Source organism: Pseudarthrobacter sp. CC12 (genome assembly GCF_039907755.1).
Lineage (GTDB): Bacteria > Actinomycetota > Actinomycetes > Actinomycetales > Micrococcaceae > Arthrobacter > Arthrobacter niigatensis.
On record NZ_JARDJH010000001.1, the window covers coordinates 56,525 to 282,584 of the forward strand.

Sequence of the window (226,060 nt, forward strand, 5' to 3'; positions counted from 1 at the left end):
CTTGTACAGGATGGCGGAGACCCAACGAAGGTCCACGGTGTCCGGCTTCACCGGGTTGCCGCCGATCACCATGGCACCCATCGCGGCGTTGTCCGAGATGGTGTCCACGATGGTCCGGCCCTCCATCTCGATCCGGGAATCCAGGATCTCGAGGGCCGGAACCACGTAGTCGGTGGCCTTCAGGACATCGAAAATGGTCACGCCCGGGCCTTTGAGTCCATCCTTTAATACGAACGCCAGCTCCACCTCCACCCGCGGATGGGTGTACTTGTCCCACTCCACGGAGCAGCCGGTCTCCAGCACCATGTCATCGAAGATGGCGCCGTAGTCAGGTTCGGTGATGCCGGTGGCGGCCTGCATCGCCTTGGACGTGAGGCCGATCTTGCGCCCCACCAGCGTCCGGCCGGCGTCCTCGTTGCGGCGGCGCCACAGCTGCTGCACGGCGTAGGAGTCCTCCACCGTCATCTCCGGATAGCGGGCCGTCAGGCGGGGAACAGGGGTGCGGGTCCGGCCGGCTTCCACCAGCTCGTCCGCGATGGCCTCAATCGTCTTTGGCTCCAGCATGGTCAGACCTGGACTCCCAGCTTGAAGCCCTCAGCGGCTTCGCCTTCGGGCTTGCGGGTGTAGGAGAAGCCGTCGGCGCCCACGGTCACGGCCATCTCGGACTTTTCCTCGCGGACGATGACCGGCTGGGGGTTGCCGTCCAGGTCCAGGACCAGGGAGGCTTCGGTGTACCAGGACGGGACCACGGGGTTGCCCCACCAGTCGCGGCGCTGGTTGTCGTGGACGTCCCAGGTGATGGTGGGGTTGTCCGGGTCGCCGGTGTAGTAGTCCTGGGTGTAGATCTCGATGCGGTGGCCGTCCGGGTCCAGGATGTAGAGGTAGAAGGCGTTGGAGACGCCGTGCCGGCCGGGGCCGCGTTCGATCCGGTCGCTGATGCGCAGGGCGCCCATCTTGTCGCAGATCTGGATGATGTTGTGCTTCTCGTGCGTGGCGAACGCGACGTGGTGCATGCGGGGGCCGTTGCCGCCGGTCAGGGCGGTGTCATGGACGGTCTGCTTGCGGTGCATCCACGCGGCGTAGGTGACGCCGTCGGCATCCTTGATGTCCTCGGAGACGCGGAAGCCCAGGTCCTCCAGGTACTTGCGGCCCTTGGGGACATCCGGGGTGACCTGGTTGAAGTGGTCCAGCCGGACCAGTTCACCGGCGGAGTAGAGGTCGTAGCGCTGGGTGAGCCGCTCCACGTGCTCCACGTCGTAGAAGAACTCGTACGGGAAGCCCAGCGGGTCCTCCACACGGACGGAGTCGCCCACGCCCTTCGTGAAGCCGTCCTTGCGGCGCTCCACCCGGCAGCCGAGCTCCTTGTAGTAGGCCTCCGCGGCGTCCACCTCGGCGGGGGACTTCACGCGGTAGGCGAAGGCCGCGACGGCGGCGACCGGGCCCTTGCGCAGCACCAGGTTGTGGTGGATGAACTCCTCCAGGGAGCGCAGGTAGATGTTGTTCTCGTCCTCCTCGGTGACGTGCAGGCCCAGGACGTCGACGTAGAACTCGCGGGACCTGGCGAGGTCGGTGACCACGATCTCCATGTAGGCGCAGCGGACGATGTCCGGAGCCGGGACGGTGGGGGTGGGGACGAAGTTGGTCATTGGAGTCTCTCTTCTTTGAAAGGGGGCGTGGAAAGTACGACGGCGGCCGGCTGGCTTAGGCGCCGAATTTGGGGGTGTGGACGGTGCCGAGGGTGATGTGCACGGCTTGCTGGTCGGTGTAGAAGTCGATGGAGCGGTAGCCGCCTTCGTGGCCCAGGCCCGAGGCCTTGACGCCGCCGAACGGCGTGCGCAGGTCGCGGACGTTGTGGCTGTTCAGCCACACCATGCCGGCCTCGACGTTCTGCGAGAAGTTGTGGGCGCGGGTCAGGTTCTGGGTCCAGATGTAGGCAGCCAGGCCGTACTTGGTGTTGTTCGCCAGGGCGAGGGCTTCGTCGTCGTTCTCGAACGGGGTGATGGCCACGACCGGTCCGAAGATCTCCTCCTGGAAGATCCGGGCGTCGGGGGCGACGTCGGCAAACACGGTGGGTGCGATGTAGTTGCCTTCCGGCAGGTGGTCGGGGCGGCCGCCGCCGGCGAGGAGCCGGCCTTCGGACTTGCCGATCTCCACGTAGGAGGCCACCTTTTCGTAGTGCTCCGGGTGTACCAGGGCGCCCACCTGGGTCTTGGGGTCGTGCGGATCGCCCACCACGATGTTCTTGGCCCGGGCGGCGTACTTTTCACAGAATTCGTCGTAGATGGCGCGTTCCACGAGGATGCGCGAGCCGGCGGTGCAGCGCTCGCCGTTGAGGGAGAAGACGCCGAAGAGGGCGGAGTCAATGGCGGCGTCCAGGTCGGCGTCGGCGAAGACGACGCAGGGGGACTTGCCGCCGAGCTCCATGGAGAGGCCCTTGAGGTTGGTGGCGGCGTTCCGGAAGATCGTCTGGCCGGTGGTGGTCTCCCCGGTGAAGGAGATCAGCGGGACGTCCGGGTGCTTGACCAGGGCGTCGCCTGCTTCCTCGCCCAGGCCGTTGACCAGGTTGAAGACGCCATCGGGCAGGCCGGCGTCCTTGAAGATGGTGGCCCACAGGGAGGCGGAGAGCGGGGTGAACTCGGCCGGCTTCAGGACCACGGTGTTGCCGGTGGCCAGGGCCGGGGCCAGCTTCCAGGATTCGAGCATGAACGGGGTGTTCCACGGGGTGATCAGGCCGGCCACGCCGATCGGCTTCCGGTTCACGTAGTTGATCTGGGAGCCGGGGACCTTCATGGCGTCGTCGAACTGGGCCACGATGAGGTCAGCGAAAAAGCGGAAGTTCTCGGCGGCGCGGAGGGCCTGGCCCTTGGCCTGGGTAATCGGCAGGCCGGTATCGAAGGTTTCGAGTTCCGCGAGGCGGGCTTCCTGGGCTTCGACGGCGTCGGCGATCCTGTTCAGGACTCGGGCACGCTCGCGCGGCTTCATCTTCGGCCAGGGACCGTTCACGAACGCTTCGCGGGCTGCGGCGACGGCGAGGTCGATGTCTTCTTTCTGGCCGGCGGCGGCGGTGGCGTAGTTCCGGTTGGAGACCGGGTCCAGGACGTCGAAGGTCTTGCCGCCCACGGAGTCAACGAACTGGCCGTTGATGTAGTGCTGGATGTGAGTGGGCAGGTCCTCAGGGACGTGGTGCTTGGCGGTTTCTACTGAGGTCGTCATCGTTGAAGTCCTTACTGGTGCTTGGCTTGGGCGAGATATGCGTCAAGGGTGGCGGCCCGGTGCTGGCGGGCGGCTTTTTCGATCTGCTCCGCGTCGGCTCCGGTTTCAATGAGCTTCAGCAGGTTTTCGTGCTCGTCCACGGAGTCGCGGGCGCGGCCCGGGACGAAACGGAACGTGGAGGACCGGAGTGCGGCGAGCCTGTTCCAGCCGCGGTGCACCAGGTCCAGGATGTGCGGGTTGGGGCAGTGCTCGAACAGGACGCTGTGGAAGTCCTGGTTGAGCTGCGTGAACCGGACCGGGTCGAAGTGGTCCAGGCATGCGCGCATCTCCTCGTTCACGGCGCGGGCCCGGGCCACGGCCGCGGGATCGATCAGCGGGGCGGACAGCGCGGTGGCTGCGCCCTCCACGATGCTGAGGGTCTGCATCGTGTAGAGGTACTCGGTGGGGTCGATTCCCGCGACGGTGGCGCCCACGTTGCGTTCGAACGTCACCAGGCCCTCGGCTTCCAGCCGGCGGATGGCTTCGCGGACCGGGACCACGCTGAACCCCAGGTCCTTGGCGATGGAGCCCAGGACCAGCCGGTAGCCGGGGGTGTAGGCGCCTTCCACGATCCGGGCCTTGACGGCCTGGTAGGCCTGCTCGGACTTGCTGCCGGCAACCATGGTGGCCTCACTCATTGTTGCCTGCCCATTCCTTGTACCGTGCCTGCCATTCGGAGTTCATGGGGTAGAGGCCGTCAACGCTGTTGCCCTGCTTGACCATCTCGAAGATGAAGGTCTCTTCCTTTTCCTGCTGGATGCAGTCCGCCACCAGTTCTTCGGCGATGGCCGGGGGGATGACCAGGATGCCGTCGGAATCGGCCACGATGATGTCGCCGGGCTGCACGGTGGCACCGCCGCAGGCGATGGTGATGTCCGTGTCCCACGGGATGTGGCGGCGCCCCAGCACCGCGGGATGCGGGTTGGCGAAGTAGGTGGGCATCTCCAGCCCGGCCACGGCGGAGTAGTCGCGGACGCCCCCGTCGGTGATGATGGCCGCGGCGCCGCGGACCTGGGCCCGGAGGGCCAGGATGTCGCCCACGGTGCCGGTTCCTTTTTCACCGCGGGCTTCCATCACCAGGATTTCGCCCTCATTGACGGAGTCGATGGCCTTCTTCTGGGCGTTGAAGCCGCCGCCGTGCGTTTTGAACAGGTCCTCGCGGTTGGGAACGTAACGGAGGGTGCGGGCGACGCCCACCACCCGGCGGTCAGGGCGGGTGGCCTGCAGCCCGTCGATGCTGACGTTGTTCAGGCCGCGCTTGCGCATCTGGGAGGACAGGGTGGCGGTGGCGACAGACTCGAGCTTGGCCTTCAGTTCCGGGGTGAGGACGGGTTCGACGGCGGCGAGGCCCGCTGCTTCACGGGACCCGTAAGCTTCCTCCCGCTGCAGGTCATCGACCTTGGGTTGGGCGCCAAAGTCCGCGAACGCAGTCGTTCCCTGCTCCACGGTGGTGGCCAGGCGTCCGGTGGTGAGGCTGCCATCAAGCGTGCCCACCTCAACTTCCAGGACGTCGCCGGGTGCGGCAACGGAGGCGCCGGCCGGGGTGCCGGTGAGGATGATGTCGCCCTCCTCGAGGGTGAGGAGCTGGGAGAGGTCCGCGACGAGCCGGGCGAACGGGAAGAGCAGGTCTTCGGTGGTGTCGTCCTGGACCAGGTCCCCGTTGTGCCAGGTGCGGATGCGAAGTTTGGAAGGGTCGACGGCGTCTGCCGGGATCAGTGCCGGGCCCACCGGGGTGAACCCGTCGCCGCCCTTGGACCGGAGGTTGGAGCCCTTGTCCGCGTAGCGGAGGTCGTAGACGCCGAGATCGTTGCTGGCGGTCACGGCTGAGACGTGGCTCCAGGCGTCCTCGATCGAAACGCGGCGGGCGGCCTTGCCGATCACCAGGGCGATCTCACCCTCATAGCCCAGCAGTTCGCAGCCGGCGGGCCGCTCCACGGGGCTTCCGCCCAGAGCCAGCGAGCTGGAAGGCTTGAGGAAATAGGACGGCTGGGCCGGGGTGCGGCCCCGCTGTGCCGCCCGGCTGGGGTAGTTGATGTGCACTGCGACCACCTTGCGTGCTGCCGCCAGGGTGTCGCCGTTGACCTGCTCCAAAGCCATCTCCTCATCAGGTACGAAATCGTATACGATCACTATTACCCATCCCGAGCTAGTCGTCAACCCCCGGTTTCCCAGGCTTTTGGCGGCTGGGCCGACGGTACTTGTCGCCCGGATCACATCGAGCGTACAGTTGAAACCAAGTTTCTAGTTTTCGATTATCGAACCTTGTGTTCTCATATGGAACACAGTCCCGGCGATAGCCATCCACAACGAAGTGAGGAAAGCCCGTGCAGTTCCACCACCACGGATACGTATCCGGTGACCCGCGAGTCCAGCCGGCGGCCGGCGTCGGCCTTAACCGCCCCGAGGAACTTCCCGACGAAGTGGACGTCCTCATTGTGGGTACCGGACCTGCCGGCATGCTCGCCGCGGCCCAGCTGTCCATGTTCCCCAGCGTGACCACCCGCATCATCGAACGCCGTCCCGGCAGGCTCGCCATCGGGCAGGCTGACGGCATCCAGGCGCGCAGCGTGGAGACGTTCCAGGCCTTCGGCTTCGCGGAGCGGATCATCGCCGAGGCGTACCGCATCACTGAAATGGCCTTCTGGAAGCCGGATCCCGCCAACCATGCGAACATCATCCGGACCGCCCGGGCCGTGGATGACGAGATGGGCATCAGTGAGTTCCCGCACCTGATCGTCAACCAGGCCCGCGTGCTCGACTACTTCGCCGAGTACATGGCCAACGCTCCCACCCGGATGAAGCCTGACTACGGCTATGACTTCCAGGGACTGACGGTGACCGGTGAAGGCGATTACCCGGTGACGGTGACGCTCCGGCACACATCAGGCCCGAATGAAGGCCAGGACCGTGTTGTCCGCGCGAAGTACGTCGTGGGAGCGGACGGTGCGCGCAGCAAGGTGCGCCAGGCCATCGGCTGCACGCTCGCCGGTGACCAGGCGAACCATGCCTGGGGCGTCATGGACGTGCTTGCCGTCACCGACTTCCCGGACATCAGGACCAAGTGCGCCATCCAGGGTGCCGAAGGCAGCATCCTGCTGATCCCGCGCGAAGGCGGCCACCTGTTCCGCATGTACGTGGACCTGGGCGAAGTGGACCCCGCCAGCCAGCACTCGGTCCGTGAGACCACCATCGAGCAGATCATCGCCAAGGCCAATGCGATCCTCCACCCCTACACGCTGGACGTCCGGAACGTGGCATGGCACAGCGTGTACGAGGTGGGCCACCGGCTTACGGACAGGTTCGACGACGTCCTGCCAGCCGAGCGCGGCACGCGCACCCCGCGGGTGTTCATCACCGGCGATGCCTGCCACACCCACAGCGCCAAAGCCGGCCAGGGCATGAACGTGTCCATGCAGGACGGCTTCAACATCGCCTGGAAGCTGGGCCACGTGCTCGAAGGCCGCAGCCCCGAGAGCCTGCTCACCACGTATTCCGAGGAACGGCAGGTGGTGGCCAAGAACCTCATCGACTTCGACAAGGAATGGTCCACCATGATGGCCAAGAAGCCGGAGGAGTTCGAGCACCCCTCCGACCTTGAGGACTTCTATGTGCAGACCGCCGAATTCCCGGCCGGCTTCATGACGCAGTACACACCGTCCCTGATCGTTGGCACCCCTGACCATCAGGACCTGGCCACCGGGTTCCCGGTGGGCAAGCGCTTCAAGTCGGCCCCCGTGGTCCGGGTGGGGGACACCAACCCCCTCCACTTGGGCCACCACGCCACCGCTGACGGCCGCTGGCGGATCTACGTCTTCGCCGATCCCGCCCTGCCGGGCACCAACTCGGCAACGGACAGGCTGGCGGACTGGTTCGCGAAATCGCCGGAGTCCCCGCTGGCCGCGACGCCCACCGGTGCCGACCCTGACGCGTGGTTCGACCTGAAGGTCATCTACCAGCAGCCGCACACCGCCGTCGACATCAATGCCGTGCCCGCAGTGTTCAAGCCGCTGGTGGGGCCCTTCAAGCTGACCGACTACGAGAAGGTGTATGCCACCGATCCCAAGGCCGACATCTTCGACCTTCGCGGCGTGGACCGTTCCGGAGCTGTGGTGGTGGTCCGTCCGGACCAGTACGTGGCCAACGTGCTGCCGTTGACGGCAACCACGGAACTCGGCGCGTTCTTCGCGCCCGTGTTGAAGGCCGCCCCCGCGGCGCCGCGTCAGGCGGTGGCGGCTGCGGCCCGGTAGTCGGCCGCGGCGTACACGCCGAGGATCCGTACCTCGGTGGTGAAGAAGTCCAGTTCCTCGAGGGCCAGCTTCAGCGGCAGGTCCTCGGGGTGGCCTTCGACGTCGGCCATGAACATGGTGGCGGCGAACTCGTTGCCCACCATGTAGCTTTCCAGGCGGGTCATGTTTACGCCGTTGGTGGCGAAGCCGCCGAGTGCCTTGTACAGGGCGGACGGGACGTTGCGGACGCGGAACACGAAGCTGGTGACGGCCGGACCGGGAAGTTCGTCCTTGGCCGGAAGCGCCTTTTCGCGGGCCAGGACCACGAAGCGGGTGGTGTTGGAGGGGTCGTCCTCCACCCGGGAGGCCAGGACCTCAAGTCCGTAGATCTGGGCCGCCAGGGGCGGCGCGAGCGAGAGTTTGCGGGGATCGTTCCACTCCGCCACTTCCCGGGCGGACCCGGCGGTGTCGCCGGCGATGACCGGCTTCAGGCCGTGCTCCCGGATCAGCTTCCGGCACTGGCCCAGGGCGTGGATGTGGCTGTGCACCTCGGTGGCGCCTTCGATTGTGCTGCCCGGGATGCCCAGCAGGTCGAAGTGGATGGGCAGGAAGTACTCGCCCACGATCTGCAGGCTGGACTGCGGCAGCAGGATGTGGATATCAGCCACCCGGCCGGCGATCGAGTTCTCGATGGGGATCATGGCGAGCTCCGCCTCGCCGCTTGCCACCAGCTCAAAGGCATCCTCGAAGCTGGCGCACGGCACGCTCTCCATGTCCGGGAACATTTGCTGACACGCGATGTTGGAGTTGGCGCCGGGCTCACCCTGGTACGCAATCTTGGAGGCCATGATCCGTATGGTTTCACGCCCCGGCGCCAGCTCCCAATTACTGCGGCGTAACGCGCAGCCAGAGGTATTGCCGGGGCAGGAGGGTGACGCCGTCTTCCAACTGCAGGGCTGCTTCGGAGAGAAGGTCGACGGCGGCAGGGGAGAACCCGCTGAACGTTTCCGCCGGGAGGGTCTGGGCTGAGTCGCTGAAGTTGGCCAGGACCAGGATGATGGGGCCGCCCTCCGTCGCGCCCGGCCGCTGGTAGCCGAGCACTGCGCGGTTGTTGGTGCCGAAATCGATCAGCGTGGTCCCCGCCAGTCCGGGGGTGCTGGTGCGGACCTCGATCATCCGCTTCAGCCCGGCGTATACCGCGCCTTCCGGTGTGGCCGGGTCCAGGCGGCGGGCGTACTGCTCCGCGGGGAAATGCGGCCGGTGCACCCACCGGCTGTCCTCCTCGTGGCCAGGTTCCGAGGCGTAGGCGTAGTCGTTGACCTGCCCCACCTCGTCGCCCAGGTACAGCAGCGGGACGCCGCCGGTGCTGAAGGGCACCGAATGGGCCAGGAGGATCCGCTCCACCGCCTCGGCCGGGTCAACCTCCATCCCGCACAGGGACGCCGTCGTGCCTGAAATCCTGCAGTCGCCGGTCTTGGGGTTGTCCTGGAAGGGGACGCCGCGGGCAAAGCTCCCGGGAAACCGGTTGACGTAGAAGGAGTTCAGGAAGCGCCGGTGGTCGAAGCCGTTGATGCCCAGTTCGGCCGCGTCTTCGTCTGCGAAGGTCCAGCCGATGTCGTCATGGCTGCGGACGTAGTTCACCCACGCGGTGCCGGCCGGGATGTTGTGCCGCCGGTGCAGTGCCTGGGCCAGGAGCGAGACATCCCGCGTCGCCAGGGATTCCCAGATGAGCGCCATCTGCAGCGGGTTGTAGGAAAGCTGGCATTCCTTGCGGTCGATGTAGAGGGCCACCTCGTCCGGGTGCACGATCGCCTCGGACTTGAACAGCAGCGACGGCGCCGCCAGCCGGCACACCGCGTTGAACGCGCGGAGCAGCGTGTGCGCCTGCGGGAGGTTCTCGCAGGGGGTGCCCAGCTGCTTCCAGATGAATGCCACCGCATCCATCCGCAGGATGTCCACGCCCTGGTTGGCGAGGAACAGCATCTCGGCAGCCATGGCCCGGAAGACCTCCGGGTTGGAGTAGTTCAGGTCCCATTGGTAGGTGTGGAACGTGGCCCAGACCCAGCGGCCATCATCCATCCGGATAAAGGATCCTGGGTGGTTTTCCGGGAAGATCTCGCGCACGTTCGCTTCGAAGGCGTCCGGCATGGTCCGGTCCGGGAAGATCCAGTAGTAGCCGCTGTATTCCGGATCGCCCGCGGCTGCCTTGCGGGCCCACTCGTGCTCGTCCGACGTGTGGTTGAAGATGAAGTCCACCACCAGGCTGATGCCGTTGTCCCTCAGTTCCGCTGCCAGGGAGCGCAGCTGCTCCATGGTGCCCAGCTTCGGGTTCACCTCACGGTAGCTGGAGACCGCATACCCGCCATCCGAGTGTGGTTCCGGCGCCAGGAAGAGCGGCATGAGGTGCAGGTAGGTGAGGCCCAGCTCCTTGAAATACGGAATACGGGCGCGGACCCCTTCCAGGCTTTCCGCATAGCGGTCCACGTAGCACACTCCGCCCAGCATGCGGTTGGACTGGAACCAGTCCGGCTCTTGTTCGCGGCCGGCGTCCAGGGCCTTCAGCTCCGGGGAGCGCTCCTGCCAGGACCGGGCACTCTGCACCACCAGCGCAGCGAGCTGGTCCAGCCAGTCCGTCCGGCCACCGTAAAGGGAATGGAAAAGGCTGCGGAGGGTGGGGAAGTGCCCATAGAAGCGGCGGTCGAAATCAGGGTCGGGGCGCAGCCCCCTGCTGCTCTCCGCCGCCAGCACCGCCAGGACATGCCGCCGGGCTTCTTCGTCCTCGTTGACCAATCCCTGCATGTCCGCCTGTCCCTCCCGAACTTCCCGCCGGAACATTCGGCGGCGCTTGTACGGAAGTATTCCACGTCACATGCGGGCGGCGCCTGTTGGCGCGGGCTGCCTAAAGCACGTTGCGGATGGCCTGCTCGAAACTGGTGACATGCTCCAGGGCGAGCTTGCCGGCCCGGTCCGCGTCGCCGTCGGCCACTGCCTCCAGCAGTTCAACGTGCTCGGCAATGTGGGACGCGACGGACGGTACTTTTTCCAGCACCATGCACCAGATGCGCGTGGCCAGGTTGTCGTAGCGGATCAGGACGTCCTCGAGGTGCGCATTGGCGGCGGCCCGGTAGATCAGCCGGTGGACCTTGATGTCGTACCGCATGAGGTCGTAGGCATCGTCGTCATCGCCCATGGTGGAAATTGCTGCCGCGGTTTCCCGGATTTCCGTCCGCAGTGCCGGCGTTGCCAGCTTGGCGGCGCGGCGGGCGGCCAGAGGTTCCAAGGACTCGCGCAGCTCTGAGACGTCTGCCAGTTCGGTGATGTCGACGATGGTGGCAAACGTTCCGCGGCGGGGATAGGACACCACCAGGTGGTCACTTTCCAGCCGCTTGAGGGCTTCCCGGACCGGCGTGCGGCCGATCCCCAGTTCGGCGGCCAGCTTGCCGTCGTTGATCGCCTCGCCCGGCCTGATGTCCAGCATGATGAGCCGGTCCCGGAGGTGCCGGTAGGCCTGTTCGGAGAGTGAGAGGTCCCCGTCGCCGGCCAGGTGGTTCTCTAATGTGACGCTCATTTCGAGCCTTCCCAGGAGTGCTATTGACGTCCAAGTGATCTGGAACATACTATTACGACAGTTCTAATATATCAGTTACAGATCAGTTACAGGTCAGTAACTCCGAAGGGCTCAGAAGGAGAACAATGCAGGACGTACTGAACGCCTCGCTCGCCACGGTCGACGCCGACGTCGCCGCCGCTGTGGCACAGGAACTGCACCGCCAGCAGTCCACCCTGGAAATGATTGCGTCGGAGAACTTTGCTCCGACCGCCGTGATGGAAGCCCAGGGCTCGGTGCTCACCAACAAGTACGCCGAGGGATACCCGGGCAAGCGCTATTACGGCGGCTGCGAGCACGTGGACGTCATCGAACAGCTCGCCATCGACCGCGTGAAGGCACTGTTCGGTGCCGAGTTCGCCAACGTGCAGCCGCACTCCGGCGCCCAGGCCAACGCCGCCGCCATGTTCGCCCTGCTGAACCCGGGCGACACCATCCTGGGCCTCTCCCTGGCCCACGGCGGACACCTCACCCACGGCATGAAGATCAACTTCTCCGGCAAGCTCTACAACGTGGTTCCCTACCACGTCCGCGAGGAAGACCTCCGGATCGATATGGCCGAGGTGGAAGCGCTGGCCCTGGAACACAAGCCCAAGCTGATCGTTGCCGGCTGGTCCGCGTACTCCCGCCAGCTGGACTTCGCCGAGTTCCGCCGCATCGCGGACCTCGTGGGCGCCTACCTGATGGTGGACATGGCCCACTTCGCCGGCCTGGTAGCCGCCGGGCTGCACCCCAACCCCGTCCCGTACGCGGATGTGGTCACCACCACCACCCACAAGACCCTGGGCGGCCCCCGCGGCGGCGTCATCCTGGCCAAGGAAGAGTACGCCAAGAAGATCAACTCCGCCGTCTTCCCGGGCCAGCAGGGTGGCCCGCTGGAGCACGTTGTCGCCGCCAAGGCCGTGGCCTTCAAGCTCGCAGCAGCCCCTGAATTCAAGGAGCGGCAGGAGCGCGTACTGGAAGGCGCCAGGCTGCTGGCCGACCGCCTCCTCCAGGAAGACGTCGCAGCCGCGGGCATTTCGGTTGTCAACGGCGGCACCGACGTCCACCTGGTCCTGGTGGACCTCCGCAACTCCGAACTGGATGGCCAGCAGGGTGAGGACGCGCTCCACCAGATCGGCATCACGGTCAACCGCAACGCCGTCCCCTTCGACCCCCGCCCGCCGATGGTTTCCTCCGGCCTCCGGATCGGCACCCCCGCCCTGGCCGCCCGCGGCTTCGGGGCCGCCGAGTTCACCGAGGTTGCGGACATCATCGCCACGGCTCTGATCGCCTCCGCCGGCACGGGCACCCTCCCGGGGGACACCGCCGTCGGACTCCGCGCACGCGTGACCGCCCTGGCCGAAAAGTTCCCCCTCTACCCGCACCTCTCCGCCGACGCCAACCTGGCCGGCATCGAGGCAGACCTGATTGGAGCCGCACAGTGAGCGCCCCGCACCTTCCTGAGCACCCGGACTTCCTCTGGCGGAACCCGGAACCCAAGTCCTCCTACGACGCCGTGATCGTCGGCGGCGGCGGCCACGGCCTGGCCACCGCCTACTTCCTGGCCAAGAACCACGGCATGACCAACATCGCCGTCCTGGAAAAGGGCTGGCTGGCCGGTGGCAACATGGCGCGGAACACCACCATCATCCGCTCCAACTACCTCTGGGACGAGAGCGCCGCCATCTACGAGCACGCCCTCAAGCTCTGGGAAATCCTGCCCGAGGAACTCGAGTACGACTTCCTGTTCAGCCAGCGCGGCGTGATGAACCTGGCCCACACCCTGGGCGACGTGCGGGAAAGCATCCGCCGCGTCGGCGCCAACAAGCTCAACGGCGTGGACGCGGAATGGCTGGACCCGCAGCAGGTCAAGGAACTCTGCCCCATCCTGAACATCCGCGACAACATCCGGTACCCCGTCATGGGCGCCACCTACCAGCCCCGCGCCGGCATCGCCAAGCACGACCACGTGGCCTGGGCCTTCGCCCGCAAGTGCGACGAAATGGGCGTGGACATCATCCAGAACTGCGAGGTGACCGGCTTCCTGAAGGACGGCAACCGCGTCGTGGGCGTCAAGACCAACCGCGGCACCATCAACACCGAAAAGGTGGGCCTGGCCGCCGCCGGCCACAGCTCCGTCCTGGCCGAAATGGCCGGATTCCAGCTCCCCATTCAGTCCCACCCCCTGCAGGCACTGGTCTCGGAACTGCACGAGCCCGTCCACCCCACGGTGGTCATGTCCAACCACGTGCACGTCTATGTCTCCCAGGCGCACAAGGGCGAACTGGTCATGGGCGCCGGCGTGGACTCCTACAACGGCTACGGCCAGCGCGGCTCGTTCCACGTGATCGAGCAGCAAATGGCGGCCGCCGTCGAGCTCTTCCCCATCTTCGCCCGGGCCCACGTGCTCCGGACCTGGGGCGGGATCGTCGATACCACCCTGGACGCCTCACCGATCGTGGGCCTGACCCCCGTGGAGAACATGTTCGTGAACTGCGGCTGGGGTACCGGCGGGTTCAAGGGAACCCCTGCCGCGGGCATGACCTTCGCCCACACCATTGCCACCGGCGCCCCGCACCAGCTGAACAAGCCGTTCTCGCTGGAACGCTTCGAAACCGGCGCCCTCATCGACGAACACGGCGCTGCCGCCGTGGCCCACTAGCCGCCGCCACCAGAAAAGGACTAACGCACATGCTGCTGATCCCATGCCCCAACTGCGGCCCGCGGGACGAAACCGAATTCCACTACGGGGGACAGGCTCACGTTCCGTACCCCGAGAACCCCAACGAGCTGAGCGACACGGAGTGGTCCCGCTACCTCTTCTACCGGGAGAACCCCAAAGGCATCTTCGCCGAGCGCTGGGTCCACAGCACCGGCTGCCGCCAGTGGTTCAACATGCTCCGCGACACCGTGAGCTATGACATCAAGGCTGTCTACCCGATGGGGGCGAAGCGGCCCGACCGCTCCCCGGACGGCGCACCCGAAACCGGGACCGCCAGCACCGGCCCTGACAGCACCACCACGGGAAGTGCGGCACCCAGCACCTCCGCCACGAGCATCCTCAGCACCACCGCCCCGGAAGGAGCGACCAAGTGACCTCCCAGAACGCCCGCCTGGCTACCGGCGGCCGCATCGACCGCACCATCTCCTGGCGCTTCACCGTGGACGGCGAAGAGTTCACCGGCCACCCCGGTGACACCCTTGCCTCCGCGCTGCTGGCCAACGGCCGCATCGCCGCCGGCAACTCCCTCTACGAGGACCGCCCCCGAGGCATCATGTCCGCCGGGGTGGAAGAGGCCAACGCCCTGGTCCGCGTGGAAGCCCGCTTCCCCGGCCACGTTGCCGAATCCATGCTTCCCGCCACCACCGTCTCCCTGGTGGACGGACTCCAGGCCACCCTGCTCAACGGGTTGGGCAAGCTGGACCCGGAGGACGACCGCGCCGAATACGACAAGAAGTACGTCCACACCGACGTCCTGGTGATCGGCGGCGGCCCCGCCGGACTCGCCGCAGCCCGCGAGGCTGTCCGCACCGGCGCCAGGGTGATGCTCCTCGACGACCAGCCCGAACTCGGCGGTTCCCTGCTCTCCGGCTCCACCGCCGAGGGCCTGGCCGAGACCATCGAAGGCAAGCCGGCCCTTGAATGGGTGGCCGACGTCGAAGCCGAACTGGTTTCCGGCGCCGAATCCACGGTCCTGAACCGCACTACCGCGTTCGGCGCCTACGACGCCAACTACGTCATCGCCGTCCAGAACCGCACCGACCACCTCAGCAGCCCCGCAGCTGCAGGTGTGTCCCGCCAGCGTATTTGGCACATCCGTGCCAGCCAGGTGGTGGTCGCCCCGGGCGCCCACGAACGTCCGCTGGTGTTCGAGAACAACGACCGCCCCGGCATCATGCTCGCCTCCGCCGTGCGCAGCTACCTGAACCGTTACGGCGTGGCCGCCGGCCAGCGCGTGGTCATCAGCACCACCAATGACAGCGCCTACGCCACCGCCGCCGACCTCGCCGCCGCAGGCGTCAAGGTCGCCGCCGTGGTGGACGCCCGCCCGGCCCTCACTGCGGTGGCCAGCGCCGCCGTCGAATCCGGAATCCGGGTGCTCATCGGCAGCGCGGTGGCCAACACCTCCGCCGGCGCCGACGGCCGCCTGGACGGCGTGACCGTCCGCAGCATCAACGACGACGGCGAGCTCACCTCCGGCGTCGAGCAGATCGCAGCAGACCTGCTGGCTGTGTCCGGCGGCTGGAGCCCGCTGGTCCACCTGCACTCCCAGCGCCAGGGCAAGCTGCGCTGGGACGAAGAGCTGGCAGCCTTCGTGCCCAGCACCGAGGTCCCCGCCCAGCAGACCATTGGTGCCGGCCGCGGCTCCTTCGCCACCGAAGACTGCGTTGCGGAGGGCATCTCCGCCGGCGCCAAGGCGGCCATCGCCGCCGGCTTCGAATCCGCCGTCGAGCCGTCCGTGTCCGGCGACCCGAAGGCCTCCGCCCCCACCCGCCAGCTGTGGTTGGTGCCGGGCGAGAGCGGCACTCCGGATGACTGGCACCACCACTTCGTGGACTTCCAGCGCGACCAGTCCGTGGCGGACGTCCTTCGCTCCACGGGCGCGGGCATGCGTTCGGTGGAACACATCAAGCGGTACACCTCCATCAGCACCGCCAACGACCAGGGCAAGACCTCCGGCGTCAACGCCATTGGCGTCATCGCCGCGGCGCTCCGCACTGCCGGCGAGGCCTCCCGCGGCATCGGCGACATCGGCACCACCACCTACCGCGCCCCCTTCACCCCGGTGGCCTTCGCCGCACTGGCCGGACGCCAGCGCGGGGAACTGTTCGACCCCGCCCGCGTCACGTCGATCCACCCCTGGCACGTGGCCAAGGGCGCGCTGTTCGAAGACGTCGGACAGTGGAAGCGGCCCTGGTACTACCCGCAGGACGGGGAAGATATGGATGCCGCCGTGCTGCGCGAATGCGCCGCCGTCCGCGAATCCGTGGGCTTCATGGACGCCACCACCCTGGGCAAGATCGAAATCCGCGGCAAGGACGCGGGGGAGTTCCTGAACCGGATGTACACCAACGCGTTCAAGAAGCTCGCCCCGGGTTCGGCACGGTACGGCGTCATGTGCACCCCGGACGGCATGATTTTCGACGACGGCGTGACCCTCCGCGTCGACGACGAGACCTACTTCATGACCACCACCACCGGCGGTGCCGCCAAGGTACTGGACTGGCTGGAGGAATGGCTGCAGACCGAGTGGCCGGAGCTGGACGTGCAGTGCACCTCCGTGACGGAACAGTGGAGCACCATCGCCGTCGTCGGGCCCAAGTCCCGCGAGGTCATCGCCCGTGTGGCCCCTGAACTGGCTGCCAACGGCGGCCTGGACGCGGAAGCCTTCCCGTTCATGACCTTCCGCGAAACCACCCTCGCCTCCGGCGTGCGGGCCCGGATCTGCCGGATCTCGTTCTCCGGTGAACTCGCCTACGAGATCAACGTCCCCGCCTGGTACGGGCTGAACACGTGGGAAGCCGTTGCTGCTGCCGGGGCGGAGTTCAACATCACCCCCTACGGCACCGAAACCATGCACGTGCTGCGCGCCGAGAAGGGCTACCCGATCGTCGGGCAGGACACCGACGGCACCGTCACTCCGCAGGATGCCGGCATGGAATGGATCGTCTCCAAGGCGAAGGACTTCATCGGCAAGCGTTCGTACACCCGGTCGGACGCCCAGCGTGAGGACCGCAAGCACCTGGTCAGCGTCCTCCCCGTGGATGGCACGCTGCGGCTGCCCGAAGGCACCCAGCTCGTGGAAAAGGGACGTTCGACCAACCCAGCCTACGGCCCCGTGCCGATGGAAGGGTTCATCACCTCCAGCTACCACAGCGCAGCGCTGGGCCGGTCGTTCGGCCTGGCCCTGATCAAGAACGGACGCAACCGCATCGGCGAAACGCTGGTGGCAGCCGCCGGCGACCAGCTGGTGGACGTGGTTGTCGCAGAAACAGTGCTTTTTGACTCTGAAGGGACCCGTAAAGATGGCTGAAACAGCAGCATCCCCGACCTCCGCCAAGACCAACGCCGAGAAGAACCTCGCCGCCCGCGTCAGCCCGGCGCGTCAGCTGGCGGAAGAATTCGCGGCTGGCTCCCTGGCAGGAACCGTTGAAATCTCCGAGGTGCCCTTCCTGACAATGGTGGGCCTCCGGGCACTCGCAGGATCCGCCGCGGCGGAGCGCCTGGCCGGTGTGACCGGCGGCCTCCCCGCCGGCTCCGGTGCCGTAGCCGGCAGCGGCGACGTGTCCGTCCTGTGGCTCGGCCCCGCCGAGTTCCTGGTGGTTGCACCCACCGAGGCGCACGAATCCCTGGGCGGGGACCTCATCCCCGCGCTCCGGGACGCGCTGGGGGGCGACGCGGGCCAGGTGGTGGACCTGTCCGCCAACCGGACCACGTTCGAACTGACGGGCCCCCGGGCCCGTGCCGTCCTGGAAAAGGGCTGCTCGCTGGACCTCCACCCGCGGGTCTTCAAGGCCGGGACCGCCTTCTCCACGGAAATCGCGAACATCCCCGCCATCCTGTGGAAGACCGGTGACGAGTCCTTCCGGATCTTCCCCCGCGCTTCGTTCGCCGAGTTCCTGGGCCGGTGGCTGCTGGACGCCATGCGGGAGTACGCCTCGCCAGAGGTCCCCTGATGGCGCTCAGCGTCCTTGACCTCTTTTCCGTTGGCATCGGGCCCTCGTCGTCACACACGGTGGGCCCGATGCGGGCGGCCAAGCTGTTCGCGGATGGACTGAAGGGTGACGGCCAGCTGGCTGCCACCGCCCGCGTCCAGACCGAACTGTTCGGGTCGCTCGGCGCCACCGGCCGCGGCCACGGCTCGGACAAGGCAGTGGTCCTGGGGCTGAAAGGCCTGGACCCGGAAACCGTGGACACTTCCACCGCCGACGACCAGGTGGCAGCCGCCGCGTTGGACGCCGAACTGCACATTGCCGGGGTGCACCGGGTGGACTTCAACTGGGAAGAGGACGTGGTGCTCCACCGGCGCAAGTCCCTTCCCGCGCACCCCAACGGCATGACCTTCCGGGCCCTGGACCACACGGGCGCCGTGCTGAGCGAGCGGAGCTTCTACTCGATCGGCGGCGGCTTCGTGGTGGACGGCGACGCCGAGGGTGCGGACAAGGTGGTGCCGGATGACACCGTGCTGCCGTACCCGTTTTCCACGGCGGACGAACTGCTGCAGATCTGCAGCCGTGAAGGCATGTCCATCTCCGAGGTCATGCTGGCCAACGAACTGACCTGGCGCAGCGAAGCGGAGCTCCGCGAACAGCTGCTGGGGCTGTGGGCCGTCATGCGTGAATGCGTGGAGAACGGCTGCAGCGCCGAAGGCATCCTGCCCGGAGGCCTGAACGTCACCCGGCGGGCGCCCGCCCTGTTCCGCACCCTGACGGCCTCGGCCGCCTCCGCCGAAGCCGCGGCAGCGTCGCCGTCGCCCGTCCAGGCACCCGCGGATCCGCTGCTGGCGATGGAATGGGTGAACCTCTTCGCGCTGGCCGTGAACGAGGAGAACGCGGCAGGCGGCCGGATCGTCACCGCCCCCACCAACGGGGCCGCGGGCATTGTGCCGGCAGTCCTGCACTACTACGTGAAGTTTGTTCCGGGAGCCGACGACGACGGTGTGGTTCGCTTCCTGCTGGCGGCGGCCGCCGTCGGAATCCTGTTCAAACTGAACGCTTCCATCTCCGGCGCCGAAGTGGGCTGCCAGGGGGAGGTGGGCTCCGCCTGCTCGATGGCCGCGGCCGGGCTCTGCGAGGTGCTCGGTGGAACGCCGGCACAGGTGGAAAACGCCGCCGAGGTGGGCATCGAGCACAACCTGGGCCTGACCTGCGACCCCGTGGGCGGCCTGGTGCAGATCCCGTGCATTGAGCGGAATGCGATCGCCAGCGTGAAGGCGATCAACGCGGCCCGGCTGGCCCTGCACGGGGACGGCAGCCACAAGGTCTCGCTGGACAAGGCGATCAAGACCATGCGCGATACCGGAGCCGACATGAAAACCAAGTACAAGGAAACCTCCCGAGGAGGCCTCGCCGTGAATGTGATCGAGTGCTGAGCCATGACTGTTACTGAAACCCATATCCCCGCATCGAAGGCGCCCACCACCGTGGAACACGTCCTGACCCTGGACTGCCCGGAAGGGCCCGGCATTGTGCACGCCGTGTCCGGGTTCCTGCTGGAGCACGGCTGCGACATCATCGACAACAAGCAGTTCGGTGAGCGCTCCGAAGGCCACTTCTTCATGCGCGTGCACTTCGTCTCCGAAGGCGATGAGTCCACGCTGGAGAAGCTGCGGACCTCGTTCGCCCCGGTGGCGGAGAAGTTCGGCATGCGCTGGCAGCTGGAACGCCACGGGTCCAAGCGCAAGGTGCTGATCATGGTGTCCAAGTTTGGGCATTGCCTCAACGACCTGCTGTTCCGCGCCCGGGTCGGCGAACTTCCCGTTGAGGTGGTGGCCGTGGTGTCTAACCACCGGGACCACCAGGCACTGGTGGAGTGGCACGGCATCCCGTTCCACCACATCCCGGTCACGGCGGAGACCAAGCCCGCGGCCGAGGCTGCGCTCATGGAACTGGTGGACGGGCTCGACGTCGAACTCGTGGTGCTGGCCCGCTACATGCAGGTGCTCAGCGACGACCTGACCCGCAAGCTGGACGGCCGGGCCATCAACATCCACCATTCGTTCCTGCCCAGCTTCAAGGGTGCCAAGCCGTACCACCAGGCGTACGCGCGGGGCGTCAAGACCGTCGGCGCCACCGCGCACTATGTCAACGCTGAACTGGACGAAGGACCCATCATCGCCCAGCAGGTGGTGGAGGTGGACCACACTTACGGGCCCGAAGACCTGGTGGCCGCCGGCCGCGACACGGAGTGCAAGGCCCTCTCCAACGCGGTGAAATGGCACTGCGAGGGCAGGGTCCTGCTGCAGGGAAACCGCACCGTGGTGCTGCGGTAGGCCTACTCAACTGAATACTGTCAGCGCGGCTGGCCGCCCTTTCCGGGTGGCCGGCCGCGCTTTGTCATGCCCGGCTGACTCTCCCCATGTTTAAGCGCGCCCGACGGCGTGTCCCCGCCACACGCCGTCGGCTGTGAGTGGTGCGGGCGGAAAGGTGGGGAATCTCAGCGCGGCTGCAGCGGCGGGAGGATGCCCGGACCCGCACTGCGCTGACAATCAACAACTCGTCGCTGGTGGACAAAGGGCTTCGGCGCCCCGCTGCCAAGCTGGATTCCACCGCAATTTTCCTGAACTCATGACCGTTAAGAAGGATCAAATGAGTATTTCGAATTCCGAGCCCCGGACCACTGACGCTCCGGCCAAGGAGCATTCAACGGCACTGCGTGCCGGCAGCATCGGCGTCCTGGGCATCCTCTTCTTTGTCCTGTCGGCACAGGCTCCCCTCACGGGGATCGTGGGCGCCTCGCCGCTTGCCGCAGCGCTCGGTAACGGTGCCGGCGCACCCGGCGCCTACCTGATCGTGGGCATCGTCATCGTGATCTTCGCAGTGGGGTTCGTGGCGATGAGCCGCAAGATCCAGGCCAACGGCGCCTTCTACGCCTACGTGACGGCGGCATTCGGCAGGCGGACGGGAGCCGGTGCGGCGTGGCTGGCACTGCTGGCCTACAGTACCGTCCAGGCCGCCATGTACGGGCTCTACGGCGCTGCCTTCTCCGGGCTCCTGGCCTCTGCCGGGCTGCCCATTCCCTGGTGGTTGCCGGCCCTGGCCACCATGGCCGGCGTCCAGGTTCTGGGCTCCCTTAACATCGAACTCGGTGCGCGCGTGCTGGCCGTGCTGGTGGGCCTCGAGGTGGCCATCCTGCTGATGTTCGGCTTCACCGTGCTGTTGCACGGCGGCGGCCCGGAAGGCATCAGCGTGGCCGCGTCCTTCTCCCCGGAAGCCATCGGCGCAGGAGCTCCCGGTGTTGCCATCATGTTCGCGGTGGCCTCCATGTTCGGCTTCGAGTCCACGGCCATCTACTCCGCCGAGGCGAAGGATCCGCACCGCACTGTGGCCCGGGCAACCTACCTGTCCGTCGGCGTGATCTCGGTGTTCTTCGCCTTTATTTCCTGGATGCTGGTGAGCTATTACGGCCCCTCGCAGGTGATGGACGCCGCGGGTGCCGCGCTCGAGTCAGGGGATGCCACCTCCTTCGTGCTGGGCCCGCTGGTGGAACTGTTCGGCCCCTGGGCGGGCATCGTGGCCGGCATCCTGCTGGTCACCTCGCTGCTCGCCGGCATCATCGCCTTCCACAACGGCATCAACCGGTACCTCCACTCCCTGGCACTGCGTGGTTCCATGCCCGCCGTCCTCGCCCGGACCAACCGGCACCGGGCACCTGCCGTGGCAGCCTGGGTCCAGTCCGCCACCGCCGTCGTGCTGGTGGTGCCCTTCGCCATCCTGGCCCTGGATCCTGTCCTGACTCTGTTTTCCTGGTTCAGCGGCCTGGCCGTGGCGGCACTGCTGGTGCTGTACATGCTGTGTTCCGCGGCCGTCGTCGCGTTCTTCCGCCGGGAGCGCGCGGGAGCCCAACTGTGGCAGACCCGCGTCGCTCCCGTCCTGGCGGCGGTCCTGTTGGCTTGGGTTTTGTCCCTGGTGGTCAGCAACTTCACCGCCCTCATCGGCGGCAGCGCCGAGACTGCTGCTGCCCTGCTGGTGGCGGTCCCGGTGGTCTTCCTGGCGGGCGTCCTGGTGGAATCGGCCATCCAGCGACGCCAGCACGTTGGCTCCCTGGGCCACGCGCTCACTTAGCCGGCAGGGATTCTCTGGCCCGGCGCGGAACATCCTGTCCGCGCCGGGCCAGTGCGCGTGCCGCCACGAACAGCCCGGCCAGGAGCAGCGCGGCCAACCACGCAACGGCGGCCGAACGCGGCCAGAGACCGGCCAGGCCCAGGAACGCGGGAACAGTGGCAGTAACCTGGCTGGCCAGCACCAGCGCCCAGCCGGTGAACGGCTCCAGCCGCGCGGCGCCGAGTGCAGCAGAGGTGAACAACAGCCCCCACAGCACCGCCCAGCACACCCAGAGCACCGCGAGCAGCGGGTCCGTACCGAGCCAGGCGCCCGCCAGCAGCAGGCCGAAGAACGCCACCATGCCGCAGAACCAGCCCAGGCCCGTCGAGCCCAGCCCCAGCAGGCCATCCAGTCCGGCATAGGCGTACGTCAGCCCGAAAAGGAACATGCCGGCGGCCGCCAGAAGGTCTTCAGTGCCGGTACTCCCGGTGGAAAGATGGACGACGCCGAGCACCAGCTGGGTGCCGCCGAGCAGCAGGCTGAAGGTGGCGGCGTCGATGCGGGGGAGGCGTTCGAGGGTCGCCAGCCCGTTGATCAGCAGCGCGGCCCCGGAGAGAAGCAGGCAAATGAAGGGCATCAGCGCGCCTCCGCTAGAGAGAATCGCTCGAACCAGGCTCTCACAATGTGGAATATCCTTGTCACATTACGGAGATTATCCGACCTGGACCGGTCCGCCTACTGCTCCCCGGTCGTAATCCGATAAGTTGAAGAGTAAACCTATGGGGCGACGTTGCTTTTGCGCTGTCCCTCGTTTCGGCTCAGAGGTAAGGAACAGTTCATGGACGCACGGCTCGAAGCCATTAAGGACACCGTCCTGGCCCGGAATCCCGGTGAGGCGGAGTTCCACCAGGCAGTGGTGGAGGTCTTCGAAAGCCTTGGGCCGGTCCACGACAGGCATCCGGAATTCCTGGAGGCCGCCATCCTGGAACGCCTTTGCGAGCCTGAACGCCAGATCATTTTCCGCGTTCCGTGGACCGATGACGCCGGCCGCGTCCAGATCAACCGCGGTTTCCGCGTGGAATTCAACTCTGCGCTGGGCCCGTACAAGGGGGGCCTGCGCTTCCACCCGTCCGTCTACCTGGGCATCGTCAAATTCCTCGGCTTCGAGCAGATCTTCAAAAATGCCCTGACCGGCATGCCGATCGGCGGCGGCAAGGGTGGCTCCGATTTCGATCCGCGGGGCCGCAGCGACGCCGAAGTGATGCGCTTCTGCCAGTCCTTCATGACCGAGCTCTACCGCCACATCGGCGAATACACCGACGTTCCGGCCGGCGACATCGGCGTGGGCGGCCGCGAGATTGGTTACCTCTTCGGCCAGTACAAGCGGATCACCAACCGCTACGAGTCCGGCGTGCTCACCGGCAAGGGCATTTCCTGGGGCGGCTCCCTGGTCCGTCCCGAGGCCACCGGCTTCGGCACCGTCATCTTCACCCAGGAAATGCTGAAAACGCGCGGGGCGTCCTTTGATGGCCAGCGCGTGGTGGTGTCCGGCTCCGGCAACGTGGCCATTAACGCCATCGCCAAAGCCCAGTCCCTCGGAGCCGTGGTGGTGGCCTGCTCCGACTCGTCAGGGTACGTCGTGGACGAGTCGGGAATCGACGTCGCGCTCCTCCGCGAGGTCAAGGAAGTGCAGCGCGGCCGCCTGAAGGATTACGCGGAACGCCGTGGTGGTGTCACGTATGTGGACGGCGGCTCAGTGTGGGACGTCGATGCGACCGTGGCGCTTCCCTGCGCCACGCAGAACGAGCTCGACGGCGCTGCTGCCGCCCGCCTGGTGGGCAACGGCCTGCTCGCCGTCGGCGAAGGCGCCAACATGCCCTCCACCCGCGACGCTGTTGCGGTGTTCCAGGAGGCGGGCGTCCTGTTCGGGCCGGGCAAGGCCGCCAACGCCGGCGGCGTGGCAACCTCGGCCCTGGAAATGCAGCAGAACGCAAGCCGTGATTCATGGTCCTTCGAGCACACCGAAGAGCGGCTGACCGAGATCATGGTGGGCATCCACGACCGCTGTGCCGCCACCGCAGAGGAATACGGCGAACCCGGCAACTACGTGCTCGGCGCCAACATCGGCGGGTTCGTTAAGGTAGCCGACGCCATGCTGGCGCAGGGGTTGATCTAGGAAACGCCTGCATCAGCCCCGGCGCCATTCGCTGGGTGAAACACCAAAAGCATCCCGGAACGTGCGGCTGAAATGGGCGGCATCCAGGAACCCCCAGCGGGCAGCAACCGTGCCGACGGACTGCCCGGCATGCAGCGGGTCACGGAGGTCGCGGCGTGCGCCTTCGAGCCGCTGCGTCCGGATCCAGCTGGCTACGGTGGTCCCCGACTCGTGGAAAACGTTGTGCAGGTGCCGGGTGGAGATGAAATGCGCCGCGGCGATGCTTGCCGGTGACAGCAGGGGATCGGCCAGGTTGGCTTCGATGTACTCGCGGACCGAGACGGCCAGCAGGGCCTGCGGCTTCATGCGGTCCGGCGTGATGTCCATTTCCGCGTGCAGCATGGTGGACACCAGGTCCAGGGCGTTGGTAGCCAGCCTCGAGCCACTGGGACCGTTCAGGACATCCAGGTTCGCCGACAGTCCGCGGATGAACTGGCCCACGATTCCGCTCAGGCCCCCGCTTCCCATGCGCACGGCGGCGAGCTGCCCCACGTAGTCCGCGGGCAGGGACAGGGCATCGCAGGGAAACATCAGGACCATGATCCTGGTGCTGTCCTCGAAGGCAAGGGTGTACGGGCGGTTGGTGTCGTAGATTGCCAGGTCGCCGGGCTGGAGGACGGCTTCGCGGTTGTCCTGGATCAGCAGGCCCGTGCCTTCCAGCTGCAGGTTCAGCTTGAAATAGCGCTCATGGGACTGTGCGATCAGTGCCGGGGTGCGGTGGACCTCGTGGGAGGTGGCGGTGACCTCCACGATGGACATCCGGTCCAGCACCCGGGCCCGCATGCGGCCCTGGAAGCCGTCAACGTCGGCGGTCCGTGCGGCGAGGGGAACGAAGGATTCCGCCACCAGGTGCCTCCAATGGTCAAACGACGCGGCCACCCTGGACGTCAGGTCCTGGTGTGGGATGCGGGCTGTGGTTGCTGCTTGCATGGATGTTCCTCGCGACGGATGGCCACTTCACGTTTCCCCCGGAACTGTGTCCTGCGACACAGTTTTCCCAGGCTAGCGGGCGGATACTCTTTTTTCAACGGTCGGCGAAAATAAGAAGTTCGTCTTTCCAGCCGCAGCCCAGACTCCCGTGCCATGATCGGGCCATGAGGTCCATGACGCCTGCCGGTGACCACTACCGGAACTTCAACTCCCGCGCGCACCACTCCCGGCTCCGGATGGTGGTGATGCTCGCCGTCGGCCTTGTCGCGGCACTGGCGGTTGGCACCTTCGGCACGTGGACGTATGCCCCGGCGCTCGGCTGGGCCGCCGCCTCGGCCACCTACCTCATCTGGGTCTGGAGCGTCATCGGGCGCCTGGGCCCTGCGGCCACTGCTGCGCATGCCAGGCGGGAGGATCCCGGCAGGGTCTTTTCGGACGCGCTGGTCCTGGGTGCCACCGTGGCCAGCTTTGCGGGGGTGGCCCTGATCCTGCTTGACGCCGCCAGTGAGCAGGGGGGTGCCAAGGATGCCACGGTTGCCATGGCGCTGGGCAGCATTGCCCTCTCGTGGTTCCTGGTCCACACACTGTTCACCTTGCGGTATGCGGCCATCTATTACCGCGACGGCACGGGGGTGGATTTCAACGAAGGGAGCCAGCCCCGGTACTCGGACTTTGCCTACCTGGCCTTCACAGTGGGCATGACGTTCCAGGTATCGGACACCGACCTGAAGACCACTGCCATCCGCTCTACGGTCCTGCGCCAGGCGCTGCTTTCCTACCTGCTCGGCGCCATCGTCCTGGCCACCACCATCAACCTGGTGTCGGGGCTGATCCACTGAGCGTCCCGGCGTCCCGGCCAAGCCGGGCGCTTAAACGCAATGGGTGCAACTCCGGTTGGAGTTGCACCCATTATGCGGGCGCCGACTAGTCCTTCTTGAAGGCGTCCTTGACGTGTTCGCCGGCCTGCTTGAGGTCCGACTTTGCCTGGTCCGTCTGGCCTTCGGCCTTCAGGCTCTCGTCGCCCGTGGCGTTTCCGGCAGCTTCCTTGCCCTTGCCGCCGAGCTTCTCTGCAGCGTTGCCGATCTTGTCATCCAAACCCATGGAGATGCTCCTTACAGTTCGTGCTCGCTCCGGCATCTGCCAGAACCTGACCCACCAATAGTAAGCATACTTTCGAGTTTGCCGCTCATTTCCGGCCGGGAATTTTGCCGAGGAGCGCGAGATAGCCCTCAAGCTGGGCGGCATGGCCAAAATCCGTCTCGCCTTCCGGCGCCAGGGCCGCCTCGATCTGGGCTCCCAGCAGCATGTTCAGCAGCTGCCCGGCAAGGATGGAATCGTCGACGGCGGCGGTCACGTCGCCGCTGTCCCTCGCCTCTGCCAGGAAGCGCCGGATGGCCGCCAGCCATTCATTCATTGACTGCTGGTGGATCGCCGCCTTCCCGGGGTCGTTGATGGCCCGTTGCCAGAACGGGACCACGATGCGTGCCTCGTTGACGCGCTCTTCGTCGAGGGGGAGGACCTCGAGGGAAAAGGCGCGCAGCGCGTCCAGGCCCATCCGCCCGGCCGTGACCTCTGCGATGCGCCGGTTGGTCCTGTTGAAGACGTGGCTGAAGGCGAATTCGAGCAGGGTGTCCTTGGTGGGGAAGTAGGGTTTCAGGGCACCGTTGGCAAAGCCTGCCTCCGTGGCGATTTCGCGCATGGTGGCGCTTTCAAGGCCCTGCCGGGCGATGATCCGCCAGGTGGCATCCACGAGTTCCAGGCGGCGCTCATCATGGTCAACTATCTTCGGCACCGCGGCCACTCCCCGGAAATTTTTCGCTCAGACTCTTGTGGGCCATGTTACGGACGTTTATTCTCTACAACTATAGAAAATAAACCAGTGGCCGGTGACGGCCCGGACAAAGGCTCTTCCCATGACTCTCGCAGCAACCGAAACCGCCTCCGCCTTCCGCCTGGCAACCGCGGAGGAAATCCTGGACGTCCGCGCCCTTCTGCAGGCGGAAGGCTACCTGGGCCCCCAGCAACGCATCGCCTATCTCGGCCTGCTGGATCCGGCGCGGGGCGCGGAAACGCAGGCGGGCCGCCGTTTCCGGGTCTTCATCCACGACGTCTCCGGGGCTGCGCCGAGGGACGTCGTTGTCTCCGTTACCCAGCAAAAGGTGCTCTCCGCCGTCGTCCTGGACACTGCAGTGACCGGCGAGCTGCCGGTCTTGGAGGAGGAGCTCGAAGTGGTGGAGTCCCTCCTCGCCACTGACGAACGGTGGCTTACGGCACTCGCCGTCAGGGGACTCGACGTCCAAAAGGTCCGCGTGGCCCCGCTCTCGGCCGGCGTCTTCGAATACGGCGAAGAGAAGGGCCGCCGCATCCTCCGCGGCCTGGCGTTCGTGCAGGATTTCCCCGAGGACAGCGCCTGGGCACACCCGGTGGACGGCCTGGTGGCCTACGTGGACGTGGTCAGCAGGGAAGTCACCCAGGTCATCGACCTCGGTGCCATGCCCATCCCGGCCGAGCACGGCAACTACACCGACCCTGAACTGACCGGGCCGGTCCGCGAAACCCAGAAACCCATCAGCATCACCCAGCCGGAGGGCCCCAGCTTCACTGTCACGGGCGGCAACCACGTGGAGTGGGAAAAATGGAGCGTGGACGTGGGCTTCGATGTCCGCGAAGGCGTGGTCCTGCACAACCTCGCGTTTCGGGACGGCGGCCGGAAACGGCAGATCATCAACCGCGCGTCCATCGCCGAGATGGTGGTGCCGTACGGTGACCCGTCGCCCGTCCGGTCCTGGCAGAACTACTTCGACACCGGCGAATACCTGGTTGGCCAGTACGCCAACTCCCTGGAACTGGGCTGCGACTGCCTGGGTGAGATCACCTACCTCAGCCCGGTCATCAGCGACGCCTTCGGCACCCCGCGGGAAATCCGCAACGGCATCTGCATGCACGAGGAGGACTGGAGTATCCTCTCCAAGCACTCCGACCTCTGGAGCGGCGTCACCTACACCCGCCGCAACCGCCGGCTGGTCATCTCCTTCTTCACCACGATCGGCAACTACGACTACGGCTTCTACTGGTACCTCTACCTGGATGGAACCATCGAATTCGAGGCCAAAGCCACCGGCATCGTGTTCACCTCCGCGTTCCCCGAGGGCGGCTCGGACAACATCTCCCAACTGGCGCCCGGCCTGGGCGCCCCCTTCCACCAGCACCTCTTCAGCGCCCGGCTGGACATGGCCATCGACGGCTTCACCAACCGCGTGGAGGAGGAGGACGTCATCCGCCAGGCCATGGGGCCAGGAAACGAACGGGGCAATGCCTTCTCCCGCAGGCGCACCGTCCTGGCCCGCGAGTCCGAAGGCGTCCGGGAAGCCGACGCCCGCGCCGGCCGCACCTGGATCATCTCTAACCCGGGGTCAAGGAACCGGCTGGGCGAGCCCGTGGGATACAAACTGCACTCCCACAACCAGCCCACGCTGCTGGCAGACCCGGACTCCTCCATCGCCCGCCGCGCCGCCTTTGCCACCAAGGACCTGTGGGTCACCCGGTACGCCGAGGACGAGAAGTACCCCACGGGCGACTTCGTGAACCAGCACGCCGGCGGCGCGGGCCTGCCCGCCTATGTCGCGCAGGACCGGGACATCGACGGCCAGGACATCGTGGTGTGGCACACCTTCGGCCTGACCCACTTCCCCCGGGTGGAGGACTGGCCCATCATGCCCGTGGACACCGTCGGCTTCAAGCTGCGGCCGGAGGGCTTCTTCGACCGCAGCCCGGTCCTGGACGTTCCCGCCAACCCCAACAAGCAGGAATCCTCCTGCCATGCCGAGGGCAGCAGCGGTGGCTGCCACTAGCCTGACCCCCGCCCCGGCAGGGAGCACGACGGCGGCTGGACGGGACCGTGCCCTGCGGGTCCATGCCCAACGGCCCGGCCAGCACGCCCGGCTGGTTGCCATCGTTACCGCGGTCTCCTGCGCGGCCCACGTATGGCTGGCCGTCTCCGGGCGCCACGGCACGTGGCTTGGCGTGCTCATGCTGGCACTCGCCGCGGTCTGCGCTCCCTGCGCGGTCCATATCTGGCGGCACAGCCGGGTGGGTGCGCTGCACCAGGTCACCATCGCTGCCGTGGTGATGGCTGCCCTTCATGCAACACTGCTGCTTGGCGCCGGCGGTGCCGGGCACGCGCACGGCGGCCAGCCGCCGTCGTCCGCTGGAAGCGGCTCCGGCAGCACGGACCTGTTGCTGGTTGTCGCCCTGGAACTAACGACGGCGCTGCTCGCCGCCACGCTGGTGGCCCGGCTCCGGCGGTCCTGCCGGTAGGCCGTCGAGGCTCAGCCGGCGACGCCGAGCGGGCGGGCCACATGCAGCTGTTCGTGGTCAACCAACCACTGGATGGATTCGAAGATTGCCTGCTCCGGTTCGTACCGCGGCGCGTAGCCGAGCACGGAGGCCGCTTTTTCGATGCTGAAGCACTGGCTGCGGTAGAGATGGTTCCAGCTCGCATCCGCGTGCTCGCGGGAGGTGTTCCCGCGGAAGCGGTCCCACGAAACTGTCTCCAGCACTTCAGCGTGGCCGAACCAGGCGGCAGCGATGTCCGCATAGCCGCGCACTGTCAGCGCGGTAGGGGCAACGATGTTGAAGTCCTCCCCGGCGGCCGCTCCGCGCCGGGCAATCGCCTGTTCGAACGCCTGCGCGACGTCATCGGCGTGCACATGGTGCATCAGCTCCGTGCCGCTGCCGGGAATCCGAAGGGGCTGGCCTGCAGAGATGGTCTGCCAGACGGTGGGATCGAGGTTGCCCAACGGACCGACCGGCTGCCATCCCGGCCCCACAATGTGGCCGGGATGCAGGGACGTGGTGGCCAGGCCGCCGCTGGCGGTTTCTTCCTTCAGCATCAGGGCAATCCGGTTCTTCTGGATGCCATATTCGCCAAAGGGTGGAGCAGCGGAATCCGAGCCCTCCCTGATGGGCAGCTTCAGGCTCTGCCCGTACCGCCAGACGGAGCCGCAGTGCAGCAGGTGCCCCACCTCGCCCCGCAGCCGCTGCACCAGCTGCGCCGCCGATTCGAGGGTGAAGCAGACCAGGTCCACCACGACGTCCGGTTTGAGGGCCGCCACCCGGTCCGCGAACGTTTCGTCCCGGTCTTCCGCCTCACGGTCTGCGGTGACGTGGTGCACCTGCTGCCACTCCGGTGCCTCCGTGTAAGGCCTGCTGGTGCCGCGGCTGATGTTGGTGACCTCATGGCCGGCGCGGACCAGCCGGGGGACCAGGAACGACCCGATGTGGCCGCTGCCGCCGATGACGGTGACTCTCATTGCTCTCCGATCGTTGCGTTTCCTCAAACGGTAGGGCCGCAGCAGCGGGAAAGGGAGGGCCTGCGGACCTCCCTTTCCCCGTGGTTGGCGCTGAACCCCAAAGTCAGTCGGGCTTCGCGTACTCGGCCGCACTCATGACTTCATAGCCAACGAACGTCTCGTCGTTTTCCACCCAGGCGTCGTGCCCGGCGGGAATTGAGTAGGCGTCCCCGGCGTGGATGGTCTTCCGGGTTCCGTCGGTCAGTTCAACCGTGAGGGTTCCGGCCGTGCAGAAGCCGAGGTGGTTGTTCTGGCAGCTGTCTGTGTGGACCACCGTCTTGACGGTCTCCGACCAGCGCCAGCCGGGTTCGAAAGTGAAGCGGCCCAGGGTGGTACCGCCGAGGGTGACGACATCGACCTGCGTCATGGGCGGCCGGCGCTTTTCATCCGGCTCATCGAAGGATTTTGATTCAAGGTCCTTGACCGTTACTGCGGGCATTTCAGGCTCCTGGGAAGGAGGGGGTTGTTTAGTTCACCCGGGCGTGCGGGCGCTCCGGGAGGATGGTCCGCCAGGGAGGGGTGTGCCCGTCCGGAACCTGCCGAACCTCGTGTGCGACGATCCCAATCTGCTCCGCCGCAGAGGTGATGTCAATGCTGTTTTGCCCCGTCAAACCACTCCCGGGCCGCGTTGGTCACAGCCGGGGCGGAACGGTCCACATCCGGCTGCGCAGCCCACCGCACGCCGTTGGCCAGGACCCGCTGGACCTGCGGATGGTGGTACACCGGGTACTCCTGGTCGCCCGGGCTGAAGTAGAAGATGCGGCCTTTTCCGCGGGTGAAGGTGACGCCGGACCGGAATACCTCACCGCCGGCAAACGAGCTGATGAAGATCAGGTCGTCAGGGTCCGGGATGTCGAACAGTTCGCCGTACATCTCCTGCTCCGGGATGACGATGGGGCTGTCCACCCCGTCCGCGATGGGGTGGGACGGCTTGACGGTCCACACCAGTTCGCGCTGGCCGTCATTCCGCCAGGCAAGGGAGCAGCTGGTACCGAGCAGTTTGGTGAAGATCTTCGAGAAGTGCCCCGAGTGCAGCACGATCAGTCCCATCCCGCCCAGCACGTGCCGGTGGACGCGCTCGACGACGGCGTCCCCCACCTCGGCGTGCGCGATGTGGCCCCACCACAACAGCACGTCAGTCTCCGCGAGCACCTCTTCGCTGAGGCCGTGGTCGGCGCCGGTGGCCAGTACCGCCGTCGTAATCTCCGCGTCCGGAAAGTGGGAGCGGAGGCCGGCGGCGATGGCGCCGTGGATGCCGTCCGGGTATATCTCCCCAATGTGGGACGGCTCATTGTTGGCTTCGTGGACGCCTTCGTTCCACACCAGGATCCGCAGTTCGCCGTCCATCAGAGCCGAACCTCCCTCTGCTCGCGCGCGGACTGGTAGCACGCGTCGATGACCTGCGCCCGGTACAGCGCCAGGGATCCGTCATGGTTGGCCCAGACTTTGTCACCGCCGCGCACGGCGGTGACAAAGTCCTCCACCACTGCATCGTGTGCGCGGCCCGGCAGGACCGGGGGCAGGTAGTCCGCGGACTCCCCGTCCTTGTCCGCGAACACCCGCAGCCGGCCCACCGGCGGAAAGGGGGCACCGTGCACCCTGAGCTCGGCACCGCCGTCGGTACCGTACACGGTGAAGTTGAGCTGGTCGTCGGTTTCCCGGTAGGCAGCCCAGCTGGCCTCGACCAGCAGGGTCGCGCCGCCCTCCAGCCGCAGCAACGCCGTGGCGAAGTCTTCCACGTCGAAGGCATGGCTGGTGGCCTGGGCGGAGAACCGGCTTCCGCCGCCCCGGCCCTGCGGACCCAGTTCGGCATGCGTGGCTGCGGATACCGCCACCACCTTCGGCTCACCCAGGAGGTACAGGGCGAAGTCGAGCACATGGACGCCGATGTCCGCCAGGGGGCCACCGCCTGCGAGCTCCGGGTTGGTGAACCAGCTGCCCAGCGTGGGGATGCCGGCGCGCCGAAGCCACGAGGCCTTCGCGTAATACGGCCGGCCCAGGCCGCCGCCGTCGATCACGTCCTTGAGCGCCCTGATGTCCCCGCGGCGGCGGTGGTTGAAGGCGACGTCAAGGACGCGGCCGGCTTTGCGGGCGGCGTCCACCATGGCCTGGCCTTCCGCAGCGTTGCGGGCGATCGGCTTCTCGCTGAGCACGTGGAGGCCCCGTTCCAGGGCGGCGATGGCGATCGGGGCGTGCAGGAAGGTGGGCACTGCCACGCTGACCGCGTCCAGGCCGCCGTGCTCCAGCATGTCCTCCCAGCCGGCGAAGGCGTTCGGGATGGCGTATTCGGCCTGCAGGGAGTCCCGGAGGTCCTGTTCCATGCCGGCCACCGAGACGATGCTTACTCCATCCAGCGCCGAGTAGGCCTTGAGGTGCTGCTGGCCGGCCCAGCCGATGCCCACCACCCCCACCCGCAAGTCCGGGACGGGGGTCTTTGCTTTGGCGGGTGACTGCGGGTCGGGGGACTGCTCATTGCTCAACGGCTAAACCCTCTCTCTTTGCTGGACGCGTACCCCCATCCCATCGAAACATGCATTTAACCCTCCGGCCCGACGCGTGAAATACGCCCCTGGATACTCTGATGCAACAAGGTTTACTGTAACTAACCAATTGGACAGGAATGTTTCGATGACCAGTGTCGCAACCCCTGCTGTAACCCCCGCCATGGAGCCGGCCCCTGCGTCCGCCGCTCCCGCCTCCGAACCGACGATCACCCTCGCCGACATCGCCCGCGCCCATGGCATCCGCTTCCTCCTGGCCACCTTCGTGGACATGACCGGAAAGCCCTGCGCCAAGCTCGTTCCGGTGGAAGCCGCCGACGAACTCGAAGCGGGCGCCATGGGCTTTGCCGGCTACGCGGCCGGCCTCATCGGCCAGAAGCCCCAGGACGGGGACCTCATCGCCGTCCCGGACCTCGCCTCCTTCACCCCCGTCCCTTTCATCAAGGAAGGGCTGGCCATCATCCACTGCGACCCGCACGTCGACGGCAAGCCCTGGCCCTACGCCCCGCGCGTCATCCTCAAGAACGCCCTCGCCCGCCTGGCGGACCAGGGGATGCAGGCCAAGGTAGGCGCCGAGGTGGAGTACTTCCTGGTCAACAGGAACGACGACGGGACGCTGAGCACCGCCGACACCCGGGACGATTCGCCCCGCCCCTGCTACGACGCCCGCGGCGTGACCCGGATGTATGAGCACCTCACGTCCATCAGCGACGCGATGAACTCACTCGGCTGGGGCAACTACGCCAACGACCACGAGGACGCCGCCGGCCAGTTCGAGCAGAACTTCACGTACGCCGATGCCCTCACCACCGCCGACCGCGTCATCTCGCTCCGCTACATCCTGAACATCCTGGCCGGGCAGCGCGGCATGACCGCCACCTTCATGCCCAAGCCGTTCACGGACCGCACCGGCACCGGCCTGCACTTCCACCTCTCGCTGTGGTCCGGTGCGGACGCGCTGTTCCCGGGGGAGGACGGAAACGCGGACGACGGCGGACGCGGCCTGGGGCTGTCCGGCCTCGCGTATTCCTTCATCGCCGGAATCCTGGACCACGCCCCCGCGTTGCAGGCCTTCCTCGCCCCCACGGTCAACTCCTACAAGCGCACCGGCGCCACTACCAGTTCCTCCGGCGCCACGTGGTCGCCGCGGAAGGCCTCCTACGGGGGCAACGACCGGACCCACATGATCCGCGTGCCGGACAACGCGAGGCTCGAACTCCGCTCCGGCGACGGTTCCGCCAACCCCTACCTCGCCGTCGCCACCGTCATCGCCGCGGGGCTGGACGGCGTGGAGAAGGCACTCGACCCCGGGACGCCATCCGGGCCGGGGGAGTCCAAAGCGGATGCCCATCTCCTGCCGGCCACCCTGCTCCACGCCGTGGAAGCGCTCCGCAGGGACCCGGTCATTCTGGCCAGCCTCAGCGGCGATCCGGAGATCGGAACCTACTACGCAAACGCCAAGGAAGAGGAGTTCCTCAGCTGGCACAACCAGGTCAGCGACTGGGAAATCCGGACGTACCTCACCTCGATCTGACCACTACCCCGTAAAGGAATCCCACCATGTGCGGAATCGCCGCGCTGCAGCTGCGCAATCCCTCGCTGCACCCCAAGATGGGCAGCCTGCTGTCCTCGATGCTCTGCCAGATCGTGGACCGCGGACCCGACTCCGCAGGCCTCGCCGTCTACAACACCCCGGGCCTGGTGTCGCCGGGCAGGTCCACCGTGAGCCTGCTCGGCAGGGACCAGGGAATGACGACGGCGGCACTCACCGCAGGCGTCGCGGCGCTCCTGCCGTCTGACGCGGCAGCAGCAGTGCAAGTGGTGGGCGACACCACCCTGGTGGGCGCCGCCGTCGGGACGGACCTCCTGGTGAAGGCCGTCACCGAAACCGTGCCCGCCGCCACCATCATTGGCCGCGGCGAACACGTGGCCGTGATGAAGAGCGTGGGCCACCCGATGGAGATCGCCGCCGAGCACGGGCTGGAGGCGATGGCCGGCAGCCAGGGCCTGTCGCACACCCGGATGGCCACCGAGTCGGCCGTCACCGCGGGCGGCTCGCACCCGTTCTCCGTGGCCGACGACCTCTGCCTGGTCCACAACGGCTCCTTCTCCAACCACGCCACCGTCCGGCGGGGCCTCTTGCGCGAAGGCGTGGTGTTCGACTCCGAGAATGACACCGAGGTGGGCGCCCGCTACGTCGCCTCACGGCTGCAGCAGGGCGACACCCTCGAGGAAGCATTGGTGAACCTGGGCAAGGTCCTGGACGGCTTCTACACCCTGGTGGTCACCACCGCGGACAGCATGGCAGTGGTCCGCGACCCCATCGCCTGCAAGCCGGCCATCATCGCCGAAACCGAGGACTACGTGGCCATGGCCTCCGAATACCGCGCCCTCGCCGGGCTGCCCGGCATCGACAACGCCCGCATTTTTGAACCGGAACCCGGAAAGGTCTACACATGGTCACTCTGACAGCCCCCGAAAGCCTGGAAACTGCAGTTACTGCCGAGGCACCCACCGTGGTGGACCTTTCCGGCTCCCCGGTCCGCAGCCTGAACCAGGCACTCCACAACGCGGCCGACGGCCAGTCCTGGACCGTTGCCAACCCCGGCGGCAAGCACAGCCTCGCCGTCGGCATCAACGCCGACGTCTCGGTGACCATCGACGGCCATGCCGGCTACTACGCCGCCGGGATGCACCAGAAGGGAACCGTGACCGTCAACGGCAACGCCGGCGTCGGACTGGCCGAGAACATCATGTCCGGCAGCGTCCATGTGAAGGGCGACGCCTCCCAGTCCGCCGCCGCCACCGGCCACGGCGGCCTGGTGGTCATCGACGGGAACGCCGGCGCCCGCTGCGGGATCTCCATGAAGGGCGTGGACATCGTGGTGGGCGGCAACATCGGCCACATGTCGGCGTTCATGGCGCAGGCCGGCCGCCTGGTGGTGTGCGGTGACGCCGGGGACGCCCTGGGCGACTCGGTCTACGAGGCGCGGATCTACGTCAAAGGGACGGTGGCCTCCCTCGGTGCGGACTGCGTCGAAAAGCCGCTGCGCGAAGAGCACCTTGCCGAGCTCGCGGAACTGCTGGCTGCCGCCGGCCGCACCGACAACCCTGCCGATTTCAAGCGCTACGGCTCAGCCCGGAACCTCTACCACTTCCACGTCGACAACTCGACTGCCTACTAGGAGGCCCCCATGACCATCACCTCCGTTCCTGCCGCCGGCGCAGCACCTCTCCAGGACCTTGCTGAACTGGGCCTGCGGGAGTCCGCCACCTTTGACCGCGCCACCATCGCGGACATCCAGCGCGCGGCCGCCACCGGCGTGTACGACATCCGCGGCTGGGGCGCCAAGCGCAAGGTCCCGCACTTCGACGACCTGCTGTTCCTCGGCGCCTCCATGTCCCGCTACCCACTGGAGGGCTACCGCGAAAAGTGCGATACCGACGTCGTCCTCGGTGACCGGTACGCCAGCCGCCCCCTGCACCTGCAGACCCCGGTGACCATTGCCGGCATGAGCTTTGGCGCCCTGTCCGCCAACGCCAAGGAAGCGCTGGGCCGCGGCGCGTCCGAGGTGGGCACCTCCACCACCACGGGCGACGGCGGCATGACGCCTGAGGAGCGCGGCCAATCCAAACACCTGGTGTACCAGTACCTGCCGTCCCGGTACGGCATGAACCCGGACGACCTCCGTAAGGCGGACGCCATCGAGATCGTGCTGGGCCAAGGCGCCAAGCCCGGCGGCGGGGGCATGCTCCTGGGCCAGAAAATCACCGAACGCGTCGCCGGGATGCGCACCCTGCCGGTGGGCATCGACCAGCGCTCCGCCAGCCGCCACCCGGACTGGACAGGCCCGGACGACCTCGAAATCAAGATCGGCGAGCTGCGCGAAATCACCGACTGGAAGACCCCCATCTACGTCAAAATCGGCGCCTCCCGCCCGTACTACGACACGGCGCTCGCCGTGAAGTCCGGCGCCGACGTGGTGGTGCTGGACGGCATGCAGGGCGGCACCGCCGCCACGCAGCAGGTGTTCATTGAACACGTGGGGATCCCCATCCTCGCGGCCATCCCACAGGCGGTCCAGGCGTTGCAGGAACTGGGGATGCACCGGAAGGTCCAGCTGATCGTCTCCGGCGGCATCCGCACCGGAGCCGACGTCGCCAAGGCCATGGCCCTGGGTGCCGATGCAGTGGCCATCGGAACCGCCGCGCTGATCGCCCTCGGCGACAACGACCCCCGCTACGCCGCCGAATACTCCGCCCTCGGTTCGGCCGCCGGGTTCTACGACGACTTCCAGGACGGCCGCGACCCCGCCGGCATCACCACCCAGGACCCTGAGCTCTCCTCCCGGCTGGACCCCGTGGCCGCCGGCCGCCGGCTGGCCAACTACCTTCGTGTCCTCACCATGGAAGCCCAGACCATCGCCCGGGCCTGCGGCAAGTCGCACCTGCACAACCTGGAGCCGGAAGACCTGGTGGCACTGACCATCGAGGCCTCCGCCATGGCCCGCGTGCCGCTGGCCGGCACCAGTTGGATCCCCGGCGCGCAGGGGAGCTTTTGATGGCCGACCCGTCGGATTATGTGGTGGTGGGCGCCGGCCTGGCCGGCGCCGCCACCGCGTGGCAGCTCGCAGCGCGCGGCCACCAGGTCACCCTGCTGGAGCGCGACGTTCCCGCCGCCCACGACGGCAGCTCGCACGGCTCCGCCCGGATCTTCCGCTACGCCTACCCGGACCCCTTCTACACCCGGGCCGTGCTCGATTCCAAAGACCTTTGGGACGGGCTCGCAGCGGACGCCGGCGTTGAGCTGATCACGCCGTTCGGCGCGGTGGACCATGGCCCCAAACGTCAACCCGCCCTCCTCGCTGAGGTACTGGCCCGTGCCGGAATCGACCACGAGCTGCTGTCGGCCGCCGACGCCCGCAACCGCTGGCCGCAGATCACGTTCGACACCGACGTCCTCTGGCATCCCGGTGCGGGCGTGATCGACGCCGAAACCTCTGTCAACGCCATGGTGGCGCTCGCGGTCCGGCACGGGGCAAAAGTCCTGACCGGCTGGAGCCTGGACCGGGTGGAGCGGCTGGGCGGGGCCGGCTACCGGCTGCACTCCACCACGGGGGAAACGCTCGACGCCGGCAACCTCGTCATCAGCGCCGGCGGCTGGCTGCCACGGCTGCTGGACTCCCTGCCACTGCCGGCCGGGTTCCTCGCCGGCCTGCCGGAATTTACCGTCCGCCAGGAGCAGGCCTTCCACTTCAGGTACCGGGAAGACTCCGGCTTTTCCGGCACCAACTGGCCCACCTTCATCCACAAGGCCGGCGACCTCCAAACCTACGGCCTCCCCGGCGGCCGGGATGCGGATTTTGCCGGGCAGAAGGTGGCCGAATACAACGGCGGCCCGCGGATTCGGTCCGCCGCGGACCAGACCGGAGTGGTGGACCCGGCCAACCGTACCCGCGTGGTGGACTACGTCCGCCGCTACCTGCCTGGCCTGGACCCCGAACCTTACGCCGAAACCACCTGCCTGTTCACCAACACCCCCACCGAGGACTTCCTCATTGACCGGGCGGAGAACCTCACCGTCGTCTCACCCTGCTCGGGCCACGGCGCGAAGTTCGCCCCGCTGACCGGGCAGTGGGCGGCGGACCTGGCCACCGGTGCCGGGTCAGTTCCGGACCGGTTCCGGAGCGCATCCTCCCCGGCACTCACCACGTAGAACGGACAACCGTGAGCCTTTCCCGCACAGCACCAGCGCCGCACGCGGTACCCGCCGAAACTGCGGGCGCACCCACCGTTGCCGGCCTCCTGAAGGAGATTTCCGACGTCGGCCGCGACAGCACCCGCGGCGGCTACTCCCGCCCGGTGTTCTCCACCGCCGAAACGGACCTCCGCAGTTGGTTCATTGAGCAGGCGGCCCGGCGCGGGCTGGACGTGCACACGGATGCCAACGGGATCATCTGGGCCTGGTGGGACACAGCAACCGGAGTGCGGAAAGACGCCGTCGCCACCGGAAGCCACCTCGATTCCGTCCCCGGCGGCGGCGAGTATGACGGCCCGCTGGGGGTTGCCTCGGCGCTGGTTGCCGTCGACCTCCTCAAGGCCCGGAACTTCCGGCCCCGGCGGCCCCTGGTGCTTGCGGTGTTCCCGGAGGAGGAAGGCTCCCGGTTCGGCGTGGCCTGCCTTGGCTCGCGGCTCCTCACCGGCGGACTGGACCCGGACAAGGCCCGCAACCTCCGCGACCCAGACGGCAACACTTACGCCGACGCCGCCGCGGCGAACGGGCAGGACCCGCGGTTCATCGGCCCCGACCACAAGGCCCTGCAGCAGCTGGGGGTGTTCGTGGAACTGCATGTGGAGCAGGGGAGGGGACTGGTGGACCTGCACCAGCCGGTGGCCATCGGGTCCTCCATCCTTGGCCACGGCCGCTGGAAACTGAGCATCACGGGCGAGGGAAACCACGCCGGAACCACGCTCATGAGGGACCGGCGCGACCCCATGATCGCAGCGGCCAAAGTCACGGTGTCCATCCGGGACACCGCCCGGAAGTACAAGGAGGCCCGCGCCACGGTGGGCCGGCTACAGCCCGTCCCCGGCGGTACCAACGTGATCGCGTCCCGGGTGGACCTCTGGATTGACGTCAGGCACCCGGAGGATTCGGTCACCGCCGCGCTGGTGGAGGCCATCGGGTTGAACGCCCAGGTCATCGCCGCGGAGGAAGGCTGCACAGCCGTCCTGGGCACGGAATCGTTGAGCCCCACAGTCCATTTCGACGGCGGCCTCCGGGACCGGCTGCAGCAGCTCCTGCCTGCCGCGCCGGTGCTGGACACCGGCGCAGGGCACGACGCCGGGGTGCTGGCCGCGAACCTGCCCACCGCAATGCTGTTCGTCCGGAACCCCACCGGCGTATCGCATTCGCCGGACGAACTCGTCGAGGACAGCGACGCCGAAGCCGGCGCGCTCGCCCTGGCGGACTCCCTTGCCGGGCTGCTGGGCGGGGCAGCGTGATTGGCCACGACCGTCGTCGTACGCCGGGCCTACCGCGGCCCGCCTAAGATGGCAGGCATGACCGAACAGGCCGGGGACCACGGAACGGACCAACCCGCAGAGGACGCTGCCGGACAGGTTGCCGGCCGGCTGGAGCAGGTCATCGCGGCGCAGGTCCGGCACTACCGCACGTCGGCCGGCTTGTCGTCGGCCGAGCTCGCAGCCCGGACCGGCCTGTCCAAGGCCATGATCTCCCGGGTGGAAACCGCCACCACTTCCTGCTCCCTCACCACCTTGCAGCGGCTGGCCGACGGCCTCAACGTTCCGGTCACCGCACTGTTCCGCGGCGCGGACACCGACCGGGACGCCACCTTCACCAAGAGCGGCCAAGGCAGCCTCACCGTCCGGAGCGGCACCCAGCACGGCCACGAATATCGCGTGCTGGGAACCCTCAAAGGCCGGACCGATGCCATTGAACCCACCCTGGTGACCCTCACCGACGCCAGCGACGTGTTTCCCCTGTTCCAGCACCCGGGCACCGAGTTCATCTACATGCTCGCCGGGAAGATGGTCTACGGCCACGGCTCCTACGAGTACGCCATGGAACCGGGGGACTCCCTGCTCCTGGACGGTGAAGGCCCGCACGGCCCGCTGGAATTGCTGGACCTTCCCATCCGGTTCCTGGCGGTCTCCGCCAAATAATGCCCGTTACTGGTGGCTCCTGCAGTCGCTTCCTGCGTGCTGCGGGACCCCTGAAACTCGCCTGTGGATGACCGAAACGATCATTTAACACACCGGAAACCCACCCGGGAATTGCCGCCATAAAGTTGGAATCAGACGGCAACAGCCGCCCCTCCCGCTGAACGTGGTTTCTCCGGCCACGTCCCTCCGCAGAGCGGCTCTGACGGCAATCGACCGTTCTCTCTTCGCATCACGAAAGGGGTTTCCCATGGATTCGGGAAATGTCGCTTGGATTTTGGCCAGCTCGGCGCTGGTGTGCATGATGATCCCCGCCCTGGCCCTGTTTTACGGGGGCATGGTGGGGTCGCGCCGCATTCTCAACATGATGATGATGTGCTTCGGCGGCGCCAGCCTGGTGGCCGTCCTCTGGGCACTGTTCGGCTACTCAATGGCCTTTGGCAACTCCGTGGGCGGCCTGGGCCTGATCGGTGACGTCACCGAATTCCCCGGCATGGGGCAGCTGCTGGCCAAGGATGATTCGGCGTCCATCCCGGTCATCCTGTTCGCAGCATTCCAGCTGTTCTTCGCCTGCGTCACCACCGCACTGGTTGCCGGTGCCGCCGCGGGCCGCATGAAGTTTGGCGCCTGGATGGTCTTCGCCGGCATCTGGGCCACGGTGGTGTACTTCCCCATCGCGCACTGGGTGTTTGCGTTCGACTCGGCGGACGGCAGCACAGTGGGTGGCTGGATTGCCAACGGCATCAAAGCCATCGACTTCGCCGGCGGCACCGCGGTGCACATGAACGCCGGCGCCGCCGCCCTGGCCCTGGCCCTGGTACTGGGCAAGAGCTCCGGCTGGCCCAAGGTGGAACACGCCAAGCCGCACAGCCGGCCGCTGGTCCTGGTGGGCGCAGGCCTGCTGTGGGTGGGCTGGTTCGGCTTCAACGCGGGCTCCGCGCTCGCCGCCGGCCAGTCCGCGTCCGTGGTGTTCCTGAACACCGCCGTCGCAGCTTCGGCCGGACTGCTGGCCTGGGCCCTTGTTGAGCGGGTCCGGCATGGTGCGGCCACCAGCATGGGTGCCGCATCAGGCCTGATCGCCGCGCTGGTAGCCATCACTCCTGCCTGTGGCGCAGTCAGCCCGCTCGGCGCACTGGCCATCGGCGCGATCGCCGGGGCTGTCTGCTCGCTGGCCATCGAATGGAAGTTCCGCCTGGGCTTCGACGATTCACTCGACGTCGTCGGCGTCCACCTGGTGGGCGGCATCCTGGGCACCCTGCTGATCGGCCTCTTCGCCACGGACAAGGCCCCGAACGGCGTCAGCGGCCTCTTCTACGGCGGCGGCTTCGACCTGCTTGGCGTTCAGGCGATCGCCACCGTCAGCGTCCTGGCCTACTCCTTCGGGGTCACCTGGATCCTGGCGAAGATCCTGGACAAGACCATGGGCGGCCTGCGCATCAAGCCCGAGGACGAACTGCGCGGCATCGACCTCGCGGCCCACTCGGAGCTGGCCTACCTGATGGACGAGGATCCGGTGGAGCTGGGCTCCCCGCAGCGGGTCTAGTTCCACTTCCACAAGCTGCCGGGCGCCCGCCTGCTGGGGGCGGCGCCCGGCATACCCCTTTCGCGTCACGCGGCGCGTCCCAGTTCTCGAATCAGGGCCAAACCTTGGACCGGTGCCGGCAGCAGCCGGCTTATAGTTCCAGGGTTTGGCCCTTCGTCGTGCCTACTGTTCCGTGCAGGCCAGGATGCCGCCGCGCCCTTCGAGTACCGCCGCGCGGACGTGGCTGGGGCGCCTGCGCAGGTCCGGCGCCATGGTAGACCAACAGCGCGCGGCGCAAACGCATTTGCGCTGCGCGGATTGGCTGGCGCTACCGAAATATGGGCTGCGACAGCGAAGATGTGCGTCGAAAACCAGGATGCGAGTCGATAACGACGGGCTTACTCCTTGAACAGCCCCGCAAGGTCCTCGGCCGTGATGGCCCCGCCGGCCAGGGCGTCACCCTCCATGACGTCGGCGAACAGCTGCGACTTCCGGGTCTTCAGTGCCATGACCTTTTCCTCGATGGTGTCCTTGGCCACGAGCCGGTACACCATCACGTTCCGGGCCTGCCCGATCCGGTGGGTCCGGTCCACGGCCTGGGCCTCGGACGCCGGGTTCCACCAGGGGTCCAGCAGGAAGACGTAATCGGCCTCCGTGAGGTTCAGGCCGAACCCGCCGGCCTTGAGCGAAATCAGGAACACCGGCGCGCTGCCGTTCTTGAACTCGCTGACAACGTCGGCACGGTTCCGGGTTCCGCCGTCGAGGTAGCAGTACTCGATCTCCTCCTGGTCCAGCCGCTCGCGGACCTTCCCCAGGAACCCGGTGAACTGGCTGAAGATCAGCGCCCGGTGCCCCTCGGCCACCAGGTCCTCGAGCTGCTCAAACAGTACATCCAGCTTCGAGGACCGCACCGCGGACAAGGCAGGATCCACCAGGGACACATCCAGGCTGAGCTGCCGCAGCAGGGTCAGCGACTGGAAAATGGTGAACCGGTTCTTGTTGACGTCCTCGATCAGCCCCAGGATCTTCTGCCGCTCACGCTGCAGGTGGGTCTGGTACACCTTCTGGTGCCGCGGGTTGAGCACCACCTCAAGGACCTGCTCCTGCTTGGGCGGCAGGTCCTTGATCACCTGGTCCTTGGTGCGCCGCATCATCAGCGGCCGGACCCGGCGCCGGAGCTTCTCCAGCTGCCCCTTGTCGCCGTTCTTTTCCACCGGCTTCTGGTAATACTCGGCAAAGCGCTTGGGGCTGGAGAACAGCCCGGGAGCGACGATGGATGTCAGGGCCCAGAACTCCATCAGGTTGTTCTCCAGCGGGGTGCCGGTGATGGCCAGCTTGAACGCCGCCGGCAGCTTGCGGGCGCACTGGTAGGCCTTGGACTGGTGGTTCTTCACGAACTGCGCCTCGTCCAGGACCAGCCCGTTCCACGTCCGCATGGCGTAGGCCTCGTAGTCGATGCGGAACAGCGCGTACGAGGTGATCACGACGTCGGCCCCGCCCAGTGCCTCCGCAACGTCCTGCCCGCTCTTCCCGAAGGTCTCGCCGACGGTCCGGACGGTGAGGCCAGGGGCGAAGCGGGCGGCTTCCAGCGCCCAGTTGCCCACCACGCTGGTGGGCGCCACCACCAGGAAGGGCGCGACGGCGGCGGGCCCGCCACCGGAGCTGGCGGCAGCACCGCCGTCGGACGTTTCCAGGGACGAGGCAGCCGCTGCCGCAAGGTCTTTAGCCGCGCACATCAGCGCCAGCGCCTGGACGGTCTTGCCCAGGCCCATGTCGTCCGCCAGGATGCCGCCCAGCCCGTGCTTGTAGAGGAAGCTCAGCCAGTTGAACCCCTCCAGCTGGTACGGCCGCAGCTCCGCGTTCAGGGTGGCAGGCAGCGGCAGCCCGTCGGTGCCGCCCTCCAGGAGGCCGCCGACGGCGGACCGCCAGGCCGCTGCCTGTTCGTCGACAATCCCCAGCTGTGCCAGCTCGTCCCAGAGCCCGGCCTGGAACCTGCTGATCTGCAGTGGAGCATCCTTGTTGTCCTGCAGCGATCTGGCTTCCTCGATCAAAGCCCGCAACTGATGCAGTTCCGGCAGGTCCAGGGAGAAATAGGCTCCGCTGGGCAGCAGCATCCTGGTCTGGCCGGCCGCCAGCGCGGAGAACACGGCAGCGAAGGAGACGGGCTGGCCTTCCAGCGAAATCTGGATGCCCAGGTCGAACCAGTCACGCTGCTCGGTGGCCTTGGTGGAGATGGACACCACGGGTGCTTCCCCGGCCTCCCGGTAGTCCGCGATGTCACCCACGGCTTCCACATCCACGTCCGGCGCTTCCCGCAGCCGGGGCAGTACCTCCTCGGTGAACGCCAGCGTGTCCAGTCCCGTCAGTTCGGCGGATGCCGCAAGCCGCGGAGTGCCCCAGCCGCCAGTGGCTGATTCGCCCAGGGCAGGGACCACGTCCCATGGCTGGCCGATGCCGTCCAGGATGCGCGCCTCGGCGGTGTCGTCACGGTAACCGTGATCGCCGGGGTGACGCCACAAGGGCTGCGCCGTGACCAGCGTCCCGGTCTTGTAGTGCCACTCCCAATGCAGCCGTACCCGGTGGTCAGCACCATAGTTGGCCAGCAGGGAAAGGGTGGGGACGGCCAGTTCGGGCAGTTCCACGGACTCGTCGCGCGCCGTTACCCGGGCCGCCTGCTTCAGTTTCGGGTAGAACCCGGTCAGGAAGCGGGATTCGTCCCTGGCCGGGATGTGCAGCATGCTGCCCGCGGTGACGAACGCCAGCAGCTCCTCGCTCAGCCCGTCTTCCAGCGGTGCCAGCGTGATGGTGCCGTTGGGGTCCGGCACGCCCGGCAGCGAGGCTTCCCCCGAGGTAAAGAACAACCCGTGCGCCGGCCGGCCGATCGTTCCCACGGATGCCGGATCAACCTCCGCGCCCTCAACCGTGATGGTGGGCGACAGCTCCAGCCCGCCGTCGGACACATCTGCTTTTGCCGCGGCGGCTTCTTCGTCGGGTCCAGCCACCGGGGCCCCGTACCGGCTCAGGGAAAGCCCGACGACGGCGGGGGCTTCAGTGATGCGGACAGGCTCGGTGCCGCGCGAGTGGACCAGCGCGAGCCCGATCTTCCGTGCCTCGGACAGCAGGCTCCACAGGTTCCTGCCGGCATACGAGTTCAGGCTTAGCCACAGGCCGGCGGAGTTGTGCATCCGGCTCGCGGAGGAGGAATGGCCGGCCAGGAACTCCTGCAGCCAGTCCACGTGCGCCTGGTTGGATTCCCGCCGGAAGTTCAGGTAGCTCAGGGTGTTCCAGGAAACATCGCCGCGGATCCATTTGCCCTTGGCGCCCATGATGACCGGCCGGACCTTGAGCTGGCGGACGCCGCGCACCGGGTCCCGGCGGCCGGTGTAGGAGAAATGCGGCGGGGGTTCCTCCACTTCGAACTGCAGGGCGAGGGGAACCCCGGCGGTGGAGGGGGCGGAACCGGGCCGGGAGATCAGGGGGCTGAGGGCCTGCTCCCAGTCGGAGAGGGCCGCGGCCGGCGCACGGGACACCTGGGCGGAGGTGGACGGCGCCAGCAACTGCACCCGGATGGCGGGGTTGTCCTCGGCCGCGAACAGCAGGGCCGCCACATGCTTGCAGTCCTTGCGGACCGGGCAGCTGCACACACCGACGGTGCAGCTCCAGCCGCCGGCTTTCCGGACCAGCTTGGCGGTGGTGGAGTACGGAACGTCCGCCCCGCCCCGGACCTTTCCCAGCATCAGCCCCGTGCCGCCGTCGAACGATATGCCCGAGACCCTGCTTGCCATGGCATACGCCAGCCCGGCCGCCAGCGAGCGGTCGTTGATTGCAGGTGTCTGTATTGCCAGGTCCGCACTTTCGTCCGGTTGGGATGGCATGGTGGGGGCTACTTTCGGCAGGCCACGGCGGAGCCGGGTCCGGTGGGAGGTTATCTGATCCATCTTAGTTCGCCCGCGGGCGCCCCCACGCCGCCGGGGTTCCTTCCGTACCGGTCCCGAAAACTTCGCTTGACGTTCATTTCGTTCCCGGTGTTGCCGTGAACCGGCCGTCGTAGCGTGAAAGCGTCCGGAGCAAAACCGCCGCCCAGCAAGGATCGCCATGACCATCACGCACCAGCCCGTCGCCATGACCATCACGCACCAGCCCGTCGTCCTGACCAGCAGCAGCATCGGAGGCAGGGACGAGGAAGTGGTGGAGGCCAACGCTGCCATCATCGACGCCATGCGCAAGGCCATGCTGCGGCTGGAGGACATGTCGCCGGTGGCCGTCCGCAGCTGCCTGGTGGATTTCTACCTGTCCCAGGCCCTGGAGGGAGGCTTCGCGCAGTACGCCGTTATGGCCGGTGGCCGGATCGCCACCGACCCGCTGGTCCGCGAAGGCATGGCAGGGATGGGCGCAGCCGCCCACCTGGACCTCTTCAACCGCGCCGCGGAGGCCTACGCCGTGCTGACCGACGGAACGGCAGCGTCCTACCTGGCCGGTGGCACCGATGACACCGGTGCGGTCAACCGCGCCGTCCTCCGCATCGAGGAGCTCGACGGCGAGTTCGAGGAACTGCTGGAACACGAGAACATCACCTCGCTTAACGCCCGCTGGCTGCGCGGCCAGCCGGACCTGCTGGTGCTCGACGACGAGGAAGTGGGTCCGTACATCCAGCGCCTTGCCGCCATGGCCCTTGAGGACGCCGGCACGGGGTCGGTTCGCAGCGGCGCAGCGAACCATCTCTAGCGGGTCCGCCGGCCGCCGGGCTTGCCGGCGGTGGGGACAGGAAAAAGAAATCCACCGCACCCGTAACCTTTCCGCAACCACGGGCGATGTAGTCAGTGATGGGTCCGCCCGGCGGGCCTAGTCCTATGTGTTGTCTAGGTTTTGGAGAAGTAAATGTCTGTATTCACCGTTCTCGCCACCAGCAAAGTCGCCGCCGGAGTCCTGGCCGCCGGAACCCTGGCAGTAGGCGGAACCGGCGCCGCAGCCGTCTCCGGTGCCCTTCCCACCCAGGCCCAGCAGACTGCGCACGAGCTCTTTGGTGCGCCTGCCCCCAAGCTTTCAGCCGAAGCAGCAGCTGATGCCCAGGCCACTGCGGCCCCCACCGCCACCTCGGCAGTGTCCGACGCCCTGAAGACCGCCGACGGCACCGCGGAAGCCACCGCCAAGGCAACGGCCACGGCTGGCGCTTCCGACGAAAAGGCCAGCGCTGATGTAACCGGTTCCGCAACGGCCAACACCGCCGTGGACGCGGCCGGCCCTGCAGCCCTGGGCCTCTGCACCGCCTTCACCCACGGCGGCCTGGACGCTTCCTCCAAGGCGTTCTCCTCGCTGTCCATCGCTGCCAAGGGTGACGCCAACATCAAGAGCTACTGCGCCGACGTCGTGGCTAAGGCCGACGCCGCAGCCAAGGCCGGTGCCGAGGGCAACGGTTCCGTCTCCGTTGACGCCGCAAAGCCGGAGGTCCCCGCCGCTCCTGCAGTGCCGGCCGTTCCGGCCGTCCCGGGGGTAGACGGCGCCAAGGCCGTTCCCGCTGTTCCTGCCGTTCCCGCCGTGGGTGGCAACACCGTCCACACGCCGTCGGTTTCGGCCCGCTAAGGCGCATTGGCTAGTCTGGACTGCGGCTGCGGCCGCAGTCCGGGCAGCCGGGCGGGTACGCGCGCCGCTGGAAAAGCTTGAAGGAGCGCCCCTGGCAGACCTGCCGCGAGGCAGCCGGAATACCACGGGGATTGGCAGCCCGAACCGGAAACCGGGATAAGGCAAGGGCCTGATCCCGGGATGGAGGAGCCGCTGGTGCTGGACACTTTGGCCCAAGAAGAGATCGACATATTCGACAACGCAGCCGGGACTGATCCGGCCGTGTTGTTCGCTGCTGCCTATCGAACCTTCGCGGGCCCGGTGCAGGGGTACCTTAAAGCGCGCGGACTGGATGATCCCGAGGCCGTGACCCAGGACGTCTTCATGGCTTTCTACCCGCGGATCGGCACCCTCACCGGTGGACTGCAGGGCGCAAAGTCCCTGATCTTCTCAATCGCCCACGCCCGCATGGTGGACCACTACCGCCGGCAGGAGCGCAGGCCTCAGTTGACGCCCTACGACCCCCAGCATGATGCCCGGACCACCCCGTCCGCGGAGGACCACGCGGTGGAACTGACGGCCGGTGCCGAAGCCATGCTGGAAGGCCTCAGAGAAGAACACCAGGAGGTCCTGGCCCTTCGCGTCGTTGCGGACCTGTCCATCGAGCAGGTAGCCGCCATCATGGGCAAGAGCACCGGAGCCATCAAGCAGCTCCAGCGCCGGGCCCTCCAGAACCTCAAGGCACAAACGCTCAAGAGAAACCAGGCACATCATGAGTGATACCGCAGGATCCCGGAACGACGGTGCCGTTGACCAGCTTCTGCTGGAGGCAGGCATGGGCGGCGACGGCCAGCTCCGCGACGCACTGCTCCATCTTCGCGCCCTGGCGGCCGAGGACCCGGCGCCTTCTGCCGACATCGCGGCGCTGATGGCTGGCCCCTCGGCAGCCACCACCACGGTGCTTCCGGTGGCCGCGCCCGCCACCACCGCGCTTCCCGCTGCCGGGCAGCCGGCTGACCAACTGGCCGCCCGCCGCAGGGCCAAGCGCCGCATCACACTCACCACGCTCTCCGTGGCTGCCTCGCTTGCGGCCGGCGGCGCGGTTGCCGCCGCCTCCGACCAGGGATTCCGGGACTCCATCTCCCAGCTGAACCACGCCGTCACCTCATTCGTGGCAGGCTCAACCGCGGCCCCCGCCGGCAATGACGGCAAGCAGCTTCCGGTTCCCGCGCCGGCAGCGCCGCGGCCTTCGGCAACCAGCAGCGCGGATGCCGTCCCACCGGCACCCGCGCCCGCTTCTGCACCTGCCGCCGCGGCGCCGTCGAGCGTTCCAACACGGCAGGGATCCATGCCCGCCCACGGAACGCCCTCGCAGAAGCCCGCGGAGGTCCCGGCTTCGCCGGCGCTGCCCACCGAGGTGCCGGGAGACGTCCGGAAGGGGCTGGAACAGGGCCCTAAAGTGCCCGTTCCGCTGCCCACCGACATCCCGCTCCCGGGCAAGGCCGCGGATGTTCCGCTGAAGTAGGCCCCGCCGGGCGGATCCTGCCGGGCTAGTAGCCTTGTCCGGCCGATTTGATCATGGCGCCTGACGGATCGGACAAGTACCAGACGCCGCCCACACCCTGGCCCAGAGTGTCGCCCGGCTTGGTGTCCTTCGCGAAGTAGTAGAGGGGCATGCCGTTCAACGTCACCTGCTTCTTGCCGTCAGGCGTGGTGATGGTGCCCAGTTTCCCGGTGACTCCTTCTGCCGTGGGGGATCCCGAAGTGGTGGTGAGCGGAGGCCATTGGACCAGGCAGGAACCAGTGCAGGCGCTGGTGCCGGAGTCCTTGGTGTCCTTGGTGAAGAAGTAGAGGCTCATTCCCTTCGCATCCACCACAATGCTTCCTGCCGCCGAGGACGCTGCCTTAAGGTCGACGGCGGAACTTGCCTGCGATGACGAAGCCGACGTTCCGGAGGGGCTGGCAGAGGACGTCCCGGAGGAAGTTCCTGCTGAACTGGTGGCGCCGCCCGTGGCCGGGCTGGAGGCCGCCGGCGTGGTCCCGGTGCTGCTGCCGCAGCCGGTGAGGGCTGCCGCCAGGGCCAGGATGGCAAGGCCTGCCCCGAGATGGTGTTTCATGGTGTGCTCCTTGGATGTTTTTGCGTGGCTGTATGCGTTCTGGGGTGTGGCGCTTCGCGGGGCGCCCGGCGCTGGATCACTGCGCTAACCCCTACGACGCCTCCGGGTGAAGAATGGTTCACAGGCAGGCTGCCGCGCCGGGTAGGTGAACCTTTTCCTGCTTTCCGTCGTGGTAACAGCCGGGAGCGCAGGATGCCGTGGCGTTCCCGGAGGCAGTGCACGGCAGTGGTGTTGGCAGTGACGGGAGGAGCGGGATGCCGCTCGACGACAACGTGGTGGAGGCCATCTACCGTGAACATGGCAGCGCCCTGCGCCGCTTCGTGCTCAGCGCCACCAGGGATCCGCAGCTCGCGGAGGACGTGGTCCAGGAAACGGTGCTCCGCGTCTGGCAGCACGCCCCGGAGGTCAACGGCAGCTTCCGCAGTTACTTGTACCGCACAGCCAGGAACATCATGATCGACAATTACCGCCGGAGCCAGCGCCGCCCCCATGAGGCGCTGGAAAGCAGCCTGACCGAACCCGCAGAGGTGATGGGCCGCGTTGACGAGCTGCTGAACCGGGTCCTGATGGAGGAGGCCCTGCTCCGGTTGAGCAAGGAACACCGGGACGTCCTGGTGGCCCTCCATTACCGCAGGTTCACCGTCAACGAGGCGGCTGTCCAACTCAGCATCCCCAGCGGCACCGTCAAGTCCCGCGCCTTCTACGCGCTCCGGGCTTTGCGCACCATCCTGGACGAGATGGGGGTGGAACGGTGACTCCCAACCCGCACCACCTGCTGGGCGCCTACGTGCTGGGCGGCCTCGACGCCGCCGACCTCAGCCTTTTCGAAGCACACCTCCAGGGCTGCGCCGCCTGCCGCAAAGAGCTTGCCGTGCTGGAGAAGGTCCCGATGCTCCTCGATGCCCTCCCCGTCCCCGACGCCGTGGCGCTCACCGCCGCGCCCGGCGGCGGGGAGGGCGCTGACCCCGGCGCTCCGGCGCGCCTGTTCAGCGAGCTGGCGCACCGTCGCCGCTCATTACGACGGCGGTGGGTGGCGTTGGCAGGTGCCGTTGCCGCTGCCTGCCTTGCGGTGGGCCTGGCTGTGGGGCCGCTGCTCGCCAGGCCGCCGCAGCCGGATGCCACTTACTCCGTGGCCTCCGGCGGAGGGCTCCAGGTGAACATCGACATGGCCCGGAAGACCTGGGGGACTGAGCTGGCGGTCAGCGGCAGCAGCCTGCCGGAGGAAGGGACGTTGTCGCTGTGGGTGCGCGACCGGGCCGGCGCGGAGGACCGGGCCTGCGCCTGGACCGCCACCCCCAGCGGGAAGGTTAAGGTCACCGGTGCCACACCCATCCAGCTGGGCAGCATCTCCAGCGTCGAACTGCGCGACGGCGCCCAGCGGGCCGTGGCGGTCATAACCGTTCCCTAGGACTGCGGGGCGGGGCCAGGGTGGTGGTGTCCCCGGTCTGTTCCCAACGCACGGAATTCCGCCACCAGGCCCTCATCCTCGCAGGCGCGGGCGAAGGCGGCGATCCGCCGTTCAATCTCGTAGCCCAGCACCCGGCTGCCGATCCGCTCCATAATGGGCCGCAGCAACGCCGGGCGGCAGGAAAACGTGTACTTCCAGACGGCCCGGGTGCCGTCGTCGTCCTTGGTGAACCGCCAGCCGCCGCCGAAGTTCGTGAAAAACCATGGGCCGGACACCATGGTCATTCCTACGTTCCCGGGCGGCGCATAGGAGACATACTGGCTCACCATGGCCAGCCCAAGGCGCGACCTGGTGCGGGTCCGGACGCCCTTTCCCGGCGCCCGCGCTCCGTCAAGGAAGCCCTGCGAGGAAATGAAGGGGTCCCACTTGAGACGGAAGTCCCCGGTGGTTTGTGAGAAGGCGAACGCCGTCTCGGGGTCGATGCGGATCAAGCGTTCGGCGCGTACCTGGGGCATGCCCCAACCTAACCACGCCGGCGCCTGCTACTTGGTCATTTTCGCCAACCGTGCGCGCATGATCATGTACGCCCCGTAGCAAATCAGCCCGGCCCCCACCGCTGCCAGCAGGTAGGGGCCCATTGGCTGGTCACGGAGGGCCCGCAGGCCGCCGTCCAGGCCGGTGGAATCCTCCGGATGCCGCTTGAGCGTGGCGACGGCGATCAGCAGGCCTGCCAGCAGGAGTACTGTTCCCTTCGCCAGGTAACCTGCCACGCCCAGTGCCGTGACGGCGGTCCTGGCCGGCCCCGGAGCCGGCATCCGCAGTTGCTTCTGGAAAGACTTCTTCGGTCCCCGGATGCCGTAGACCACACCCGTCACGGCAACCGCCACACCGATCAGGACCAGCAGGGCAACGCCGCCCGGGGCCTGCATCATCGATACAGTGAAGTCGCTCGCGGCCTTGCGGTTGTCGCCGCCGTTTCCAGCGCCCGTGAGGAAGTGCCAGAGGGTCAGGGCAAGGACGGCGTACACGATCGCCTGCAAGGTGGCCTTGGCCTTGTTCTTCACCTTGGTCTTGGTGGCCTGGTGGTTGAAGTCGAAGATCGCGTCCCCTGCCTGCCAGAGCGACAACGCGGCGCAGGCCGCGAAGCTGCCCCACAGCAGGAACGGGCCCACGGGCATGGTGGCGAGTTCCGCTACCGCACCGCTGAAGTCCGCATTTCCGGTTCCGCCCACCGCCAGCCGGATGGAAATGGCGCCCACCAGGAGGTGGAGGATGCCGCTGGCCGCAAACCCGGACCGGGCGAAAATCTCAAGGACGCGCGAATTGGTGACGTCCTCGGCCTTGTCAACGGCCTGTTTCAGTTCTTCTTTGATCGTCTTTCCTTTTGGACGGCGCGGGAGTGCGCTGGTTTCCGTGCCCTTCTTGTAAGGGCAATCGTGCCACGCCGCGGGGTCCCGGAACAGTTGGTTCCGGGCCGGCGATGGGGAGGGATCCCCATCGCCGCGATTCCGTACCTGTGCAACCATGAGGACCAGCGATCGACAGGCACCGCACTCTTTTCCGGGGGAAACCATGACTTTTTACGGCGCAGACATCAGCCAGCTGCGGGCGCTGGCCAAGGCCGCCGACCAGGCAGCGACACTGCTGGGCAGCCGCGCCGGGTCGCTGCACAGCCAGATCCAATCCGCGCCGTGGAAGGGCCGGGACGGTGAACGATTCCGCCAGGAGTGGAGCGCCAGCCACCGTCCCAGCCTGGACAGGGTGGTGGCCAGCCTGCGGGAAAACGCCAAAATCCTGATGAAGCATGCCGACGAGCAGGAGAAGGCTTCCACCACGGGAAGTGGCGGTTCCGGCGGCAGCACGTGGGACCGGATCACCTCCATGGCGGAGCAGGCGAGGGAGTGGTTCAAGGAACGGGCCGAAGAAGCCAGGGCAGCGGCCGGGCACCGCCGCGAGCTCGCGGCCGGACTGGACAGCATGGTCAACGCCAGCCCGGAAGAGCAGGCAAAGTGGTGGGCCGGCCTGTCCGACGCCGACAGGCAGTACCTGATCCAGGGCGAAGGCAGCGACGGCCCGTTTGCCGAAGACCTGATGCGCATGGACGGCGGCATCCCCGCGGCAGCCCAGGAACTGGCGAAGCGCCACCTGCAGGAACTGGCCAAGGCCGACATCCCGGTCTACACAGAAACAGGCAAGGCCTCCATCGAAGCCAGGGTTGCCTGGGTCCACGGCGGCGCCGAAGTGGGCACGGAGGTGGTGGAAAACGCCGACGGGTCCGCCACCATGAAGGTGTACGGAAACATGGGCCTGGGCGTCAATGACGCCTCCGGCACCGCGGGGGCAACACTCACCGGCGAGGTCTCCCGCGAGTACACGTTCGCCAGCGTGGAGGAAGCCATGGCGGCCCGCAAGCAGATGTACCACGACCTTCCGCCGGACAGCATCGGGGAGATCAAGGATGTGGCCGGCAACCCGCCCGGCTACATCCTGGACACCATCAATGACGCGGCGAAGGACAACGGCTCCACCGGCCAGACGGATAAGGCCAAGGGCACGTTCTCGCTGGATGCAACCGGTGAATCCGGCACGGTATCCGGCGGTGCGAAGCTCGACCTCGCCTACGAGCGGAACCTGACGGACGGCACCTCCACGGCCAGCGGCGAGGTTTCCGCCAACGGCCGGCTCAAGCTGGATGGCAGGGTCTTTGAGGCTTCCGGCAAGGGCGGCCTGGCGGTCAATATGGACAAGCACAACAACATCGATTCCGTCTCCGTCTCCATGGACGGGACCGTGGCCCAGGGCGTTACGTCCGGCCTGAAGACCGAGGGGGCGAAGTTCGATTCGACCGTGACCGCAGGGACCCAGGGCACCGTCAAGATCGACATCGATTACACGCCCGTGAACCGTCCCATCATCGACAGCTACCTGCGCAACGTTGCCTTGGGAAATGACACCGGCGCGGCCCATGACGCGGCCCGGCTCTACGAGGCCGGCTCGGCCACCGTCCAGGTGAACTCGGTGCTGACTGCCAAGAATGAGGCGGGCATCGATGTGAAAGTGGGTGAGGTGGACATCAAGACCGAGAACCAGTCCACCACCAACGTGTCCACGTACTATAAAGTCCCCAACGACACCAAGCTCGAGAGGCTCTGAAACCCATGTCAGTGCACATCGAATCCCCGCTGGGCTTCACCGCGGACTTCCCCGAGCACACCCAGGTCCTGGACGACTCCACGGCCGGGCCCAACAGCGGGCAGTATGGCCTGCCGGGCGGTGTCCTGGTCACCGTCATCAAGGACGACACCTCCGTCCAGGACGCGCCGCAGGCCAACGGCTGGGCGCACCTGATGGCGGGCTACTACCTTGAGGACCGCGGCGGCACCCTCCTGGCGGAGGGCGAGCTGGACCTGCCGGGCAAGGCTGCATACGCCGTGGTGGCGGGGTATGACGACGACGGCGGCCCGGCCAAGGTGGCAGCCACAGTGGGCGTGTGGGAAAGCAACCGGTTCATCGGCGTCGTGGTCGTCTGGCCGTACCTGGACCCGGAAGCCGAACCGCGCCTGGACATGCTCAAGGAGATCGTGGCCGCCATCAACGTCGGCTAGCGGCATTCCCGGCCCCGCCGCTTAGCGGCGGCGGTAGCAGAGGTCGAAGATCAACCGGCCGGCCTCGTGCGCCTTCGCCTCGAAGCTGGTCCTGATCCGGCCCTCGAAGCGGGGGGCCCAGCCGCCGGTCTCGTCCACGCCTTCGTTGGGCCCGGTGTGTTCCGTGCTCACCGGTGCACGTCCTTCCCGCACGGGTGCACCGCCTACCACCGCTTCGACACCGGACTGCCACACCTGCGTCAGGGGGCTTTCGGGGCCGCGGCGCTCGCCGGTGTGGAGGTTCTCGAAGTCTGCGGAGCCGGCCATGACATCGCGGACGTGGACTGCGTAGTTGGACCAGTCGGTGGCGATCCGGAACAGGCCGCCCGGCTTCAGCGCGCGGGCAGCGAGGCCGACGAACTCCGGCTGGATGAGCCGGCGCTTGTGGTGCCGCGACTTGTGCCACGGGTCCGGGAAGAAGACCCACAATTCGCTGACCGAGCCTTCAGGCAGCATGGTGGCCAGAACTTCGGGCGCGTTCGCCTCCACCACGCGGACGTTGTCCAGGCCCCGGCTGTTGATCTTGATGATGGTGTTGGCCAGTCCCGGCGTGTAGACCTCCACGGCCAGGAAGTTCGTGCCGGGGTTCTGTTCCGCCGCGTGGCAAATGGCGTCGCCCAGGCCCGAACCGATCTCAACGATGAGCGGGGCGTCCCGGCCGAACTCAGCCGCGGCGTCAAAGGTGTAGTCGGGGTGGACCGAGGTGTTGGCCACGTGCCGGGGCACGTCCACGGCCCACCGTTCGGCGTGTTCCTCCCAGGCTGCCTGCCGGCGGCCCTGGAGACGGGTGCCGCGGCGCACGAAACTGACCGGGCGGCCGCCGTACGTGCCGAAGGAGGCCTGGGTCCCCGGTGTCACGGGCCTGGGGACATGCGGCTGCTGGGGGTTTTCAGGGGATTCACTCATCCCTTCCAGGATAGCGCCGCAGGAACAGCGCGGGCGGGCACGCGGGACGGGCTGGATTCGGCGGAAACCTCCTGCCGCGACAATGCAGGCTAATGCATCATCAGTATGAGACTTGTCGAGAGCAAGAGTCCGATCACAAACACCACGCCCGACACACACAGTGAGGCTGTCGACATGCCCTTGGCGAACCCTTGCTGTTTCGCGTCCCGAATCACCGCGATGGCCAAACCCGTGGAAATCGACCCGAGGATCATAGGCAGGCTCCAAAGAACCAATGGCGCTACCCAGGGGAGCTTTGACGGACCGTTGTAGGGGAAGGTCAGCAGCAGCGCGAAGGCGGCGAGGGGGCGGGTGATCACCAGGCCCAGGGGTGCAAGGATGGCCAGGACAAGGCTCGCAATGGCTTTCCCGGGGCCCCGCATGGCGGTTGCCGGTCCTTGAACGGATGGCCCCCGCTCATCAACCGGGGCGGTTTCCTGTGAATTCATGGTGATCATCTACTTCCGGTCGGTCTGCCAGTGGGCAAGTATCAGTGGGCATGTATCAGGGGGCATATATCAGTGGACGCGGGCCGGATGAACCGGCGGCTTTCCCCAACCTACGAACCTGCCTTGCGCGCCGGAAGCAGCGGCGTCCCGTATGTGGAAAACTCCGTGCCGCCCCCCGCCTGCAAGAATGGGCCCATGACGGACGGAACGAATGCCGAGGCAAGGAAGCAGCGGCGAATGGCTGCCTTCGGGGACGCCCAGGGCGGGACCCGGACGGGCAGCAGTGTGGTGGACCTCAGCACCCTGGTGGACGCAGAAATCGATGAGCTGCCGGCGGTGGAACCCACCCGCGTGGGCAGCAGGCGAGCGCTCGCCTACCTGGGCGTGTGCCTGGTCCTGATCGGCCTGAACCTGCGCAGCGTCTTTTCCAGCCTGTCCGCCGTCCTGCCGGAGGTGATCTCCCAGGCCGGGCTGCCCGGCTGGTCCGTGGTGGTGCTGACAACTGTTCCCGTGACGCTGCTGGGCGTCTTCGCGCCGCTCGCCCCGGTCCTGGCCCGCCGGTTCGGTGCGGAGCGGGTGCTGCTGGGCGCCATGGTATTACTGACCGCCGGGCTGCTGCTGCGGCCCGTGGACACCGGAACAGCAACGGGCGGGGGCGGCCACCTTCCTGCCCTCCTGGTAGGCACCGCGGCCTGCGGCGCCGCCATCGCCCTGTGCAACGTGCTCCTTCCGGGCCTGGTGAAACGCGACTTCCCGCACCGGCTGGGGCTCATGGGCGGGCTCTATACCACCGCCATCTGTGCGTCCGCCGCGCTTGGGGCCGGCTTCACCTACCCGGTGTACACAGCGACGGGGGAGTGGACCAAGGCACTGTGGGTCTGGGCGCTCCCCGCCGCCGTCGTGCTTCTCCTGTTCCTCCCCGTGGCCCTGCGTCAGGGCACGGTCAGGCACCAGGCGGTCAGGGACGGGATCAACGTCTGGCGCTCACCGGTCGCCTGGCAGGTCACCATCTTCATGGTGCTGCAGGCCATGATGTCCTTCAGCGGCTTCGCGTGGCTGGCGCCCATCCTCCGGGAGAGGGGCGTGGATGGCGCCACCGCCGGGCTGATCGTTGCCGTGTGCATCGTGCTGCAGATGCTGGGGTCCCTGTTCGCTCCCGCCCTCGCCGCAAGGTTCCGGGACCAGCGCGCCATCAACACGGTGGTAGCTCTGATGACCGGCGGGGGATTCGTGCTGAGTATCCTGGGCCCCCTCAACCTCATCTGGGTGTGGGCCGGCCTGCTCGGACTGGGGCAGGGAAGCCTCACCGCCGCGGCCCTGACCCTGATTATGCTCCGCACCCGTGACGGGCACACCGCAGCCCACCTCTCCGGCATGATGCAGGGTGTGGGCTATGGGGTGGGCTCCGCGGGCACCCTCATGGTGGGCCAGCTCCACCAGGCGACGGGGTCCTTTGTTCCCGCCGGGATCCTGTTCATGGTGGTGGGCCTGCTCGCGGCCGTCTTCGGCTACCGGTCCGGCCGGAACCGGTTCGTGGAGTAGGGCCGGCCGTGCAGGACTCCACGCTCCCGGGAACCCGCGACGCCGCCGGAATCTTCCGGCCCCCGTACCTGTGGGTGACCGTGGGAACCTGCGCCCTGGTGTTCCTCGCCGCCTTCGAATCGCTTGCCGTGACCACCATCATGCCCCTGGTCAGCCGGGAGTTGAACGGCGGAAGCCTCTACGCGCTGGCCTTTGCGGGGCCCATGGCCACCGGCGTGATCGGCATGGTGGGGGCGGGAAACTGGTCTGACCGCCGGGGCCCCGCCCCACCGCTGTACGCCTCCGTGGCCCTGTTCGTGGCGGGCCTGCTGATCGCGGGCACTTCCGTGACCATGCCTCTGCTCGTCGCCGGCCGCCTGGTGCAGGGCCTCGGCGGCGGCGCCCTCACTGTTGCGCTCTACGTGCTCGTGGCGCGGTTCTTCCCGGGCCAGTTGCACGCCAGGATCTTCGCTGCCTTCTCGGCGGCCTGGGTGGTCCCGTCCCTGGTGGGGCCCTTCGCCGCCGGTGTGGTGGCCCAGGTCTTCAGCTGGCACTGGGTGTTCCTGGGCGTGGTGGGCCTGGTCATTCCGGCGCTGGCCATGATCGTCCCGGTGCTGCGCGGACTGGACGGCCCCGACGCGGACGGACAGCCGGCCGGAAACGGGCAGGCGGAAGAAACCGCGCCGCCGTGGGCCCTGGGCCGGCTGGGATGGGCGGCACTGGCCGCGCTCGCGGTGCTGGGACTCAATCTTTCCGCGGACGCCGGCATCCCCGGCTTCCCGGCAGCCACGGCACTGCTGGCGCTCGCCGCCGTCGTCCTGGCCTTGGTGGCCGTGCGCCCCTTGGTGCCCCCAGGCACCCTCGCCGCCCGCCGCGGGTTGCCGAGCGTGATCCTGGCGCGCGGGCTCTCGTCGGCGTCGTTCTTCGGCGCCGAGGTCTACCTTCCGTATCTGCTGATCGACCAGTATTCGTTCCCGCCCACGCTGGCCGGGCTGACCCTCACCGGCGGTGCGCTCGCCTGGGCGGGGGCTGCCGCCGTCCAGGGCCGGATGGGCACGCGGCTGCCCCACCGCCGCGCCGTCCAGGCCGGATCGCTTATGGTCCTGGCCGCGATAACCCTGGCCCTGGCCACCACCGCGCTGCACTGGCCGGCCGCCACCGCCATCGCGGGCTGGGTGCTGGCAGGGGGCGGCATGGGGCTGCTCTACCCACGCCTCAGCGTGATGACCCTGGCGCTGTCCACCAAGGAGGACGAAGGCTTCAACAGCTCCGCCATGTCCATCTCCGACTCCCTGGGCGGGGCGTTGTCGCTGGCCACCACCGGGATTGTCTTCGCTGCGTTCACCACGCCGGCCCAGTCCTTCGCAGGAGTGTTCGCCTTCACCGCAGCCATCGGGGTCGCGGCGGCAGTGGTGGCGCCCCGCGTCACCACCCCGGCTCCTCCGGCAGGTTAGGAGAGGCGGGTGGCGCGCAGGACGACGTCGGCGATGGTCGCTTCCTGCCCTTCCGGCCCCGTCACCGGGCGCTCCCGGCTGGTGAGGACCTCCACCTGCCACCCGGGCTCATCCAGTCCCAGTTCCTGCACCAGCTGGTCCCCCGTGTAGAACATGTCCAGGTGCTGGTGGTGGTCGTTGCCCCAGGGCGGAAGCCGGTCCGGGTGGTGGCCCACCACCAGCAGCGTTCCGCCTGCCTTGACGGCCGAGGCTGCTGCCCGCAGGGGGACCCGCCAGTCCAGTTCCTGGGAATGCAGGAACTGCGAGGTCACCAGGTCGTAGGAGTTCCCGGGGTGCCACTGCGTCAGGTCCGCCTGCTGCCAGGTGATCCGGCTTTCCAGGGTCCCGTTTGAGGCGTGCACGCTTTCCCGCGCCAGTTCGGCCAGTTCGTGCGAGCGGGCCCGTTCCAAGGCAACTGAGGAAACGTCGACGGCGGTCACGGACCAACCCTGGTGCGCCAGCCAGATGGCGTCGGCACCTTCGCCGCACCCCAGTTCCAGGGCCTTCCCGGGCCGGAGGCCCCCGGCCTCCCGGACCAGCTGCGGGTTCGGCTTTCCGCTCCACAGCCTTGCCTTGCTGCGGTACCGCTCGTCCCAGGCAGAAGCCGCGTCGATGCCGCCGCCAATACCGCCCAGGGCAGCCCCGCCGTCGTGCCTGTGCCCTTCGGGCTGTTGCGTGTCCTGGTGCTCGCTCATGGCTCAACACTGCCCCGCCAGGTCCCCGAAGGCAACGCCGACGACAGGTTCCCGGCGCGGGGATGCTAGACTGGAGGAACTTGATGTGCAGTGATGCCGCCTGCTCCGGATCTGGAGGTTCCTTTCCAGGGAGCGGGCTTTCTTCATGTGAGAGGCACATCCTGCGTCGATGAACGCGTTCCATTTGGTCCCGGCCGGCTGTCCTGATTTACAGCGCCCGGTTGATCACCTGACTTTTCTTCGGCGAAACCCCTGGTCCAACCGGCATCGGGGGCCGATATCCGCCCGGATACCGCCAGAAAGACCGTAAAAAACTACATGACTACTTTTGCTGCCCTCGGTACTCCCAAGGCCCTTGCAGACACCCTTACCGCCCAGGGAATAGTTGAACCGTTCCCCATCCAGGTGAAGACCCTTCCGGACACGCTGTCCGGCCGTGACGTCCTGGGCCGGGGCCGGACCGGATCCGGTAAGACCATTGCTTTCGCTATCCCGCTTGTAGCAAGACTCGCTGAGCGGGAAGCCAAGTACTTCCGGAAGCCCGGACGCCCCATGGGCCTGGTCCTGGCGCCCACCCGTGAACTGGCAACCCAGATCAACGCCACCATCGAGCCGCTGGCCAAGGCCGCCGGCCTGAACACCACCGTGATCTACGGCGGCATCTCCCAGGCCCGGCAGGAAAAGGCGCTGCGTGCCGGCGTCGACATCGTCATCGCCTGCCCCGGCCGCCTGGAGGACCTGATCCGCCAGCGCATCCTCACCCTCGAGGCTGTGGAGATCACCGTCCTGGACGAGGCCGACCACATGGCCGACCTCGGCTTCCTGCCCGTGGTCAAGAAGCTCATGGACATGACCCCCAGCCAGGGCCAGCGCCTGCTCTTCTCCGCCACCCTGGACAACGGCGTGGACAAGATCGTCCAGCGCTACCTGTCCAACCCGCTCACCCACTCGGTGGACGATCCGCAGGCCGCGGTGACCACCATGGAGCACCACGTGCTGGTGGTAAACGACCAAACCGTCAAGAAGCAGCTGATCGTTGAGCTAGCCTCCGGCGCCGGCCGCCGCGTCCTGTTCATGCGGACCAAGCACCACGCCCGCAAGCTGGCCAAGACCCTGACCGACGCCGGCATCCCCGCTGTGGACCTGCACGGCAACCTCTCGCAGAATGCCCGTGACCGCAACCTCGCCGAGTTCTCCAACGGCGACGTCCGCGTCCTGGTGGCCACCGACGTCGCCGCCCGCGGTGTGCACGTGGACGACGTCGAACTGGTCATCCACGTGGACCCGCCCACCGAGCACAAGGCGTACCTGCACCGTTCCGGCCGCACCGCGCGTGCCGGCTCCGACGGCACCGTGGTCACGCTGACCCTCCCGGAGCAGCAGGCCGACGTCAAGAAGCTCATGAAGGCTGCCGGCGTCGATGTGAACTTTGAGCGCGTCACGGCCAACTCCCCGCTCGTGGCCGACCTGGTGGGCGAGATCGCCGACAAGGTTGACCCCCGCACCCGCGCCGCCCTGATGGCCGCCAAGGCTCCCCGCCAGGGCGGGGGCACCTCCACCGGCGCCAACGCGGAGCGCAAGCGCGCACGCCGCCAGGCCGCTCCCACCACCGGTGGGCGTGGCGGACGTGGCGGACGCGGCAAGGTTTCGGCCGAGCCCGCCCGCAGTGACGCGACCCGCGCCGAACGCCGGGCCGTTGCCTTCGAAGGCCGCACGGAGGCCCGTGCAGCATTCGACCGCAACGCGGAGCAGAACGAGGACCGCGCAGTGGCAGCAGCCGCTGCCCGCCGCAACGCCCGCGGCCGTGGCACCGCTTCCACGCATCGCAACGACGTTCCCGCAGCAGGTGGCCGCTCATCGGCCGGCCGCGGTTCCGACGGCCGTGCAGCGGAGGGCCGGGGCGACTCCCGGATCACCCGCAGCGATGCTCCCCGCGGCGGCACGGGCCGTCCCGCCTCGGGTGGACGCCCCGCGTCCGGTGGTGGCCAGCGCAGCGGACGCCCCGCAACCGGCCAGCGATCCGGTGCAGCCGGCGGAAACAAGGCCGTCTGGTCTTCCAACACCGGCGGAACCTCGGGTGGGTCCTACGGTTCCGGCAGCGGCGGCAATGGCGGCTCGGGCCGTCCCGCCCGCAGCGGCCCCCGCCGCGCGTCCGCCCCGGCGTCGAACGAGCGCCGCGGCCGCTAGCCAATGAAAAAAGGCGGGCCCAACCTCACGGTTGGGCCCGCCTTTTGCGTGTGCAGACATTACCAGCCGCGGGCGCGCCACTCCCCAAGATGCGGGCGCTCCGCACCCAGCGTGGTGGGCTTGCCATGCCCGGGATGCACGACGGCGGTGTCCGGGTAGGCGCCGAACAGCCGCTCCGTGACGTCTGACAGTAGCTGGTTGAACCGTTCCGGGTCCTTCTGGGTATTGCCTACGCCGCCGGGGAACAGGGAGTCGCCGGAGAAGATGTGCGCAGGTCCTTCCGGGTCCTGGTACACGAAGGCAATGGAGCCCGGGGTGTGGCCGCGCAGGTGCACGGCGGTGAGCTCGAAGCCGTCGAACTTCCCGACGTCGCCATGGTTCAGCCGGACCTCAACGGGGACCGGCAGCGCATCGGCGTCGTCCGCTCCGGCGGCTGCCGGTGCTCCCGTGGCGTCCACCAGTTCCTTCAGGGCGCGCACGTGGTCCCAATGCTGGTGCGTGGTGGCAATCAGCGCAAGCCGCGGGGCCGCCGACGTGTCCCCGGCCCCGTCCGCCAGCAGCTGCTGGATGGCAGGAAAATCGTCAGCGGCATCGATCAGCACCTGTGCGCCGCTCTCCTTTGCCGTCAGCAGGTACACGTTGTTGTCCATCTCGCTGACCGGGATGCTGCGGATGGTGATCGCCGGCAGGTCGTATCGAAGTGAGTCCATAGGCTTCAGTCTAAGGACGGGCTAGAGGCCGAGCGGGAGGGTGGTGGAGTAAACCTGCTTGGACGGCTGCGCGGCGAGTACCTCGTGCAGCGCGCTCCTGCCTTCCGGCGTGGCCCGCCAGGCGGCGTAGTCGTCGTGGTCCTGGGTGGTGGCCCAGGTTTCCACCACCAGGATGTGGCAGGGGTCGGCGTCATCCACCAGCGCTTCGATGCCCTGGTTACCGGGCCACGCTCGGGTGGCGGCGAGGGTTTCAGCCAGATATTTGGCGGCGTCGGTGACATGCTCGGGCTTGAATTGGACTTCGAAGTGGACGATGGCAGGCATGGGGCTCCTTGGGTTGGGCGAGGGACGGGTTTTTGGAGAGCGGCCTTATTCGCGGCCCTCGGACACCCAGGCGGGGTCCGCGGAACGGGAGCCGACGACGGCGTCCGACGCCGCGTCCAAGGCCTCCAGGTGCGCCGGGGTGAGGTCCAGGGCAAGCGCGCCAAGGTTTTCGTCGATGCGTGCGGCCTTGCGGGTGCCGGGGATGGGGACAACCGGAAGTCCGAGCCGCTTGCCCTGGGCGAGGAGCCACGCCAGGGCAACCTGCGCCGGCGTGGCGGCCAGCTGGTCCGCCACAGCCCGGACGGCGTCCACCACCGCCTGGTTGGCGCTTGCGGCGTCCGGGGCGAACCGGGGGATGTTCCGCCGGAAGTCCTTCTCGCCCAGGCTGGCAGTATCCACGGTTCCGGTGAGGAAGCCACGGCCCAGGGGGGAGTACGGGACGAATCCCACTCCCAGCCCGGCGGCGGCGGGAACAACATTGCGTTCCACGTCCCGGCTCCAGATGGACCATTCGCTCTGGACCGCGGCGATCGGGTGGACCGCTGCCGCGTCCTGCAGTTCCTGTGCCGTCACCTCGGAAAGGCCCAGGTGCCTGACCTTTCCCTGCGCGACCAGCTCCGCCATGGCGCCCACGGTTTCCTGGATAGGGACGCGGACGTCACGGCGGTGCATGTAGTAGAGGTCGATCACGTCGGTGCCAAGCCGCTGAAGGCTCCGTTCCACTGCCTCGTGGACATAGGCGGCGTCACCGCGGATGTCCGTGTAGCCGTCAGTGGGTGTGCCCACCAGCGCGAACTTGGTGGCCAGCTGGACTTCGTCCCGCCGGTCCTTGAGCAACTGGGAAATGAGTTCCTCGTTGCTGCCGCCGCCGTAGATGTCAGCGGTGTCGATGAAGCTGACCCCGGCGTCGACGGCGTGGTGCAGGGTCTGCAGCGCCTCGGCAGGGTCCACCTCGCCGTAGACCGGCGTGAGGGCCATGCCGCCGAAGCCCAGGGGGCTGACGGTCAGTCCGTCGCCGAGCTGGACAGTTTCTGCGGGTCCAGTGCTGCCGGATTCGGTGGGTGCGTTTGCCATGGTTCTCCTGTTCGGTTCCTGCGTTGAAATTACAGCCAAGGTAGGACGCGGTCCGCTGCCGGGCGGGTGGCCTGGATCAGGCGGGCATTGGCTTCGTCAGGTCCAGTGGCCCAGGCAACCGCAGCCTCCCGTTCCATGCCGAACGAAACGTGCCGTTCCACCAGGCGCTGCAGCCGGAGCGCGGGCGGCGTTTCGAGGAACCACACTTCGTCCAGCTGCGCCCGCACGTCCTTCCACGGTTCCTGGTCCGCCAACAGGTAGTTTCCCTCGGTGATCACCAGCTGGACGTCGGCCGGGACGGCGATCGAAGCGGCCACCGGCTCGTCCAGGGTGCGGCGGAACTCCGGCGCGTATACCACTGCCTCGTCCCGCCGCACCAGGCGGCGCAGCAGCGAAAGGTACCCGCCGGCGTCGAACGTGTCGATGGCCCCCTTGCGCTGCCGCAGCGGCGTGCCCTCAATGATGGTGTTGCCCAGGTGGAAACCGTCCATGGGCACCACCACCGCCTCACCGGGCCCGAACTGCTGCTGCAGCCAGGCAGCGAACGTGGACTTTCCGGCGCCCGGTGCCCCCGCTATGCCCAGGATGGTCCGCGTTCCGCGCACCAGCCGGCGCCGCAGCGCGTCGACGGCCATGGTGATCTCGGGGGAGTGCATGGCAAAAGCCTAGTCACCGCCGGGCGCCAGCGGCGCATCTTTTTCTGCCGGCAACGCCTTCAGGCCTGCGGCGCAGCCCACAATCCCCGTGATGAACAGCAGCTTCACCACGCTGAACGGCTCCACGCCGGTGGCCATGGCCCAACCCACGGTGAGCGCGGCGCCGATGCCCACCCAGATGGCATAGGCCGTACCCAGCGGGATGGTCCGGACGGCCATGCCCAGGCCCAGCATGCTGAGCGTGGCGGTGACGGCGAAGACCACGGTGGGCAGCGGGCGGGTGAAGCCGTCGGACAGGCCGAGCGCGGTGGCCCAGACAGCTTCCAGGACGGCCGACGCCAGCAGCACCAGCCACGGAACGGAACGCTTCACCATCACGCCACCACCTTCAGGCCAACCACGCACGCGGCGATGCCGGACAGCAGGAGCAGGCGCGCCGCCGTCGGGCGTTCAACCCTGGTGGCCATCGCGTAGGCGGAGGTGAGGACCACCCCCACGCCCACCCACACGGCATAGGCCGTTCCGGTGGGAATGGCCTGCATGGCCACGGCAAGGCCGCCGGTGCTGGCGGCAACGGCCGCCAGGAACAAGGCCGCGGGGGCGATTCGGCGGCGTCCGGAAACCTGCGAGGTCCGGTGCAGCGCCGCTGCCCACACGGCCTCCAGCGCGCCGGAAAGAATGAGGATGATCCACGGCATGACAGTTCCTTTGGCCAGTCTTGTCGCGTGCCGGGTACTGAACCGTCGTCCGGAGGCCCGGGGAGGGCCTTGGCTTCCAAGGTAGCAAGGCACGACGACGGGCTGCCACCGGTGGTGCGCAACCTCACCACCCGCGCGGGTGCTTACGTCGCAGGTTCCAGGGGGTCGATGGACACCACAGCCAGGAAGCCGCGGCCCAGGATTTCCGGAGAATCGCTGTCAGACCCCACCACGGCGTCGTAACGGCCGAGCTCAAGCGGGTCTCCAGCACTGTCGCTGACCTTCGCCTGGCCCTGCAGGAGCACCCCGAGTTGTCCTTCGAACACGGGGTGGGCGCGTTTTTTGGACAGTTCGATGATGGAGGTGAAGGCCTTGAACGCCCCGGTCCGGGTGATGACGTTAAGGTCACGGATGTCGCCGGTGGGCAGTGCAGCTGTTGTAGCTGCGCCACCGTCGAACCGGAACGGACGGTACTTTTCAAGTGGTTGTTCCGCGCCGCCAACGGTCAGCAGCAGCAGTTCCCCCTCGATGACCGTCAGTACGCGCTCCATTCCAGGGAAAGCGGAGAAGTCGCCGGCCTTGGCCACATCGGCGATGCTCACCCGCCAGTCCCAGCCGCCGTCCGCCGACCCCTGGCGTGCGATTTCCCTTGTCACCCCGCCACCGTTGCGCCATGGTTCGGCCTTGAGCCCTTCGAAGCGGATGATCTGCATCAGCCCAGCGTAGTTCCCCGCCGTGGTTGCCCGTCGCACACCGGTCCCGTGCCTGCTACTCTCCTCCGGGGGGTCAACACGAAAACAGCCTGAAGGAGCCCGGGAATGTTCGTCAAAGTGTGTGGTCTCAGCACGCCCGAATCGGTCCGCGAAGCAGTGGACGCCGGCGCGGATGCGGTGGGGTTCGTCCTCACCGCCAGCCCCCGGGTTGTCTCACCGTCACAGGCCGCCTCCCTGCTGGCCGGAGTACCGGACAGCGTTTCCCCGATCGGGGTGTTCCGCGACGAGCCTGTCACAGACGCCATCGCCATCGCCCGCGCCGCCGGCCTGGAATGGATCCAGCTGCACGGCGCCCGGTCCCGCACGGACGTGGAGACAGTGCACGACGCCGGCATGAAGCTGGTCAGGGCCATCACCATGGGTGCCTCACCGGACGAGTTCGAGGACTGGGGTGAGGACCTCCTCCTGATCGATGCCGCCGTTCCGGGTTCCGGGGAGTCCTGGGATTACGCCTCCGTGGCGGGCCTGCCCGTGCTGGAGGGCCGGAACTGGGTGCTTGCCGGTGGCCTCGAGGCGGCCAACGTGGGCCAGGCAGCAGCCGCTGCCCACGCCTGGGGCGTTGACGTCTCCTCCGGCGTTGAAGCATCCCGCGGCGTGAAGGACCTGGCCAAGATCCGCGCGTTCGTCAATGCTGCCAAGGCCCCTGCCACGGCTTAGCGGCCATCCGCCTGCGCCTGACCGGTGCCGGGTCAGGGCCCGCTCAGGGATGTCCCCCATCTTTTGGCCGGACAGCCTTTTGTCAGGGGGTCGAGGGCACAATGGGTGCATGAAGACACTTTTGAACATCATCTGGCTGGTTTTCGGCGGCTTCTGGCTGGCCCTGGGCTATTTCCTCGCGGGCGTGGTCTGCTGCCTGCTGATCGTTACCATCCCCTGGGGTATCGCCTCATTCCGGATTGCCTCCTACACGCTGTGGCCGTTTGGCCGGATGGTGGTGGACAAGCCCGGCGGTACGGGTGTCTTTTCGCTGCTGGGCAACGTGATCTGGTTGCTCGTGGCAGGGATCTGGATTGCCATTGGCCACGTGGTCACCGCGTTCGCCATGGCCGTGACCATCGTCGGCATCCCGCTGGCCATCGCCAACCTCAAACTCATCCCGGTGTCCCTGATGCCCCTGGGCAAGCAGATCGTGCCAACCAGCAGGCCGTTCGTCAGCACCTACCGCTAAGGTTTGCCGGCTGGTTACAGCGGCCGGAACGATCCGTCCCGGAGGATGGCCGCCCGCTCGCTTCCGTCCAGCTCAGCGGCGATGTCCACGTCCTCGGCGTAGCCTGCCCCGGACAGTTCGCGGCCGCTGGAGCTATTCTGCAGCAGCTCGCGCAGCCGTGGTTCGGCGGACTCGAAAACAGCCATGGCCGCCACGGCCTCCGGAGCATAGCCGTGCCGTCCGTCACCGGCTTCGTAGCCGCCCTTGCCGGCGGCCACCAGCCCCGCGATGAAGGCGCCGGCTCCGATCTGGTCCTCCACGGAGGGCCGGATTGTGCCGTCGGGCCACCGCTCACCGGCGGCGACCACGGCCACCACGGCATCGGCGGCAAGGTTGGCGGCCACCCATTCCGCCGTGGCCGCCGCGTTCCGCAGGCAGGCTGCGGCCACGAGTGGCACTTCGGCGGCCAGCGCATGGCAAAGTTCGGAACCGTTGGGCGAGGGCAGCACCACACGGTCCAGCGAATCCGCAGCGCGGAGGCTTGCGGGGGAGAGGCTCAGGCCTCCGCCGCCGCGGGGCCCGGCCAGCTGGGCGCGGTGGTGGGCGGCGAAGTCCTCGGCCGTGGTGTCCCGCCAGCGGTAGGGAAAGACTTCAGCGCCCCGGTCCAGGGCCACGCTGACGCAGGTACTGAAGGACAGGACATCCACCACTACCGCGATGTCGGCCCCGGGTGCCACCGTCCTTGCTCCCTCCAGCCCCCATTCCAGCCGGACGGCGAAAGGGAGTTGGCGGTGGGCTGCATTGGCGGAGTGCGTGTGCCGCGGACTGGTGCCGGGTGCATTCATGCGAGTTCGCCTTCCAGGTTGCGGTGTGCGGCGTCCAGCCACAGGGCCCTGGCCCGCCGATGGTGGAACAGCGGGTCCAGTTCCAGCAGGTGGCGGACGACGGCGGACCTGCCGGCTGCGAAGTCGGCGTCGCCGATGTGCGCGTAATCCTTCCGCACGGCAGCGACGTAGCGGGCGTACTCGTCCGGTTCGGCGCCCAGGATGGAAAGGTCCGCGTCGCAGAGGAGGGCCCCGCCGTCGTCACCAGGCTCCGGCCGGTGATCCGACGTCAGGCGGACCAGCCGGGCAACTTCCGCCACTTCTTCCTCCGGAAGCCCGGCGCCGGCCAGCCGGTCTTCGGCCAGGCGCGCTGACTCCTCCTCGTCCTGTTCAGCGATCCCGCGGTAGACGGCATCGTGGAACCAGGCCGCCAGCAGCACTGCCCGCGGCGGCTCGCCAGGTTCCGTGAGCAGGTCGATCGCCTCCAGTACGGAAAGCAGGTGGGTGCAGCCGTGGTAGTGGCGGTGTGGTTCGCTCCACCGGTCCAGCAGGTCCAGGAAGAGTGCGTCGTGCCCGGGCATGATGGCTTCCCAGCGGTTCAGCAGCGGGACCTTCAGCGACTTGTTCCGCCGGCGCGCCGGGATCCGCAGGCCGCTGGCGATGAGCCGGCGCACCAGCACCCTTCCCTCCACCGGAGCCGCGCCGGCGGCCACCAGGTCATTGAACCGGCGTTCCGGCACATCGTAGTGATCGCCGTCGAACGCCCGCTCAGGAATCCCGGCGGCGGCCGCGAACGAATGAAGCTCGTCCAGCGATACGTCCGACACCAAGTGCGAGAAGTGCGTTCCGTGGGCAGGCCACAGCGGCGGGTCGATGTAGATGGCCATGGAAGGAGTCTAGTGCCGCCGCCGGCTGGGCCCGCGGAGCGGCCGGGAGGCCTGCCCGCAACCTCGCTTGCGAATACATGCAGGCCAAAAAACCGTATTTGCGGAATATAATCCTCCTATGGCTCTCATCCGCATTTCGGAGGCTGCACGGTTCCTGGGCGTGAGCGACGATACTGTCCGCCGGTGGACAGAGCAGGGGACCCTGACCGCGCTCCGGGACGCTTCCGGCCGCCGGGCGGTGGACGGGCTGGAACTGGCAACGCATGCACAGAAGCTCGCCCAGCTCCCGGAGGACCCCAAAGGCGGCAGCAGTTCGGCACGGAACCGGTTCGTCGGGCTGGTCACCAATGTCATTACGGACAAAGTCATGGCGCAGGTGGAACTGCAGTGCGGTCCTTTCCGGGTGGTCTCCCTGATGAGCAGCGAAGCCGTGCGTGAACTGGGGCTGGAACCGGGGGCCGTTGCCACCGCCGTGGTCAAGGCGACCACTGTCATCATCGAATCCTCGAAGGGCCGGGCCACTGCATGAAACAGCCACCTGCCCGGTCCGGGCACCCGCCACTCCGGAAACACGTGCTTTCCCTCGGTGTCCTGCCGGTGGTCGCGCTGCTGCTGGCCGTCCTCCCGGGCTGCGCCGCAGGGGGCTCCGTAACCGGTGCCGGTGCGGGCACCACCGCAAATGACAAGCCCAGCGGCGAAATCACCGTCTTCGCGGCGGCCTCCCTCAAGCAGGCTTTTACCGAGCTCGCCGGCACCTTCGAAGCGGAACATCCCGGCACATCGGTCGCGCTGAGTTTCGCCGGTTCCTCGGACCTCGCAAGCCAGATCAGCCAGGGTGCGCCCGCGGACGTCTTCGCGTCCGCGGATACTGCCAATATGAAGAAGGTGCAGGACGCGGGCCTGGCTGATGGCACGCCGGAAAACTTCGCCACCAACACCCTGGCAATCGCGGTGCCGCCGGGCAATCCTGCCGGTGTCACATCGCTGAAGGACCTGGCCCGGCCGGGCATCAAGCTGGTGACCTGCGCCAGGCAGGTTCCCTGTGGGGCCGCCGCGGCCAGGGTGGCCCAGGCGGCGGGGCTCACGCTGAGCCCGGTCAGCGAGGAAAACGCAGTCACCGACGTCCTGGGCAAGGTCACCTCCGGCGAGGCGGACGCCGGACTGGTCTACGGCACCGACATCAAGGCGGCGGGGTTCAGGGCGGCAGGCATCCAGTTCCCGGAGGCGGGGAGTGCCGTGAACACCTACCCGATTACGGGCCTCGCCGGCGGCAGGAACAAGGCCGCCGCCCACGCATTCATCGACTTGGTGGCAGGCCCGGAGGGCCAAAAAGTCCTGGCCGCCGCGGGTTTCGGGCCCGGCGGACAGTAGGGTGGGGCGAGGAACGGGCGGCAGGTCCGCCGGGCCGTGCCGGTCGACACCACCATCAAGCATCCAGCGTTCTTAGCCGACATGTCCGAAGGAAACCAGCATGGCCCACGCAGAAAACAGCATCACCATCAACCGGCCGGCACGCGAGGTCTACGACTTCCTGGCCGACGGCCTGAACAACACCGCCTGGCGTGAGGGCGTAATATCCATTTCCCTCAAGGAAGGCAGGGCAGGTGAGCCCGGCGCAATCTACAGCCAAACGCTGACCGGACCCAAGGGCCGCCCGTTGCAGGGTGACTACAAAATCACCACCGCAGAGCCGGGCCGCCTGCTGGGCTTCGAGGTGGTTGCGGGGCCGGCCCGGCCCACAGGCACGTATACCTTGGCCGGGGAAGCCGGCAGCACCACCGTTCACTTTGCCCTGGACGCCAGGCTTCCGCTCCTGATGCGTGTCCTTGATTCGATGGTCACCAGGACCATGGAATCTGAGGTAGCCCAACTGTCCAGGCTCAAGCAGGTCCTCGAAGGCCGCTGAGCACTTGGGTACAGCAGGCACGGAAACGGGGAAAGGCAGAGAGGGAGTGCGGCAGGTGGACAGGCACGCGTACTCCGGCATCCCCGCCTGGGTCCGGGTGCTGGCCGTCCTGGCGGCCGTCGTCGTCGTCCTGCCCCTGCTGGCCATGGTGCTGCGCGTCGACTGGGCCCAGTTCATTCCGTTGGTGACGTCGGGCCCATCACTGACTGCGCTGGGGCTGAGCCTTCGAACGTCCGCGGCGAGCACCGTGCTGTGCGTCGTGCTGGGGGTTCCGCTGGCACTGGTCCTCGCCCGCGATTTCTTCCGGCTGCAGGGGCTCCTGCGCTCACTGGTGCTCCTGCCGCTGGTGCTTCCGCCGGTGGTGGGCGGAATCGCCCTGCTGTACACATTCGGCCGCCAAGGGCTGCTGGGGCAGGCCCTGGAGGTGCTTGGGCTGCGCATCGCCTTCTCCACCACGGCGGTGGTCCTGGCGCAGACGTTCGTTGCACTGCCCTTCCTGGTAGTCAGCCTGGAGGGGGCCCTGCGGACGTCGGGCTCCCGCTACGAAGCAGTGGCCGCCACGCTGGGAGCCCGGCCGGGAACGGTGTTCCGGCGGGTCACGCTGCCGCTGGTCCTGCCCGGCCTCGCGTCCGGCGCCGTCCTCTCCTTCGCGCGCAGCCTGGGCGAGTTCGGCGCCACGCTCACCTTCGCCGGCAGCCTCCAGGGGGTGACCCGGACCCTGCCCCTGGAGATCTACCTGCAACGGGAAACGGACCCCGCTGCCGCCGTCGCGCTGTCCCTGGTCCTGGTGGCAGTCGCCGTCGCCGTCGTGGCGCTCGCGTACCGGCAGCCGGCAAAGAGCCGCCCATGGACTGCCAAACGGACGACGACGCCCGCACCCGTTCGCGGGGAAGTCCCGTGACGCTGTCCTTCCAGGCAGCCGTGGCCGGGCGGGGCTTCGACGTGGACCTCGCCGTCCGGCCGGGCGAAACGCTGGCCGTGATGGGACCCAACGGCGCCGGCAAATCCACCCTGCTGGCCAGCATCGCGGGCCTGCTGCGGCCGGACAGCGGCCGGGCGGAACTCAACGGCAGGACCCTCTTCGACCTCGACGGCGCCAACCGGACCTGGCTGCCTCCCCATCACCGCGGCACGGCCCTGCTTGCCCAGGAACCCCTGCTGTTTCCCCATCTCAGCGCGGTGGACAACGTATCCTTCGGGCCCCGCAGCGGCGGTGTCCCGAAGCGGGACGCGAAGCAGCAGGCCATGCGCTGGCTGGCTGATGTGGAAGCGGAACACCTCGCCGGACGCCGTCCCGCAGAATTGTCCGGCGGCCAGGCCCAACGCGTGGCGGTGGCCCGCGCGCTCGCCGCCGATCCCGCACTCCTGCTGCTCGATGAACCGCTGGCCGCCCTGGACATCCACTCTGCTCCGCTGCTGCGCCGCCTCTTCAAGCGGGTCCTCGCGGGGCGGCAGGCCATCATCGTCACGCACGACGTCCTGGATGCACTGGTGCTCGCTGACCGTGTGGTCATCCTGGAAAACGGGAAGGTTGCGGAGGAAGGGCCCACGCGGACGGTCCTGGAACGTCCCCGCAGCTCCTTTGCCGCCGGACTGGCTGGACTGAACTTCATCCCTGGCACGTTGGACGGCGCTGGGGTGCATACCTCCCGTGGCATGAGGATCGCGGGGCACCACCCGGAACCGGCCTTCCCCGAAGCCGGCTTCCCGGAAGCAGGCGGTCCGGGCGTTGCCGTCTTCCCGCCGTCGGCTGTGTCAGTGTTCCTCGACGACGCCCACGGAAGCCCGCGGAACTCGTTCGCGGTCACCATTACCGACCTCGAACCCCACGGTGACCAGATCCGGGTGAGGGCCAGCGGCCTGGCCGCCGACATCACGCCTTCCGCTTCCGCGGACCTGGGCCTTGCGCCGGGCATGACGGTGCACTTCGTGGTCAAGGCCGCCGCCGTCTCCGTCTACGGGACTTAGCGACCGGAAGGGGCAACCAGGGGATTCCCGGGGAAGGGACCTCCGGCTCTGGACAGACGTTTCGCCGTGGGCAAACATGGCTAAGGAACGTCGCCGCGCAAAGTTGAGCGTAGTACACTCAACTTAGTCAACCAGCCCCCGAAAGGAGCTCTCTTTGGACGTCAAATTCACCACCAAGAGCCAGGAGGCTCTTTCCGCGGCGGCAATGAACGCCTCCACGGCCGGCAACCCTCAGGTGGAACCGGCCCACCTCCTCAAAGCGCTGATGGACCAGCGGGAAGGCGTGGCCGTTGCGCTCCTCCGCGCCACCGGCACGGACCCGGACGTTGTCAGCGTGCAGGCCAGCAGCGCGATCAAGGCCCTGCCCGCCACCTCCGGCGGCTCCAGCCAGCAGGCGCAGCTGTCCAGGCCTGCCCTGCAGGCCATCCAGCACGCCAAGGAGGAGGCGGACCGGCTGGGTGATTCCTTCGTTTCCACCGAGGTGCTGCTGGTGGGCCTCTCCGCCGGCAACGACGCTGCTGCCCGGCTCCTCCGCGAAGCCGGAGCGTCCCGGGAAGCCCTGCTCGCTGCGCTGCCCGGAGTCCGCGGCGACCGGAAAGTGGACAGCCCGGACCCCGAAAACACCTTCCAGGCCCTGGAGAAGTACGGCACGGACCTCACCGCGATGGCCCGCGCCGGCAAGCTGGATCCGGTGATCGGACGGGACTCGGAAATCCGCCGTGTTGTCCAGGTGCTCTCACGGCGCACCAAGAACAACCCGGTGCTGATCGGCGAACCCGGTGTGGGCAAGACGGCCGTCGTCGAGGGCCTGGCCCAGCGCATGGTGGCGGGCGACGTCCCGGAAAGCCTGCGCGGCAAGACGCTGATCTCCCTGGACCTTGGCTCCATGGTGGCCGGCGCCAAATACCGCGGCGAGTTCGAAGAGCGCCTCAAGGCTGTCCTCGAGGAGATCAAGGGCTCCGAGGGCCAGGTTGTCACGTTCATCGACGAGATCCACACGGTGGTGGGTGCAGGCGCCACCGGAGATTCCTCCATGGACGCCGGCAACATGCTCAAGCCCATGCTGGCGCGCGGCGAGCTGCGCCTGATCGGTGCCACCACCCTGGATGAGTACCGCGAGAACATCGAGAAGGACGCAGCCCTGGAACGCCGCTTCCAGCAGGTGTACGTGGGCGAGCCCAGCGTGGAGGACACCATCGGCATCCTCCGCGGCCTCAAGGAGCGCTACGAGGCGCACCACAAGGTCGCCATCGCAGACTCTGCCCTGGTGGCCGCCGCCACGCTGTCCAACCGCTACATCACGGGCCGCCAGCTGCCGGACAAGGCCATCGACCTTGTGGACGAGGCAGCCTCGCGCCTCCGCATGGAGATCGACTCCGCTCCGGAGGAAATCGACCAGCTGCGGCGGCAGGTGGACCGGCTCACCATGGAGGAGCTGGCCCTGACCGGCGAATCGGATCCCGCGTCCGTGGAGCGCCTCGCCGCACTCCGCGCCGACAAGGCGGACAAGGAGGAGGAGCTCTCCGCCCTGAATGCCCGGTGGGAAGCGGAGAAGGCCGGCCTCAACCGCGTGGGTGACCTGAAGGCAAAGCTGGACGAACTGCGCTCCGCGTACGACAAGGCTGCCCGCGAAGGCGACCTCGAAACTGCCTCCCGGATCCTCTACGGGGAGATCCCGGCCCTCGAGCGCGAGGTGAACGCCGCTGCCGAGGCAGAGGCCGCCGTGACGGACAAGTCCACGCAGATGGTTGCCGAGGAAGTGACCGCCGAGGATATCGCCGAGGTCATCTCTGCGTGGACGGGCATCCCGGCGGGCCGCATGCTGCAGGGCGAAAGCCAGAAGCTGCTCCACATGGAAGAGGAGCTGGGACGCCGCCTGATCGGCCAGGCCAAGGCCGTGACGGCCGTGTCCGACGCCGTCCGCCGCGCGCGGGCCGGCATCAGCGACCCCAACCGGCCCACCGGTTCCTTCCTGTTCCTGGGACCCACCGGCGTGGGCAAGACCGAACTGGCCAAGGCGCTGGCGGATTTCCTGTTCGACGACGAACGCGCCATGGTGCGGATCGACATGTCCGAGTACGGCGAGAAGCACAGCGTCGCCCGGCTGGTCGGGGCGCCTCCGGGATATGTGGGCTACGAGGAAGGCGGGCAGCTGACCGAGGCCGTGCGCCGCCGCCCCTACTCCGTGGTGCTGCTGGACGAAGTGGAGAAGGCGCACCCGGAGGTGTTCGACATCCTCCTGCAGGTGCTCGACGACGGCCGCCTGACCGACGGCCAAGGCCGCACCGTGGACTTCCGCAACGTCATCCTGGTGCTGACATCCAACCTGGGCAGCCAGTTCCTGGTGGACCAGACCCTGGACGCGGAGGCAAAACGGAACGCCGTGATGGCCACCGTCAACGCTTCCTTCAAGCCGGAGTTCCTAAACCGGCTCGATGAAGTGGTCCTCTTCGACGCCCTCAATGTCGAGGAACTGGGCCGCATCGTGGAGCTGCACGTGGACGAGCTGGGCCGGCGCCTCCATGACCGCCGCCTCACGCTGGAGGTCACCGACGGGGCCAAGGCGTGGCTCGCGCTGTCCGGCTTCGACCCCGCCTATGGTGCCCGCCCGCTGCGCCGCCTGGTGCAGCGCGAGATCGGCGACCGGCTGGCCAAGGCCATCCTCGCCGGGGAGATCAGCGACGGCGACACCGTAGTGGTTGACACCGCCGCGGACCTTGGGGAACTCACCGAGGGTAACGTGGACGCGCTGACGGGTGTCCCGAGCTCCGGCCTCTCAGTACGCCGGAAGGACTAACCGCAGCGGCCGTGATGCAGGCTGTGCTGCCCTGGTGACTGTCAGGGCAGCACGCTCGCGTTAATCACGTTGCCGGCGTCGGCCGTGACGTAGCAATCCACCCTGCGGTCCCCGGATTCCCAGCTGGTGTTGCTGGGATAGCTGCGCTGGTAGTTGAGCTGGAACTGCTTGGCCGCCGGGCCGAGCTTCGCTGCCTGGCAGACTTCCAGCGCCTTGGCCTTGAGCGGGTCCGCCCCCGGATACTTGGCGCTCTCCGGGTAGTGGAGGGTGGCGACGAGCTGTGCTGAATGGCCCGTGTCGCATGGCACCAAAGTGGACGCCAGGGCCTGCGGGTCGAAGTCCTTGAAGCAGTCGCCCACGGCATAGTCTGCCGGTGCAACCCCATCGCGGGGCAGGGGCTGCGGGGTGGCCGGCGGGGTCACGGCGGTCTGCAGCACGCCGGGGCCTGAACTTGTCGCCGAGTCCGTCCCGGGCGACGAGTTCAGCCACACGGCGAGCCACACCAGCGAACCGGCGACCGCGATGATGACCGTGACGAGGAATGCCTTCCAGAAGGCAGGCCTCCTGTTGACGCGCTGGTCCGGTCCCGGCTCCCGGCGCGGCTGGGACCAGGTGACTGACTCCGGGGCGGGCGCTGGACCGGCGTCCCGCCCCGGCACCAGGGGCAGGTTTCCGGTTCGAGGCGGGAGGGCCGGCTTCGGCGGGACGTACTGGTTCACGGGTGCGCATCCTCCTGGGTTGTGGTTCCGCGGCTCGCCAAAGGCCACACAAAATCGGCACTTCTTTAGTGACTCTACCGAAGAAAAATCCCGGAATCCTGCGGGTGGAGGTGCGTCATGGTACCCCACGCCACTGCACGGGCCGATTGGCGGCAAGCAGGGGGCGCCGAAAGCATGTAATCTAGGTGTACGACAAATTGACCAAACATTCCGGGGCCTCACCGATCGCCAAGGTGACCACCTCCGGTCCAAGTACAAAAGGGGGTCACGCCATGGGGCGCGGCCGTCAAAAGGCAAAAGCTACCAAGCAGGCTCGGGACATTAAGTACTACTCCCCGAACACTGACTATTCGGCACTTCAGCGGGAGCTGACGGGTCCGGGCAGTCGTTCGACGAGCCATTACTCGAGTGAGCCGGTTGAGCCGGACTATTCGGCTTATGTGGACAAGTACGCGGATGATTTGGATGACGATGACGACGAGGTTGACAGCCGTCGCATCGGCTAGTTGTCGCAAGCCTGCCGTGGCCCCGCGCCCGGCTGCTGTGATCTCCTTCTTGTAACCCGGTTTCGGGTCACCGCATACATCATGGAGCCCGTTTCCGCACCGGAGTACCGGTGCGGCAGCGGGCTTTCCGTGTTTCTCCGAATCCCGGCTTGGTAACCTGACCGGATGAGTGTTCGAACCACCTATGCCACTGGCGAGCCCTGCTGGGCAGACCTGCAGACGCCCGATGTTGCGGCCGCCAAGGCCTTCTATAACCGCCTCTTCGGCTGGACCTACCAGGATTTTCCCACCCCGGACGGCCGCAGCTATGCGCAGGCCTTTGTCTGCGGGCAGCTGGTGGCCACCATTGCACCGCAGAGCCCGCTGCAGCTGCAGGCCGGCACCTCCGCGAAGTGGAACGCCTACTTTGCCGCCGCGGACGCTGCGGAACTGCTGGAGGAGGCCGGACACGCAGGAGGGACGGCCCAGTTTGGGCCGGAGCAGGTGGGTGATACCGGTGTACTGGGCTTCCTTGCCCCTCCAGGTGGCGGAACCACAGGTATCTGGCAGGCAGGAACTCACTACGGCAGCCAACTCTTCAACGAGCCGGGCGCGCTGGCCTGGGCGGAACTTTTCACACCCGAGCCCCAGGCCGCCGTCGGCTTCTTCCAGCAGCTTTTCGGGCATGACGTCACCGAATACCCCCAGAACGACGGCGGCAGCTACAGTACGCTGCTCATCGGCGGCAATGAGGTAGCAGGCGTCGTTCCTGCCGATGAGGGCGATCAGGCGGACTGGCAGGTCTACTACGGCGTGGCAGATGTTGCCGCAGCAGCTGCGGCCGCCCAGGCAGCAGGGGGCCAGGTCATGGTGGAGCCGGACGAGCGTCCCGGCGACGGGTCACTGGCCACCATCCAGGACCCGCAGGGCGGCGTCCTCAACCTGATCCAAACCACCGCTTAGACATCGAGTGCTCCCCACCGGTGGCGGGGAGCACTCGACGAAGGCTTTAGGCGTAGGCGTTGACCAGGCGGACAGCGCCGCCGTCCACGCCCTTGGCGCCCTGGACGTAGTCAGGTCCGGACTTGGAAATGGCGTCTGAATCCCCGGTGACGGTGCCCATGATCCAGGACGGCAGGCCGCGTTCGTTCAGGCGTGCGACGGCGGCATCCGCGGCTTCCGGGGACACGATGGCCACCATGCCCACGCCGAGGTTCAGGGTGCGTTCCAGGTCGGCCAGCGGAACGTTGCCCAGCTCGGACACCAGCTTGAAGATGGCCGGCAGCTCCCACGTGGCACGGTCCACCGTGGCCACCAGGCCCTGGGGAAGGACGCGGGCCAGGTTGGCGGCAAGGCCGCCGCCGGTGACGTGGCTGAAACCGTGGACGGCTGCGCCGGCGCTGACCGGGAAGGTCCGGGCGAGGTCCAGGCAGTCGGCCGCGTAGACGCGGGTGGGTTCCAGGAGTTCCTCGCCCAGGGTGCGGCCCAGTTCGGACACCTGGCGGTCCAGCGCCCAGCCGGCGTGGTTGATGACGCGGCGGACCAGGGAGTAGCCGTTGGAGTGCAGGCCGGATGAGGCCATGCCGATCACCACGTCGCCGGCGCGCACGCGGTCCGGGCCCAGCAGGGCGTCGGCTTCCACCACGCCGGTGGCTGCGCCGGCAACGTCGTATTCGTGTTCGCCCAGCAGGCCCGGGTGCTCGGCAGTCTCGCCGCCCACCAGGGCGGTGCCGGCCACGGAGCAGGCGGCCGCGATGCCGCGGACAATGCCCGCGATGCGTTCGGGGACCACCTTGCCGCAGGCGATGTAGTCGGTCATGTACAGCGGCTCAGCTCCGACCACCACGATGTCGTCCACCACCATGCCCACCAGGTCGAACCCGATGGTGTCGTGGATGTCCATGGCCTGGGCGATGGCTACCTTGGTGCCTACGCCGTCCGTGGAAGTGGCCAGCAGCGGCTTCTTGAAGGTCAGCAGCCGGGAGACGTCGTAAAGCCCGGCGAAGCCGCCTACCCCGCCGATCACCGAGGAGTTGTGGGTTGCCTTCACGGCATCCTTCATGAGCTCGACGGCGCGGTCCCCGGCTTCCACGTCCACGCCCGCGGACGCATAGGTGATGCCGGCGTTGTCTGCGGCAGGGCTGGCGGAGGTCATACGGAGTCCTTCTTGTCGGCGCTGGTGGCGGCGTGTACGTCGGGCACGAGGTCGGCTTCGGTCAGCAGGTTCTCGAATTCGGAGTCCGGGCCGGGATCGCAGCCCGTGGCGCCGGCCTTTTCCGCCGGATCCTCGGTGGCGTCAACGGCCAGGGCGGCCGTTTCGCCAGGAAGGGCCGCGGGGGAGGGCTTGATGCCGCCCAGGTCGGTACGCTCCAGCAGGTTCTTGCCCAGCTTGTCCGCGTCGGGCAGCTTGATGGGGTACTTGCCGGTGAAGCAGGCGGTGCAGAGGCGTTCGCGCGGCTGCCGGGTGGCGCCGATCATGCCGTCCTCGGAGATGTAGGCCAGCGAGTCCGCGCCGATGGCCTGGGAAATCTCTTCGATGGTGGCGCCGTTGGCGATCAGCTCGGCGCGGGACGCGAAGTCGATGCCGTAGAAGCAGGGCCACTGCACGGGCGGGGAGGAGATCTTGACGTGCACGGCGGCGGCGCCGGCTTCCCGCAGCATCCGGACAATGGCCCGCTGGGTGTTGCCGCGGACGATGGAATCGTCCACCACCACGACGCGCTTGCCGCGGATCACGGACTCAAGGGCGTTCAGCTTGAGCCGGATGCCCAGCTGGCGGAGGGTCTGCGAGGGCTGGATGAAGGTGCGGCCCACGTAGGAGTTCTTGACGAAGCCGTGTGCGAACGGAATGCCGGATTCCTCGGCGTAACCTACGGCTGCCGGAGTGCCCGATTCCGGCACCGGGATGACGATGTCGGCCTCGTGGGTGTTCTCCCGGGCCAGCTGGCGGCCCATCTCCACGCGGGATTCATACACGGAACGGCCGGCGATAGCGGCGTCCGGACGGGCGAGGTAGACGTATTCGAAAACGCAACCGGCCGGCGTCGGCTCTGCGAACTTCTTGGACCGCACGCCTTCTTCGTCAATGGCGATGAACTCGCCGGGCTCGATCTCGCGGATGAAGCTGGCACCCACGGTGGCCAGGGCTGACTGTTCGGAGGCGACAACCCAGCCGCGTTCCAGGCGGCCCAGGACCAGCGGGCGGATGCCGAAGGTGTCGCGGGCTGCGTAGAGGGTTCCCTCGTCCATGAAGACGAAACAGAAGCCGCCCTTGATCTTGGGTAGAAGCTCGGTGGCGGTCTCTTCGAGGCTCTTGCCCGGCTCGCCTTCCAGCAGGGCGGTGACCAGCGCGGTGTCCGAGGTGTTGCCCTGTTTCATCTCGCCGGTAAGCTGCCCGCCGTTGCGCTCCGTGATCATGGCGTTGAGTTCGGCGGTGTTCGTCAGGTTGCCGTTGTGCGCCAGGGCCACGGTGCCCGTAGAGGTCGCGCCCAGGGTGGGCTGCGCGTTGGCCCAGTGGCTCGCGCCGGTGGTGGAGTAGCGGCAATGGCCCACGGCCAGATGCCCGGTCAGGGTGTTCAGCGTGGTCTCATCGAAGACCTGGGATACGAGGCCCATGTCCTTGTAGACATTGATCCGCTTGCCGTCGCTGGTGGCTATGCCAGCCGACTCCTGACCGCGGTGCTGCAGTGCATACAGCCCGTAGTAGGTAAGTTTTGCTACTTCTTCACCGGGTGCCCAGACACCGAAGACGCCACAGGCATCCTGGGGTCCTTTTTCGCCGGGAAGAAGATCATGGGAAAGTTTGCCATCGCCGCGTGCCACTGATCGATTATCGCACGTTGTGGGGTATGACTTTCCCCTGCACCTAATTGTGACCCCGGTTAGTCCTGGGGACCGGTATCAGTTTCCGAATCCGGAACGGCCTCCACGACGGCACGTTCCTGCCGCCTCACGCTCCGGCGGTCCAGGACAAGCGCCAGGGCTGCGCCAAGGATTGCGCCGACGGCTGCGAACATGATCAGGAAGAAGCCGAACACGGCACCGGGATCGAACGTCGAGTCGCCGGGCGCCGCGTATGCCACTACAGCGGCGGCGACAATGCCTGCCAGTGCCCCCGCAATCAAAAAGGGGACATACTTCGGCGCGCGGCGCACGGTCACCTCGCGCCGTTCGGCAGGGGTTTGTTCAAAAGCCATGCCATCCAGCCTAATGCTGGACCAGAGAGTGCGTATAACGCAGGGTATGGCGGCCGGGCGGCGTAAGCGGGACGGACGCAGAACCGAGCCTGGTAGCCACGGGGGCTGCAACTGATATATCTATTGACATGGAGTGTGGCCACTGTCATATTTTCCCGTAGCCGCTATGTGCATTCTGTTGTGTAATACGCAATTGAGCAAGGTTGCAGCTGTGGCATGACGTGGTGGTCTCCCGACGTGGCATGTCAGCTAGATTGGCATTTGGTGCCGACTCACCGGATCCGGCCCGGATCCAGGAAAGGAACACAAGAACCATGGTCCATAAAGTTCAAGCTGTCGTTGTCCGGGAGAAGAATGCCCCGGTGTCGCTGGAGACCATCCTGGTGCCGGATCCGGGCCCGGGGGAGGCGCTGGTGGACATCCTGACCTGCGGTGTCTGCCACACGGACCTGCACTACAAGCAGGGCGGAATCGGCGACGACTTCCCGTACCTGCTGGGCCACGAGGCCACGGGTGTTGTGAGCGCCGTTGGTCCGGACGTGACGTCCGTGGCCCCCGGGGACCGCGTCATCCTGAACTGGCGCGCCGTCTGCGGCGAATGCCGGGCCTGCGCCAAGGGTCAGCCGCAGTACTGCTTCAACACCCACAACGCCACCCAGAAAATGACCCTTGAGGACGGCACGGTCCTCTCTCCCGCCCTGGGCATCGGCGCCTTCGCCGAGAAGACCCTGGTCGCTGCCGGGCAGTGCACCAAGGTGGACCCGGAGGCTGATGCTGCCGCAGTGGGGCTGCTGGGCTGCGGCATCATGGCCGGCATCGGCGCCGCGATCAACACCGGCGAGGTAAAGCGCGGCGAGTCCGTGGCCGTCATCGGCTGCGGCGGCGTGGGCATCGCCGCGATCGCCGGCGCGAAGCTGGCGGGTGCGACGACGATCATCGCCGTTGACATCGACGACAACAAGATCGGCATGGCCAAGACCCTCGGCGCCACCCATGGCGTGAACTCCAAGCAGGAGGACGCGGTGGACGCCATCCGCGCCCTCACCGGAGGCAACGGCGCTGACGTGGTGATTGACGCCGTCGGCCGACCCGAAACGTACAAGCAGGCTTTCTACGCCCGCGACCTTGCCGGCCGCGTGGTCCTGGTGGGCGTCCCGACGCCGGAGATGACGCTGGAACTGCCGCTGCTGGATGTCTTTGGCCGTGGCGGGTCGCTGAAGTCCTCCTGGTACGGCGACTGCCTGCCCTCCCGCGACTTCCCCATGCTGGTGTCCCATTACAAGCAGGGCAACCTGGACCTGGACGCGTTCGTGTCCGAGCGCATCGCCATCGACCAGGTGGAGGAGGCCTTCGGCAAAATGCACGAGGGCAAAGTCCTGCGCTCCGTTGTAGAGGTCCAGCCGGCGGGGGCGCCGGCATGAGCGTCGCTATCGAGAACCTGGTCACCTCGGGCACGTTCTCGCTCGACGGCGGCACCTGGGATGTGGACAACAACGTCTGGATCGTGGGCAATGACGAGGAATGCGTCATCATTGACGCGCCGCACGACGCCGCTGCCATCATCGCCCAGGTACGCAGCCGGAAGGTCAAGGCCATCCTGCTGACCCACGCGCACAACGACCACATCGGTGCCGCACGGGAGGTGGCGGACGCCCTGGGCGCCCCGATCCTGCTTAACCAAGAGGACCTGGTGCTGTGGGAGCAGGTCTACCCTGACGCCAAGCCGGACCGCTACCACTCCGACGGCGACCTGTTCGAGGTGGGCGGGGCAACGCTGAAGGCAATCCACACCCCCGGCCACTCCCCGGGGTCCACCTGCTTCTACCTTGAAAACGAAGGAACAGTGTTCACCGGGGACACCCTGTTCAACGGCGGCCCCGGCGCCACCGGCCGGTCCTACAGCGACTATCCCACCATCCTGAAGTCCATCCGCGAACGGCTGCTGACGCTTCCCTCGGAAACGATGGTCCGCACCGGCCACGGCGAGGACACCACCATCGCCGCCGAACAGGAAACGCTGGCGAAGGTTTCCCAGTAGCGGACATCAGCAACGAGTGCCCTGGAGGCGCGCCGGGATTTCCGGCGCGCCTCCACTGCAAATGAACAACAGAGGCCGGCACGGGAACTCCCTGGTGACGGCGAGGAAGTGGGAACAATGAAGTTCGGCAAGCAGCCTGCCCCCGTCGCGGACATCAATGAGGACGAGCTCCAAGTCCACAAGCCCAAGACCGAGGCCGCCGGGGTCAAGGCCGTCATGGTTGCCCTGGAGCGCGCGGTGGCACAGGCCGGCGTCACCCGCACGGCACAGTCCCTGCTCCGGCTGAACCAGCGCGGCGGCTTCGACTGCCCGGGCTGCGCGTGGCCCGAGTCGGACAAGAAGCGCAAAGCTGCCGAGTTCTGCGAGAACGGTGCCAAGGCTGTGGCCGAGGAAAACACCGTGCGGACCGTAGGCGCGGAGTTCTGGGCCAAGCACTCCATTGCCGAGCTGTCAGGGAAGACCGAGTACTGGTTGGGAAACCAGGGCCGGCTCAGCGAACCGATGGTGATCCGGGAGGGCGACACCCACTACTCGCCAATCTCCTGGGCTGACGCCTTCGAGCTGATCGGTGAGCACCTCCGGGCCACCACCCCGGACCGCAGCGTGTTCTACACCTCCGGCCGCACCGCGAACGAGACCGCGTTCCTGTACCAGTTGTTCGCCCGGTCACTGGGCACCAACAACCTGCCGGACTGCTCCAACATGTGCCACGAGTCTTCCGGATCGGCGCTGAACCCGACCATCGGCATCGGCAAGGGCACCGTGTCCCTTGACGATATCCACGACGCCGAACTGATCTTTGTCGTGGGCCAAAACCCCGGCACGAACCACCCGCGGATGCTGTCCGCGTTGAAGGAATGCAAGGACAAGGGCGGCAAGGTGGTGGCCGTGAACCCGCTGCCCGAGGCCGGCTTGTTCAACTTCAAGGACCCCCAGACCGTTTCCGGTGTGGTGGGCGGCGGGACGCCGTTGGCCGATGAGTACCTGCAGATCAAGGTGGGCGGGGACCTGGCGCTGTTCCAGGCCCTGGGCCACCTGCTCCTGGAGGCCGAGGAACGAAACCCGGGAACCGTCGTCGACCATTCCTTCATTGCCGCGCAGACGGACGGGTTCGCTGCCTACCGCGATGCCCGGCGCACCCTGGACTGGGACGAAACCGAGAAGGCCACCGGCCTCGCCCGGGGCCAGATCGAAAAGGTCGCGGCGATGCTGGTGGCGTCCAAGGCCTCCATCTTCTGCTGGGCGCTGGGGGTGACGCAGCAGCCGCACTCGGTGGACACCATCAAGGAAATGGTCAATGTCCTGCTGCTGCAGGGCAACTTCGGCAAGCCCGGCGCCGGCGCCTGCCCCGTCCGCGGCCACTCGAACGTCCAGGGCGACCGGACCATGGGCATTTGGGAGAAACCCAAGGAGTGGCTCCTCACGGCACTCGATTCCGAGTTCGGCATCGACTCCCCGCGGCACCACGGCTATGACGCTGTCGAGTCCATGGAAGCCTTTGAGCGCGACGAGGTGGACGTATTCGTTTCCATGGGCGGCAATTTCTCGCTGGCGTGCTCCGACACTGAAGCGTTGGAAGCCGGCATGCAGCGGATCGGGCTGACCGTGCACATCTCCACCAAGCCCAACCGCTCGCACATCGTGCATGGCCGGACATCGCTGATCCTGCCCACGCTGGGCCGCACGGACAAGGACGACAAGCATCCCAAGGGCGCGCAGTTCCTGTCCGTGGAGGACTCCATGTCCGTGGTGCACTCCACCCAGGGCCGCCTCACCCCGGTCTCCGAACACCTGCTCGCCGAGCCCGTGATCGTGGCGCGAATGGCCGAGGCCACGTTCGGGCCGCAGCACGCCGTGGACTGGCGCGGCATGGCCGAGGACTACGATGTGATCCGCGACCACATCGCCCGCGTCCTGCCCGGCTTTGAGGACTTCAACGCCAGGGTCCGGACCAAAAACGGGTTCGTGCTCCCCAACCCGCCACGGGACACCCGTTCATTCGCCACGGACATCGGCAGGGGCCGGTTCACGGTGAGCCCGCTGGAATACCTCACCCCGCCCGCGGGGCACCTGGTGCTGCAGACCATCCGCAGCCACGACCAGTACAACACCACGTTCTACGGCCTGGACGACCGCTACCGCGGCATCTCCGGCGGCCGCCGCGTCATCCTGATCCACCCCGAGGACCTCGCCGAGCAGGGCTTCCAGGACCGCGAGCTCGTGGATGTGGTGAGCACGTTCCAGGGCGTGGACCGCAGGGCGGACAAGTTCCGCCTGGTGGCGTACCCCACCGCGAAGGGCTGTGCCGCGGCGTACTTCCCCGAAGCCAACGCCTTGGTCCACAAGGAAAACGTGGCCCGCGTATCCAATACCCCCGGCTTCAAGGCCATGTTCGTCCGGTTCGAGCCGCACCAGGGCGGGGCGGCAGCAGCCGAGGAATCTGCAGGGGAGCTGGCCGGCACGCACGCTTAGCCCCGCCGGGTGGGTAAGCTGCGCCGGTGCGGGCAATGACGACGGCGGCAGTCCGGCAGGTGCCGGCTGACGCCGTCGCTGTTCCTCCACTCGGCTTTTGGGCCGGGTGGTTCCCGTCGGGACCGGCCTCCGGGTACAGGTCCTTGCCACAGCGGTGGACGACGCTTGCCGGGCCGCAACATACTCACCGTGTCAGGCGCTTGCGGTGTCAGGCGGAGGGCGCGTGCAGGACCAGCTCCAGCCAATCTTCTGCTGGGGATACCTGGATCTGCACCAGGTCCGGAACAGTGCAATGCGAGCTGCCCTCCTCCGGAACCCGGACGCGGTCTTGGGTGTCCGGCCATCGTGGTGGTTCCCAGTCTTGGTGTTCGCTTTGATAGTGGCGGCCGGTGGGTGAGGTCCAGCCGGGTGGTTCGTTCTTGGTGGCGGGGGTGGGTTTCCAGCCGGTGGTGTGCCGGAGTTTGTGGTGTTTGGGGCAGGGTTGTCCCAGGTTGCTGATTCCGGTGGTGCCGCCCTTGGCCCAGGCGAGGATGTGATCGGCATCGTTGTCCAGGGAGTTGTTGCTGCACCCCGGGAACGGACACTTCCCGTCCCGCATCCGCAACCACGCCCGCATTGGACCTGTCACCCGGTAACTCGTCCGGCAGATCTCCAACGGGGCCCCGTCCCGCGGATCCACCAACACCCGGTAAAACGACCCCGCCCCGTTTGCGACCAGCTCCCTGGCCATGGACGGCGGAATCGGCCCATACCCGTCCAGCACCGCCGGCTCATCGGCCAGGCCGAGCAGCGAGAACACCGGAACCGTGACCAGCACCTGCGCCCGGACCGGCGACGGCACACGGTCCCGGACAGCACCCGCGCCGTCGCTGGGGCTGCCGCCAGCACCCGCGCCGTCGCTGGAGCTGCCGCTCGCGCCCTCGGTCATACCGCCGCTGCCGCTTGCACGGGTGTCGCTGGCGCCGGTGCCGTTGGTGAGGATTGCGTCGGCGAAGGTGTCGGCCCGGAGCTGGGTCAGGGTCCTGCCCTCGCCGGGGCCCTGCAGGCTACGGGCGGTCGCGGTGAGCCGGTTCCACCCGGCCAGGGCCTGGTCCGCGGGAAGATACGCGGAGAGCCAGGCCATCCCGTCCTGGTCCGCCCGGAACTCCACCCGCCGCTCCGACACCCCCTTGGCGTGGCGTGTCTCGATGCTCTCGGCGTGGTGGCGTTCCCGCCAGGTCCGGGCCTTGGCCTTGAACCGGTGCGCCGGCAACGCACCCACCGGGCAGCCCCGTGCCGGGTCCGCGGCGCCCGGGTCCAGGAAATGGGCTTCCAACGCCGCCGCCCCCGCAGCATCCAGGCACGCCGCCTCGTCCGCCATCACCACCGCGTGGCCCCAGGAGATCACCCCGGCCTGCAACGCCGACAAGGTCAGCGGCAACGAGGCAACAACGGCGTGCGAGGCCATCAGGAACGACGACGCGGCCCGCGGACCCAGGGCCAGCACGCACCCGATCTCCGCCGCGACCGCCATCTCCTGCGCACGCACCGGCACATCCGGCCCCGCAACCACGTCGGCGCTCTCCGCGTACGTCACCGCAGCCCTCGCCTTCAGGCCAGCGAACCCGGCCTCGACCTCCCGGGCACCGGCCAGAATGTCCAGGCACCCAGCCGCCACACCAGCCAACGGATCAGCCGCAGAAAACGGCTCCAAACCAGCCCCGTCCACCTCAGCATTCAGCACAGCAAGGGCAGCCCGGATCTCCCCAAACGCCCTCACCACCGCCGATTTCCCCATAAACCCATCATGACAAGGGGGTACGACATTAATGGGACCGCCGGGCCTGTCCTCGGGAGGGGACGGTCAGCCATACGACGGCTCCAGCAACGGATTCTTTACGTTCAGAAACAGCGGTCCTCCGTGGCACCGACCGTGCTTTTTCGTCATATCCGAAATTGATTGACAGTGGGCGTGGCAGGAGTCACACTGTTGCATATGGTGATCGTTGTTGCGTTAGGCGCTTCAGTTTTTTCCGGAGTTATCGCTTCTGTTGCTGATGAACCTCCCCACATTCATTGACGGAACGTCTTGGACACCCCTTGTAGCCCCACCTGCTCCGTAACCACCCTCAAATCGCCCAATGCCCAGCCCTATCGGGAGGAAACACATTGACTACCTCAGTGAACGCGCCCCTCAGCGCACGCGGAAAGCTCGCCTCAACATTGCCTGCGGAGCAGCTGGCCGAAATTACCGAGTTGTTTGCTTTGCGGCGCACCGGCTACTCCCTCGACGCCCCCTTCTACACCGACCCGACGATCTTCAAGCTCGACATGGAGGCCATCTTCGGCCAGCACTGGATCTTTGCCGGCAGCGTCGCCGAGCTTCCGGAGCCGGGCGATTACATCACGGTCGACTACGGCCCCTACTCCCTAATCGTGCTGCGTAACGACGACGGCGAGGTCAACGTCCTGCACAACGTCTGCCGCCACCGCGGTGCACGTGTCCTGACCGAAGCTGCCGGTTCCACCGGAAACCTGGTCTGCGGCTACCACTCCTGGACTTACTCGCCCGAGGGCAACCTGATCCACGCCTCCGCCCCGGGGGAGGCCAAGTTCGACAAGAGCTGCTTCGCGCTCAAGCGTGCCCACAGCCGTGAAGTTGCCGGCCTCATCTTCGTCTGCATCGCGAACGAGCCGCCGGCGGACTTCGACGAGACCGCAAAGATCTTCGAGCCTTACCTTGCGCCGCACGACCTGTCCAAGACGAAGATTGCCTACCAGCAGAACATCATCGAAGAGGGCAACTGGAAGCTCGTCATGGAGAACAACCGTGAGTGCTACCACTGCGACGGGCACCCGGAACTCGCCTGCTCGCTGTTCCCCACGTGGGGCCTGACCGAGGGCCTGATCCCGACCCACCTCGAGGAAGTATGGGACCGCAACAAGGAAGCCCAGTCCTCCCTCGAGGAGCGGTGCCGCCGCTATGGCCTGCCCTACGAGGTGGTTGAGGAACTCGATACCCGTATCGCCGGTATCCGCATTTCACGCGAATCCCTGGACGGCGAAGGCGAATCGTTCTCCGCAGACGGCCGCAGGCTCTCCAAGAAGCTCCTCGGCGACCTGCCGGACTTCCGCCTGGGCCGCTGCTCGATGCACCTGCAGCCCAACAGCTGGTTCCACTTCCTGGGCGACCACGTCATCACCTTCGGCGTTTTCCCCATCAACGAACACCAGTCCCTGGTCCGCACCACCTGGCTGGTGGCCGACGACGCCGAGGAAGGCGTGGACTACGACCTCGACAAGCTGACCTACACCTGGAAGCAGACCAACATCCAGGACAAGGCGTTCGTTGAGCTGTGCCAGCAGGGTGCTGCAAGCCCCGCCTACGAGCCCGGCCCGTACATGAAGAGCGAATACCAGGTGGAGGCCTTCATCAACTGGTACGTCCAGCGGGTGCAGGAGCACTTGGCATGATTGAAGTCCTCACTGAGACGCCTGTCCAGGAGCCACAGCGCATTCGCGGCCTTGAAATGCCGTGGAACCGGGTGATGGGCAGCATTGAAGGACCCGCCAGCGCAGCCAAGGCGCTGGGCCCGTGGCATCCGCAGGAGTTCATGGCCGAATGCGTCGAGACCGTTCCCGAAGCGGGCGGCATGATGACGTTCGTGTTCCGCCGCTGCGACGGCGCCCCGCTGGCGTTCCGTCCGGGCCAGTACGTGAACATTGCCTTCCCCGTAAACGGCGAGGACCAGGAGCCGGTGGACCGCAGCTACTCGCTGTCCAGTTCGCCCACGGAACCGTGGACCTTCAGCGTCACCGTCAAGCGCGACGCCGGTGGACTGGTTTCACCCTGGGTACACCAGAATGTCAGGCCCGGCACCGTCCTGGACATGCTGGGACCCGTTGGGGCATTCCACCTGCCTGATGCCGACCGGCGCGCGCGGTACCTCTTCCTGGCCGCCGGCGCCGGCATCACCCCCATCATGTCGATGCTGCGGACCATCCACTCCCTGCCGGGAACTGCCGACGTTGTGGTGCTCTACCACGGCGCGGAAGCCGGCGGCTTTGCCTTCCACCGGGAGTTGGCTTACATCGCTTCCGTAGACTCGCGCATCAAGGTCTTCTACGCCCTGGGCGACCGTGGCAGGCCCGGGGACTGGGAAGGCTTCAGCGGACGGCTGACCTCAGCCATGATCGACGAAGTGGCCCCGGACGCCAACGGCCGGCAGGTCTACGCCTGTGGACCCGAGGGGTACCTGAACACCGCCACCGAACTGCTCAGGAGCGTGGGCGTCGACGACACTTCCATCTACATGGAGTTCTTCTCCGGCGACCGGCAGACCCTCCTTGAATACCAGGCCGAGCTCGCCCTGGCTGCGGACATGGCCGGGGAAATCGCTGAGGAGATCGCGGAGTCCGCAGAGGACTACTTCGAAGGCCAGCCCGCAGCGTTCGAGATCTACGAGCCCGGCTACGACGAGGACGGAACCCTGCAGGCCACGGGCTTGGCGCTGGAAGCCGCCACGACGGAAGTCGCAGCCGGGGTCGCCACCCCGGCTGCGGCCCCGGAGGCGCAGACACCCGACGCTTCAAGCTTCGACACCGTGGGAACGGGCAGCCTGACCCTGTCCTTTCTCCGCACCGGGATCAATGTGCGGATCGACCCCGAGGAGCACATCCTTGAGGTGGCACAGCGCGCCGGTGTCCGGATCGGCGCCAACTGCAAGGAGGGCATGTGCGGCTCCTGCAAGGTGGTCAAGCTGTCCGGGGAGATCGACATGAACCACCAGGGCGGAATCCGCAAACGGGAAATCGACGCCGGAAAGTTCCTTCCCTGCTGTTCCACTGCCCGCACCGACATGGTGATCGACGCCTAGCCGCGCCCCTGGAGCGGCGGGAGCCCTGCGCGCCCCCATGATTCACCGCAAGTGAAAAGTAAAACCACACGGAAGGTCTGATGCAGCCAGCGTCAGGCCTTCTGTTGTCTGCGGCTCCGACCAGCACATGGTGCGCGGCCGCCAGCGCCCAGCTTCTGGGAGCCGCGGTGGTCATCGTGGGCGACCTGAACGAGGACCGCCTGGCCCAGGCCCGGTCCTTTGGCTGCGAAACCGTCAATGTGGCCAACGGCGACCCGGCCGACCAGATCGAGCAGATCCTCGGCGTCCGGGAGGTCGACTCCGGCATCGATGCCGTCGGTTTCGAGGCCCGCGGCCATGGCCATGGCGCCCAGGAAGCACCGGCCACGGTGCTTAACTCGCTGATGGACCTCACCACCGCCGGCGGCTCCGTGGGCATCCCGGGCCTCTACGTCACGGGCGGCCCGGGAGCCGCGGACGAGGCCGCCAGGAAGGGAAGCCTGTCCCTGTCCCTGGGTACCGGCTGGGCCAAGTCCCTGTCCTTCACCACGGGCCAATGCCCGGTGATGAAGTACAACCGGCAGCTGATGATGGCGATCCTGCATGACCGGATCCAGATCGCCAAGGCCGTCAACGCGAAGGCCATTTCGCTCGACGATGCCCCGCGCGGCTACGCCGAGTTCGATGCCGGCGCCGCCACGAAGTACGTCCTGGACCCGAACGCCTACCTGAACAACTGATGGCAGGCTACCGCTGCTGACAAGCGGCAAGGTCCAACGGCGGCACCCCACTCAACAGGGGTGCCGCCGTTGCCATGCCCGGGGTTAGCTCCGCGGGCACCAAAAAGGTGGCTGGGCCTGCCGGTCTCAAGCAGGCCCAACCACCTTTTGCGGTTGGGGCAGGTCAGCCGCGGAGGCGTTCCATACCCGGGTCAAAGAGCGGCTCCGCCGAAACAGTGGCCGCCACGCGCCGGCCGAAGTACTCGATCTCCACGGAGTCGCCTTCAGCCACCGACGTGGGCAGCCAGGCATAGGCGAGGGGCTTGCGGACGGTGAAGCCGTACGCCGCGCTCGTGACGTAACCAACGGCTTCCCCGGCCACGTACACCGGTTCCTTGCCCAGCACTACTGACGTGCCGTCGTCGACCGTCAGGCAGCGCAGCGTCTTGGCGGCCGGCTGCTCCTTGCGGACGGCAAGGGCCTCGGCACCCACGAATCCCGTCTTGTCCTTGGCCACGGAGAAGCCCAGGCCCGCCTGGTACGGGTGGTGCTCGGAGGTCATGTCCGTGCCCCAGAGCCGGTAGCCCTTCTCCAGCCGCATGCTGTTGAAGGCGCCGCGGCCCGCCGCGATGATGCCGTGTTCCCGGCCGGCTTCGAACAGCAGGTCCCACAGCTTCAGCCCGTACTCGGCCGTGGTGTAGAGCTCCCAGCCCAGTTCGCCTACATAGGAGAGCCGCATCGCCGTGACGGGGATGCCGCCCACCGAGATTTCCTTCGTCCGGAAGTACTTCAGACCGTCGTTGGTCAGGTCGTCCGTGCTGACCTTGCCGATGACCTCGCGGGCCAGGGGGCCCCACAGGCCGATGCAGCAGGTGCTGCCGGTGATGTCCGTGACGTGCGCCCACTGGGAGGGATCGGCCGCCGACTGCCGGCGGGCCTCCACCCGGAGGTAATCGAAGTCCACGTTGCTGTTCACGCCCAGCTGGAACTCTTCCTCCGCGAGCCTGGCCACGGTCACGTCGCTGCGGATGCCGCCGTCGTCCGCCAGCAGCAGGCAATAGGTCACGGCACCCGGCTTCTTGGCGATGTTGCCCGTGCTGAGCCGGTGCAGGAGTGCCTGCGCTCCCGGGCCGGTGACGGAGAGCCGCTTCAGCGGCGTCATGTCGTAAAGTCCGACGGCGGTCCGCGTCTTCCACGCCTCGGCTGCGGAGATGGGGGAGTGGAACATGGCGGACCAGGAGTCCCGCTCCGGGGCCTGCCATTCTTCCGGCAGGTCGGCCAGGAGTCCGCGGTTGGCTTCGAACCAGTGCGGTCGCTCCCAGGCGGCGGACTCCAGGAAGAAGGCGCCGAGCTCCTTCTGGCGGACGTTGAAGGGGCTGACGCGCAGGTCCCGCGGCGATTCGCGGGGCTGAAGCGGGTGCATGACATCGTAGATCTCCACGAAGTTCTGCTGTGAGGTTTCGCTGACGTAGGCGTCGGAGGTCTGGACCTTTTCGAAACGGGTCAGCTCGCAGCCGTGCAGGTCGGTCCGCGGCTGGCCGTCGATGATCAGCTCTGCCATGGCCTTGGCGACGCCGGCGGAGTGCGTGACCCAGACGGCCTCGGCCACGAAGAAGCCCTCGAGGTCCGGTGCTTCGCCCATGAGCGGGCCGCCGTCCGGAGTGAAGGAGAAGATGCCGTTGAAGCCGTCCTGGATTTCGGTGCTGCGCAGTGCCGGCAGCAGGTCCTGGCTGTCCTCCCACGCGGGCAGGAAGTCATCGAGGGTGAAGTCCAGGCGGGAGGGCATCCGGTGGTCGGACATGTCCTCGGCAGAGACCTTCGGCAGCGCGGACATGTCCACGGGCATCGGGCGGTGGGCGTAGCTGCCGATGCCGATGCGGTCGCCCCATTCGCGGTAGTACAGGTCCTTGTCCTGGTAGCGCAGGATGGGCTTGCCGGCACCGTTGGGAAGCTCGTTGACGTTCTCGAGTTCGGCAAGGGGCGTGGTGATGGCGTACTGGTGGGCCAGCGGCAGCAGGGGCACCTCCAGGCCCACCATCTTGCCGAGTTCACGGCCCCAGAACCCTGCGCAGGACACCACGATGTCGGCAGGGATCAGTCCGGCGGAGGTTTCGACGCCGGTGACCTTGCCGCCGTCACGGGCGATGCCGGTGACCGTGGTGGAGCCGCGGTAGGTGACGCCCTGTTCGCGCGTACGCTCAATCAGCAGCTGCACGGCCCGGGCCGCCAGGGCGAGCCCGTCGGTGGGGATGAGCAGGCCGCCAAGGACCTCGCGGCCGCCGGTGAGCTTGCCGGTGTTCAGCAGCGGGTAGATCTTTTCGCATTCGTCGGCGTCGATGATCCGGCTTTCCACACCCCAGGAGGTCATGACGCCCATCTTGCGCTTGAGGTCGGCCAGACGCCCGGGAGTGGTTGCCAGCTCCAGGCCGCCCACCTGGTTGAAGCAGGACTGCCCGTCCTTGCCCAGGGCGAGGAGCTTGTTGACGGTGTACGTGGCGAACTCCGTCATGGTCCGGGACGGATTGTTCTGGAACACGAGTCCGGGGGCGTGCGACGTGGAGCCGCCGGCGAGCTCCAGCGGGCCTTGTTCGACGACGGTGATGTCGTTCCAGCCGCGGCTTGCCAGCTCGTCGGCGAGGTTGGTGCCGACGATGCCGGCTCCGATGATGACGACGCGGGGTGATGCGCTCATGGTTTTTGGTTCTCCTGGTTGGTGCTGGAATCCGCCTGACCGGGTGATGGTATTTGCTTCGCTATGAGCAACGCGCATCACTATATGCAACAGAGTGTCTCAGCTCACAGGGGATGTCAAGGGTTTCCTGCATTGTTGCGGCGGCTGGCGGCGCTGTGTCGAAAGGCGGCAAAGAGGCCCCCGCCGCTGGTGCGGCGAAGGCCTCTTTGGTGCAGCTTCGGTTATCCGGCGGCGGGTGGCCGTGCGGTCCCGGTGTCAGTGGGAGAAGTCTGCTGAGATCTCGGCGAGGGTGCGCCCCTTCGTCTCAGGCGCGAGCCATTGCGAGAGGACGGCGCCGAGTAATGCGACGGCGGCGGCTACGACCATGGTTGCGCCCATGCCGATGTTGGCGATCGCCCATGGCAGGGCGAAGGTGCCGAGTGCGGCTCCGATCCGGCTGAAGGACGCGGCGAAGCCCATGCCGACGCCGCGCAGGTGGCCGGGGAATACCTCGGCCGGATAGACCTGGGTCATCGTGGTGTAGCCGGCATTGAAGTAGGAGAAGGCGAGAAACAGGACGAGCACGAGGATCGCTGGTGCGTTCCCCCATACCCCGATGACCAGCAGGATGCCCGCGCAGAGCCACTGCCCCGGCACAGTGAGGATTCGGCGGCCGAGCTTGTCAATGAGAAGTACGCTGGTGACAACGCCCGCGACCGCAAGTGCGGACAGGCCGACTCCACCGGCCCAGCCGCCGCCGAAGCCGAATTGGTTGAGTACCTCGTCGGCGAAGGTCGCGATCGCGAAGTACGGAGTGACCGCGCAGAACCAAAAACCTGCGGTGAAGACAGTGGCGCGCCAGTACTGCCTCGAGAACAGCATTCCGAAGGAGGCGTTCTTGATTTTGGTTCCACTCTCCGCGGCTTGGGCCTCCTGGAGCATCCTCAGATCCATCTCTCCGGTGATGCTGTCGTGCATCTGCGGCGATTCGATATATCGGTGTGCGATCTCGAGTGCTTCCTTGTGCCGTCCCTTCGTAATGAGCCAGCTCGGCGATTCGGGGAGGCCCATGCGGGCGAGGAACAGAACGAATGCCAGTATGGTGCTCGTGCCGAGGACCAGCCGCCATGGGGTGCCGGCGTCGTGCAGGAGCGTGCCGATGATGAATGCCATCATGAAACCGACGTACCAGGCGATCAGGGTCAGCCCGAGCAGCCGCCCGCGGAGCTTGGGCGGGGAGAACTCTGACAGCAGTGGCCCACCGATTGAGTACTCGCCGCCGATCGCGACGCCCATCATGAATCGGATGATGGCCAGCTGGATCACGGCGCCGTCTCCAGAAGTTACGAAGAATTGGGCTCCTGAGGCGACCAGGAACAGGCCCATGTCCACGAGGAACATTGGCTTGCGTCCGAACTTGTCAGTAGCCCAGCCAGCCAGCGGGGAGCCGATGAAGATACCAGCCAGCGGGCCTGCAGCGATCATGCCCAGCGATAGTGCGTCGAGCTGGAGATCTGACCGCATGGATCCGGTAACCGGGCCGATGATTCCGAGGATGTAACCGTCGAGGAACATCCCGCCTATGAAGACCGCGACAAGCCGCATCATGAAGCGGCGCTTGAACGTGGAGCTGGTCTCTCTTGATGAGGAGGAGTCGACGGGGACCGTCGTCCTGGTTGGATTGATCATGAGATTCGTTCCCTTCCGGCTTCAGCGCAAACCGCTGAAGGTGCCAGAGCGCTGTTTCCTGGACCCACGGACATACTTCGGCGTCGTTCCCCGGTTCCGGCGCCCCGCGCTGCTGTGATCGATGGTGCTGCCACCCCTGATAGTCATAGACAGTTTCCTTCGGTGATCTGGCGCTGCCGCGTGGATGCTGGCAACGTTGTGCGGCCGATGCACGGGCCGAGGCCCGTTTCGAACCGGCCATCATGAATTCGTTCGACTGTTCCCCAAAGTCATCACGGGTGGAGCCGGGGGACGGGAGGAGCGTATCCGGGCGAGCTTCGTTCCGTGATGATCAACAACCTTCGCTGTATGCAACAAAATCGTGCGCTAGCTCACATTCAATGTCAAGAGTGTGACCCGCTAAAGGCAAAGTGTGTAGGTGTTCCTGCCTGGTACTCCAGGGCATGCCAAAAGCCCTGCCGCGGGGACAGGGTGGCCCTGCCCGCGGGCACAGGCCGGCTGCGGGCCCCGTTTTCCGAAAACGGTGCTTCGATGAGGAATACCTCCCCAGGTCTTAGGCCCACCGAAGCACCTTTTACGAAAAACGGGACACCGCTGCTGACTCTGTGCCGTGCCTAGCCCGCGGCTTCCAGGACCTGGGCTTCCGCGGCTTCGGCCGGCAGCGGCAGGGAGGACGATTGCCGGCGTGCGGCCTCCACCGTGTGGAGGAGCAGCAGTGCCGTGGTGACAGACCCCACCCCGCCGGGAACAGGGGTGAGTCCCGCTGCGGTCCCGGTAACGCCGGCTTGGTCCACATCACCCACCAGCGAGCCGTCGGCGAGGACATTCGTGCCGACGTCGACCACGACCGTCCGGGAGGAGACGTGGCTGCCAGTCAGCAGCCCGGCGCGGCCGGCCGCGACCACCACGACATCGGCATCCTTGGTGTAGCGCTCCAGCGGGCCCGATCTGGAGTGGCAGACCGTCACGGCGGCATCGCGGGCCAGCAGGAGGAGGGACAGCGGCTTGCCCACCACGGCGGACCGGCCCACCACCACCACATCCTTCCCCGCGACGGGAACCTGGTAATGGTCCAGGATTTCGACGACGGAGCGGGCGGTCGCGGGAGCAAAAGCCGGCTGGCCGACGGCAAGTCGTCCCAGGCTTAGCGGATTGGCCCCGTCGATGTCCTTTTCCGGGGCGATGAGGCCCACCAGGTGGTGGGTCCGGACTCCTGCCGGCAGCGGGGTCTGCAGGATGATGCCGTGCACGGATGGCTCCGCGCCCAGGTCCCGCAAGGCGCCGGCAAGCACCTGTTCCGTCGCATCATGGCCCAGATCGATGATCCGGCAGCCGACTCCGGCGCGCTCGGCTGCCCGCTCGATGGAGCGGACGTACCAGCGCGTTGACTCATCGGCGGTCGCCAGGACCACCGCCACGACCGGGCGGACGCCGTCCAGGTCAAGGGACCGGACCTGCTCCTTGACTTCCTGTTGGATCAACGCGGCCAAAGGCTTTCCGGAAAGTATTGCAGTACTCAACCCAGAATCCTTTCGCGAACGCGGGCCGAGAGGGCATCTGCCGCCAGGACCACTTTCTCTTCAATGCCGTCCGTCTGCTGGGCAAGCAGCGCGCGTGCCTCCGGATCCTTGACCGCCACGACGTTGATGTCGATGTTGACGCGCGCCGTGGTGGCAGCTGCGCGGGCGGCGTCAGCGGCCGCGGCAACGTCGCTGATGACGTTGGCGTTGGCGACGTCGAAGAGTTCGGTGGCGAGGTCAACGATGCCGCCCGACAGCTCGATGAGCCGGGCAGGGGTTTGGGCCGCCTGGATGAGCGCGGACTGGATTCCGGCCGCCCGGGCGGCCTTGAGTTCATCGGTGCCGGACGGGAGCTTATAGGAGTCGATGACGGCCTGGAAGGCCTCTTCATCTGCTTCAGCCAAGCCCAGCGCGTCGGCGACAAGGTCGTCGGCTGCCTGGGTGATGCGCTGCACCAGCGGTGCGTGCTGTTCGTGTTTGGCGCCGGTGGTATAGCGCGCCACCATGCCCACCAGGGCTGCGCCCTGGGCCGCGTGGAGGGCCGCCGCGGCGCCACCACCCGGCGTCGGCTGCTTTGCGGCCAACCGGGTGAGGTAGCTGCTGACTGTCTCTGAACTGATCATGGTGTTAGCCGCGCAGCCGGGACATGGTGGGGTCGTACAGCGGATCCTGGGTAACGGTGGCCACGATCCGGCGCCCGAAGTACTCGATCTCCACTGAATCGCCGATGGATACCTCCGCGGGGAGGTAGGAGTAGGCAATGGGCTTGCGGACGGAGTAGCCGTAGGCGGCGCTGGTGACGTAACCCACCGCCTGGTCCTTGTAGAACACCGGTTCCTTGCCCAGCACCAGGCTTCGTCCGTCGTCGACCGTCAGGCAGCGCAGGCGGCGCGCGGAGTTTTCCTCGGTGCGTCCCTCCAGGGCTGCCTTTCCGACGAAGTTCTCCTTGGCCATCTTCACCGCGAAACCGAGGCCGGCCTCGAAGGGGTCATGCTCGGTGGTCATGTCGGTGCCCCAGGAGCGGTAGCCCTTTTCCAGGCGGAGCGAACTGAAGGCGGCGCGGCCCGCGGCGATGATGCCGAACGGCTGCCCGGCCTTCCACAGCGCGTCCCAGAGGCGCTGGCCGTTGTCGGCGCTGGTGTAGAGCTCCCAGCCCAGTTCGCCGACGTAGGACAGCCGCATGGCGGTGACCGGGACGCCGCCGATGACCACCTGCTTGGACCGGAAGTACTTCAGTCCGTCGTTGGAGAAATCATCGCTGCTGACCGCGCCGACCACCTCGCGGGCCAGCGGGCCCCAGAGGCCGATGCAGCAGGTGCCGCCGGTGGTGTCGCGGACCTGGACCCAGTCTTCGGCGCTGCCGCTTGCTGTCTGGTGCCGGGCTGCCCGGTCGAAGTAGGCGGTGTCGATGTTGCCGTTGGCGCCGAGTTGGAAGGTGTCCTCGCTGAGGCGGGCCACGGTGATGTCACTGCGGACCCCGCCCTGCTCGTCCAGCAGCAAGGTGTAGGTGACGGCTCCGGGCTTCTTGTCCATTTCCGCGGTGGTCAGTTCCTGCAGCAGCTTCAGGGCGCCGGGTCCGGAGATTTCGAGGCGCTTGAGCGGGGTCATGTCGTACATGGCGACGGCGGTGCGCGTCTTCCATGCCTCAGCCGCGGCAATAGGCGAGCTGAACATGCCGGACCAGGAGTCACGGGCCGGCGGCTGCCAGTCTGCGGGCATCTCCTTGAGGAGCTCGGCGTTGGCCTCGAACCAGTAGGGGCGTTCCCAGCCGCCGCCTTCCAGGAAGTAGCCGCCCAGCTGCTTGTGCCTGGCGTGGAAGGGGCTGACGCGCAGGTTGCGCGGGGAGAGCTTGGGCTGCAGCGGGTGCAGGACGTCGTAGATCTCCACGAAGTTCTGCTGCGAGGTTTCGCTGACGTACTCGGGGGTCAGCTGGACTTCCTCGAAGCGGTGGATGTCGCAGTCGCCCAGGTCGATGGAGGACTTGCCATCCACCAGGAGCTCGGCCACGGCGCGGGCGATGCCTGCCGAGTGGGTTACCCAGACGGCTTCGGCCACGAAGAAGCCGTCCAGTTCCTTGGACTCGCCCACCAGGGAGCCGCCGTCCGGGGTGAAGGAGAAGATGCCGTTGAAGCCGTCCTCGATCTCGCTTTCGCGCAGCGCGGGCAGGATCTGCTTGGTGGCTTCCCACGCGGGGAGGAAGTCCTCGAGGGTGAAGTCCAGCCGGGAGGGCATGTTGTGCTCGCTGATCTCGTCCGGCTTGAAGCTGCCGAGTTCGTCCAGGTCCACGGGCATCGGCTTGTGGGCATAGGAGCCGATGCCGTAGCGGTCGCCGTGTTCGCGGTAGTAGAGGTCCTGGTCCTGGTGGCGGAGGATGGGCAGGCGGGCACCGTTGGGCAGCTCGTTCCTGCCCAGCTGGGCAGGAACCGGGGTGGTCTTGACGTACTGGTGCGCCAGCGGCAGCAGAGGTACGGACATGCCGATCAGTTCGCCGACCTTGGCGCCCCAGAATCCGGCGCAGGAGACGACGATATCTGCCGGGATCACGCCGTCGGGCGTCTGGACCCCGGTGACCCGGCGGCCGGACTGCTCGATGGCGGTGACTTCGGTATTGCCGACGTACTTCACGCCGGCCGCCTCGGTGCGCTTGATCAGCAGCTGGACCGCGCGGGCGGCGCTGGCCAGGCCGTCGCTGGGAACGTGGAGGCCACCCAGGATGTCCTCATCGTTGATGAGCGGATAGAGCTCCTTGCATTCCGCCGGGGAAAGTATGGAGCCTTCGATGCCCCATGCCTGCGCGTAGCCGAGCTTGCGCTTCAGGTCAGCGAGGCGGGTCTCGGTGGTGGCAACCTCCAGGCCGCCCACCTGGTTGAAGCAGCTGACGCCGTCTTCGGTGAGGGACAGCAGTTTCTCCACGGTGTACTTGGCGAACAGGGCCATGGACTTGGAGGGGTTGGTCTGGAAGACCAGTCCCGGGGCGTGCGAGGTGGAGCCGCCGGGCATGTTGAGGGGTCCCTGGTCCAGGACGGTGATGTTGTTCCAGCCGCGCGTGACGAGTTCATCCGCGAGGTTGGTGCCGACGATGCCGGCTCCGATAATGACAATGCGTGGTGACGATTCCAAGGGAGTCTCTCCTGCTGCTTTACGGGTTATGTCTGCGGGCGGGGGCTGCTTACCGGAACACCACGGTGCTGGTCTGGTCCAGCAGTACGCGGTGCTGGCAGTGCCAGCGGACAGCGCGGGAGAGGGCCAGTGCTTCGGCGTCCTGGCCCACGGTGGACAGCTGCGCCGGGCCGTAGGTGTGGTCCACCCGGATGACTTCCTGCTCGATGATCGGACCCTCGTCCAGGTCGGCGGTGACGTAGTGGGCGGTGGCGCCCACTAGCTTGACGCCGCGGTCGTAGGCCTGGTGGTAGGGGCGTGCGCCCTTGAAGCCCGGGAGGAAGGAGTGGTGGATGTTGATGGCCCGGCCCTCCAGTGCCCGGCAGAGATCGTCGGAGAGAACCTGCATGTAACGGGCCAGGACTACGAGGTCGGCCTCGTACTCATCCACCAGGTCCAGCAGCCGGCGCTCTGCGTCCGCCTTGGTGTCAGGGGTGACGGGGACGTAGATGAAGGGGAGCCCTGCTGCTTCCGCCATGGCACGGTGGGTCTCGTGGTTGGAAACGACCGCAACCAGTTCGCCGCCAAGGCTGCCGCCCCGCCAGCGGAAGATGAGGTCGTTGAGGCAGTGGCCGAACTTGGACACCATGACCAGGACGCGCTTGGCGGTCTGGTCGTGGAAGCTGAACTTCATGTCGAACCGGCTGGCGATGCCCGCGAACTCTTCCTCGAGCATGGCAGGCGTGTAGTTGGGGGAGCCGGAGAACGCGGTGCGCAGGTGGAGTGTCTCGCGCAGGCTGTCGTCGAACTGCTGGTGCTCGTCGATATTGAAGCCGCGCTCGAACAGGAACGTGGTGACGGCCTGCACAATTCCTGCCTGCTCCTTGCAGGACAGGGTCAGCACGAACTTCTGCGGCTGCTCTTCTTTGAGTGCCGGCAGGGTGGTGGTTGCTGGGGCTGTTTCGATGAGGGTCATACCCTGCTCCTTCTAGATATATTCAAAAGCAACGGACTGATATATTAGATTGGGTGCCAGCGTATACTGGTCTACAGGCGAGGTCAATAGGTTTTCTGGTTGGGAAGAAGGGGCTCAGCATGGCATTCGAAGCTTTGGCGGTGGCTGATGCCATGGGGAAGAAGTCCCTGGCTGACGTTGCCTATGAGAGCATCCGCGACTGGCTGCTGACCCTTGAAATTAAGCCCGGAGAGCTGCTGAACGATGAGCTCCTGGCCAAGAATCTGGGTGTCGGCCGGACTCCGGTACGCGAAGCCCTGAAGCGGCTGGAGCTGGACCGGCTGGTGAAGACCTACCCACGCCGTGGCACTTTCGCTACCCGGGTGGACGTGACCGACCTTTCCTTTATTTCGGAGATCCGCGCCCAGCTCGAGCCCCTTGCGGCCGCCCGTGCCGCACGGGTGGCTTCCCCCGCGGTCCGGGACGAGCTGCGTGCCACCCTCGAAAAGGTTGAGGCGTTCGATGTCTCTTCGGCAACCGTGACAGAGACGCTGCAGCTCGATGCCCGGGTGCACCAGGGCATCTACGCCGCCGCCGCCAACCCGCACCTGGAAGACATCCTGATCCGCTATGACAACCTGGCAACGCGCATCTGGTGCATGGTCATTGACCGGCTGCCGGACCTGTCACACCACGTTCATGAACACCTCGATCTGCTCCGCGCCGTCATCGACGGGGATGAGGAGCGGGCCGCGGAGCTTGCCCGGGCCCACGTCAGCGGATTCGAAAGCGCGGTCCGGGAGGCGCTTTTCAAGGCCTAGCGCCTTTCGCCCCGGGTACCTGTTGACAGGGAGTGTGACCTGGACCATACTCGAAATCCAGATTGATATATCAATCAAATATCAGTGATGGATTCGAGCGGCGACGGCGCCGGCGATCGGAGTGGCCAGTGGATTCCCGGACAACCCTTGAAGCCCCACGTGATGCCACCGACCCTGACCTCGAACAGGATGGCCAGGGCGGCGGCACGTCGAAAACGGCTCTCGGCCTCCGGGCCGACTGGGCGCGCCTGCCCGGCCGCAGCGTCCAGGTGTGGCTGCGGGGGGAGCACGTGGCCAGCGGGGTGGTGGACCAGGCTGCGGAGGACGGCTCGGTGCTCTGGATCGCCGCCGAGGGCATCAGCACCCGGCGCATTTTCGACAAGTCCTCCGGCTACCAGATCTGGGTGTGACCCTGGAAAACCAAGGGAAAGCGGCCCGGGTACTAAACTCCTCCGGGCCGCTCCCCTTGGTATGGCAATGGGAACGCTTGTCAGCTAAGCCAACCATCCACCACGCTCTGGTGGGCATCCACCCACTTCTTTGCCGCCGCTTCAGGCGTCATGCCGCCTTGGATATCCGTAGCAACCGAATTCTGGTCCTCGTTGGTCCAGGTGAATGCCTTGGCCAGCTTGGCGGCCGGTGAGCCGCTGTCCGCCAGCTTTTTGGACATGACCTTGTTGAGCTTGTAGGTCGGATAGTCGCACGCAACCTTTTCGGGGTTGGCGTCGCAGCCCTCGGTCCACGCCGGCAGGTTCACTTTCTTCAACGGAACCTCGGAAAGGAACCACTGCGGCTCGTAGAAATAGCCGAGAAGGGGTGTCTTGTTCTGCTGCGCAGTCCGGAATGATTGGATGAGGGCCGCTTCCGATCCGGCGAAGACCACTTTGTAGTCAAGGTTCAGGTTCTTCACCAGCGCCTCGTCATTGGTGACGAAGGCGGGATCGCCGTCAAGGACCTGCCCCTTTCCGCCAGACTCTGAGGTGGTGAACATCGAAGAGTATTTATTGAGGTTCTGCCCGTCGGTGATGTCCGGGTACTTCTCGGCCATCCATGGCGGAACGTACCAGCCGATGTGCCCTTCGTTTCCGGTTGGTCCGGCATCGACGGCCACCTTCTGGTCAGTGATGTACTGCTTCGCCAGGTCGGCGTGCCCCCAGTTTTCGATAATGAGGTCCACTTCCCCGGAGGCGAAGCCCTGCCAGGAGACTTGCTCGTTGAGGTCCTTCTGGACGACGCTGCAGCCGAGCTTGTTTTTCGCCACGTAGCTGTAGACGGCTGCGTCGGCGGTGTAACCCACCCACGCGTTCATTGCGACGCTCACGCTGCCGCAGGGTGTTCCCGTGGCAGCGCCTGCCGCAGCGGCCTGGTTTACCGATGCTCCGCCACAGCCTGCGAGGAACAGGGCTGCGGCGGCAGCTCCGGCCATTGCCGGCAACGTGCGTTTTATCAGCCTTTCAGCTTTCTTCATGGTGGGTCTCCTTTTTAGGGCATACGGGACTTCTCGCCTGGGAGCAGGCAAGTTTGCAGGGGCATTGGGGCGTAAGCGGGGGGGTGGGACGCTTACGTGGCGGGCGTGGACGCGGGGATTCTGCGCGTCGGAGCGGCGGCGGCAGCCTGCGTCATCCTGTCCATCATGATTCCGAGGAACACGATGGCCAGGCCGGCGGCAAGGCCCTTGCCGAAGATGGAGCTCTGGACGAAGCCTGCCACGACGTCGTATCCGAGGCCGCCGGCGCCGACCAGGGCTCCTACCACCACCATGGCCAACACGTAGATCAGCCCCTGGTTGGCAGCGAGGGCCAGGGATTGCCTCGCCATGGGCAGCTGCACCTTGGTGATTACCTGCCACGGCGTCGAACCGCTGGCGATCGCCGACTCGACGACAGTCGGTGAGATCGCCGCGATTCCATCGGCGGTGATCTTGATGGCGACCGGGGCGGCGTAGATGATGCCCGCCATGATCGCAGTGAAGCGGGTGGCTCCGAAGAGGCCAAGGAAGGGCACGAGGTAGACGAAGGAGGGCATGGTCTGGCCCGCGTCGAGCAGGGGCCGCATGAGCTGGTCGACGCGGCTGGACCGGCCCATGGCCACGCCAAAGACAATTCCCAAAATCATTACCACGGCGGTGGCAACGAGGGTTCCGGCGAGGGTGACCATGGCGTCGCTCCAGAGTCCGAGGTAGATGATGACCCCCTGGCAGGCAGTGGTTACGGCCGCGAGCTTCCAGCCGCCTAGTGCGTAGGCCACGATGGCGACCACTGCGACGAGGATGAAGAAGGGCGTCTCGGTCAGCAACGACTGGAACGGGTTGAGGATTGTTCCGGTAACGCCTTCACGCAGGGATACCGTGAACAGCGACACGTTCGATTGCAGCCAGTGGCTGGCGGTGTTCACGGCCTGGACGATGGCCGGTCCAACATTGAGGTCCTGGGGAAAGGCTGCTGCCCACAGCATGGTCCTGGACAACTGCACCATGACCAGGACCACAGCCAGCGCGATCCCGAGTAGTCCGGCACGGGCCTTGCGGCCCAGGCGGCGTTTGGCGGCTGCGCCGGGTTCCGCGCGGCGGCTGGCTGCTGTGGTCACCCGGTCCAGCACGATGGCCAGCAGGACGATGGAGAGCCCGGCATTGACTGCAGTACCAACGTCCAGGGACTGCAGGGCCCGGACCACCGTCTGGCCAAGGCCCGGAGCGGCGATCAGGGCGGCGATGGTCACCATGGACAGGGCGGCCATGGTCCCCTGGTTGATGCCCATCACGATGGTCCGGCGCGCCATGGGGAGCTGCAATGTCAGCAGCCGTTGCAGGCCCGTGGTGCCGAGCGAGTCGGACGCTTCGCGGGTGTTATCTGGAATGCGGCGGATACCGTGTGCGGTAAGGCGTATGACGGGTGGAGCAGCGTAGATCACCGTGGCGATCACTGCCGATGCCGGTCCGATCAGGAAGACCAGGGCAAGCGGGGCGAGGTAGACGAAGGTGGGCAGCGTCTGCATGAAGTCCAGCACGGGAGTGATGACCCGGGCTACCCTGCCGTAGATGCCGGACAGTACGCCAAGCGGGACGCCCACCAGCAGGGTCAGGAGCACGGACGTCAGAACCAGGGCGAACGTGTAGGTGGCTTCCACGAACAGGCCTTGAAATCCGAAGAAGACAAAGACCACAGCCGTCAGCAGGGCTACCCGGACGTTGCCGACAGCCAGTGCGATCCAGGTGAGCAGGCCTACCGTTCCCAGCCAACCGATTTCCGGAAGGCGCAGGCCGGTGGACGTTGCTGCGAAGGTGGTGGTAAACAGGTTCGCCACCGCATCCACGGCGGTCCGAAGCGGCGTGAAAAAGTAGAGGAAGACCGGGTTGTCAGCCCGGTTTGCCGCCACCCAGGCGTTGAGTTGGTTCAGCGAGCGGTGCAGGTCCGTCAGTTCCGAGGCTGGCAACGCCAGGGTTGCCGTGCCGTTGAGGAGCAGGAATCCCAGGATCCAGAGTGCGCCGGCGGCCAGCAGGAGGACTGTCCTTCGGCTCGGCCTGCGGCGTGCTTCAAGGATGATGGGGGCAGCCGGGACGGTTTTCTGTTTTTCGAGGAGGGCAGACATCAGGCCGCCGCTTCTGCCGGTTGCAGCACGGAAAGAATGCTGTCGCGATCGATCTGTCCGGTGATCCTGCCGCCCTCTTCGACAAGGACCGGGCAGGCGGAGTGCATGACAGCCGGGATGGCGTCGCGGATGATCATCCTGGAGTTGAGCACTGCTGCATCCCTGGGCGTGGTGTCGGCCAGCGGCCGCGTGATCCATTTAAGGGTCAAGACGTCGGCACGGGGGACTTCCGAGACGAAGTCCTCGATGTACTTGTCCGCCGGGGAGCCTACAAGGTCGTCACCGGTGCCACACTGGACAGGCTCTCCGTTGCGCATGATCAGGATCCGGTCTCCGAGTTTCAGCGCTTCGGCGAGGTCGTGGGTCACGAACACCATGGTCTTGCCCATGTCCTTGTGGAGCCGGATGACTTCTGCCTGCATGTCACGCCGGATGAGCGGATCCAAAGCCGAAAAGGGCTCATCGAAAAGGATGGTGTCCGGATCTCCGGCAAGGGCTCGCCCCAGGCCGACGCGCTGCTGCATACCGCCGGACAGTTGGTCCGGGTAGTGCTGTTCGTAGCCTTTGAGCCCAACCAGTTCAATGATCTCCCGGGCTTTGGTGTGGCGTTCGTTCTTCGCCGTTCCGCGTATCTGCAGTCCATACGAGACGTTGTCCAGGACCGTGCGGTGCGGCAGCAGGCCGAAGTGTTGGAAAACCATCGATACTTTCCGCCGCCGGAGCTCCCGAAGTTCAGCCACGCCTGCCCGCAGGACATCGTTGCCGTCCACCAGGACCTGTCCGGACGTCGGCTCGATGAGCCTGGTAAGGCAACGGATCAGGGTGGATTTGCCTGATCCGGACAATCCCATGACCACGAAGACTTCGCCCTTTGCGACGTCGAAGCCCAGGTTGCGGACCGCGGCTACGCAGCTGGTGCGTTCAAGCAATTCTGCGGAGCCGAGGGTGGCCAGTTCCCGGTTTCCCGGGATCTTCTCTCCCCCTGGTCCGAAGACCTTCCAAAGGTTGCGGACCGATATTGCGGGGCTGTTCATTGCTGTACTCCTGCTTGTGTGGAGGCTGTAATCAATGGCTGGGCCGAAGGCAGAGCTGTGCCAGGTGTTGATGCTTCGCGAATCCGGAGCTGGCACTGGTACCGACGTTGGGGAGGTATTCGGGCCGTGCTTATCAGGGGGAATCTGTGGCAGGAGAGGCACGGCTCCTGTGTGCCTTACCTGCCATTGGGTGACGCTGGTGGGCGGCATGCCCGGTAAAACGGAGTTCTTCTGTCGAAGCTGGTTTCCCAGGAGATGACGCAACGGACTTCGTATTACGCAACAGAGTGATTTATGCCATTCGTATTGTCAAGGCTTTCCGGAGAACGCCGCGATGTTACGGGGCGGCAGATAACAACTGCGCAAGGGTCTTGACACGCCGGCTGTCAGGGCTAAGCATGTTGCATTTAGTGATTCAAGTTGCGCAGGAGGCGCCGCTTGGAGGGTGCTTTCGGTAGGCGCTTGCCGTAGTGGAAGCCCCGGGCAACGGCGTGCAGACAGGCAATGGCCCCGAGCCTTTTGGGATTCGGGGCCATTGTGATGGTGAGTCAGGGGTCTTTCAGCGGTGCGTGTACCCCATATTCGCGCTGACTTTGAGGCCAGCATCCTTGAGGGTTTCCAGTAGGCCCGGGATCTTTTCGGGGTCGAAGCGGAACGCCGGCCCGGAGATGCTGACCGAACCGATCACAGTGCCCTGGTGGTTGTAGACGGGTACCGCCACGGCGTTCAGGCCGATTTCGAACTCCTCACGCACCACGGCGTACCCTTTGGCCGCCACGTCGAGCAGCTGGGCGTCCAGTTCCTTCCGGCTGGTGATGGTGCGGGAGGTGCGCGCCGACAGTCCGGTCTCCTTCAGGATGCGCTCGCGCTCGTCCGCCTCCAGCGCCGCAAGCAGGACCTTGCCGCTGGAAGTGGCGTGCAGCGGGGTCAGGCTTCCCACCCAGTCGTAGGTGGCCAGGGTTGAGGGACCCATGGCCTGGTCCACGTTAACGGCGTAGTTGGAGCGCAGGACAGCGAGGTTGACGGTTTCCTTAAACTGCTCGGCCAGGCTTTCCAGGACGGCCCGTGCCTCACGAACCAGGCTCAGGCGGCCGGGAATAGAGCTGGCCAGGCGAAGGATCCCAAAACCGAGCTGGTACTTCCCGCGCTCGCTGTTTTGATGGACCATCTCGCGCGTCACCAGCGAACCCATCAACCGGGACACGGTGGACTTATGGATCCCCATTTCTTCGGCGATTTCGCTCACGCCCGCATGTCCCTCGCGTGCCAGGATCTCCAGGACGGTCAGGGCGCGCTCCACGGACTGGACCCCGCCGGACTGGCCGCCGTCGGCATCGGTATCGGTTTCCGGTTCATTTTTAGGAGCCATACTTCCTGATCCTATGCCGGTTGATGTGATGGGCGTGACATTGCGTCAGGCTCCCGGCGGTTGCGGCAGCCGGGATTGCCCTAGCTGCCCCGGTAGGTGGAGTAGGCGAACGGGCTTAGGAGCAGCGGCACGTGGTAATGCTCGGGGCCGGTGACCTCGAAGACCAGGTCCACTTCCGGGAAGAACGTCTGCGTCTGCAGGCCCGCGTAATAGGCGCCGGTGGCGAAGTTCAGTTTGTAATGGCCAGGTTCCAGGCGCTCCGGCCCCAGGTCCTTGGCCCGGCCATCGGCGTCAGTGCTGGACGCTGCCAGCTCACGCCAGGTGCCGGCGTCGTTTCGGGAAAGGACGACGGCGACCCCCGCCGCCGGGCGTCCGGCACCGGTGTCGAGAATGTGGGTGGTCACGTGGGAGACGCTCATTCGCTGATCAGTCCTTCGAGCCGCAGTACGGCGATTTCGCGCAGCTGCTGGGCCACGATCCTGTCTTCTTCATCCGCGGAGTTGGTGAGCCGCTGGTTCAGTGCCGCCAGGATGTCCTGGGCGCTGCGTCCGGCGGCCCGGATCAGGAACACGCGGCCGAACTTCTCCTCGTACTCCCGGTTCCCGCGCGCCAGGGCCCCGGCGACAGCAGCGTCGGCCGGGTCCACACCGGCCTGCTCCGAACGGGACATGGAGGCCTCGGTGCTGGCCGCCGTCGGGCGTTCGCCGATCCGGGGGTGGTGGGCCATGGCGGCTTCAACCTCTGGCGGGGTGAAGGGGCTGGCGGCCTGGGCGGCGAACTCCAGGAGCTCACTGCGGGCGGCGAAGGGCCGGGCCCCGGCCACCGCCTCCACCCAGCGGCTGACGTCGATGCAGGGCCGCAGGAGGGCCTGGGCGGAGGCCGTATCCGCGCTGTTGAATTCGGCAAGCTTCATGCTGGCAGTAATCCTTGGGGTGATGCTGGCATCCATGGTGACGGCTATGCGGACGCCGGAGAGTCCGACACCTGCTTGTGGCAATACCACCAGCAGGCTTCCGCATCATGGAACTGTTATTTCAGCATACGCAATATTCAAGGGCAGCTCCTGCGTGCTGTCAAGCACAGGGCATCCGGCTGAGATGTGACTGGCAGCGCTTAGCCCTGCGAGGACGTCCTGGAAAGCACCCAGGTGTTGGTGCCGTCCTGCCGCTCGAAGGTCACTGTAGTCACCAGGGCTTCAATCAGCGCCAGGCCGCGTCCGGACTCGGCGTTGTCGTCCGGGGTGGAGGCCTCCATCGGGCCGAACGGCGGCTTCGCGTGGTAAGCGCTGACCCGTGCCTGCAGCAGCGCCGGCTGCACGGTGGTCTCCACCCCGAGCTCCACCTCCTGCTCACCGGCCGGCTCAGCGTGCTGGACGATGTTCGACGCTGACTCGATGACCGCCGTCGTGAACGTCATCTGGTCCATGTCGTCCACGAAGGGGACGTCCCGCCAGAGGCTGTCGAGGCCGTTATGGACGGCTTCGATGGCGTCCTCGGCAGCCGGTCCGCGGAAGCTGCGCGAGGCCAGGACCTCAGTCATTGCTGAACGCTGCTTCGGCCGTGGGGTAGGCGGTCAGCACCTTGTCCATGCTGGTCAGTTTCAGCACCATGTTCACCTGCGGCTGCACGGCAGCGATCCGGAGGTCGCCCCCGGCCTGGCGCGCGGCCTTGAGGCAGCCGATCAGGGCGCCGAGGCCCGAGGAATCCATGAATGCTGTCTTCTCGAGGTTCACCACGATCCGGTTGGATCCGCCAGCGATCACGTCCGTCACGAACTCGCGCAGCTTCGGCGCGGAGACCATGTTGAGCCGTCCGTCCGCCTTGACCTCCGCGTACGAGTCTTTGACCTCATAACTGAACTCCATCAGGATTCCTCTCTGTTTTCAGGTTCTGCGGCCGGTTCGTACCCCTTATAGAGGACGGCGCGGACCAGGATGCTCATGACCACCAGGTCAAAGACCACCCAGACGACGTTGACCAGGGTACCCAGAGGCTCGGCCAGCCCGGTGGCCAGGCGGACGATCCCGACGACGGCGGCGGCGGCCAGCAGGATGGACACCACGATCTGGGGCCGGATCAGGCTCCAGCTGGGTCCGCCGCTTTGGCGCGCCTTGGGGGTGACGGCAAACCCGAGGGGACGGCCGAACCAAACGTTGCGGGCCGCCGTCGTGCACGCCTTGATCCAGGTGGGGAACAGCGCAAGGCTGTACTGCTGCCCGCGCCAGGTGGGGATCCCGCGGCCGGCCACGGCGAACAGCAGCTGGTTAACCACCATGAACGGGATGAACCGGATGAAGAAGTCCCAGCTGAGGCTGCTGACCGGCAGGATGCCCAGGAGCAGGTAGATGATGGGGGCCGCGAAGTAAATGACCGCAGCGAAGCCGCTGAGATAGGTCCACATGGTGGCGAAGTACATCAGGCGCTGGCCGAGCTTGAGGCCCTTCTGCACCAGGGGGTTCTCCCGCAGCAGCACCTGGATGGTGCCCTGGGCCCAGCGGAGGCGCTGGGTCAGCATGGTGGCGATGTCCTCCGGCGCCAGGCCATACGCCAGGATTTCGTGGTGGTAGACGCTCTCCCAGCCCATGGCGTGCATGCGCATCGCCGTGGCCATGTCCTCGGTGACCGAAATGGTGGCCAGCGGCATCACGGGCTGTGCCTCGTTGCTGCGTTCCACGGTCAGCGCATCCAGCACGGCCTGGACGGATTCCAGGGCACCGAGGGGTGACCAGTCGCGGGCCGACATTCGCTGCACGGCGTCGTCCGCCACCACCGGGACGCCGGACTCGCCCACATGGGCCAGTTCCATGGCAGCGATTTCCTCAAGGTCCGCCTGCAGGGCTGCGACGTCGGCCTGGACCAGGGTCTGCACGGCGGCGTCCACGCGGCGGCGGACCCGGTACGTGACCTCGCTGAGGGGCTGGCCTGCGTCCACTTCCTCCTGTGCTTCGCGGGTGGCGGCCTCCACCTCGTCCAGGACGTCCGCCACCAGGGGCGACTCCACGTCCGCCGACTTCCGGGCCTGCTTGATCGCTGCCCGGGAGGCGGCCAGCGCGCGCCGGATGCTCTTCTCGGTCTCCTTGACGTAGCCCACCAGGCCCAGCTGCATCAGCGCCTCGCGGCGCAGGATGGCGTTGGAGCCGCAGAAGAAGGCGGCGTTCCAGCCGTCCTTGCCCTGCTGGATGGGGCCGTAGAACAGCGGCGCCTGGCTGCCCAGGGGGTCGCTGTCCGGAACGTTGCTGAAGTACTGGGGTGTCTGGACCAGGGCCACCCGGCGGTTGTTGAAGTAGCCCAAAGTCTTTTCCAGGATGTCCGGCTCGGGGATCTGGTCCGCGTCCAGGATCAGCAGGAACTCACCGTGGGTGACCATGAGGGCGTTGTTGAGGTTGCCCGCCTTGGCGTGCCGGGGCAGGTCCTTGGTCCAGTCCCCGCTCCGGGTGACGTAGCCCAGGCCATGCTGTTCGCACAGGGCCTTGAGCTCGGGCCGCGCGCCGTCGTCCAGGATCCAGGTGCTGTGCGGGTGCCGGATTTTCTGGGCCGCCAGTGCGGTGGTGAGGACCATGTCCAGGTCCTCGTTGTAGGTGGTGATGAAGACATCCACGGTGGCGTCGTGTGGCGGCTCCGGGGCACCCTTGCGGATTTTCAGGTTCCACACCGTCATGCCGAAGAGCATGACGTCGATGAGGCTGTAGGTTTCGGCCGCCACCAGGGGGAGGGCGATCCACCAGGCGTCCCAGTTGAGCGAGGACATCCAGCGCCAGGCAATGTAGTTCAGGCCGGTCAGGACAGTCAGCACCACCACCAGGCGCGTCCAGAAGCGGGTCACGCGGCAACTCCGTGGGGGAGGCGGCGGACCACGACCACCGTGACGTCGTCCTCGGCGGTCTCTGCAGGAGCGAGGGCCAGGATGGAGTTGGTGGCTTCCTGCGCCGAACCTGCCGCCTGCGTGGCCTGCCGCACGGCGTCGGTGAAGTCCTCGACCGACTCAAAGACGTCCAGCACGCCGTCACTGACCACCACCAGCGAGTCGCCGGGTGCCAGTTCCAGTTTGGCCTGCGGCCATTGCGTCCCCGGCCAGGCTCCCACCGGTGGTCCGCCCGAGGGGAGGCGGTCGGCCGGCCCGGCGGGCTGGACGTGCAGTGCCAGGCCGTGCCCGGCGTCGACGTAGCTGACGTTGCCGGACGCTGCGTCCAGGCGGGCGTGGAACAGGGTCACGAAGGAGTTGGAGGAGTCCAGGTCCGCGGCGATCGCCTTGCTGGCGGAGGCGAACCCGGCGTCGAGGTCCTGGCGCAGGCCGGTGGAACGCATGACGGCGCGGACAGTGGCCGCGATCAAAGCGGCGCCCATGCCCTTGCCCATCGCGTCAGCGAAGGTCAGGTGGAGCCCGTCAGGGGTTTGGTACCAGTCGTAGAAGTCGCCGCCCACGTTGCGGGAGGGCCGGAAGAGGCCTGCCACGTCGTAGCCGTCCACCCGGATGTCCTCTTTCGGCAGGAGGCTTTGCTGCACCTCCGTGGCGCGTTCCAGTTCGCCCCGGGCAGCGGACTCCGCGGCGGCGGAGGGCCGGCGCCGGAACAGGGCATTGATCCTGGACTGCAGTTCACGGGGGCTGAACGGCTTGCTGATGTATTCGTCGGCGCCGTTGTCCAGGCCGGTCAGCTTGTCCAGTTCGTCTGCCCGGGCGGTGAGCATCACGATGAACGCGTCCGAAAATTCGCGCAGGAGCTTGCACACCTCCAGCCCGTCAAGGTCCGGCAGGTTCAGGTCCAGCGTCACCAGGTCCGGCTTGCGGCGGCGGACTTCCTCCACGCCCGGCAGGCCGGCGCCCGCGTGGGTGACATCGAAGCCCTGCTTGACCAGGACACGGACCAGCAGTCCGCGGATGTCCGGATCATCTTCGATGACCACCGCACGGCACGATTCGGAGGGAGAGACCATGCTCTACTTCTACCGTATTAAGGCGCACAGGGCATGTCTTAGGCTTCACAGTTTCCGGTGACGTCGCTGACAAGTGCATCGTGCGGGAACCACGCACACCCCGATCTTGCGGGAATCTTGGGGTCCGCTTGCCGGGACGTTGAGGAACGCCGGTCACACTCGACATAACGCAGCAGCTTTCCAGGAACCAGGGTACGACGACGACCGCGCGGAAGCTGACAAGGTTGCGGAAGGCGGGGAAGCCAATGGAACACGTAAAACAAAACGGAATGGACAAAGCCAGGGCTTTCCTGCGCGTCTTCTTCCACTCACGGAAGGTGCGGGCCGCTGCCAGGGAACTGGAGCAGGCCCTCGCCGAATCCCGGGAGGTCTCCAGTTGGCCCGGGGACCGGCTGCAGGTGGGGGAACACATGTCCAGGCAGGTGGAGAAACTCACGCATCGGCTCAAGCTGGAGACCGAGGCGCATGGCAGGCTGGAGGGCCTTTTAAAGACTGCGGGCCGAGGGCATTCCGTACCCGCCTTGTAGGTGCCACACTTAGCAGCAATCGATTGGCTGGGGATAGTCAGGAGATTGCTGTGAGTTTGTTTGTCGGTTGGTCGTACCTGATGGCTGGACTCATGACCATGGACGCGATGCTGCTGGCGTTGTGGGCCATGGAAGTCGATTGGCGAAAGTACTGGCGCCGGAAGTAGCGCTGTTATTCCAGTTGCAGCCGCATCAGCACCCGGGGGAAGCCGTTGAGCACCGAGGTGGTGTCCGCAGCCTTGGTGAAGCCAGCAGCCTCGAAGAGCTTGCGGGTACCCACGTATGCCATGGTGAGGTCCACCTTGTGGCCGCCGTTGTCCACGGGATAGCCCTCCACTACGGGCGCCCCGTAAGCGCGGGCCATGGCGACGGCACCGGCCAGCAGATGGTGTGAGATTCCCTTGCCGCGGTGGCCGGGCCGGACGCGGAGGCACCACACCGACCAGGCGTCCTGGTCGTCAACGTGGGGAACCCGCCTGTTGCGGGCGAAGCTGGTGTCCGCCCGAGGGTGCACCGCTGCCCACCCGACCGGTTCGCCGTCGTCGTACGCCACCACGCCTGGCGGCGGATCCTGCGTCACCAGCTCCCGGACCAGTTCCCCGCGCTCTTCGCCCCGCAATGACACGTTTTGCTTCGAGGGAATCCGGTAGCTCAGGCACCAGCAGACGGTGGCGTCGGGCCGTTTGGGGCCCACGAGGATCTTGACGTCCTCGAAGACCGTTGCGGGTCGCACCTCAATGGCCATGCTGCGATCCTAGCCGCCGCTGGCCGGGAACCGCCTGCCGGGCTGATCTCCACTGTTGGCTCCTGTTGCCCGTCACTACACTGGGACGCATGACCCAGCAGGAACCGGGCAGTGCTGCCGCGGATCCGGATACCGTTGCCGCCGCCCTGCGAACGCCGGCTGAGCGCTCCCGCACCTTCGCCGGAATCCTGGTCAACACGGCTTTGGCCAACATCACCACCAGCTACCTGTGGTTCGCGCTGACGTTCTGGCTGTACCTGGAGACGCGCAACGTGATTGCCACGGGTGTGGTGGGCGGCGCCTACATGCTGCTGATTGCCCTGTCCAGCATCAGCTTCGGCACGTTCGTGGACCGCTGCCGGAAGCTGGCCGTGATGCGGTTCGCCGCCGCCTTCACCTTGGTGATGTTCTTAGTGTCAGGGGTGATGTTCCTGCTCACTCCTGCCCCGTCCCTGCTGGACCTGGGGCAGCCGTGGTTCTGGATCTTTACGCTGATCATCCTGATCGGCGCCGTGGTGGAGAACATGCGGAACATCGCCCTGTCCACCACGGTGACCATCCTCATCGAGCCGGAGCGGCGGGCGAATGCCAACGGATTGGTGGGAATGGTGCAGGGGCTGATGTTCATCGTCACCTCCCTGCTGTCCGGGCTGTCCATTGGGTTGCTGGGCATGGGCTGGACCATCGCCGTCGCGCTGGTGCTCACGGCGCTGGCTGCGGCGCACCTGCTGACCCTTCGGATGCCCGAGGAGGTACACGTGGCGGCATCGGATGCCCATGGCGGCTTCGACCTTCGGGGTTCGTTCACTGCCGTCCTGGCCATCTCGGGGCTGTTCGCGCTGATCGTGTTTTCCACGTTCAACAACTTCATCGGCGGCGTCTACATGGCGCTGATGGACCCCTACGGGCTGGAGATGTTTTCGGTGGAGATGTGGGGTGCCGTCTTCGCGGTTGGATCCACGGGATTCATCATCGGCGGCGCGCTGATCGGGAAATTCGGGCTCGGCGCCAACCCGTTGCGGACCCTGCTGGTTGCCGTGGCGGCCATGGGAGTGCTCGGCGCCGTGTTCACGCTGCGGGAGTGGCCATGGCTCTACATCCTGGGGATCTGGCTGTACCTGGTGCTGGTGCCATTCGTGGAGGCCGCTGAACAGACGGTCATCCAGCGGATGGTGCCGCTGGAACGGCAGGGACGCGTCTTTGGCTTCGCCATGGCCTTCGAGTCCGCCGCCGCTCCCGTCACGGCGTTCCTCATCGCCCCCATTGCCCAGTACTGGATCATCCCGTACGCCCGGTCCGCGGACGGTGCCGCGCTCCTGGCGCCACTCCTGGGCGAGGGCACCTCGCGCGGCATCGCCCTGGTATTCCTGGTGGCCGGGATCATCATGATCCTGGCCGCCCTGCTCGCCTTCCTTTCCCCGGTCTACCGCCGGGTGTCGGCGTCGTATGCGCAGGCGGCAATGGAAACTGCGGATTAAGCCCGGACGCCCAAGCACGCAAGGTGCTGGGGCGTCCGTGGAAATGTTGCGGGAAATGGTGGCGGGTTTAGATTCCCAGGGCTTCCTTGAGGCGGGCGACGTGGCCGTCGGCCTGCACCTGGTACTGGGCCAGGGTGACGTTTCCTTCAGGGTCCACCACAACCGTGGAGCGGACGATGCCCTCATGGATTTCGCCGTGGACCAGCTTTTCGCCCCAGGCGCCGTAGGCCAGGGCAACCGCGTGGTCGGGATCGGACAGGAGGGGGAAGGTGAGGGAGAAGTCGCCGCTGAAGCCGGCCAGGGCTTCCTGGGCGTCCGGGGAGATGCCGACTACCTCGTAGCCCTTGCCCTGCAGGGAGGCCAGGCTGTCGCGGAAATCGCAGGCTTCGGTGGTGCAGCCGGGGGTTGCCGCCTTCGGGTAGAAGTAGACAATGACGTTCTTGCCACGGTAGTCGGCCAGCGAGGTCTCGCGGCCCTGGGCGTCCCGGAGGGTGAAATCAGGAGCCGGGGTACCGGGCTGAAGCTTGGTGGTCAGGGTGGGGCTCATGGCGTTCCTTTGTAAGACTCGGTCAGTGATGGCCAAACATCAAGTGAAGCGGGTCACCGCTTACTGATACAAACCAGCGCGTCATATGCAGTATTCCGCCGGACCCCGAACGGCTGCGTGCGGGCCCGGCACAAACTGGTAGCCGCCGCCGCGGACGGTGGCCACGGCGTGGCGGGCATTGCCCAGTTTCTTGCGGATCCTGCCCACGTAGACGTCGATGGAACGGGCGGTGGCGCCGGGAAAATCCAGCGATTCCAGGAACTCCTGCAGTTCCTCGCGGCCTACCGTGCGGGACAGGTGCGTCACCAGGTAGCGCAGCACCTTGTATTCGACGCCGGTCAGCGCCACCGGGCTGCCGTCCAGCAGGACGGAGTCGGCGGCAAGGTCCACGGCGACCCGGCTGACGGGGCCGGCCGACGGCGGCAGGCGCGTGCCGCCGTCGGGCCCGGTTGCGCCGGGGTTCTCCGCTGCGGAAGGAGCGCGAGAGGAGTCGGCTGCGGCTCCTTCCGTCCCGGCGGAGACCCCGGACATGGGGGCTCCGGCGGCAGGCCAATGGACTTCCGCCTCCGGAGCAGTTTCGAGGGCCCTGGCGAGGACCATTTGGGCGGCGTGGCGCAGGAGGTCCGGGGTGGTTCCTTCGGCCGGAACCACCCAGACGGCCAGCCCGTGGGCGGTGGCCCGCCGGGCCGGAACCGGCTGATGGACCCGATGCGGTACCGCCGTCCGGGGATGGTGTGCTTCCACTGCCATGGCGCGTCCCTAGACGCCGCCGCGGCGGATCAGCCTGCCCGTAGGGGTCTGGCCGTCCACTGCGGCACCGCGGAGGAAGGTCTTGCGCACCACGCCGGACAGGGCCTTGCCGTCGTACGGGGTGATGGGGTTCTTGTGCTTGAGCTTGGACACGTCCACCACGAAGGCCTCGTCGGGGGCGAACACGGCAAAGTCGGCGTCGTAGCCCAGCGCCAGCTGGCCCTTGTTGGTGAGCCGTGCGAGGTTGGCAGGCCGTTCCGCCATCCAGGACACCACCTGTTCCAGCGGGATGCCGCGGTGCCGCGCCTCGGTCCAGATCAGGGACAGGCCCAGCTGCAGGGAGGAGACGCCGCCCCAGGCCACGGCGAAGTCTCCGTTCTCAAGGTCTTTCAGGTCCAGCGTGGAGGGGGAGTGGTCTGAGACGATGCAGTCGATGGTGCCGTCCAGGAGGCCCTGCCACAGCAGCTCCCGGTTGGAGGCCTCGCGGATGGGCGGGCAGCACTTGTAGGCGGTGGCGCCGTCCGGGATTTCCTCCGCCATCAGGGTCAGGTAGTGCGGGCACGTTTCCACGGTGAGCTTGACGCCGTCGCGTTTTGCGCTGGCGATCATGGGCAGCGCATCCGACGACGACAGGTGCAGGATGTGCGCACGCGCACCGGTCCAGCGCGCCCGCTCAATGACCTCGGCAATGGCCTTGTTCTCGGCGCCACGGGGGCGGGAGGCCAGGAAGGTTTCGTAGTGGTCCCCGCCCGGGTGCGGTGCCCGGTCGATGGCGTGCGAGTCCTCGGCGTGGACGATCATGAGCGAATCGAAGGACTTCAGCTCGGCCATGTCCTCCTCCATCTCGTCCGCCTCGAGGTGCGGGAACTCGTCCACGCCGGAGTGCAGGAGGAAGCACTTGAAGCCGAAGACGCCTTCGTCGTGCAGCGGACGGAGGTCGGCCTTGTTGCCGGGGATGGCGCCGCCCCAGAACCCGACGTCGATGAACGCCTGGTCCTCGGCCACCTCGCGCTTGAGCTTGAGGTTTTCCACGGTGGTGGTGGGCGGAACGGAGTTCAGCGGCATGTCGATGATGGTGGTGACGCCGCCGGCTGCCGCGGCGCGGGTGGCTGAGGCGAAGCCCTCCCATTCGGTGCGGCCGGGCTCGTTGACGTGGACGTGGGTGTCCACCAGGCCCGGAAGCAGCGTCTCGTCGTCGGCCAGTTCGATGACCTCGGCGCCGGCCAGGCCGTTGCCCAGCGGCTCGATGGCCACGATCCTGCCGTTGCGCACCCCCACTTCGCGCGGGGCGATGCCGGCGGTGGTCAGGATGCGCCGGCCACGGATGACGAGGTCAAAGCGTTCTTCAGACACGGAGGTCCTCCTTGGTACTTGCGGTGGCAGGCCTGTTGGCCGCCAGCCCCGCACTGATCTGGGTGCCAAGCTGCTCCAGCAGCGGCCCTGCCTCTGCTATGCACCTGTCTACATCGGTTTCGAGCGCCGTCAAAGCATGGATGTCCTCGAACCCGGCAGCCGCGGCCTGGTCCTGGTCCAGGGTGGTCCGGCCGCAGACGGCGACGACGGGAACACCCTGGCCTGCCGCTGCCCGGGCGACACCCATCGGCGTCTTGCCCAGCAGGCTCTGTTCGTCCAGGCTGCCTTCGCCCGTGATCACCAGGTCGGCACCGGCCAGGCGGTCCGCCAGCCCCGTGAATTCAAGGACGACGTCGATGCCTGGCCGCCGCGTTGCGGCCAGGACGGCGATGGCGGCGTAGCCCACCCCGCCGGCTGCCCCGGCTCCTGGAGCCTCGGCAGCCTTGACGGCGCGGAATCCGATTTCCCTGGCCAGGACTTCGACGAACCTGGCCAGGGCGGCGTCGAGCATGCCGACGTCTTGTTGCGCGGCGCCCTTTTGCGGACCAAACACCGCCGCGGCGCCCTGGGCACCGAGCAGCGGGTTGTCCACGTCGGACGCCAGCACAAAGCGGGTGTCCACCAGGCGGGGCTCGAAATCGGTGAAATCGATGCTGTGCAGGTTGGCCAGCGCAGCCCCGCCCGGGGAGAGTTCGTTGTTCCTGCTGTCCAGGAACCTGGCGCCGAGGCCCTGCAGGAGGCCCGCGCCGCCGTCGGTATTGGCACTGCCGCCCACACCGAGGATGATCCGGCGGCAGCCGGCGTCCAGCGCTGCGCGGATGAGCTGTCCGGTGCCCAGGCTGGTGGCCGTGGTGGCATCCGCCGAATCCGGACGGCGTCCGTTCCGGACGCTTGGCACCAGGGCGAGCCCGGAGGCCGTCGCCATCTCGATCACGGCCTCGTGGCCCCTGACCGCGAAGTCCGCCTCCACCGGCTGTCCGGTGGGGCCGGTGACCGTTGCCGTGCGGCGGGTGAAGCCGGAGCCGACGGCGGCGTCGAGGGTACCCTCGCCGCCGTCGGCCACCGGAATCCGGACGATGTCCAGGTTTCCGCCGGCCCCGCGCTGCAGGCCCTTTTCCAGGTGGCTGCACACCTCCGGGGCTGACAGCGAACCCTTGAATTTGTCCGGGGCAATCACGATCCGCATGGTTAGGCCTGCAGAGCCAGGATGGCGGTGGGAGCGTCGGCGGCGGATTCCGCCAGTTCCTCGAACTCGTTCACGGCGTTGATTTCCACGCCCATGGAGATGTTGGTGACCTTTTCCAGGATCACCTCCACCACCACGGGAACCCGGAATTCGCCCACCAGGGCCTTCGCCTTGTCGAACGCGGCCGCGAGGTCGCTGGGGTCCTCCACGCGGACGGCCTTGCAGCCCAGGCCTTCGGCCACCTTCAGGTGGTCAACGCCGTAGCCGCGGGTGTCCTCGGACAGGTGTGAGCTGTTGATGTTCTCGAACGCCAGGGACACGTTCTGCTCCATGTTGAAGCCGCGCTGCGACTGCCGGATCAGGCCCAGGTAGGAGTTGTTCACCACCACGTGGATGTACGGCAGGTTGAACTGCGCGCCCACGGCCAGTTCCTCGATCATGAACTGGAAGTCGTAGTCACCCGAGAGGGCCACCACGGTCTGGTCCGGGTTGGAACGGGCGACGCCGAGGGCTGCCGGGGCGGTCCAGCCCAGCGGGCCTGCCTGGCCGGCGTTGATCCACTTGCGCGGACCGAAGACGTGCAGCATCTGCGCGCCGGCGATCTGGGACAGTCCGATGGTGGACACGTAGGTGGTGTCGCGGCCGAAGGACTTGTTCATCTCCTCGTAGACGCGCTGCGGCTTGATGGGGATGTTCTCGAAGTGCGTCTTGCGGTGCAGGGACGCCTTCCGGTCTGCGCATTCGGCAACCCAATCGCTGTAGTCCGGCAGGGACCCGGCGGCTTTGCGCTCCTTGGCGAGCTCTACCAGCCCGGCCAGCGCCGCACCGGCGTCGGACGCGATGCCCAGGTCAGGGGAGAACACGCGGCCGATCTGGGTGGGCTCGATGTCGATGTGCACGAACTTGCGGCCGGCGGTGTAGGTGTCCAGGCCGCCGGTGTGGCGGTTGGCCCAGCGGTTGCCGATGCCGATCACGAAGTCGGACTGCAGGTAGTTCTCGTTGCCGTAGCGGTGGCTGGTCTGCAGGCCCACCATGCCGGCCATCAGCTGGTGGTCATCGGGAATGGTGCCCCAACCCATCAGGGTGGGGATGACCGGAACGTTGAGGGTCTCGGCAAGCTCAACCAGTTGCGCGGAGGCGCCTGCGTTGATGATGCCGCCGCCGGCCACGATCAGCGGGTGCTTGGCGGCGAGGAGCATGTCCAGGGCCTTTTCCAGCTGTTTGCGGGATGCCTTGGGCTTCTCGACGGGAAGGGGCTCGTAGGCGTCGATATCGAATTCGATCTCGGCCATTTGCACGTCGATGGGCAAGTCCAGCAGCACGGGGCCCGGGCGGCCGGAACGCATCAGCTGGAAGGCCTTCTGGAAAGCGCCGGGAACCTGGCCGGGTTCCAGGATGGTCATGGCCATCTTGGTCACGGGCTTGGCGATGGACTCGATGTCCACGGCCTGGAAGTCTTCCTTGTGCAGCTTGGCCACCGGAGCCTGGCCGGTGATGCAGAGGATGGGGATGGAGTCGGCCCAGGCGGCGTAGAGACCGGTGACCATGTCTGTACCGGCGGGACCGGAGGTGCCGATGCAGATGCCGATGTTGCCGTCCTTGGCGCGGCTGAAGCCGTCGGCCATGTGGCTGGCGCCCTCAACGTGGCGGGCCAGGGTGTGGCGGATGCCGCCGTGGGCGCGCATTGCGGAATAGAAGGGGTTGATGGCGGCGCCTGGCAGGCCGAACGCCTCGATGGCGCCTTCCTTTTCCAGGATGGCCACCGCTGCATCAACGGTACGCATCTTGCTCATGGGGTGCTCCTTGAAAGCTTGGGAAGTCTGTTTTTGGGTGTGCTGAAGGAAGGCCCGGCGGTCGCGGGGCACTTTGGGAGTGTCGGCGTCGCAAATTACGACGGCGGCCGGCGTGTCCGTGTCAATGTGCCCCGTTTTCGGGGCGGCCGGCTGGGCGGCGTGAGGGTTACTTCCGGCCGCTGAGCTGGAGGACCTGCTTGAAGAGTCCGGAGTGGTCCAGTGCGCCGTCGCCCTGGTTGACGGTGGCGGCGACGAGCTGGGCGGCCACGGCGCCGAGCGGGATGGCGACATTGGCTTCGCGGGCAGCTGAAGTGACGATGCCCAGGTCCTTGTGGTGCAGGGCCAGGCGGAAGCCGGGGTCGAAGTTGCGGTCCAGCATCTTCTGCCCCTTCTGGTCGAGGACCTTGGAGCCGGCCAGGCCGCCGCCGAGGACCTTGAGTGCGGCGTCGGTGTCCACGCCATAGGCCTCCAGGAAGGCGATGGCCTCGCCGAGGACCTCGATGTTGACGGCGACGATCAGCTGGTTTGCAGCTTTAACGGTCTGGCCGGAGCCGGATGGGCCCACATGGACGATGGTCTTGCCGACGGCGTTCAGGACGTCCTGGGCGTCGTCGAAGTCCTGTTTGTCGCCACCCACCATGATGGAGAGGACGGCGTCGATGGCGCCCTGTTCGCCGCCGGAGACCGGGGCGTCGAGGGGGCGGATGCCGGCTTCCTTGGCGTCTGCGGCGAGGCGGACGGCGACGTCCGGGCGGATGCTGGAGGCGTCGATCCAGAAGGTGCCCTGCTTGGCGTTGGCGAAGACTCCGTCGGGGCCGCTGACAACACCCTCAACGTCGGGGGAGTCCGGCACCATGGTGATGACGACGTCGGCCTCTTTGACGGCGTCCGCGATGCTGGTGGCGCCCTGGCCGCCTTCGGAAACCAGCTTGTCGATCTTGTCCTGGCTGCGGTTGAAGCCGGTGACGGTGTGGCCGGCCTTGACCAGGTTGATGGCCATGGGCAGGCCCATGATTCCGAGTCCGATGACTGCAACGTTGCTCATGATGGTTCTCTTTCTGAAGTCTTGAGGTCTTGCGTGTGTGCGGCGGTGGTTAGCGGGCGGCGTGTTCGCGGATGGCCCAGCTGAAGGCGGTTTCCTGCGGTTCCTTGTACTCGAGGCCGATGTAGCCCTGGTAGCCGAGTTCGCGGCTGCGGGAGATCCATTCGCCGAGGGGAAGGGTGCCCGTGCCCGGGGCGCCGCGGCCGGGGTTGTCGGCGATCTGGATGTGGCCGAAGTCCTTGGCGTGGTTTTCGATGACGGATTCGACGTCGTCGCCGTTGACGGCCAGGTGGTAGAAGTCGGCGAGCAGCTTGATGTTCCCGGCGCCGGTCTCTTCCTTGACGCGGGAGATGACGTCGAGTGCATCGTTGGCGGTCAGGAGCGGGTATTTGGGTGCGCCGCTGACGGGTTCGAGCAGGACGGTGCCGCCGATGCGGGCGACCCCTTGGGCTGCCGCTGCCAGGTTCTTGACGGCGAGCTCGTCCTGTTCTTCGGGGGTGAAGTCGTCCTGCCGGTTGCCGTAGAGGGCGTTGAACGCCTTGCACCCAAGGCGTTCGCCGATGCCGGTGACGACGTCGATGTTGTCCTTGAACTCAGAGCAACGGCCCTTCCAGGAAACCAGGCCGCGGTCGCCGCCGGGCATGTTGCCGGCGTTGAAGTTCAGGCCCGTGAGCTGGACGCCGGCGTCCGTGATGGCGTTCTCGAACTTGGTGATTTCGCTGTCGGCCGGGACGGAGGACTCGAAAGGCCACCAGAACTCAACCGCGTCGAAGCCGGCTGCCTTGGCTGCGGCGGGGCCCTCGAGCAGGGGCAGCTCCGTGAGGAGGATGGAGCAGTTCACTGTGTACGTCATCGTAGGTCCTTCCGAGGAGGGGCTTTGATCTATCTTCCTTTGCTTCCGGCCTGGTCACCGTTTCCGCTTTGTGGAATTTAGATTCTGCTTTATGAAAAGTGTAGGGAAGTAGGGCGGGGGTAGTCAAGGGGAGTCGTGGGCAGGAGACTGGTAGCAGGTACGCCCGCCCACCGTGAAGGAACTGGAGCGATCATGACCGCTGCCCGCCTCCGGCTTCTGGCCTGGCTCATTGCCCTGATGGCCTTCCTTGCCGGCTGCACGTCCGGGATGGGCTCTGGGCAGGCCGTGTCTGGATCCGCGGCCCCTTCACCTGGGGCGACCGCGACGGTGCCCACCCCGGCGGCCGGTTCGGCAAGCTCCGCGCCGGATGCGGCCGACGTCGCCCTCGCTCCTCCGCAGGCGCCGGTCCCAGTGGCAGTACCTGACTCGACATCGGCTGCCCCGCCGGCTCCCGCCCCCGCACCCCAGCCGTTCGCCCTCAACCTGTACCGGGAAGGCGACTTCGTCCCGCAGTACACATTCGACTGGTGCGTTGCAGCGAGCATCCAGATGGCGCACAACCTGATTGACGATACCGGCGGCGGCACTTGGGCCGACCGCACGCAGCAGAGTGAGCTGTGGGAGAGGGCCCGCGCCCACTCCTCGGACTCGTTCAACGGTGCCAATCCCTTTGGCTGGGCGCAGGTGCTGACGGAGGCTGGCATGGGGCCGTACGCGGTGGTGAGCGTCCCGGACTATGGGGAAGCGGTGCGGACGGCGGCGCGTGCCATCACGGAGACGGGCAGGCCGGTGGGCCTGGTGATGTGGAGCGGCCGCCACGCCTGGGTGATGAGCGGATTCGAATCGGTGGGCGACCCACGCCAGTTCCCCGATTTTTCAGTGACCGGCATCCGCGTCCTCGATCCGCTCTATCCCTACGGCAGTGGCCAGTGGGGCCCGTCGCCGGCGCCTAATACCCTGCTGACTCCGGAGCAGCTGGCCACGCAGTTCGTGGTCCGTGAACCGCGGCGCTGGAGCAGTGGCCTGGCCACCGGCTACCTCCTGGTGCTTCCAACCGCGGCGTAGCCAGGCCGCCACCAAACCTGCCTGCCCTTCGATTCGGCCGCCCTTCGATCAGGCTGCCGCGAATCCCCGGAAACGCCAAACATCCCCGGCGCGGAAAACCGCGCCGGGGATGTTTGTTGGGAATCCGTGAGCTAGTGGGTCAGGTCCTTGCCCTTAGTTTCAGGAATCGTGAACACGAACGCTGCGCTGACCACCAGGAGCAGCACCGCGTAGATGTTGAACACCTGCGGCGCCCCGAGCGAGGATCCCAGCCACTGCTGCAGGTACGGGGCGGTACCGCCAAACACGGCCACGCAGATGGAGTAGGGGACGCCGACGCCCACAGTGCGGATGGAGGTGGGGAACAGCTCGGCGTACACGGCCGGAACAATGGCGGCGCTCGCGGCCACGAAGATCAGCATCACGGACATGCTCACGGCCAGCTGCCAGGCGGAGTCCTTCAGCAGCCAGGTCATGGGGAAGTGCAGCACCGCTGATCCGATTGCGCCGGCCCAGAGGACCTTCTTGCGGCCGATCCGGTCCGAGAGCTTTCCCCACACCGGCAGGGCGGCGATAAAGACGATGTTGGCGATCACGCCGGCCCACAGTGCTTCGCCGCGGTCGATCTTCAGTGCCGTGGTGGCGTAGCTGGGCGCAACGACGCCCCAGATGTAGTAGATGACCGTCAGGCCCACGGTCAGTCCGATGACCTGCATGGCCTGCTTGCGGTAGCGGACAATCTGCGGCCAGATGGGAGCGCGCTTGGTAGTGACCGCCTCGTCCTGGAACGCTTCGGTCTCGTGCAGGCGCGACCGCATGATCAGCGCGTACAGGCCCATGGCGGCGCCGATCAGGAAGGGGATCCGCCAGCCCCAGGCGTTCATCGCCTGGGTGCTCAACGACATGTTCAGGACGGCGCCCAGCAATGTGCCGAACAGGATGCCCACGGTACCGGACGTGTAGATCAGGGTGGCCCAGAAGCCGCGGTGCTCCTTGGGTGCCATTTCGGACAGGTAGGTCTGCGACGACGGCAGCTCGCCGCCGTGCGCCAGGCCCTGCACCAGCCGGGCCACCAGCAGCATCAGCGAGGCGAACGCGCCGACACTGGCGAACGTGGGGGCGACGCCGATCATCAGGCTGCCGAGCGAGGCAAGGCCTACGGCGAACGTCATCGAGGTCTTCCGTCCCACCCGGTCGCCGATCCAGCCGAAGAGGAAGCCGCCGAAGGGCCGGGCCACGAAGCCGACGGCGAAGATCGCCAGGGTGGACAGTACGGCCGACGCCGGGTCCTCCTTGCTGAACAGCTGGCTGGCGATGAAGGGGGTGAAAGTGGCGTAGATGGCCCAGTCGTACCATTCAACGGCGTTGCCGATGCCGGTGCCGACGACGGTCTTGGCTTTGGACATGCGCCCCGCCCGGGGCTTGTTTACTGCAACGGACATGGTCTTCTTCCTGGTCATTTCGTTCTTGGATGGGGGCAGCAGCACTGCAACCGGATAGGGGAGGGGCGCCTATGCGGCCCGGGAGAGCGTGGCCAGCCGAGAGATGGCGAGTTCTGCGTAAAGTGCGGCGCCGTCCCCCAGCACGGCGTCGTCGAACGTTGCGTACGGTGAGTGGTTGAAGGGTGAAGCGGTGTGGTCGGCGCCCGGTGCAACGGCGCTGAGCCCCACGAAGGTGCCGGGCACCTCCGCCAGCACCCGGGAGAAGTCCTCGGAGCCGCTGAGCGGGGTGGCCCAGCGTGAGAGGCGGCGCTCGCCGAACAGTTCGGTGATCACTTTTTCGGCGGTGTGGGTTTCGTCTTCGCTGGTGATGGTGAGGGGGTACTCCTGCAGGTAGTCGACGGCGACCTCCACGCCGTGCGCGGCTGCAATCCCCTTCAGCAGGCGGGGAATGGCGTCCATCATCTTCAGGCGGGATGCTTCCGAGAAGGTCCGGATGGTTGCTTCGATGCGGGCCGACTCCGGGATGATGTTCCGTTTGGTCCCCGCGTGCAGCACGCCCACGGACAGGACCACGGGATCGAACATGTTGAACTGGCGGGTGACCATGACCTGCAGGGCCGTCACCATCTCGGCAGCCACGGTGACGGGATCCTTGGCCGAGTGCGGAGCCGAACCATGGCCGCCGGCGCCGAGTACCGTGACTTCCAGCCCGTCCGAGGCGCTGAGCATCACGCCGGGCTTGGTGCAAAAGGTGCCGTGCGGCTCCAGTGAGGAGAACACGTGCATACCGTAGGCGGCCTGGACGCGGGGACCGGCGGCGTCCAGCACGCCTTCCCGGAGCATGTAGCTGGCACCATCGCACCCTTCCTCACCCGGCTGGAACATAAGGACGACGTCGCCCTGGAGCTGGTTCCTCTTCTCCGCCAGGAGGGTCGCGGCTCCGGCGAGCATGGAGGTGTGCAGGTCGTGGCCGCAGGCGTGCATGGCGCCGTCGGCCTGGGAGGTGAAGTCGACACCGGTCTTCTCCTGGACGGGCAGCCCGTCCATGTCGGCGCGGAGCAGCACGGCCGGCCGCTGCGCGCCGGCACCTGGATTGCCGCCACGCAGGACCGCGGTGACCGACGTCGTCTCTTTGCCGAGGGTGACCTCAAAGGGGAGCCCATCCAAGGCCTTAAGGACCTTCTCCTGGGTCCGCGGGAGGTGGAGGCCGATTTCCGGCTGCCTGTGCAGGTCGTGGCGCAGGCGTACCAGGTCATCCTGCAGGTCCTTGGCGTCCTCGGTAATGGGCATGTGTTACTCCTTGGCAATCGGCATCAGGGCTTGGGGACTATTCTGAAGTGGCATGGTTCACATTTGCGCAAAGCGCAGAAATTATTCGTCAACCGACAGGTTCAAGCAGAATTTATGCAGGGAGAGAAAGGTGCAGATGGAGCTCAGCGAGGACGACCTTGCCCTGATCCAGGTGCTGCAGGCATCCCCGAGAATCGCCTGGGCTGACGCTGCCAAGGTGCTGGACGTGCACGCCACCACCCTCGCGGCCCGCTGGGACCGCCTGACGTCCCAGGGGGCGGCATGGGCGACAGCGCACCTGGCGGGCGACCCGAAGCAGATGCTCCTGGCCTATGTGGCCGTTGACTGCGAGATGAACCGGCGGGACAGCGTCACGGCGCAGCTTGCTGCGGTTCCGGAGATCGTCACTGTGGAGGAGGCTGCGAGCAACCGGGACCTGATGTTGACAGTCATTACCCGCTCGCTGGAGGAGTTCAGCGAGCGCGTGGTTTCACACCTGAAGACCATTGATGGGTTGACCAAGTACCAGGTGGCCCTGTGCACCCGGCTGCACAGCAGCGGGGACGACTGGCGGCTGAATGTCCTGAGCCGTTCCCAGCTGGCCACCCTTCGCACGCTCGGACCACCTGCAAGCCTCGAACCGGCGCGGATTGCGGGGCAGCTTCCGCAGAGCCACCTTGACCTGTTGCCGTTCCTGGCCCGCGACGGCCGTGCCACAGCTGCCCAGATTGCCCGCGCCCTTGGCCGCCATCCCGCCACCGTGCAGAGGCAGCTGAACCGGGTCCTGGCCAGCGGCATCCTGTCCTTCCGCTGCGAAATCGCCCAACGGTACTCGTCGTTTCCGGTAACCTGCCAATGGTTCGTGAACGTCCCGGCGGGCCAGCACGAGGCAGCCGCCGCCGAGATCCGCAGCATCAGCAACGTGCGGCTGAGCGCTTCCACTACCGGCCCCACCAACTTCGTGATCATCATGTGGCTGCACACGCTGGCAGACGTCATGTCCGCCGAGTTGGCGCTGCAGCAGAAGGTGCCCGGCATAGAAATTGTCGAGAGTGCCGTGATGCTCAGGACGGTCAAGCGCGTGGGCTGGATGCTGAAGGAAGATACGACGGCGAGTGGCGCCGTCGTTCATGGTGGAAGCCTGGGCGCCGCAGAGTGAGTGTTGCGGACTACCGCTAACCGCCACCGCCCTGCGGTGCTGGTCCGGAACGCCTGCTCTTCCGCTCCAGAACGGCGAGGAAAAGCGCCCCGACCAGCCCCACAGCCAGTGCCAGCAGCACGATGGGTCCCGCTCCGCCTGCAGGGCCCAAAGTGGCGGCGAGGATTTCGCGCGACAGGACGGCCATCTCGGAGAAGTTGCCGAGGTATACGCGGGTCCCCAGGACGTAATTGACGCTGGTGAACAGGGCAGGAACCAGCCACAGCAGTGCAAGGTCTGCCGCCCACACCCACAGGCGGGCGGAAGGTTTGAAGCCGCACCAGGACAATGCGGCACCCACAAGGACGGCAGGAAGCCAGTGCCACACGGTTGCCAGGAAAATTGGCATCCCGCCCGGGCCGGCCAGGAATGCGGCGGCAGCTGCCAGCCATGAAGCAAACGGCACCGCCATCAGGCCAACGCCCAAGGCCGCGACGGGACGGGACGGCGAGGCGAGCACCAGGAGGGCAACCACTCCGGCCGCTATCGCGGCCATGGTGCCGCCGAGCAGGCCGGCGATGTAGATGGAAGACCTTGGCTCCGGGTCCAGGCCGCTGCTGAGCACTGCGAACGACTGGACGGCAGCCCCGCCGTGGACCAGGAGCACACCGCCCACGGCACATGCAGCAGCGGCCCCGCGGCGGGCAGGCCTCAACGCGCGCAGGGCAAGCCCAGTGGCGGATGCACCCACGGTGAGCAGGGCAACGAGGGTAGTGGTGCGGTACTGGCTAAGCGGCAGGAGGGCAAGTGGCATGTCGCGGGGCTGTGTTTCCGCTCCCCAGAGGTTCTGCACAGGAAGCTGTGCTCCTGTGATCAGCCAGGGTGCCAGCCCCAGGATTCCTCCGAGGACTCCCAGCAGGGCAGCAGAGGCCGCTTCCGCAGCAGGTGTCCGGCCGTACCGGCGTTCCCCTGAGCCGGCCACGCCAAGTCCTGTGTTTGCCAAGAAACGCCCTTTGATCGCAGGTAGGCCGCCGAATGGCAAGGCCAACGCAATAATACAGCGTATGGATTAAATGCCTGGGCTGAGTGCCCAACAAGGCCTGCCCTCCCCGACTCCCGGTCTCCTGCCGCAGACTGTCCTTATGACCTTCGCGAATATGGGAATGCTTGGAACGAAGCCCGGCCAGCGGGATGCCCTGGTAGCGATCCTGCTCCGGCCGAAACCCGGGATGAGGGAAGCCGGGTGCCTGCTCTATGAGGTGGGAGTCAATGCGGATATGCCGGATACCGTGTTCGTTTCCGAGCTGTGGGAGTCTGCAGAGGCCCACCAGGCGTCGCTGCAACTGGACAGCACACGGGCCGCGATCGCCGAGGCGATGCCTCTCCTTTCCGGGCAGACAGCAGCCCACCGGTTCACCGTGGTGGGGTCGCCGTTGCGGTGAGTGGATTGCAGTAATCGGGGTAAGGGAGGACACATGAAACCGTTGCCCGCACTTGAGCTTGTCACCCGCTTCGAGGAGGCCGAGTGGCTCGATCCACTGGCCAAGAGCGTCCGGAAAGTCGTCCTGAAGGTCATCAAGCCCCGGTGGGCCCGTGATGTCCTCCATGGCGTTCCCATTGGACACCCGGTTCACCCCCTTGCCGTCCAGGTGCCCATCGGCGCCTGGGTCTCCGCAGGCGTGCTCGATGCGGTACCGGGGGGTGAGAAGGCGGCCAGGCTGCTCATCGGAGTGGGCGCCGCCACCGTGATTCCGTCTGCGCTCGCCGGGTTTACCGACTGGTCCCAGCTGCACCCGCAGCAGCAGCGGGTCGGGTTGGTGCACGCCGCGGCAAACGTCACCGCCACTGGCCTCTACGTGGCGTCCCTCGTGCGGCGGGCAACCGGCGGAGTAGGCAGTGGCAAGGTGCTCGCGTACCTCGGGCTCGCGACGGTGGGCGCCGGGGGTTTCCTGGGCGGCCACCTCTCCTACCGTCAGGCGGCCGGAGTAAACCACAGCGAGGAAATTCCGCACCGTTTCCCCGCCGGCTGGCACCCCTTGGCACCCCTGGCGGAGCTGCCCGAGGGCGGCTTGCACAAGCGCGATGTCGCCGGCATCCCCCTGCTGGTCCACCGCGAGGGCGGGACGGTCAACGTATTGTCCGACGTCTGCAGCCACCTTTCCGGGCCGCTTCACGAAGGAAAGATCAAAGACGACGGCGGGGACCCGTGCGTCGTCTGCCCGTGGCACCGGAGCACATTCTCGCTGCGCACCGGCGAGGTCAGGTCCGGCCCGGCAACTTCCCGGCAGCCGCTGTTCGAAACCCGGGTAACGGGGGATCTCGTCGAAGTATGCCTGCCCGGGGCGGACGGCTAGAGAGGCCGTTCGGCCCTACCATCGATGGCAGACCGGCGTAAAACTGGGGGTATGGCGAGGCCCAGTGGAGTGGAATGGTCCGGCCATGCCCCGCCGCAGATCAACGGGGCAATTTCGCGAGGCTTCGTGCCCCCCGTACGCCCACTTCAGTGCAGTCTTCGGAGCTGTGTGAGGTCACGGTGATGCGTGTTTCGGAACCGCAGGAGATCGCTTCCGGTGTGGTGCTGATGACCACTGGCTCTGGCCCGCTGGCATCAAACGTCTACCTGGTCCGATCCGGCCCCTCATGGGCGATGATCGACTCCGGATGGGCGGCCAGTGCGGAACCGCTGCGCGCGGCAGTGGAGCAACTGCTCGGTCCCGGCGAAGTTCCTGCAGCCATCTTCCTGACGCACCTGCATCCTGACCACTCCGGGGCTGCTGGGACACTTGCCCGGACCTGGAAGATTCCGGCCTATGTCCACCGCGCCGAACTGCCGATGGCTGCCGGCCGCTACGTTCCCGGATATTCAATGCCGCTGGACCGGTGGCTGGTTGCACCCTTTGTATGGTCCCTGCCTGCCCGCGTCCGGCGGCGGATTGAGGCCGCAGGTGACATTACCGACGTTGTGCATGGCCTTCCACGAAGCGGCGAGGTGCCCGGCCTGCCCGATTGGGCCGCCGTTCCCACGCCGGGGCACACCCCCGGACACGTGGCGTATTGGCGTTCCAAAGATGGCGTCCTGATGACCGGTGATGCGGTAACCACCGTGGACTTGAACTCGGCGCGCGGTCTCCTGCTCCGGGCATCACATGTTTCCGGTCCGCCCTGGTACACCACGTGGAGCCGCAGGACGGCGATGGACTCCGTGGCCCGGCTGGCAGAATTGGGGCCCCGGCTGCTGGCCCCCGGCCATGGGCAGCCCATCGCCATGGAGGTTGTCCCCCGGCTCCGGGCCGCGGCCGCCAAGGAGAAGGCGCAACGCATGGCACGTCGACGGCGGATCGCAGGAGCGCCCGAAGCAGCGTAGCTGTACTGCCGAGGCCGGGTAATGAAGCGGCTGATGGGTGGGATGGCCTCAGCGCGGGGTTCACCCTTGCGATGACAGCGCGAATGGCGTGGCCAGGAGTTCGGCCCAGAGTGGATCGTCGGGTGACAGGTCGCTCGGATCTATGGATGTGCCGTCGTCGTCGGGTTCCCACTGCGGAAGGTTTTCGAGGCTCGCCGCCAGGCACTGGCATTCACGGGGCGCGGCCCATTGAAGTGGCGGTGGCCAGGTTCCTGGTGGCCAGTGGGTTGGTTCTGAATCCTGCTGGTCGGGTTTGTAGAAGCGCCCGGTGGGTGAGGTCCAGCCCGGTGGGTCCTTGCTCGTGGCGGGGCCGGGGCCCATTGGCTGTGATGTTTGAGCCGATGATGCTTACGGCAGAGCTGGGCCAGGTTGCTGACGTTGGTGGTGCCGCCGTGTTCCCACGCTTGGAGGTGGTCTGTTTCGTTGTCGGGGGTCTTGTTGGTGCAGCCGGGGAACGTGCACTGGGCATCGCGCAGCCTGATCCAGCGTTTGATGGACCCGGTAAGCCGGTAGTTCTTCCTGCCGATCTCCAGGGGTGCCCCGTCCCGCGGGTCGACGAGGACCCGGTAGAACGACTCCGCCCCACCGGCGACGAGTTTCCGTGCCATGGACGCCGGAATCGGGCCGAAACCATCCAGCACTGCTGGTTCGTCGGTAAGGCCGAGAAGGGCGAACACAGGCACGGTGACCAGGACGTCGGCCCGCGGCGCAGGGACCTTCCCGATCCCGGTGACACCCTGCGTGCCCGGGGCGGTGCCGGTGGACCCCTCACCCGACGCTTGGACGGCACCGAGCAACAGGGATGCGGCGATGTCGGGGCGGAGCTGGCTAAGCGTGCGGGGCTCGTCTGGTCCCTGGAGGCCGCGGGCGGTCGCGGTGGTCCGGTTCCAGATGGCGCACGCGGTGTCCCCGGGAAGGTAGAGGGAGACCCAGGCCATGCCATCCCGGTCGGGGGTGTATTCCATCCGACGATCCGCCACCCCTTTCGCATGGCGCTTCTCGATCGATTCCGGATGATGGCGCTCCCGCCACCCACGGACCTTGGCCCGGAACCGGGACGGGACCAGCTCACCGGGCGCGGCACCCCGGGCCGGATCGGGTGCGTCGGGGTCGAAGAAATGCGCCACCAAAGCCGCAGCCCCGACAGCGTCAAGGCCTTCGGTTTCGTCCGCGACAATCCGTGCATGCTGCCACGACACGTCCCCGGTGGACAGGGCCTCGAACACCAGCGGCAGGGAACAAATCCGGCCGGACTGCTCCACCAACGCGCCCGATGCCCCGGAACTAACCGTCAAAACCCCGGCGATCTCCTCCACCACCGACATCTGCGCGTACGTGCGGTCCTCGATCGAAGCGTCCGGCGGGGTCATCGCCTCCTGGAACCCGGCGGCGTCGGCGGCATCCTGTGCCTTCACTGCTGCAAGCTGCGCCTCCAAACGGGACGTAAGCTGCAGCCGCTCCAGCCGGATCTCATACCGCCGCTGCAACACATCCACACCAGCACCAACACCGAAACCAACATCCAAACCGGCTGCCAGGGAAGCGTCCTCCCGCTCCAGCGCATCCAGGGCAGCAACAGAGGCACGAACACCCTCCAACACCACGCCAACACCACCGCCGATTCCCATACCCACAGCATCCAACGACCCACTGACATTTAACGTGGATCCCCAATTCCCTCCTGGCGGCGTTACTTCACACTTCCAAAGGGAACCTCTACAGTGAAAGTACTAAGCATGCTGTCTATTTGGGAGGGTGAATCTAATGCGAAGAGTATCTGCGCTTGGAGTTGTGGCTGCGGCAATGCTGGCGTTGGCCGGCTGTTCGGGAGGGGGCAGTGGAACTGCCAGTCCTTCCAGTTCGTCGACGGCGTCAGCTTCCGCCAGCCAGACTGCCGAAGCCAAAGTGTATTCGGAGGATGAGCTCCGAAACCTGATCTCGGGCATGAAGGACGACGACGGCAATGAGCTCAAGCTGTACTCCAAGGACCAGGTTGCCCAGGGCAGCAACATCGCCAACCTGCTGATGAGCGCCGCAACCGTCGATCCCAAGGACTGCAAGGACATCGCAACCGCCGGCCTGCTGGACAAAGTGGAGAACGGTGATGTCGCCGTCGCACTTTCCGAAGGCCAGCAGCCGCGCAGCCTGTCTGCCCAGTCCGGAAGTGGCGGCCCCGACGCAGTAAAGACCCTCAGCGACATCAGCGGCAAGATGGACCAGTGCGCTAAATTCTCGGTCTCGGCGCTCGGGCAGAAATACGACGTTTCAAGCCAGGAACTCAAGGCCGACACTGACGCTGAGAAGACCTTTGCAACCGTCAGCACCCGGAGCGGCGACAATCAGCAGAAGCTGATGCAGGTTTCCGCTGCGAAGGGGCGCCTCCTGGTGGTGGCTACCAAGAGCGGTACCGACCTTGGTGACACGGACCAGAAGGAACTCGAGGGCCTCATCAACGACGTGCTGAAGAAGGCCGAGGGCGGCAGCGCAACGTCAAGCCCGTCCTCCACCAGTTCGTCCGGCTCAATGGGCACGTCCTCGCCCAGCAGCTCGTCGTCGTCCACTGCTTCGTCCACCTCTTCGGCGACGATGTCCTCGGGCAGCGGCGCCTCGTCGTCGGCCTCTCCCACCGCCTCCCGGTAGCGGCGGCCAAGTCCCCGCACCTGTTCCAGCCCCCCTCACCCTGCTGGCTGGGTGGGGCTGGAAACCAGGCCCTAGATGATCCCGGTAGGGATGAGCAGCGCCCATGCCAGCGCCGGGGCCACCAGCACCACGCCGCCCGCGTAGAACATGAGCTGGCGGTAGACCCGCTGCCGGTCGTCGTCCCGCGCGTTCGCCACCACCAGCGCACCATCGGTGGAAAAGGGGGAGACGTCGACGACGGTGGCCGAGATGGCCAGCGCGGCCACGGTTCCGGAGGCGCTGAGCGAGCTCGTGGCCAGGAGGGGGGCGGCCAGCGGGATGAACGCTGTGAGTAATGCCGTGGAGGACGCGAAGGCAGAGCCCACGCCGATTACGTAGCAAAGGACCAGCGCGACCAGCAGCGGGGCGCCCAGGGCCAGGGCCTGCTGGGCCAAGGTGTCGATGACCCCCACATGCTCCAACAGGGAGACATAAGTGATCATGCCTGCCACCAGCAGGACGGTGGACCAGGAGATGCCGCCGATGAAAGTCTTGTGTTCCTGGATGTTGATGAACGCCAGCAGCAGCCCGGCTGAGAGGGCCACGAAGCCGATGGGGAGGTGGAAACCGAGGGTGGCCACCAGCATCACGGCAATCAGGACCAGAGTTATGATCTGCTGGCCGTGGGGGCGTCCGACGGGCGGGGTGTCGGTGTCCACATGCTGCCTGGGGGCACCGTCACGCAGTTTGCCGAACAGGGCGAACAGGACAATGGTGAGCACCGAGAGGACCAGGTTAAGGGCGAAGCTGGCGCTGAAGAGGCTGGCCTGGGAGATGGGAAAACCGTTCTTCAGCGAGATGTCATGCACCAGGACTCCGGCCACGGACAGCGGGGAGAAGCCTCCCGCGTGGGCGCCGTTGATAATGAACGCGCCCATCATGACGGGGTGGATGCGCGACTCGTAGGCAAAACCGATAGCCGCGGGAGCCAGCAAAGCGATGGCGGCGGGTGAGAAGGTGCCCAGGGAAGTCAGGGCGGCGGCAATCAGGAAGAACACCCACGGCAGCAGCATGGTCTTTCCGCGAACCATCCGGACGCAGCCCTGCACGATGATGCCGATGGTGCCGTTCCGCTGCGCCATGCTGAAGAAGTAGGTGACCCCAATGATGGTCAGGACAATGCTGGCCGGAAATTCGGCCAGGATCTCCTTGTCCGACAAGCCCAGCAGGAAATAGCCGACGCCGAACGAGGCCACCAGCCCCATCACACCAATGTTCAGTGGCTACCTGGTGGCGACGACGAACATCACCACGAGGATCACCAGGGGGATGATCTGGATATAAGTCATGTCAGGCTCCGGGTCTGTGGCTCCACAGCAGGATACGACGCCGGGAGGCAGCTCGCCGGGCGCGCCTCCAATGAATCCCGTGGTGGCGCGCCATTGAACCTCGCGCGGGAACGGCCAGGGAGGTGACCAGACCGTAGGCTGGAGGACGGGCGGGGTTCCCCCGGCCAACAGGAAGTTCCCAAGGTGAAAGGCAGGACCATGACCGTTTCCAGCGACGATCCCCAGAACACCGCAGACCTCCGGGGCCCGGGCGACCCGGACGAAGCCAAGGGAGAAGCCACCAGGGCTCCCCAGTCCGGCCAGCACCCCGAACAGCCGGGGGCAGCCAACATCCGCGAGGAACAGCAGGCCCACGCGCCCGGAACCGTGCCGGCGTCGTACGTCGGAGGCGAAGAAGCCGCCCGGGACCACAAACCGGAGGAGGCGCTGGAGGAACCGGGCACCTGGGACGACGAAGTCTGAGCATGGTCACCCGCGCCGATATTGACCAGGCGGAGCGGCGGACGGCCGGCCTTCTCCGCAGGACGCCCGTCGTGGCGGCGGACCCGGGCTTGGCCGACGGCCAGGTCTGGCTCAAGTGCGAGTTCATGCAGCACACGGGCACGTTCAAGGCCCGCGGCGCCTTCAACCGGATTCTGGCCAGCCGGGAGCGCGGGGAACTGCGGGCAGACGTGGGCATCGTGGTTGCCTCCGGCGGGAATGCCGGACTGGCCAATGCGTATGCAGCGAAGCAGCTGGGCGTACCGGCCACCGTGTTCGTTCCGGAAACCGCGCCGGCCGTCAAGGTCGCCAAGCTGAAGGCGATCGGCGCCACCGTGGTCCAGGGTGGTGCGGAATACGCGGCCGCCTACCAGGCCGCCGTGGTCCATGCCGAGGAAACCGGCGCGGTCTACTGCCACGCCTACGACCAGCCCGAAATCGTTGCCGGCGCCGGAACTGTCGGCTCTGAACTGCTGGACCAGGTGCCGGACGTGGACACCGTCCTGGTGGCAGTGGGAGGTGGCGGGCTGATGGCCGGGGTAGCCGCCGCCGTCGAAGGTTCCGCCAAAGTGGTTGCGGTGGAACCTGGGGCCGCGCCAACGCTGCACGCTGCCCTGGCTGCCGGGAAGCCGGTGGACGTCCCGGTATCGGGCATCGCTGCCGACTCCCTGGGCGCCCGGCGTGCCGGCGGGATTGCCTTCTCAGTGGCGGTCCGCTGCGGCGTCGAAAGTGTCCTGGTCACGGACTCGGACATCGTCGCAGCCCGCTCCGCATTGTGGAACGACTACCGGATCGTGGTGGAACACGGCGCCGCAGCCGCCTACGCCGCATTGACCACCGGAGCCTACGTGCCGGCCCGCGATGAACGGGTGGCGGTCATCCTGTGCGGCGCAAACACGGACCCGGCTACGCTCTAGCCCAGCCCAGGCGGCCGACGCGGCGCCCGGGCTGGGTCAGCAGGCTACTGGGCGCCGCCCTGGCCGCAGAACTTGCTGTAGGTGGTGCCGGCTTCCTGGTAGCCCGACTGGAGATCGGCCAGCTTGTCCTTGTCCGGGTTCTCCTTGGCCTGTTCATCCGTGTACGCCAGGATCTGGCCCAGTGCAGGCTTGAGGTCGTCCGAGGCAACCGCGTGGATGGGGCGGATCTGGTTGGCGAGGTTGTTCATGCCCGTCTTGCCGGCGTTGTTGGCGGGGTTCGACACAACGGCCTGGATCCGCTCGCAGGTCTCAGCGGTGGTCAGTTGGTGTGTGGCGGTGCAGGCCGTAGCGGAAGCAATGAGGCCGGCGGCAAACAGGGCTGTGGCGAATTTCTTCATGGGTCCCTCGGTAGTGGTCAGAGGGTTCGATTGTAAGCAGATTGGGTAGCCCGGCGCCTTCGCATGCCCAATCCGCGCGCCTAGAATGGCAGTACCAATCGTGCGGAGCTTCCGCAGATGGGGCCCCGCGCGCATCATTCCAGACTAAGGAAACCAGCATGCGCCAGACACTGCGCCGCCACGCGGCCGTGGGCCTTGCCGCCCTGTTTTCGCTGTTTCTCCCCACAGCCCTTCCGGCGTCCGCAGCGCCGCCAGGAGGGGAAATAGTGCTCGACGGCGCCACCTCCGCAGAAGGCATCGCGGCAGGGGAGGGCCAGACTTTCTACGCCGGGGAGTTGACCACCGGAGACATCTTCCGCGGTGACCTCCGCAAGGGTACCGCCACCCGATTCATCCATGCCCCTGCGGGGCGGGCCGCCGCGGGCCTGAAGGCTGATACCTGCCACGACCTGCTGTTTGTGGCGGGCGGCGGCACCGGCAAGGCATTCGTCTACAACACCCGGAGCGGCAAGCCCGTTGCCGATTTCGACCTGGCAAAGGGATTCATCAACGACGTCACACTGACCGGCGACGGCGCCTGGTTCACCAACTCTGCCGCAGCCGAACTCTACTTCCTGCCGGTGGGGGAGCACGGGGAGCTGGGCAAGGTGAAGACCCTGAAACTGAGCGGGCCGGCAGCGGACCTCCAACCCGGATTCAACCTAAACGGCATTGCGTCCACTGAGGATGGCCAGACCCTCATTGTGGCGCACACCAGCAATGGGGCGTTGTATACCGTCAATCCGAAAAACGGCAGGAGCGCCGTCATAAAAGGTGCCGATGTTCCGTTCGTGGACGGCATCCTGGTGGAGGGCGATAACGTCTGGGCCGTCCAGAACCAGCTGAACCAGATCAAGCGCTTGGATCTTTCCAGCGATTTGTCCTCCGCCGATGAGAGGAACACGATCAAGTCCGGGGCGTTCGACATTCCGACGACTGTGGCCAAGTTCGACGATACCGTGGCCGCTGTGAACGCCCAGTTCAACCGGCCGGCCAGCCCGTTCGAAGTGGTGCTGGTTCCTGCCTGAAAGTAGGCCGGAAGCAGCACAGGGACAAGGGACTGGCTGGCAGTTGCAACTGCCGGCCAGTCCCGTATCGATAACCTTCGGATTGACGGGTCAGATGGTCCGCGTAGCCTTTTCCAGGTTGTCCTTCAGCTCAACGGCATTCTGCCGCTTCACGTACGCAGGACGGTCACGTTCCACGCGCCAGCTTTCGGAGAGCGGGCCCACATTGACAGTGTCGAATCCGAATTCGTCGTACAGGCGCGTCACCAGTTCGGCAGCTTCCGGGTAGTCGCTCGCGGTGGCCAGGGCGCGCCGGTTTTCGCTGCCGGCGGGTGAGCCATCAGTGGTGATGTCCTTGGCCATGATGTGGTTGAAACCTTTGGCCACCTTCGACTGTGGGAGGTGCTCCTGCAGCATCCCGGACGTGGTGGCTTCGCCGGTGTCCAGGGCGGGGATCCTGCCGTCCCGCTCCCAGTAGTAGTTGTTCGTGTCGATCACGATCTTGCCGGCCAGCGGTTCCACAGGGACGTCCTTGTAATTCTTCAGCGGCACCGTGACCACGGCGAAGTCGCCCGCGGCGGCCGCTTCAGCCGGCGTTGCCGCCTTGGCTCTGGGGCCGAGCTCAGCCACGAGGTCCTGGAGGGTTTCCGGCCCGCGGGAGTTGCTGATGACTACGTCGTAGCCCTGCTCCACGGCCTTCCGTGCAACCTGGCTTCCAATATGTCCTGCACCGATGATTCCGATTGTTGTCATAGTGGCGCCAACACCGGTCCCCGGGCGGATATTTCAGCCGGCTTTTGGGAATAAAAGGGGCCGGTGCCTGCTTTCCGGTGCCTAGTTGCCCGTGTAGCGCCCGGGCCGGTGGTTGAGGGCGAGGACGAGGTTGAGCAGGGTGGCGCCGGCAGCGGACAGCAGCACCACCAATGGTGCAACGAGGACCAGCGAAGCCAGGACGATGGCCACATCCAGGACCATCTGCACGTATCCTGCACGCCAGTTCAACTTGTCCTGCAGGAGCAGCGCCAGGATGCTGAAACCGCCCAGGCTTGACTGGTGCCGGAAGAGGATCAGGAGGCCGACTCCAGCCAGCAGGTTTCCGCCCAGCACCCCATACACCGGGTCGAGGTCCATGGACCCAAAGGCGGCGGGGTGCACGCTGGCCATCAGGGACACCAGCGTGATCGCGGCGCCCGTGCGGAGCGCGAAGTTCCAGCCTTTCTTCCAGACGGCCAGCGCGAAGAATGGTAGGTTCACGGCAAAGAAGACCACACCAAACGGAAGTGCAACCGAGTAGCTGACCAGCAGGGCCAAGCCCGCGGTTCCGCCGGTGACGGCCCCGCTCGACTTGAGGAGGAACAGCCCCAGCGATGCGGCGAAGGTGCCGGTCAGGATGCCCAGGACGTCCTCAACCACCGAATGGCGGACGGCCGACGGCGGAACGGAACCTCCCGCCGTCGGCTCTTCAGGGTGCGTGGCCGGGGCAGCGGTGGTTGCGTCAGCGCGTGTTTCCGTGGAGGTGCTCACTGGGCCGCAAACTTTCCGCGGTCCGCCAGGACGGCAAGCACACGGTCATTGGTTGGCTTGTCTGCCAGTGTGATCCGGACGCCGTCGGCAGCGTAGCCGCGGGCCAGGATGTCTGCCTGGGCCAAGGCGTCGAGGAGTTGCCCGCGCAGCCCGTCGGAAGCGCGCAGCCAGTAGAAGTTGGCCTGGCTGTCCGGGACGTCCCAGCCGTGGCCGCGAAGGGCTCCGATCATGCGGGTCCGTTCCTGGGCCACCGCCTCGGTGCGCTCAAGAACCTCGTCCTCCGCAGCGAGCGACGCCACCGCGGCGACCTGGGCCATCCTGTTGACGCCAAAGGGGACGGCCGTGCGCCGAAGGCCTTCGGCGATTTCCGGCCGGGCGATGGCGTAGCCGATCCGTAGGCCTGCCAGCCCGTATGCCTTGGAGAAGGTGCGCAGGATGCACAGGTTGGGGTAGCGGCGGTAAAAGTCCAGGGAGTCGATGCCGTTGCCGCGCTGGAACTCGATGTAGGCCTCGTCCAGGACCACCAGCACACGTGGCGGAACGGCCTGGAGGAATGCCTCCAGCGCCTCCGGGCTGATGGACACGCCGGTAGGGTTGTTTGGCGAGCACAGGATGACCAGCCGGGTGCGCTCAGTGATGGCGTCAGCCATGGCGGGAAGGTCGTGGTGTTCGTCCGCCAGCAGCGGGACGGGGACCGATACGGCGCCGGCCACCGCCACCAGGATGGGATAGGCCTCGAACGAGCGCCAGGCGAACACCACCTCGTCGCCGTGTCCGCAGACTGCCGAGATGACCTGCTGCAGCACCCCGGAGCTTCCCGGTCCGGCGGCAACCTCGTCAGCATTGACGCCGAAGTGCGCGGCGATCGCTTCCCGCGCCTCCACCGCGCCCATGCTCGGGTACCGGTGGATCCTGCCGGCCTCCGCAGCAATCGCGTCGACGACGGAGGGCAGGGGGGTGAAGTGGCTTTCGTTCGAGGCCAGGGCGGCGGTCAGGGCCGACTGGGCGCTCCTGCCTGCCACGTAGGCGGGCAGATGGGCGACGGCGGCGCGGACCGTCGGTGCCGTGGCTTCGGGAAGGGTGCTGGTCATGGACAGCATGATCAGCGATTTCAGGACGTCTGCGCAACAGGGCAGGATCCCACAGGACAGATCCTGTGGTTGGAGGTCAGCCAGATGGCAAAATGCTCAATATGCACCTTATTGATGCCCTGGACGCAGAGATCCTCCTCACACTCGACCGGGACCCGCAGGCTACCGTCCTGTCCCTCTCCCGGACGCTGGGCGTGGCCCGCAATACCGTGCACGCCCGGCTCCGACGGTTGGTCAACGACGGCAGCCTGGCGCCCTTCAGCCAGCGGGTCCGGACCGAGGCCCTTGGCCTGCCGCTCATCGCCTTTATCTCGATCTCCATCAGCCAGTCCTCCAGCGACCTTGCCGTGTCGGCGCTTCAGACGATCCCCGAGATCATCGAGATGCACGCCACCACCGGGGATGCGGACCTGCTCGCCAAGGTGGCCGCAAGGGACCCCGCCGACCTGCACAGGATCACCAACGCGATGCTGGCGATTGACGGCGTGGTCCGTACCAGTACGGCCATGTCCCTAGTGGAAGTCATGCCCACCCGCACCGTGCCGCTGCTCCAAGCGGCAGCCCAAAAGTAGTAGACCTACCCGAAGGCGCGGAAGCGCCGCCCGCCTTGGGAGGAAGGCGGGCGGCGCTGGTTCTTGGGTGGGGCCGGGTCAGTGGCCGCCGAGGTTGCCACCCACAGGCGGGAGGCCCCCGTCGGCGTTGCGGTCGTCCCCGCGCCTTTCGCCAGCGCTCAGGTTCTCGCCGGCAGCCGTCTCGTCGGACTCGCCAGTGGTGTCCACCAGGCCATTGGTCTGGTCAAAGGCGTGCCCGATCCTGTCATCACCCAGATCGGCGACGGAACCGGAGGAGCCGGCCCCCGACGTCGTGCCTGCCGTTGTGGTGTCCGTTGTCCCCGTGCCCGGGTAGGCGCTGCCGGTGGTGGCGCCGGTGGTGAGCGGCTCTGCGGGAACCACCGGTTCTGCCGGGACCGCGGGCGTGGTCTGCGTGACCGTGACGTCGCGCGTTTCGGCGTCGTCCTTGTTGCTGCCGGCAGCCATCGCCGCTGCTGCGCCTGCTGCCGCTGCGATGCCTACGCCGGCCGCAACCTTGCCCGAGATTCCGGCCTTGCCGGAATCGCCGCGGGAAGCGCCTGCGTGTTCAACACCGGGCGTGCCCACAGTGGTTCCGGCGTTGACGGAACCGCGCCACGCGCCGCTGGCATAGCCTTCGTCTTCGATGAATGCCTTGAACTTCTGCAGGTCGGATTCGGCCTGGCGGTCAACGACGTTCAGTTTGTCGCCCACCTTCTCGACGATGCCTTCGGGCTCGTATTCGAGGGTCAGCCGGAGCGAGGTCTGGCCGCCTCCGACATCCTCGAAGTCCACGGCACCGGCGTTCGTTGCGCCTTCGGTGGCGGCCCAGGCCACACGCCGATCCGGGATCTGCTCCAGGATTTTGGCTTCCCATTGCCTGCGGACGCCGCCGATCTCGGCCACCCATTCCAGCCGGTCGTCACTGAGCTGGGTCACGCTCTTGACGCCGCCCATGAAGTGCGGGAATTCCTCGAACTGGGTCCACTGGTTATAAGCGGTGCTCACCGGTACGTTCACCAGAATGCGTTTTTCCACCTTCGTGCTCATAACGTCTCCTTCGCTTTGCTACCGGAAACCAATGACTCGGGAAGAATCATCAGCATGCTTAGTAACATACCTTTTGATCGCGGATGTTTCCAGAGTCCAACGTGGGCGTGAGGGGAAACGGACGACGACGGCACCCGCCAGGTGCCGCCGTCGAGGTTTTGTGCAACGCATGAGTGTCAGTCCAGGTGCCGGCCCGCCAGCGCCAGGTTCTGGATGACGGCGAGACCGAACTGCGCCGCGTCATTAGTCGAGACCGTGGGCGCTTCATCAACCGGCAGCAGGACGAAGGGCGGCTCCATTTTCCGCAGCGAGAACGCCGCCCCGTGGTTCAGGTGCTCGCCGCCCCCGGCAAAGTGTTCCCACGCCTGGGCCGCCAGCCCGGCATCCTGCAGCCGTGCGGCAGCGTAGGCGGTAAGGCGGCTGTGCGCCTGGGTGAGGTAGATGCCCTCCAGCGCCTGGCCCACGGCCTCCACCTGCTCCTCCTTGCTGGCAAGGAACAGCCGGCAGTACTGCAGCCAGGCGCGTTCAAACGCCGGATCATCCACCAGGTCCACCAGCTCACTGCAGATCTCCACCAGCCCGAACACCGCGCTGAGGTGTGACACCGAAATCTGCTCCCGGCCTGTGTCGAACCTGCCCCTGTCCAGGTCGTACAGCGCTTCGCCGGTGAGGAACCCGTACTTGAGCGCGCCGATGTCCGCCATGGTGCCCAGGAGCCGGTCCCGTGAGCGCGGGTTGCCGGTGCGTTCCCAGTCCGTGAGCCATGTTGCAGCAAGCGAGCCCCAGTCAGTCCCGAGGCCCACGCCCAACGCGCCCCTGTTGGGCCGGTAGGTTGCGGCGTCGGGGCGGACTTTCCGGACCGGGTCGAGGCCCAGGAAGTTCTGGTCGCTGTCCACCAGTTCAGACAGCAGGTCGCCGGTGCGCTCGTCAGCCGTCAGGTAGTAGTAGAAGCGGCGGTAGGCGGGCGTGCTGATGCGCAGCTGCTTGGCGCTGCAGCCCCAGTGCTGCACGTTGTGCCGGGAACCCAAGCCTTTCCACGGGCCCAGGTGGTAGACGTCCACCTCGCCGGTGTGCCGGGTCATGGCCTCGGCGAAGCGGAAGATGTCCGCCCGGCCGGAGCGCAGGTAGGAGTACCAGAGCCAGAGGTCCGGCGAGAGCTCGGAGTTGTCCCAGGCGTAGCCGCCCACGTCGTACCGCCACACGTGCCGGTCAAGGTCGTAGGTGTGCATGACGTCGCCGAAGTTCCAGAACCCGTACCAGCGGCGCTGCTCCACCTGCCCGGCGTAGAAATCGAACAGGAAGTCCAGGCGGTCCTCGAGGCGGGCGCGGGCCGGGGTGCTCCGGTCCACCGGGGACCAGTCGCCGAAGATTCCGGCAGAATGCAGGTATTCCGGGGTGGCCTGCAGCAGGGCGGGGGTGGAGGCGGCTGCCGCGTCCGCGGCCAGGCTCTCCGTTGACGGCGTGGCCTCGTAGGCGAACAGCGTCAACTCATGGGTGCGGGCGATGCCGGTGGGATTTCCGAAGCCCGGCTCGTAGTCCTCGTAGGTGATTTCGAGGCCCTCGAGTTGCTCCCCAAACGTCTCCTGGCCCATGCCGTCGTGGTAGAACCGCAGGTCCATGGGCTGGGCCTCTGGGGAGAACAGCCAAGCCGTCAGGGAGGCTTCGCTGCCGGCCGCTCCCCGGATGTCCAGCTGGCCCGGGTGGGATTGCCAGAAGTCCTTGATCCCTACTCCCAGCCCGCCGCGGGTATCGCTGAGCGAGCAGAATCCGGCGGCGCGGGTGCCGCCGGAAATTCCCACCCAGCCATGGCCGGCTGCCGTGCGCTTGCGGAGCTCAAAGCCGTCGGCGCTGAGTTGGCTGAGCGTGTAGTCGCCCCAGGCGGGGATCAGGTGCAGCCGGCGGGAAACCTCAGGGTTCCACGTCTCCGCCGGGGGAGTGGTGCGTCCGGCAACCTGGGCGCCGCGTACGTCAGCGCCCGGGTCCCGGCGGAGCCCGGTCAGGCCGCGGACCGCCTCGGTGAGGAACCCGCCGTCGGCTCCCGCGATGCGGATGTGCCGGTTGTGCAGTTCGGCCTCCAGCGGCACGGTGAAGCGCACCCCAAGTCCGGCCAGGAAGTCCCGCCCGGCGTCGCCGTCCCAGATAAAGGAATGCACCATGCGCACGCTGCGGGCGTTGGCGTAGAAGTAGAAGCGCACCACGAAGGGCAGCCAGCTGCGCCCTTTGCCTCCGGCGCCGTCCTGGCGGTGCCGCCCTTCCAGCCGCACCACGGCGCGCACGGGTCCGCTTTGTTCAAGGACGACGGCGGTGACCTCGCCGGTGAAGGCGTCGCGGCTGGCAGTCCCGGCGCCTTCGGGCACGCCGTCCTGCAGGAAGCTGACCAGCCGGGCGTCCCGGGCAACAGGTTCACCGTGGCGGGAGAGGCTGCGGAACAGGGACGGGCCGACGCGGTCGATCACCATCTGCAGTGCACCCGTGTCTATGGTGAGGGCGTCGGCACTTTCGGTGACGGTGACTGAGCTGCCGTGCGACGGCGGCTGGCCGGCCGCGCTGGCTGTGCCGGCGTCGGCCGTCACGTTGTAGGTGTCCGACGGCGATCCCGTCGCGGGAAGAGCGACGCCGGCCCACTTCAGCGATCCGTCAGGCCAGGTGGCCAGTGGCCACGCCTGGCTGGGCACGGGGGTGCCCGCAGCATCCGTCACCGCCAGCGCCTCTGTTCCCTGGACCGAGCCGCGGGGGAATGGCATGCCCCACGTGGTCCCGCCGCTGATTTCCGTGGGGGCTTGTCCGTCAATCCACCTGATAAGGACGTTGTCCGTCATGTCATCCAATTCCGTTGCCACATGCACTGAAAACGCTTTCTGATACGTTTCAAATTAGTAGGTGAGATTTATCCCCGCAAGGGGCGGTCCACGGTTTGGGGGTGTCGCGGACGGGGTGGTTTGGCTTGTCGGGGCATCCCCAGCGCCGTTGAGCCTCAAGGGCAACGTGCGCCCTCTGGCCGGGGCCTCCTGTATGTGCTGGACTGATGAAGCAGTGAGCACCAACCGCCGTTCCCGTCCGGTGCGGGGCCGGCACATTTCCAGCCACACTCAGCCAGCCGGGACGGACCGGCTGTTGGAAAGGATCACTCATGGCAACGTACAAGATCGGATATTTCGTAGGCAGCTTGGCGAGCGGTTCCATCAACCGGGTCCTGGCCAATGCCTTGATCAAGCTCGCGCCCGCGGAATTGGAATTCACCGAGATCCCCATCAAGGACCTCCCGCTGTACAGCTATGACTACGACGCCGACTTTCCGCCCGAGGGCCGCGCCCTTAAGGAAGCCATTGAGGCTGCGGACGGGATCCTGTTCGTCTCGCCCGAGTACAACCGGTCCATTCCCGGCGCACTGAAGAACGCCATCGACTGGGGTTCCCGGCCCTGGGGCACCAACTCATTCGCGCGCAAGCCCACGGGTATCATCGGCGCTTCGCCGGGCAGCATCGGCACGGCCGTGATGCAGTCCTCCATGCGCAGCGTCCTGAGCTTCCTGGACGCCCCGCAGTTGAATTCCCCGGAGGCCTACATCAGCTACAAGCCTGATGTCTTTGGCGCCGACGGTGAGGTCAAGGATGAAGCGACCGCGAAGTTCCTGAGCCACTTCATGGACGAATATGCGGCATTCGTGGCAAGGGTCCTCGCTGCCAACGCGCCGGGCCATATTGGCGACCTGGAGCCGGACGCGGAAAAACTCTCCCGCTAGGTTCCTCTCCCTGGACATACGGAGGCCCGCCGTCCCAGCAACGGCGGGCCTCCGGGTCTATGGGCAGGGCCGTCCTTCGCGCCTGCGGTTTGGAACCTTCGGGTCAGTCCAGCGGCAACGTGACCGTCACGCTGGTGCCCCTCCCGGGTGAGGCGCTGATGTCCACCGCGCCACCGGCCTCCTGCACGGCCACGGCCATCAGCCGCAGGCCATAACCGTGGTGCCGCCCGCACGTGGCGAGGCTGCTGTCGAAGCCTGTGCCGTCGTCGGCCACCACCAGCCTGATGCCATGGTCAACGGCCGCCAGCTGAATGGTCAGCGTGTGCGCCGCGGAGTACTTGAAGGCGTTGCTGAGGGCTTCCCGGGCGGACTGGTACAGGAGGGATGCGGAGCCTGCCGGGATCTCAATGCCCCAGTGCGGAGTATCCCAGTGGACCACGGTTCCGCGCTGCCGCAGGGGTGCCGTCAGCCGGTCAATGCAGCCGGCGAGCCCCAGCGTGTGGAAGTCGAGGGGCTGCTGGTCGGTCAGCACGCCTCCCACGGTTGTGACGTCGGTGTCCAGTGCTGCTCTGCTTGCCATGACTTCCTGCTCCCCACAAGCTGGTTGGTCTCTTTGCTCCAGCGTGGACCTGCAACGTCTAGGGATGGCAAGGTTTGCCTCAAGATCGCATCAATTCTGCGCGGTGGGGGCGCCGGTGTCCAAAGGATGAAGCAGCGCGCCCAGGGACTGCGACCCGACCCCTGAAGATTCATTACCAACTACCGGATGAAGGACGTCCCATCTCCTGTACACTGAACCCAGACGAGAGGCCGCCGCCGGGCGCGGTCGAAGGAGATGACGTGACAGTAGCATCAGCAGCGGTTCCCCCCGCAAGATTCAGCGCGCAAATCCGCTCCCACGCCCTCCAGAACAGAATCATGGAGCTCATTCTTGAGCGCGGGCTGGACGTCGGGGACGCCCTCCCTACAGAGAGCGAGCTGTCCGGCGAACTCGGCGTGGGACGAAACACCGTCCGGGAGTCCCTCAAAGTCCTCCAGGCCCTTGGTGTCATTGAAATCCGCCATGGCTTTGGCATGTTCGTTGCCCCGAACAACTTCAGCGCCCTGGTGTCGGGACTGACATTCCGCGGCCGGCTGTCCCTTCGGCACAAGGGCGAAGAAGCCATGGAGCTGATCGATGTACGCCAGGCGCTCGAGTCCGGTCTGATCGGCTCCGCCATCGATTTGCTGACGGAAGAGCACCTGTCCGATCTCCGGCGGACGATGGAGGCCATGCAGGAGGCTGCCGCGAAGGGTGAGCCCTTGGCTGAGCATGATGCGGAATTCCACCGCAAGCTCTACGCGCCGCTGAACAACGAACTCCTCATTAACCTCATGGACGTGTTTTGGCAGGTATACCGGCAGATCCATGAAGCCCTGGGCCATGGGCCGGTCAACCTTGATGAGCAGGTCCGTATCCATTGGGATATCTACGAATCCGTTGCCAGCAGGGACAAAGCCCTCGCTGCCGAGCGGCTCCAGCGACACTTTGACGGTATCCGCCAAAAGCTCAAGGACGTGGCATCCGCCTAACGGCCACGTGAGGTGGCGTTTCGGCCACCACCACTATGTCCATGAAGGGCTGGCCCGTCCCGGCCCGGCCGCTGCATGCCCTGCTGCAGTCCAACCCCCAGAAAGAGGCCCCGCCTTGGAAATCTTCGTCGTCCCTGATGCCGCCGCCATTGGTGCTGTCGCTGCCGGGATCATTGCCGCTGTCGTCCGCAGCAAGCCGGACGCGGTCCTCGGTGTTGCCACAGGAGGCTCCCCGCTGCCTGTCTACGCAGCCCTCGCCGGCCACCGGCTCGATTTGTCGCGCGTGAGGGCCTTTGCCCTTGACGAATACGTGGGGCTGCCGGCCGGGCATCCGGAAAGCTACGGCGAGGTTGTCCGTCGTGAGGTCACCGAACGCCTGGGCCTGGACCCCGGGCACGTGCGGGTGCCTGTCGGCGGTGCGGAGGACCCTGAGCGCGCAGCTGTCGAGTACGACACTTCAATCCGTGCCGCCGGCGGCATCGACCTGCAGTTGCTGGGCATTGGCCACAACGGACATATCGCCTTCAACGAGCCGGGGTCAGCGCTCGACTCCCGTACCCGTGTCGAGACGTTGGCCGCCCGTACCCGGGAGGCCAACGCCCGCTACTTTGGTTCCCTGTCGGAGGTCCCTGAGCGGTGCATCACCCAGGGCCTGGGGACCATCATGGAAGCCAGGCACCTTCTCCTGGTGGTCCACGGGCAGGACAAGGCAGCGATCCTGGCCGAGGCACTGAGTGGTCCTGTATCCGCTGAGTGCCCGGCGTCAGTCCTGCAGCGCCATCCGCATGTCACCGTGGTGGCAGACGAATCAGCAGCCTCGCAGCTTGCGCCCGAAAAGGCCGGTGTTACAGTGCGCGTGGCCGGCCCCGCCATCAGCGTCTGACGTTCCGCCTGCACTGTTTACGCTGTTCTGGGCCCCTGGTGTGCCGGGACATCCAGGTGGAGGTACCGGACCCGGCCACACAGCCGGCATGCGTTCTGGGCTGAACCGGTTTCCACTTGATTATTTCGGCTTATCCACCGAAACCGGCGTTAGAGTGTGCACCAGTAAACCTGTTTCCATCGTGTTTGCCGGTAATTCGAATCCCGTTGTCTAGGAAAGGTACCAAAGAGATGTCGCACGATCCGTACGCCGCCCTTCCCCAGCTTCCCGAGTTCTCCTTGACCAGCACCGACATCCAGGACGGGCAGCCGTTTCCCGTTGCCCAGGCTAGCGGGAAGATGGGAATCGACGGCGGAGAAGACAGGTCTCCACAACTGTCCTGGGAGGGCTTCCCGCCGGAGACAAAGAGTTTTGCCGTGACGGTTCTGGACCCGGACGCTCCCACTGGCAGTGGGTTTTGGCATTGGGCAGCCTTCAACCTGCCTGCGTCCACCACATCGCTTCCTTCGGGTGCCGCCGAGGACGGCCTGCCCAAGCCAGCGGTGCAACTGGCGAACGATGCCGGTTTCCCGGGATTTGTCGGCGCGGCTCCGCCTGCGGGGCACGGTCCCCACCACTACCACGTCGTGGTCCACGCAGTGGATGTGGACGAACTCGACATCCCTGCCGATGCAAGCCCCGCCTACCTGGGCTTCCAGCTTTTCAGCCATGCGATAGGACGGGCCCGGCTTACCGCCACATTCGAGGTGCCGTAAAACGCCGCAGCAATTTCCTCGAAGACTCACTGTGGCGCCAGGACTTTTCCGCGACGAACAACCAGCGCGGGATTGAAGCCGGCATCGACCACTACGACGTCGGCGCGCAGCCCGGTACGGAGACTGCCCACTTCATCTGAAAGTCCCAGGATCCGGGCAGGCACGGCGGTAGCGGACAGAACAGCCCCTGCCGCGTCCACGCCTGCGGCGATGGTCCGGCGTACTACGTCCAGCAGGGTTGCGGTTCCGCCGGCCAGGGAGCCGTTGCCGCGGAGCCGCGCCTCGCCGCCGGTGACCCGGACGGCTGCAGGTCCGAGGTCGTAGTCGCCGTCCGGCAGCCCGGTGGCGGCCATGGAATCGGTCACCAGGACCACGTTGCGAGCGCCCACCAGGGCGAACACCATGCCGACAGTCTCCGGGTCCAGGTGCACCGCATCTGCCACCAACTCCACCGCCACGCTGCCGGCTGCGGCAAGGCGGAGGCACGCCGCCACCGGGCCGGGGCTCCGGTGGTGCAGCGGAGGCATGCCGTTGAACAGATGCGTGACCGTGGGCCGCGCGCCTGTGCCGCCGCCTGCAGCCATCAGCCCGGCGGCCAGGGTGAGCGAGTCAGCCGTCGTTCGCGCATCTGCGTCCGTGTGCCCCAGCGACGGAACAACGCCGTGCGCCACGAGGGCCTGCACAAGGTCGGCTGCCCCAGCCAGTTCCGGCGCGTACGTCATGGTGCGCAAGTGCCCGCCGGCCGCCCCGACCAGTTCATCAAGCAATCCGAGGTTGGGCTCAAGCAGGAAGCGTGGGTCCTGGGCCCCACAACGGGCGTGCGACAGGAAAGGGCCTTCGGCGTGGATCCCGGCGACGATGCCCTCCTCGGCGAGGACGCGCAGCGTTGCCGCGCCCCGCAACAGGTCCTCCCGGGAGGCCGTGACCAGGCTTGCCAGCAGCGTGGTGGTGCCGCTCCGGTGGAGGAATTCTGCGGCAGCACGGGCGGCATCGAGTTCACCGCCGGGGAAGTCCCCGCCGGCCGCTCCGTGGCAGTGCAGATCGATCAGTCCCGGGAGGATCATGTTCCCGGAAGGCAGCGCACGTTCAGGCAACGATGGCAGCGACGCAGTGGCAAGTCCGGTCCGCGGACCCGCGTAAGCGATCCGTCCGTTTACAACCGCGACGGCGGCGTCCGGCACGGTGGTGCCATCCGTCAGGAGCGTTCCGGTGAGCAGCAGCCCGTCAGGAGCCGTCATGCCAGCGCGTCCACAAACCAGCCGGCAATGGTGGCGGGGTGGGTGATCGCCGTTCCCACCACCACGGCGAAAGCGCCGGCGTCCAAAGCCAGCCGGGCCTGGGCGGGGGAGTGGATGCGGCCCTCGGCAATCAGGGGGACACCAAAGCCGGCCGCGGCGATCTCCTCCAGCAGGTCCAGGTCCGGGCCGGAGGTTTTGGGCCGCTCGCCGGTGTACCCGGCCAGCGTCGTGCCCACCAGGTTGGCCCCGACCTCGACGGCGGCAGCTGCGTCCTGGAACGAGCCGCAGTCGGCCATGACAAGGGCGTGGGATTCTGCATGGATCCCGGCTACCGTCTGCGCCAGGGTAAGGCCGTCCGGCCGGTCCCGGCGGGTTCCATCGATTGCCACTACATGGGCCCCGGAGTTGGCCACCGCCAGGGCGTGCCGGAGCGTTGGGGTGATGAACACGCCGTCGTGCCCGTCCTTCCAGAGCCCGATGAGCGGCACCTCGACGGCGGAGCGGGTGTGTTGCACATCGGCGAGGCCTTGCACCCGGACTGCCGCTGCGCCGCCAACCACTGCTGAAGCGGCCACCTGCGCTGTGGTCCGGGGATCACGCATCGGCTCACCCGGATACGCCTGGCAGGACACGATGAGCCGTCCGCGCAGGGATTCGAGGGCTTCGGGGGTCAGGAGCATAACGGGTTCCTCTGGAAGGGTGGCGGTTGGGCGGGTACGTGTGAGGACGTTTCAGGCGGGCGGAAGGAGGACCAGCCGTGCCGCGCCCACCAGAGCGGCTGCGTTGCCGAGTGTAGCCGGTAGGACGGGGAGCCCGGCCAGGGCAGGCAGGAGTTCGGCGCGGAGGGCCCGTTCCATCGGCCGCCACCAGGGGGCGCCGGCGTCGGAAAGTCCGCCCGTGACAACTACCACCTCGGGGTCCAGGATGTTGGCCAGGCCGCCCATGGCCTGCCCGGCAGCTCCGGCGCCGATTCCTACGGCCCGGATGGCGGCGGCATCGCTTCGGCCGGCGAGGGCAAAGACGGCACGGGCGTCCGTGACAGGCTCCGTGCCGCCCAGCCGCAGGTACGCCTCGCGGATGGCGGGTCCCGAGGCAACGGCCTCGACGTGCCCGGCTCCGCCGCAGACGCAGGGGATGGCGGTGCCCTCGTGGAACGCGTAGGGCGACGCGAAATGACCCACGTGTCCTCCCGCATGGCGGTGCCCCAGCAGCGGGCGTCCGCCGAGCACGAAACTGCCGCCCACGCCCGTGCCGAAGGCCACCAGGAGTGAGCTTGCGGTTCCCGCTGCGGCTCCAACCCACGCCTCACCAAGTGCGTGGGCGTGGACATCGTTCACCGCCCGGACGGACGACGCCGGCAGGCCCAGCCGTGTGGCCAGGCCCGCGGTGAGTGCCGTCCCGGCCCAGCCGCGGATGGCATCGGTGGCGGACACCACCACGCCGCGCGCTGCATCGATGACCCCGGCGGAACCGACGCCTACGCGCTCAACGGCGATCCCGTCGTCGGCCGCCTTCTTGATCAGTCCGGCGGCAAGTTTGGCCGTGGCGTCGAGAATGGCCTCCCCGCCGTCGCGGCTCAGTGTGGGAACCGTGTCCGAAAACAGCACCTCCCCGTCGGCCGAAACCACGCCGGCAGCGGTCTTGGTACCCCCAAGGTCAACACCAACTGCATACATCATCGGGATGCCTAGACGAGGCCGTTGCGTTCGAGGATGACCTTGATCGCGGTGGTCTCTTCTTCGTTCAACGCCTGCATGGGTGCGCTCATGGTGTTGGTTTCAATGACGCCCATGATCTGCAGGGCGGTCTTGAAGGCGCCCAACCCGGCCGCCCCTCCGGAGACTCGTCCGTTGGGGGTGTAGACGATCTCGAAGAGGTCGGCCAGGCGGTCCTGTTCGGCCGCGGCCTTTGCCCAGTCCCCGGCTTCGGCCGCATCCACCAGCTTGCGGTAGCCTGCTGGGTCAACGTTGCCCAGGCCGGGAACTACACCCTGGGCGCCGCCCAGGAGCGCACCGTCCACCACTACCTCGTGGCCGGTGAAGATGTCGAAGTTGTCGATGTCCCGGGCTGCGAGCAGGAGCTGGCGGAAGGCAACGTCGTCACCGGAAGAGTCTTTGACGCCCGCGATGACGCCCTCGCGGCCCAGCCGAACCAGAAGATCGGTGGGCAGCTTGTAGTGGGTGCGGACCGGCACGTCGTAGGCGAAAACCGGAACGTCGACGGCAGCGTGGATGCTGCGGAAGTGGGTCTCGGTCTCATCGGCGTTGCCGATTGCGTAGTACATGGAGGTGGCCACGATGGCGTCGGCCCCGAGGTCGATCACGCGCTTGGCCTCGTCGATGACCCGGTTGGTGGTCTGCTCGTTGGCGCCCACGATCAGCGGAACTGCCTTGGCGCCGGCTGCGGCGTTGGCTTCGGCGATGGTGCTGACAACCAGGTCGCGCTCGGCGTTGGTCATGTAGGGCACCTCGGCGGAGGAACCGAGGACGAACAGCCCGGATACGCCGCCGTCGAGCAGGTGGTTGGTGAGGTTGTGCAGCGAGGCGGTGTCGATGCTGCCGTCTGCGTGGCGGGGGGTGACGACGGGCGGGATGACGCCGGAGAACTGGGAAGACACGGGAAAACTCCGATAACTGGGTTGGTAGAAGAGAAGGATGGGTGGTCTAGGTGTGCAGCAGGCTGGGGGCTGCGCCGAGGAGCTTGCGGGTGTAGTCGTTGGTGGGGTTGTCGAACACTTGGGCTGCGGGTCCTTCCTCCACGATTTCGCCGAAGTACATGACGCAGATCCGGTCGGAAACGTAGCGGACGGTCTGGATGTCGTGAGAGATGAAGACCATCCCCAGGTTCAGCCGCGCTTTGAGGTCGGAGAGGAGGTTCAGGACCTGCGCGCGGACGGAGACGTCCAGGGCTGATGTCGGCTCGTCCGCGACGATGATGTCCGGATCCAGTGCCAGGGCCCTGGCGATCGCCACGCGCTGCCGCTGCCCACCGGACACCTGCGACGGCGTCACTTCCGCCGCTGAGGCGGGCAGGCCTACCAGCGCGAGGAGTTCCCGGACCTTGGCAGCCCGGCTGGCGGCGTTGCCGATGCCGTGCACCTGCAGCGGATCGGTGAGGATGTCCTGGATGGTCATGCGCGGGTTCAGCGCGGTGGCGGGGTCCTGGAACACCACGGACACGGAGCGGCCGAACTCTTTCCGCATGGCGGCGTTGCGCTTGATGGCGGGCTTGCCGTGGAACAGGACCTGCCCGGAGGTGGGCGTTTGCAAACCCACCAGTACGGAGGCGAGGGTGGACTTGCCGCAGCCGGATTCACCCACGATGCCCACGGTTTCGCCGCGGCTGATGGTGAAGTCCACGCCGTTGACGGCCTTGACGGTCCCGGGACGGAACAGCCCGCCTGTGCGGGTGCGGTGGTGGACTTTGACGTCTTTGAGTTCGATGACCGGCTGTCCGGTGGATGCGCTCACTTGGCGTCCTCCTTCAGGTGGCTGGCCCAGAAGTGGTCCGAATTCCCGCCGTTTGCTGAAGCCACGGCGGTGAGGACCAGCTGCTGGTTGGGGTCGGCGTCGCTGCGCAGGGAACGTGGGGCGAACCGGTCCCCGGGGGCGAAATCGTTGGGGGAAGGGACCGTGCCGGGGATCTGGTGCAGGCGGGCGGCGTCTGCCTCGATGGAGAGAACCGCGCCGAGCAGGCCGCGGGTGTATTCGTGCTTCGGGTTCCGCAGCAGCTCGGAGGCCTGGGCGGATTCCACTACCTGGCCGGCGTACATGACCGTGATGCGGTGCGCCAGGGAGGCCACCAGTGCGAGGTCGTGGCTGACGAACACCATGGCGAATCCCAGCTGCTCGCGCAGTTCGTTGAGCAGGTCCACCACCTGCTTCTGGACGGTGACGTCCAGGGCAGTGGTGGGCTCATCCGCCACCACGATCTTGGGTGAACGGGACAAGGCCATGGCGATCAGCACGCGCTGCCGCTGCCCGCCGGACAACTCGTGGGGGTAGCTGGCCAGGGTGCGGACGGGATCGAGTTTCACCATTTCCAGCAGCTCGGCCGGGGTCTTCCGGCCGCCGCGGCGGGTCAGCTGCAGCATCTGGTCCTTGATCTTCATGGACGGGTTCAGCGAGCTGAGCGCGTCCTGGTAGACCATGGCGATCTGCTCGCCGCGCAGGCCCTGGTAGGCCTTGGCGTTGCTGTGGCTTGCGTCCGGGTCCAGCAGTTCCTTGCCGTCGAAACGGATGGAGCCGGTGATCCGGGCCGTCTTGGGCAGCAGGCCCATGATGGCCAACGACGTGATGGATTTGCCGCAGCCGGATTCGCCCACCAGGCCCATGGTTTCGCCTTCGCGGACCGTGAAGGAGACGTTGTCCACGATGGCGGTCTCGCCGAAGCGGCCGGGGAAGCGGATGGAGAGGTTCTTGACCTCGAGGACGGTCCGGGCGCCCGCGGAGACCTGGGGGAGCCGGTCAGTGCGGGTGGCCTCGACGGCGGCGAGCAGTTCCAGTTCGCGGTCCAGCAGGGCGTGCGGGTTGGCCGCCGCCACGCGGCGGTCGGTCAGCAGGGTGGAATGGGCCAGCTCGCGCTCGCCCGCATTCGCAGCTGTTGCCTCGCGGACGCCGTCGAGTTCGTGCTGTTCCACGACCGACGGCTGGGCGACTGAGGTAGCCACTTCCGTGTCCACCGCGGAGCCGGTGACGGCGGCGCCGGCCACCGAAGCGGCAGCACCGTCGTCGTCCTTCACCGCCGGCGCGCGCCGCAGCCGGGGGTTGACCATGGCGTCGGTGAGGCCCTCGGCGAGGATGTTCAGCGCCAGGACGGTGAGGAGGATGGTGAGGCCGGCGAAGGTGGTGGCCCACCAGCCGCCGGACAGCACAAGGTTGCGGCCATAGGAGATCACGTTGCCCCAGGACGGGGCGGGATCCTGGACGCCGGCGCCCAGGAAGGACAAAGAGGCCTCGAGGATGATGGCGTCGGCCACCATCACCGTGGCGAACACCAGGACGGGGGCCGCGGTGTTGCGCACGATGTGCTTGACCAGGATGTAGAACCGGCCGGCGCCGATGACCCGTTCGGCACGGACATAGTCCTCGCCGTACTGGGACAGCACGTTGGCGCGGACCACCCGGGCGAGCTGCGGGGTGTAGATGATGGCGATGGCAATGATGATGGTGGGCACCGAGTTGCCGAAGGCCGCCAGCAGCACCGCGGCCAGGGCGATGCCGGGGAAGGCCATCAGGATGTCCATCAGGCGCATGAGAAGTTCGTTGACGGCCTTGCTGGAGGTGGCCGCCAGTGACCCCAGGAGGGCGCCCGCCAGGACTGCCAGGCCTACGGCGCCGAGGCCGATCATGAGCGATGACTGCGATCCGAAGAGCAGGCGGGAGAAGATGTCGCGGCCCAGCCGGTCGGTGCCAAAGAAGTGCTCGGCGCCCGGGGGAGTGGCCGGCATGAAGGTTTCCAGCGGATCGTGCGGTGCCAGGACCGGGGCGAAGACGGCGGCGAGGGCGATCACCACCAGGAAGGCGAGGGCCAGCCGGGAGCCCCAGGGCAGGGCCTTGAGGCGGAGGCCGGGGGCGCTCAGACGTTCAGCGAGTTTGCTGCGCATGGGTCACACGGTCCTGATTCGGGGGTTGATGAGCAGGTAGAGCAGGTCCACGGCGATATTCACCAGGACGAAGGTGACGGAGATGGTCAGGACCACGCCCTGCACCAGGTTTACGTCCAGGTTGGTGATGCCGTTGAGGATCAGCTGTCCCATGCCGGGCAAGGCAAAGATCATTTCAATCACGACGGCGCCGCCCAGCAGGTAGCCGATGCGCAGTCCCAGCACGGTCACCGGAGTGACCAGGGCGTTGCGGAGCACGTTCTTGGAGACGACCTCGCGGTACGGCACGCCGTTGCCGATGGCCGTGCGGACGTAGTCCCGGTCCAGCTCTTCCACCATGGAGGTGCGGACCACCCGGATGAGGGACGCCGAGACCGGGATGCCGAGGGCCAGGGCGGGCAGTGCCATGGAGTTCAGCCACCCGCCGAAGCCGGACTCCGGGGTGGCAATGCCGCCGGACGGGAACATCGCTGCCGGTCCCAGTGCGAACCACTGGATCAGCAGGATGCCCAGCCAGAACGACGGCGTTGCCACCGCGGCGATCGAGAAGACACGGACCAGCTGGTCCTGCCATTTATCCCGGTACAAGGCGCCGATGATGCCGAACACCAAGGAGACCACAACGGCGATGATGACGCCCAGGAAGGTCAGCTGCAGCGTCAAGGGGAACGCCGAGCCGATCATGCTCGCCACGGATTTGGCCGGGGGCGTGGTGACGCCCAGGTCAAACTGGAGGAGCTTGCCCAGGAACCGCACATACTGCAGCAGCAGCGGATCGTTAAGGCCGTTCGCCTGGCGGTACTGTTCCTTGGCTTCCTCGCTGGCACCCTCGCCCAGGGCGCTGCTTGCCTGGTCTCCGGGGGCTGCCTGCAGGACCAGGAACACCAGCAGGGTGATGCCCAGGACCATCAGCGGCAGGGCTGCGAGCCGTCGGCCCAGCAGTCGCAATATGGTGCTCAATGTAGTCTCCGGTGGGTAGGGCTAGGCGGTGCGGCCCACACCAACGAAGGACACTCCGGTGGTGGGAAGGGGCTTGAAGCCGCTCAGTTTCTTTGCATCCCAGGCGCTGGGAAGCTGGCGGTGGAACAGGGGATACAGCGGAACCTCTTCGGACACCAGGTCCACGATCTGGCCGGTCAGCTTCTTGGCGTCTTCCTTGGTGGCCTGGCCCGCCTTGGACATCAGGTCCACCAGCTGGGCGCGCTCCGGGGTTGCACCCCAGAAGGCGCGGTTCTTCATCCAGGTGTCGCCGGCGTAGAACCAGCTCAGCAGCAGGTCCGCGTCGTTGCCGAACACCGAGGGATCACCCGGTGCGGCAACAACTGTGTAGTCGCCCTTGGCCACGCGGTCCGTGTAAAGGGCGCCGGACTGCAGGTTCTTGAGGGTGACCTTGATGCCGGGGATCTTATTCCAGGATTCGAGCATCAGGGGTGCCACGTCCTTGACCCAGGCCGTGTCCGTGGTGAGCAGTTCGAACTCCAGGTTGGTGACGCCGGCTTCCTTGAGGAGGTCCGCTGCCTTCTGGGCGTCATAGCCGTACACATTCTTGGCCTTGACGTAATCCGGGTGGCCTTCCTGGAAGTAGGAGCTGGCCGGCTTGGCATTGCCAAACAGGGCTTTCTTGATGATGGAGTCCTTGTCCAGGCCGTAGTGCAGGGCCTGGCGGACCTTCTTGTTGTTGAAGGGCGCAGCGTTGCAGTTGAACATCATGAACAGCAGGCCGAAGGACTGCACCGATTCAACGGTGGCTGCGGACTTCAGGCCCTGCATGTCCAGGTAGGGGACGTCCTCAATGGCCTGGACGCGGCCTGACTGCATGGCGGTGACACGGGCGGCGGCATCGGAGAGCAGCAGCCAGGTCATGCCCTTAGCCAGTGCCGGCATGGGTCCGTTGTAGGCCTGGTTGGCCTCGAAGACGATCTTGTCGTCTTTGACTGCGGAGATCAGCTTGTAGGGTCCGGTGCCCACGGGCTTGGCGTCGAAGGACTTCAGCTGGTCCGAGCCCGCCGGGAAGTTGGTCAGTGCCTTGGGTACCACCTTCACCACGGAGATGCGCGGACCGAAGCCTGGGAAGGCGTACTTAAGGGTGAACTCCACGGTCTTGGCGTCGAGCGCCTTGACCTCCTGGATGAACGGAATGAACTGCGAGAACAGCGACTTGTTGGCCGGGTCCATTACCCGGGTGAAGGAGAACACCACGTCCTCGGCGGTAACGGGGGAGCCGTTGTGGAACACCGCGCCGTCCCTGATGGCCACCTGGTAGGTAGTGGCATTTACCATCTTGGGATCGGAAGCGGCAAGGGCGTTGTAGGGCTCCCGTGTGGCTGGGTGCAGCTCGATCAGGCCCTCAAAGACGTGCAGGTTCGCGGCCATGGGGGTTGCGCCGGAGGACGAGATGGGGTCGAAGCCGGTGGAGAGGGCGTAGGAGATCCCGGCCTCGATGATGAGGTCCTTATTGATCGGCGCCGTGTTTTCAGCTGCCCCCTTGGTGGTCGCGGCGGGTCCGCCGCACGCGGCCAGGGAGCTGGCGAAGGCTGCGGCCAGGCCCATGGCCCCGCCGAGCTTCAGGAAGTTCCGGCGACTGGCGTCATTGACCAGCGGCAGGTTCTTGATGTTGTTCATGTGCCTCACCGTTCAGAAGGATGTTTATCGGATGTAGGATGTCCTAGCTCGTAAGAAAAACTGTAAGTCCCATCACAGGCAACGTCAAGTGGACTTTTCCCCGCGGCCGTGGCCGTGGTTCCCGCATGACAAAGCAATTGGAGGTTCCGTGTCCCTGATCGTCGGTGCCTACGCTGCCCACCCTGACGAATTGCGGCAGCAGTTCTATCAAGCGCTCGCCGGAGTACCTTCCGTCCGCGGATTGGAACTTCCCTATGGGCCATACGGTGGAGTCCGGTGGCCCGCCGGCGCTCCGGGCAACTGGTCCGCTGTGGTTACCGCCATTCCCGGCACCATGCAGCGGCTCAAGGCGTCGCCAACGTTCGGACTTGCGTCCGGCGATGCCGCGGGCAGGACGGAAGCGCTGCACTTCGTCGCGGGAATCCACGCGTTGGTGCTTCAGTTGAAGAACGAGGGCCGGGAGGTGGAGGCCGTCGAGCTGCACTCCGCCCCGTACCCCGGCGCTGACCCGTCAAGGTTCGCGGAGTCCCTGAAGCAGGTCCTCGAATGGGAGTGGGGAGCCACCAGACTGCTGGTGGAGCACTGTGATGCGCCCCGGCCCGGAGGCACGCCCGAGAAGGGTTTCCTGCCGTTCGGCGAGGAAGTGGACGTGCTCCGCTCGCTCCGGGAACAGGCGGGTGGCCGGGTGGGACTCGTTATCAACTGGGCACGGTCGGTCATCGAAACCCGGGACCGGGACACCGCCGTGGAGCACATCGCGAACGCCCGCGAGGCAGGGGTTCTGGCGGGGCTGATCTTCTCCGGGTGTTCCCCGGAGGAGACGGAATTTGGTTATCCCTGGATAGATGCCCACCTCCCGCCTGTGGAAGTTGAAGGGGCGCCGTCCAGCTCCCTGCTGAACCGTGCGGAAATTAGCCGCTGCAACAAGGCCGCAGGGAACGTACCCATGCATGGGTTCAAGATCGGCCTGCCCCGCCAGGGGCTCTCCGTCGAGGAAAGGGTGGAGCGGCTCAGGCAGATGTGCGCGCTGGTTGAAGGGGATCTTCCGGGCTAACGCAGCCGGTGGTGATATCGAACCGGAACGTCCTGCGTCGACGTACCGGCGAGGCAGCGCACATCCCTTCAACCGAAAACTCGAGTTCCAGGATGTCCCGCCCGGCATCCTCTGCCGTCACGGTGTATGAGGGCGTGAAGTAGAGCGCCTCCCCGCCCGGCGGCAGGTCGGCCGCCGGAAAACCGCCGGCTCCGGGCCCGGCGAGACGGACCTGCGTGACCGTTGTGTCGCCGTCGTTCCTTGCCCTGCCCGTGAAAGCAAGGATGTCCCCGGCCTTGTACCCGGGAACGATGGGGCCGTAGTTGAGGTCCTGCGCCTCCCGGGTGCCCAGGACCTGGGCCTGCCCGGCGGAGTAGCCCTGGCCGATCTCCTTGGACGCCGGGCCCCAGTCGCCGCAATCGGCCGCCAAGACATGGAATTCGCCAAGGTTCTGCCACTCGGACGGCAGGCCCGGTGTGACGGACCGCAGTTCCATGTTGAAAGTGAGGCCGGCGTTCAGTTCCTTGGTGCCGGGTGGGGTCTGGGACGCCGGCAACTGGTCCGTCAGTTGCCCTGCCGGGATGGAGGCGAACACAATCTCCCGGTACCCCTGGCGCTCGTACAGGACACCGATGTTGCCGTCCGGCAGCCGGGTGGCTGTGGAGTAGGCGGAACTGCCCGCGCACAGGACCAGCCGTGCCGGCCAGGTCCGGCCGTTGTCCGGTGAGAGGCTCAAGACCGTGTTCCGCCGCAGGCTGGTGTCCTGGTTGTTGGTGGCCAGCAGCCAAGGGTCCGTCTCCGGCGTGGCAAGGCGGGGCACGGAAGGGAGGCCGTCAAAGCGGGTTAGGGAGCCGTTATCGCTCGGGTCCGGGAGGTCCTCGACTGGAACCAGGGTGCTCCAGCTCTGGCCGCCGTTGCTGGACGTGGCAGCCAGCCGCCGCGGCGTGGCGCGGCTGTGCAGGAGCAGGCTTCCGTCGCCCCGGGCTGCCACTTTGTTCTCGTTCGGGGCGGCGCCATGGGTAGTGGCGCCGATGAGCTCCCCGAACGTCCAGTTGTCTCCGTGGTTGTCGCTGTAGGCCGAGGCTGCCATGATCGCGCCGTCGCACAGGACCACGAACTGCTGCACCAGCCGGCCTTGGAACGGCCCCGTATGGACTTGGATTCCCTGGCCGGCCGCGGCGAACATGCCTGTGATGTCCTGGCCTGCGGGGGTGCTGCCCTTCAACTCGGCGGTGAGGCGCCGGTGCTGCCAGGTCACGCCGTCATCGTCGGACCAGCTCAGGTCGCAGTGCTGGACGGACTCGTCCTCCGCGGCCATTCCTGCTGTCGATTCGAAGAACCCGGCGCGTGTTCCGGCGGCGTGGAAAAGGAAGATCCGCCCGGTCCCGGCGTCGACCAGCAGGCTGGGGTCGCCGAAACCTTCCAGGCCGGTGCCGCGGCGCACCACTTCCTGCGCACTCCACGTCTCACCGTTGTCGTTGCTGCGGCGGAGCAGCAGATCGATGGGGCTCGGCAGGTCGTCCAGGTTCGGCCTGCCGTCGTAGGCGGCCAGGAGCGTTCCCCTGGTGGTGACGGCGAGCGCAGGGATGCGGTACTGGCGGTATCCACCGCGGCCGCGGGTGGCGAGGATACGCTCCACGGTCGGCACGGCAATGGGCCATTCAGGAAAAAGGTAGGACGTCACATGTTTAGTCTAGCTTTCCACGTGGCTCCACCTTAGGGTGGTAGGACGTCGTATGTAGCAAGAATCACATTTGTCTACAGCCTCGACGGCGTCGTCACTTCCATTCGAGCCGCAGCGCGGCGTCCAGAAAGGACATGGGTTTGCGAATTACCACCAAAAGAACCAAGAAACGATCAATGGGGAAGGCCGCGGGCACGGGCGCACTGGCCCTGGCCCTGCTGGCCGGGAGCGGGCTGCCGGCGCAGGCGGCCCCCACCCCCTCCACCAGCCCTACCGCTCCGCCGGGCAGCTTCCAGGAAGTGAATCTCGCAGCGGACAGAACGGCCGCCAACTTCTTCTACCGGATCCCCGCGCTGACCTACCTCGGCAGCGGCGTGGTCCTCGCCGCCTGGGACGGCCGGCCCGGCAGTGCTGCCGACGCCCCCAACCCCAATTCCATCGTGCAGCGCCGCAGCACTGACGGCGGAAGGACCTGGGGACCGGTACAGGTCATTGCAGCCGGTCATGTGGCGGATGCCACTGGACCGAAGTACGGCTACAGCGACCCGTCCTATATCTACGACGCCGAGGCCGGAAAGGTCTTCGCGTTCTTTGTCTACTCCAAGGACCAGGGCTTCGGCGGCAGCGGGTTCGGTAACGATGACGCGGACCGCAACGTCATTTCCTCCGCCGTGATTGAATCGTCCGACGGCGGCGCCACCTGGAGCCAGCCCCGTCTCATCACCGGCGTCACCAAGCCGGGCACCAGCAAGACCAGCCCCGTGGCGGGCGACGTCCGCTCCAACTTCGCGTCCTCCGGCGAAGGCATCCAGCTCAAGTACGGACCCTACAAGGGCCGCCTGATCCAGCAGTACGCCGGCGATGTCCGCCAGGCGGACGGCACCAACCGCATTCAGGCCTACAGCGTCTACTCGGACGACCACGGGGCCACGTGGCACAAGGGTGCCAACGTGGGCGACCGGATGGACGAGAACAAGACCGTGGAACTCTCGGACGGGCGCGTCCTGCTTAACTCCCGGGACAACGCGAACCAGGGCTACCGCAAGATGGCGGTCTCCACCGACGGTGGTGCCACCTACGGCCCGGTCACGCAGGACACCGAACTGCCGGATCCGGCCAACAACGGTGCCATCGCCCGGATGTTCCCCAACGCCCCGCAGGCCTCAGCCGACGCGAAGAAATTGATCTTCACCAACGCCAACTCCAAGACCGGCCGCGAAAACGTCTCCGCCCGGGTGTCCTGCGACGACGGCGCCACCTGGCCGGGCGTGCGCACCATCGGCCCAGGCTTCTCCGCCTACTCCACCGTGACCCGGCTGGACGATGGCAGGTTCGGCGTCCTGTACGAAGGCAACTACACGGACAATATGCCGTTCGCCGCTTTCGACGACGCGTGGCTGAACTACGCCTGCGCCCCGCTGGCAGTCCCCGCCGTCACCACCGCACCCGGCGCCACCAAACAGGTTGCCGTGACCGTCACCAACCAGGAAACCGCCACGCTCTCCGGCGCCACCGCCACCGTGTACACCCCCAGCGGCTGGTCCGCCACCACGGTGCCTGTGCCCGACGTCGCACCCGGTGCCTCCGCCACCGTCACCGTGGACCTGACCGCTCCGTCCAATGCCAGCGGCCCGCAGAACCTCAACGCGGCGTTCACGACGGCGGACGGCCGGGTCTCGCAGGCCACCTTCACCGCCACGGTCCCGGTGGCTCCGCAGGTGGGCCTCAGCGTCACCGGCTCCGCGCCGGACCGCGACGTCGCGGCCAGCCCGTACCAGGCCGGCGACGTGCTCAGCTACACGTTCACCATCAAGAGCACGGCCAACGTCACCGCCAACTCAGTGCCGCTCGCCGGAACCTTCGACGCCGGGTTCCTGCCGCCGTCGGCCCCCAACTGCCGGTACAACAACCTGGCAGCCGGCGCCTCCTACACCTGCACCACGGCTAAGCACACTCTGACGGCCGAGGACATCTCCCGCGGCTACTTCATGCCGCAGGCAACCTTCAGCATCACGGCCAGCGCGACGCCGTCGCTCACCAGGACGGTTTCCTTCACCGGCGCGGCCGTGGCACTGCGCGATGGCCTGGTGGCCGCCACCATCACGGGCAGCCGCAGCGACGCCGGCCGGGACCTGGCTGCGCAGCCGTACGGCGCAGGGGAGGCGTTCCCCTACAAGTTCGACGTGACCAACACCAGCCCGCTGGTGGAGAAAGTGGTCCCCACGGCCGGCAATTTCAGCCCGTTTATGCCGGACGGCCCCGGGAACTGCCGGTACAGCGTGTTACCCGCCGGCCAGTCCTACACGTGTGCCACGCCACGCCACACTGTCACCGCCGTGGAAGCGGGCCAAGGCTTCTTCGTCCCCGAGACCTCCTGGGAGGTCAGCGCCACCGGCCAGACCACCCGGACCTACGCCGTGAACGGCGGCGAGGTAGACCTGAAGGTCCGCGATGCCAGGATGGAAGGCACCGTCGCCGCGGAATGGACGGACCTGGACGGAGACCGCTACGCCTCCGCAGGCGACACCATCACGTACACCTACACCCTGGGCAACGCAGGAAACGTGGACCTGACGGCGGTTTCCGCCCCGGACGCGGGCATCAGCGAACAGTTGTTGGCTGCCGGCAGTAACGTGACCGCCACCCGCGCTCACGTGCTGACTGCCGCGGACATTGCGGCCGGCCAGTTGGCACCTGTCAGCTTCGAGGCCACCGCGGACAACGGTGCCAAGCGCATCACGGCGTCGGTGGCCGGCGGGGGCATCCGGCTCAACCTGCAGCCCGCGCAGCCCGAATCCGTTCCGGCGCTCACAGTCCAGGACTTTGAGGGCCTGACACCTCCGTGGGACCTCGGCACCGCGGACAAGTACCGCAACGGCCAGAAGGTGGTCCTCGGGGGCCTCGACTACGGACAGTGGTATTACGTGTACCTGAACAAGCGCAGCTACCGGATTGGCTGGATTTTTCCCACCACTGGTAACACGGTGGAATTCATCCTCCCAGCGGACGTGCAGAACGGCCGCGATGACGTGGTGGTACTGGACAGGGACGGCAAACAGGTGGCCTTTGACCGTTTGCAGGTGACACCGAAGGGATGACGAAAGTGGAATCAGTGCACGCGCACTGGGCGGGGGCTTTCGACGTCGTCCAGGACGTGGAGGGCTGGCAGGAGTTCAGGCGGCTTGACACCGAACTGCTGATGCCGCCCTTCACTGACGGGCTTGCGGACATGGCACAGATGACGGCCGGTATCCGGGCCACGTGGACGGCTTCGTCCGGCAGGCTGACCCTCAAGGCGGAAGGTACCGCGGACTGCTCTCCCATTGATGTGCTGGTTGACGGCCAACTGGCCCACCGGATCCCCGCTGCCGGGCGGCTGAGCCACACGCTGGAGTTGGGAACGCTGCCGGCCGGCGCCAAGGTGCAACTGTGGCTCCCGCAGTTCGGCCGGGTCAGGGTGCTCGACGCATCCCTGCAAGGCGAGGATGTCCAGTCGGTGCAAGAGCCAGGCAAGCGGTGGCTGGCCTACGGAAGCTCCATCACCCACTGCCGGGAGGCGGCCGGTCCTTCCGAGACCTGGCCGGCGCTGGTGGCCCGGAAGCTCGGGTGGGAACTGCAGTCGCTGGGTTTTGCCGGCGAATGCCAGCTGGACCCGGCTGCAGCAAGGACCATTCAGCGACTCCCGGCGGACGTCATCTCCCTGTGCTTGGGCATCAACTCCTACAACGCAGCGGCGTTCTCGTTGCGGAGCTATGCCAGCCAGGTGCTGGGGTTCATCTCGAACATCCTGACCGCCCATCCGGACGTTCCACTGGTGGTGATCACCCCGGTCCTGTCGCTTCCGCGTGAAGCTACACCCAATGCGGTCGGTGCCACCCTGGCCGACTACCGGGAGGCCACAGCCGGAGTGGTCGCCTACCTGCAGCGGCGTTCCGGGGAAGCACGGATCCACCTGGTGGACGGCGGGGCGGTGCTGACGGAAGCCGAGGCGCTGGCCCACATGCCGGACACCCTCCATCCGGACAATGCAGGGTACCGGCTTATGGCCGAAAGGCTGGGCCCGCGCCTTGCCGCCGCGGCAGCCAACGGTCCGAAGGACTAGACAACCGGTCCCGGCCGGCGTCGTTCCTCCTAGGCGCCTGCCAGGACCGGGGTTGTCAGTTTGCCGGCCCGCATGGTGGCCACCACATCGGTCAGCGGCACGAACTCGGTGTCATGGGTGACCATCACCGTTGCCACCGAGAATTCGTTGGTCACCTGCCGCAGGAGGGCGATGATGGAGGCGCTCCGTTCGTGGTCCAGTGCCGCCGTCGGCTCGTCCACCAGCAGCACCCTGGGGCTGCCCATCAGCGCCCGCGCGATGTTCACGCGCTGGCGCTGGCCGCCGGAGAGCTGGTGCGGAAGTTTCCCCGCACTGGCGGACAGCCCGACGACGTCCAGCAGTTCGGCGGCCCGCGCCGTGGCGGCTTTGGCGGACTTTCCGCGCAGGTGGTCGCTGATGACGAGCTGTTCGACGGCGGTGAGCGACGGGAGCAGGTTGGGCTGCTGGAAGATGATGCCCACTTTCCCGCGCCGCAGGGCTGTCAGTTCCTTGTCCCCCAGGCCCATGGTGTCGGTGCCGTCGATAATGACTTGGCCGCTTGTGGGGCGGACCAGGGTGGCGGCGGCGGCCAGCAGGCTGGACTTACCGGACCCCGAGGGGCCCACGAGTGCCACGAGTTGGCCGGCTTCCGCGGTGAGGCTGACACGGTCCAGGGCGGTGGTGGTGCCGCCGCCGTCGGGATATTCGAGGGTGACGTTGACCAGGGTCAGGGGAGCGGTTGTGGTCATGATGGGTTCCTTTCAAAGGAGGGAAGAAGGGATTAGTTTCCGCCGAGCGCCAGGAGCGCATCGACCTTGGTGACGCGCCGGACGGCCAGTGCCGCACCTGCCAGGCCCAGGGCAACGATCCCGACGACGGGAACCACCGAGGTGGCCAGGTTCAGCTGGAAGGGGGCTGCCCGGGCAGCGAACAAGCCGGCGCCAACACCCAAGGCTCCGCCGACTCCGGCGCCTGCCAGCAGCACGATGGCGGCCTGGGTCATGGCGTCGCGAAGGATGTAGGAACTGGGTGCGCCCATGGCTTTCAGCACAGCGATGTCCCTGGTGCGCTGGATGGTCCAGACGCTCAGGAAGGCCACGATCACCAGTGCCGAGATGCCGTACAGGAATGCCTGCATCAGCGTCAGCGAACCGTTCTCGCTCTTGAAGGAGCCCAGGGCCTGGAAAGATCCCGTGCGGGATTCGCTCACCGTGTGTGCCGCGCCGTTCGCTGCGGCCTCATCCACCGTGGCCCCGTCCGCGTAGGTGACGGCGACGACCGTGGCCAACTGTCCGGCGTCGGACACGTGCGCAGCCTTGCCCCATGCCGGCAGGGCCGTCCACACCACGCTGGTGTGCGCGTACCACTGGTCCGGCACCACGGCGGCGACGGACAGCTCCACGCCGCCCAGGGACACCTTGTCCCCCTGGCCCACCGCCAGGGCTTCCGCCACTGAGGCGCCCACCGCGGCCGTGCCGGCGGACACCTCCACAGGCGCCAAAGGGCTGCCCGGCGAGACGCCGAAAACGGCAACGTTCGCCGTTCCCGCGCCGTCCGCGGCCTGTGCCCTGGTCTGCGTAATGCCCAGCGGCTCGGCGGACTGGACACCCGGCCGGCTTTGCCAGCTGTCCACCTGGGCGGCGGTCACGGAGCTCTCGGTATAGGACGCCTTGGGTGAGCCTGAACCGGGAGCGCCGAAGGCGATGGCGTCCACCGGCCTCGCGGCAGTTGCCCCCAGCCTGGCGATGGCGGAGGTGGATTGCTCGGCGAGCCCTGCCGTCAGGCCGGACAGCATGACCAGCAACAGGGTGATCAGGGCTACGACGCCGCCCATCATGGCGAACCGGCCTTTGGCGAAGCGGATATCGCGGATTGCCAGGAACACGTTGGTTCTTCTCTCTGCAGGGGTGGATTGTTCTGTAGTTCCACTCTCCCGGCCGGAGCCTGCATGGGAATCGCGGGGATGGTTGATCTGCGGGAATGGAACGGTTGATACGGGAGTCAACCTTTTGGTTGATTCCCGGCGCGGGTTCCCGGCATAAGCTGGTGAAATGCCTGCCACGCCCCTGCCGCAACCACCGGAAGTGCGCGGCGGTATCCCCACACGTGGGCCATTGAACGCCCTGGAAAACGCGTCGTCGGCGGCAATCCTGCGGGTCCTGCGGGTCACACTTCACACGGGGTTCGCGCTGCTGCTGGCCGTCGGCCTGGTCCGGATGCTGATGTCGGGAGGCGCCCTTCGCTGGGTGTGGGCCGCCGCCGCCGTCGTTCTCGCTGCCCTTTACCTGGCCGGCACGGTCCTGGAAAAGCGCCATGCCGAGGGACGGACCGTGGTGGATCCCCGCCGGTACAGCGTGCTGTGGCTCGGCCTTGTGACGGCCTTGTGGGCGTTCCTGCTCGCCGGCAGTGCCGACTTCGCCTGGCTTGCTTTCCCCATCTTTTTCCTGCACCTTCATTTGCTCCCGCGGCGTGGCGCGCTCCTGGCCATCGGGCTGATGACGGCGGCGGTGATCGGCTCCCAATGGGCCGCCAGCGGCTCCCCGGTTCCACACGCGGCGGCGGTGGTGGGGCCTGTCCTGGGTGCAATTTTTTCCGTGATTACCGGCCTGGCCTACGCGGCCCTTTACCGCGAGGCCGAAAACCAGCGGCGCGCAGCCGATGAACTGCGGCGGACGCGTGAGGAGCTGGCCCGGTCCCAGCACGAGGCCGGGGTCCTCGCCGAGCGGGAGCGGCTGGCCCGGGAAATCCACGACACGCTGGCGCAGGGCCTATCCAGCATCGTGCTGCTGGGGCGGGCCGCCGGGCAGTCGCTGGCGGAAGGTGACTCCGCCACTGCTGCCGCCCGGCTGGCATTGGTGCAGCAGACCGCGGCGGACAACCTCTCCGAGGCCCGCAGCTTTGTCCGTGGACTGTCTTCACCCCAGCTGGAGGGGACCACGCTGGTGGAGGCCCTGGACAGGTTGTGCGGCAGGACCGAGACCGACGCTGCGGCTGCGGGGGTATCCCTGCGCTGTCGGCTGGAGGTGGATGGGGAACCGCAGGACCTGCCCCAGCCTGCCCGCGTGGCCCTGCTGCGCGCCGCGCAGGCGAGCCTTGCGAACGTCCGCGAACACGCCCGGGCAAGTACCGCCGTCGTCAGCGTTGCCTTCCTGGGCAACGAGGTGACCATGGACGTGTACGACGACGGCCGGGGCTTCGATCCCGGGGCTGCGGGTGGTGCCGCGGGCGCAGCGGACGGCAGCGGCTTCGGGCTGCGCTCGCTGCGGGAACGCGTGGCCGCCCTGAACGGGACCCTGGCGGTGGAATCGGCGCCGGGCGAGGGCACGGTTGTGGCCATCCGGCTCCCGGTGGAGGAACCGTGAGTGGGGTCCGCGTCCTGTTGGTTGACGACCATCCGGTGGTCCGCGCCGGGCTGCGTGCCATGCTCACCGGGTCCGAGGGCATCGCCATTGCCGCCGAGGCTTCTGACGGCAAGGCGGCGCTGAGGGAACTGGCGCGGCTCACTGCCTTGGACGAGGCACCCGATGTGGTCCTGATGGATCTGCAGATGGGGGAGGGAATGGACGGCGTTACGGCGACCGCCGAGATCCGGAAACTCGACGCACCGCCGCCGGTACTCATCCTCACCACCTACGACACGGATGCGGATATCCTCGCCGCGGTGGAGGCGGGGGCCAGCGGCTACATGCTGAAGGACGCTCCGCCGGAGCAGCTGCGGCAGGCGGTGCTGCAGGCGGCCGCGGGCGGCACGGTCCTGGCGCCCCGGGCCGCGGCACTGCTGATGGACCGGATCAGCAACCCGGGCACCTCGCTGACCCCGCGCGAAGTGCAGTTGCTGGAACTGCTGGCCACGGGCTTGTCCAACCGCGCCATCGCCAAGCAGGTGTTCATTTCGGAAGCGACCGTGAAGACGCACCTGGTGCACATCTACGGCAAGCTCGGCGTGGATAACCGCACGGCCGCGATCGCTGCCGCCACACAGCGGCGGATCATCCGGCCGCCCGGCGCCAAGGGCTGACCTGTCGGCGCAGGACCGCGAAACTTGCCACCTCCCGGTCATTCCGGTGCAGTAGGTTTGTTCCACGGTGTTTACAGGTGCCGTTGTTTCCAGGCCACGTTGTTCGAAGGAGAACGAATGTCCCGTCCGGTTCCCGCGGTTGATGCCCTTCTTGCCACCTACGGTGCGGCCGATGCCTGCGCGGCCGGTCTCCTGTGCGACAGCCATGATCCCAACGCTGTTGCCTTCACAGTGGTGGCAGCCGACCTCTCCGCGGAGGACATCACCTATGGCGAGCTCCGGGAACGCTCGGAGCGGGGAGCCGCCGCCCTCGCGGAGCTGGGCATTGGTCCTGGAGATGCCGTGGCCACCCTGATGGGCAAGTCGGCAGACCTGGTGGTCATGCTCCTGGCCATCTGGCGGCGCGGAGCGGTCCATGTGCCACTGTTCACGGCCTTCGCATGGCCGGCTATCGAATTACGGCTGACTGCCTCCGGGGCAAAGGCCGTCATCACGGATCCCGACCAGCGGGTGAAGATCCAGCAGACCTCTGCCGCCGTGCTCGTCGCCGGCGCGGAAGCTTCCCAGCCGGACCTGGCGCTCACGCCCCTCCTGGCCAGGCAGCAGCCGGGGATCGCTTCAGAGGTCGTAGGCGGTGACGGTGCCCTGGTGCTGATCTTCACGTCCGGAACCACGGGCGCGCCCAAAGGCGTACCGGTGCCCCTCCGGGCATTGGCCGCGTTCCGCCAGTACATCGAACTTGGCCTGGACGTCAGTGAAGAGGACGTCTTCTGGAACGCCGCGGACCCCGGCTGGGCCTACGGACTGTACTACGGGATCCTCGGCCCCATGGCGGCGGGACGGCGGAACCTGCTGCTGCGCCCCGGGTTCTCCCCGGAACTCAGCTTCAAGGTGTTGGAGGCATTTGCCGTTACCAACTTCGCGGCAGCTCCCACGGTCTACCGCACCATGCGCGCCAAGGCCGACGCCGGCACTGGACCCTTTCGACTTCGGCGCGCCTCCTCCGCCGGCGAACCGCTGACCCCGGAGGTGATCAGCTGGGCCCGGGAGGTGCTGGGCGTCCCGGTGCGGGACCACTACGGACAGACCGAACACGGGATGATGATCATCAACGCCTGGCATGACGACGTGAGGACGGAGCTCAGGCCCGGTTCCATGGGCCGCCCCCTGCCGGGCTGGAGCTGCGCGGTCCTTAAGGACAACGCTGACGGGCCGGCCGCCCCCGGCGAACTGGGCCGCGTCGCCGTCAACGTGGCGGAAAGTCCCATGATGTGGTTCACCGGGTACCAGGATGCGCCGGAGAAGACCGCGGAAAGGTTCAGCGCGGACGGCAAGTGGTACCTGACCGGTGACGCGGGCATGGTGGACCAGGACGGTTACTACTTCTTCTCCTCCCGGGATGACGACGTGATCATCATGGCCGGCTACCGGATTGGCCCGTTCGACGTGGAAAGCGTCCTGGCCACGCATCCGGCGGTGCTGGAAAGTGCCGTGGTGGGCGCTCCCGACGAACTGCGCGGTGAAGTCCTCGAGGCCTACGTGGTCCTGGCCGAGGGCACCGCCGCCAGTGATGACCTGGTGGTTGAACTCCAGACCATGGTCAAGACGCAGTTCGCCGCCCACGCCTACCCGCGCCGCATCCACTTCGTCGCGGACCTGCCCAAGACGCCGTCGGGAAAGCTGCAGCGCTACATCCTGAGGCAGCAGCGGGCAGCCGCATCCGGCAGCTAGCAGTCGGCGGGTTTTTGGGGGAGGGGCAGAAAACCTCGAGTTGTTCCGGAGCCTTTTCCGGCACCGGCTGTTAGCGTTGAGGCCCAGCCACTGAAGGAGGAGCGATGTCCATCAATTCACCTGATTCACTGCCTGAGGACGAACCACAGGAGGACACGGCGGCCAGGAAAGGCAACCCCGACGGCGGGATCCCCGGCGGGAAAGACGGCGTCGGGATCTCCGATGGGGCCGAGCCCAACACTTTTGAGCCGGAGGAGGACCCCGACGCCTCGGCGGGCCCGGCAGACTAAATGGGCCCTTCAGATCAAAGGGGCCGAGGCCTCCCTCAAAGTTCCATCAAGATTGGCCAAAGCCGCTGCAATCTGTGCTTCCCGCAACCTACCGGCCGGTAATTTATAACTGTTTCCAACGCCAGTTCCCCGGCAGGAAGCACTGGAAGCCCCTGCGCTGGAGCGAGACTCGCGCGGGGGCTTCCCCCCAACGTCCGCGCGGCGGCTTACGGCGTGGCGCTAACGGTTTCGAAGTGCTCCACCACCGGAAACGGCTCATAAAAGCGGTGCAGCAAAGAACGCCACTGCTGGTACCCAAGGGATCCCCTGAAGCCCTCTGTATGGTCCTCCAGCGACTCCCATTCAACGAGCAGCAGGTACATGTGGGGAGATTCGATCGAGCGCGACAGGGACATGGCGAGGAAGCCACGCATTGAAGCGATGATGTGCCGGGCCTGGGCGAAAGCTGCCTCGAAGTCCTCTTCCCGGCCGGGAATGACCGGAAGCAGCGCGTGTTCATTGATCACCCGCCAAGTCTGGCACGCGTTCGCCGGCTACTCGGTGTCGATCCAGTAGCGGCGCTTGCCGTTGCGCGTGTCCTCGTACCGGCCGCTGTTCTTTTCGATGGTTGCACGCGAGCCGGCGTTGTCCTCGTCGCACGTCAGGAGAACCCGCGCGATTCCGAGCGCCCGTGCCAGGGGCAGCGCATCGGCAAGTGCTTTGACGGCATGGCCGCGGCGCCTGGCGGAGGGCCGGACGCTGTAGCCGATATGCCCACCTTCGTTGAGGAGGTAGTCGTTCAACCCGTGCCTGATGGCCAGGGACCCAAGGAACGTGCCGCCGTCGGCAATCCACAGGTAGGTGCAGGGCACGTAGCCAGGCTTTCGCACCGTCTCCGGCAGCGCGTCTTTGATGAGGATATCGACGAAGCGGCCAAAGACGGCGGGGTCCCGGAGATCGTCCAGCGACCAGCCCTCCGCGCCTGCACCGTCCAGGTGGGCACCTTGGAACTCCGCAGTTCCTTCCAGCCAGGAAGAGTGGAGGGTTGGGTCCGGGACGATGAGTTGGGCCATGACTGGATCCTATGCCGCCTGCCGGAGCAATGCGGGATCCCGGCCCGCGGCAGGGGAGCGGGGAGACGTATTCCCGGGACGCCGCTGCTGCCCTGTACTATCTCCCCGGGGACCCTTTTGCGGTCTGGAAGGGGACGGTAATGGCTGGTGCTCACTCGACGGCCGCAGCGCCCAGCGATCCGCTGGGCAGGGACGAATTGCTGCAGGAGTACGGGTTCGCCTTCCCCGCCGGGAACGGCGCTTCGGCCACCGAGGCCGAGCTGTCCACCGAGCCGCTCGAGAATCTGGTGGAGCTGGCCGCCAAACTCTGTGGAGTCCCGTTCGGGGTCATCAACGTCCTCACCTCCGATGAGCAACGCCAGGTGGCTGCCGTTGGGATTGACGCCGGCGTCTGTTCACGCGAGGACTCCATGTGCTCGAAAGTCTTCCACTCCGGGGAAATGACCGTTGTCCGGGACGCCTCGCTGGATCCGCGTTTTGCGACCAACCCGTTCGTGACAGGGGAGATCGCCGCCGTCCGGTTCTACGCCTCCGTGCCCCTGGAAATGTCGTCAGGGTTCGTGCTGGGGTCACTGTGCGTCTTCTCGGATTCACCGGCGGCTCCGGATGCCGGCCAGCTGGACATGCTGGAAATCCTGTCCCGCCAGGCAGTGCAGCTGCTTGAACTGCAGCGGCGCACGCTGCAGCTGAACCGTGCCCTCAACGAGGTGCGGGAAAGCAATGCCAAGCTGGCGGAGTTTGCCGGGCGCGTCAGCCACGACCTGCGCGGGCCGCTCACCACCACGCTGGGCTACGTGGAGATGGCGGAAGACGAAGTGGAGGGCGACCACCCGGCGGCCGAGTACCTGCAGATCATCAGCGCCAGCGGCCACCGGATGCTGGCCATGCTCGAGGACGTCCTGAGCTACTCCCGGATCGGCGGAATCCTGCAGCGCCAGCACGTTTCCCTCCAGGACGTGGCGGCCGAAGTGGCCCGGGATCTGGGGCTGTCCTTCGGTACTGACGCCGTCCTGGACAGCGAGGAACTAAAGCTCCAGGTGGACCCCGGTCAGCTCCGGACCCTGCTGCAGAACCTGGTGGCCAATGCCGTGAACTACCGGAGCCCCGAGAGGGAACTCAAGGTCCGGATCAGCGGCATTTCCAACTACCACGGGGTCACCGTACTGGTCGCGGACAACGGCAAGGGAATTGCCTCGTCGGACCGGCAACGCGTGCTCGAACCCTTGGTCCGGCTGCACCGTGACGGCGACGGGCAGGGCTCGGGCCTGGGGCTGTCCATCTGCCGGCGCATTGTCGAAGCACATGGCGGGGAACTGAGCCTGAAAGAGACTCCAGGCGGCGGAACCACGGCAGTCATCAGCTTCCCGACCGATCAGTAGGCCGCTCTCAGGCAGGTCCGGGCCGGCTGCGTGATGCAGCCGGCCCGGACCCCCGGGTCAGGTCATCCCGGTCAGTTCAGGTCGAAGCGGTCCAGTTCCATGACCTTCGCCCAGGCGGCTACGAAGTCGTGCACGAACTTCTCCTTGGCGTCCTCGCTCGCGTAGACCTCGGACAGCGCCCGCAGCTGCGAGTTGGAGCCGAAGACCAGATCCACCGGGGTGGCCGTCCACTTCAGCTCGCCGGTGGCAACGTCGGTGATTTCGTAGACGTTTTCCTCGGCCTCGGAGGCCTTCCATTTGGTGCCCGGCGAGAGCAGGTTGACGAAGAAGTCGTTCGTCAGGACCTGCGGCTTGTCCGTCAGCACACCGTGGCCGGAACCACCCACGTTGGTGCCCAGGGCCCGCATGCCGCCCAAGAGCGCCGTCATCTCCGGCGCGGAGAGGTCCAGCATGTACGCCTTGTCCAGCAGGAGGGTCTCGGGCTGGATCTTCGCACCGGGGCGCAGGTAGTTGCGGAAGCCGTCGGCCCGCGGCTCCAGGTACTGGAAGGATTCGACGTCGGTCTGTTCCTGTGAGGCGTCCGTCCGGCCCGGACGGAAGGGCACTGTGACGGGGAACCCGGCGTCGGCTGCTGCCTTCTCCACCGCGGCGGCGCCGCCCAGGACGATCAGGTCCGCGAGCGAGACCTTCTTGCCGCCGGACTGTGCCGAGTTGAACTCCTCCTGCACGCGCTCAAGGACGGGAAGCACGGTATCGAGCTGCTCCGGTTCGTGGGCTTCCCAGCCGCGCTGCGGCTCCAGCCGGATCCGGGCGCCGTTGGCCCCACCGCGCCGGTCCGTCTTGCGGTACGTTGCAGCCGACGCCCAGGCCGTGCCCGCCAGTTGCGGGATGGTCAGTCCGGCGTCAAGGAGTTTGGCCTTGAGCCCGGCGATGTCCTGCTCATCGATCAGTTCATGGTCGACGGCGGGAACAGGATCCTGCCACAGCTGAGCCTCCGGAACCCACGGGCCCAGCATGTGCGGGCCCACCGGTCCCATGTCGCGGTGCAGCAGCTTGTACCAGGCCTTGGCGAAGGCCAAGGCGAACTGGTCCGGGTTCTCCAGGAAACGCCGGCCGATCTGCTCGTAGGTGGGGTCGAAGCGCAGCGACAGGTCCGTGGTCAGCATGGTGGGCCGGTGCTTCTTGTTGGGGTCGTGCGCGTCCGGGATGATCTCTGGAGCGTCCTTGGCGACCCACTGGTGGGCGCCCCCGGGGCTCTTGACGAGTTCCCACTCGTACTCGAAGAGGATCTCCAGGAAGCGGTTGCTCCACTGCGTAGGCTTGTCCGTCCAAGTGACTTCCAGGCCGGAGGTGATGGTGTCGCCGCCCTTGCCGCTGCCGTAGGTGCTGAGCCAGCCAAGGCCCTGCGCCTCAAGGTCTGCACCCTCCGGTTCCGGGCCAACGTGTGCGTCTGCGGGGCCGGCACCGTGGGTCTTGCCGAATGTGTGGCCGCCGGCGATCAGTGCGAAGGTCTCTTCGTCGTTCATGGCCATGCGCTTGAAGGTCTCACGGATAAACGCGGCAGCAGCCACGGGATCCGGGTTGCCCATGGGGCCTTCGGGGTTGACGTAGATGAGGCCCATTTCGGTGGAACCGACGTTGTCCGCCATGGTTCCCTCACCGGTGTACCGCTCATCTCCGAGCCAGGCGTCCTCAGGACCCCAGAAGATCTGTTCGGGCTCCCAGACGTCCTCGCGGCCAAAGGCGAAGCCGAAGGTCTTGAAGCCCATGGACTCAAGGGCCACGTTGCCGGCGAGGACCAGGAGGTCCGCCCAGGACAGCTTCTGGCCATACTTCTGCTTCACGGGCCACAGCAGGCGGCGGGCCTTGTCCAGGTTGGCGTTGTCCGGCCAGCTGTTCAGCGGGGCGAACCGCTGGCTGCCGTCGCCCGCGCCGCCGCGGCCGTCGTGGACGCGGTAGGTGCCGGCAGCGTGCCAGCTCAGGCGGATCATCAGTCCGCCGTAGTGGCCGAAGTCCGCCGGCCACCAGTCCTGGGAAGTGGTCAGGACCTGGCTGATGTCCTGCTTGAGGGCTTCGACGTCGAGCTTCTGGAATTCCTCGCGGTAGCTGAAGGACGGGCCAAGCGGGTTGCTCGCCTGGCCGTGCGTGTGCAGCACGGAGAGGTCCAGCTGGTTGGGCCACCAGTCCTGGTTGGTTCGCGGCCGGTGTCCCTTGGGGGCCGGCGAATCGATCGCAGGGTTTTCGCTTTCACTGCCCTGGGCGGTGGCACTGCCATGGGCCACCGGGCACCCGCCCTCAACCTTCTGGTCCAGGCCCTGTGCGCTCCCGGGAGTGGGGACCGGGGGATGGTCTTGGGGATCGGTCATGTGCTTATTCCTTCCGTTGGGCCGAGGCCGCGGTTGGACTCGGGCAGCCGGTGCAACCCTCCTATTTGAACATGGACCGGGGACTGCTGGAGACCCGCCCGGGCCATGGGTGAAACCCGGCCTGTCATTGCCCCGTCCCTCGCAATTTGTTCGGCACCTCCTGTCCGCCACTTGCCGGCGCTGGAATATCTGAGTGACGCTCCGACTTGTCGCCAGAGGGTCCATGGTGGCCCATTGTCCCGGCGTAACGCAGCGCGCGGGCCTCCGCCCACGCGTGAGGCCGCGCTGAGGCGCGGATGCAAACCAAGCACCTACCAAGAGGAGCGCTATGACCATCGGATCAGGAACAGCATCAGGAACAGCAGCGGGCAACGGACGGACCGCCCTGGTGGTAGGGGCCACCGGCATTTCAGGCTCCGCGCTCGTGGATACTTTGGCCGGCGAAGGCTGGGAAGTCCTTGCCTTGTCCCGCAGGCCCGGTCCCGGGCGGCCAGGCGTCAGATGGCTTTCCGCAGACTTGACCTCCGCTGAGTCGCTGGCCGCCGCGCTTGCTCCGGAAAATCCCTCCCACGTGTTCTTTACTGCCTGGTCCCGCCGGGACACCGAGGAAGAGAACATCGCCGTCAACGCGGGCATGGTGCGCGACCTGCTTGGGGCACTGCGGGGCAAAGGGGTGGCACATGTTGCCCTGATGACCGGGCTCAAGCACTACCTGGGACCGTTTGAGGCCTACGCCGCCGGGGAAATGCCGGACACGCCGTTCCATGAGGAGGAGCCCCGCCTGCCGGTGCGGAACTTCTATTACGCACAGGAAGACGAGTTGTGGGCCGCGGCGGGGGAGCAGGGGTTCACCTGGTCCGTACACCGCGCCCACACGGTTATTGGGCACGCCGTTGGCAACGCCATGAACATGGGCCTCACACTCGCGGCGCAGGCCACCCTCTGCCGGGACAGCGGGGAACCGTTTGTCTTTCCCGGATCCAAAGCGCAGTGGGACGGCCTCACCGACATGACAGACGCCGGCCTGTTGGCCGAGCACATGCTCTGGGCTTCAACTACCCCTGCAGGCGCCAACGAGCCCTTCAACATCGTCAACGGCGATGTGTTCCGCTGGCGCTGGATGTGGCCGAAGCTTGCCGCGTACTTCGGTGTGGAATGGGAGGGCTACCAGGACGCGCCGCGTCCCCTTGGGCAGTCAATGGCAGGCCGGGAGGACCAGTGGCGGCGGATCGCCGCGGAGAACAACCTCAGCGAACCCGACCTGGGCCGCGTGGCGAGCTGGTGGCACACGGACGGAGACCTGGGGCGCGGCATCGAGGTGGTGACGGACATGGGCAAGAGCCGGGATGCGGGCTTTACGGGGTATCGCCGGACGCTGGATGCCTTTACCTTGCTCTTTGACCGATACCGGGCCGACCGGCTGATTCCGTAATGACGCGGTCGCGTCCGGCGAACAGACCCGCCAGCGCCAGGATGGCCATGGCTCCGGCGGTGCCGAGCAGCGGAAGGGTCCAGTCCCCGCTGGCATCCCGGAGTGCACCAAAGGCCACCGGGCCCACCGCGGCCAGGCCGTAGCCCACGGATTGGGCCATGCCGGACAGCGATGCTGCCTGCGGGTGGTTCACGGTCCGGAGGCTGAACAACGACAGGGCGATGACAATGAGGCTCCCGCAGCCCAAAGCACCCAGGACAACCCACAGCAGGATGAGGTCCGGGGCCAGGGCCAGGCCCAGGAAGGTGACGAACACCAACGCCCCGCTTGTGAAGGACACCAGCCGCTGGTCCGGTCCCCGGTGCAGGACTGCGCCCGCCCCCAGGCTGGCGAACACGCTGATCAACAGGAAGGCGGACAGGTGCACGCCGGCTGTGGCGGCGGGGACCCCGCGGCTTTGCTCAATGGTAGGCAGCCACGCCATCAGGACGTAGAAGGCGATCGATTGCAGCCCCATGAACGCAGTCACCTGCCAGCCCAGCGCTGAGCCCCAGGGCGACCGGTGTGCCGGTTCCTGCTTTTCGGCGTGCACGGCGCTTGTCCCGTGCCGGCGCAGCCAGGGCAGGAGCACGGCCATGGCGATGAGGGCCAGCCCCACCCAGGCTCCCAGGGCCAGCCGCCACCCCGCCGGGGAGGTTTGCGCCACGGGAACGACGACGGCGGCCCCCACCGCTGCGAACGCAGCCTGGGCGGCGGTGTAGCTGCCGGTGACCTGGCTGACCCGCAAAGGGAAGTCCCGCTTCACGAGGGAGGGAACCAGGACATTGAGGAACGCGATGGCCACGCCGATCAGTACCGTCCCGGCCCATATGAAGCCGGGCACCGGTAGTGAGCGGAGCACGATGCCCGATCCGAGGATCAGCAAGGACATCCACAGTGCCCGGTCCAGGCCCAGCCGGGCAGCAAATCCGGGGGCCAGGGGTGAGAAGACTGCGAAGGCGATGAGAGGGAGGCCGGTGAGGAATCCCGCTGCGGCACTGGACAATCCCAAGTCGCTGCTGATGTTGACCAGCACCGGTCCGACGCTGACAAAGGACACCCGAAGGTTGACTGCGATGAGCAGGACGCCGATGAAGGCAGCTCCGAACCTGGCGGTGCGCTGGGAAGGGTTCCGTGTGCCGGCAAGCATTCGTTGTTTCTTCCATCCTTTGGCGGGGTGGCGGGCTTATGGCGCCTATCCAGTTCTCTCATACTGAAGTACCCACCGGTGCTGCCGGATCCCCGGCGCGTCCGCCGAATACGCCGTGGGAGAACCTGCCATTTTCCCAGCCAACTGTGAGGATCATCCGCTCTCCACGGACGTACACTGACCTTCGCACCACGTTTTGTGGACACTCCGTCAGGTGAGGGCCTATTTCGTATGCTCTGGAAGTTGCTCGTCGAATACCTGCGGCCGCACCGGCCGCTGCTGGCCGCCGTCGTGGTTTTCCAGCTGGCGCAGTCCATCGCGTCGCTGTACCTGCCCACGCTGAACGCAGACATCATTGACCAGGGCGTGGCCCGGGGCGATACCGGCTACATCCTGTCCACCGGCAGCTTCATGCTGCTCATCACGCTGGCTCAGATCGTGTGTGCCGTCATCGCCGTGTACTTCGGCGCCAAGGCGGCGATGGGCCTGGGCCGGGACCTGCGCGGCGCCATCTTCGAACGGGTGGGTGAGTTCTCGGAACAGGAAGTCACCAAGTTCGGTGCGCCCAGCCTCATCACCCGCTCCACCAACGATGTCCAGCAGGTGCAGCAGCTGGTGCTGATGTCCGCCACGCTCATGGTGGCCGCGCCCATGCTCAGCATTGGCGGGGTGATCATGGCCATCCGGCAGGACGCCCAACTGTCCTGGCTGATTGCCGTCTGCGTCCCGGTGCTGCTGATCGCCGTCGGACTGATCGTCACCCGGATGGTGCCGCTGTTCCGCAAGATGCAGGCACGGATCGACACCGTGAACCGGGTGCTCCGCGAGCAGCTCACCGGCATCCGGGTGGTGCGGGCGTTCGTGCGCGAGGACATGGAAACCGAACGGTTCGCCGGTGCCAACGCGGACGTTACCGATGTTGCGCTCCGTGCAGGACGGCTGATGGCCCTGATGTTCCCCACCGTGATGCTGGTCCTGAACGTCTCCAGCGTGGCGGTGATCTGGTTCGGTGCGTTCAGGATCGAGGACGGGTCCATGCAGGTGGGCACCCTGATCGCGTTCCTGAGCTACCTGATGCAGATCCTGATGTCCGTCATGATGGCCACGTTCATGGCGGTGATGATTCCGCGTGCGTCGGTGTCCGCGGACCGGATCGGTGAGGTGCTGGGCACCAATTCCAGCGTCCTGCCGCCGGAGCAGCCGGCCACCAGCGCGGTTCGGCGCGGTGAGCTGGAAATGCGCGACGTCGGGTTCGCCTACCCGGGTGCCGACCAGCCTGTCCTTTCCGGGATCAGCTTCACCGCGCGTGCGGAGCAGACCACGGCGATCATCGGCAGCACCGGCTCGGGCAAGACAACCCTGGTGAACCTGATGCCGCGGCTGTTCGACGCCACCTCCGGGGCGGTGCTGATGGACGGCGTGGACGTCAGGGACCTGGACCCGGACCTGTTGTGGGGGCACATCGGGCTGGTGCCGCAGAAGCCCTACCTCTTTTCCGGCACGGTGCGCAGCAACCTGCTGTACGGCAACCCGGACGCCACCGAGGACGAGCTCTGGAGCGCGCTGGAGATCGCCCAGGCGCGGGATTTCGTGGAGCAGATGGACGAAACGCTGGACGCGCCCATCTCGCAGGGCGGCACCAATGTCTCCGGCGGCCAGCGGCAGCGGTTGGCGATCGCCCGGGCACTGGTGAAGCGGCCCGAACTGTACATTTTCGACGATTCGTTCTCATCCCTTGATACCGGGACCGATGCCCGGCTGCGCCAGGCGCTGAAGCGCAACATTGCGGGGGCCACCATGGTGATCATCGCCCAGCGCGTGTCCAGCATTGTTGATGCGGACCAGATCCTGGTGCTCGACGACGGCAGGATCGTTGCGCAGGGCACGCACCAAGAGTTGCTGGAGACTTCGGATACGTACCGCGAGATCGTCTCGTCCCAGCTGGCAGCGGAGGAGACGGTATGAGCCAGGGACCCGCATCCGCACGCGGCACCAAAGGTGCCTCCGCTTCGGGACCCGGCCAGGCCGACGTCGTACGCATTCCCCGTCCCGCCGGTGGACCCGGACGGGGCGGCCCCTTCGCCGGGATGAACGTGCCGGCGGAGAAGGCGATGAACTTCGCCGGCTCCGCCAAACGCCTGCTGGGAACGCTCCGGCCGGAACGGCTCTGGCTGGTACTGGTGCTGGCCATGGCCGTGGCCGGCGTGGTGCTGCAGGTGATCGGGCCGCGGCTGCTGGGCGAGGGCACCAACCTGATCTTCTCCGGCGTGGTGTCCAAGCAGTTGCCGCCGGGGATGACGCAGGCGCAGCTGATAGCGGCGCTGCGGGCGGCCGGGGACAACCAGAAGGCGGACATGCTCAGCGCCATGACGCTGACCCCGGGGGCCGGGATCGACTTCGGCGCGCTTGCCAACGTGCTGACGTGGGCGCTGGTGCTGTATGTTCTGGGGTCGGCCTTCATGTGGGGGCAGGCGTATGTGCTGAACGGCGTGGTACAGCGGACGGTGTTCGGGCTCCGCGAGCAGATCGAGGCCAAAATCAACCGGCTGCCGCTGCGGTATTTCGATTCGATCCAGCGCGGTGAGCTGCTCAGCCGGGTGACCAACGACGTGGACAACATTTCGCAGAGCCTGCAGCAGTCCATCAGCCAGGCCGTGACGTCCGTGCTGACCGTGCTGGGCGTGCTGGTGATGATGTTCATCCTGTCGCCCACGCTGGCGCTGATCGCGCTGGTGACCATTCCGCTGACGCTGGGGATCACGGCGCTGATTGCCAAGCGGTCGCAGAAGCTGTTCGTCCAGCAGTGGAAGAACACGGGCGAGCTGAACGGGCAGATCGAGGAGACCTACACCGGGCATGCCCTGGTGAAGGTGTTCGGCCGGCAGCGCGAGGTGGGGGAGCGGTTCCGGCAAAAGAACGCCGAACTGTATGAGGCGAGCTTCGGGGCGCAGTTCATTTCCGGTCTGATCATGCCGGCCATGACGTTCATCGGGAACCTGGTGTACGTGGGGATTGCCGTGGTGGGCGGCCTGCAGGTTGCGTCCGGGGCCATGCAGCTGGGCGATGTTCAGGCGTTCATCCAGTACTCGCGGCAGTTCACCCAGCCGCTGGCGCAGCTCGGCTCCATGGCCAACCTGCTGCAGTCCGGTGTGGCGTCTGCCGAGCGGGTGTTTGAGCTGCTTGATACGGAGGAGCAGTCCGCCGATCCTGTGGGGGCTGCCTTGCAGAGCCCTGATGGTGCTGCGCGCGGGCGGCTGGTGTTTGAGGACGTCTCCTTCTCCTACTCGCCGGACAAGCCGCTGATCCATGGGTTGTCCCTGGTGGCGGAGCCGGGCCAGACGGTGGCCATTGTGGGGCCGACCGGGGCGGGCAAGACCACGCTGGTGAACCTGATGATGCGGTTCTACGAGCTCGACGGCGGGCGGATCACCTTGGACGGGGTGGACATCACCACCATGAGCCGGCACGACCTGCGCTCCCGGATGGGGATGGTGCTGCAGGATACGTGGCTGTTCGGCGGGACCATTCGCGACAACATCGCGTACGGGCGGCCTGCTGCGTCTTCTTCTGAGGTTTTGGAGGCGGCACGGGCAACGTATGTGGACCGGTTCGTGCGCTCGCTGCCCGAGGGGTACGACACCGTGCTGGATGATGAAGGCTCCAACGTGTCCGCCGGCGAGAAGCAGTTGCTGACCATTGCCCGGGCATTCCTGGCTTCGCCTTCTGTGTTGATCCTGGATGAGGCGACCTCGTCCGTGGATACCCGGACCGAGGTGCTGGTGCAGAAGGCCATGAGTGCGCTGCGGTCCGACCGGACGTCCTTTGTGATCGCGCACCGGCTGTCCACGATCCGCGACGCCGACCTCATCCTGGTGATGGAGGCCGGCCAGATTGTGGAACAGGGGACGCACGCGTCCCTGCTGGCTGCCGGTGGGGCCTACGCGCGGCTGTACGAGGCCCAGTTCGCGGCACCGGTGGCGGAGGTGTAGGGAGGCCATCCTGGAGGATATCGCTCGGCGTCCTGAGTTGTCCCAGGCAGACGGCATCGCGATCTTTGTCGCGACGCCGTCTATCCTCGCTGAATGATCGCCATTCGATTGCTAACAGGGGTCACAGGTAGCTCTTGACGGTCGCCCGGAGGGCCTCGGTGTGTTCGTAAATCTCCTCAAGCGAGTTGATGGCCACACGCGTTTCTTCTTTGCTGTCGTTGAAGATGCCGATGTACTTCTGGGTTCGGTTGAAGTGCAGCCGAGCAATAGGCTTGCGGTTGTTGTCATCAAGCAGTACGGCAAAGTAGGACTTTGCATCGCGTTGGGCGACGCGAATCGGCTTGACCTCGCTGCAGACGATTGCACGCACAATCTGGTAGCCCTCGATTTCTTCAAGCGTCGTCTCCAGGCCGTCAGCTTCGGCGAGGTCTGCCTCCGCGACGGGCGCACTGGTGACAGCGGTGGGTACAGTCGTGTCCTCCGATTGCGGGAATCCAGGATTCCCCAGAGCTTTCTTCAGCCGTTCGTTGACCTGGTCATTGAGGAATTGTTTTGTGGCCTTCCCAACCAGCGTGGTGAATTGATCCCGTACCTTCTGTGTATACGGCCCGGAGTAAACCCTGGCTGTCAGGAACTTGACCCATTCGTCTTCAGGCTCCCTGAACTGTGCAGCCAGTGTTCTCTTCAACTCGCCGATGTACTTCAATTCGCCGGCCGCGCTGATGATTGAATCCAAGTCAAAGACATCCTTGGACAACTTCTGTAACTCGGGGATCAGCATCTGGTCAATGTCGTTCAGGTCGAGCACGAGGAACGGCTTGGCATCCATGCGGTTCGGTGCATCCAGGTCTGTGAAGAACTGGTAGACCTCACCGTTGGTCAGGATCGCTATACGAGCGTTTGTGACGGCAAAGTAGCGGAAGAGCTGAGAGGCGTGCTCGATTTTCACAGGCTCTGTCGACTTCTTGCACTCGATCAGAATCTGGACCTCACCGTCCTTGACGATCGCGTAGTCGATCTTCTCGCCCTTTTTGAGCCCTACATCCGCGATGAACTCCGGGACCACCTCCAAAGGATTGAAGACGTCGTAGCCAAGAATCGTCGAAATGAACGGCATGACGAACGCGTTCTTCGTTGCCTCCTCGGTCTGAATTACACCCCTCTGCTGCCGCACTTTCGTTGCCAGCGCTGAAAGTTTCTCCGCAAATTCCATGTCTTACCCCCAGGAATGCTCTTACCCGGACACAGCTTCGTGTCCGGTGGCAGTTTCAAGCTGATGAAGCAAAAACTTACATGGCACGGGTGACATTTACACGCAACCGGTTGATGCTGCCGTTATGTTGCCATCCGCTGCGCCGAAATCCGGTGAGCAAAGCTTCCGCCAAGACAGTGTGTGCCGAAGGCAACTTAGAATGTCAGACCCCCGTGACAGTCTTTGCTTATGGAAAGCGGAGCGGTTGTGGATGCGAAAGGCATGGCTGGACTGGCCGGTGCCGTCGCATCCCTTACCGGGTTGGTGGACGAGCTAGCGGGAGTTGTGAACACCTCTGCCGAGGCTGTGGGCCGCACGGATGGTCACGACCCACTGCATGAACTTTCAGAGTCCTGCCTGGACAGCCTGGGCATTGTGGCCCGGGTCGAAGCTGCTACTGCAGCGGTGAAAGTCCGGCTGCTCGCAGAACATTCGGAGGCCGCAGCCGCCATGGAAGCGCCGGCGGAAAGCGCCTTCGAGTCGGCGGCCAGGGAGATGAGTATCGTCGCCGAAGTCGCCTGCACGCTCACCATCGGCGAGGGAGCCGCGTCCGCGCTGTTGCAGGACGCCCATGCGCTCACCACCTCTCTTCCGGCTACGCTCAAGGCCATGGAGGCTGGAGCCATTTCTTGGCGGCATGCCCAAATTATGGTCGATGAAACCAGCGGCCTGGACTCGGCAGCCGCAGCAGCCTTGGAAGCCCACTTCCTGGACCCGGAGGCGCCTAACGCGGCCCGGGGTGCATCTGCCGGAGAGCTTGTGCCGGGCCGTTTCCGGCGGAAGGCACGTGCCTGGCGGGAACGCCATCATCCCGAGTCCCTGGAAACCCGGCACGTTAAGTCCGTGTCGGATCGACGGATGGAATACTCGCCGGACCGGGACGGCATGGCCTGGGTTTCGGTCTACCTGGCTGCTGATAAGGCCTGTGCCATCTGGAACAGGACCTCCGCCCTGGCACGTGGACTGCAAGGACCGGACGAGGCAAGGACCCTTCCCCAGCTCAAGGCAGACCTTGCCGCCAAATTGCTACTCGGTGGCGCCACGGACCTGGCCGGACCCTGGCCGTCCCTCAAAGCCGATGTCCTGGTCACGGTGCCAATCCTTTCCCTCCTCGGTGCTACGGACGAGTCTGCCGACCTGGATAACTACGGGCCTATCCCCGCGTCCATGGCACGCAGACTCGTCACGGAAGGTGCCGGCTCTTTCTATCGGGTTTTGGTGGACCCCCGCGACGGAGCCCCGCTGGAACTTGGCCGCACCAACTACCGGCTCACGGAGTCACTCAAACGGTGGTTGAGGATGCGGGATGGGAAATGCACTTTCCCGGCGTGCAGCAACCACAGCCAGGACAACGAGGCGGACCACCTCACGGCTTGGGAGCATGGGGGCGCCACCGGAATCAGCAACCTGGGACAGTTATGCCCCAAGCACCACCGGCTCAAACATCGGACCGGCTGGAGTCCGGGTGCGGCTTCCAAGAATGAGCCACCGGGCTGGACTTCTCCCAGCGGTCGCCACTACAACGCCGAACAACCGGACCGGGAACCGACAATCTGGCCACCGGGCTGCCTGCCGGGAGAGACCAGCGCGCTGGAGGTACTGGTTGTGGACTATCTCGCGATCTCGTAACCAGCGTTAGTTGGCTGCGCGGAGGACACACCCGCCTGCCCCTTCACGGCTGAGAACTCATCCCCCGATGTTGATGTTCCCCGACGTTCACCATGATGCAACCAAGGCGCCCTGAATCGTTTCGCCAGGCCCAGCAGGCTTTTCAAGCACCCTCAAGCCCGGAACACCCCATCACCGGGCGGACATCCCCGAGGTACCAGGAGTACTCCCGTGTTCGTGAAAAGCACCCTCGCCGCCGTCGCCGTCCTCGCCTCACTGGCCGGGACAGCCGTAGCCCCTGCCCAAGCCGGGGCCGAGGCACCCAATCCGGCGCCCGTCGTCGTCGGCCAACCCCTCGCCGGCACCCATGCCCACAACGACTATGAGCATGACCGTCCCCTGTTCGACGCACTGGGGCACGGTTTCACCAGCGTCGAAGCGGACGTATGGCTGGTTGACGGTGAGCTGCGCGTGGCCCACGACCTCGCTGACGCCAAACAGGGCGTCACGCTCGAAAGCCTTTACCTCGACCCACTCCAGGACCTGGTCCGCAGCACCCCCGGCCACAGCGTCTACCCCAACTGGGACGGCAGCCTGCAGCTCCTGATCGACATCAAGAGCGATGGCGAGGCCACCTACGCCGCCATCGAGCAGGAACTGGCCGAGCACCGCGACATCATGAGCCGCTACACCAACGGCAACGTCAAGACCGGCCCGGTCACCGCCGTCATCAGCGGCAACAATCCGCTGGCCACCATGCAGGCCCAGGACAAGCGCTTCAGCTTCTACGACGGACGCTCCACCGACCTCACCTCCGGCCTGCCCGCTGCCCTGATGCCGCTGGTCAGCGACAACTGGACCAAGCTCTTCACCTGGCAGGGCGTCGGCCCCATGCCGGAGGCCGAGCGCGCCAAGCTGGGCGCCTTCGTGGCCACCGCACACGCCAACGGCTACCGCGTCCGCTTCTGGGCCACCCCGGACCAGCCCGGTAGCGCCCGCGACGCCGTCTGGACCGAACTCGCCGATGCCGGCGTGGACCACATCAACACCGACGACCTCGCCGGCCTCCAGCAATTCCTCACCGCCCGCGGCGCCTGAGCCCCCACTCAGGCCAACAACAGAAACAGGACCACCCCATGCTTTCAAAGACTTTGACAATCACGACGGCGGCGCTCACCTTGGCATTCGGCCTCCTGGCGTCCCAGCCCGCTTTCGCCGAAACAGCAGAGGCGGACAGCACCAGCGACGGCAACCAAGCCTTCACCTTCGCTGCCATCGGTGACATCCCCTACGGTGCCGCCGAGATCGCCAAGTTCCCGTCCCGCGTCCAGGATCTCAACGCGGACAAGGAACTGAAGTTTGTAGCACACGTGGGCGACATAAAGAACGGTTCCTCCGTCTGCTCGGACCAGTATTTCTCGTACATCCGCATCCAGTTCGATACCTTCACCCACCCGCTGGTCTACACGCCGGGGGACAACGAGTGGGTGGACTGCCACCGCACCAACAACGGCGCCTACAACCCGCTGGAGCGCCTGGACAAGCTCCGGGAGGTCTTCTTCAACCAGCCCGGCAAGATCCTGGGCGCCACCATGCCGGTAAAGTCGCAGGAGAGCCTGGGTTTGCCGGAGGACGTCCGCTTCGAGAAGAACCGGGTGGCTTTCTCCGTCCTGAACGTCCAGGGCAGCAACAACTCCCTGCTGCCGTGGAGCGGGCTGGGCAAGACTGACCCCACGCCGGAGCAGCTCGCCGAGGTGGAACACCGTACGGACGCCGTGATCGCCCAGATCCACCAGACCTTCGCCGAAGCCAGGCGCAGCAACGACCGCGCCGTGGTGCTCATGGAGCAGGCCGACATGTTCGACCCGTCGCTGCTGGCCGACGCCACCGCAAACCCGGCAACGGTATCCGGCTTCCGCGAGGTCGTCCAGGCCATGGTGGAGGAGACCAACAACTTCGACGCTCCTGTCTACCTGGTCAACGGCGACAGCCACGTTTTTGCTGAGAACCAGCCCCTTGCCGCGGGCTCACCCTGGCTGGGCATCTACGGCTCACCGGCCGCGGACAACCTGCAGCGCATCACCGTGGACGGCGCCAACAATGCCGTGGACTACGTCCGCTTCACGGTGGCCGGCAACAGCGCCAAAGGTGCGGACGTGCTGAGCTGGGAAAAGGTCCCCTTCAGCCAGTAGCAGCCAAAAGGAAGCGGACGACGGCGGTCGCCCACCCGCCGTCGTCCGCTTTCCCTGTGGGAGCTACAGTCGGAGCTCCATGAAGACGCTGTGGGGGTCCAACACGTAGGCGGCGAAGGGCTCGCACACCGTGAACCCGTGCCGGGCGTACAGCCGCCGCGCGGCCGCGAAGTAGTCCTCGGTTCCGGTCTCCAGATAGACCCGCTCAAGGTTCCGCGTACGGGCGTCATCAAGGATATGCCCCAGTATGAGGGCGGCCACGCCCCGGCCCCGGGCGGTTGCCGTGGTGCGCATGGACTTGATCCCGCCATGCCTCTGCGGACCGGCGGGGGAGTCCAGCAGCTTAAGAGCGCCGCACCCCAAAAGGTTGCCGTCCTCGCGGGCCGTCCAGAACGTGACGGACGGGGCGGACAGGGCCGAATGGTCCAGGGCGTGCACGCTCTCGGCCGGCGAGGTGGCGAACATGTCGGCGAGGTGCTCGCTGAGGAGCAGGTGGACGTCGTCGCGCGCGGGGCTGTCCCGGTCTATCGAAATCATCGCCTCAAACTTACCCGTTGCGCACAGCGGTACCCGTATGCCAAGATTCCCCTGATCGTGAACCGACTCCAGGAGGTGAGACCCATGAACGCTGTATCCGTAATGGGTGCTCCCCCGCAGCCCACGATCCGCGGCTGACCCAGCCGTCCACAGGGAGCGCCGCACAGGCAAATTCGCGAAAGGCGACTCCCATGAACACAACACCTTCTCCCGTCCCGCACCCCGTCCCGCACCCCGTTCCCTCGGTTACTTCCGGGCGCGCCCTGGTCCTCGGTGGCGGGGGCTCCACAGGAAACGCTTGGCTGATCGGCGTTCTCGCCGGACTGGCAGACGCCGGGCTGGACGTGACCGGCGCCCACCGGGTCATCGGAACATCGGCGGGATCCACGGCCGCTGCGCAGATCGCCGGCGCCAGTCCGGCGGAGCTCTACGCCGCCGTCATGGACGCGCCGCTTCCACAGCGGCTGCGGGCCGCCGGAACTTCGTCGGCCGGCAGTCCGGTCCCCAACCACCTGGAGCGGACCGGCAGGATCATCGCCGGTTCCGCAACTGCGGCGGACATGCGTCGGAGGATGGGCGCGGCCGCCATCGACATGGCGGAGGACTACGACCATTCCGGACGGTGGCGGGCCACCGTGGCGGCCCGGCTGACGACACAGGAATGGCCGGAGCATGAACTGCTGATCCCAGCGGTGGATGCCAGTACCGGTGAACCGGCAGTGTTCGACCGGTCTGGCGGCATCGACCTGGTCGACGCGGTCGCCGCCAGTTGTTCCAGCGGCTCCGCCTACCGGATTGGAGACAGGAGCTACATCGACGGCGGCTACCGGCGAAATGAAAACGCCGACCTGGCCACCGGGTGTGGCAGGGTCCTGGTCCTGTCACCCTTCGGTGGCAGGACGCGCATGCCGCTTGAGTGGGGCATGCAGCTCGCCGCGCAGGTGGAGGAGCTCCAAGCGCATGGCAGCAGAGTCGAAGTGATCTCGCCTGGCAGCGGGGCCGAGCACATGTTCGGCGCCAACGCCATGGACCCCTCACTCCGTCCGGCCGCGGCTCACGCCGGATACAACCAGGGCAAAGACCTCGCCGGGAAACTAACTAAATTCTGGCAGTAGTGGAAAATGCGAATTTAGGGTCGTTTTCTTGGCCTGGACGGAGTTTCCGGCGGCTTTTGTCGGGCAAAACAAAACAAACGGAAACATCGCGACGCAACCAATTTCAAAAATTATCCCAATGGCCTTGGCCGGGTCCTCCGCTCGCCACCTGCGGGGCATCGGGAGCCGCCTGATGCGCCCCTGCAGGACTGGATAAAAAAATAAAAGCAGGTATGGTATCCGGTAACGCAAAGCAAAGAAAGGCGTGATTCCGATGTCCGGAAAATCCCCCAAAAGCGGCGCCGCTAAAAAGGTCGGCAAGTCAATCCTGGAGAAACGTGCCGAAAAGAGAGCTAAAAGCGAAAACAGCGAGCTCAGTTTTATAAAACCGCGCAAAAACCAGCGCTGACCATGCCAGCGGGCGGCCGCCCGGGACTCCTAGCCCGCGGCCGCCCGCACCACCCCGGCAAGCCCCACCGCACCCATAGCGGGGGGATCAGCCAAAGGACACCACCATGATGACCTCCCGCAACGCCCTCGTCGTTCCCACCCGGCTCACCCAGCCTGTGCACATCCGGCCGATCGACCTGGACGAGACGGCCTTGCAGAAAATCGCGTCAGGCGGCGTCGGCCTCCTCGCCGGCACTGACTGGCACGTCTATCTGGACAGCTCTGCCGCCAGCCCAACCACGAATCCGCGCGCCGAAGTGCTCATCCGCGAGGCCGGCATCGAACTCGACGGGACCATCCAGGGGACTGCCCTGTTCCTGGGGCGCGACAGGGTGGACGGCGAGTGTGACGCTCCCCGCCACCTCATCAGACTCGCCGAGCAGCTGTTCGACATGCCGCTCGCAGCGTAGCCGGTCCGGCGCTCGATGACGCGTGCCGGGCCACACTGTTGGGGGGGGCGGACGGCGGCGGATGAATATCCGCGGCCGTCCGCCCTGCTTACTTTTCCAGCAACCCGCCGCTCGCCCACCGCCGGACCGCCAGCTTTTCAGACGCATCGAACTCCAGCAGCGCCACCCGGCAGAGTTCCTCCACATTGGCCGTCCATGCGGCAGCAATCTCGGCCGCGGTCGCATCGTCCCGCAGCTGGAAATCGGCGTATGCCAAGCCCTGCAGCACAAAGTTCACGGCATTGCGGGAGACGGGTTCGCCGGCACTGACACAGTCATCCCGCACCTGCCGGGCCAGCTCATTCCGGTTGAGCTGATGTTCCCGGAGGCGGGCCTCCATGGAGGTGAAGATCTGCCGAAACTGGGCCGCCGACAAGGCAGGGACGTCCGTCACCCGGGTGACCCGCTCCTCGACGCCGGGCTGAACTTCGGCGGGAGCGGGAAGGTCCTCAGCGGAGAAGCGCTTGGCGTCCCACACCCAGCCGCCCTTGGCCGGTGAGTATTCGATGTCCTTGCCGATCTGGGCCACCCACGCTCCGAACCGCCCAAGGCCGGCCCAGTCCGTCTTCAAGGACGGCTCCGCACTCAGGGCCCGGTGCGCCACCAAGGCTCCTTTCACCGGGCCGGACGCGGACCGGACAAACTTCAGTACCTCAGCCACCGCGGGGGAACCCGTTTTTGGCTTTGCCTTTGCTGTTGCGGGGCCGGGCGGCAGCTTCGCCGAAGCCACGGCATTGATGGGTTCGGCGGTGGTGCCGTTGAGAATGGCCACGAAGTCATGTGACTCGACCACGTGGTCCGCCATTTCCCGGTAAGCGAAGGCAACGGCGCCGGCGGCGATCACGGTGGTCATCCGGTCAGCTGCGCGGAACCGCTGGATCAGGGAGGTGAAATCGGCGTCGGCCGAGGCGATGAAGAACTCCTCGATGGCTACGCTTCCGGAGAGCGCATCCATGGCATCGAGCACCAGGTTGATATCCGTGCTGCTCTTTCCGCGCTGCGTCAGCGACGGGCAGTCGATCACGCGAAATCCAGCCCGCGTCCAGTAGGGGCGGTACTTGGAGTACACCATGGGGTTCAAGTAGCAGTTGCGGATCAGGAACCTCCGGGAGTCGTCAGCGGCTCCGCCATCTGACAGGGCATCGGCCCACTGCTTGGGATCCTCGGCAAAGCGCCTCGCCGCGGCCGGGTCCAAGGCCTGCAGGCCAGTGAAAACATTGTCGAAATCGACAAACATCGCTGCACGGATGCCAGGCCGGCGCGCAGGTTCAGGTGCCTTGTTCATTGGCTTAGTGTGCCAGCCCTCCAGCTCTACCGCGGGCTTTTGTCGATGACGCAGAACAGGTTCCCGTCCGGATCCTCCAGCACGACGAAGTCCGGATCCTCCGGGTACGAGTCCCAGTCCACGCGCCGGGCGCCGAGCGAGACCAGCCGCTCCACCTCCGCGGACTGGTCGTCCGCATACAGGTCCAGGTGGATCCGCGGATGGTCCTGGACCGGGGTTTCGCTGAGCATGAGGGACAGTTCCGCGCCAGGGCCCGACGACGGCACCAGGGTCACCCACGTATCGTCACCGGCCTCCCGGGGGACATAGCCGAGGGCATCGTTCCAGAACTTCGTGGCGGCGGCGACATCGTTGACGCCGAGGACAATGGTTCCGATAGTCAACATCCGGCCAGCCTAGACCCGAAGTGCCGGGCCGGGTAGGTGCCGTGTGGCCGGCGGCGTCCGGGCTAGACTCGGGCGGCATGGGGGAAGACAGCACACCCGAAGAAAATGAATCAGCCGGACGCACCAAAGTTCCTGGGGCCGCGCTGCCCTTGCTGGGCGTTGTTGCCGTGTTGGCAGGTGTCCTGATCGCCTACCTGAACCGCGATTTCACTGGCTGGTTCGCCTACGCGCCGCTCAGCAATAAGCCGTTCGTTGCCGACAGGGCTGCCTTCGTCACGGAAGGCACCCAGGTGGGGTTGGCGGTCATGGTGGCGGGGCTGCTGTTGCTCGCCTTCTGGGCTGGCTACAGGCTGGGCCGGCGGTCCAGTCCCGCCGGCAGTACAGGAAAAATCCAGGGGTAAGGCGCCGCTCCGGCTTCCGGCGCAAGTCGGGGACTGGGTTTGTTGATCGGCTTGTCCAGCGCCAGGCTGATGGTCTGGCCCGGTAACAATTCGCCGCTGGGCAGTTCGGCGAAGTCATACCAAGCCCCGGCCGTGCCCGTGCTCGGACGGTTGGCCGAGCGCAGCTGGTCAACGCCGAAGCGGAACGAAACTTGCCGCTCAGTATCGCCCGGCGCGGTGGTATAGGTCAGTGGGATGCCATTGGCGTCGGTGGTGAAGGTTCCCTGGGCACCCTGGATCTTCAGCTCGCCCGGTATCAGCCGGACCTTCGTCCCGGCCGGAATGGGTTGATCCGCCGACAACGACGGGTTATACAGCAGGATCTGTGCGGTGGTGGACCGGAACTTGTAGCCTAGGCTGTCGAAGGAGTCCCCATCCACCGTGGTGTAGAAGATGGTCTGGCCGAACGAGTTGTTGACCTCTGTACCGGAGCCGGAGCGGCTGTCTACCGGTTTCTTCTGCAGCTGGATGATTTTGCCGGCCTGGATGAAGAAGACGTTCCCCTTTTCGTAGGCGAACGGAACCTTATTGGCTTCCGCCAACTGCTCCTCGGTCAGGTTGAACCGGTAGGTGATGCCGGCCAGGCTGTCGTCGGGTTCCACTGTGTAATTCATTGGAATGCCGTTTACGTCGCCCGTGGCAGCGCCCATTGCGCCCCGCCCTGGACCGGCCGGCATCAGCCGGAGCTTCGTGCCCGCAGGGATGACGGCTCCGGGCTGGAGTCCGTTGAACCCGGCCACCTTCGCCTCCGAAAGCTTGTAGGCCTTCGCCACTGCTGCGAGCGTGTCGCCCGCCGCCGTGGTGTAGAAGTCCACATTGCCAAACGAGTCCCGCACGGTTTCCCCGCTCAGCGCGGGCTTCGCGGCCGAAGACGCGGTGGGGGCGGGGGTGGACTGGACGGCTGCCGCCGGCTCTGCCGGGTGGTCGGAGTAGGTACACCCCGCCAACCCGGCCAGCAGCAGGACCGTAACCGCGGCATGCGGCCAGGCCACGCGCCTGGATGCCGCCTCGGATGTACTGCCGGTTCCCACCATGGATATGCCCCCCCAGAAGTCCGGCGCAGCCGGGTCAAGGCCCACAATGGACCAAGGCGAGCCTAGTGGATGAACTGCGGGCGCGCCGCAGCAGCCGTCAAAAAGGCAAGCGGACGACGACGGGATGTGCCCGTCGTCGTCCGCTTGGGAAGGATCGTGGCGGACTTAGTCCTCGTAGACCGCGATGAAACGGCCCACTACGCCGCCCTTGCGCAGCTTGTCGATGGCGCCGGGGATATCCGCCTGCTTGATGAGGTTCATCGGCGGGTTCAGCTGGCCGGACTTCATGAGGGCATAAAGGTTTTCGAGGTCTTCCTTGGTGCCCGACTTGGATCCCTTGATGGACAGCTGGTTGATGATCAGCGGGTAGGTGTTGATGGTCGCTTCGAGGCGTCCCATGCCCACCTGGACCAGCGTGCCGAACTCGGCGAGGGTCTCGAGTGCGGCGGAGGTGGTGGTGCCGAACCCGGCGTAGTCCACGATGAGGTCCAGGTTCTTGTCCTTGAACGCCGTAATGGACTCGGCCACTCCGGCGAGGCCGATCTCACCGGCGAGCTTTTGCGTCTCGGGGTTACCTCGGCGCCATAGACCTCCGCACCTGACAGTGCTGCCACCCGGGCGCCGATGTAGCCCAGGCCGCCCAGGCCAATCACGCCTACCTTCATGCCCGGTTTCGCCCCGCCCACGGCCATGATCGCGTGGTAGGCGGTCAGCCCTGCGTCGGTGGCCATCGCGCCCAGCTCGAAGGAGACCTCGTCCGGCAGCTTCACCAGGTTGTCGTCGGTGGCGAGGAGTTGGGGCCCGAAGCCGCCGTCCCACTTGCCATAACCCAACGCATCGCCGTCCTTCATGACGGGGGAGAGGCCAACCCGGTCGCCGACCTTCCAGTGCTCCATGCCAGCGCCCACTTCGGTGATGACGCCCGCATTTTCGTGACCCATGGTCCGCGGGGGCTCGGGGAACAGCGGCATCCAACCGGCGTCGTCGATGGCGGTGACGTCGGAGTGGCACACCCCGGCGGCCTTGACGCTGACCACTACCTGGCCCGGACCTGCACTGGGTTCAGCCACTTCGTTCAGCGTAAGGGGGTTGTTGGTGCCGGTGAACTGCCATGCCTTCATGGGGCATCTCCTTCGGATCCGTTGGATAAGTTCATGCATATGCATGTAATTACAGCCTACGCCTGTTTTGGCCGAGCGTAGCCCCGGATGTGATGCGGGGAACATGCCGCACACTTGGTTCCCGGGCATTATGCGTCGGATATTTCCGACATATACTGGGGTGGTGCTTCCCGATGTTTTCGCCGCCGTATCCAACCCGGCGCGGCGCGTCATCCTCGACGAACTGCGACAAGGGTCCAGGACGGCCGGCGAACTTACCGGCCTGCTGGACCTTAGCCGTCCGGCGGCATCCGAACACTTGGCCGTGCTCCGGGACGCAGGGCTGGTCCGTGAGGAACGGCAGGGACGGAACAGGGTGTACCACCTGCAGCCTGCCCGCCTCGCCGAGATCGGCGGCTGGGTGAAGCACTTCGAGCACTACTGGAACCAGCGGTTGGACGCCCTGGCAGACCTTCTGGACGAGGAGAAACCAAATGACTGAAAATGCCATCAGGCTTGAACGCCATTACCCCCACCCCGCCGCTGCTGTGTGGGCCGCGCTGACGACACCGGAACTCCTGGCCCGTTGGTGGGCCCAGGGCAACATCGCACCCGTGGTCGGCCACCGTTTCACCATGGACATGGACGCCTGGGGCCGGCAGCAGTGTGAAGTCCTCACCGTTGACCCCGGCGCGTCCATCAGCTTCCTCTTCTCCGAAGGCCAGCTGGATACCACCATCACCTGGCGCCTTGAGCCGGTGGACGGCGGCACCATCCTCCACTTCGAGCACGCCGGGTTCCAGCTCGACACTCCTATGGGACGCCACGCCATCGAAGGCATGGGCAACGGCTGGCCCGGCCTGCTGGCCCGTATCGATGGGGTCCTTGCCGGGGTGTCCTGACTCCCAGCCTCCTGCTACGCTCCACGTAGCCGGGCCGCCGTTGTGCTTAGGGCCGGGAATCAGCTTTGGATGTTGAGCGAAGGAAGCACCCATGACGGTTGCCCAGATCCAGGTGGACCAGCGCGTGATCGGGATCGATTCCCGGCGCTTCGCCTCTGTTGAGAAGGCGCTCGTGGAGCTCATCACCAACAGCGACGACAGTTACGCGCGGGTGGAAAGAGCGGGCGGCAACGTGACCGGCAGGATCCTGGTCGGCTACCAGCGGCACCACTCCGGAGCGGTGCTGACGGTCAGTGACCAGGCGGAGGGCATGTCCTTCCAGCAAGCCGGCCGCATCCTCAGCTACGGCGGCGCCCACAGCCCGCTGGCGCGCGGCGAGGGCGCAGGCCGCGGCTACTTCGGCCGCGGACTCAAGCAGGCCATCTTCGGCCTGGGCCACGGCTGGATCGAAACCATCCAGGCCGGCCGGTTTACCCGGATCGATATCTTCCGCAGCAGCAATGGCGGCTACTTGTATGACGACGACGGCGCTGACAGGCAGGCATTCCCCGCGGACTACGCCCGGCTCGGGATACCCGACGGTGGCAGCGGCACCAAGGTCACCATCGTCGTCGACAACCCGCACGCCACCATCACGCAGCAGTCAACGCTGCTTCAACTCCTCGCGGACAACATCTACCTGCGGGAAGTGCTGGACCGGCGCACGGTGGAACTGCTGCACGGACACCCCGGAAACGGGGACGACGGCAGCGACATCATCCGCTTCCGGGAGCCGCCGGCGGCAACACTGGTTGGCCCTGATGCGCCCGGCAGCTTCAGTGTCGGCGGAACCGAGTATGCGTTCACCGTCACGCTGAAGCGGGCCGAGGGTGTCGAGCTGACACTGAAGGGCGACGAGCGCACCGCCGGCCTGGTGGTGGAGTCCGGCATGGCCGTGCTCGACTGCCAGATGTTCGAGTTCGAGAACCAGGTGGGCACCGAATACCTCTTTGGAATGGTCCGGTGCCCGGCGCTGACCGACATGCTGGGCAGGGGCGTAGCCATCATCAGTGACGAGCGTGAGGGCCTGAACACCAAGGACCCGTTCGTTGCAGCATTCTCGCACGCGGTAAGCCGGATGATCGCGGCACCCGTCCAGGCGGAAAAGGAAAAACTCACCCATTTGGAACGTGCCACCACCTCGGGCCGGACGGCAGGGATGATCGAACACCTGCTGCAGCATATGAGTGAGGCCGCCGTCCGGGACCTGGGCCTGGAAACAGCACCTGAGGGCCGGAATGGGAACCGCGCGGAGCCCCCGGAGGCGCCACTGCCGGCGGCGCTGCGGTTCACAACGCCCTTCTACTACCGTCCGCCCGTGCATCCGTTCCATGTAGCCCTGCTGCTGGATCCACACCAGCTGCCCCGGGGGGAAATGTTGGAGTTCGATCTGGACCTGCCGCCCACGATCCGGCTGGACCCGCTGCCAGCACCTGTTCCGGTCGGCGCGCTCGCGGAGACTTTACGGCTTGAGTGGACTGCGGCGGGGGAGCAGGCCGGGGACCAGGGGCAGATTACCGCACGGGCGGGGAACTACTGGGCGCTCTGCGAGGTGGTCATCGCCGACCACGCTTCCCGCCGCACCGCAGACCAGCCGCCGCACCGCGGGGCCGCCGGAACATTGCCGGCCCCGCGCCGCCAGGCCCACCGCGCGAGCCGGGACCACGGCGTGGACCTTTTTACCGGCTACGACTTCAGGAACCTCCACAACACCACGGACCGTGCCGTGTACTCCGAAGGGGAGCGGAAGGTCATCATCAACACCGCAGCCCCCACCGTCCAGCTCTACGTCGACGGCCGGGGGCGGTTCCGCGACTCCGCCCGGCTCCTGCTCGCCGAGCTCTTCCTTGACGTCATCTCGGATGAGCTGGCACGGCGCAGCGTGGATCAGCATGGCCAGGGAGGTGACCTCGAAGCGTTCCGGAACGCCAAACGGGCCATCATTGGCCGCTACGGCAGCGAGGTGCACCGCACCTTCCTGGGCTGAGGCCAGTTGGCAGGACCTTCGGGGCCGGGCGTTTACCAGCGGCTTCGAAAGGGTAACCCTCGATTATGACTGATTCCGGAGCGGGCGGCGCCAACGATCCCTTCGACGGCAATGACGGCATCGCAGCCGGGCCAGCGCATGCCGAGACACCCGAGAGCATTGCCGATGACGTCCGCCATGACATCCAGCTGGGCCAGGTCCAGGACGACGTAGCGCACGTCCTGCAGGAGCGGTTCGAGGACGCGGGCATCGACGCCCGCCCCGAAGAAGTGGACGACCTGGCTGAAGAAATAGAGCGGGACGCATCCAGCTAGCGACCCGGACGCTGGCCGGCCCTAGGGCCAGTCTGCGCGGGTGAACCGGACGGGACTGGGCAGGGTCAGAAGGCAGTCCGACGTCCATTCCGCCACCCTGTGCTGGACATCCAGCGGATCTGCCGCTGCGACCTGCTGCGGATCCTGGTTGGTGGCGTCTTGAAGACCTTCAACTGAGCTGTTCACTTATCCCCCTAGTAACGCGTGTGTGCCCACACTAGGCACCGCCGGATGCCAAGGGAAGAGAGTTAATCCAGCAGCCGGATAAACTGCGCAAATCTTGAGGAAGGCTGCCGGCGGGGAGGGGCCGGCGGCACATTTACTGTCCTGCGCGTGCCAAAACAGCGGTGAAAATGGCGGACAGGGAATCGGCTTTAGCCTGGGTGTCTGGCTGCGATAGTACGGTGCTGGAAGCCTCGATGGAGAATGTTCCCCTGCGCGCCCCGCACCGCACCTGCCAGGCGCCTGTGCCGTCGCTGAGCTGGTAGGCCACAGCGTAGCTGGCGTCAGCGGAAATCGTGGTAGCCAGGGTGGAAACCGTAGACCAGGTGCGGCCGCCGCCTTCCACCGAGATTTCCTGCACAGTCGCGCAGCCGCGGAGGCGTTCGGATCGACTGTCGAAAGGATAGGGCGGGATCGCGGCCGAGGGCATGCTGATGACTGTGAAGTCGGCGTTGTCCATCTTCGCGGCCCCCTGGATCTGACCCTGCCCGTATACAGAGCCGGCCAATGACGCGAAGTACGCCTGGTCGTCGAAAACGCATTGGGTGGCGGGCGGCTGCGACGTAATGGTGGGAGTTGAGCCACGAGGCGGCTCGAGCACGGTTGCCTGTGGCAGGCGTACCGGTTCCCCGGCCGGCCCGGTCATCCCCTTGAACAGCGCCACCATCTGGTCAGGCGTGAGTGAGTTTGGAGCGCTTGGTGCCGCTGGTGCTTGGGGCTTACCCGCTTCGTTGATGAGCTCCTTCGCCAGTTCCGCCATCGAATCCAGGGCCGGCTTGGCATCGGCCTCCGAATTCAGTGCGGCAACGGCAAGGGTCAGGGTGATGGACAGGGTGCCGTGCAGGACGCGTAACCCGACGGTGCCGAAGTCTCCCGGCCCCTTGGGCTTGGTGACCTGGGTAAACGCGTGCTGTTTATCGCCGATGGAAGGTGCGCCCAGTAACTGGACGGCAGAGGTGGAGGTCCTGCCCGCCTCCGTATAAGCAAGGTCGAACTGGTTGCAGCGCTGCAACACGTCATCCGCATAGCCGAAATCGGCGGCGGCGATTGCGGCCTGGTCCGCGCTCCTGAGGAGGATCCAGATGGTGGTGGTGGGTCCGGACTCACCACCTGCCGGAGGCATGCCGCCCTCCGCAAAAAAGATGTCCTTGTCTGCCCAGCGGGTGAACGGGTCCTGGGGAACCAGGGCTATGCAGTCTCCCGGCGTGGTAACCGTCTGGGCTTGCGGGAAGGACCCGCTGGCGGCGCCCGAGCGCAGGCGGGTTGAATCCTCACCTGCTGGGTAAGGCAGGTTGCGGCTCTTGCCCACCCCGTTGATGATGGCTGCGAGCTCCGCATCCGAGAAGGGGCCGGACCCTGACCCTGTGGCGGTCGCTGTTGCGGAACTGGAGGCGGGGGAAGGAGCTGGCGGGCTGCTGGCCGGAGGGGTGCCGCCTGGGGAACACCCGGCCAACGCGAGCAGGACTGCGGCGAGGGCACCGGCCCGGCGGCTGCTGCTTCGTCCCGGTGCACCACTGCCGGGCTTCGCGCTTCCCCCTGCAGCCATGTCCGGCCTCCTTTGCCAGCTCCTACGCTAGGGACCGGCGGCCGGACCCGCTAGGGCCGGAGGACCCGATCAGTCACCGTGCTCCCAAGGCCAGGAGTGCTTCCGACGGCAGCAATTGGAATCACTTCCAGCCGGTCGTCCGGCCCCGCAATCACCAGGACGTGCTGGGCCGTGACGCCCTCCAGGGCCGCTGCCACCAGTCGCACGGCCTCCCCAACCCCCGGAGCGGGGGTGGACGACGGCGGAACTACCGCGCCGCCGTCGTCCGCCCTCAGCCAGGTGGCCACCTTGGCACCTCCCGTGGCTTCAGCGATGCCGCGTGCCAATGCCTGGGAATCCGGGGAACCGGGTGGATAGCCGCTGACGAGTGTGATCCGCTCGATCATGTGCTTGTGCGCGGGTGCCGCGGCGGCAAACAGGACCCGGTCATGACGCCACAGCGCGAAGTGGTAGCCGGCCACGAGCCCGGCTGCCACCAGGAGGCCCAGCGGTGCGCGGATGCGGTCCAGGAGGCCTCCGCCGGTGACGTCGCCCAGCAGGAACTCGAAGAGCCGGTAGCCAATCACCAGCAGCGTGATGAGGGCCACCACGGCACTGACGCCGAAGAATGCCACCAGGTAGACGCGCCGGCCGGGCGGAATGTCCGCAGCGGTGCCCGGCTGGTGCCTCGGTTTCCATGCCAGCCACCAGACCGGTGCCCCCACCAGCAGGGAACTCAGGCCGCCCAGGAGCAGCGTGCGGGTAGCCCCGCCGGCGAGCGGAGACACGGCTGTGGCAAGCAGCGCGTTGACCACGACGCCGATGCCGGACGCCGCCGCGGCAAGCGCCACGGCGGACGTCACCAGGAGGCTGGCCCGGCGTGTGCGGGTGGAACGCGCGACGGAAGCGGTGCGGTGGTAGCGCCACACCAGGGCGCCTATGGCTGCGGCTGCGATGGCCGGGGCGAGCGGTTCGAGCAGGTTGCCCAGGGGGTCGCTCCGGTCAAACGCCAGCCGCAGGAGGACAAACAGGATGACGCCCAGGCCACCCAGCGCCGTGATACCGGCGACGAAGATGCCCACGGCAATGATGGTGACGTCCACCAGTCCCGTCTGGAAGCGTCTGCCCCCATCCCGGAACCAGTGCCACCACCACACCGCCGCACCGCCCGCAGCCCATACCACGGACCTCAGGATGGGCAGCCACCACGGCTCAAAGGAAGCCGCTGCCGCGAAACCGCGGATTGCCACGTCCAGCAGGCTGCCCAGCGCTGCAATGGCGGCGCCGGCGCCAAGGAGGAGTCCAAACACGGAGCCGACGACGGCCCGGACGTCCTCGAGATGCGATGACGGTTTGCGGGGGTGCGTCCACATCCACCGGTGCCACCACCAAATGGCTGACCACACGATGCCGTTGGCCAGCGGCGACGGCCACTGGCTCTCCTGCGTGTCAAGGAAGGAGGTGGCAAGGTTCAGCAGCGACGTGGTGCTGATGATCAGCGAGACCGCATACATCCCGGTCAGGTAGAGGCCCCACCCGGGCGCCCTGCGTTCGGATTCGTCGTCCAGGCGCCTCCACACAAACCACCACAGCAGCAGTGCGAGCGGGCCACCGATCAGGGTGAAGGCAAGGGACAGGGCCAGTCCTGCGACATCACCGGACACCAGGGTGGATGCGGTCCGGAAGAGCCGCTCCAGGAGTCCCTGGAGACCGGATGCCGAGATCAGTACCAGGGCAAACAACAGGACGTACATGATCAGCCGGCGGAGGGTTGCCAGGCCGCTCGAGGGAGCGGCGACCACCGGGGCTGCCGGATCCGTCATTGCTTCACCGGTACGTCGGTGCAGGCCATCAGGGGATACGGCGGCTGGTCAATCTTCCATGTCCCGGCCACCTTGAGCAGCGCGAAGGAGTCCTCCATCTCATACTCCGAAGGCCCGAAGGGTCCGCCCTGGGACGACCGGACAATCGAAACCTTCACGGTGGCTGAATCGGGGCGTTCCGTCGTCGAGACCAGGACAACGCGGGCGGGCGCCGGCTCGCCGTAGTAGGCGCCGCGGCACCGGCTCTTGGCAGCGTCCGTGAGGTAGGACTGGGCCGTGGTGCTGTCGCCGTCGATCACTGCCTTGCTGTAACGCTGGACCACTCCGGCGGGGCTTTCCCCATCCAAGGGTGCAGGCTCGCCGCGGGTGAAGACCACCGCCAGTGCCACCACCACCAGGACAACCACAACGCCTACCAGGGTGAGCAGGATCCGGTCCGGTCTTCGCGCAGTGCGGTCCCTGGCAGTGTCGTACATGACGCAAGTATGGGGCCGGGCAGGCCGTTCCGCCCGAGTCTTTGGGCCCGCCTTTGACGTGTCTGGGCAGATTCCGGCGGAGCGGTAAGTGCAGCGGCTCAAGGACCGGTCATTCCCGCGAAGCCGTGTTCCGGTTGCGGAGGCAGGCTTTGAGGCAACAGTGTTGTTTTGAATGCAACATAAAGTTTTCCTGATGGAGAGGCGTGCCCTGCGGACCAGGGCCAGGAGCAATGTAGAGCTTCCTCAAATTAATGCTGCGTATACCCCTTGACTGTGCTTCACATCACGGCCTATCTTGAAACAACCAGGTTGCAAGGAATGCAACTCCAACATCATTGGTGGTTTTATGAGTACCCAACAAAACTCACCCCGGGCAGGAGTGGTTGCCGCTGACGCCAACGCTCCCGCCGGGGCTGGCGGCGGCATGGACAACGCCGTCGCCGGTAAGAGCGTTCGACGCCGGGTGGTCACGGCGAGCTTCATCGGCAACTTTGTCGAGTGGTTCGACTACGCCGTGTACGGCTACCTCGCAGCCGTCATCTCGTCGGTGTTCTTTCCCGAAGCGGACCGGCAGACCGCGCTGCTGGCTACCTTTGCCGTCTTCGCGATCTCCTTCTTCGTCCGTCCCCTGGGCGGCTTCTTCTGGGGCCACATCGGCGACAAGCTGGGCAGGCGCAAGGCACTCTCCCTCTCGATCGTCATCATGTCCGTCTCCACGTTCTGCATCGCCCTCATTCCCGGCTACGGAACCATCGGCATGCTGGCCCCGGTCCTGCTCCTGCTGGTCCGTGTGGTCCAAGGCTTCTCGGCAGCCGGCGAATACGCCGGAGCATCAGCCTTCCTGGTGGAATATGCCCCGGCCAACCGTCGCGGTCTCTATGCCGCCGTCGTGCCTGCCAGCACCGCCGCAGGCTTGCTCCTCGGCTCACTGATCGCGGCGCTCCTCAGCTCGGTACTCAGCACCGACCAACTGCACGAGTGGGGATGGCGGTTGCCGTTCCTGCTGGCCGCCCCGATGGGACTGATCGGGCGCTACATCCGCACCAAGCTGGAGGACACCCCGGCCTTCCGTGCACTGGCCGACCAGGAGGAATCTGCTCCCAAGGCCCCTGCGCTCGACATGTTCCGGACCTACCGCAAACAGCTGGTGATCGCGTGCGGTGCCGTGCTGCTCAACGCCGTCGGTTTCTACGTCATCCTCAGCTACATGCCCACCTACCTGTCTGAGGAACTGGGCTTCGGTCCCACTGAGTCCTTCCTGGCGACAACCATCGCCCTCGCCAGCTACATCGGTTTCATCTTCCTGACCGGTCTCGCCTCGGACCGGTTCGGTCGCAAGCGCATGCTGATCACGGCTTCCGTACTGTTCATGCTCCTGACTGTTCCGGCCTTCATGCTGCTGGACACCGGCAACTTCCTGGTGATTGTCCTGGTCCAGATCCTGCTGGGCGGCATGCTCACCCTGAACGACGGAACGCTGCCCAGCTTCCTGGCTGAACTCTTCCCCACCAAAGTCCGGTACAGCGGCTTCGCCGTCAGCTTCAACCTTTCCAACGCACTGTTCGGCGGCACTGCACCATTCATGGCCACCCTGCTCATCGGCTTGACGCAGAGCAAGCTGGCACCCGGCTGGTATCTCGTGGCCGCAGCTGCCGTGTCCCTCACGGCCGTGCTGTTTGCCGCCGAAACCTCGCGGAAACCCCTCAAGCACCTCTGACCAACCGGGGGCCCGCAACCCATCCGGGTACACAGACCAACCTCACTACGCACACCAACACCAGCTGCACCAACAGCAGCTGGCACCCACTAGAAAGGCACCACCCGTGACTATCACTGCCGACAACGCCTCCTCCATCGCCGAACTCGAGCGCCTCAAGGTCCTGCACAACGGCACCAAGGGCAAGCTCACGTTCTCCGACGCGGAATTCGAGCGCCGCCTCGGCGGCCTCCGCAAGATCATGGCCGCCAAGGAGCTGGATGCGGTCATCCTCACCAGCTACCACGGCATCAAGTACTACTCCGACTTCCTGTACACCACGTTCGGCCGCAACTACGCCCTGGTCGTCACCGCCGACGACTCGGTCACCGTTACCGCCAACATCGACGCCGGAATGCCGTGGCGCACCTCCTACGGCGAGAACATCGTGTACACCGACTGGCGCCGTGACAACTTCTTCTTCGGCCTCCAGGAAGCCCTGCGCCAGCGCGGCGTCAAAGCCACGCGGCTGGGTGTCGAGGACGACTTCCTCCCGGGCCTGACCCGCGAGAAGATCGCCGCCGCCTTCCCCGGCGCCCAGCTGCTGGACGTCTCCCAGGACGCCATGCGCCAACGCATGATCAAGTCCGCCGAGGAAATCGAAGTCATCAAGCACGGTGCCCGCATCGGCGACCTCGGCGGCGAAGCCATCCGCAACGCCATCCGTGAAGGCATCTCCGAGTACGAAGTTGCCCTGATCGGCACCGAAGCCATGGTCCACGAGATCGCCAAGACCTTCCCGGACCGGGAAGTCCGCGACACCTGGGTATGGTTCCAGTCCGGCATCAACACCGACGGCGCCCACAACTGGGCCACCACCCGCAAGCTGCAGCAGGGCGACATCCTCTCGCTCAACTGCTTCCCCATGACCTCCGGTTACTACACCGCCCTGGAGCGCACCCTCTTCCTGGGCCAGCCGGACGAACGCTCCCTGGAGCTGTGGAACATCAACGTCGAGGTCCACAAGCGCGGCCTGGAACTCATCAAGCCCGGCGCCGTGTGCAAGGACATCGCCGCCGAACTGAATGAGATCTACATCAGCAACGGGCTGCTGGCCAACCGCACCTTCGGCTACGGCCACTCCTTCGGCGTCCTCAGCCACTACTACGGCCGCGAAGCCGGCCTGGAGCTGCGCGAGGACATCGATACCGTCCTGGAGCCAGGCATGGTGGTCTCCATGGAGCCCATGATCACCGTGGCTGACGGCCAGCCCGGAGCCGGCGGCTACCGCGAGCACGACATCCTGGTCATCGGGGAGGACAAATCGGTGGAGAACATCACCAAGTTCCCGTTCGGCCCGGAGAAGAACATCATCGAGGCATAACCCACTGAACAGCCGAAGCGGCGCCGTGTTTCACGGCGCCGCTTTCGGCGTCTGCCGCCAACGATAGGGAAAGATGGTCTCCACCATGACTCCTGCACAAACCTCCGACACCAGCGCCAGCGGAGCCGGCACCAACGGCGGGACTGATGCCAAAGGCGCCTCCGTCGTCGTCAACGCCATCGCCGTCCTGCGCACCTTCACCGCCGACGAACCCCTGCTGGGCGTCACGGAAATCGCCAACCGCGTGGGCATGCACAAGAGCAGCGTCTCCCGGATCCTGGCCACATTCGAGCAGGAAAACCTGGTGGAACGCGACCCGGAAACCAAGCGGTTCCGGCTGGGCCTGGGGCTCATTGCCGTCGCCGGTCCACTGCTGGCCGAGATGGAGGAGCGCCGCGTGGCCTATCCCGTCCTGCGGCAGCTGACCGAGCAGACCGGAGAGACCAGCGCCCTCATGCTCTGGAACGGCGACGAAGCCATCTGCGTGGAGCAGATCGCCAGCCACCACCAGATCAAGCACACCACCCCGCTGGGTGCCCGCTACCGTGACGCCATGAGCGCTTCCGTCCAAGTTTTCCTGTCCACCCTTCCCGGCGAGCGGGTGCGGGAGTTGCTGAAGAGCGGCACCATTACATTCCCGGGGCTGGACGACGACGGCCTGGCGGCCTACGAGGCCCGGCTCCAGGAGGTTGGGCAACGGGGATGGGCGGGGAACTACGGCGAATCGTCCATGGACGAAGTGGGCGTGGCCGCGCCTGTCCGGGACCACCGCGGCGACGTGGTGGCGGCCGTCCTGATTCCAGCGCCGCGGTTCAGGGTGTCCAAGGAGCAGTTCGAGAGCCTCGGCGAGGCCTGCGTGGCCGCCGCCGCCAAGGTGACCACGCGGCTGGGTGGCCGGCCGGCCGGCTAAGGCTGCCGGCCGGCGCAGTTCATCCCCGGCGCCGGTTCCAGCTCAGGGCAGCCCGGCCATCCGTGCCGCCAGATGCAGGGCCGCCAGCCGCCCGGTGCCTCGCGGATCGCCGCCGCAGAGATCGAAAATCCGCTGCAGCCGGTGATGCATCGACTGCCGCTCAAGGTGCAGTTCGCGCGCCGACTGCGCGGTGTTGCAGCCGGAGTCCAGCCACACCTGCAGGGTCTCGAGCAGCTGGGACTGGCGCTGCGCATCGTGTTCCAGGACCGCCCGCAACTGCCTGTTGACGAACGCCTCCCGGGATGAGGCATCCAGGCAGGTCAGGGCCAGGCTTTCCACGGCGGTGTCCTGGGCGTCCAGCACCACCAGGCCGCGTGCCGGGTGCCGCCTGCGCGCCGATGCGTTCCTGCGCTGGATCTGCCGTACCTCCAGGGCGCGCCGCGCTTCCGCCAGTGACCAGGCCGCCTCCGCCACCCCGCCGGCCAGCGGCCCCACGGCGATCACGGCATCGTGGTCACCCTCCAGGTCCTTCAAGGATTCCAGGAGCTGCCGCCGCTCGCCGGCAGTTTCCGTGCATGGCAGCCCGATCATCACCACCAGTTCGGTGTCGTCCAGGTATGCGGCGCACGGGATCCGCTGCGCGCTTAGGAAATTTTCGACGGCGCCGCGCAGCTCCTGAGGTGCCGCCGCATGGATGGCTGCCACCACGGCGGGGGAGTCCGTGGGGAAACCCGCGCCGGGGGCCAGCTGCTCCAGGCGCCACTCCGGCGCGGCATTGAGCACGGCGCGCATCAGTTCGGCACCTGCAAGGGCATGCAGCCCCGGGGGTGTGTGCTGCAGGAGTGCCAGGCCCAGGATGTCCACGGCCCGCTCTCCGGCCACCTGGGCAAGGGCCGCGTCCGCAGCGCCGGGCACATGGACCTCCAGCCGCCCCATCAGGACCCCGCGCACGGGGATGTCCACGGTGATCACCGTTCCGTCGGCCACCGCGTAGAAGCCGCCGTGCCCGCCCGGTGCGATGCCGTCGTCGTCCTCTGTTCCTTCGCCGGCATCCGCGTCCGCCCCGTCGTTCCAGCCGTCCGGGACCGCGCTCCCCATGGTGACGCCCCACGGGGAGGTGAGTTTTACGGCTGACGCGGTGATGCCGGCCAGTACGCCGAGGATCTTGTCCAGTGCCGCACCGTGGGCAAGTTCGGCGGCCATGGCGCGCGTCGCGGCATCTGCCTGTTGCAGGTGCCCCACGGACTCGCTGACCAGCATGGAATTGATGGCCTGCATGACGCCGACGAACGGCACCACCTTCCGCAGTTCCACCACGGGGAGGCCGTACTCCTCAGCCTTCTGAAGCATGTCGGCAGGGATTTCCGGCAGCGCGCCACCGGTCTCGATGGCCAGGGCTGCGACGCCCCGCTGCGCCAGTTCGCGGACGTAATCCCCGCGTTTGGCCGGGGTGGCGGTGGCCAGGGTGATCCCGCCGCAGAGCAGCAGTTCACCGCCGCGCAGCAGGGGAGCGATGTCCAGCACTTCACTGGAGTGCACCCAGCGGACCGGCTGCGCGTCGGCCATGACCCCTTCTGGGTGGACCACTGGATCTGCGGCGGCAAGGGCGGGGTGGGCGAGTATTTCGCCGAGAAACACTGACACGACAGTCCGTAACGTAGGAGGAGGATTTGTTCGACACATTGTATCTTGTTGGTTGTGATGAGGGCCACATAGCCTTGTTTGTACTTATTCACCTCACGGAGGCCCCCATGCAAGAAAAGCTTTCAACAGCCACGCACGGCCAACCTGCCCAGGCCACAGAGGACCACAACGCCGTGGACCACGAAGCCTGGCTGCAGCCCATCCCCGAATCAGCACGCACACGCAAGGTATCCGGCCAGTTCTGGATCTGGGCCGGCGCCAACCTGGCACCCATCAACTGGGTGCTGGGGGCGCTCGGGATCCAGCTGGGACTCGGGTTGGCGGACACCATCACAGTCCTGGTGCTGGGCAACCTCATCGGCATGCTGCTCTTTGGCTGCTTCGTCCTCCTGGGCCAGAAGACCGGAGCCACCGGCATGGTCCTGGCCCGGGCGGCATTCGGCCGGCGCGGCAACTACCTGCCGGCCGCCATCCAGGCCCTGCTCGTGATCGGCTGGTGCGCAGTAAACACCTGGATCATCCTGGACCTGGTCATGGCACTTTTCGGAACCCTCGGCTGGGTTGACCCGGACGCCCCCAACTATGCCTGGAAGATCGGCGTCGCCACCTTCATCATGGCGCTCCAGGTGGCCATCGCCTGGTTCGGCTACAAGGCGATTGCCGCCTTTGAAAAATGGACCGTACCGCCCACCATCCTCATCCTGGCCGTCATGTCCGCGGTGGCGTGGTTCGGTATGGACATTGACTGGAGCTACGCCGGTCCTGCCGGCGCCGTCCTGGAAGGCTCCGAGCGCATCGCCGCCATGAGCGCCGTCATGACCGCCATCGGCATCGGCTGGGGCATCACCTGGTTCACCTACGCCGCGGACTACTCCCGGTTCGTCAGCACCAGCGTCCCCAAGAAAAAGGTCTACCTCGCTTCGGTACTGGGACAGTTCATCCCCGTGGTGTGGCTCGGTGTCCTGGGCGCAAGCCTCGCCACCAACAGCGGCGAGATCGACCCCGGCAAGCTGATCGTCCTGAACTTCGGCGCCATGGCGCTGCCAGTGCTGCTGATGGTGCTCCACGGACCCATTGCCACCAACATCCTGAACATCTACACGTTCTCAGTGGCCACCCAGGCCCTGGACATCTCCATCAGCCGCCGCAAGCTCAACCTGTTCGTCGGCGTCTTCTCGCTCGCCGCCGTCGTCTTCTTCATCTTCCAGGAGGACTTCGCCGCAGTACTCGACGCCTGGCTGATCGGCCTGGTGGCCTGGGTGGCCGCCTGGGGCGGAATCATGCTGGTGCACTACTTCTGGCTGGAGAAGCGCTGGCCGGGCGGAACCGACAGGCTGTTCGACGGCGTCGGCACGAAGCGGCTGCCGGTGGTCAACTTCGCCGGCGTCATCTCCCTCGTGGCCGGGATCTTCGCAACGTGGCTGTTCATGTACGGCCTGATCCCCATCATGCAGGGCCCCATCGCCGTGGCCCTGGGCGGCTGGGACCTGTCCTGGCTGGCCGGCGGCCTGACCAGCGCCGGGGTGTACGCCATCCTCGGCCCGCGCCAGCACATCCGCTACCTCGCCCTCGAGCCGCGCACCACGCAGCAGCCGGAAGCCGCCCCGCATGCCGCAGCCGCACCGGAAGCAGAGAGCAAAGAGTCGGAAAGCACGCCCGTCCTTCCCGCCCTCTAAGCTCGCCATCCCGTTAGAACCAGGCGGGCGCCCAGCGCCCGCCGAAAGGATTTCCCGTGAACCAGCCCGCCATCGCGGACCCCCTGCACCCCATCACCTGGCCCGAAGGCTTCAAGGCCGCAGCGTCCTTCACCTTCGATGTGGACGCCGAGTCCTGCACCATCGCCCACGATCCCACCAGCACCCGGCGCATGTCGCTGATGAGCCACCAGTCCTACGGCCCCAAGATCGCGGTTCCGAGGCTGCTCGCCATCCTGGCCCGCCAGGAAATCCAGGCCACCTTCTTCATCCCCGGTTTCACCGCCGAGTCCTACCCCGACGTGGTCCGGCAGATTGTTGACGGCGGCCACGAGGTGGCCCACCACGGCTACCTGCACGAGCCCATGCAGGGCATCGACGCCGCCACCGAGGCCAGCTACATCGACCGCGGCCTGGAGGCGCTGGCCAAAGTCGCAGGTGTCCGGCCCGTGGGCTACCGGGCGCCCTGGTGGGAGCTCAACTGGCACTCGCCGGGCCTCCTGGCGGACCGTGGCTTCCTCTACGATTCGAGCCTGCTCGACGGCGACGCACCCTACCGCTTCGCTGTCGCCGCGGACGATCCCCGGGACATCGTGGAGATTCCCGTGGACTGGACCCTTGACGACTGGGAGCAGTACGCGTTCTACCCCGGAGTCACCGGCAGCGGCGTGATCGAGAGCCCGGCGAAGGTCCTGGAAATGTGGACGCTCGAAGCCGAAGCCCACCATTCCCAGGGCAGCTGCTTCGTCCTCACCAACCACCCCTTCATTTCCGGCCGCCCCTCCAAGGCCGTCGCGCTGGAGCAGCTGATGGAGCGGGTAAAGGCTATGGACGGCATGTGGGTGACCACCATGGAGGACATTGCCCGGCACACAAAGGCCACGGTCACCGAGGTCCACACACACGCACGGATCGAGGTGCCGGTATTCCCGGGCGCGGGTGCACAGTTCAAGCCGGCCGTCGTGCGGCAGGGGGTGCTGGCCTAGCGTCCGTGGCAAGGGAAGCGGCCGGCAGCGGGATTACCCGCCGCTGGCCGCTTTTAGTTGCCCATGGACACCATCCACCGGTGCTGCCTAATGTGGCCGGGAGGGCTGGCAGCGCCGGCCGGAAGGAGACTTCACATGGAACTGGCCAACAACACTGCGGAAGGCATCGGGCAGGAGCTGGACTGGCAGGTCCCGTTCTATGAACAGCTGCACCGGAATCCGGAACTCGGCCTCGCCGAACACCAGACCTCCGCAGCAGTTGCGGAGAAGCTGGCCGCCTGGGGCTTCGATGTCCGGCACTTTGGCGGTACCGGCGTGGTGGGTGTGCTTGCCAACGGGACCGGCCCTGGTGTCCTGGCCCGGGCGGACATGGACGCGCTTCCGGTCACGGAGGCAACAGGCGCGAGCTACGCCTCCGCCAACGCGGGGGTAATGCACGCCTGCGGGCACGACATGCATGTGGTGGCCCTGCTCGGGGCGGCCAAGTACCTCGCCGACCATCGGGATGCCTGGCGGGGAACCTACACCGCCCTGTTCCAGCCGGCGGAGGAAACGGCGGCGGGCTCGCAGGCAATGCTCGACGACGGCCTGGCCGCCGGGATCCCGCGGCCGGACGTGGCGCTGGCCCAGCACGTCATGCCCACCGAGGCGGGAACCATCGGCACTACGCCGGGTCGCATCCTCTCGGCAGGTGATTCAGTCCGGATCACCGTCCACGGCCGGGGTGCCCACGGCTCGATGCCGCACAAGGCGGTTGATCCGGTGGTGCTCGCCGCCTCGATCGTCCTCCGCCTCCAGACCGTCGTGTCCCGAGAAACCATGCCGGGGAAGTTCGCCGTGCTGACCGTCGGCTCCCTGCGGGCGGGCGCCACGGCGAACATCATCCCGGACCGGGCCGAGCTGCTGCTCAACCTCCGCACCTACGACGTGGATTTGCGTGCCGCCATCATGGCTGCGATCGAGCGGATCGTTCGAGGTGAGTGTGCAGCTGCGGGCTCGCCCCAGGAGCCGGAGTTCGAGTACTACGACCAGTACCCGCTGACCAGCAACGATCCGGAAGCCAACGCCCGGGTGGCCGCCGCATTCACGCAGGCCTTCGGCGCGGATGCCGTCTACCAGACTGCCCCGCAGACAGCGTCCGAGGATTTCAGCCGGATCCCCGACGCCTTCGGAATTCCTTACGTGTACTGGGTGGTGGGCTCCGTGCCGCCGGAAACCTACCGGCGGGCGGTGGCGAACGGCACGGTGGACGCCGATATCCCGGCCAACCACTCGCCGTCGTTCCTCCCTGCCGTCGACCCCACCCTCGCCATGGCAACGCGGGCCCAGGCGGCAGCCGCGCTCGCCTACCTCGCAGTGCCGCCCGGTTAGGCTGCTGCCAGGAGCGACTTCATCTGCGCCGCGGCGCCGCTGCCCGGAGCTGGCGTATAAACCACGATGTGCAGGTCCGGCCGGTCCGATGGCGACACCTGGTGGTGTTCCAGCTGGAGCACACCCACAGCGGGGTGGTGGAACAGACGCTCGCGGGACTCGAAACCCAGGATGTCGTAAAGGTCCCAGCCCTGCCGGAACTCCGGGCTCGCTTCCTTGAGCCGTTCCACCTGGTACTGGATGTCCGGGTCGCCCAGCCGCTGCCCGGTTTCGGCCCGGAACTCGGCCAGGAACCGCTTGCTGGTGGTCTCCCAGTCCGGCAGGAGGTTCCTGACATACGGGTCGGTGAACACCAGCCACAACAGATTCCGGTCTGCCGCCGGCACCTTGGCGATATTGGGATACAACGCCGCGTAAGCCGTGTTCCACCCGGCCACGCCCCAGTCCGGAAACAACGCGAAGGATGGATTGGGATCGAGGGCGTCCAGGAGGCGCTGGATGTGGGGCGGCGCGGTATCGGCTGCCGGCCCGGCGGGCGCCGCGGTGGCATAGCCGCCCAGCGACAGTACGTAGCCCAGGCCGGTGCTGGACAAATGCAGCGCACGGCTGATGGCCTCCAAAACCTGCCGGGAAGGGCTGATGTCCCGCCCTTGCTCCAGCCACGTGTACCAGGTGACGCTGACGCCGGAAAGGAACGCCACTTCCTCGCGGCGGAGCCCCCGCTCACGGGTGCGGCCGACGGGCGGCAGGCCGTAGTCAGCCCGCAGCGCCTGGTCGCGCCTGGCCCGCAGGAAGAGGCCCAGTTCCTTGCGCCGTCCGGGATTGTTCACTCCCAAATACTATTACCCTGGTACTCCTACTACTAGTAGCAGGGCTGTCTTCCGCCGGGAGCGCCGAACCAGCAGCATGGTAAGCATGCCTGCACTTCGCTCAAAAACAGTCACCCACGGCCGCAACATGGCCGGAGCCCGCGCACTGCTGCGCGCCTCCGGCGTTGCCAACTCCGACATCGGCAAGCCCATCATCGCCGTGGCCAACTCCTTTACCGAGTTCGTCCCCGGCCACACCCACCTGGCCCCGGTGGGCAGGATCGTCTCGGACGCGATCCTGGCCGCCGGCGCCGTGCCGCGCGAGTTCAACACCATCGCCGTGGACGACGGCATCGCCATGGGCCACTCCGGCATGCTCTACTCGCTGCCGTCCCGCGACCTGATCGCCGACTCCGTGGAGTACATGGTCAACGCCCACTGTGCCGACGCCCTGGTGTGCATTTCCAACTGCGACAAGATCACCCCCGGCATGCTCATGGCCGCCCTGCGCCTGAACATCCCGGTGGTCTTCGTCTCCGGCGGCCCCATGGAGGCCGGCCGCGTGACCCTGACCGACGGTTCCGTGCGCTCCCTGGACCTGGTGAACGCGATCGCCGACGCCGTGGACGAGTCCATCTCCGATGCCGACATCAACCTCATCGAAGAGAACGCCTGCCCCACCTGCGGTTCCTGCTCCGGGATGTTCACCGCCAACTCCATGAACTGCCTCACCGAAGCCATCGGCCTGTCGCTGCCGGGCAACGGCTCCGTGCTGGCCACCCACACCGCCCGCAAGGCGCTGTACGAGAAAGCCGGCGCCACCGTCGTCGAGCTCGTGAAGCGCTATTACGACGGCGGCGACGAGTCCGTGCTGCCCCGTTCCATCGCCACTGCCAAGGCTTTCGATAACGCCATGGCGCTGGACATCTCCATGGGCGGCTCCACCAACACCATCCTGCACCTGCTGGCCGCCGCCCAGGAGGCCGGCGTGGACTACGGCCTGGCCGAGATGGATGCCAAGTCCCGCCAGGTGCCCTGCCTGGCCAAGGTGGCCCCGAACGTGGCCAAGGACAAGACCTACTACATGGAGGATGTGCACCGCGCCGGCGGCATCCCCGCCCTGCTGGGCGAGCTGAACCGAGGCGGCCTCCTGCACAAGGACGTCCACTCCGTGCACTCCGCCGACCTGGACGGCTGGCTGGATGACTGGGACATCCGCGGCGGCAAGGCCACCGAGGAAGCCAAGGCGCTGTGGCACGCCGCTCCCGGCGGCGTCCGCTCCTCCACCGCGTTCTCCCAGTCGAATGAGTGGACCTCCCTGGACACCGACGCCGCGGAAGGCTGCATCCGCTCGGTGGAACACGCGTACTCCAAGGACGGCGGCCTGGCCGTGCTCCGCGGCAACGTCGCAGTCGATGGTGCGGTGGTGAAGACCGCCGGCGTGGACGAGTCCATCTGGACCTTCTCCGGGCCGGCCGTGGTGTGCGAGTCGCAGGACGAGGCCGTCGAAAAGATCCTGAACAAGTCCATCAAGGAAGGCGATGTGGTGGTGATCCGCTACGAAGGCCCCAAGGGTGGTCCGGGCATGCAGGAAATGCTGTACCCGACGTCGTTCCTCAAGGGCCGCGGCCTGGGCAAGAAGTGCGCCCTCATCACGGACGGCCGCTTCTCCGGCGGCACCTCCGGCTTGTCCATCGGACACATCTCCCCTGAGGCAGCGTCCGGAGGCGCCATTGCCCTGGTGGAGGACGGCGACATCATCAGCATCAACATCAGCCAGCGCTCGCTGCAGCTGGAGGTATCCGATGAACTCCTGGCCGAGCGCCGCGAGAAGCTGCTGATCAACGGCGGCTACAAGCCCAAGGACCGGGACCGGCAGGTGTCCGCTGCACTGCGCGCATACGCCGCGATGGCCACCTCCGCGGACAAGGGCGCTGTCCGGGACGTGTCCCTGCTGGAGCGGTAAGGCCAGCACCGGGCGGGGGAGGAAACAGGGCTGGTCCTCCGGCCCTCCTCCGCCGGGCATGCGGCACCCACGACGACGGGCCAAAAGTCCCCGTCCCGCTGCGGCAGCACTCCGGTAGCCTTTTCCCATGGTGCAGAGAACCGCCGATTACCGGGCAGAAGGCATCCTGCTCGCCGGGGCAGGACGGGCCATCCTGCTGCAGCTGGCCAACCCTGCGATCGGCCGTGGGGTGGCGGCGCACAGCACGTTCACCGAACGCCCCGTCAACCGGCTTAAGGGCACGCTCACCTACGTGTACGCCGTGGTGTACGGAACCGAGGAGCAGGTCAAGGAAGTCCGGCGCCGGGTCAACCGTGCCCACGTTCCGGTACGCCGTCCGGAGGATGGATCGTCCGCAGGTTACAACGCCTTCGACCCGGTACTTCAGCTCTGGGTGGCAGCCACGCTTTACGACACAGCGCTGACCATTATCGAGAAGATCCACGGCCCGCTCGACGACGCCGCCGCCGACGCGATGTACCAGGACTATGCACGGATCGGCACCGCGCTGCAGCTTCCGCCGGACATGTGGCCAAAGGACCGGGCAGCCTTCGGCCGCTACTGGGAAGACCAGGTATCCACCCTCCATGCCGAGGAAGAGGGCGTGCGCGTGGGCCGCGGACTGCTGTTTCCCAAGCACACTGCCCTTTGGTACCGGGCCATCATGCCGTCCGCGCGGTTCCTTACCGCGGGGCTCCTCCCGGAGCAGCTGCGCAAGGACTTCGGGCTCGCCTGGAGCGAACGCCACCAGCGCCGCTACGACCGGACCTGGCGTATCCTTGCGGTGGCCTACCCCATGCTGCCGTTGCGCATCAGGCACTGGTTCAAGGACTACTGCCTGGCCGAACTGGAAAAGGACCTCCGCCGTAGCCCGCAGGCGGCACGACACCAAGGCATCCGTGCGTAGTTCCACCCCGTTGGAGCGGCGGATCGATGAACGCGCCCGCCGCTTCCTGGCTACGGCCCCCGCCAATGGCGCCAGGGCCAAACTCACTGAATTCATTGTCTTCGGACTCAAACAGGGCTGGGCCTGCATTTTCGGCGCCGCACTCCTGGCCGTGCTGGTGGCGGCCAGGCTCTGGTACCCGGACGGTGCAGGGCTGGCACGCAACGACTTCCTGACCGTCGCCGCCGTCGTGATCCAAGTCCTGATGGTGGCGTTCAAGCTGGAAACGCTGCGGGAACTGCGGGTGATCGTCCTGTTCCACCTGGTGGGCACGGTGATGGAGCTGTTCAAAACCGATATGGGTTCGTGGTCGTACGGGGCCGAAGGCGTCCTGCGCATCGGGGCCGTGCCGCTCTTCAGCGGATTCATGTATGCCGCCGTGGGCTCGTACATGGTGCGCGTCTACCGGCTGTTCGACCTTCGCTTCGCTGCCTACCCGCGCCGCTGGCTCACCGCGGTCCTCGCCGCCGCCATCTACGCGAACTTCTTCACCTACCACTACTTGTGGGACCTTCGCTGGGTGCTGCTCGCCGCCGTCGTGCTCATCTTCGGCCGGTGCGTGATGCACTTCCGCGTCTTCCGGCGGGAGTTCCGCATGCCACTGGTGGTGTCCTTCCTGCTGGTGGCGCTGTTCATCTGGCTGGCCGAGAACATCGCCACGTGGTCCGGCGCGTGGCTCTACCCCAGCCAGGTGGACGGCTGGCACCCGGTGGGCCTGGAAAAACTCGTGGCCTGGTTCCTGCTGATGATCATTTCCGTGGTGCTGGTGGCCTGGGTCTACAAGCCGCGGCCGCCGGAACCGGAGAACGCCCCACGCCGGGAGGTCCGGCGGCCCGCCGGGCTGCGCTAAAGGGGGTTCTGGCAAAACCCGGTTCAGCAGGGCCCTCGCTAGGGCTTGGACGGCACGGTTTGATGGACCCATGGCCCCCGAAAAACTTCTCACCAGTACCAGCGCGCCCCAAAAACCCCGCGCGCAGCAGCCCGCGCACTGGGGCGGCGTCTTCGCCATGTCCCTGTGCGTCTTCGCGCTGATCGCGTCCGAGTTCATGCCGGTCAGCCTGCTGACCCCCATGGCCGCCGAACTCCAGGTCTCCGAGGGAATGGTGGGGCAGGGCATTGCCATCTCCGGGCTCTTTGCCGTCCTCACCAGCCTGTCCGTATCCACGCTGGCCGGCAACCTGAACCGCAAGCCGCTCCTTTTGGGCCTGACCACCTTGATGGCGGTCTCCGGAGCCCTGGTGGCGATGGCCCCGGGATACCTGCTCTTCATGGTTGGCCGCGCCCTCATTGGCGTGGTGATCGGCGGGTTCTGGTCCATGTCCGCGGCGACCGCCATGCGGCTGGTGCCCGCCCACCAAGTGCCGCGTGCCCTGGCGATCTTCAACGGGGGCAACGCCCTGGCCACCGTCCTGGCTGCGCCCCTGGGCAGCTACCTGGGTTCGGTCATCGGCTGGCGTGGAGCGTTCTTCTGCCTGGTTCCGGTGGCGGTGCTCGCCCTGGCCTGGCAATGGATCAGCCTTCCGTCAATGAAGGCCGGGACGCGGGCCACGGGCACGGTTTTTGGGATTTTCGCCGCATTCAAGAGCCGCACCGTCGCCTGGGGGATGGCCGCCTGCGGGTCCTTCTTCATGGGGCAGTTCGTCCTGTTCACCTACATCCGTCCCTTCCTGGAGACGGTGACCCGCGTGGACGTGGCCACGATATCCCTGGTGCTGCTGGTAATCGGTGTGGCGGGCTTTGCCGGCACCATGCTCATTGGCCGCTTCCTGGGCAAGGGCCTGTACCGGACCTTGGCAGCCATTCCGGCCCTCATGGCCGTCATAGCGGCGGCCCTCGTTCCGTCCGGCGGCTGGTTTGCCGCCGTCGTGGTCCTCCTGGCTTTCTGGGGACTGATGTCCACGTCCGCCCCGGTGGGCTGGTGGAGCTGGATCGCCGAGGCCATGCCGCACGACGCCGAGGCCGGCGGAGGCCTGATGGTGGCCGTGGTCCAGACCTCGATCGCGGTCGGCTCAACGTTGGGCGGCGTGCTTTTCGACTCCGCCGGCTATGGCGGGGCTTTCCTGGCGGCCGCAGCCATCCTTGCGGTTTCGTCGGTCCTCGCGTACCTGACTGCCAGGGTCACGGGCCGGACCGCCTGACCGCCTGAAGATTTCAATCCAGCCCACCCAACAGGAGGAGAACATGAAGTACACCAAGAGCGGCGGCCAGACGGCGGCCGGCCCGAAGGAATGGTTCACCGGGACCGTGCAGATCGACGGGATCCGGAATCCTGACGAACAGTCAGCCATCGGTTGCGCGCACGTCCGGTTCGCCCCCGGTGCCCGGACCGCGTGGCACCACCACCCCAAGGGCCAGACCCTCTATGTCACCGACGGCGTGGGGCTGGTAGCGCGCCGGGGCGGGGAGATCCAGGAAATCCGTCCCGGTGACGTGGTCTACATCGAACCCGGGGAAGAACACTGGCACGGGGCAACCCCGGAGCGCTTCATGGCGCACGTCGCCATGCAGGAAGCGGATGCTGAGGGGCAGGTCGTCACCTGGCTCGATCACGTCACTGACGAGGAATACAGCGCCTGACCACACAAAAAGGAGGGCGGACGACGGCGGGAAGGTCCGCCGTCGTCCGCCCTCCTTGTGCGTGAGGCAGGTCAGTCCTCGTACGTGTTCGCGATGTAGACATCGCACGGGGCGTTGTGCGCCACGCTGTTGGCGACGCTGCCCAGCAGCCGGCCAATCCCGCGCATCCTGCGGTTGCCCACCACGATCACCCGGGCGTCCAGGCGGATGGCTTCCTTGATCAGCGAATCCGCCGGCTTGCCACGGGCTGCGAAGTGGGTGATTTCCACTCCCGGCCGGGATGCGCCCAGGGACTTCGCCACGATCTCGGAGCTGTCGGCGTTGGAAATCCTCACCTTGTCCGAGCCCACCCCAAAGGTTTCGGCGTTCTCCATCTCGAAGGCGGTCACTACGTGCAGTGAGGCCCCCAGCGACCCGGCCAGGTCCAGCGCGACTTCCGCTGCCTTCCGCGCGGACGGGCTGGCGTCCACCCCTACAACCACTACATTGGCCATTCACTCGCTCCTTCGTATAGTCCTGGCATTCAAATCCATCTGCCAGTTTAGGGACTACCCGCGTGGAGTACGGGTATCACGGCCTTTGGCTTAACCGATCCCAGCCAGCCCGGGTACGGCAGCATCCGCATACCTGTTGCCGGGCCGGGCCAACCCGTAGTGCTCCCGCAGCGTCTTTCCGGCGTACTCCGTCCGGAAAAGCCCGCGTTCCTGCAGGATCGGCACCACCTGGTCCACGAACGCCTCCAACCCGGAGGGAAGCACCGGCGGCATGATGTTGAAGCCGTCCGCGGCCCCGCCGTCGAACCATTCCTGGATGGCGTCGGCCACCTGTACCGGCGTGCCGGTGAAGGTGCGGTGCCCGCGGCCGCCGCCCAGGCGGCCGATCAGCTGCCGCACGGTGAGCTGCTCCCGGCGCGCCAGCTGGACGATCAGGGTGTAGCGGCTCTTTGCCCCCTCGATCTCATCCTCGCTGGGCAGGTTGTCCGGCAGCTGCCGGTCCAGCGGCAGGTCCTCCGGGTCCACGCGCAGGGTCCTGGCCAGTTGGATCCGGGCGTACTCGGGCTTGATCAGCCGGTCGAGTTCGCGTTCCAGTTCCAGGGCTTCCTCCTCGGTGGCACCGATGACCGGGACAATGCCCGGGAGGATCTTGATGGATTCCGGATCGCGGCCGGCGGCAGTGGTGCGGGCCTTCAAGTCGCGGTAGAACTCCTGCGCGTCGGCCAAGGTCTGGTGCGCGGTGAAGACGGCGTCGGCGTACTTCGCGGCCAGGCCCTTGCCGTCCTCGGACGAACCTGCCTGGACGATCAGCGGGTGTCCCTGGGGTGACCGCGGAACATTGAGCGGCCCGCGGACCTTGAAATGCTTGCCTTCGTGGTCGACGGTGCGGATCCTGTCCGCATCGCCCCACACGCCCTCCGCCTTGTCCGCGAGGACGGCGTCGTCCTGCCAGCTGTCCCAGAGCTTCTGCGCCACCTCGATGAACTCGGCGGCGCGTTCGTACCGGACGGCGTGGGCGGGCTGGTCGTCCACGCCGAAGTTGCGCGCCGCGTCCGGGCCTGCCGTAGTCACCACATTCCAGCCGGCCCGTCCGCCGCTGGCCCAGTCGACGGACGCGAAGCGGCGGGCCAGGTTGAACGGTTCATTGTAGGTGGTGGAAGCGGTGGCGATCAGCCCGATCCGCTCGGTGGCGCCGGCGATGGCCGTGAGCAGCACGGTGGGCTCCAGCTTCCCGGCAGGACGGCGCCCCACCTCGCCGAACAGGACAGGGGAGTCGGCGAAGAAAATGGAGTCCAGCTTGCCGCGCTCTGCAGTCCGGGCGAGCTGCTGGTAATGCTCCACCTTGGTTCCCGCATGGGGATCGCTTTCCGGCAGCCGCCATGAGGCCTCGTGGTGGCCGGTGCTCATGAGGAAGGCGTTGAGGTGGAGTTGGCGCAGGGATGGGTTCCGGGTAGTCAAGGGTTTGCTCCTTTGGAAGTTAGCGGCCGACGGCGGCCGGTTCAGGTGTGTGGACGGGTTCGACGCCCAGCGCCGTGAGGAGGTCGCGGCGCAGGGCTTCGTGCCCCGCAGCATCGGCGGAAGATCGGATTGCGGGTGGCACCGGGCGGACGGTGGCGATGCGGCCGCGGTCCAGGACCACGATCCGGTCGGCCAGTGCGATGGCCTCGTCCACGTCGTGGGTGACCAGCAGGACGGCTGGCCGGTGGGCCGCCACCAGGTCCTGGAGGAGCCCGTGCATCCTGATCCGGGTCAGGGCGTCCAATGCGCCGAACGGCTCGTCGGCCAGCAGCAGCTGCGGTTCCCGGACCAGGGACCGCGCCAGCGCCACGCGTTGCTGCTCACCGCCGGAAAGCTGGTGCGGCCAAGCTTTTTCACGTCCGGCGAGTCCCACTTCGGCGAGTGCCTTGCGGGCCCGGGCATCGGCGTCGTGCTCCCGGACGCCCAGCGTGACGTTGCCCAGCACGGTGTCCCACGGCAGCAGCCGGGAATCCTGGAAAACCACGGACACGCGGTCCGGGACGCTGATCACGCCGCTGCCGCGGACCTCGTGGTCCAGGCCGGCCAGGGCGCGCAGCAGGGTGCTTTTGCCACAACCGCTGGGTCCCAGCAGGGCGACGAATTCGCCGGGCGCGATGTCCAGGTCCACGCCGTCCAGGACACTCTTGGTACCGAAGCTGCGGATAAGCCCGCGGACTGAAACGGCGGAAGGTACGGGACGTGCTGGGCCGGCGGCGGTCAGCCCGCCAGGGTGCGCTGCCATGAGAGGGCCTTTCGTTCGATGAAGCGGACAATTCCGTCGGAGAGGAGGCCAAGGACGCCGTAAACGGCCAGGCCCAGGATGATGATGTTGGTCTGGCCATAGGTGCGGGCGAGTTCCATCATGTAGCCGATCCCGCTGGTGGCGTTGATCTGTTCCACCACCACCAGGGACACCCAGGCGCCGGTCACCGCGAAGCGCAGGCCCAGGAAGAATCCGGGCAGGGCGCCGGGGAGGACCACCTTGCGGATGAAGCCCGCCCGGCCCAGGCCCACCGTCTGGGCAAGTTCGACGAACCGCAGGTCGATGCCGCGCAGCCCGGCATGGGTCTGCAGGTAGACGGGGACAAAGACGCCCAGTGTGATGGTGAGGACCTTCATGGTCTCGTCGATGCCGAACCACAGGATGAGCAGCGGGATCAGGGCCAGGCCGGGGATGGCGCGCTTGATCTGCACCGGACCGTCGATCAGTGCTTCACCGATCCGGCTCAGTCCGGAGAGCAGGGCCAGCACCCCTCCCACCAGGATGCCGAAGAACAGTCCCAGGCCGGCGCGCTGGGCGGAGATGGCAAGGTTTTCCTGGAGCCGGCCGTCGGCGGTCAGTTCTCCGGCGGTGGCCACGACGGTCCAGGGTTCGGACAGGATCCGTGGGTCAAGCAACCCCGTGGCGGAAGAAGCTGTCCAGAGCAGCAGCAAGGCGGACGGGCCCACCCAGGCGAGCCGCCGCCGTCGTCCTGGCCCCAGCCTCCTGCCAGTGGGCCGCACGTCCGGCCGCCCGGCCAGCGCGGGGTCCTGGTGCGGTGCGACGACGGGACGGTCCAGCACGGCGCTCATGCCGCGCCAACCTTGGCGGCGGAGGCGAACGCCGTGCCGGCGATGGCCTCGAAGCGGGTGTCGTAGAGGTCCGCTGCCTTCAACTGCGGCTTCTTCTGCTCGCGGGACAGCAGGTCGATCGTTTCCTGGTGCCGTGCGATGGCCTCCGTCCAGGACGTCGGCAGGTCGCGCTTGCCGGTGGCGTCGATCAGGTACTGGCCGTCCTCGCGGGACAGGCCCTGGTCCTTGACGAAGTAGCCCTCCAGCCACTCGGCCGGGTGGTCCTCGATCCAGCGCTGCGCCTTGCCCCAGACCTTTGCGTAGGCGGCAAGGGCGGCGGCCTTGGCGGGATCAGCCAGGACTTTGGCGGGGGAATAGAGGAGGCTGGGATCATCGCGCAGCCCGTGGCGGAGGGTGGTGGCGCCGTCGGCCTTGTACTTGGCCAGGTAGCGCTTGATCTGGACGCCGCCCAGGGGAGCCGCGTCCACCTGCTTGCTGGCCAGCGCGGTGGCGTAGGCGTCCCCGGTACTGGGGAGCTCCACGAGCTTGACGTCGTCCTGCTTGAGGCCGGCCTTGTCCAGGATCCGCAGCACCAGGGCGCCCTGCGCCTGGCCCGGGGAGTAGGCCACTTTCTTCCCGCGCAGCTCTTCGAGCTTGCCGATGCCGGCTCCCGGTGCCACACCGAGCTCGTAGATGGGGTGGTTCACCGCGTCCTGCCGGTAGCCGGCGGCGATGATGCGGACGTCCAGCCCGGTCCAGGTGGCGTGGATGGGAGGAATGTCGGCCACGGACCCGACGTCCAGGGCGTTGGCGCGGAAGGCCTCGGTGGTCTGGGGGCCGCCGGAGATGTTGGCGAACTCCACCGTGAAGCCGTCCAGGTCCTTGATCAGGCCGGACAGTTCCAGCGCCACTTTGATGCTGGGATCGCCCACCTTAATGGAGGTGCCGGCAGGCACCGAGGCCGCCAGCGGTTCAAGGGCGCCCTGGCTGATGCGGGCTCCTCCTGCGGTGGCGGTCCCGCCGCAGGCGGACAGCAGGCCGACGGCGGGAACAGCCAGGAGTGCGCCCAGCGCGCGGCGCCGGCTAAAGGCAGCACGGTGGCTCGTTTGGGGTGGGGGTGCTGGGAAGGTCATGGTGTTCCTTTCGAGGAGGATCCGGGTACGACGACGGCACCCGGGGTGTGTGCCCGGGCGGGCGTGAAGGGGTGGTTGGTCCGCCGAAACGGCGGGATCAGGGTGCTGCGGGATGATGCGTACTGGCGGGATTGTGGGGTGGTGCCTGCGGCGTGGCCGGTGCCGTGGAAACACCTAAACACGGCTCGCGGTGCGTTGGCCACCGGTATGAAACGGACGCTAAACCCTGCGCAACGGCGCTACTTATGGCGCCATCCTGGAGACAAAGCAGGCAACGCGGCGCCACGAACCGAAACCTGGGTTAAGGGGACTGCAACGCCGCTTCATGTACGGACTCCACTGGCTCATCGGCTGCGAGCCCGGCCGGCTCCCTGGACAGGGCAGCCTTCTTAGCTGCCGACCTTTGCCTGCGCCGTTTCCACGATGTTCTCGGTGACCGCCCAGGAGGCGAGGAGCTTGAGGGCTTCCGCCGACGTGCTGCCGGGCGTAGCGGGATAGACCGTGAGGGTGTGCCCCGGATCTTCTTCGAGCCCAAGCACCTGGTAGTTCAGCTCAAGGAGCCCCACCACTGGATGCTGGAAGAACTTGGTGCCCGCGTAGTGGCGGCGGACGTTGTGGGCCGCCCAGAGCGTGCGGAACACGTCGCTGCGCATGGAGAGTTCACCGATGAGTTCGGCGATGCCCTTGTCATGGGGGTTGCGGCCGGCCTCCCGGCGGAGGATGGCTACGTTGGTGTGGGCAGCCCGGTCCCAGTCCGTGTAGAAGTTGTGGGCGCGGGGGTCGAGGAAAATGAACCGCGAGTGGTTGGCCGGCCGTGACGGGTTGCGGTACATGTCCGAATACAGCGCATAACCCAGCGTATTGGCGGCAACGATGTCCAGGCGGTTGTTGCCAATGAAGGCCGGCGCTTCCGTGATGGCGTCCAGCAGGTATTGCAGTTCGGGCCGGACCTTCGACGGCGCGGAACCTCCGGCGCCTGCGGCACGCTTGCGGCCCGACGTGTTGGCCGCCCGGGCGAGGTCGTAGAGGTGGTCATGCTCGGCGCGGTCCAGTTCAAGGGCACCGGCGATGGCGTCCAGGACGCTGTCCGAAACACCGTGGAGGTTTCCCCGTTCCAGCCGCGTGTAGTAGTCCACGCTGACGCCTGCCAGCCGGGCCACTTCCTCGCGGCGCAGCCCCGGCACGCGCCGGCGGCCGCCGTAGGGTTCGATGCCTGCCTGCTCCGGGGTGATCCGTCCACGGCGTGAGGAGAGGAACTGCCGGACCTCGGCTCGGTTATCCATAGGGAACACGTTACGACGAATGGCGGGACCGTAAGGAGGTTCTGCCAGAACCAGTTACAGCAGGACCCTCGCTTTGAATGCCGGGGCCGGGTTTGATGGAGATGTCCCGTTCAGCCGTTTCATTCTTGGAAGGACCAGCATGCGCGCAACCATCATGCACGCGCCCGGAGACGTCCGCGTCGAGGATCGTGACAAGCCCACCATCCAGAAGCCGACGGACGCAGTTATCAAACTCGCGGCCGCCTGTGTGTGCGGGTCCGACCTCTGGCCCTACCGCGGCGCCGACAAAATCTCCAGGCCCGTTCCCATGGGCCACGAGTACGTGGGGATCGTCGAGGAAGTCGGAGCCGACGTGAAGAACGTTACGCCCGACCAGTTCGTCGTGGGGTCCTTCATTGCATCGGACAACACCTGCGAGATCTGCCGTTCCGGCTACCAGAGCGGGTGCGTCCACCGCCAGGGCGTCAGCGGTTCCCAGGCGGAGTACCTCCGCGTCCCGCTGGCGGATGGCACGTTGGTGGCCACGCCCGGCATGCCCGACGCCGACAAGGTTCCGTCGCTGCTGGCCGCCTCCGATGTCCTGGGCACGGGATGGTTTGCCGCGAACGCGGCCCAGGTGGGCCCCGGGAAAACAGTGGCAGTAGTGGGCGACGGCGCCGTCGGACTTTTGGGGGTCCTGGCAGCCAGGCAAATGGGCGCCGAGCGGATCATCGCCATGTCGCGCCACACGGACCGGCAGGCACTGGCGCGCGAGTTTGGTGCCACCGATATTGTGGTGGAGCGCGGTGACGCGGGCGTGAAGAAGATCAAGGAACTTACCGGCGGCCTCGGCGCGCATTCCGTCCTCGAAGCCGTGGGAACGCAGGAGTCGATGCTGCAGGCCATCCACGCCACACGGGCCGGCGGCCATGTGGGTTTCGTGGGTGTCTCCCATGACGTCTCGCTGCCCGGCCGCGACCTGTTCTCCTCGCACGTCCACCTGCACGGCGGCCCCGCCCCGGTGCGGCAATATCTGCCGGACCTGATCGACCTGATCCTCCGCGGCGACATTAACCCCGGCAAAGTGTTCGACCTTGAACTGCCGCTGGAACAAGCTGCGGAGGCGTACAAGGCCATGGACGAACGACGCGCCATCAAGGTGCTCCTCCGCCCGTGACCAGGTTCCGTCCAGGAACATCGCCAAGGGTAGGACTCCCAAGACCAGTTTCAGCAGGGCCACGCTGGCCCGTCCTTTTCCGGGGTTTGCTCCGAACAACCCCGGTAGCATCGTGAATATCCCCCACAGATCACAGGAGAACCATGACTACCGTCAAGGCTTATGCATCCCCGTCCGCTACGGAGGACCTGGTGGCAACCACCATCGAGCGCCGCGAAGTGGGTCCCCACGACGTCCTGATCGACATCAAGTTCGCCGGCATCTGCCACTCGGACATCCACACTGTCCGCGGTGACTGGGGCCCGCAGCAGTACCCGCTGGTTCCCGGCCACGAGATCGCCGGCATTGTCACCGAGGTAGGTTCCGCCGTCACCAAGCACGCAGTGGGCGACCGTGTTGGCGTTGGCTGCATGGTCAACTCCTGCAAGGAGTGCGTCAATTGCCAGAAGGGCGAGGAGCAGTACTGCCTCAAGGGCAACATCGGCACCTACGGCGCTGTTGACCGGGACGGCACCATCACCCAGGGCGGTTACTCCA

Annotated in this window: 206 protein-coding genes, 2 pseudogenes and 1 riboswitch (2 of these 209 cut by a window edge); of the genes and pseudogenes, 101 read left to right on the forward strand and 107 right to left on the reverse strand. The window is 66.7% G+C overall.

The window, feature by feature from the left end; genetic code table 11:
* The 5 genes in view from hpaH to PV772_RS00285 are tightly spaced (at most 55 nt apart) and all read right to left on the reverse strand, a layout consistent with a single transcriptional unit that may run on beyond the window.
* Positions 1–564: the 5' portion of a 2-oxo-hept-4-ene-1,7-dioate hydratase gene (gene hpaH / locus PV772_RS00265; protein WP_141159101.1), read on the reverse strand. Its footprint begins 222 nt before the window's first position; the window shows 564 of its 786 coding nt (coding positions 1–564); the start codon lies at positions 562–564; its stop codon lies off the left edge, out of view.
* Between the two features lie 2 nt (positions 565–566).
* Positions 567–1,646, reverse strand: coding sequence for a 3,4-dihydroxyphenylacetate 2,3-dioxygenase (gene hpaD / locus PV772_RS00270; protein WP_307357989.1), 1,080 nt, complete (start codon positions 1,644–1,646; stop codon positions 567–569).
* Between the two features lie 55 nt (positions 1,647–1,701).
* A complete protein-coding gene (hpaE, locus tag PV772_RS00275) occupies positions 1,702–3,213 on the reverse strand; it encodes a 5-carboxymethyl-2-hydroxymuconate semialdehyde dehydrogenase (protein WP_347885017.1) in 1,512 nt (503 codons plus the stop codon).
* 11 nt (positions 3,214–3,224) lie between these two features.
* Positions 3,225–3,890, reverse strand: a complete 666-nt coding sequence (locus tag PV772_RS00280; RefSeq protein ID WP_141159104.1) for a GntR family transcriptional regulator — start codon at positions 3,888–3,890, stop codon at positions 3,225–3,227.
* Positions 3,883–5,349, reverse strand: a complete 1,467-nt coding sequence (locus tag PV772_RS00285; protein WP_347885169.1) for a fumarylacetoacetate hydrolase family protein — start codon at positions 5,347–5,349, stop codon at positions 3,883–3,885. Before PV772_RS00285 ends, PV772_RS00280 begins: the two co-directional genes overlap by 8 nt.
* A gap of 227 nt (positions 5,350–5,576) precedes the next feature.
* On the opposite strand from PV772_RS00285, the gene PV772_RS00290 reads away from it, so the two are divergent.
* Complete coding sequence (locus PV772_RS00290; protein WP_347885018.1) at positions 5,577–7,499, forward strand: FAD-binding monooxygenase; 1,923 nt, start codon at positions 5,577–5,579, stop codon at positions 7,497–7,499.
* Here the strand turns inward: PV772_RS00290 and PV772_RS00295 are convergent.
* The 3 genes from PV772_RS00295 to PV772_RS00305 all read right to left on the reverse strand — a co-directional run bounded on the left by PV772_RS00295 (position 7,472) and on the right by PV772_RS00305 (position 11,046).
* Entirely contained in the window at positions 7,472–8,326 is an 855-nt protein-coding gene (locus tag PV772_RS00295) for a prephenate dehydratase (protein ID WP_347885019.1), read from the reverse strand. The genes PV772_RS00290 and PV772_RS00295 overlap by 28 nt on opposite strands.
* Positions 8,327–8,363: 37 nt before the next feature.
* Positions 8,364–10,277, reverse strand: coding sequence for an amylosucrase (locus PV772_RS00300; protein WP_347885020.1), 1,914 nt, complete (start codon positions 10,275–10,277; stop codon positions 8,364–8,366).
* A gap of 100 nt (positions 10,278–10,377) precedes the next feature.
* Complete coding sequence (locus tag PV772_RS00305; protein WP_307358003.1) at positions 10,378–11,046, reverse strand: GntR family transcriptional regulator; 669 nt, start codon at positions 11,044–11,046, stop codon at positions 10,378–10,380.
* Positions 11,047–11,171: 125 nt separating this feature from the next.
* Between PV772_RS00305 and glyA the strand changes: the two genes are divergently transcribed.
* From glyA to PV772_RS00345, 8 genes are all read left to right on the forward strand, one after another.
* Positions 11,172–12,512, forward strand: a complete 1,341-nt coding sequence (gene glyA, locus PV772_RS00310) for a serine hydroxymethyltransferase (RefSeq protein ID WP_141159109.1) — start codon at positions 11,172–11,174, stop codon at positions 12,510–12,512.
* The gene (locus PV772_RS00315; RefSeq protein WP_141159110.1) at positions 12,509–13,729 is read left to right on the forward strand and encodes a sarcosine oxidase subunit beta family protein; all 1,221 of its coding nucleotides are present in this window, start codon (positions 12,509–12,511) and stop codon (positions 13,727–13,729) included. The genes glyA and PV772_RS00315 overlap by 4 nt, the downstream gene beginning before the upstream one ends.
* Positions 13,730–13,758: 29 nt before the next feature.
* Positions 13,759–14,163, forward strand: a complete 405-nt coding sequence (locus PV772_RS00320) for a sarcosine oxidase subunit delta (RefSeq protein ID WP_347885021.1) — start codon at positions 13,759–13,761, stop codon at positions 14,161–14,163.
* Positions 14,160–17,102 (forward strand): 2Fe-2S iron-sulfur cluster-binding protein, encoded by a 2,943-nt coding sequence (locus PV772_RS00325; protein WP_347885022.1) that lies wholly within the window; start codon positions 14,160–14,162, stop codon positions 17,100–17,102. The genes PV772_RS00320 and PV772_RS00325 overlap by 4 nt, the downstream gene beginning before the upstream one ends.
* Entirely contained in the window at positions 17,095–17,745 is a 651-nt protein-coding gene (locus PV772_RS00330; RefSeq protein ID WP_307358014.1) for a sarcosine oxidase subunit gamma family protein, read from the forward strand. The genes PV772_RS00325 and PV772_RS00330 overlap by 8 nt, the downstream gene beginning before the upstream one ends.
* Positions 17,745–19,160 (forward strand): L-serine ammonia-lyase, encoded by a 1,416-nt coding sequence (locus PV772_RS00335; RefSeq protein WP_347885023.1) that lies wholly within the window; start codon positions 17,745–17,747, stop codon positions 19,158–19,160. Before PV772_RS00330 ends, PV772_RS00335 begins: the two co-directional genes overlap by 1 nt.
* A gap of 3 nt (positions 19,161–19,163) precedes the next feature.
* Entirely contained in the window at positions 19,164–20,060 is an 897-nt protein-coding gene (purU, locus tag PV772_RS00340) for a formyltetrahydrofolate deformylase (RefSeq protein WP_141159115.1), read from the forward strand.
* A gap of 316 nt (positions 20,061–20,376) precedes the next feature.
* Positions 20,377–21,852 (forward strand): APC family permease, encoded by a 1,476-nt coding sequence (locus PV772_RS00345; RefSeq protein ID WP_347885024.1) that lies wholly within the window; start codon positions 20,377–20,379, stop codon positions 21,850–21,852.
* On the opposite strand, the gene PV772_RS00350 is transcribed toward PV772_RS00345, so the two are convergent.
* Positions 21,845–22,468, reverse strand: coding sequence for an AmiS/UreI family transporter (locus tag PV772_RS00350; RefSeq protein ID WP_141182631.1), 624 nt, complete (start codon positions 22,466–22,468; stop codon positions 21,845–21,847). The genes PV772_RS00345 and PV772_RS00350 overlap by 8 nt on opposite strands.
* 201 nt (positions 22,469–22,669) lie before the next feature.
* On the opposite strand from PV772_RS00350, the gene gdhA reads away from it, so the two are divergent.
* Entirely contained in the window at positions 22,670–24,007 is a 1,338-nt protein-coding gene (gene gdhA, locus PV772_RS00355) for an NADP-specific glutamate dehydrogenase (RefSeq protein ID WP_347885025.1), read from the forward strand.
* A 12-nt stretch (positions 24,008–24,019) separates the two neighbouring features.
* Here gdhA and PV772_RS00360 read toward each other — a convergent pair whose 3' ends face one another.
* Positions 24,020–24,976, reverse strand: coding sequence for a helix-turn-helix domain-containing protein (locus PV772_RS00360; RefSeq protein ID WP_347885026.1), 957 nt, complete (start codon positions 24,974–24,976; stop codon positions 24,020–24,022).
* Between the two features lie 164 nt (positions 24,977–25,140).
* Between PV772_RS00360 and PV772_RS00365 the strand changes: the two genes are divergently transcribed.
* On the forward strand, positions 25,141–25,815 hold the full coding sequence (locus PV772_RS00365) for a DUF1345 domain-containing protein (RefSeq protein WP_347885027.1): 675 nt from the start codon (positions 25,141–25,143) through the stop codon (positions 25,813–25,815).
* A gap of 85 nt (positions 25,816–25,900) precedes the next feature.
* Here PV772_RS00365 and PV772_RS00370 read toward each other — a convergent pair whose 3' ends face one another.
* Both PV772_RS00370 and PV772_RS00375 read right to left on the reverse strand, forming a co-directional pair.
* Positions 25,901–26,077, reverse strand: coding sequence for a CsbD family protein (locus tag PV772_RS00370; protein WP_018770044.1), 177 nt, complete (start codon positions 26,075–26,077; stop codon positions 25,901–25,903).
* Positions 26,078–26,162: 85 nt separating this feature from the next.
* Entirely contained in the window at positions 26,163–26,768 is a 606-nt protein-coding gene (locus PV772_RS00375) for a TetR/AcrR family transcriptional regulator (protein ID WP_347885028.1), read from the reverse strand.
* A 121-nt stretch (positions 26,769–26,889) separates the two neighbouring features.
* Between PV772_RS00375 and PV772_RS00380 the strand changes: the two genes are divergently transcribed.
* Both PV772_RS00380 and PV772_RS00385 read left to right on the forward strand, forming a co-directional pair.
* Positions 26,890–28,827, forward strand: a complete 1,938-nt coding sequence (locus PV772_RS00380) for a primary-amine oxidase (RefSeq protein WP_347885029.1) — start codon at positions 26,890–26,892, stop codon at positions 28,825–28,827.
* Positions 28,796–29,293: a hypothetical protein gene (locus tag PV772_RS00385; RefSeq protein WP_347885030.1), complete on the forward strand. Its 498-nt coding sequence runs from the start codon at positions 28,796–28,798 to the stop codon at positions 29,291–29,293. Before PV772_RS00380 ends, PV772_RS00385 begins: the two co-directional genes overlap by 32 nt.
* An 11-nt stretch (positions 29,294–29,304) precedes the next feature.
* Here PV772_RS00385 and PV772_RS00390 read toward each other — a convergent pair whose 3' ends face one another.
* The 4 genes from PV772_RS00390 to PV772_RS00405 all read right to left on the reverse strand — a co-directional run bounded on the left by PV772_RS00390 (position 29,305) and on the right by PV772_RS00405 (position 32,807).
* Complete coding sequence (locus tag PV772_RS00390) at positions 29,305–30,288, reverse strand: NAD(P)-dependent oxidoreductase (RefSeq protein ID WP_347885031.1); 984 nt, start codon at positions 30,286–30,288, stop codon at positions 29,305–29,307.
* A 103-nt stretch (positions 30,289–30,391) separates the two neighbouring features.
* Positions 30,392–30,766, reverse strand: coding sequence for a cupin domain-containing protein (locus PV772_RS00395; protein ID WP_347885032.1), 375 nt, complete (start codon positions 30,764–30,766; stop codon positions 30,392–30,394).
* 149 nt (positions 30,767–30,915) lie between these two features.
* Positions 30,916–31,674 (reverse strand): ThuA domain-containing protein, encoded by a 759-nt coding sequence (locus PV772_RS00400; RefSeq protein ID WP_347885033.1) that lies wholly within the window; start codon positions 31,672–31,674, stop codon positions 30,916–30,918.
* Entirely contained in the window at positions 31,674–32,807 is a 1,134-nt protein-coding gene (locus tag PV772_RS00405) for a Gfo/Idh/MocA family oxidoreductase (RefSeq protein WP_347885034.1), read from the reverse strand. Before PV772_RS00405 ends, PV772_RS00400 begins: the two co-directional genes overlap by 1 nt.
* A gap of 148 nt (positions 32,808–32,955) precedes the next feature.
* Between PV772_RS00405 and glnT the strand changes: the two genes are divergently transcribed.
* The 8 genes from glnT (at position 32,956) to PV772_RS00445 (ending at position 42,054) form a co-directional block, all read left to right on the forward strand.
* Positions 32,956–34,362: a type III glutamate--ammonia ligase gene (gene glnT / locus PV772_RS00410; RefSeq protein ID WP_347885035.1), complete on the forward strand. Its 1,407-nt coding sequence runs from the start codon at positions 32,956–32,958 to the stop codon at positions 34,360–34,362.
* Positions 34,363–34,388: 26 nt separating this feature from the next.
* The gene (locus PV772_RS00415; protein WP_347885036.1) at positions 34,389–35,297 is read left to right on the forward strand and encodes a glutamine amidotransferase; all 909 of its coding nucleotides are present in this window, start codon (positions 34,389–34,391) and stop codon (positions 35,295–35,297) included.
* A complete protein-coding gene (locus PV772_RS00420) occupies positions 35,285–36,013 on the forward strand; it encodes a protein glxC (protein ID WP_347885037.1) in 729 nt (242 codons plus the stop codon). Before PV772_RS00415 ends, PV772_RS00420 begins: the two co-directional genes overlap by 13 nt.
* A 9-nt stretch (positions 36,014–36,022) precedes the next feature.
* Positions 36,023–37,390, forward strand: coding sequence for an FMN-binding glutamate synthase family protein (locus PV772_RS00425; RefSeq protein WP_347885038.1), 1,368 nt, complete (start codon positions 36,023–36,025; stop codon positions 37,388–37,390).
* Positions 37,390–38,544 carry an FAD-dependent oxidoreductase gene (locus PV772_RS00430; protein WP_141159128.1) on the forward strand — a complete coding sequence of 385 codons (1,155 nt, stop codon included), beginning with the start codon at positions 37,390–37,392 and terminating at the stop codon, positions 38,542–38,544. Before PV772_RS00425 ends, PV772_RS00430 begins: the two co-directional genes overlap by 1 nt.
* 11 nt (positions 38,545–38,555) lie before the next feature.
* Entirely contained in the window at positions 38,556–39,833 is a 1,278-nt protein-coding gene (locus PV772_RS00435; protein ID WP_141159129.1) for an allantoate amidohydrolase, read from the forward strand.
* Between the two features lie 57 nt (positions 39,834–39,890).
* Positions 39,891–40,514 carry an XRE family transcriptional regulator gene (locus PV772_RS00440; protein ID WP_141182616.1) on the forward strand — a complete coding sequence of 208 codons (624 nt, stop codon included), beginning with the start codon at positions 39,891–39,893 and terminating at the stop codon, positions 40,512–40,514.
* 247 nt (positions 40,515–40,761) lie between these two features.
* Entirely contained in the window at positions 40,762–42,054 is a 1,293-nt protein-coding gene (locus PV772_RS00445) for an ammonium transporter (RefSeq protein ID WP_141182615.1), read from the forward strand.
* Positions 42,055–42,431: 377 nt separating this feature from the next.
* Here PV772_RS00445 and PV772_RS00450 read toward each other — a convergent pair whose 3' ends face one another.
* On the reverse strand, positions 42,432–45,908 hold the full coding sequence (locus PV772_RS00450; protein ID WP_347885039.1) for a DEAD/DEAH box helicase: 3,477 nt from the start codon (positions 45,906–45,908) through the stop codon (positions 42,432–42,434).
* A gap of 220 nt (positions 45,909–46,128) precedes the next feature.
* Between PV772_RS00450 and PV772_RS00455 the strand changes: the two genes are divergently transcribed.
* From PV772_RS00455 to PV772_RS00470, 4 genes are all read left to right on the forward strand, one after another.
* Positions 46,129–46,758 (forward strand): hypothetical protein, encoded by a 630-nt coding sequence (locus PV772_RS00455; protein WP_347885040.1) that lies wholly within the window; start codon positions 46,129–46,131, stop codon positions 46,756–46,758.
* A 153-nt stretch (positions 46,759–46,911) separates the two neighbouring features.
* Positions 46,912–47,613, forward strand: coding sequence for a protein tyrosine phosphatase (locus PV772_RS00460; protein WP_168225724.1), 702 nt, complete (start codon positions 46,912–46,914; stop codon positions 47,611–47,613).
* Positions 47,614–47,793: 180 nt separating this feature from the next.
* Positions 47,794–48,372, forward strand: a complete 579-nt coding sequence (locus PV772_RS00465) for an RNA polymerase sigma factor (RefSeq protein WP_141159135.1) — start codon at positions 47,794–47,796, stop codon at positions 48,370–48,372.
* A complete protein-coding gene (locus tag PV772_RS00470; protein WP_347885041.1) occupies positions 48,365–49,117 on the forward strand; it encodes a hypothetical protein in 753 nt (250 codons plus the stop codon). The genes PV772_RS00465 and PV772_RS00470 overlap by 8 nt, the downstream gene beginning before the upstream one ends.
* Positions 49,118–49,142: 25 nt before the next feature.
* Here PV772_RS00470 and PV772_RS00475 read toward each other — a convergent pair whose 3' ends face one another.
* Complete coding sequence (locus PV772_RS00475) at positions 49,143–49,709, reverse strand: hypothetical protein (RefSeq protein ID WP_347885042.1); 567 nt, start codon at positions 49,707–49,709, stop codon at positions 49,143–49,145.
* A 254-nt stretch (positions 49,710–49,963) separates the two neighbouring features.
* On the opposite strand from PV772_RS00475, the gene PV772_RS00480 reads away from it, so the two are divergent.
* Complete coding sequence (locus tag PV772_RS00480) at positions 49,964–50,464, forward strand: sigma-70 family RNA polymerase sigma factor (RefSeq protein ID WP_141159138.1); 501 nt, start codon at positions 49,964–49,966, stop codon at positions 50,462–50,464.
* Positions 50,461–51,117: a zf-HC2 domain-containing protein gene (locus tag PV772_RS00485; protein ID WP_141159139.1), complete on the forward strand. Its 657-nt coding sequence runs from the start codon at positions 50,461–50,463 to the stop codon at positions 51,115–51,117. The genes PV772_RS00480 and PV772_RS00485 overlap by 4 nt, the downstream gene beginning before the upstream one ends.
* Here PV772_RS00485 and PV772_RS00490 read toward each other — a convergent pair.
* Together PV772_RS00490 and PV772_RS00495 are read right to left on the reverse strand one after the other, a co-directional pair.
* Positions 51,114–51,632, reverse strand: coding sequence for an SRPBCC family protein (locus tag PV772_RS00490; protein WP_307358079.1), 519 nt, complete (start codon positions 51,630–51,632; stop codon positions 51,114–51,116). The two genes, PV772_RS00485 and PV772_RS00490, sit on opposite strands and share 4 nt — an antisense overlap.
* 27 nt (positions 51,633–51,659) lie before the next feature.
* Positions 51,660–52,478 (reverse strand): DUF1206 domain-containing protein, encoded by an 819-nt coding sequence (locus PV772_RS00495; RefSeq protein ID WP_141161454.1) that lies wholly within the window; start codon positions 52,476–52,478, stop codon positions 51,660–51,662.
* Between the two features lie 211 nt (positions 52,479–52,689).
* Between PV772_RS00495 and PV772_RS00500 the strand changes: the two genes are divergently transcribed.
* Together PV772_RS00500 and PV772_RS00505 are read left to right on the forward strand one after the other, a co-directional pair.
* The gene (locus PV772_RS00500; RefSeq protein WP_347885043.1) at positions 52,690–54,270 is read left to right on the forward strand and encodes a hypothetical protein; all 1,581 of its coding nucleotides are present in this window, start codon (positions 52,690–52,692) and stop codon (positions 54,268–54,270) included.
* 5 nt (positions 54,271–54,275) lie between these two features.
* Positions 54,276–54,722: a hypothetical protein gene (locus PV772_RS00505; protein WP_141159142.1), complete on the forward strand. Its 447-nt coding sequence runs from the start codon at positions 54,276–54,278 to the stop codon at positions 54,720–54,722.
* 21 nt (positions 54,723–54,743) lie between these two features.
* On the opposite strand, the gene trmB is transcribed toward PV772_RS00505, so the two are convergent.
* Entirely contained in the window at positions 54,744–55,667 is a 924-nt protein-coding gene (trmB, locus tag PV772_RS00510; RefSeq protein WP_347885044.1) for a tRNA (guanosine(46)-N7)-methyltransferase TrmB, read from the reverse strand.
* 89 nt (positions 55,668–55,756) lie between these two features.
* Entirely contained in the window at positions 55,757–56,164 is a 408-nt protein-coding gene (locus tag PV772_RS00515) for a hypothetical protein (protein ID WP_141182605.1), read from the reverse strand.
* Positions 56,165–56,350: 186 nt separating this feature from the next.
* On the opposite strand from PV772_RS00515, the gene PV772_RS00520 reads away from it, so the two are divergent.
* Both PV772_RS00520 and PV772_RS00525 read left to right on the forward strand, forming a co-directional pair.
* Positions 56,351–57,697 carry an MFS transporter gene (locus tag PV772_RS00520; protein ID WP_347885045.1) on the forward strand — a complete coding sequence of 449 codons (1,347 nt, stop codon included), beginning with the start codon at positions 56,351–56,353 and terminating at the stop codon, positions 57,695–57,697.
* An 8-nt stretch (positions 57,698–57,705) separates the two neighbouring features.
* A complete protein-coding gene (locus PV772_RS00525; protein WP_347885046.1) occupies positions 57,706–59,130 on the forward strand; it encodes an MFS transporter in 1,425 nt (474 codons plus the stop codon).
* On the opposite strand, the gene PV772_RS00530 is transcribed toward PV772_RS00525, so the two are convergent.
* Positions 59,127–59,864: a class I SAM-dependent methyltransferase gene (locus PV772_RS00530; protein WP_347885047.1), complete on the reverse strand. Its 738-nt coding sequence runs from the start codon at positions 59,862–59,864 to the stop codon at positions 59,127–59,129. The genes PV772_RS00525 and PV772_RS00530 overlap by 4 nt on opposite strands.
* Before the next feature lie 318 nt (positions 59,865–60,182).
* On the opposite strand from PV772_RS00530, the gene PV772_RS00535 reads away from it, so the two are divergent.
* Complete coding sequence (locus tag PV772_RS00535) at positions 60,183–62,051, forward strand: DEAD/DEAH box helicase (protein ID WP_347885048.1); 1,869 nt, start codon at positions 60,183–60,185, stop codon at positions 62,049–62,051.
* 59 nt (positions 62,052–62,110) lie between these two features.
* Here the strand turns inward: PV772_RS00535 and PV772_RS00540 are convergent, their stop codons facing one another.
* From PV772_RS00540 to PV772_RS00570, 7 genes are all read right to left on the reverse strand, one after another.
* Positions 62,111–62,761 (reverse strand): MBL fold metallo-hydrolase, encoded by a 651-nt coding sequence (locus tag PV772_RS00540; protein WP_141159148.1) that lies wholly within the window; start codon positions 62,759–62,761, stop codon positions 62,111–62,113.
* 21 nt (positions 62,762–62,782) lie between these two features.
* Positions 62,783–63,085, reverse strand: a complete 303-nt coding sequence (locus PV772_RS00545; protein ID WP_141159149.1) for an antibiotic biosynthesis monooxygenase family protein — start codon at positions 63,083–63,085, stop codon at positions 62,783–62,785.
* Between the two features lie 45 nt (positions 63,086–63,130).
* Positions 63,131–64,159, reverse strand: a complete 1,029-nt coding sequence (locus PV772_RS00550) for an aldo/keto reductase (protein ID WP_141159150.1) — start codon at positions 64,157–64,159, stop codon at positions 63,131–63,133.
* Positions 64,160–64,188: 29 nt separating this feature from the next.
* On the reverse strand, positions 64,189–64,815 hold the full coding sequence (locus PV772_RS00555; protein ID WP_347885049.1) for a nucleoside/nucleotide kinase family protein: 627 nt from the start codon (positions 64,813–64,815) through the stop codon (positions 64,189–64,191).
* 9 nt (positions 64,816–64,824) lie between these two features.
* The gene (locus PV772_RS00560) at positions 64,825–65,190 is read right to left on the reverse strand and encodes a multidrug efflux SMR transporter (RefSeq protein WP_141182598.1); all 366 of its coding nucleotides are present in this window, start codon (positions 65,188–65,190) and stop codon (positions 64,825–64,827) included.
* Positions 65,190–65,513, reverse strand: a complete 324-nt coding sequence (locus tag PV772_RS00565) for an SMR family transporter (protein WP_347885050.1) — start codon at positions 65,511–65,513, stop codon at positions 65,190–65,192. The genes PV772_RS00560 and PV772_RS00565 overlap by 1 nt, the downstream gene beginning before the upstream one ends.
* Before the next feature lie 9 nt (positions 65,514–65,522).
* A riboswitch (guanidine-III (ykkC-III) riboswitch) is annotated at positions 65,523–65,587 on the reverse strand.
* 69 nt (positions 65,588–65,656) lie between these two features.
* Positions 65,657–66,226, reverse strand: a complete 570-nt coding sequence (locus PV772_RS00570; protein ID WP_347885051.1) for a HutD family protein — start codon at positions 66,224–66,226, stop codon at positions 65,657–65,659.
* Positions 66,227–66,331: 105 nt separating this feature from the next.
* Between PV772_RS00570 and PV772_RS00575 the strand changes: the two genes are divergently transcribed.
* On the forward strand, positions 66,332–66,943 hold the full coding sequence (locus PV772_RS00575; RefSeq protein ID WP_347885052.1) for a phosphoribosylanthranilate isomerase: 612 nt from the start codon (positions 66,332–66,334) through the stop codon (positions 66,941–66,943).
* A 109-nt stretch (positions 66,944–67,052) separates the two neighbouring features.
* A complete protein-coding gene (locus PV772_RS00580; protein ID WP_347885053.1) occupies positions 67,053–67,454 on the forward strand; it encodes a YccF domain-containing protein in 402 nt (133 codons plus the stop codon).
* A gap of 14 nt (positions 67,455–67,468) precedes the next feature.
* Here PV772_RS00580 and PV772_RS00585 read toward each other — a convergent pair whose 3' ends face one another.
* Positions 67,469–68,278, reverse strand: a complete 810-nt coding sequence (locus tag PV772_RS00585; protein WP_347885054.1) for a 2-phosphosulfolactate phosphatase — start codon at positions 68,276–68,278, stop codon at positions 67,469–67,471.
* A complete protein-coding gene (locus tag PV772_RS00590) occupies positions 68,275–69,144 on the reverse strand; it encodes a DUF4031 domain-containing protein (RefSeq protein ID WP_141159158.1) in 870 nt (289 codons plus the stop codon). Before PV772_RS00590 ends, PV772_RS00585 begins: the two co-directional genes overlap by 4 nt.
* A 118-nt stretch (positions 69,145–69,262) precedes the next feature.
* Here PV772_RS00590 and PV772_RS00595 point away from each other — a divergent pair, with 118 nt between their 5' ends.
* The 6 genes from PV772_RS00595 to clpB all read left to right on the forward strand — a co-directional run bounded on the left by PV772_RS00595 (position 69,263) and on the right by clpB (position 75,815).
* Entirely contained in the window at positions 69,263–69,673 is a 411-nt protein-coding gene (locus tag PV772_RS00595) for a TOBE domain-containing protein (protein ID WP_141159159.1), read from the forward strand.
* Positions 69,670–70,515: a molybdate ABC transporter substrate-binding protein gene (modA, locus tag PV772_RS00600; protein ID WP_141182592.1), complete on the forward strand. Its 846-nt coding sequence runs from the start codon at positions 69,670–69,672 to the stop codon at positions 70,513–70,515. The genes PV772_RS00595 and modA overlap by 4 nt, the downstream gene beginning before the upstream one ends.
* 100 nt (positions 70,516–70,615) lie before the next feature.
* Complete coding sequence (locus PV772_RS00605) at positions 70,616–71,050, forward strand: SRPBCC family protein (RefSeq protein WP_347885055.1); 435 nt, start codon at positions 70,616–70,618, stop codon at positions 71,048–71,050.
* 55 nt (positions 71,051–71,105) lie between these two features.
* Positions 71,106–71,951 (forward strand): ABC transporter permease, encoded by an 846-nt coding sequence (locus PV772_RS00610; RefSeq protein ID WP_347885056.1) that lies wholly within the window; start codon positions 71,106–71,108, stop codon positions 71,949–71,951.
* Positions 71,948–73,018 (forward strand): ABC transporter ATP-binding protein, encoded by a 1,071-nt coding sequence (locus PV772_RS00615; protein ID WP_347885170.1) that lies wholly within the window; start codon positions 71,948–71,950, stop codon positions 73,016–73,018. The genes PV772_RS00610 and PV772_RS00615 overlap by 4 nt, the downstream gene beginning before the upstream one ends.
* A 154-nt stretch (positions 73,019–73,172) precedes the next feature.
* Positions 73,173–75,815 (forward strand): ATP-dependent chaperone ClpB, encoded by a 2,643-nt coding sequence (gene clpB / locus PV772_RS00620; protein ID WP_141159163.1) that lies wholly within the window; start codon positions 73,173–73,175, stop codon positions 75,813–75,815.
* A gap of 41 nt (positions 75,816–75,856) precedes the next feature.
* Here clpB and PV772_RS00625 read toward each other — a convergent pair whose 3' ends face one another.
* A complete protein-coding gene (locus PV772_RS00625) occupies positions 75,857–76,534 on the reverse strand; it encodes a septum formation family protein (protein ID WP_347885057.1) in 678 nt (225 codons plus the stop codon).
* A gap of 272 nt (positions 76,535–76,806) precedes the next feature.
* Between PV772_RS00625 and PV772_RS00630 the strand changes: the two genes are divergently transcribed.
* Positions 76,807–77,040, forward strand: a complete 234-nt coding sequence (locus tag PV772_RS00630; protein ID WP_141161457.1) for a DUF3073 domain-containing protein — start codon at positions 76,807–76,809, stop codon at positions 77,038–77,040.
* Between the two features lie 165 nt (positions 77,041–77,205).
* Complete coding sequence (locus PV772_RS00635) at positions 77,206–77,982, forward strand: VOC family protein (protein ID WP_347885058.1); 777 nt, start codon at positions 77,206–77,208, stop codon at positions 77,980–77,982.
* A gap of 46 nt (positions 77,983–78,028) precedes the next feature.
* On the opposite strand, the gene purM is transcribed toward PV772_RS00635, so the two are convergent.
* From purM to PV772_RS00650, 3 genes are read right to left on the reverse strand one after another with little or no spacing between them, the layout of a single operon-like run.
* Positions 78,029–79,174: a phosphoribosylformylglycinamidine cyclo-ligase gene (gene purM / locus PV772_RS00640; RefSeq protein WP_141159166.1), complete on the reverse strand. Its 1,146-nt coding sequence runs from the start codon at positions 79,172–79,174 to the stop codon at positions 78,029–78,031.
* Positions 79,171–80,841, reverse strand: a complete 1,671-nt coding sequence (gene purF / locus PV772_RS00645) for an amidophosphoribosyltransferase (RefSeq protein WP_141182586.1) — start codon at positions 80,839–80,841, stop codon at positions 79,171–79,173. The genes purM and purF overlap by 4 nt, the downstream gene beginning before the upstream one ends.
* Positions 80,842–80,900: 59 nt before the next feature.
* Complete coding sequence (locus PV772_RS00650; RefSeq protein ID WP_141182585.1) at positions 80,901–81,215, reverse strand: hypothetical protein; 315 nt, start codon at positions 81,213–81,215, stop codon at positions 80,901–80,903.
* Between the two features lie 314 nt (positions 81,216–81,529).
* Between PV772_RS00650 and PV772_RS00655 the strand changes: the two genes are divergently transcribed.
* The 3 genes from PV772_RS00655 to PV772_RS00665 all read left to right on the forward strand — a co-directional run bounded on the left by PV772_RS00655 (position 81,530) and on the right by PV772_RS00665 (position 85,725).
* The gene (locus PV772_RS00655; RefSeq protein WP_347885059.1) at positions 81,530–82,636 is read left to right on the forward strand and encodes an S-(hydroxymethyl)mycothiol dehydrogenase; all 1,107 of its coding nucleotides are present in this window, start codon (positions 81,530–81,532) and stop codon (positions 82,634–82,636) included.
* Positions 82,633–83,253 carry an MBL fold metallo-hydrolase gene (locus PV772_RS00660; protein ID WP_347885060.1) on the forward strand — a complete coding sequence of 207 codons (621 nt, stop codon included), beginning with the start codon at positions 82,633–82,635 and terminating at the stop codon, positions 83,251–83,253. Before PV772_RS00655 ends, PV772_RS00660 begins: the two co-directional genes overlap by 4 nt.
* 117 nt (positions 83,254–83,370) lie before the next feature.
* Entirely contained in the window at positions 83,371–85,725 is a 2,355-nt protein-coding gene (locus PV772_RS00665) for an FdhF/YdeP family oxidoreductase (protein ID WP_347885061.1), read from the forward strand.
* Between the two features lie 208 nt (positions 85,726–85,933).
* On the opposite strand, the gene PV772_RS00670 is transcribed toward PV772_RS00665, so the two are convergent.
* The gene (locus PV772_RS00670) at positions 85,934–87,502 is read right to left on the reverse strand and encodes a DUF222 domain-containing protein (RefSeq protein WP_347885062.1); all 1,569 of its coding nucleotides are present in this window, start codon (positions 87,500–87,502) and stop codon (positions 85,934–85,936) included.
* A 371-nt stretch (positions 87,503–87,873) separates the two neighbouring features.
* On the opposite strand from PV772_RS00670, the gene PV772_RS00675 reads away from it, so the two are divergent.
* From PV772_RS00675 to PV772_RS00685, 3 genes and pseudogenes are all read left to right on the forward strand, one after another.
* Positions 87,874–89,178 carry an aromatic ring-hydroxylating dioxygenase subunit alpha gene (locus PV772_RS00675; protein WP_141159173.1) on the forward strand — a complete coding sequence of 435 codons (1,305 nt, stop codon included), beginning with the start codon at positions 87,874–87,876 and terminating at the stop codon, positions 89,176–89,178.
* On the forward strand, positions 89,175–90,581 hold the full coding sequence (locus PV772_RS00680; RefSeq protein WP_347885063.1) for a ferredoxin reductase: 1,407 nt from the start codon (positions 89,175–89,177) through the stop codon (positions 90,579–90,581). Before PV772_RS00675 ends, PV772_RS00680 begins: the two co-directional genes overlap by 4 nt.
* A gap of 134 nt (positions 90,582–90,715) precedes the next feature.
* Positions 90,716–91,300 (forward strand): annotated as a pseudogene (locus PV772_RS00685) (formaldehyde dehydrogenase, glutathione-independent); the annotation flags it as partial.
* 163 nt (positions 91,301–91,463) lie between these two features.
* Here the strand turns inward: PV772_RS00685 and PV772_RS00690 are convergent.
* From PV772_RS00690 to purU (PV772_RS00715), 6 genes are all read right to left on the reverse strand, one after another.
* Positions 91,464–93,971: an FAD-dependent oxidoreductase gene (locus tag PV772_RS00690; RefSeq protein WP_347885064.1), complete on the reverse strand. Its 2,508-nt coding sequence runs from the start codon at positions 93,969–93,971 to the stop codon at positions 91,464–91,466.
* 255 nt (positions 93,972–94,226) lie between these two features.
* The gene (locus PV772_RS00695; protein ID WP_347885065.1) at positions 94,227–95,639 is read right to left on the reverse strand and encodes an MFS transporter; all 1,413 of its coding nucleotides are present in this window, start codon (positions 95,637–95,639) and stop codon (positions 94,227–94,229) included.
* Between the two features lie 614 nt (positions 95,640–96,253).
* Complete coding sequence (locus tag PV772_RS00700; RefSeq protein ID WP_347885066.1) at positions 96,254–97,159, reverse strand: bifunctional 5,10-methylenetetrahydrofolate dehydrogenase/5,10-methenyltetrahydrofolate cyclohydrolase; 906 nt, start codon at positions 97,157–97,159, stop codon at positions 96,254–96,256.
* Positions 97,156–97,782, reverse strand: coding sequence for a cyclodeaminase/cyclohydrolase family protein (locus PV772_RS00705; RefSeq protein ID WP_141182575.1), 627 nt, complete (start codon positions 97,780–97,782; stop codon positions 97,156–97,158). The genes PV772_RS00700 and PV772_RS00705 overlap by 4 nt, the downstream gene beginning before the upstream one ends.
* A 4-nt stretch (positions 97,783–97,786) precedes the next feature.
* The gene (locus tag PV772_RS00710) at positions 97,787–100,279 is read right to left on the reverse strand and encodes an FAD-dependent oxidoreductase (RefSeq protein WP_141159179.1); all 2,493 of its coding nucleotides are present in this window, start codon (positions 100,277–100,279) and stop codon (positions 97,787–97,789) included.
* A gap of 49 nt (positions 100,280–100,328) precedes the next feature.
* Complete coding sequence (purU, locus tag PV772_RS00715; RefSeq protein ID WP_141159180.1) at positions 100,329–101,234, reverse strand: formyltetrahydrofolate deformylase; 906 nt, start codon at positions 101,232–101,234, stop codon at positions 100,329–100,331.
* Positions 101,235–101,353: 119 nt separating this feature from the next.
* Between purU (PV772_RS00715) and PV772_RS00720 the strand changes: the two genes are divergently transcribed.
* The gene (locus tag PV772_RS00720; RefSeq protein WP_141159181.1) at positions 101,354–102,034 is read left to right on the forward strand and encodes a GntR family transcriptional regulator; all 681 of its coding nucleotides are present in this window, start codon (positions 101,354–101,356) and stop codon (positions 102,032–102,034) included.
* Positions 102,035–102,162: 128 nt separating this feature from the next.
* Positions 102,163–102,444: a hypothetical protein gene (locus tag PV772_RS00725; protein WP_141159182.1), complete on the forward strand. Its 282-nt coding sequence runs from the start codon at positions 102,163–102,165 to the stop codon at positions 102,442–102,444.
* Positions 102,445–102,524: 80 nt separating this feature from the next.
* Here PV772_RS00725 and PV772_RS00730 read toward each other — a convergent pair whose 3' ends face one another.
* The 10 genes from PV772_RS00730 to PV772_RS00775 form a co-directional block, all read right to left on the reverse strand.
* Positions 102,525–103,502, reverse strand: a complete 978-nt coding sequence (locus tag PV772_RS00730) for an ABC transporter substrate-binding protein (RefSeq protein ID WP_210411360.1) — start codon at positions 103,500–103,502, stop codon at positions 102,525–102,527.
* A 92-nt stretch (positions 103,503–103,594) separates the two neighbouring features.
* Entirely contained in the window at positions 103,595–105,622 is a 2,028-nt protein-coding gene (locus PV772_RS00735; protein WP_141182573.1) for an ABC transporter permease subunit, read from the reverse strand.
* A complete protein-coding gene (locus PV772_RS00740; RefSeq protein WP_347885067.1) occupies positions 105,622–106,656 on the reverse strand; it encodes a glycine betaine/L-proline ABC transporter ATP-binding protein in 1,035 nt (344 codons plus the stop codon). Before PV772_RS00740 ends, PV772_RS00735 begins: the two co-directional genes overlap by 1 nt.
* A gap of 559 nt (positions 106,657–107,215) precedes the next feature.
* A complete protein-coding gene (locus tag PV772_RS00745; protein ID WP_347885068.1) occupies positions 107,216–108,025 on the reverse strand; it encodes an IclR family transcriptional regulator in 810 nt (269 codons plus the stop codon).
* 80 nt (positions 108,026–108,105) lie between these two features.
* Positions 108,106–108,444, reverse strand: a complete 339-nt coding sequence (gene uraH / locus PV772_RS00750) for a hydroxyisourate hydrolase (RefSeq protein ID WP_141182570.1) — start codon at positions 108,442–108,444, stop codon at positions 108,106–108,108.
* The gene (gene uraD, locus PV772_RS00755; protein ID WP_347885069.1) at positions 108,441–108,938 is read right to left on the reverse strand and encodes a 2-oxo-4-hydroxy-4-carboxy-5-ureidoimidazoline decarboxylase; all 498 of its coding nucleotides are present in this window, start codon (positions 108,936–108,938) and stop codon (positions 108,441–108,443) included. Before uraD ends, uraH begins: the two co-directional genes overlap by 4 nt.
* A 200-nt stretch (positions 108,939–109,138) precedes the next feature.
* The gene (locus PV772_RS00760) at positions 109,139–109,564 is read right to left on the reverse strand and encodes an ATP-binding protein (protein WP_141159188.1); all 426 of its coding nucleotides are present in this window, start codon (positions 109,562–109,564) and stop codon (positions 109,139–109,141) included.
* Positions 109,557–109,889: an STAS domain-containing protein gene (locus PV772_RS00765; protein ID WP_141159189.1), complete on the reverse strand. Its 333-nt coding sequence runs from the start codon at positions 109,887–109,889 to the stop codon at positions 109,557–109,559. Before PV772_RS00765 ends, PV772_RS00760 begins: the two co-directional genes overlap by 8 nt.
* The gene (locus PV772_RS00770) at positions 109,889–111,847 is read right to left on the reverse strand and encodes a glycosyltransferase (protein WP_347885070.1); all 1,959 of its coding nucleotides are present in this window, start codon (positions 111,845–111,847) and stop codon (positions 109,889–109,891) included. Before PV772_RS00770 ends, PV772_RS00765 begins: the two co-directional genes overlap by 1 nt.
* Positions 111,844–112,956, reverse strand: coding sequence for a SpoIIE family protein phosphatase (locus tag PV772_RS00775; RefSeq protein WP_347885071.1), 1,113 nt, complete (start codon positions 112,954–112,956; stop codon positions 111,844–111,846). The genes PV772_RS00770 and PV772_RS00775 overlap by 4 nt, the downstream gene beginning before the upstream one ends.
* Before the next feature lie 245 nt (positions 112,957–113,201).
* On the opposite strand from PV772_RS00775, the gene PV772_RS00780 reads away from it, so the two are divergent.
* Positions 113,202–113,483, forward strand: a complete 282-nt coding sequence (locus tag PV772_RS00780; RefSeq protein ID WP_246839834.1) for a hypothetical protein — start codon at positions 113,202–113,204, stop codon at positions 113,481–113,483.
* 172 nt (positions 113,484–113,655) lie between these two features.
* Here the strand turns inward: PV772_RS00780 and PV772_RS00785 are convergent, their stop codons facing one another.
* The gene (locus PV772_RS00785; RefSeq protein ID WP_347885072.1) at positions 113,656–114,228 is read right to left on the reverse strand and encodes a GNAT family N-acetyltransferase; all 573 of its coding nucleotides are present in this window, start codon (positions 114,226–114,228) and stop codon (positions 113,656–113,658) included.
* Positions 114,229–114,317: 89 nt separating this feature from the next.
* Here PV772_RS00785 and PV772_RS00790 point away from each other — a divergent pair, with 89 nt between their 5' ends.
* On the forward strand, positions 114,318–115,706 hold the full coding sequence (locus tag PV772_RS00790) for an MFS transporter (RefSeq protein ID WP_347885073.1): 1,389 nt from the start codon (positions 114,318–114,320) through the stop codon (positions 115,704–115,706).
* 67 nt (positions 115,707–115,773) lie between these two features.
* On the opposite strand, the gene bcp is transcribed toward PV772_RS00790, so the two are convergent.
* From bcp to PV772_RS00825, 7 genes are all read right to left on the reverse strand, one after another.
* Positions 115,774–116,253: a thioredoxin-dependent thiol peroxidase gene (bcp, locus tag PV772_RS00795; protein WP_141159194.1), complete on the reverse strand. Its 480-nt coding sequence runs from the start codon at positions 116,251–116,253 to the stop codon at positions 115,774–115,776.
* 81 nt (positions 116,254–116,334) lie between these two features.
* Positions 116,335–117,003, reverse strand: a complete 669-nt coding sequence (locus tag PV772_RS00800; protein WP_347885074.1) for a winged helix-turn-helix domain-containing protein — start codon at positions 117,001–117,003, stop codon at positions 116,335–116,337.
* Between the two features lie 9 nt (positions 117,004–117,012).
* A complete protein-coding gene (gene allB, locus PV772_RS00805) occupies positions 117,013–118,356 on the reverse strand; it encodes an allantoinase AllB (protein WP_307358194.1) in 1,344 nt (447 codons plus the stop codon).
* Positions 118,349–119,542, reverse strand: a complete 1,194-nt coding sequence (locus tag PV772_RS00810) for a glycerate kinase (protein WP_347885075.1) — start codon at positions 119,540–119,542, stop codon at positions 118,349–118,351. The genes allB and PV772_RS00810 overlap by 8 nt, the downstream gene beginning before the upstream one ends.
* A 2-nt stretch (positions 119,543–119,544) precedes the next feature.
* Entirely contained in the window at positions 119,545–121,335 is a 1,791-nt protein-coding gene (gcl, locus tag PV772_RS00815; protein WP_347885076.1) for a glyoxylate carboligase, read from the reverse strand.
* Between the two features lie 166 nt (positions 121,336–121,501).
* The gene (locus PV772_RS00820) at positions 121,502–122,380 is read right to left on the reverse strand and encodes a 2-hydroxy-3-oxopropionate reductase (RefSeq protein ID WP_347885077.1); all 879 of its coding nucleotides are present in this window, start codon (positions 122,378–122,380) and stop codon (positions 121,502–121,504) included.
* Positions 122,381–122,429: 49 nt separating this feature from the next.
* Positions 122,430–123,230 carry a TIM barrel protein gene (locus tag PV772_RS00825; RefSeq protein ID WP_347885078.1) on the reverse strand — a complete coding sequence of 267 codons (801 nt, stop codon included), beginning with the start codon at positions 123,228–123,230 and terminating at the stop codon, positions 122,430–122,432.
* Positions 123,231–123,422: 192 nt separating this feature from the next.
* Between PV772_RS00825 and PV772_RS00830 the strand changes: the two genes are divergently transcribed.
* On the forward strand, positions 123,423–124,295 hold the full coding sequence (locus PV772_RS00830) for a hypothetical protein (RefSeq protein WP_347885079.1): 873 nt from the start codon (positions 123,423–123,425) through the stop codon (positions 124,293–124,295).
* A 131-nt stretch (positions 124,296–124,426) separates the two neighbouring features.
* Here PV772_RS00830 and PV772_RS00835 read toward each other — a convergent pair whose 3' ends face one another.
* Both PV772_RS00835 and PV772_RS00840 read right to left on the reverse strand, forming a co-directional pair.
* Positions 124,427–125,716: an MFS transporter gene (locus PV772_RS00835; RefSeq protein ID WP_141182557.1), complete on the reverse strand. Its 1,290-nt coding sequence runs from the start codon at positions 125,714–125,716 to the stop codon at positions 124,427–124,429.
* Between the two features lie 69 nt (positions 125,717–125,785).
* The gene (locus tag PV772_RS00840; protein WP_141159203.1) at positions 125,786–127,006 is read right to left on the reverse strand and encodes a M20 family metallopeptidase; all 1,221 of its coding nucleotides are present in this window, start codon (positions 127,004–127,006) and stop codon (positions 125,786–125,788) included.
* Positions 127,007–127,142: 136 nt separating this feature from the next.
* On the opposite strand from PV772_RS00840, the gene PV772_RS00845 reads away from it, so the two are divergent.
* On the forward strand, positions 127,143–128,165 hold the full coding sequence (locus tag PV772_RS00845) for an Lrp/AsnC family transcriptional regulator (RefSeq protein WP_141159204.1): 1,023 nt from the start codon (positions 127,143–127,145) through the stop codon (positions 128,163–128,165).
* A gap of 16 nt (positions 128,166–128,181) precedes the next feature.
* On the opposite strand, the gene PV772_RS00850 is transcribed toward PV772_RS00845, so the two are convergent.
* Positions 128,182–129,147, reverse strand: a complete 966-nt coding sequence (locus PV772_RS00850) for a hypothetical protein (protein WP_347885080.1) — start codon at positions 129,145–129,147, stop codon at positions 128,182–128,184.
* A 139-nt stretch (positions 129,148–129,286) separates the two neighbouring features.
* Here PV772_RS00850 and PV772_RS00855 point away from each other — a divergent pair, with 139 nt between their 5' ends.
* The 3 genes from PV772_RS00855 to PV772_RS00865 all read left to right on the forward strand — a co-directional run bounded on the left by PV772_RS00855 (position 129,287) and on the right by PV772_RS00865 (position 131,508).
* Positions 129,287–129,586 (forward strand): putative quinol monooxygenase, encoded by a 300-nt coding sequence (locus PV772_RS00855; protein ID WP_141159205.1) that lies wholly within the window; start codon positions 129,287–129,289, stop codon positions 129,584–129,586.
* Positions 129,587–129,619: 33 nt separating this feature from the next.
* Entirely contained in the window at positions 129,620–130,498 is an 879-nt protein-coding gene (locus tag PV772_RS00860) for a Rieske 2Fe-2S domain-containing protein (protein ID WP_141159206.1), read from the forward strand.
* A 182-nt stretch (positions 130,499–130,680) separates the two neighbouring features.
* The gene (locus tag PV772_RS00865) at positions 130,681–131,508 is read left to right on the forward strand and encodes an MBL fold metallo-hydrolase (RefSeq protein WP_141159207.1); all 828 of its coding nucleotides are present in this window, start codon (positions 130,681–130,683) and stop codon (positions 131,506–131,508) included.
* A gap of 140 nt (positions 131,509–131,648) precedes the next feature.
* On the opposite strand, the gene PV772_RS00870 is transcribed toward PV772_RS00865, so the two are convergent.
* A complete protein-coding gene (locus tag PV772_RS00870) occupies positions 131,649–133,175 on the reverse strand; it encodes a DUF222 domain-containing protein (RefSeq protein WP_347885081.1) in 1,527 nt (508 codons plus the stop codon).
* A gap of 277 nt (positions 133,176–133,452) precedes the next feature.
* Between PV772_RS00870 and PV772_RS00875 the strand changes: the two genes are divergently transcribed.
* The gene (locus PV772_RS00875) at positions 133,453–134,187 is read left to right on the forward strand and encodes a hypothetical protein (RefSeq protein ID WP_347885082.1); all 735 of its coding nucleotides are present in this window, start codon (positions 133,453–133,455) and stop codon (positions 134,185–134,187) included.
* Between the two features lie 71 nt (positions 134,188–134,258).
* Here the strand turns inward: PV772_RS00875 and PV772_RS00880 are convergent, their stop codons facing one another.
* Positions 134,259–135,434, reverse strand: coding sequence for an SLC13 family permease (locus tag PV772_RS00880; RefSeq protein WP_347885083.1), 1,176 nt, complete (start codon positions 135,432–135,434; stop codon positions 134,259–134,261).
* A 279-nt stretch (positions 135,435–135,713) separates the two neighbouring features.
* On the opposite strand from PV772_RS00880, the gene PV772_RS00885 reads away from it, so the two are divergent.
* A complete protein-coding gene (locus PV772_RS00885) occupies positions 135,714–135,977 on the forward strand; it encodes a hypothetical protein (protein ID WP_141182552.1) in 264 nt (87 codons plus the stop codon).
* Between the two features lie 2 nt (positions 135,978–135,979).
* Positions 135,980–136,912 carry a threonine/serine dehydratase gene (locus PV772_RS00890; protein WP_347885084.1) on the forward strand — a complete coding sequence of 311 codons (933 nt, stop codon included), beginning with the start codon at positions 135,980–135,982 and terminating at the stop codon, positions 136,910–136,912.
* Between the two features lie 44 nt (positions 136,913–136,956).
* Here PV772_RS00890 and PV772_RS00895 read toward each other — a convergent pair whose 3' ends face one another.
* Entirely contained in the window at positions 136,957–137,310 is a 354-nt protein-coding gene (locus PV772_RS00895; protein ID WP_141159211.1) for a hypothetical protein, read from the reverse strand.
* A 158-nt stretch (positions 137,311–137,468) separates the two neighbouring features.
* Between PV772_RS00895 and PV772_RS00900 the strand changes: the two genes are divergently transcribed.
* Positions 137,469–138,377, forward strand: a complete 909-nt coding sequence (locus tag PV772_RS00900; RefSeq protein WP_347885085.1) for a hypothetical protein — start codon at positions 137,469–137,471, stop codon at positions 138,375–138,377.
* A 90-nt stretch (positions 138,378–138,467) separates the two neighbouring features.
* Here the strand turns inward: PV772_RS00900 and PV772_RS00905 are convergent, their stop codons facing one another.
* The 3 genes from PV772_RS00905 to hisC all read right to left on the reverse strand — a co-directional run bounded on the left by PV772_RS00905 (position 138,468) and on the right by hisC (position 140,980).
* On the reverse strand, positions 138,468–139,109 hold the full coding sequence (locus tag PV772_RS00905; protein WP_347885086.1) for an NAD(P)-binding domain-containing protein: 642 nt from the start codon (positions 139,107–139,109) through the stop codon (positions 138,468–138,470).
* Positions 139,110–139,190: 81 nt separating this feature from the next.
* Entirely contained in the window at positions 139,191–139,769 is a 579-nt protein-coding gene (locus tag PV772_RS00910; protein ID WP_347885171.1) for a YitT family protein, read from the reverse strand.
* Positions 139,770–139,876: 107 nt separating this feature from the next.
* Complete coding sequence (gene hisC, locus PV772_RS00915) at positions 139,877–140,980, reverse strand: histidinol-phosphate transaminase (protein WP_347885087.1); 1,104 nt, start codon at positions 140,978–140,980, stop codon at positions 139,877–139,879.
* Between the two features lie 92 nt (positions 140,981–141,072).
* On the opposite strand from hisC, the gene PV772_RS00920 reads away from it, so the two are divergent.
* On the forward strand, positions 141,073–141,543 hold the full coding sequence (locus PV772_RS00920) for an Lrp/AsnC family transcriptional regulator (RefSeq protein WP_246839836.1): 471 nt from the start codon (positions 141,073–141,075) through the stop codon (positions 141,541–141,543).
* A 78-nt stretch (positions 141,544–141,621) separates the two neighbouring features.
* Here the strand turns inward: PV772_RS00920 and PV772_RS00925 are convergent, their stop codons facing one another.
* Both PV772_RS00925 and PV772_RS00930 read right to left on the reverse strand, forming a co-directional pair.
* Positions 141,622–142,590, reverse strand: coding sequence for an SRPBCC family protein (locus PV772_RS00925; protein ID WP_141159216.1), 969 nt, complete (start codon positions 142,588–142,590; stop codon positions 141,622–141,624).
* 176 nt (positions 142,591–142,766) lie between these two features.
* Positions 142,767–145,409 carry a Tat pathway signal sequence domain protein gene (locus PV772_RS00930; protein ID WP_347885088.1) on the reverse strand — a complete coding sequence of 881 codons (2,643 nt, stop codon included), beginning with the start codon at positions 145,407–145,409 and terminating at the stop codon, positions 142,767–142,769.
* Between the two features lie 311 nt (positions 145,410–145,720).
* On the opposite strand from PV772_RS00930, the gene PV772_RS00935 reads away from it, so the two are divergent.
* Complete coding sequence (locus PV772_RS00935) at positions 145,721–146,332, forward strand: NADPH-dependent FMN reductase (protein ID WP_347885089.1); 612 nt, start codon at positions 145,721–145,723, stop codon at positions 146,330–146,332.
* A gap of 103 nt (positions 146,333–146,435) precedes the next feature.
* Here the strand turns inward: PV772_RS00935 and PV772_RS00940 are convergent, their stop codons facing one another.
* A complete protein-coding gene (locus tag PV772_RS00940; protein ID WP_141182546.1) occupies positions 146,436–146,912 on the reverse strand; it encodes an ATP-binding protein in 477 nt (158 codons plus the stop codon).
* 260 nt (positions 146,913–147,172) lie between these two features.
* On the opposite strand from PV772_RS00940, the gene PV772_RS00945 reads away from it, so the two are divergent.
* The 3 genes from PV772_RS00945 (at position 147,173) to PV772_RS00955 (ending at position 149,542) form a co-directional block, all read left to right on the forward strand.
* A complete protein-coding gene (locus PV772_RS00945) occupies positions 147,173–147,904 on the forward strand; it encodes an FCD domain-containing protein (protein WP_141159220.1) in 732 nt (243 codons plus the stop codon).
* Positions 147,905–148,019: 115 nt separating this feature from the next.
* Positions 148,020–148,787, forward strand: a complete 768-nt coding sequence (locus PV772_RS00950; RefSeq protein ID WP_347885090.1) for a glucosamine-6-phosphate deaminase — start codon at positions 148,020–148,022, stop codon at positions 148,785–148,787.
* Between the two features lie 230 nt (positions 148,788–149,017).
* Positions 149,018–149,542, forward strand: a complete 525-nt coding sequence (locus tag PV772_RS00955; protein WP_347885091.1) for a YbhB/YbcL family Raf kinase inhibitor-like protein — start codon at positions 149,018–149,020, stop codon at positions 149,540–149,542.
* 26 nt (positions 149,543–149,568) lie between these two features.
* Here the strand turns inward: PV772_RS00955 and PV772_RS00960 are convergent, their stop codons facing one another.
* Genes PV772_RS00960 through PV772_RS00995 form a run of 8 tightly spaced genes read right to left on the reverse strand, consistent with a single transcriptional unit; the run spans position 149,569 to position 159,007 of the window.
* Positions 149,569–150,780 (reverse strand): amidohydrolase family protein, encoded by a 1,212-nt coding sequence (locus PV772_RS00960; RefSeq protein WP_347885092.1) that lies wholly within the window; start codon positions 150,778–150,780, stop codon positions 149,569–149,571.
* Positions 150,777–151,460 (reverse strand): N-acetylmannosamine-6-phosphate 2-epimerase, encoded by a 684-nt coding sequence (locus PV772_RS00965; RefSeq protein ID WP_347885093.1) that lies wholly within the window; start codon positions 151,458–151,460, stop codon positions 150,777–150,779. The genes PV772_RS00960 and PV772_RS00965 overlap by 4 nt, the downstream gene beginning before the upstream one ends.
* Before the next feature lie 51 nt (positions 151,461–151,511).
* Positions 151,512–152,459, reverse strand: coding sequence for an ROK family protein (locus PV772_RS00970; RefSeq protein ID WP_347885094.1), 948 nt, complete (start codon positions 152,457–152,459; stop codon positions 151,512–151,514).
* An 8-nt stretch (positions 152,460–152,467) separates the two neighbouring features.
* Positions 152,468–153,397, reverse strand: coding sequence for a dihydrodipicolinate synthase family protein (locus PV772_RS00975; RefSeq protein ID WP_307358252.1), 930 nt, complete (start codon positions 153,395–153,397; stop codon positions 152,468–152,470).
* A gap of 46 nt (positions 153,398–153,443) precedes the next feature.
* Positions 153,444–154,250 carry an ATP-binding cassette domain-containing protein gene (locus PV772_RS00980; protein WP_347885095.1) on the reverse strand — a complete coding sequence of 269 codons (807 nt, stop codon included), beginning with the start codon at positions 154,248–154,250 and terminating at the stop codon, positions 153,444–153,446.
* Positions 154,247–156,385, reverse strand: coding sequence for a dipeptide/oligopeptide/nickel ABC transporter permease/ATP-binding protein (locus tag PV772_RS00985; protein WP_347885096.1), 2,139 nt, complete (start codon positions 156,383–156,385; stop codon positions 154,247–154,249). The genes PV772_RS00980 and PV772_RS00985 overlap by 4 nt, the downstream gene beginning before the upstream one ends.
* Before the next feature lie 3 nt (positions 156,386–156,388).
* Positions 156,389–157,345 carry an ABC transporter permease gene (locus tag PV772_RS00990; protein ID WP_141159229.1) on the reverse strand — a complete coding sequence of 319 codons (957 nt, stop codon included), beginning with the start codon at positions 157,343–157,345 and terminating at the stop codon, positions 156,389–156,391.
* Positions 157,346–157,366: 21 nt separating this feature from the next.
* Positions 157,367–159,007 carry an ABC transporter substrate-binding protein gene (locus PV772_RS00995; protein ID WP_347885097.1) on the reverse strand — a complete coding sequence of 547 codons (1,641 nt, stop codon included), beginning with the start codon at positions 159,005–159,007 and terminating at the stop codon, positions 157,367–157,369.
* A 148-nt stretch (positions 159,008–159,155) separates the two neighbouring features.
* Here PV772_RS00995 and PV772_RS01000 point away from each other — a divergent pair, with 148 nt between their 5' ends.
* Positions 159,156–160,061: a DUF4862 family protein gene (locus PV772_RS01000; RefSeq protein ID WP_347885098.1), complete on the forward strand. Its 906-nt coding sequence runs from the start codon at positions 159,156–159,158 to the stop codon at positions 160,059–160,061.
* On the opposite strand, the gene PV772_RS01005 is transcribed toward PV772_RS01000, so the two are convergent.
* Complete coding sequence (locus PV772_RS01005) at positions 160,018–161,724, reverse strand: sialidase family protein (RefSeq protein WP_347885099.1); 1,707 nt, start codon at positions 161,722–161,724, stop codon at positions 160,018–160,020. The two genes, PV772_RS01000 and PV772_RS01005, sit on opposite strands and share 44 nt — an antisense overlap.
* Before the next feature lie 176 nt (positions 161,725–161,900).
* Between PV772_RS01005 and PV772_RS01010 the strand changes: the two genes are divergently transcribed.
* The gene (locus PV772_RS01010; protein ID WP_347885100.1) at positions 161,901–164,822 is read left to right on the forward strand and encodes an exo-alpha-sialidase; all 2,922 of its coding nucleotides are present in this window, start codon (positions 161,901–161,903) and stop codon (positions 164,820–164,822) included.
* Positions 164,823–164,827: 5 nt separating this feature from the next.
* A complete protein-coding gene (locus tag PV772_RS01015) occupies positions 164,828–165,826 on the forward strand; it encodes a GDSL-type esterase/lipase family protein (RefSeq protein WP_347885101.1) in 999 nt (332 codons plus the stop codon).
* A 29-nt stretch (positions 165,827–165,855) separates the two neighbouring features.
* On the opposite strand, the gene PV772_RS01020 is transcribed toward PV772_RS01015, so the two are convergent.
* Together PV772_RS01020 and PV772_RS01025 are read right to left on the reverse strand one after the other, a co-directional pair.
* Positions 165,856–166,554: an ABC transporter ATP-binding protein gene (locus PV772_RS01020; RefSeq protein WP_347885102.1), complete on the reverse strand. Its 699-nt coding sequence runs from the start codon at positions 166,552–166,554 to the stop codon at positions 165,856–165,858.
* A gap of 32 nt (positions 166,555–166,586) precedes the next feature.
* Positions 166,587–167,690: an FtsX-like permease family protein gene (locus PV772_RS01025; RefSeq protein WP_347885103.1), complete on the reverse strand. Its 1,104-nt coding sequence runs from the start codon at positions 167,688–167,690 to the stop codon at positions 166,587–166,589.
* Positions 167,691–167,856: 166 nt separating this feature from the next.
* Between PV772_RS01025 and PV772_RS01030 the strand changes: the two genes are divergently transcribed.
* The 4 genes from PV772_RS01030 to PV772_RS01045 all read left to right on the forward strand — a co-directional run bounded on the left by PV772_RS01030 (position 167,857) and on the right by PV772_RS01045 (position 171,844).
* Entirely contained in the window at positions 167,857–169,167 is a 1,311-nt protein-coding gene (locus PV772_RS01030) for a sensor histidine kinase (protein ID WP_347885104.1), read from the forward strand.
* Positions 169,164–169,823, forward strand: a complete 660-nt coding sequence (locus tag PV772_RS01035) for a response regulator transcription factor (protein ID WP_347885105.1) — start codon at positions 169,164–169,166, stop codon at positions 169,821–169,823. The genes PV772_RS01030 and PV772_RS01035 overlap by 4 nt, the downstream gene beginning before the upstream one ends.
* Positions 169,824–169,940: 117 nt before the next feature.
* The gene (locus PV772_RS01040) at positions 169,941–171,554 is read left to right on the forward strand and encodes an AMP-binding protein (RefSeq protein WP_347885106.1); all 1,614 of its coding nucleotides are present in this window, start codon (positions 169,941–169,943) and stop codon (positions 171,552–171,554) included.
* A gap of 104 nt (positions 171,555–171,658) precedes the next feature.
* On the forward strand, positions 171,659–171,844 hold the full coding sequence (locus PV772_RS01045) for a hypothetical protein (protein ID WP_141159249.1): 186 nt from the start codon (positions 171,659–171,661) through the stop codon (positions 171,842–171,844).
* Between the two features lie 206 nt (positions 171,845–172,050).
* On the opposite strand, the gene PV772_RS01050 is transcribed toward PV772_RS01045, so the two are convergent.
* On the reverse strand, positions 172,051–172,350 hold the full coding sequence (locus PV772_RS01050) for an antibiotic biosynthesis monooxygenase (protein ID WP_347885107.1): 300 nt from the start codon (positions 172,348–172,350) through the stop codon (positions 172,051–172,053).
* 27 nt (positions 172,351–172,377) lie between these two features.
* The gene (locus PV772_RS01055) at positions 172,378–172,896 is read right to left on the reverse strand and encodes a GNAT family N-acetyltransferase (protein WP_141159251.1); all 519 of its coding nucleotides are present in this window, start codon (positions 172,894–172,896) and stop codon (positions 172,378–172,380) included.
* 140 nt (positions 172,897–173,036) lie between these two features.
* Here PV772_RS01055 and PV772_RS01060 point away from each other — a divergent pair, with 140 nt between their 5' ends.
* The gene (locus PV772_RS01060) at positions 173,037–174,275 is read left to right on the forward strand and encodes a GAF domain-containing sensor histidine kinase (protein WP_141159252.1); all 1,239 of its coding nucleotides are present in this window, start codon (positions 173,037–173,039) and stop codon (positions 174,273–174,275) included.
* Between the two features lie 71 nt (positions 174,276–174,346).
* Here PV772_RS01060 and katG read toward each other — a convergent pair whose 3' ends face one another.
* A complete protein-coding gene (katG, locus tag PV772_RS01065) occupies positions 174,347–176,641 on the reverse strand; it encodes a catalase/peroxidase HPI (protein WP_347885108.1) in 2,295 nt (764 codons plus the stop codon).
* A gap of 328 nt (positions 176,642–176,969) precedes the next feature.
* Between katG and PV772_RS01070 the strand changes: the two genes are divergently transcribed.
* Positions 176,970–178,073 carry an SDR family oxidoreductase gene (locus tag PV772_RS01070; RefSeq protein ID WP_347885109.1) on the forward strand — a complete coding sequence of 368 codons (1,104 nt, stop codon included), beginning with the start codon at positions 176,970–176,972 and terminating at the stop codon, positions 178,071–178,073.
* Here PV772_RS01070 and PV772_RS01075 read toward each other — a convergent pair.
* The gene (locus PV772_RS01075; RefSeq protein WP_347885110.1) at positions 178,027–179,262 is read right to left on the reverse strand and encodes an MFS transporter; all 1,236 of its coding nucleotides are present in this window, start codon (positions 179,260–179,262) and stop codon (positions 178,027–178,029) included. The genes PV772_RS01070 and PV772_RS01075 overlap by 47 nt on opposite strands.
* A gap of 231 nt (positions 179,263–179,493) precedes the next feature.
* Between PV772_RS01075 and PV772_RS01080 the strand changes: the two genes are divergently transcribed.
* Together PV772_RS01080 and PV772_RS01085 are read left to right on the forward strand one after the other, a co-directional pair.
* Entirely contained in the window at positions 179,494–181,227 is a 1,734-nt protein-coding gene (locus PV772_RS01080) for an ABC transporter ATP-binding protein (protein WP_347885111.1), read from the forward strand.
* Positions 181,224–183,251, forward strand: a complete 2,028-nt coding sequence (locus tag PV772_RS01085) for an ABC transporter ATP-binding protein (RefSeq protein ID WP_347885112.1) — start codon at positions 181,224–181,226, stop codon at positions 183,249–183,251. The genes PV772_RS01080 and PV772_RS01085 overlap by 4 nt, the downstream gene beginning before the upstream one ends.
* Before the next feature lie 121 nt (positions 183,252–183,372).
* On the opposite strand, the gene PV772_RS01090 is transcribed toward PV772_RS01085, so the two are convergent.
* Complete coding sequence (locus PV772_RS01090) at positions 183,373–184,464, reverse strand: type I restriction endonuclease (protein WP_307358293.1); 1,092 nt, start codon at positions 184,462–184,464, stop codon at positions 183,373–183,375.
* A 228-nt stretch (positions 184,465–184,692) separates the two neighbouring features.
* Here PV772_RS01090 and PV772_RS01095 point away from each other — a divergent pair, with 228 nt between their 5' ends.
* The 3 genes from PV772_RS01095 to PV772_RS01105 all read left to right on the forward strand — a co-directional run bounded on the left by PV772_RS01095 (position 184,693) and on the right by PV772_RS01105 (position 188,303).
* The gene (locus PV772_RS01095; protein ID WP_141182523.1) at positions 184,693–186,132 is read left to right on the forward strand and encodes an HNH endonuclease signature motif containing protein; all 1,440 of its coding nucleotides are present in this window, start codon (positions 184,693–184,695) and stop codon (positions 186,130–186,132) included.
* A gap of 210 nt (positions 186,133–186,342) precedes the next feature.
* Positions 186,343–187,209, forward strand: a complete 867-nt coding sequence (locus tag PV772_RS01100; RefSeq protein ID WP_347885113.1) for a phosphatidylinositol-specific phospholipase C/glycerophosphodiester phosphodiesterase family protein — start codon at positions 186,343–186,345, stop codon at positions 187,207–187,209.
* Between the two features lie 38 nt (positions 187,210–187,247).
* Entirely contained in the window at positions 187,248–188,303 is a 1,056-nt protein-coding gene (locus PV772_RS01105) for a hypothetical protein (protein ID WP_347885114.1), read from the forward strand.
* A 63-nt stretch (positions 188,304–188,366) separates the two neighbouring features.
* On the opposite strand, the gene PV772_RS01110 is transcribed toward PV772_RS01105, so the two are convergent.
* Positions 188,367–188,840: a GNAT family N-acetyltransferase gene (locus PV772_RS01110; RefSeq protein ID WP_347885115.1), complete on the reverse strand. Its 474-nt coding sequence runs from the start codon at positions 188,838–188,840 to the stop codon at positions 188,367–188,369.
* Between the two features lie 191 nt (positions 188,841–189,031).
* Here PV772_RS01110 and PV772_RS01115 point away from each other — a divergent pair, with 191 nt between their 5' ends.
* From PV772_RS01115 to PV772_RS01125, 3 genes are all read left to right on the forward strand, one after another.
* Positions 189,032–189,955, forward strand: coding sequence for a patatin-like phospholipase family protein (locus tag PV772_RS01115; protein WP_347885116.1), 924 nt, complete (start codon positions 189,032–189,034; stop codon positions 189,953–189,955).
* Positions 189,956–190,208: 253 nt separating this feature from the next.
* Positions 190,209–190,343: a hypothetical protein gene (locus PV772_RS01120; RefSeq protein WP_347885117.1), complete on the forward strand. Its 135-nt coding sequence runs from the start codon at positions 190,209–190,211 to the stop codon at positions 190,341–190,343.
* Positions 190,344–190,449: 106 nt separating this feature from the next.
* Positions 190,450–190,794: a hypothetical protein gene (locus PV772_RS01125; RefSeq protein ID WP_141159262.1), complete on the forward strand. Its 345-nt coding sequence runs from the start codon at positions 190,450–190,452 to the stop codon at positions 190,792–190,794.
* An 88-nt stretch (positions 190,795–190,882) separates the two neighbouring features.
* Here the strand turns inward: PV772_RS01125 and PV772_RS01130 are convergent, their stop codons facing one another.
* Both PV772_RS01130 and PV772_RS01135 read right to left on the reverse strand, forming a co-directional pair.
* Positions 190,883–192,118 carry an NYN domain-containing protein gene (locus tag PV772_RS01130; protein ID WP_347885118.1) on the reverse strand — a complete coding sequence of 412 codons (1,236 nt, stop codon included), beginning with the start codon at positions 192,116–192,118 and terminating at the stop codon, positions 190,883–190,885.
* A gap of 26 nt (positions 192,119–192,144) precedes the next feature.
* Positions 192,145–192,504 carry a VOC family protein gene (locus PV772_RS01135; RefSeq protein ID WP_347885119.1) on the reverse strand — a complete coding sequence of 120 codons (360 nt, stop codon included), beginning with the start codon at positions 192,502–192,504 and terminating at the stop codon, positions 192,145–192,147.
* Positions 192,505–192,581: 77 nt separating this feature from the next.
* Here PV772_RS01135 and PV772_RS01140 point away from each other — a divergent pair, with 77 nt between their 5' ends.
* Positions 192,582–192,905: a hypothetical protein gene (locus PV772_RS01140; protein WP_347885120.1), complete on the forward strand. Its 324-nt coding sequence runs from the start codon at positions 192,582–192,584 to the stop codon at positions 192,903–192,905.
* On the opposite strand, the gene PV772_RS01145 is transcribed toward PV772_RS01140, so the two are convergent.
* The 3 genes and pseudogenes from PV772_RS01145 to PV772_RS01155 all read right to left on the reverse strand — a co-directional run.
* Complete coding sequence (locus PV772_RS01145) at positions 192,848–193,936, reverse strand: LysM peptidoglycan-binding domain-containing protein (RefSeq protein ID WP_347885121.1); 1,089 nt, start codon at positions 193,934–193,936, stop codon at positions 192,848–192,850. The genes PV772_RS01140 and PV772_RS01145 overlap by 58 nt on opposite strands.
* A 207-nt stretch (positions 193,937–194,143) precedes the next feature.
* Positions 194,144–194,989 carry a zinc-binding dehydrogenase gene (locus PV772_RS01150; protein ID WP_347885172.1) on the reverse strand — a complete coding sequence of 282 codons (846 nt, stop codon included), beginning with the start codon at positions 194,987–194,989 and terminating at the stop codon, positions 194,144–194,146.
* Positions 194,875–195,312, reverse strand: a pseudogene (locus PV772_RS01155) (alcohol dehydrogenase catalytic domain-containing protein); the annotation flags it as partial. The gene PV772_RS01150 and the pseudogene PV772_RS01155, both read right to left, overlap by 115 nt.
* On the opposite strand from PV772_RS01155, the gene PV772_RS01160 reads away from it, so the two are divergent.
* From PV772_RS01160 to PV772_RS01175, 4 genes are all read left to right on the forward strand, one after another.
* The gene (locus PV772_RS01160; RefSeq protein ID WP_307358323.1) at positions 195,263–195,580 is read left to right on the forward strand and encodes a metalloregulator ArsR/SmtB family transcription factor; all 318 of its coding nucleotides are present in this window, start codon (positions 195,263–195,265) and stop codon (positions 195,578–195,580) included. The pseudogene PV772_RS01155 and the gene PV772_RS01160 overlap by 50 nt on opposite strands.
* Entirely contained in the window at positions 195,573–195,980 is a 408-nt protein-coding gene (locus PV772_RS01165) for an SRPBCC domain-containing protein (protein ID WP_141182514.1), read from the forward strand. The genes PV772_RS01160 and PV772_RS01165 overlap by 8 nt, the downstream gene beginning before the upstream one ends.
* 91 nt (positions 195,981–196,071) lie before the next feature.
* A complete protein-coding gene (locus tag PV772_RS01170; protein ID WP_347885122.1) occupies positions 196,072–198,006 on the forward strand; it encodes an ATP-binding protein in 1,935 nt (644 codons plus the stop codon).
* Positions 198,007–198,071: 65 nt separating this feature from the next.
* On the forward strand, positions 198,072–198,320 hold the full coding sequence (locus tag PV772_RS01175; protein WP_141159271.1) for a hypothetical protein: 249 nt from the start codon (positions 198,072–198,074) through the stop codon (positions 198,318–198,320).
* A gap of 21 nt (positions 198,321–198,341) precedes the next feature.
* Here the strand turns inward: PV772_RS01175 and PV772_RS01180 are convergent, their stop codons facing one another.
* From PV772_RS01180 to PV772_RS01195, 4 genes are all read right to left on the reverse strand, one after another.
* The gene (locus PV772_RS01180; protein ID WP_168223183.1) at positions 198,342–198,506 is read right to left on the reverse strand and encodes a hypothetical protein; all 165 of its coding nucleotides are present in this window, start codon (positions 198,504–198,506) and stop codon (positions 198,342–198,344) included.
* A gap of 133 nt (positions 198,507–198,639) precedes the next feature.
* A complete protein-coding gene (locus PV772_RS01185; protein WP_347885123.1) occupies positions 198,640–200,088 on the reverse strand; it encodes a hypothetical protein in 1,449 nt (482 codons plus the stop codon).
* Between the two features lie 50 nt (positions 200,089–200,138).
* Positions 200,139–201,890 (reverse strand): DUF5671 domain-containing protein, encoded by a 1,752-nt coding sequence (locus PV772_RS01190; protein WP_347885124.1) that lies wholly within the window; start codon positions 201,888–201,890, stop codon positions 200,139–200,141.
* Complete coding sequence (locus tag PV772_RS01195) at positions 201,887–202,366, reverse strand: hypothetical protein (protein ID WP_347885125.1); 480 nt, start codon at positions 202,364–202,366, stop codon at positions 201,887–201,889. The genes PV772_RS01190 and PV772_RS01195 overlap by 4 nt, the downstream gene beginning before the upstream one ends.
* Positions 202,367–202,790: 424 nt before the next feature.
* Between PV772_RS01195 and PV772_RS01200 the strand changes: the two genes are divergently transcribed.
* From PV772_RS01200 to PV772_RS01210, 3 genes are all read left to right on the forward strand, one after another.
* Positions 202,791–204,083: an MFS transporter gene (locus tag PV772_RS01200; protein WP_246839888.1), complete on the forward strand. Its 1,293-nt coding sequence runs from the start codon at positions 202,791–202,793 to the stop codon at positions 204,081–204,083.
* Between the two features lie 106 nt (positions 204,084–204,189).
* Entirely contained in the window at positions 204,190–205,446 is a 1,257-nt protein-coding gene (locus PV772_RS01205; RefSeq protein WP_347885126.1) for an aminopeptidase P family protein, read from the forward strand.
* Between the two features lie 73 nt (positions 205,447–205,519).
* Positions 205,520–206,356, forward strand: coding sequence for an IclR family transcriptional regulator (locus PV772_RS01210; RefSeq protein WP_347885127.1), 837 nt, complete (start codon positions 205,520–205,522; stop codon positions 206,354–206,356).
* Positions 206,357–206,398: 42 nt separating this feature from the next.
* Here the strand turns inward: PV772_RS01210 and PV772_RS01215 are convergent, their stop codons facing one another.
* A complete protein-coding gene (locus PV772_RS01215) occupies positions 206,399–208,000 on the reverse strand; it encodes a PucR family transcriptional regulator ligand-binding domain-containing protein (protein ID WP_347885128.1) in 1,602 nt (533 codons plus the stop codon).
* A 107-nt stretch (positions 208,001–208,107) separates the two neighbouring features.
* Here PV772_RS01215 and PV772_RS01220 point away from each other — a divergent pair, with 107 nt between their 5' ends.
* The 3 genes from PV772_RS01220 to PV772_RS01230 all read left to right on the forward strand — a co-directional run bounded on the left by PV772_RS01220 (position 208,108) and on the right by PV772_RS01230 (position 212,051).
* The gene (locus PV772_RS01220; protein WP_347885129.1) at positions 208,108–209,676 is read left to right on the forward strand and encodes a cytosine permease; all 1,569 of its coding nucleotides are present in this window, start codon (positions 208,108–208,110) and stop codon (positions 209,674–209,676) included.
* A gap of 56 nt (positions 209,677–209,732) precedes the next feature.
* Positions 209,733–210,680, forward strand: coding sequence for a polysaccharide deacetylase (locus PV772_RS01225; protein WP_141182507.1), 948 nt, complete (start codon positions 209,733–209,735; stop codon positions 210,678–210,680).
* A 135-nt stretch (positions 210,681–210,815) separates the two neighbouring features.
* On the forward strand, positions 210,816–212,051 hold the full coding sequence (locus tag PV772_RS01230) for an amidohydrolase (RefSeq protein ID WP_347885130.1): 1,236 nt from the start codon (positions 210,816–210,818) through the stop codon (positions 212,049–212,051).
* On the opposite strand, the gene PV772_RS01235 is transcribed toward PV772_RS01230, so the two are convergent.
* Positions 212,048–212,881, reverse strand: coding sequence for a helix-turn-helix transcriptional regulator (locus tag PV772_RS01235; protein ID WP_141182505.1), 834 nt, complete (start codon positions 212,879–212,881; stop codon positions 212,048–212,050). The genes PV772_RS01230 and PV772_RS01235 overlap by 4 nt on opposite strands.
* A gap of 85 nt (positions 212,882–212,966) precedes the next feature.
* Here PV772_RS01235 and ilvD point away from each other — a divergent pair, with 85 nt between their 5' ends.
* From ilvD to PV772_RS01260, 5 genes are all read left to right on the forward strand, one after another.
* Positions 212,967–214,826 (forward strand): dihydroxy-acid dehydratase, encoded by a 1,860-nt coding sequence (gene ilvD / locus PV772_RS01240; protein WP_141159282.1) that lies wholly within the window; start codon positions 212,967–212,969, stop codon positions 214,824–214,826.
* Between the two features lie 127 nt (positions 214,827–214,953).
* On the forward strand, positions 214,954–215,772 hold the full coding sequence (locus tag PV772_RS01245) for an oxygenase MpaB family protein (RefSeq protein ID WP_347885131.1): 819 nt from the start codon (positions 214,954–214,956) through the stop codon (positions 215,770–215,772).
* The gene (locus tag PV772_RS01250) at positions 215,765–216,661 is read left to right on the forward strand and encodes a DUF817 domain-containing protein (protein WP_347885132.1); all 897 of its coding nucleotides are present in this window, start codon (positions 215,765–215,767) and stop codon (positions 216,659–216,661) included. Before PV772_RS01245 ends, PV772_RS01250 begins: the two co-directional genes overlap by 8 nt.
* Before the next feature lie 70 nt (positions 216,662–216,731).
* Entirely contained in the window at positions 216,732–217,949 is a 1,218-nt protein-coding gene (locus tag PV772_RS01255) for an MFS transporter (RefSeq protein ID WP_141159285.1), read from the forward strand.
* A 43-nt stretch (positions 217,950–217,992) separates the two neighbouring features.
* Positions 217,993–218,388, forward strand: a complete 396-nt coding sequence (locus PV772_RS01260; RefSeq protein ID WP_141159286.1) for a cupin domain-containing protein — start codon at positions 217,993–217,995, stop codon at positions 218,386–218,388.
* A 71-nt stretch (positions 218,389–218,459) separates the two neighbouring features.
* Here PV772_RS01260 and PV772_RS01265 read toward each other — a convergent pair whose 3' ends face one another.
* The 6 genes from PV772_RS01265 to PV772_RS01290 form a co-directional block, all read right to left on the reverse strand.
* A complete protein-coding gene (locus PV772_RS01265; RefSeq protein WP_347885133.1) occupies positions 218,460–218,882 on the reverse strand; it encodes a universal stress protein in 423 nt (140 codons plus the stop codon).
* 90 nt (positions 218,883–218,972) lie between these two features.
* Entirely contained in the window at positions 218,973–220,340 is a 1,368-nt protein-coding gene (locus PV772_RS01270) for an LLM class flavin-dependent oxidoreductase (protein WP_307358361.1), read from the reverse strand.
* Positions 220,341–220,359: 19 nt separating this feature from the next.
* The gene (locus PV772_RS01275; protein WP_347885134.1) at positions 220,360–221,142 is read right to left on the reverse strand and encodes an ABC transporter ATP-binding protein; all 783 of its coding nucleotides are present in this window, start codon (positions 221,140–221,142) and stop codon (positions 220,360–220,362) included.
* Positions 221,118–221,972 carry an ABC transporter permease gene (locus PV772_RS01280; protein ID WP_347885135.1) on the reverse strand — a complete coding sequence of 285 codons (855 nt, stop codon included), beginning with the start codon at positions 221,970–221,972 and terminating at the stop codon, positions 221,118–221,120. Before PV772_RS01280 ends, PV772_RS01275 begins: the two co-directional genes overlap by 25 nt.
* Entirely contained in the window at positions 221,969–223,084 is a 1,116-nt protein-coding gene (locus PV772_RS01285; protein ID WP_347885136.1) for an ABC transporter substrate-binding protein, read from the reverse strand. The genes PV772_RS01280 and PV772_RS01285 overlap by 4 nt, the downstream gene beginning before the upstream one ends.
* Before the next feature lie 389 nt (positions 223,085–223,473).
* Positions 223,474–224,367, reverse strand: a complete 894-nt coding sequence (locus tag PV772_RS01290; protein ID WP_141159291.1) for a helix-turn-helix transcriptional regulator — start codon at positions 224,365–224,367, stop codon at positions 223,474–223,476.
* A 139-nt stretch (positions 224,368–224,506) separates the two neighbouring features.
* Here PV772_RS01290 and PV772_RS01295 point away from each other — a divergent pair, with 139 nt between their 5' ends.
* Both PV772_RS01295 and PV772_RS01300 read left to right on the forward strand, forming a co-directional pair.
* Positions 224,507–225,523 carry a zinc-dependent alcohol dehydrogenase family protein gene (locus tag PV772_RS01295; RefSeq protein WP_347885137.1) on the forward strand — a complete coding sequence of 339 codons (1,017 nt, stop codon included), beginning with the start codon at positions 224,507–224,509 and terminating at the stop codon, positions 225,521–225,523.
* 143 nt (positions 225,524–225,666) lie between these two features.
* Positions 225,667–226,060, forward strand: the start of a protein-coding gene (locus tag PV772_RS01300) for an NAD(P)-dependent alcohol dehydrogenase (RefSeq protein ID WP_347885138.1). The gene runs 647 nt beyond the window's last position; only the first 394 of its 1,041 coding nucleotides appear in the window; the start codon lies at positions 225,667–225,669; its stop codon lies off the right edge, out of view.

Excerpts from the sequence above, each read along its gene's own strand:
- hpaD (WP_307357989.1), bottom strand. The coding sequence starts at position 1,646 with ATGACCAACTTCGTCCCCACCCCCACCGTCCCGGCTCCGGACATCGTC.
- hpaE (WP_347885017.1), bottom strand. The coding sequence starts at position 3,213 with ATGACGACCTCAGTAGAAACCGCCAAGCACCACGTCCCTGAGGACCTG.
- PV772_RS00280 (WP_141159104.1), bottom strand. The coding sequence starts at position 3,890 with ATGAGTGAGGCCACCATGGTTGCCGGCAGCAAGTCCGAGCAGGCCTAC.
- PV772_RS00285 (WP_347885169.1), bottom strand. The coding sequence starts at position 5,349 with ATGGCTTTGGAGCAGGTCAACGGCGACACCCTGGCGGCAGCACGCAAG.
- PV772_RS00295 (WP_347885019.1), bottom strand. The coding sequence starts at position 8,326 with ATGGCCTCCAAGATTGCGTACCAGGGTGAGCCCGGCGCCAACTCCAAC.
- PV772_RS00300 (WP_347885020.1), bottom strand. The coding sequence starts at position 10,277 with ATGCAGGGATTGGTCAACGAGGACGAAGAAGCCCGGCGGCATGTCCTG.
- PV772_RS00305 (WP_307358003.1), bottom strand. The coding sequence starts at position 11,046 with ATGAGCGTCACATTAGAGAACCACCTGGCCGGCGACGGGGACCTCTCA.
- glyA (WP_141159109.1), top strand. The coding sequence starts at position 11,172 with ATGCAGGACGTACTGAACGCCTCGCTCGCCACGGTCGACGCCGACGTC.
- PV772_RS00320 (WP_347885021.1), top strand. The coding sequence starts at position 13,759 with ATGCTGCTGATCCCATGCCCCAACTGCGGCCCGCGGGACGAAACCGAA.
- PV772_RS00330 (WP_307358014.1), top strand. The coding sequence starts at position 17,095 with ATGGCTGAAACAGCAGCATCCCCGACCTCCGCCAAGACCAACGCCGAG.
- PV772_RS00335 (WP_347885023.1), top strand. The coding sequence starts at position 17,745 with ATGGCGCTCAGCGTCCTTGACCTCTTTTCCGTTGGCATCGGGCCCTCG.
- purU (WP_141159115.1), top strand. The coding sequence starts at position 19,164 with ATGACTGTTACTGAAACCCATATCCCCGCATCGAAGGCGCCCACCACC.
- PV772_RS00345 (WP_347885024.1), top strand. The coding sequence starts at position 20,377 with ATGAGTATTTCGAATTCCGAGCCCCGGACCACTGACGCTCCGGCCAAG.
- PV772_RS00350 (WP_141182631.1), bottom strand. The coding sequence starts at position 22,468 with ATGCCCTTCATTTGCCTGCTTCTCTCCGGGGCCGCGCTGCTGATCAAC.
- gdhA (WP_347885025.1), top strand. The coding sequence starts at position 22,670 with ATGGACGCACGGCTCGAAGCCATTAAGGACACCGTCCTGGCCCGGAAT.
- PV772_RS00360 (WP_347885026.1), bottom strand. The coding sequence starts at position 24,976 with ATGCAAGCAGCAACCACAGCCCGCATCCCACACCAGGACCTGACGTCC.
- PV772_RS00365 (WP_347885027.1), top strand. The coding sequence starts at position 25,141 with ATGAGGTCCATGACGCCTGCCGGTGACCACTACCGGAACTTCAACTCC.
- PV772_RS00370 (WP_018770044.1), bottom strand. The coding sequence starts at position 26,077 with ATGGGTTTGGATGACAAGATCGGCAACGCTGCAGAGAAGCTCGGCGGC.
- PV772_RS00380 (WP_347885029.1), top strand. The coding sequence starts at position 26,890 with ATGACTCTCGCAGCAACCGAAACCGCCTCCGCCTTCCGCCTGGCAACC.
- PV772_RS00385 (WP_347885030.1), top strand. The coding sequence starts at position 28,796 with ATGCCGAGGGCAGCAGCGGTGGCTGCCACTAGCCTGACCCCCGCCCCG.
- PV772_RS00390 (WP_347885031.1), bottom strand. The coding sequence starts at position 30,288 with ATGAGAGTCACCGTCATCGGCGGCAGCGGCCACATCGGGTCGTTCCTG.
- PV772_RS00395 (WP_347885032.1), bottom strand. The coding sequence starts at position 30,766 with ATGCCCGCAGTAACGGTCAAGGACCTTGAATCAAAATCCTTCGATGAG.
- PV772_RS00400 (WP_347885033.1), bottom strand. The coding sequence starts at position 31,674 with ATGGACGGCGAACTGCGGATCCTGGTGTGGAACGAAGGCGTCCACGAA.
- glnT (WP_347885035.1), top strand. The coding sequence starts at position 32,956 with ATGACCAGTGTCGCAACCCCTGCTGTAACCCCCGCCATGGAGCCGGCC.
- PV772_RS00415 (WP_347885036.1), top strand. The coding sequence starts at position 34,389 with ATGTGCGGAATCGCCGCGCTGCAGCTGCGCAATCCCTCGCTGCACCCC.
- PV772_RS00420 (WP_347885037.1), top strand. The coding sequence starts at position 35,285 with ATGGTCACTCTGACAGCCCCCGAAAGCCTGGAAACTGCAGTTACTGCC.
- PV772_RS00425 (WP_347885038.1), top strand. The coding sequence starts at position 36,023 with ATGACCATCACCTCCGTTCCTGCCGCCGGCGCAGCACCTCTCCAGGAC.
- PV772_RS00430 (WP_141159128.1), top strand. The coding sequence starts at position 37,390 with ATGGCCGACCCGTCGGATTATGTGGTGGTGGGCGCCGGCCTGGCCGGC.
- PV772_RS00440 (WP_141182616.1), top strand. The coding sequence starts at position 39,891 with ATGACCGAACAGGCCGGGGACCACGGAACGGACCAACCCGCAGAGGAC.
- PV772_RS00445 (WP_141182615.1), top strand. The coding sequence starts at position 40,762 with ATGGATTCGGGAAATGTCGCTTGGATTTTGGCCAGCTCGGCGCTGGTG.
- PV772_RS00450 (WP_347885039.1), bottom strand. The coding sequence starts at position 45,908 with ATGCCATCCCAACCGGACGAAAGTGCGGACCTGGCAATACAGACACCT.
- PV772_RS00455 (WP_347885040.1), top strand. The coding sequence starts at position 46,129 with ATGACCATCACGCACCAGCCCGTCGCCATGACCATCACGCACCAGCCC.
- PV772_RS00460 (WP_168225724.1), top strand. The coding sequence starts at position 46,912 with ATGTCTGTATTCACCGTTCTCGCCACCAGCAAAGTCGCCGCCGGAGTC.
- PV772_RS00465 (WP_141159135.1), top strand. The coding sequence starts at position 47,794 with ATGGAGGAGCCGCTGGTGCTGGACACTTTGGCCCAAGAAGAGATCGAC.
- PV772_RS00470 (WP_347885041.1), top strand. The coding sequence starts at position 48,365 with ATGAGTGATACCGCAGGATCCCGGAACGACGGTGCCGTTGACCAGCTT.
- PV772_RS00475 (WP_347885042.1), bottom strand. The coding sequence starts at position 49,709 with ATGAAACACCATCTCGGGGCAGGCCTTGCCATCCTGGCCCTGGCGGCA.
- PV772_RS00480 (WP_141159138.1), top strand. The coding sequence starts at position 49,964 with ATGCCGCTCGACGACAACGTGGTGGAGGCCATCTACCGTGAACATGGC.
- PV772_RS00490 (WP_307358079.1), bottom strand. The coding sequence starts at position 51,632 with ATGCCCCAGGTACGCGCCGAACGCTTGATCCGCATCGACCCCGAGACG.
- PV772_RS00500 (WP_347885043.1), top strand. The coding sequence starts at position 52,690 with ATGACTTTTTACGGCGCAGACATCAGCCAGCTGCGGGCGCTGGCCAAG.
- PV772_RS00505 (WP_141159142.1), top strand. The coding sequence starts at position 54,276 with ATGTCAGTGCACATCGAATCCCCGCTGGGCTTCACCGCGGACTTCCCC.
- trmB (WP_347885044.1), bottom strand. The coding sequence starts at position 55,667 with ATGAGTGAATCCCCTGAAAACCCCCAGCAGCCGCATGTCCCCAGGCCC.
- PV772_RS00515 (WP_141182605.1), bottom strand. The coding sequence starts at position 56,164 with ATGATCACCATGAATTCACAGGAAACCGCCCCGGTTGATGAGCGGGGG.
- PV772_RS00520 (WP_347885045.1), top strand. The coding sequence starts at position 56,351 with ATGACGGACGGAACGAATGCCGAGGCAAGGAAGCAGCGGCGAATGGCT.
- PV772_RS00530 (WP_347885047.1), bottom strand. The coding sequence starts at position 59,864 with ATGAGCGAGCACCAGGACACGCAACAGCCCGAAGGGCACAGGCACGAC.
- PV772_RS00535 (WP_347885048.1), top strand. The coding sequence starts at position 60,183 with ATGACTACTTTTGCTGCCCTCGGTACTCCCAAGGCCCTTGCAGACACC.
- PV772_RS00540 (WP_141159148.1), bottom strand. The coding sequence starts at position 62,761 with ATGGACTCACTTCGATACGACCTGCCGGCGATCACCATCCGCAGCATC.
- PV772_RS00545 (WP_141159149.1), bottom strand. The coding sequence starts at position 63,085 with ATGCCTGCCATCGTCCACTTCGAAGTCCAATTCAAGCCCGAGCATGTC.
- PV772_RS00550 (WP_141159150.1), bottom strand. The coding sequence starts at position 64,159 with ATGGCAAACGCACCCACCGAATCCGGCAGCACTGGACCCGCAGAAACT.
- PV772_RS00555 (WP_347885049.1), bottom strand. The coding sequence starts at position 64,815 with ATGCACTCCCCCGAGATCACCATGGCCGTCGACGCGCTGCGGCGCCGG.
- PV772_RS00560 (WP_141182598.1), bottom strand. The coding sequence starts at position 65,190 with ATGGTGAAGCGTTCCGTTCCGTGGCTGGTGCTGCTGGCGTCGGCCGTC.
- PV772_RS00565 (WP_347885050.1), bottom strand. The coding sequence starts at position 65,513 with ATGCCGTGGATCATCCTCATTCTTTCCGGCGCGCTGGAGGCCGTGTGG.
- PV772_RS00570 (WP_347885051.1), bottom strand. The coding sequence starts at position 66,226 with ATGCAGATCATCCGCTTCGAAGGGCTCAAGGCCGAACCATGGCGCAAC.
- PV772_RS00575 (WP_347885052.1), top strand. The coding sequence starts at position 66,332 with ATGTTCGTCAAAGTGTGTGGTCTCAGCACGCCCGAATCGGTCCGCGAA.
- PV772_RS00580 (WP_347885053.1), top strand. The coding sequence starts at position 67,053 with ATGAAGACACTTTTGAACATCATCTGGCTGGTTTTCGGCGGCTTCTGG.
- PV772_RS00585 (WP_347885054.1), bottom strand. The coding sequence starts at position 68,278 with ATGAATGCACCCGGCACCAGTCCGCGGCACACGCACTCCGCCAATGCA.
- PV772_RS00590 (WP_141159158.1), bottom strand. The coding sequence starts at position 69,144 with ATGGCCATCTACATCGACCCGCCGCTGTGGCCTGCCCACGGAACGCAC.
- PV772_RS00595 (WP_141159159.1), top strand. The coding sequence starts at position 69,263 with ATGGCTCTCATCCGCATTTCGGAGGCTGCACGGTTCCTGGGCGTGAGC.
- modA (WP_141182592.1), top strand. The coding sequence starts at position 69,670 with ATGAAACAGCCACCTGCCCGGTCCGGGCACCCGCCACTCCGGAAACAC.
- PV772_RS00605 (WP_347885055.1), top strand. The coding sequence starts at position 70,616 with ATGGCCCACGCAGAAAACAGCATCACCATCAACCGGCCGGCACGCGAG.
- PV772_RS00630 (WP_141161457.1), top strand. The coding sequence starts at position 76,807 with ATGGGGCGCGGCCGTCAAAAGGCAAAAGCTACCAAGCAGGCTCGGGAC.
- PV772_RS00635 (WP_347885058.1), top strand. The coding sequence starts at position 77,206 with ATGAGTGTTCGAACCACCTATGCCACTGGCGAGCCCTGCTGGGCAGAC.
- purM (WP_141159166.1), bottom strand. The coding sequence starts at position 79,174 with ATGACCTCCGCCAGCCCTGCCGCAGACAACGCCGGCATCACCTATGCG.
- PV772_RS00650 (WP_141182585.1), bottom strand. The coding sequence starts at position 81,215 with ATGGCTTTTGAACAAACCCCTGCCGAACGGCGCGAGGTGACCGTGCGC.
- PV772_RS00655 (WP_347885059.1), top strand. The coding sequence starts at position 81,530 with ATGGTCCATAAAGTTCAAGCTGTCGTTGTCCGGGAGAAGAATGCCCCG.
- PV772_RS00660 (WP_347885060.1), top strand. The coding sequence starts at position 82,633 with ATGAGCGTCGCTATCGAGAACCTGGTCACCTCGGGCACGTTCTCGCTC.
- PV772_RS00665 (WP_347885061.1), top strand. The coding sequence starts at position 83,371 with ATGAAGTTCGGCAAGCAGCCTGCCCCCGTCGCGGACATCAATGAGGAC.
- PV772_RS00670 (WP_347885062.1), bottom strand. The coding sequence starts at position 87,502 with ATGGGGAAATCGGCGGTGGTGAGGGCGTTTGGGGAGATCCGGGCTGCC.
- PV772_RS00680 (WP_347885063.1), top strand. The coding sequence starts at position 89,175 with ATGATTGAAGTCCTCACTGAGACGCCTGTCCAGGAGCCACAGCGCATT.
- PV772_RS00690 (WP_347885064.1), bottom strand. The coding sequence starts at position 93,971 with ATGAGCGCATCACCCCGCGTCGTCATCATCGGAGCCGGCATCGTCGGC.
- PV772_RS00695 (WP_347885065.1), bottom strand. The coding sequence starts at position 95,639 with ATGATCAATCCAACCAGGACGACGGTCCCCGTCGACTCCTCCTCATCA.
- PV772_RS00705 (WP_141182575.1), bottom strand. The coding sequence starts at position 97,782 with ATGATCAGTTCAGAGACAGTCAGCAGCTACCTCACCCGGTTGGCCGCA.
- purU (WP_141159180.1), bottom strand. The coding sequence starts at position 101,234 with ATGACCCTCATCGAAACAGCCCCAGCAACCACCACCCTGCCGGCACTC.
- PV772_RS00720 (WP_141159181.1), top strand. The coding sequence starts at position 101,354 with ATGGCATTCGAAGCTTTGGCGGTGGCTGATGCCATGGGGAAGAAGTCC.
- PV772_RS00730 (WP_210411360.1), bottom strand. The coding sequence starts at position 103,502 with ATGAAGAAAGCTGAAAGGCTGATAAAACGCACGTTGCCGGCAATGGCC.
- PV772_RS00735 (WP_141182573.1), bottom strand. The coding sequence starts at position 105,622 with ATGTCTGCCCTCCTCGAAAAACAGAAAACCGTCCCGGCTGCCCCCATC.
- PV772_RS00740 (WP_347885067.1), bottom strand. The coding sequence starts at position 106,656 with ATGAACAGCCCCGCAATATCGGTCCGCAACCTTTGGAAGGTCTTCGGA.
- PV772_RS00745 (WP_347885068.1), bottom strand. The coding sequence starts at position 108,025 with ATGGCTCCTAAAAATGAACCGGAAACCGATACCGATGCCGACGGCGGC.
- uraH (WP_141182570.1), bottom strand. The coding sequence starts at position 108,444 with ATGAGCGTCTCCCACGTGACCACCCACATTCTCGACACCGGTGCCGGA.
- uraD (WP_347885069.1), bottom strand. The coding sequence starts at position 108,938 with ATGAAGCTTGCCGAATTCAACAGCGCGGATACGGCCTCCGCCCAGGCC.
- PV772_RS00760 (WP_141159188.1), bottom strand. The coding sequence starts at position 109,564 with ATGACTGAGGTCCTGGCCTCGCGCAGCTTCCGCGGACCGGCTGCCGAG.
- PV772_RS00765 (WP_141159189.1), bottom strand. The coding sequence starts at position 109,889 with ATGGAGTTCAGTTATGAGGTCAAAGACTCGTACGCGGAGGTCAAGGCG.
- PV772_RS00775 (WP_347885071.1), bottom strand. The coding sequence starts at position 112,956 with ATGGTCTCTCCCTCCGAATCGTGCCGTGCGGTGGTCATCGAAGATGAT.
- PV772_RS00780 (WP_246839834.1), top strand. The coding sequence starts at position 113,202 with ATGGAACACGTAAAACAAAACGGAATGGACAAAGCCAGGGCTTTCCTG.
- PV772_RS00785 (WP_347885072.1), bottom strand. The coding sequence starts at position 114,228 with ATGGCCATTGAGGTGCGACCCGCAACGGTCTTCGAGGACGTCAAGATC.
- PV772_RS00790 (WP_347885073.1), top strand. The coding sequence starts at position 114,318 with ATGACCCAGCAGGAACCGGGCAGTGCTGCCGCGGATCCGGATACCGTT.
- bcp (WP_141159194.1), bottom strand. The coding sequence starts at position 116,253 with ATGAGCCCCACCCTGACCACCAAGCTTCAGCCCGGTACCCCGGCTCCT.
- PV772_RS00800 (WP_347885074.1), bottom strand. The coding sequence starts at position 117,003 with ATGGCAGTGGAAGCACACCATCCCCGGACGGCGGTACCGCATCGGGTC.
- PV772_RS00810 (WP_347885075.1), bottom strand. The coding sequence starts at position 119,542 with ATGCGGATCGTGATTGCCCCGGACAAATTCAAGGGTTCGCTGTCAGCC.
- gcl (WP_347885076.1), bottom strand. The coding sequence starts at position 121,335 with ATGAGCAAGATGCGTACCGTTGATGCAGCGGTGGCCATCCTGGAAAAG.
- PV772_RS00820 (WP_347885077.1), bottom strand. The coding sequence starts at position 122,380 with ATGAGCAACGTTGCAGTCATCGGACTCGGAATCATGGGCCTGCCCATG.
- PV772_RS00825 (WP_347885078.1), bottom strand. The coding sequence starts at position 123,230 with ATGACGTACACAGTGAACTGCTCCATCCTCCTCACGGAGCTGCCCCTG.
- PV772_RS00830 (WP_347885079.1), top strand. The coding sequence starts at position 123,423 with ATGACCGCTGCCCGCCTCCGGCTTCTGGCCTGGCTCATTGCCCTGATG.
- PV772_RS00835 (WP_141182557.1), bottom strand. The coding sequence starts at position 125,716 with ATGTCCGTTGCAGTAAACAAGCCCCGGGCGGGGCGCATGTCCAAAGCC.
- PV772_RS00840 (WP_141159203.1), bottom strand. The coding sequence starts at position 127,006 with ATGCCCATTACCGAGGACGCCAAGGACCTGCAGGATGACCTGGTACGC.
- PV772_RS00845 (WP_141159204.1), top strand. The coding sequence starts at position 127,143 with ATGGAGCTCAGCGAGGACGACCTTGCCCTGATCCAGGTGCTGCAGGCA.
- PV772_RS00855 (WP_141159205.1), top strand. The coding sequence starts at position 129,287 with ATGACCTTCGCGAATATGGGAATGCTTGGAACGAAGCCCGGCCAGCGG.
- PV772_RS00860 (WP_141159206.1), top strand. The coding sequence starts at position 129,620 with ATGAAACCGTTGCCCGCACTTGAGCTTGTCACCCGCTTCGAGGAGGCC.
- PV772_RS00865 (WP_141159207.1), top strand. The coding sequence starts at position 130,681 with ATGCGTGTTTCGGAACCGCAGGAGATCGCTTCCGGTGTGGTGCTGATG.
- PV772_RS00870 (WP_347885081.1), bottom strand. The coding sequence starts at position 133,175 with ATGGGAATCGGCGGTGGTGTTGGCGTGGTGTTGGAGGGTGTTCGTGCC.
- PV772_RS00885 (WP_141182552.1), top strand. The coding sequence starts at position 135,714 with ATGACCGTTTCCAGCGACGATCCCCAGAACACCGCAGACCTCCGGGGC.
- PV772_RS00890 (WP_347885084.1), top strand. The coding sequence starts at position 135,980 with ATGGTCACCCGCGCCGATATTGACCAGGCGGAGCGGCGGACGGCCGGC.
- PV772_RS00895 (WP_141159211.1), bottom strand. The coding sequence starts at position 137,310 with ATGAAGAAATTCGCCACAGCCCTGTTTGCCGCCGGCCTCATTGCTTCC.
- PV772_RS00900 (WP_347885085.1), top strand. The coding sequence starts at position 137,469 with ATGCGCCAGACACTGCGCCGCCACGCGGCCGTGGGCCTTGCCGCCCTG.
- PV772_RS00905 (WP_347885086.1), bottom strand. The coding sequence starts at position 139,109 with ATGACAACAATCGGAATCATCGGTGCAGGACATATTGGAAGCCAGGTT.
- hisC (WP_347885087.1), bottom strand. The coding sequence starts at position 140,980 with ATGCTGTCCATGACCAGCACCCTTCCCGAAGCCACGGCACCGACGGTC.
- PV772_RS00920 (WP_246839836.1), top strand. The coding sequence starts at position 141,073 with ATGCACCTTATTGATGCCCTGGACGCAGAGATCCTCCTCACACTCGAC.
- PV772_RS00925 (WP_141159216.1), bottom strand. The coding sequence starts at position 142,590 with ATGAGCACGAAGGTGGAAAAACGCATTCTGGTGAACGTACCGGTGAGC.
- PV772_RS00930 (WP_347885088.1), bottom strand. The coding sequence starts at position 145,409 with ATGACGGACAACGTCCTTATCAGGTGGATTGACGGACAAGCCCCCACG.
- PV772_RS00935 (WP_347885089.1), top strand. The coding sequence starts at position 145,721 with ATGGCAACGTACAAGATCGGATATTTCGTAGGCAGCTTGGCGAGCGGT.
- PV772_RS00940 (WP_141182546.1), bottom strand. The coding sequence starts at position 146,912 with ATGGCAAGCAGAGCAGCACTGGACACCGACGTCACAACCGTGGGAGGC.
- PV772_RS00955 (WP_347885091.1), top strand. The coding sequence starts at position 149,018 with ATGTCGCACGATCCGTACGCCGCCCTTCCCCAGCTTCCCGAGTTCTCC.
- PV772_RS00960 (WP_347885092.1), bottom strand. The coding sequence starts at position 150,780 with ATGACGGCTCCTGACGGGCTGCTGCTCACCGGAACGCTCCTGACGGAT.
- PV772_RS00965 (WP_347885093.1), bottom strand. The coding sequence starts at position 151,460 with ATGCTCCTGACCCCCGAAGCCCTCGAATCCCTGCGCGGACGGCTCATC.
- PV772_RS00970 (WP_347885094.1), bottom strand. The coding sequence starts at position 152,459 with ATGATGTATGCAGTTGGTGTTGACCTTGGGGGTACCAAGACCGCTGCC.
- PV772_RS00985 (WP_347885096.1), bottom strand. The coding sequence starts at position 156,385 with ATGCGCAGCAAACTCGCTGAACGTCTGAGCGCCCCCGGCCTCCGCCTC.
- PV772_RS00995 (WP_347885097.1), bottom strand. The coding sequence starts at position 159,007 with ATGAACAACATCAAGAACCTGCCGCTGGTCAATGACGCCAGTCGCCGG.
- PV772_RS01010 (WP_347885100.1), top strand. The coding sequence starts at position 161,901 with ATGGGGAAGGCCGCGGGCACGGGCGCACTGGCCCTGGCCCTGCTGGCC.
- PV772_RS01020 (WP_347885102.1), bottom strand. The coding sequence starts at position 166,554 with ATGACCACAACCGCTCCCCTGACCCTGGTCAACGTCACCCTCGAATAT.
- PV772_RS01030 (WP_347885104.1), top strand. The coding sequence starts at position 167,857 with ATGCCTGCCACGCCCCTGCCGCAACCACCGGAAGTGCGCGGCGGTATC.
- PV772_RS01040 (WP_347885106.1), top strand. The coding sequence starts at position 169,941 with ATGTCCCGTCCGGTTCCCGCGGTTGATGCCCTTCTTGCCACCTACGGT.
- PV772_RS01045 (WP_141159249.1), top strand. The coding sequence starts at position 171,659 with ATGTCCATCAATTCACCTGATTCACTGCCTGAGGACGAACCACAGGAG.
- PV772_RS01055 (WP_141159251.1), bottom strand. The coding sequence starts at position 172,896 with ATGGCCCAACTCATCGTCCCGGACCCAACCCTCCACTCTTCCTGGCTG.
- PV772_RS01060 (WP_141159252.1), top strand. The coding sequence starts at position 173,037 with ATGGCTGGTGCTCACTCGACGGCCGCAGCGCCCAGCGATCCGCTGGGC.
- katG (WP_347885108.1), bottom strand. The coding sequence starts at position 176,641 with ATGACCGATCCCCAAGACCATCCCCCGGTCCCCACTCCCGGGAGCGCA.
- PV772_RS01070 (WP_347885109.1), top strand. The coding sequence starts at position 176,970 with ATGACCATCGGATCAGGAACAGCATCAGGAACAGCAGCGGGCAACGGA.
- PV772_RS01075 (WP_347885110.1), bottom strand. The coding sequence starts at position 179,262 with ATGCTTGCCGGCACACGGAACCCTTCCCAGCGCACCGCCAGGTTCGGA.
- PV772_RS01080 (WP_347885111.1), top strand. The coding sequence starts at position 179,494 with ATGCTCTGGAAGTTGCTCGTCGAATACCTGCGGCCGCACCGGCCGCTG.
- PV772_RS01085 (WP_347885112.1), top strand. The coding sequence starts at position 181,224 with ATGAGCCAGGGACCCGCATCCGCACGCGGCACCAAAGGTGCCTCCGCT.
- PV772_RS01090 (WP_307358293.1), bottom strand. The coding sequence starts at position 184,464 with ATGGAATTTGCGGAGAAACTTTCAGCGCTGGCAACGAAAGTGCGGCAG.
- PV772_RS01095 (WP_141182523.1), top strand. The coding sequence starts at position 184,693 with ATGGAAAGCGGAGCGGTTGTGGATGCGAAAGGCATGGCTGGACTGGCC.
- PV772_RS01105 (WP_347885114.1), top strand. The coding sequence starts at position 187,248 with ATGCTTTCAAAGACTTTGACAATCACGACGGCGGCGCTCACCTTGGCA.
- PV772_RS01110 (WP_347885115.1), bottom strand. The coding sequence starts at position 188,840 with ATGATTTCGATAGACCGGGACAGCCCCGCGCGCGACGACGTCCACCTG.
- PV772_RS01115 (WP_347885116.1), top strand. The coding sequence starts at position 189,032 with ATGAACACAACACCTTCTCCCGTCCCGCACCCCGTCCCGCACCCCGTT.
- PV772_RS01120 (WP_347885117.1), top strand. The coding sequence starts at position 190,209 with ATGTCCGGAAAATCCCCCAAAAGCGGCGCCGCTAAAAAGGTCGGCAAG.
- PV772_RS01125 (WP_141159262.1), top strand. The coding sequence starts at position 190,450 with ATGATGACCTCCCGCAACGCCCTCGTCGTTCCCACCCGGCTCACCCAG.
- PV772_RS01130 (WP_347885118.1), bottom strand. The coding sequence starts at position 192,118 with ATGAACAAGGCACCTGAACCTGCGCGCCGGCCTGGCATCCGTGCAGCG.
- PV772_RS01135 (WP_347885119.1), bottom strand. The coding sequence starts at position 192,504 with ATGTTGACTATCGGAACCATTGTCCTCGGCGTCAACGATGTCGCCGCC.
- PV772_RS01140 (WP_347885120.1), top strand. The coding sequence starts at position 192,582 with ATGGGGGAAGACAGCACACCCGAAGAAAATGAATCAGCCGGACGCACC.
- PV772_RS01165 (WP_141182514.1), top strand. The coding sequence starts at position 195,573 with ATGACTGAAAATGCCATCAGGCTTGAACGCCATTACCCCCACCCCGCC.
- PV772_RS01170 (WP_347885122.1), top strand. The coding sequence starts at position 196,072 with ATGACGGTTGCCCAGATCCAGGTGGACCAGCGCGTGATCGGGATCGAT.
- PV772_RS01175 (WP_141159271.1), top strand. The coding sequence starts at position 198,072 with ATGACTGATTCCGGAGCGGGCGGCGCCAACGATCCCTTCGACGGCAAT.
- PV772_RS01185 (WP_347885123.1), bottom strand. The coding sequence starts at position 200,088 with ATGGCTGCAGGGGGAAGCGCGAAGCCCGGCAGTGGTGCACCGGGACGA.
- PV772_RS01190 (WP_347885124.1), bottom strand. The coding sequence starts at position 201,890 with ATGACGGATCCGGCAGCCCCGGTGGTCGCCGCTCCCTCGAGCGGCCTG.
- PV772_RS01195 (WP_347885125.1), bottom strand. The coding sequence starts at position 202,366 with ATGTACGACACTGCCAGGGACCGCACTGCGCGAAGACCGGACCGGATC.
- PV772_RS01200 (WP_246839888.1), top strand. The coding sequence starts at position 202,791 with ATGGACAACGCCGTCGCCGGTAAGAGCGTTCGACGCCGGGTGGTCACG.
- PV772_RS01210 (WP_347885127.1), top strand. The coding sequence starts at position 205,520 with ATGGTCTCCACCATGACTCCTGCACAAACCTCCGACACCAGCGCCAGC.
- PV772_RS01220 (WP_347885129.1), top strand. The coding sequence starts at position 208,108 with ATGCAAGAAAAGCTTTCAACAGCCACGCACGGCCAACCTGCCCAGGCC.
- PV772_RS01230 (WP_347885130.1), top strand. The coding sequence starts at position 210,816 with ATGGAACTGGCCAACAACACTGCGGAAGGCATCGGGCAGGAGCTGGAC.
- ilvD (WP_141159282.1), top strand. The coding sequence starts at position 212,967 with ATGCCTGCACTTCGCTCAAAAACAGTCACCCACGGCCGCAACATGGCC.
- PV772_RS01245 (WP_347885131.1), top strand. The coding sequence starts at position 214,954 with ATGGTGCAGAGAACCGCCGATTACCGGGCAGAAGGCATCCTGCTCGCC.
- PV772_RS01255 (WP_141159285.1), top strand. The coding sequence starts at position 216,732 with ATGGCCCCCGAAAAACTTCTCACCAGTACCAGCGCGCCCCAAAAACCC.
- PV772_RS01260 (WP_141159286.1), top strand. The coding sequence starts at position 217,993 with ATGAAGTACACCAAGAGCGGCGGCCAGACGGCGGCCGGCCCGAAGGAA.
- PV772_RS01265 (WP_347885133.1), bottom strand. The coding sequence starts at position 218,882 with ATGGCCAATGTAGTGGTTGTAGGGGTGGACGCCAGCCCGTCCGCGCGG.
- PV772_RS01275 (WP_347885134.1), bottom strand. The coding sequence starts at position 221,142 with ATGGCAGCGCACCCTGGCGGGCTGACCGCCGCCGGCCCAGCACGTCCC.
- PV772_RS01280 (WP_347885135.1), bottom strand. The coding sequence starts at position 221,972 with ATGAGCGCCGTGCTGGACCGTCCCGTCGTCGCACCGCACCAGGACCCC.
- PV772_RS01285 (WP_347885136.1), bottom strand. The coding sequence starts at position 223,084 with ATGACCTTCCCAGCACCCCCACCCCAAACGAGCCACCGTGCTGCCTTT.
- PV772_RS01290 (WP_141159291.1), bottom strand. The coding sequence starts at position 224,367 with ATGGATAACCGAGCCGAGGTCCGGCAGTTCCTCTCCTCACGCCGTGGA.
- PV772_RS01295 (WP_347885137.1), top strand. The coding sequence starts at position 224,507 with ATGCGCGCAACCATCATGCACGCGCCCGGAGACGTCCGCGTCGAGGAT.